This window comes from Methanogenium sp. S4BF, assembly GCF_029633965.1.
In the GTDB taxonomy this organism is placed as follows: domain Archaea; phylum Halobacteriota; class Methanomicrobia; order Methanomicrobiales; family Methanomicrobiaceae; genus Methanogenium.
In genome coordinates this window covers 2,243,233-2,473,918 of the sequence record NZ_CP091277.1, presented here as the reverse complement: position 1 = coordinate 2,473,918, position 230,686 = coordinate 2,243,233, and the positions used below count along the sequence as shown (strand labels likewise).

219 protein-coding genes and 2 tRNA genes (2 of these 221 running past the window's edge) are annotated in these 230,686 nt (G+C 52.7%); 114 read left to right on the top strand and 107 right to left on the bottom strand.

Features of this window, described 5'->3' with window-relative positions; translation table 11 throughout:
• A protein-coding gene (locus tag L1S32_RS11885; protein ID WP_278155313.1) for a PAS domain-containing protein crosses the window boundary here: on the bottom strand, window positions 1-2,074 show its 5' portion. It extends 872 nt beyond the left edge of the window; 2,074 of the gene's 2,946 nt are visible here — the first part of the coding sequence; its start codon is at window positions 2,072-2,074; its stop codon lies beyond the left edge, outside the window.
• Window positions 2,075-2,665: 591 nt separating this feature from the next.
• On the opposite strand from L1S32_RS11885, the gene L1S32_RS11880 reads away from it, so the two are divergent.
• From L1S32_RS11880 to dnaJ, 8 genes are all read left to right on the top strand, one after another.
• Window positions 2,666-3,061 carry an alpha/beta hydrolase gene (locus tag L1S32_RS11880; RefSeq protein WP_278155312.1) on the top strand — a complete coding sequence of 132 codons (396 nt, stop codon included), beginning with the start codon at window positions 2,666-2,668 and terminating at the stop codon, window positions 3,059-3,061.
• Window positions 3,062-3,176: 115 nt separating this feature from the next.
• Window positions 3,177-3,461: a hypothetical protein gene (locus tag L1S32_RS11875; protein WP_278155311.1), complete on the top strand. Its 285-nt coding sequence runs from the start codon at window positions 3,177-3,179 to the stop codon at window positions 3,459-3,461.
• A gap of 125 nt (window positions 3,462-3,586) precedes the next feature.
• Window positions 3,587-4,336 (top strand): SagB/ThcOx family dehydrogenase, encoded by a 750-nt coding sequence (locus tag L1S32_RS11870; RefSeq protein WP_278155310.1) that lies wholly within the window; start codon window positions 3,587-3,589, stop codon window positions 4,334-4,336.
• 686 nt (window positions 4,337-5,022) lie between these two features.
• The gene (locus tag L1S32_RS11865; protein ID WP_278155309.1) at window positions 5,023-5,964 is read left to right on the top strand and encodes a DUF4367 domain-containing protein; all 942 of its coding nucleotides are present in this window, start codon (window positions 5,023-5,025) and stop codon (window positions 5,962-5,964) included.
• Between the two features lie 3 nt (window positions 5,965-5,967).
• Window positions 5,968-6,204 (top strand): hypothetical protein, encoded by a 237-nt coding sequence (locus tag L1S32_RS11860; RefSeq protein ID WP_278155308.1) that lies wholly within the window; start codon window positions 5,968-5,970, stop codon window positions 6,202-6,204.
• 424 nt (window positions 6,205-6,628) lie between these two features.
• Window positions 6,629-7,156 (top strand): nucleotide exchange factor GrpE, encoded by a 528-nt coding sequence (locus L1S32_RS11855; protein ID WP_278155307.1) that lies wholly within the window; start codon window positions 6,629-6,631, stop codon window positions 7,154-7,156.
• Window positions 7,149-9,029, top strand: a complete 1,881-nt coding sequence (gene dnaK, locus L1S32_RS11850) for a molecular chaperone DnaK (RefSeq protein WP_278155306.1) — start codon at window positions 7,149-7,151, stop codon at window positions 9,027-9,029. Before L1S32_RS11855 ends, dnaK begins: the two co-directional genes overlap by 8 nt.
• 17 nt (window positions 9,030-9,046) lie before the next feature.
• Complete coding sequence (dnaJ, locus tag L1S32_RS11845; RefSeq protein ID WP_278155305.1) at window positions 9,047-10,117, top strand: molecular chaperone DnaJ; 1,071 nt, start codon at window positions 9,047-9,049, stop codon at window positions 10,115-10,117.
• A gap of 142 nt (window positions 10,118-10,259) precedes the next feature.
• Here the strand turns inward: dnaJ and L1S32_RS11840 are convergent, their stop codons facing one another.
• Both L1S32_RS11840 and L1S32_RS11835 read right to left on the bottom strand, forming a co-directional pair.
• Window positions 10,260-11,528, bottom strand: coding sequence for a serpin family protein (locus tag L1S32_RS11840; protein WP_278155304.1), 1,269 nt, complete (start codon window positions 11,526-11,528; stop codon window positions 10,260-10,262).
• Window positions 11,529-11,727: 199 nt separating this feature from the next.
• Entirely contained in the window at window positions 11,728-12,393 is a 666-nt protein-coding gene (locus L1S32_RS11835) for a dihydrofolate reductase family protein (protein ID WP_278155303.1), read from the bottom strand.
• A gap of 98 nt (window positions 12,394-12,491) precedes the next feature.
• Between L1S32_RS11835 and L1S32_RS11830 the strand changes: the two genes are divergently transcribed.
• On the top strand, window positions 12,492-12,740 hold the full coding sequence (locus tag L1S32_RS11830; RefSeq protein ID WP_278155302.1) for a DUF504 domain-containing protein: 249 nt from the start codon (window positions 12,492-12,494) through the stop codon (window positions 12,738-12,740).
• A gap of 60 nt (window positions 12,741-12,800) precedes the next feature.
• Here L1S32_RS11830 and L1S32_RS11825 read toward each other — a convergent pair whose 3' ends face one another.
• Window positions 12,801-13,616, bottom strand: coding sequence for an ATP-binding cassette domain-containing protein (locus tag L1S32_RS11825; protein WP_278155301.1), 816 nt, complete (start codon window positions 13,614-13,616; stop codon window positions 12,801-12,803).
• 280 nt (window positions 13,617-13,896) lie between these two features.
• Between L1S32_RS11825 and L1S32_RS11820 the strand changes: the two genes are divergently transcribed.
• The 3 genes from L1S32_RS11820 to L1S32_RS11810 all read left to right on the top strand — a co-directional run bounded on the left by L1S32_RS11820 (window position 13,897) and on the right by L1S32_RS11810 (window position 16,956).
• Window positions 13,897-14,151 carry an RNA-binding protein gene (locus tag L1S32_RS11820; protein ID WP_278155300.1) on the top strand — a complete coding sequence of 85 codons (255 nt, stop codon included), beginning with the start codon at window positions 13,897-13,899 and terminating at the stop codon, window positions 14,149-14,151.
• Window positions 14,152-14,482: 331 nt separating this feature from the next.
• A complete protein-coding gene (locus L1S32_RS11815) occupies window positions 14,483-15,310 on the top strand; it encodes a mechanosensitive ion channel family protein (RefSeq protein WP_278155299.1) in 828 nt (275 codons plus the stop codon).
• A gap of 155 nt (window positions 15,311-15,465) precedes the next feature.
• A complete protein-coding gene (locus L1S32_RS11810) occupies window positions 15,466-16,956 on the top strand; it encodes an RNB domain-containing ribonuclease (RefSeq protein ID WP_278155298.1) in 1,491 nt (496 codons plus the stop codon).
• Window positions 16,957-17,141: 185 nt separating this feature from the next.
• On the opposite strand, the gene L1S32_RS11805 is transcribed toward L1S32_RS11810, so the two are convergent.
• Window positions 17,142-18,290, bottom strand: coding sequence for an iron-containing alcohol dehydrogenase (locus L1S32_RS11805; RefSeq protein WP_278155297.1), 1,149 nt, complete (start codon window positions 18,288-18,290; stop codon window positions 17,142-17,144).
• A 397-nt stretch (window positions 18,291-18,687) separates the two neighbouring features.
• Between L1S32_RS11805 and L1S32_RS11800 the strand changes: the two genes are divergently transcribed.
• From L1S32_RS11800 to L1S32_RS11775, 6 genes are all read left to right on the top strand, one after another.
• Window positions 18,688-19,389 carry a TetR/AcrR family transcriptional regulator gene (locus L1S32_RS11800; protein ID WP_278155296.1) on the top strand — a complete coding sequence of 234 codons (702 nt, stop codon included), beginning with the start codon at window positions 18,688-18,690 and terminating at the stop codon, window positions 19,387-19,389.
• Between the two features lie 49 nt (window positions 19,390-19,438).
• Entirely contained in the window at window positions 19,439-20,278 is an 840-nt protein-coding gene (locus L1S32_RS11795; protein WP_278155295.1) for a UbiA prenyltransferase family protein, read from the top strand.
• 5 nt (window positions 20,279-20,283) lie between these two features.
• Window positions 20,284-21,084, top strand: a complete 801-nt coding sequence (locus tag L1S32_RS11790; protein ID WP_278155294.1) for a glycosyltransferase — start codon at window positions 20,284-20,286, stop codon at window positions 21,082-21,084.
• Between the two features lie 248 nt (window positions 21,085-21,332).
• Entirely contained in the window at window positions 21,333-21,836 is a 504-nt protein-coding gene (locus L1S32_RS11785) for a PadR family transcriptional regulator (protein ID WP_278155293.1), read from the top strand.
• Window positions 21,833-22,813 (top strand): ATP-binding cassette domain-containing protein, encoded by a 981-nt coding sequence (locus L1S32_RS11780; RefSeq protein WP_278155292.1) that lies wholly within the window; start codon window positions 21,833-21,835, stop codon window positions 22,811-22,813. Before L1S32_RS11785 ends, L1S32_RS11780 begins: the two co-directional genes overlap by 4 nt.
• On the top strand, window positions 22,814-23,566 hold the full coding sequence (locus L1S32_RS11775; protein ID WP_278155291.1) for an ABC transporter permease: 753 nt from the start codon (window positions 22,814-22,816) through the stop codon (window positions 23,564-23,566).
• A 136-nt stretch (window positions 23,567-23,702) separates the two neighbouring features.
• On the opposite strand, the gene L1S32_RS11770 is transcribed toward L1S32_RS11775, so the two are convergent.
• On the bottom strand, window positions 23,703-25,031 hold the full coding sequence (locus L1S32_RS11770) for an acetyl ornithine aminotransferase family protein (protein WP_278155290.1): 1,329 nt from the start codon (window positions 25,029-25,031) through the stop codon (window positions 23,703-23,705).
• A gap of 400 nt (window positions 25,032-25,431) precedes the next feature.
• Between L1S32_RS11770 and L1S32_RS11765 the strand changes: the two genes are divergently transcribed.
• Complete coding sequence (locus L1S32_RS11765) at window positions 25,432-27,126, top strand: bifunctional UDP-sugar hydrolase/5'-nucleotidase (protein WP_278155289.1); 1,695 nt, start codon at window positions 25,432-25,434, stop codon at window positions 27,124-27,126.
• 166 nt (window positions 27,127-27,292) lie between these two features.
• Here the strand turns inward: L1S32_RS11765 and L1S32_RS11760 are convergent, their stop codons facing one another.
• Together L1S32_RS11760 and L1S32_RS11755 are read right to left on the bottom strand one after the other, a co-directional pair.
• On the bottom strand, window positions 27,293-28,516 hold the full coding sequence (locus L1S32_RS11760) for an NADP-dependent malic enzyme (protein ID WP_278155288.1): 1,224 nt from the start codon (window positions 28,514-28,516) through the stop codon (window positions 27,293-27,295).
• Between the two features lie 265 nt (window positions 28,517-28,781).
• On the bottom strand, window positions 28,782-29,975 hold the full coding sequence (locus tag L1S32_RS11755; RefSeq protein WP_278155287.1) for a cation:proton antiporter: 1,194 nt from the start codon (window positions 29,973-29,975) through the stop codon (window positions 28,782-28,784).
• A 774-nt stretch (window positions 29,976-30,749) separates the two neighbouring features.
• Here L1S32_RS11755 and L1S32_RS11750 point away from each other — a divergent pair.
• The 3 genes from L1S32_RS11750 (at window position 30,750) to L1S32_RS11740 (ending at window position 34,571) form a co-directional block, all read left to right on the top strand.
• The gene (locus L1S32_RS11750) at window positions 30,750-32,672 is read left to right on the top strand and encodes a PAS domain S-box protein (protein ID WP_278155286.1); all 1,923 of its coding nucleotides are present in this window, start codon (window positions 30,750-30,752) and stop codon (window positions 32,670-32,672) included.
• A gap of 143 nt (window positions 32,673-32,815) precedes the next feature.
• Window positions 32,816-33,577, top strand: a complete 762-nt coding sequence (locus tag L1S32_RS11745) for a nitroreductase family protein (protein ID WP_278155285.1) — start codon at window positions 32,816-32,818, stop codon at window positions 33,575-33,577.
• Between the two features lie 352 nt (window positions 33,578-33,929).
• Window positions 33,930-34,571: a hypothetical protein gene (locus L1S32_RS11740; RefSeq protein ID WP_278155284.1), complete on the top strand. Its 642-nt coding sequence runs from the start codon at window positions 33,930-33,932 to the stop codon at window positions 34,569-34,571.
• A 214-nt stretch (window positions 34,572-34,785) separates the two neighbouring features.
• Here L1S32_RS11740 and putP read toward each other — a convergent pair whose 3' ends face one another.
• Window positions 34,786-36,363, bottom strand: coding sequence for a sodium/proline symporter PutP (gene putP, locus L1S32_RS11735; RefSeq protein WP_278155283.1), 1,578 nt, complete (start codon window positions 36,361-36,363; stop codon window positions 34,786-34,788).
• Window positions 36,364-36,566: 203 nt separating this feature from the next.
• Here putP and L1S32_RS11730 point away from each other — a divergent pair, with 203 nt between their 5' ends.
• Entirely contained in the window at window positions 36,567-37,994 is a 1,428-nt protein-coding gene (locus tag L1S32_RS11730) for a TrkH family potassium uptake protein (RefSeq protein ID WP_278155282.1), read from the top strand.
• A gap of 234 nt (window positions 37,995-38,228) precedes the next feature.
• Complete coding sequence (locus tag L1S32_RS11725; protein WP_278155281.1) at window positions 38,229-39,155, top strand: fasciclin domain-containing protein; 927 nt, start codon at window positions 38,229-38,231, stop codon at window positions 39,153-39,155.
• 129 nt (window positions 39,156-39,284) lie between these two features.
• Here L1S32_RS11725 and L1S32_RS11720 read toward each other — a convergent pair whose 3' ends face one another.
• Both L1S32_RS11720 and cooS read right to left on the bottom strand, forming a co-directional pair.
• Window positions 39,285-40,166, bottom strand: a complete 882-nt coding sequence (locus L1S32_RS11720) for an AAA family ATPase (RefSeq protein ID WP_278155280.1) — start codon at window positions 40,164-40,166, stop codon at window positions 39,285-39,287.
• A gap of 12 nt (window positions 40,167-40,178) precedes the next feature.
• Window positions 40,179-42,140, bottom strand: coding sequence for an anaerobic carbon-monoxide dehydrogenase catalytic subunit (gene cooS / locus L1S32_RS11715; protein ID WP_278155279.1), 1,962 nt, complete (start codon window positions 42,138-42,140; stop codon window positions 40,179-40,181).
• Window positions 42,141-42,374: 234 nt separating this feature from the next.
• Between cooS and L1S32_RS11710 the strand changes: the two genes are divergently transcribed.
• The 7 genes from L1S32_RS11710 (at window position 42,375) to L1S32_RS11680 (ending at window position 49,075) form a co-directional block, all read left to right on the top strand.
• A complete protein-coding gene (locus L1S32_RS11710) occupies window positions 42,375-44,174 on the top strand; it encodes an SLC13 family permease (RefSeq protein ID WP_278155278.1) in 1,800 nt (599 codons plus the stop codon).
• A 29-nt stretch (window positions 44,175-44,203) separates the two neighbouring features.
• Window positions 44,204-45,574, top strand: coding sequence for an MBL fold metallo-hydrolase (locus tag L1S32_RS11705; RefSeq protein ID WP_278155277.1), 1,371 nt, complete (start codon window positions 44,204-44,206; stop codon window positions 45,572-45,574).
• A gap of 34 nt (window positions 45,575-45,608) precedes the next feature.
• Window positions 45,609-46,109 (top strand): YeeE/YedE thiosulfate transporter family protein, encoded by a 501-nt coding sequence (locus L1S32_RS11700; protein WP_278155276.1) that lies wholly within the window; start codon window positions 45,609-45,611, stop codon window positions 46,107-46,109.
• A 6-nt stretch (window positions 46,110-46,115) separates the two neighbouring features.
• Window positions 46,116-46,676 carry a YeeE/YedE thiosulfate transporter family protein gene (locus L1S32_RS11695; RefSeq protein ID WP_347403353.1) on the top strand — a complete coding sequence of 187 codons (561 nt, stop codon included), beginning with the start codon at window positions 46,116-46,118 and terminating at the stop codon, window positions 46,674-46,676.
• A 90-nt stretch (window positions 46,677-46,766) separates the two neighbouring features.
• Window positions 46,767-47,117, top strand: coding sequence for a DUF1622 domain-containing protein (locus L1S32_RS11690; RefSeq protein WP_278155275.1), 351 nt, complete (start codon window positions 46,767-46,769; stop codon window positions 47,115-47,117).
• Between the two features lie 211 nt (window positions 47,118-47,328).
• Window positions 47,329-48,006 (top strand): TrkA family potassium uptake protein, encoded by a 678-nt coding sequence (locus tag L1S32_RS11685; RefSeq protein WP_278155274.1) that lies wholly within the window; start codon window positions 47,329-47,331, stop codon window positions 48,004-48,006.
• 559 nt (window positions 48,007-48,565) lie between these two features.
• Window positions 48,566-49,075: a hypothetical protein gene (locus L1S32_RS11680; protein WP_278155273.1), complete on the top strand. Its 510-nt coding sequence runs from the start codon at window positions 48,566-48,568 to the stop codon at window positions 49,073-49,075.
• Between the two features lie 389 nt (window positions 49,076-49,464).
• Here the strand turns inward: L1S32_RS11680 and L1S32_RS11675 are convergent, their stop codons facing one another.
• The 3 genes from L1S32_RS11675 to L1S32_RS11665 form a co-directional block, all read right to left on the bottom strand.
• Window positions 49,465-49,863: a hypothetical protein gene (locus L1S32_RS11675; RefSeq protein ID WP_278155272.1), complete on the bottom strand. Its 399-nt coding sequence runs from the start codon at window positions 49,861-49,863 to the stop codon at window positions 49,465-49,467.
• A 148-nt stretch (window positions 49,864-50,011) separates the two neighbouring features.
• Window positions 50,012-50,962 (bottom strand): magnesium transporter CorA family protein, encoded by a 951-nt coding sequence (locus tag L1S32_RS11670; RefSeq protein WP_278155271.1) that lies wholly within the window; start codon window positions 50,960-50,962, stop codon window positions 50,012-50,014.
• 352 nt (window positions 50,963-51,314) lie between these two features.
• On the bottom strand, window positions 51,315-51,545 hold the full coding sequence (locus L1S32_RS11665) for a hypothetical protein (RefSeq protein ID WP_278155270.1): 231 nt from the start codon (window positions 51,543-51,545) through the stop codon (window positions 51,315-51,317).
• Between the two features lie 293 nt (window positions 51,546-51,838).
• Between L1S32_RS11665 and L1S32_RS11660 the strand changes: the two genes are divergently transcribed.
• From L1S32_RS11660 to L1S32_RS11645, 4 genes are all read left to right on the top strand, one after another.
• On the top strand, window positions 51,839-52,294 hold the full coding sequence (locus tag L1S32_RS11660) for a ferritin family protein (protein WP_278155269.1): 456 nt from the start codon (window positions 51,839-51,841) through the stop codon (window positions 52,292-52,294).
• 195 nt (window positions 52,295-52,489) lie between these two features.
• On the top strand, window positions 52,490-52,918 hold the full coding sequence (locus L1S32_RS11655; protein ID WP_278155268.1) for a hypothetical protein: 429 nt from the start codon (window positions 52,490-52,492) through the stop codon (window positions 52,916-52,918).
• Complete coding sequence (locus tag L1S32_RS11650) at window positions 52,915-53,484, top strand: hypothetical protein (RefSeq protein ID WP_278155267.1); 570 nt, start codon at window positions 52,915-52,917, stop codon at window positions 53,482-53,484. Before L1S32_RS11655 ends, L1S32_RS11650 begins: the two co-directional genes overlap by 4 nt.
• Window positions 53,485-53,875: 391 nt before the next feature.
• A complete protein-coding gene (locus L1S32_RS11645) occupies window positions 53,876-54,733 on the top strand; it encodes a class I SAM-dependent methyltransferase (RefSeq protein WP_278155266.1) in 858 nt (285 codons plus the stop codon).
• A gap of 150 nt (window positions 54,734-54,883) precedes the next feature.
• Here the strand turns inward: L1S32_RS11645 and L1S32_RS11640 are convergent, their stop codons facing one another.
• The 6 genes from L1S32_RS11640 to L1S32_RS11615 form a co-directional block, all read right to left on the bottom strand.
• A complete protein-coding gene (locus L1S32_RS11640) occupies window positions 54,884-55,672 on the bottom strand; it encodes an alpha/beta fold hydrolase (RefSeq protein ID WP_278155265.1) in 789 nt (262 codons plus the stop codon).
• Between the two features lie 49 nt (window positions 55,673-55,721).
• On the bottom strand, window positions 55,722-55,997 hold the full coding sequence (locus L1S32_RS11635; RefSeq protein WP_278155264.1) for a hypothetical protein: 276 nt from the start codon (window positions 55,995-55,997) through the stop codon (window positions 55,722-55,724).
• Between the two features lie 7 nt (window positions 55,998-56,004).
• Window positions 56,005-56,718 carry a TIGR00266 family protein gene (locus L1S32_RS11630; protein ID WP_278155263.1) on the bottom strand — a complete coding sequence of 238 codons (714 nt, stop codon included), beginning with the start codon at window positions 56,716-56,718 and terminating at the stop codon, window positions 56,005-56,007.
• 80 nt (window positions 56,719-56,798) lie between these two features.
• Window positions 56,799-57,599 carry an ABC transporter ATP-binding protein gene (locus L1S32_RS11625; protein WP_278155262.1) on the bottom strand — a complete coding sequence of 267 codons (801 nt, stop codon included), beginning with the start codon at window positions 57,597-57,599 and terminating at the stop codon, window positions 56,799-56,801.
• Window positions 57,596-58,666 carry an iron ABC transporter permease gene (locus L1S32_RS11620; RefSeq protein WP_278155261.1) on the bottom strand — a complete coding sequence of 357 codons (1,071 nt, stop codon included), beginning with the start codon at window positions 58,664-58,666 and terminating at the stop codon, window positions 57,596-57,598. The genes L1S32_RS11625 and L1S32_RS11620 overlap by 4 nt, the downstream gene beginning before the upstream one ends.
• A gap of 87 nt (window positions 58,667-58,753) precedes the next feature.
• Window positions 58,754-59,893: an iron ABC transporter substrate-binding protein gene (locus L1S32_RS11615; RefSeq protein WP_278155260.1), complete on the bottom strand. Its 1,140-nt coding sequence runs from the start codon at window positions 59,891-59,893 to the stop codon at window positions 58,754-58,756.
• Window positions 59,894-60,196: 303 nt separating this feature from the next.
• Here L1S32_RS11615 and L1S32_RS11610 point away from each other — a divergent pair, with 303 nt between their 5' ends.
• The gene (locus L1S32_RS11610) at window positions 60,197-60,679 is read left to right on the top strand and encodes a peroxiredoxin (RefSeq protein WP_278155259.1); all 483 of its coding nucleotides are present in this window, start codon (window positions 60,197-60,199) and stop codon (window positions 60,677-60,679) included.
• Between the two features lie 245 nt (window positions 60,680-60,924).
• Window positions 60,925-61,455: a hypothetical protein gene (locus tag L1S32_RS11605; protein ID WP_278155258.1), complete on the top strand. Its 531-nt coding sequence runs from the start codon at window positions 60,925-60,927 to the stop codon at window positions 61,453-61,455.
• A 63-nt stretch (window positions 61,456-61,518) separates the two neighbouring features.
• Here L1S32_RS11605 and L1S32_RS11600 read toward each other — a convergent pair whose 3' ends face one another.
• Window positions 61,519-61,728, bottom strand: coding sequence for a hypothetical protein (locus L1S32_RS11600; protein ID WP_278155257.1), 210 nt, complete (start codon window positions 61,726-61,728; stop codon window positions 61,519-61,521).
• Window positions 61,729-61,856: 128 nt separating this feature from the next.
• Between L1S32_RS11600 and L1S32_RS11595 the strand changes: the two genes are divergently transcribed.
• Window positions 61,857-62,759 carry a hypothetical protein gene (locus L1S32_RS11595; RefSeq protein ID WP_278155256.1) on the top strand — a complete coding sequence of 301 codons (903 nt, stop codon included), beginning with the start codon at window positions 61,857-61,859 and terminating at the stop codon, window positions 62,757-62,759.
• Window positions 62,760-63,137: 378 nt separating this feature from the next.
• On the opposite strand, the gene L1S32_RS11590 is transcribed toward L1S32_RS11595, so the two are convergent.
• Window positions 63,138-64,466 (bottom strand): NCS2 family permease, encoded by a 1,329-nt coding sequence (locus tag L1S32_RS11590; RefSeq protein WP_278155255.1) that lies wholly within the window; start codon window positions 64,464-64,466, stop codon window positions 63,138-63,140.
• A gap of 766 nt (window positions 64,467-65,232) precedes the next feature.
• On the opposite strand from L1S32_RS11590, the gene L1S32_RS11585 reads away from it, so the two are divergent.
• Together L1S32_RS11585 and L1S32_RS11580 are read left to right on the top strand one after the other, a co-directional pair.
• Window positions 65,233-66,051, top strand: coding sequence for a pyrroline-5-carboxylate reductase dimerization domain-containing protein (locus L1S32_RS11585; protein WP_278155254.1), 819 nt, complete (start codon window positions 65,233-65,235; stop codon window positions 66,049-66,051).
• 90 nt (window positions 66,052-66,141) lie between these two features.
• Window positions 66,142-67,428 (top strand): NAD(P)/FAD-dependent oxidoreductase, encoded by a 1,287-nt coding sequence (locus L1S32_RS11580; RefSeq protein ID WP_278155253.1) that lies wholly within the window; start codon window positions 66,142-66,144, stop codon window positions 67,426-67,428.
• A 135-nt stretch (window positions 67,429-67,563) separates the two neighbouring features.
• Here L1S32_RS11580 and L1S32_RS11575 read toward each other — a convergent pair whose 3' ends face one another.
• Window positions 67,564-68,472: a 4Fe-4S binding protein gene (locus L1S32_RS11575; RefSeq protein ID WP_278155252.1), complete on the bottom strand. Its 909-nt coding sequence runs from the start codon at window positions 68,470-68,472 to the stop codon at window positions 67,564-67,566.
• Between the two features lie 249 nt (window positions 68,473-68,721).
• Here L1S32_RS11575 and L1S32_RS11570 point away from each other — a divergent pair, with 249 nt between their 5' ends.
• Complete coding sequence (locus L1S32_RS11570) at window positions 68,722-70,371, top strand: hypothetical protein (protein ID WP_278155251.1); 1,650 nt, start codon at window positions 68,722-68,724, stop codon at window positions 70,369-70,371.
• A gap of 111 nt (window positions 70,372-70,482) precedes the next feature.
• Here L1S32_RS11570 and L1S32_RS11565 read toward each other — a convergent pair whose 3' ends face one another.
• Window positions 70,483-72,105 (bottom strand): DEAD/DEAH box helicase, encoded by a 1,623-nt coding sequence (locus L1S32_RS11565; RefSeq protein ID WP_278155250.1) that lies wholly within the window; start codon window positions 72,103-72,105, stop codon window positions 70,483-70,485.
• 503 nt (window positions 72,106-72,608) lie between these two features.
• Here L1S32_RS11565 and L1S32_RS11560 point away from each other — a divergent pair.
• The 4 genes from L1S32_RS11560 to eif1A all read left to right on the top strand — a co-directional run bounded on the left by L1S32_RS11560 (window position 72,609) and on the right by eif1A (window position 75,047).
• The gene (locus L1S32_RS11560; RefSeq protein ID WP_278155249.1) at window positions 72,609-73,043 is read left to right on the top strand and encodes a pyridoxamine 5'-phosphate oxidase family protein; all 435 of its coding nucleotides are present in this window, start codon (window positions 72,609-72,611) and stop codon (window positions 73,041-73,043) included.
• A 207-nt stretch (window positions 73,044-73,250) separates the two neighbouring features.
• Complete coding sequence (locus L1S32_RS11555) at window positions 73,251-73,484, top strand: DUF2769 domain-containing protein (RefSeq protein WP_278155248.1); 234 nt, start codon at window positions 73,251-73,253, stop codon at window positions 73,482-73,484.
• 206 nt (window positions 73,485-73,690) lie between these two features.
• Entirely contained in the window at window positions 73,691-74,353 is a 663-nt protein-coding gene (locus L1S32_RS11550) for a protein-L-isoaspartate(D-aspartate) O-methyltransferase (protein ID WP_347403352.1), read from the top strand.
• A gap of 367 nt (window positions 74,354-74,720) precedes the next feature.
• Window positions 74,721-75,047 (top strand): translation initiation factor eIF-1A, encoded by a 327-nt coding sequence (gene eif1A / locus L1S32_RS11545; RefSeq protein ID WP_278155247.1) that lies wholly within the window; start codon window positions 74,721-74,723, stop codon window positions 75,045-75,047.
• A 239-nt stretch (window positions 75,048-75,286) separates the two neighbouring features.
• On the opposite strand, the gene L1S32_RS11540 is transcribed toward eif1A, so the two are convergent.
• The 7 genes from L1S32_RS11540 to L1S32_RS11510 form a co-directional block, all read right to left on the bottom strand.
• Window positions 75,287-76,090 carry a hypothetical protein gene (locus L1S32_RS11540; RefSeq protein ID WP_278155246.1) on the bottom strand — a complete coding sequence of 268 codons (804 nt, stop codon included), beginning with the start codon at window positions 76,088-76,090 and terminating at the stop codon, window positions 75,287-75,289.
• A gap of 6 nt (window positions 76,091-76,096) precedes the next feature.
• Entirely contained in the window at window positions 76,097-76,540 is a 444-nt protein-coding gene (locus tag L1S32_RS11535; protein WP_278155245.1) for a hypothetical protein, read from the bottom strand.
• A 2-nt stretch (window positions 76,541-76,542) separates the two neighbouring features.
• A complete protein-coding gene (locus L1S32_RS11530; RefSeq protein WP_278155244.1) occupies window positions 76,543-76,956 on the bottom strand; it encodes a hypothetical protein in 414 nt (137 codons plus the stop codon).
• Window positions 76,944-77,468 carry a hypothetical protein gene (locus tag L1S32_RS11525; RefSeq protein ID WP_278155243.1) on the bottom strand — a complete coding sequence of 175 codons (525 nt, stop codon included), beginning with the start codon at window positions 77,466-77,468 and terminating at the stop codon, window positions 76,944-76,946. The genes L1S32_RS11530 and L1S32_RS11525 overlap by 13 nt, the downstream gene beginning before the upstream one ends.
• Window positions 77,462-78,571 carry a hypothetical protein gene (locus L1S32_RS11520; RefSeq protein ID WP_278155242.1) on the bottom strand — a complete coding sequence of 370 codons (1,110 nt, stop codon included), beginning with the start codon at window positions 78,569-78,571 and terminating at the stop codon, window positions 77,462-77,464. The genes L1S32_RS11525 and L1S32_RS11520 overlap by 7 nt, the downstream gene beginning before the upstream one ends.
• Window positions 78,559-79,128 carry a hypothetical protein gene (locus tag L1S32_RS11515; protein WP_278155241.1) on the bottom strand — a complete coding sequence of 190 codons (570 nt, stop codon included), beginning with the start codon at window positions 79,126-79,128 and terminating at the stop codon, window positions 78,559-78,561. The genes L1S32_RS11520 and L1S32_RS11515 overlap by 13 nt, the downstream gene beginning before the upstream one ends.
• 139 nt (window positions 79,129-79,267) lie before the next feature.
• The gene (locus L1S32_RS11510) at window positions 79,268-80,527 is read right to left on the bottom strand and encodes a DUF1015 family protein (RefSeq protein ID WP_278155240.1); all 1,260 of its coding nucleotides are present in this window, start codon (window positions 80,525-80,527) and stop codon (window positions 79,268-79,270) included.
• A gap of 88 nt (window positions 80,528-80,615) precedes the next feature.
• On the opposite strand from L1S32_RS11510, the gene rimI reads away from it, so the two are divergent.
• Window positions 80,616-81,077, top strand: coding sequence for a ribosomal protein S18-alanine N-acetyltransferase (gene rimI / locus L1S32_RS11505; protein ID WP_278155239.1), 462 nt, complete (start codon window positions 80,616-80,618; stop codon window positions 81,075-81,077).
• 10 nt (window positions 81,078-81,087) lie between these two features.
• Here rimI and hmgA read toward each other — a convergent pair whose 3' ends face one another.
• The gene (gene hmgA / locus L1S32_RS11500; protein WP_278155238.1) at window positions 81,088-82,296 is read right to left on the bottom strand and encodes a hydroxymethylglutaryl-CoA reductase (NADPH); all 1,209 of its coding nucleotides are present in this window, start codon (window positions 82,294-82,296) and stop codon (window positions 81,088-81,090) included.
• Between the two features lie 43 nt (window positions 82,297-82,339).
• Between hmgA and L1S32_RS11495 the strand changes: the two genes are divergently transcribed.
• Entirely contained in the window at window positions 82,340-83,266 is a 927-nt protein-coding gene (locus L1S32_RS11495; RefSeq protein ID WP_278155237.1) for a class I SAM-dependent methyltransferase family protein, read from the top strand.
• Between the two features lie 56 nt (window positions 83,267-83,322).
• Here the strand turns inward: L1S32_RS11495 and L1S32_RS11490 are convergent, their stop codons facing one another.
• The 5 genes from L1S32_RS11490 to L1S32_RS11470 all read right to left on the bottom strand — a co-directional run bounded on the left by L1S32_RS11490 (window position 83,323) and on the right by L1S32_RS11470 (window position 88,518).
• Entirely contained in the window at window positions 83,323-85,128 is a 1,806-nt protein-coding gene (locus L1S32_RS11490) for a sensor histidine kinase (RefSeq protein ID WP_278155236.1), read from the bottom strand.
• 84 nt (window positions 85,129-85,212) lie between these two features.
• The gene (locus tag L1S32_RS11485) at window positions 85,213-85,602 is read right to left on the bottom strand and encodes a Zn-ribbon domain-containing OB-fold protein (RefSeq protein WP_278155235.1); all 390 of its coding nucleotides are present in this window, start codon (window positions 85,600-85,602) and stop codon (window positions 85,213-85,215) included.
• 2 nt (window positions 85,603-85,604) lie between these two features.
• Entirely contained in the window at window positions 85,605-86,765 is a 1,161-nt protein-coding gene (locus L1S32_RS11480) for a thiolase domain-containing protein (RefSeq protein WP_278155234.1), read from the bottom strand.
• Window positions 86,765-87,814, bottom strand: a complete 1,050-nt coding sequence (locus L1S32_RS11475; protein ID WP_278155233.1) for a hydroxymethylglutaryl-CoA synthase — start codon at window positions 87,812-87,814, stop codon at window positions 86,765-86,767. Before L1S32_RS11475 ends, L1S32_RS11480 begins: the two co-directional genes overlap by 1 nt.
• Window positions 87,808-88,518 carry a transcriptional regulator gene (locus L1S32_RS11470; RefSeq protein ID WP_278155232.1) on the bottom strand — a complete coding sequence of 237 codons (711 nt, stop codon included), beginning with the start codon at window positions 88,516-88,518 and terminating at the stop codon, window positions 87,808-87,810. Before L1S32_RS11470 ends, L1S32_RS11475 begins: the two co-directional genes overlap by 7 nt.
• A 534-nt stretch (window positions 88,519-89,052) precedes the next feature.
• Between L1S32_RS11470 and L1S32_RS11465 the strand changes: the two genes are divergently transcribed.
• From L1S32_RS11465 to L1S32_RS11450, 4 genes are all read left to right on the top strand, one after another.
• Window positions 89,053-89,721, top strand: coding sequence for a DUF120 domain-containing protein (locus L1S32_RS11465; RefSeq protein ID WP_278155231.1), 669 nt, complete (start codon window positions 89,053-89,055; stop codon window positions 89,719-89,721).
• Window positions 89,718-90,392, top strand: coding sequence for a 3,4-dihydroxy-2-butanone-4-phosphate synthase (ribB, locus tag L1S32_RS11460; protein ID WP_278155230.1), 675 nt, complete (start codon window positions 89,718-89,720; stop codon window positions 90,390-90,392). The genes L1S32_RS11465 and ribB overlap by 4 nt, the downstream gene beginning before the upstream one ends.
• A gap of 76 nt (window positions 90,393-90,468) precedes the next feature.
• Entirely contained in the window at window positions 90,469-91,155 is a 687-nt protein-coding gene (locus tag L1S32_RS11455) for a SprT family zinc-dependent metalloprotease (RefSeq protein WP_278155229.1), read from the top strand.
• Entirely contained in the window at window positions 91,152-91,865 is a 714-nt protein-coding gene (locus tag L1S32_RS11450) for a small multi-drug export protein (RefSeq protein ID WP_278155228.1), read from the top strand. The genes L1S32_RS11455 and L1S32_RS11450 overlap by 4 nt, the downstream gene beginning before the upstream one ends.
• 497 nt (window positions 91,866-92,362) lie before the next feature.
• Here L1S32_RS11450 and L1S32_RS11445 read toward each other — a convergent pair whose 3' ends face one another.
• The 3 genes from L1S32_RS11445 to L1S32_RS11435 are packed head-to-tail and all read right to left on the bottom strand — an operon-like array spanning window position 92,363 to window position 93,420.
• Complete coding sequence (locus L1S32_RS11445; RefSeq protein WP_278155227.1) at window positions 92,363-92,584, bottom strand: hypothetical protein; 222 nt, start codon at window positions 92,582-92,584, stop codon at window positions 92,363-92,365.
• A 15-nt stretch (window positions 92,585-92,599) separates the two neighbouring features.
• Window positions 92,600-93,052: an FAD synthase gene (locus L1S32_RS11440; protein ID WP_278155226.1), complete on the bottom strand. Its 453-nt coding sequence runs from the start codon at window positions 93,050-93,052 to the stop codon at window positions 92,600-92,602.
• On the bottom strand, window positions 93,049-93,420 hold the full coding sequence (locus L1S32_RS11435; RefSeq protein ID WP_278155225.1) for a Mov34/MPN/PAD-1 family protein: 372 nt from the start codon (window positions 93,418-93,420) through the stop codon (window positions 93,049-93,051). Before L1S32_RS11435 ends, L1S32_RS11440 begins: the two co-directional genes overlap by 4 nt.
• A gap of 127 nt (window positions 93,421-93,547) precedes the next feature.
• Between L1S32_RS11435 and L1S32_RS11430 the strand changes: the two genes are divergently transcribed.
• The gene (locus L1S32_RS11430; RefSeq protein ID WP_278155224.1) at window positions 93,548-94,012 is read left to right on the top strand and encodes a universal stress protein; all 465 of its coding nucleotides are present in this window, start codon (window positions 93,548-93,550) and stop codon (window positions 94,010-94,012) included.
• Between the two features lie 13 nt (window positions 94,013-94,025).
• Here the strand turns inward: L1S32_RS11430 and L1S32_RS11425 are convergent, their stop codons facing one another.
• Window positions 94,026-95,438 (bottom strand): dihydropteroate synthase-like protein, encoded by a 1,413-nt coding sequence (locus L1S32_RS11425; RefSeq protein ID WP_278157094.1) that lies wholly within the window; start codon window positions 95,436-95,438, stop codon window positions 94,026-94,028.
• A gap of 31 nt (window positions 95,439-95,469) precedes the next feature.
• Between L1S32_RS11425 and L1S32_RS11420 the strand changes: the two genes are divergently transcribed.
• On the top strand, window positions 95,470-96,156 hold the full coding sequence (locus L1S32_RS11420; protein WP_347403351.1) for a PHP domain-containing protein: 687 nt from the start codon (window positions 95,470-95,472) through the stop codon (window positions 96,154-96,156).
• Complete coding sequence (gene truA, locus L1S32_RS11415) at window positions 96,153-96,941, top strand: tRNA pseudouridine(38-40) synthase TruA (protein WP_278155223.1); 789 nt, start codon at window positions 96,153-96,155, stop codon at window positions 96,939-96,941. Before L1S32_RS11420 ends, truA begins: the two co-directional genes overlap by 4 nt.
• Here truA and L1S32_RS11410 read toward each other — a convergent pair.
• Window positions 96,938-97,615, bottom strand: a complete 678-nt coding sequence (locus L1S32_RS11410; RefSeq protein WP_278155222.1) for a hypothetical protein — start codon at window positions 97,613-97,615, stop codon at window positions 96,938-96,940. The genes truA and L1S32_RS11410 overlap by 4 nt on opposite strands.
• Window positions 97,616-97,711: 96 nt before the next feature.
• Complete coding sequence (locus tag L1S32_RS11405) at window positions 97,712-98,605, bottom strand: cell envelope integrity protein TolA (protein WP_278155221.1); 894 nt, start codon at window positions 98,603-98,605, stop codon at window positions 97,712-97,714.
• 134 nt (window positions 98,606-98,739) lie between these two features.
• On the opposite strand from L1S32_RS11405, the gene L1S32_RS11400 reads away from it, so the two are divergent.
• The 11 genes from L1S32_RS11400 to L1S32_RS11350 all read left to right on the top strand — a co-directional run bounded on the left by L1S32_RS11400 (window position 98,740) and on the right by L1S32_RS11350 (window position 106,662).
• Window positions 98,740-99,111: a response regulator gene (locus L1S32_RS11400; protein ID WP_278155220.1), complete on the top strand. Its 372-nt coding sequence runs from the start codon at window positions 98,740-98,742 to the stop codon at window positions 99,109-99,111.
• A 5-nt stretch (window positions 99,112-99,116) separates the two neighbouring features.
• Window positions 99,117-99,731 (top strand): chemotaxis protein CheX, encoded by a 615-nt coding sequence (locus tag L1S32_RS11395; protein ID WP_278155219.1) that lies wholly within the window; start codon window positions 99,117-99,119, stop codon window positions 99,729-99,731.
• Window positions 99,728-100,456, top strand: coding sequence for a PAS domain-containing protein (locus L1S32_RS11390; RefSeq protein ID WP_278155218.1), 729 nt, complete (start codon window positions 99,728-99,730; stop codon window positions 100,454-100,456). Before L1S32_RS11395 ends, L1S32_RS11390 begins: the two co-directional genes overlap by 4 nt.
• Entirely contained in the window at window positions 100,453-101,016 is a 564-nt protein-coding gene (locus tag L1S32_RS11385) for a hypothetical protein (RefSeq protein WP_278155217.1), read from the top strand. Before L1S32_RS11390 ends, L1S32_RS11385 begins: the two co-directional genes overlap by 4 nt.
• A gap of 93 nt (window positions 101,017-101,109) precedes the next feature.
• Window positions 101,110-101,988 (top strand): thiamine pyrophosphate-dependent enzyme, encoded by an 879-nt coding sequence (locus L1S32_RS11380; RefSeq protein ID WP_278155216.1) that lies wholly within the window; start codon window positions 101,110-101,112, stop codon window positions 101,986-101,988.
• Complete coding sequence (locus L1S32_RS11375; protein WP_278155215.1) at window positions 101,982-103,088, top strand: transketolase C-terminal domain-containing protein; 1,107 nt, start codon at window positions 101,982-101,984, stop codon at window positions 103,086-103,088. The genes L1S32_RS11380 and L1S32_RS11375 overlap by 7 nt, the downstream gene beginning before the upstream one ends.
• A complete protein-coding gene (locus tag L1S32_RS11370) occupies window positions 103,088-103,615 on the top strand; it encodes a 2-oxoacid:acceptor oxidoreductase family protein (protein WP_278155214.1) in 528 nt (175 codons plus the stop codon). The genes L1S32_RS11375 and L1S32_RS11370 overlap by 1 nt, the downstream gene beginning before the upstream one ends.
• Complete coding sequence (locus L1S32_RS11365; RefSeq protein WP_278155213.1) at window positions 103,612-103,857, top strand: 4Fe-4S binding protein; 246 nt, start codon at window positions 103,612-103,614, stop codon at window positions 103,855-103,857. Before L1S32_RS11370 ends, L1S32_RS11365 begins: the two co-directional genes overlap by 4 nt.
• A 127-nt stretch (window positions 103,858-103,984) precedes the next feature.
• Window positions 103,985-105,370, top strand: a complete 1,386-nt coding sequence (locus tag L1S32_RS11360; protein WP_278155212.1) for a PEGA domain-containing protein — start codon at window positions 103,985-103,987, stop codon at window positions 105,368-105,370.
• Window positions 105,355-105,540 (top strand): hypothetical protein, encoded by a 186-nt coding sequence (locus L1S32_RS11355; RefSeq protein ID WP_278155211.1) that lies wholly within the window; start codon window positions 105,355-105,357, stop codon window positions 105,538-105,540. The genes L1S32_RS11360 and L1S32_RS11355 overlap by 16 nt, the downstream gene beginning before the upstream one ends.
• Window positions 105,541-105,570: 30 nt before the next feature.
• Window positions 105,571-106,662: a PEGA domain-containing protein gene (locus L1S32_RS11350; protein ID WP_278155210.1), complete on the top strand. Its 1,092-nt coding sequence runs from the start codon at window positions 105,571-105,573 to the stop codon at window positions 106,660-106,662.
• A 20-nt stretch (window positions 106,663-106,682) separates the two neighbouring features.
• Here the strand turns inward: L1S32_RS11350 and L1S32_RS11345 are convergent, their stop codons facing one another.
• From L1S32_RS11345 to L1S32_RS11335, 3 genes are all read right to left on the bottom strand, one after another.
• Window positions 106,683-107,054, bottom strand: coding sequence for a hypothetical protein (locus tag L1S32_RS11345; protein WP_278155209.1), 372 nt, complete (start codon window positions 107,052-107,054; stop codon window positions 106,683-106,685).
• A gap of 205 nt (window positions 107,055-107,259) precedes the next feature.
• Complete coding sequence (gene thsA / locus L1S32_RS11340) at window positions 107,260-108,918, bottom strand: thermosome subunit alpha (protein WP_278155208.1); 1,659 nt, start codon at window positions 108,916-108,918, stop codon at window positions 107,260-107,262.
• Window positions 108,919-108,971: 53 nt separating this feature from the next.
• Window positions 108,972-109,883: a transcriptional regulator gene (locus tag L1S32_RS11335; RefSeq protein WP_278155207.1), complete on the bottom strand. Its 912-nt coding sequence runs from the start codon at window positions 109,881-109,883 to the stop codon at window positions 108,972-108,974.
• A gap of 49 nt (window positions 109,884-109,932) precedes the next feature.
• On the opposite strand from L1S32_RS11335, the gene L1S32_RS11330 reads away from it, so the two are divergent.
• Window positions 109,933-111,153: a tRNA(Ile)(2)-agmatinylcytidine synthase gene (locus tag L1S32_RS11330; RefSeq protein ID WP_278155206.1), complete on the top strand. Its 1,221-nt coding sequence runs from the start codon at window positions 109,933-109,935 to the stop codon at window positions 111,151-111,153.
• A gap of 75 nt (window positions 111,154-111,228) precedes the next feature.
• Here the strand turns inward: L1S32_RS11330 and L1S32_RS11325 are convergent, their stop codons facing one another.
• The 5 genes from L1S32_RS11325 to nuoE all read right to left on the bottom strand — a co-directional run bounded on the left by L1S32_RS11325 (window position 111,229) and on the right by nuoE (window position 116,782).
• Window positions 111,229-113,040: an aldehyde ferredoxin oxidoreductase family protein gene (locus tag L1S32_RS11325; RefSeq protein WP_278155205.1), complete on the bottom strand. Its 1,812-nt coding sequence runs from the start codon at window positions 113,038-113,040 to the stop codon at window positions 111,229-111,231.
• Complete coding sequence (locus tag L1S32_RS11320; protein WP_278155204.1) at window positions 113,040-113,528, bottom strand: 4Fe-4S dicluster domain-containing protein; 489 nt, start codon at window positions 113,526-113,528, stop codon at window positions 113,040-113,042. The genes L1S32_RS11325 and L1S32_RS11320 overlap by 1 nt, the downstream gene beginning before the upstream one ends.
• A gap of 216 nt (window positions 113,529-113,744) precedes the next feature.
• Complete coding sequence (locus tag L1S32_RS11315) at window positions 113,745-114,488, bottom strand: 2Fe-2S iron-sulfur cluster-binding protein (protein WP_278155203.1); 744 nt, start codon at window positions 114,486-114,488, stop codon at window positions 113,745-113,747.
• Window positions 114,481-116,352: an NADH-ubiquinone oxidoreductase-F iron-sulfur binding region domain-containing protein gene (locus tag L1S32_RS11310; RefSeq protein WP_278155202.1), complete on the bottom strand. Its 1,872-nt coding sequence runs from the start codon at window positions 116,350-116,352 to the stop codon at window positions 114,481-114,483. Before L1S32_RS11310 ends, L1S32_RS11315 begins: the two co-directional genes overlap by 8 nt.
• Window positions 116,339-116,782 carry an NADH-quinone oxidoreductase subunit NuoE gene (gene nuoE, locus L1S32_RS11305; protein WP_278157090.1) on the bottom strand — a complete coding sequence of 148 codons (444 nt, stop codon included), beginning with the start codon at window positions 116,780-116,782 and terminating at the stop codon, window positions 116,339-116,341. Before nuoE ends, L1S32_RS11310 begins: the two co-directional genes overlap by 14 nt.
• 152 nt (window positions 116,783-116,934) lie before the next feature.
• Between nuoE and L1S32_RS11300 the strand changes: the two genes are divergently transcribed.
• The 5 genes from L1S32_RS11300 to L1S32_RS11280 all read left to right on the top strand — a co-directional run bounded on the left by L1S32_RS11300 (window position 116,935) and on the right by L1S32_RS11280 (window position 120,528).
• On the top strand, window positions 116,935-117,192 hold the full coding sequence (locus L1S32_RS11300) for a rhodanese-like domain-containing protein (RefSeq protein ID WP_278155201.1): 258 nt from the start codon (window positions 116,935-116,937) through the stop codon (window positions 117,190-117,192).
• A gap of 128 nt (window positions 117,193-117,320) precedes the next feature.
• A complete protein-coding gene (locus L1S32_RS11295) occupies window positions 117,321-118,274 on the top strand; it encodes a deoxyhypusine synthase (protein ID WP_278157088.1) in 954 nt (317 codons plus the stop codon).
• On the top strand, window positions 118,267-118,902 hold the full coding sequence (gene pyrF, locus L1S32_RS11290; RefSeq protein WP_278155200.1) for an orotidine-5'-phosphate decarboxylase: 636 nt from the start codon (window positions 118,267-118,269) through the stop codon (window positions 118,900-118,902). The genes L1S32_RS11295 and pyrF overlap by 8 nt, the downstream gene beginning before the upstream one ends.
• Before the next feature lie 287 nt (window positions 118,903-119,189).
• Complete coding sequence (gene nrdD, locus L1S32_RS11285) at window positions 119,190-119,552, top strand: anaerobic ribonucleoside-triphosphate reductase (protein ID WP_278155199.1); 363 nt, start codon at window positions 119,190-119,192, stop codon at window positions 119,550-119,552.
• A gap of 70 nt (window positions 119,553-119,622) precedes the next feature.
• Window positions 119,623-120,528: a cysteine-rich small domain-containing protein gene (locus tag L1S32_RS11280; RefSeq protein WP_278155198.1), complete on the top strand. Its 906-nt coding sequence runs from the start codon at window positions 119,623-119,625 to the stop codon at window positions 120,526-120,528.
• 6 nt (window positions 120,529-120,534) lie between these two features.
• On the opposite strand, the gene L1S32_RS11275 is transcribed toward L1S32_RS11280, so the two are convergent.
• On the bottom strand, window positions 120,535-120,726 hold the full coding sequence (locus L1S32_RS11275) for a DUF1858 domain-containing protein (protein ID WP_278155197.1): 192 nt from the start codon (window positions 120,724-120,726) through the stop codon (window positions 120,535-120,537).
• Between the two features lie 183 nt (window positions 120,727-120,909).
• Between L1S32_RS11275 and L1S32_RS11270 the strand changes: the two genes are divergently transcribed.
• From L1S32_RS11270 to L1S32_RS11260, 3 genes are read left to right on the top strand one after another with little or no spacing between them, the layout of a single operon-like run.
• Complete coding sequence (locus L1S32_RS11270; protein ID WP_278155196.1) at window positions 120,910-122,874, top strand: hypothetical protein; 1,965 nt, start codon at window positions 120,910-120,912, stop codon at window positions 122,872-122,874.
• A complete protein-coding gene (locus L1S32_RS11265; RefSeq protein WP_278155195.1) occupies window positions 122,871-123,449 on the top strand; it encodes a nucleic acid-binding protein in 579 nt (192 codons plus the stop codon). The genes L1S32_RS11270 and L1S32_RS11265 overlap by 4 nt, the downstream gene beginning before the upstream one ends.
• 28 nt (window positions 123,450-123,477) lie before the next feature.
• Complete coding sequence (locus tag L1S32_RS11260; protein ID WP_278155194.1) at window positions 123,478-123,984, top strand: hypothetical protein; 507 nt, start codon at window positions 123,478-123,480, stop codon at window positions 123,982-123,984.
• 36 nt (window positions 123,985-124,020) lie between these two features.
• On the opposite strand, the gene L1S32_RS11255 is transcribed toward L1S32_RS11260, so the two are convergent.
• The 3 genes from L1S32_RS11255 to L1S32_RS11245 form a co-directional block, all read right to left on the bottom strand.
• Complete coding sequence (locus tag L1S32_RS11255) at window positions 124,021-124,659, bottom strand: helix-turn-helix domain-containing protein (RefSeq protein ID WP_278155193.1); 639 nt, start codon at window positions 124,657-124,659, stop codon at window positions 124,021-124,023.
• A 76-nt stretch (window positions 124,660-124,735) separates the two neighbouring features.
• Window positions 124,736-125,848: a cation:proton antiporter gene (locus tag L1S32_RS11250; RefSeq protein ID WP_278155192.1), complete on the bottom strand. Its 1,113-nt coding sequence runs from the start codon at window positions 125,846-125,848 to the stop codon at window positions 124,736-124,738.
• A gap of 5 nt (window positions 125,849-125,853) precedes the next feature.
• On the bottom strand, window positions 125,854-126,336 hold the full coding sequence (locus L1S32_RS11245; protein WP_278155191.1) for a TrkA C-terminal domain-containing protein: 483 nt from the start codon (window positions 126,334-126,336) through the stop codon (window positions 125,854-125,856).
• 103 nt (window positions 126,337-126,439) lie between these two features.
• Here L1S32_RS11245 and L1S32_RS11240 point away from each other — a divergent pair, with 103 nt between their 5' ends.
• The 3 genes from L1S32_RS11240 (at window position 126,440) to L1S32_RS11230 (ending at window position 128,264) form a co-directional block, all read left to right on the top strand.
• Entirely contained in the window at window positions 126,440-127,144 is a 705-nt protein-coding gene (locus L1S32_RS11240; protein ID WP_278155190.1) for a hypothetical protein, read from the top strand.
• Between the two features lie 101 nt (window positions 127,145-127,245).
• Entirely contained in the window at window positions 127,246-127,983 is a 738-nt protein-coding gene (locus tag L1S32_RS11235) for a molybdopterin-dependent oxidoreductase (protein WP_347403378.1), read from the top strand.
• A 23-nt stretch (window positions 127,984-128,006) separates the two neighbouring features.
• Window positions 128,007-128,264, top strand: coding sequence for a hypothetical protein (locus L1S32_RS11230; protein ID WP_278155189.1), 258 nt, complete (start codon window positions 128,007-128,009; stop codon window positions 128,262-128,264).
• Window positions 128,265-128,510: 246 nt separating this feature from the next.
• On the opposite strand, the gene L1S32_RS11225 is transcribed toward L1S32_RS11230, so the two are convergent.
• Window positions 128,511-135,050, bottom strand: coding sequence for a hypothetical protein (locus tag L1S32_RS11225; RefSeq protein WP_278155188.1), 6,540 nt, complete (start codon window positions 135,048-135,050; stop codon window positions 128,511-128,513).
• A 707-nt stretch (window positions 135,051-135,757) separates the two neighbouring features.
• Here L1S32_RS11225 and L1S32_RS11220 point away from each other — a divergent pair.
• Entirely contained in the window at window positions 135,758-136,402 is a 645-nt protein-coding gene (locus L1S32_RS11220) for a GNAT family N-acetyltransferase (protein WP_278155187.1), read from the top strand.
• Between the two features lie 259 nt (window positions 136,403-136,661).
• Here the strand turns inward: L1S32_RS11220 and L1S32_RS11215 are convergent, their stop codons facing one another.
• Entirely contained in the window at window positions 136,662-138,212 is a 1,551-nt protein-coding gene (locus L1S32_RS11215; protein ID WP_278155186.1) for a transglutaminase domain-containing protein, read from the bottom strand.
• 90 nt (window positions 138,213-138,302) lie between these two features.
• The gene (locus tag L1S32_RS11210; protein ID WP_278155185.1) at window positions 138,303-139,406 is read right to left on the bottom strand and encodes a KamA family radical SAM protein; all 1,104 of its coding nucleotides are present in this window, start codon (window positions 139,404-139,406) and stop codon (window positions 138,303-138,305) included.
• A 201-nt stretch (window positions 139,407-139,607) separates the two neighbouring features.
• Here L1S32_RS11210 and L1S32_RS11205 point away from each other — a divergent pair, with 201 nt between their 5' ends.
• From L1S32_RS11205 to L1S32_RS11185, 5 genes are all read left to right on the top strand, one after another.
• On the top strand, window positions 139,608-141,620 hold the full coding sequence (locus tag L1S32_RS11205) for a serine hydrolase domain-containing protein (RefSeq protein WP_278155184.1): 2,013 nt from the start codon (window positions 139,608-139,610) through the stop codon (window positions 141,618-141,620).
• A 517-nt stretch (window positions 141,621-142,137) separates the two neighbouring features.
• Window positions 142,138-143,787 (top strand): IPT/TIG domain-containing protein, encoded by a 1,650-nt coding sequence (locus tag L1S32_RS11200; protein ID WP_278155183.1) that lies wholly within the window; start codon window positions 142,138-142,140, stop codon window positions 143,785-143,787.
• A 629-nt stretch (window positions 143,788-144,416) separates the two neighbouring features.
• On the top strand, window positions 144,417-146,117 hold the full coding sequence (locus L1S32_RS11195; protein WP_278155182.1) for an IPT/TIG domain-containing protein: 1,701 nt from the start codon (window positions 144,417-144,419) through the stop codon (window positions 146,115-146,117).
• Window positions 146,118-146,236: 119 nt separating this feature from the next.
• Window positions 146,237-146,392, top strand: coding sequence for a hypothetical protein (locus L1S32_RS11190; RefSeq protein WP_278155181.1), 156 nt, complete (start codon window positions 146,237-146,239; stop codon window positions 146,390-146,392).
• A 115-nt stretch (window positions 146,393-146,507) separates the two neighbouring features.
• Window positions 146,508-146,957 (top strand): ester cyclase, encoded by a 450-nt coding sequence (locus tag L1S32_RS11185; protein WP_278155180.1) that lies wholly within the window; start codon window positions 146,508-146,510, stop codon window positions 146,955-146,957.
• A 168-nt stretch (window positions 146,958-147,125) separates the two neighbouring features.
• On the opposite strand, the gene L1S32_RS11180 is transcribed toward L1S32_RS11185, so the two are convergent.
• The 6 genes from L1S32_RS11180 to htpX all read right to left on the bottom strand — a co-directional run bounded on the left by L1S32_RS11180 (window position 147,126) and on the right by htpX (window position 150,370).
• Window positions 147,126-147,608, bottom strand: a complete 483-nt coding sequence (locus L1S32_RS11180; protein WP_278155179.1) for a hypothetical protein — start codon at window positions 147,606-147,608, stop codon at window positions 147,126-147,128.
• Entirely contained in the window at window positions 147,608-147,787 is a 180-nt protein-coding gene (locus tag L1S32_RS11175) for a hypothetical protein (protein ID WP_278155178.1), read from the bottom strand. The genes L1S32_RS11180 and L1S32_RS11175 overlap by 1 nt, the downstream gene beginning before the upstream one ends.
• Before the next feature lie 283 nt (window positions 147,788-148,070).
• Window positions 148,071-148,144, bottom strand: a tRNA-Val gene (locus L1S32_RS11170).
• A 113-nt stretch (window positions 148,145-148,257) separates the two neighbouring features.
• Complete coding sequence (locus L1S32_RS11165; protein WP_278155177.1) at window positions 148,258-149,220, bottom strand: cache domain-containing protein; 963 nt, start codon at window positions 149,218-149,220, stop codon at window positions 148,258-148,260.
• A 120-nt stretch (window positions 149,221-149,340) separates the two neighbouring features.
• A tRNA-Gly gene (locus tag L1S32_RS11160) sits at window positions 149,341-149,411 on the bottom strand.
• 74 nt (window positions 149,412-149,485) lie between these two features.
• Window positions 149,486-150,370, bottom strand: a complete 885-nt coding sequence (gene htpX / locus L1S32_RS11155) for a zinc metalloprotease HtpX (RefSeq protein ID WP_278155176.1) — start codon at window positions 150,368-150,370, stop codon at window positions 149,486-149,488.
• A gap of 111 nt (window positions 150,371-150,481) precedes the next feature.
• On the opposite strand from htpX, the gene L1S32_RS11150 reads away from it, so the two are divergent.
• On the top strand, window positions 150,482-151,252 hold the full coding sequence (locus L1S32_RS11150) for a sulfide-dependent adenosine diphosphate thiazole synthase (RefSeq protein ID WP_278155175.1): 771 nt from the start codon (window positions 150,482-150,484) through the stop codon (window positions 151,250-151,252).
• Window positions 151,253-151,313: 61 nt separating this feature from the next.
• The gene (locus L1S32_RS11145; RefSeq protein ID WP_278155174.1) at window positions 151,314-151,961 is read left to right on the top strand and encodes a putative phosphothreonine lyase domain-containg protein; all 648 of its coding nucleotides are present in this window, start codon (window positions 151,314-151,316) and stop codon (window positions 151,959-151,961) included.
• A gap of 45 nt (window positions 151,962-152,006) precedes the next feature.
• On the opposite strand, the gene L1S32_RS11140 is transcribed toward L1S32_RS11145, so the two are convergent.
• From L1S32_RS11140 to L1S32_RS11095, 10 genes are all read right to left on the bottom strand, one after another.
• Window positions 152,007-152,153, bottom strand: a complete 147-nt coding sequence (locus L1S32_RS11140; RefSeq protein ID WP_278155173.1) for a 50S ribosomal protein L40e — start codon at window positions 152,151-152,153, stop codon at window positions 152,007-152,009.
• Window positions 152,154-152,206: 53 nt separating this feature from the next.
• Entirely contained in the window at window positions 152,207-152,782 is a 576-nt protein-coding gene (rdgB, locus tag L1S32_RS11135; protein ID WP_278155172.1) for an RdgB/HAM1 family non-canonical purine NTP pyrophosphatase, read from the bottom strand.
• Window positions 152,779-154,359 (bottom strand): bifunctional N(6)-L-threonylcarbamoyladenine synthase/serine/threonine protein kinase, encoded by a 1,581-nt coding sequence (locus L1S32_RS11130; RefSeq protein WP_278155171.1) that lies wholly within the window; start codon window positions 154,357-154,359, stop codon window positions 152,779-152,781. The genes rdgB and L1S32_RS11130 overlap by 4 nt, the downstream gene beginning before the upstream one ends.
• 3 nt (window positions 154,360-154,362) lie before the next feature.
• The gene (locus L1S32_RS11125; RefSeq protein WP_278155170.1) at window positions 154,363-154,518 is read right to left on the bottom strand and encodes a 30S ribosomal protein S27ae; all 156 of its coding nucleotides are present in this window, start codon (window positions 154,516-154,518) and stop codon (window positions 154,363-154,365) included.
• A gap of 2 nt (window positions 154,519-154,520) precedes the next feature.
• Window positions 154,521-154,826 carry a 30S ribosomal protein S24e gene (locus tag L1S32_RS11120; RefSeq protein ID WP_278155169.1) on the bottom strand — a complete coding sequence of 102 codons (306 nt, stop codon included), beginning with the start codon at window positions 154,824-154,826 and terminating at the stop codon, window positions 154,521-154,523.
• A 64-nt stretch (window positions 154,827-154,890) separates the two neighbouring features.
• Window positions 154,891-155,379 (bottom strand): GTP-dependent dephospho-CoA kinase family protein, encoded by a 489-nt coding sequence (locus L1S32_RS11115; RefSeq protein ID WP_278155168.1) that lies wholly within the window; start codon window positions 155,377-155,379, stop codon window positions 154,891-154,893.
• Window positions 155,379-155,576, bottom strand: a complete 198-nt coding sequence (spt4, locus tag L1S32_RS11110; RefSeq protein ID WP_278155167.1) for a transcription elongation factor subunit Spt4 — start codon at window positions 155,574-155,576, stop codon at window positions 155,379-155,381. Before spt4 ends, L1S32_RS11115 begins: the two co-directional genes overlap by 1 nt.
• Window positions 155,566-156,177, bottom strand: a complete 612-nt coding sequence (locus L1S32_RS11105) for a DNA-directed RNA polymerase (protein ID WP_278155166.1) — start codon at window positions 156,175-156,177, stop codon at window positions 155,566-155,568. The genes spt4 and L1S32_RS11105 overlap by 11 nt, the downstream gene beginning before the upstream one ends.
• 12 nt (window positions 156,178-156,189) lie before the next feature.
• On the bottom strand, window positions 156,190-156,570 hold the full coding sequence (locus L1S32_RS11100) for a PIN domain-containing protein (RefSeq protein ID WP_278155165.1): 381 nt from the start codon (window positions 156,568-156,570) through the stop codon (window positions 156,190-156,192).
• Window positions 156,570-157,799, bottom strand: a complete 1,230-nt coding sequence (locus tag L1S32_RS11095; RefSeq protein ID WP_278155164.1) for a translation initiation factor IF-2 subunit gamma — start codon at window positions 157,797-157,799, stop codon at window positions 156,570-156,572. Before L1S32_RS11095 ends, L1S32_RS11100 begins: the two co-directional genes overlap by 1 nt.
• 219 nt (window positions 157,800-158,018) lie before the next feature.
• Between L1S32_RS11095 and nikR the strand changes: the two genes are divergently transcribed.
• The gene (gene nikR, locus L1S32_RS11090) at window positions 158,019-158,441 is read left to right on the top strand and encodes a nickel-responsive transcriptional regulator NikR (RefSeq protein ID WP_278155163.1); all 423 of its coding nucleotides are present in this window, start codon (window positions 158,019-158,021) and stop codon (window positions 158,439-158,441) included.
• Window positions 158,442-158,459: 18 nt separating this feature from the next.
• Here the strand turns inward: nikR and L1S32_RS11085 are convergent, their stop codons facing one another.
• The gene (locus L1S32_RS11085) at window positions 158,460-158,723 is read right to left on the bottom strand and encodes a DUF2098 family protein (RefSeq protein ID WP_278155162.1); all 264 of its coding nucleotides are present in this window, start codon (window positions 158,721-158,723) and stop codon (window positions 158,460-158,462) included.
• Window positions 158,724-158,808: 85 nt separating this feature from the next.
• Between L1S32_RS11085 and L1S32_RS11080 the strand changes: the two genes are divergently transcribed.
• Window positions 158,809-159,978: a YcaO-like family protein gene (locus tag L1S32_RS11080; RefSeq protein ID WP_278155161.1), complete on the top strand. Its 1,170-nt coding sequence runs from the start codon at window positions 158,809-158,811 to the stop codon at window positions 159,976-159,978.
• A 46-nt stretch (window positions 159,979-160,024) separates the two neighbouring features.
• On the opposite strand, the gene L1S32_RS11075 is transcribed toward L1S32_RS11080, so the two are convergent.
• Both L1S32_RS11075 and L1S32_RS11070 read right to left on the bottom strand, forming a co-directional pair.
• Window positions 160,025-162,481 carry an oligosaccharyl transferase, archaeosortase A system-associated gene (locus tag L1S32_RS11075; protein WP_278155160.1) on the bottom strand — a complete coding sequence of 819 codons (2,457 nt, stop codon included), beginning with the start codon at window positions 162,479-162,481 and terminating at the stop codon, window positions 160,025-160,027.
• Between the two features lie 146 nt (window positions 162,482-162,627).
• Window positions 162,628-163,752 (bottom strand): glycosyltransferase, encoded by a 1,125-nt coding sequence (locus L1S32_RS11070; RefSeq protein WP_278155159.1) that lies wholly within the window; start codon window positions 163,750-163,752, stop codon window positions 162,628-162,630.
• Window positions 163,753-163,865: 113 nt separating this feature from the next.
• Here L1S32_RS11070 and L1S32_RS11065 point away from each other — a divergent pair, with 113 nt between their 5' ends.
• The gene (locus L1S32_RS11065) at window positions 163,866-165,212 is read left to right on the top strand and encodes a nucleotide sugar dehydrogenase (RefSeq protein WP_278155158.1); all 1,347 of its coding nucleotides are present in this window, start codon (window positions 163,866-163,868) and stop codon (window positions 165,210-165,212) included.
• A gap of 30 nt (window positions 165,213-165,242) precedes the next feature.
• Here the strand turns inward: L1S32_RS11065 and glmS are convergent, their stop codons facing one another.
• The 8 genes from glmS to L1S32_RS11025 are packed head-to-tail and all read right to left on the bottom strand — an operon-like array spanning window position 165,243 to window position 173,725.
• Complete coding sequence (gene glmS, locus L1S32_RS11060) at window positions 165,243-166,985, bottom strand: glutamine--fructose-6-phosphate transaminase (isomerizing) (RefSeq protein ID WP_278155157.1); 1,743 nt, start codon at window positions 166,983-166,985, stop codon at window positions 165,243-165,245.
• Window positions 166,986-168,146 carry a sugar phosphate nucleotidyltransferase gene (locus L1S32_RS11055; protein WP_278155156.1) on the bottom strand — a complete coding sequence of 387 codons (1,161 nt, stop codon included), beginning with the start codon at window positions 168,144-168,146 and terminating at the stop codon, window positions 166,986-166,988.
• 4 nt (window positions 168,147-168,150) lie between these two features.
• Complete coding sequence (glmU, locus tag L1S32_RS11050; RefSeq protein ID WP_278155155.1) at window positions 168,151-169,356, bottom strand: bifunctional sugar-1-phosphate nucleotidylyltransferase/acetyltransferase; 1,206 nt, start codon at window positions 169,354-169,356, stop codon at window positions 168,151-168,153.
• 27 nt (window positions 169,357-169,383) lie between these two features.
• Window positions 169,384-170,637 (bottom strand): phosphoglucomutase, encoded by a 1,254-nt coding sequence (locus tag L1S32_RS11045; RefSeq protein WP_278155154.1) that lies wholly within the window; start codon window positions 170,635-170,637, stop codon window positions 169,384-169,386.
• A gap of 49 nt (window positions 170,638-170,686) precedes the next feature.
• Window positions 170,687-171,292, bottom strand: coding sequence for a hypothetical protein (locus L1S32_RS11040; protein ID WP_278155153.1), 606 nt, complete (start codon window positions 171,290-171,292; stop codon window positions 170,687-170,689).
• The gene (locus L1S32_RS11035) at window positions 171,289-171,894 is read right to left on the bottom strand and encodes a cyclase family protein (RefSeq protein ID WP_278155152.1); all 606 of its coding nucleotides are present in this window, start codon (window positions 171,892-171,894) and stop codon (window positions 171,289-171,291) included. Before L1S32_RS11035 ends, L1S32_RS11040 begins: the two co-directional genes overlap by 4 nt.
• A 5-nt stretch (window positions 171,895-171,899) precedes the next feature.
• Window positions 171,900-173,009, bottom strand: a complete 1,110-nt coding sequence (locus L1S32_RS11030; RefSeq protein ID WP_278155151.1) for a SufD family Fe-S cluster assembly protein — start codon at window positions 173,007-173,009, stop codon at window positions 171,900-171,902.
• Window positions 172,994-173,725, bottom strand: coding sequence for an ABC transporter ATP-binding protein (locus L1S32_RS11025; protein ID WP_278155150.1), 732 nt, complete (start codon window positions 173,723-173,725; stop codon window positions 172,994-172,996). The genes L1S32_RS11030 and L1S32_RS11025 overlap by 16 nt, the downstream gene beginning before the upstream one ends.
• 164 nt (window positions 173,726-173,889) lie before the next feature.
• Between L1S32_RS11025 and L1S32_RS11020 the strand changes: the two genes are divergently transcribed.
• Window positions 173,890-174,063, top strand: coding sequence for a hypothetical protein (locus tag L1S32_RS11020; protein WP_278155149.1), 174 nt, complete (start codon window positions 173,890-173,892; stop codon window positions 174,061-174,063).
• Window positions 174,064-174,097: 34 nt separating this feature from the next.
• Here the strand turns inward: L1S32_RS11020 and L1S32_RS11015 are convergent, their stop codons facing one another.
• A complete protein-coding gene (locus L1S32_RS11015) occupies window positions 174,098-175,228 on the bottom strand; it encodes a hypothetical protein (RefSeq protein WP_278155148.1) in 1,131 nt (376 codons plus the stop codon).
• Between the two features lie 209 nt (window positions 175,229-175,437).
• Between L1S32_RS11015 and L1S32_RS11010 the strand changes: the two genes are divergently transcribed.
• Together L1S32_RS11010 and L1S32_RS11005 are read left to right on the top strand one after the other, a co-directional pair.
• Complete coding sequence (locus tag L1S32_RS11010) at window positions 175,438-176,436, top strand: ribonuclease H-like domain-containing protein (protein ID WP_278155147.1); 999 nt, start codon at window positions 175,438-175,440, stop codon at window positions 176,434-176,436.
• Window positions 176,421-178,736 (top strand): DEAD/DEAH box helicase, encoded by a 2,316-nt coding sequence (locus L1S32_RS11005; RefSeq protein ID WP_278155146.1) that lies wholly within the window; start codon window positions 176,421-176,423, stop codon window positions 178,734-178,736. Before L1S32_RS11010 ends, L1S32_RS11005 begins: the two co-directional genes overlap by 16 nt.
• Here L1S32_RS11005 and L1S32_RS11000 read toward each other — a convergent pair.
• On the bottom strand, window positions 178,690-179,673 hold the full coding sequence (locus L1S32_RS11000) for a phosphoribulokinase (RefSeq protein WP_278155145.1): 984 nt from the start codon (window positions 179,671-179,673) through the stop codon (window positions 178,690-178,692). The two genes, L1S32_RS11005 and L1S32_RS11000, sit on opposite strands and share 47 nt — an antisense overlap.
• A 298-nt stretch (window positions 179,674-179,971) precedes the next feature.
• On the opposite strand from L1S32_RS11000, the gene L1S32_RS10995 reads away from it, so the two are divergent.
• Entirely contained in the window at window positions 179,972-180,322 is a 351-nt protein-coding gene (locus L1S32_RS10995) for a hypothetical protein (protein ID WP_278155144.1), read from the top strand.
• A gap of 219 nt (window positions 180,323-180,541) precedes the next feature.
• On the opposite strand, the gene L1S32_RS10990 is transcribed toward L1S32_RS10995, so the two are convergent.
• Window positions 180,542-182,296 carry a DUF2070 family protein gene (locus tag L1S32_RS10990; RefSeq protein WP_278155143.1) on the bottom strand — a complete coding sequence of 585 codons (1,755 nt, stop codon included), beginning with the start codon at window positions 182,294-182,296 and terminating at the stop codon, window positions 180,542-180,544.
• Between the two features lie 119 nt (window positions 182,297-182,415).
• On the opposite strand from L1S32_RS10990, the gene L1S32_RS10985 reads away from it, so the two are divergent.
• Window positions 182,416-182,592, top strand: coding sequence for a hypothetical protein (locus L1S32_RS10985; protein ID WP_278155142.1), 177 nt, complete (start codon window positions 182,416-182,418; stop codon window positions 182,590-182,592).
• A gap of 17 nt (window positions 182,593-182,609) precedes the next feature.
• The gene (locus L1S32_RS10980; RefSeq protein ID WP_278155141.1) at window positions 182,610-182,798 is read left to right on the top strand and encodes a hypothetical protein; all 189 of its coding nucleotides are present in this window, start codon (window positions 182,610-182,612) and stop codon (window positions 182,796-182,798) included.
• A gap of 140 nt (window positions 182,799-182,938) precedes the next feature.
• Here L1S32_RS10980 and L1S32_RS10975 read toward each other — a convergent pair whose 3' ends face one another.
• Window positions 182,939-184,231, bottom strand: a complete 1,293-nt coding sequence (locus L1S32_RS10975) for an MFS transporter (RefSeq protein ID WP_278155140.1) — start codon at window positions 184,229-184,231, stop codon at window positions 182,939-182,941.
• A gap of 185 nt (window positions 184,232-184,416) precedes the next feature.
• On the opposite strand from L1S32_RS10975, the gene L1S32_RS10970 reads away from it, so the two are divergent.
• On the top strand, window positions 184,417-185,721 hold the full coding sequence (locus tag L1S32_RS10970; RefSeq protein ID WP_278155139.1) for a DNA repair exonuclease: 1,305 nt from the start codon (window positions 184,417-184,419) through the stop codon (window positions 185,719-185,721).
• Window positions 185,718-188,843, top strand: coding sequence for an AAA family ATPase (locus tag L1S32_RS10965; RefSeq protein WP_278155138.1), 3,126 nt, complete (start codon window positions 185,718-185,720; stop codon window positions 188,841-188,843). Before L1S32_RS10970 ends, L1S32_RS10965 begins: the two co-directional genes overlap by 4 nt.
• A gap of 146 nt (window positions 188,844-188,989) precedes the next feature.
• On the opposite strand, the gene L1S32_RS10960 is transcribed toward L1S32_RS10965, so the two are convergent.
• The gene (locus L1S32_RS10960; RefSeq protein ID WP_278155137.1) at window positions 188,990-189,634 is read right to left on the bottom strand and encodes a TMEM175 family protein; all 645 of its coding nucleotides are present in this window, start codon (window positions 189,632-189,634) and stop codon (window positions 188,990-188,992) included.
• Window positions 189,635-189,845: 211 nt separating this feature from the next.
• Between L1S32_RS10960 and L1S32_RS10955 the strand changes: the two genes are divergently transcribed.
• Window positions 189,846-190,739: a metal-dependent hydrolase gene (locus tag L1S32_RS10955; RefSeq protein WP_278155136.1), complete on the top strand. Its 894-nt coding sequence runs from the start codon at window positions 189,846-189,848 to the stop codon at window positions 190,737-190,739.
• A gap of 69 nt (window positions 190,740-190,808) precedes the next feature.
• Here the strand turns inward: L1S32_RS10955 and sepS are convergent, their stop codons facing one another.
• From sepS to L1S32_RS10910, 9 genes are read right to left on the bottom strand one after another with little or no spacing between them, the layout of a single operon-like run.
• Window positions 190,809-192,392, bottom strand: a complete 1,584-nt coding sequence (gene sepS, locus L1S32_RS10950) for an O-phosphoserine--tRNA ligase (protein WP_278155135.1) — start codon at window positions 192,390-192,392, stop codon at window positions 190,809-190,811.
• A 2-nt stretch (window positions 192,393-192,394) separates the two neighbouring features.
• Window positions 192,395-193,291, bottom strand: coding sequence for a 4-demethylwyosine synthase TYW1 (gene twy1, locus L1S32_RS10945; protein ID WP_278155134.1), 897 nt, complete (start codon window positions 193,289-193,291; stop codon window positions 192,395-192,397).
• The gene (gene argS / locus L1S32_RS10940; RefSeq protein ID WP_278155133.1) at window positions 193,272-194,936 is read right to left on the bottom strand and encodes an arginine--tRNA ligase; all 1,665 of its coding nucleotides are present in this window, start codon (window positions 194,934-194,936) and stop codon (window positions 193,272-193,274) included. Before argS ends, twy1 begins: the two co-directional genes overlap by 20 nt.
• On the bottom strand, window positions 194,936-196,207 hold the full coding sequence (gene prf1, locus L1S32_RS10935; protein WP_278155132.1) for a peptide chain release factor aRF-1: 1,272 nt from the start codon (window positions 196,205-196,207) through the stop codon (window positions 194,936-194,938). Before prf1 ends, argS begins: the two co-directional genes overlap by 1 nt.
• Window positions 196,208-196,261: 54 nt before the next feature.
• A complete protein-coding gene (locus tag L1S32_RS10930) occupies window positions 196,262-197,140 on the bottom strand; it encodes an alpha/beta hydrolase (RefSeq protein ID WP_278155131.1) in 879 nt (292 codons plus the stop codon).
• Window positions 197,141-197,143: 3 nt separating this feature from the next.
• A complete protein-coding gene (locus L1S32_RS10925) occupies window positions 197,144-197,656 on the bottom strand; it encodes an NUDIX hydrolase (RefSeq protein WP_278155130.1) in 513 nt (170 codons plus the stop codon).
• Window positions 197,653-198,324, bottom strand: coding sequence for a 7-cyano-7-deazaguanine synthase QueC (queC, locus tag L1S32_RS10920; protein WP_278155129.1), 672 nt, complete (start codon window positions 198,322-198,324; stop codon window positions 197,653-197,655). Before queC ends, L1S32_RS10925 begins: the two co-directional genes overlap by 4 nt.
• Window position 198,325: 1 nt before the next feature.
• Window positions 198,326-198,934, bottom strand: a complete 609-nt coding sequence (locus tag L1S32_RS10915; protein WP_278155128.1) for a radical SAM protein — start codon at window positions 198,932-198,934, stop codon at window positions 198,326-198,328.
• The gene (locus tag L1S32_RS10910) at window positions 198,931-199,344 is read right to left on the bottom strand and encodes a 6-carboxytetrahydropterin synthase (RefSeq protein WP_278155127.1); all 414 of its coding nucleotides are present in this window, start codon (window positions 199,342-199,344) and stop codon (window positions 198,931-198,933) included. Before L1S32_RS10910 ends, L1S32_RS10915 begins: the two co-directional genes overlap by 4 nt.
• Before the next feature lie 372 nt (window positions 199,345-199,716).
• On the opposite strand from L1S32_RS10910, the gene L1S32_RS10905 reads away from it, so the two are divergent.
• The 5 genes from L1S32_RS10905 to hxlB all read left to right on the top strand — a co-directional run bounded on the left by L1S32_RS10905 (window position 199,717) and on the right by hxlB (window position 205,005).
• Window positions 199,717-200,145, top strand: coding sequence for a 30S ribosomal protein S12 (locus L1S32_RS10905; RefSeq protein WP_278155126.1), 429 nt, complete (start codon window positions 199,717-199,719; stop codon window positions 200,143-200,145).
• Window positions 200,146-200,147: 2 nt separating this feature from the next.
• Window positions 200,148-200,795, top strand: coding sequence for a 30S ribosomal protein S7 (locus tag L1S32_RS10900; protein WP_278155125.1), 648 nt, complete (start codon window positions 200,148-200,150; stop codon window positions 200,793-200,795).
• Between the two features lie 26 nt (window positions 200,796-200,821).
• Window positions 200,822-203,017: an elongation factor EF-2 gene (locus tag L1S32_RS10895; RefSeq protein WP_278155124.1), complete on the top strand. Its 2,196-nt coding sequence runs from the start codon at window positions 200,822-200,824 to the stop codon at window positions 203,015-203,017.
• Window positions 203,018-203,129: 112 nt separating this feature from the next.
• On the top strand, window positions 203,130-204,311 hold the full coding sequence (locus L1S32_RS10890) for a PLP-dependent aminotransferase family protein (protein WP_278155123.1): 1,182 nt from the start codon (window positions 203,130-203,132) through the stop codon (window positions 204,309-204,311).
• 103 nt (window positions 204,312-204,414) lie between these two features.
• Window positions 204,415-205,005, top strand: a complete 591-nt coding sequence (hxlB, locus tag L1S32_RS10885) for a 6-phospho-3-hexuloisomerase (protein ID WP_278155122.1) — start codon at window positions 204,415-204,417, stop codon at window positions 205,003-205,005.
• 279 nt (window positions 205,006-205,284) lie between these two features.
• Here the strand turns inward: hxlB and L1S32_RS10880 are convergent, their stop codons facing one another.
• Entirely contained in the window at window positions 205,285-206,310 is a 1,026-nt protein-coding gene (locus L1S32_RS10880; RefSeq protein ID WP_278155121.1) for a DUF4435 domain-containing protein, read from the bottom strand.
• Complete coding sequence (locus tag L1S32_RS10875) at window positions 206,300-208,027, bottom strand: AAA family ATPase (RefSeq protein WP_278155120.1); 1,728 nt, start codon at window positions 208,025-208,027, stop codon at window positions 206,300-206,302. Before L1S32_RS10875 ends, L1S32_RS10880 begins: the two co-directional genes overlap by 11 nt.
• A 270-nt stretch (window positions 208,028-208,297) precedes the next feature.
• Between L1S32_RS10875 and dinB the strand changes: the two genes are divergently transcribed.
• From dinB to L1S32_RS10840, 7 genes are all read left to right on the top strand, one after another.
• Window positions 208,298-209,410 (top strand): DNA polymerase IV, encoded by a 1,113-nt coding sequence (gene dinB / locus L1S32_RS10870; protein WP_278155119.1) that lies wholly within the window; start codon window positions 208,298-208,300, stop codon window positions 209,408-209,410.
• A gap of 226 nt (window positions 209,411-209,636) precedes the next feature.
• Window positions 209,637-211,418, top strand: coding sequence for a DUF3344 domain-containing protein (locus tag L1S32_RS10865; RefSeq protein WP_278155118.1), 1,782 nt, complete (start codon window positions 209,637-209,639; stop codon window positions 211,416-211,418).
• A gap of 7 nt (window positions 211,419-211,425) precedes the next feature.
• Window positions 211,426-212,385 carry a DUF3344 domain-containing protein gene (locus L1S32_RS10860; protein ID WP_278155117.1) on the top strand — a complete coding sequence of 320 codons (960 nt, stop codon included), beginning with the start codon at window positions 211,426-211,428 and terminating at the stop codon, window positions 212,383-212,385.
• Entirely contained in the window at window positions 212,385-213,050 is a 666-nt protein-coding gene (locus L1S32_RS10855) for an ABC transporter ATP-binding protein (protein ID WP_278155116.1), read from the top strand. The genes L1S32_RS10860 and L1S32_RS10855 overlap by 1 nt, the downstream gene beginning before the upstream one ends.
• Complete coding sequence (locus L1S32_RS10850) at window positions 213,050-214,267, top strand: ABC transporter permease (protein WP_278155115.1); 1,218 nt, start codon at window positions 213,050-213,052, stop codon at window positions 214,265-214,267. Before L1S32_RS10855 ends, L1S32_RS10850 begins: the two co-directional genes overlap by 1 nt.
• A gap of 94 nt (window positions 214,268-214,361) precedes the next feature.
• The gene (locus tag L1S32_RS10845) at window positions 214,362-218,507 is read left to right on the top strand and encodes a DUF3344 domain-containing protein (RefSeq protein ID WP_278155114.1); all 4,146 of its coding nucleotides are present in this window, start codon (window positions 214,362-214,364) and stop codon (window positions 218,505-218,507) included.
• A 318-nt stretch (window positions 218,508-218,825) separates the two neighbouring features.
• Entirely contained in the window at window positions 218,826-221,729 is a 2,904-nt protein-coding gene (locus tag L1S32_RS10840; RefSeq protein WP_278155113.1) for a DUF3344 domain-containing protein, read from the top strand.
• Between the two features lie 444 nt (window positions 221,730-222,173).
• Here the strand turns inward: L1S32_RS10840 and L1S32_RS10835 are convergent, their stop codons facing one another.
• From L1S32_RS10835 to L1S32_RS10820, 4 genes are read right to left on the bottom strand one after another with little or no spacing between them, the layout of a single operon-like run.
• Entirely contained in the window at window positions 222,174-222,962 is a 789-nt protein-coding gene (locus L1S32_RS10835; RefSeq protein WP_278155112.1) for an ABC transporter ATP-binding protein, read from the bottom strand.
• Complete coding sequence (locus L1S32_RS10830; RefSeq protein ID WP_278155111.1) at window positions 222,956-224,053, bottom strand: iron ABC transporter permease; 1,098 nt, start codon at window positions 224,051-224,053, stop codon at window positions 222,956-222,958. The genes L1S32_RS10835 and L1S32_RS10830 overlap by 7 nt, the downstream gene beginning before the upstream one ends.
• A 9-nt stretch (window positions 224,054-224,062) precedes the next feature.
• Window positions 224,063-225,268, bottom strand: coding sequence for an ABC transporter substrate-binding protein (locus L1S32_RS10825; RefSeq protein ID WP_278155110.1), 1,206 nt, complete (start codon window positions 225,266-225,268; stop codon window positions 224,063-224,065).
• 50 nt (window positions 225,269-225,318) lie between these two features.
• Window positions 225,319-225,885: a hypothetical protein gene (locus tag L1S32_RS10820; RefSeq protein WP_278155109.1), complete on the bottom strand. Its 567-nt coding sequence runs from the start codon at window positions 225,883-225,885 to the stop codon at window positions 225,319-225,321.
• Window positions 225,886-226,241: 356 nt separating this feature from the next.
• Here L1S32_RS10820 and L1S32_RS10815 point away from each other — a divergent pair, with 356 nt between their 5' ends.
• From L1S32_RS10815 to L1S32_RS10795, 5 genes are all read left to right on the top strand, one after another.
• On the top strand, window positions 226,242-226,802 hold the full coding sequence (locus L1S32_RS10815; protein ID WP_278155108.1) for a DUF308 domain-containing protein: 561 nt from the start codon (window positions 226,242-226,244) through the stop codon (window positions 226,800-226,802).
• 153 nt (window positions 226,803-226,955) lie between these two features.
• The gene (locus L1S32_RS10810) at window positions 226,956-227,492 is read left to right on the top strand and encodes an N-acetyltransferase (RefSeq protein WP_278155107.1); all 537 of its coding nucleotides are present in this window, start codon (window positions 226,956-226,958) and stop codon (window positions 227,490-227,492) included.
• Between the two features lie 25 nt (window positions 227,493-227,517).
• Window positions 227,518-227,865 carry a hypothetical protein gene (locus tag L1S32_RS10805; protein ID WP_278155106.1) on the top strand — a complete coding sequence of 116 codons (348 nt, stop codon included), beginning with the start codon at window positions 227,518-227,520 and terminating at the stop codon, window positions 227,863-227,865.
• Window positions 227,866-227,989: 124 nt separating this feature from the next.
• Window positions 227,990-228,265 (top strand): ubiquitin-like small modifier protein 1, encoded by a 276-nt coding sequence (locus L1S32_RS10800; protein ID WP_278155105.1) that lies wholly within the window; start codon window positions 227,990-227,992, stop codon window positions 228,263-228,265.
• Window positions 228,266-228,270: 5 nt separating this feature from the next.
• Window positions 228,271-228,663, top strand: a complete 393-nt coding sequence (locus tag L1S32_RS10795; RefSeq protein WP_278155104.1) for a molybdenum cofactor biosynthesis protein MoaE — start codon at window positions 228,271-228,273, stop codon at window positions 228,661-228,663.
• Here the strand turns inward: L1S32_RS10795 and L1S32_RS10790 are convergent.
• Together L1S32_RS10790 and L1S32_RS10785 are read right to left on the bottom strand one after the other, a co-directional pair.
• Window positions 228,632-230,071 carry a PAS domain-containing protein gene (locus tag L1S32_RS10790; RefSeq protein WP_278155103.1) on the bottom strand — a complete coding sequence of 480 codons (1,440 nt, stop codon included), beginning with the start codon at window positions 230,069-230,071 and terminating at the stop codon, window positions 228,632-228,634. The two genes, L1S32_RS10795 and L1S32_RS10790, sit on opposite strands and share 32 nt — an antisense overlap.
• Before the next feature lie 67 nt (window positions 230,072-230,138).
• A protein-coding gene (locus L1S32_RS10785) for an AI-2E family transporter (protein WP_278155102.1) crosses the window boundary here: on the bottom strand, window positions 230,139-230,686 show its 3' portion. 487 nt of this gene lie beyond the right edge of the window; only the last 548 of its 1,035 coding nucleotides appear in the window; its start codon lies off the right edge, out of view; it ends in the stop codon at window positions 230,139-230,141.

Sequence of the window (230,686 nt, the reverse complement as noted above, 5' to 3'; positions counted from 1 at the left end):
TGATGGAAATACCATAGATATGGCCTTTATAGTCCCTCACAGGAGTGAATGTCACAGAAAATGATCCCAGATATCCATCTTTGCGCCTGAGAATGATCGTATCAGACCGAATCGTCTGACCTTCATTCATTCTGCTGAAAATATCATCAATTTCGGTATTATTGGGGGGAACAAGAACAGAAAAGGTGCTGCCTAGGATCTCTTCCTCTGTGTATCCCAGATATTTCACAGCTGCAGGATTCCATGATATGATCTCTTTTTCAAGGGTGATACCAATGATAGCCTTCTCTGACCATTCGGCTATCGGCGCAAGAAAGGCCCTTGACATCTCAGTTTGTTTCCGCTTGGTAATGTCAACCAGAGACACAAGCAGACACTGAGGGCTGCAGCGCTGATCGTCCACCGCACTTCCGGATATATGGACATAAAAATGGCTCCCGTCTTTTCTGATCCCGGTGCGCTCTCCTTTCCATCCCCCTTTCTGCCAGAATAGATCCATCCCTTTTTCGAGCGTTTTGCCCTGCAGGATGAACGAGAAAAGCGATCTTCCCTGAACTTCTGCAGGTTCGGAATATCCGAACATATTCAGAAAAGAAGTATTTACATAGGTGATGGCCGCATTCCTGTCACAGATCATGATGCCGTCAATCGATGACATGATGGCACTCTCCTTGATCCAAAGTTCCTTTTCCGCCCGGCAGCGACGCAATGCAACGGATGCCTGATTGATTATGGTTTCAAGAAGCTCCACCTTTCGCAGGGAGCTTGTGACGGGAATGCTGATGAGCAGGTTGCACAGAGAACCGTCTTTCTGGAGAATGTTCATTGTGAACCTTCGTTTTGGCGGGGCAACCTTGTCGATCCTGGGAAGAGGGCTCTCTTTATCAGATTTTTTGATCAGGGCCCTGATCCTGGGCACTAAAATTTCTGTCAGAGTACGTGAGTAGGCGAGATCTGCGTAAGACTCCTCCAGTTCAAACGTCTCACCCACGACATGCTGGAGTTTTTCGCTGCCGAAACAGGCACCGACAACCCCCTGAAGACTTTGTTCCTGAATTTTGATGATAGCAACATTTGAATCCGGCAATAACAGGCGTATGGATTCACCGATATACCGGAAGATATCCTCCTCATGGAACATGCTTACGAATTTGATAGATGTTTCCGAGAGATATTTGAGGTCTGCAAGGGTTTCCTTCTCCCTTCTTTCGAGAATTTTTCGATTGGTGATATCACGACCGACGGAGAGATATTCAGTGATGTTATCATTTTCATCGAAAAAAGCCCGGTCGGTGAACTGCTGCCACCTGACAGACCCGTCAGGCATGATGATTCTCTGTTCGATACTCGCAACAGGAGTCACCCGTGTCAGTGATCTGAGATGTTTGGTGAGGAGTGGACAGTCATCGGGATGAACTCCCGGTTTGAACCGTTTTCCTATGATTTTGTCTTTTTCTCTCAGAAAGTACCGGCAGTAGGCATCATTGACATAGATGTGGGTACCGTCCGGCAACCAGCGGGAGATTAACTCGGTCTGGTCCTCCACCATCTCCTGATACAGTGATTTCTGTTCCTCAAGTGAGAGTTCATACCGTTTCTGGGGAGTATTGTCCTCCAGAATCACGCTGATGCCGCGGGTGCCTCCTTCAAATATCGTTGGGATAATCTTAGCCTTAAAATAATATTCTCCATCTTCATGGCTAATGGAGACATCCTTGCAAAATTGGCGTTCGAGATCGACATCCCGGATTTTCTCAAGGATTTCCTCATCCCTCAGAAGGGAGAGAGAGATATTGTCGATATGGATTCCAAGTGCCTCTTCGCGGGTAATGCCCTCAAAATCCAATACTTTCTGATTGATGTACTGAATGGTCAGGGCACTGTCAAAGACGATAATATAGTCCGATGAGAGACTCAGCATTGCGGAAATAGGAACCCTTTTGGAAAGAAAGTATAATTTTGCCGTTCCCACCGCATGCATCTCCACCTGGCCGGAGATGAGGAGTACGTCCAGATATTTGGCCACCGAATTTCTGTTGATGCCAATTTTCTGAGAAATATCAATTATTGTCATTCCCCGGGGATGAGATCTCAGCAGTTCCTTTATGTGAGAAAGCTCCGGATGATACCTCTCCATACGTGGAACATTTTATTCCTGAGTATAATTCTTATCGTTTTTTGAATCATAGGCCAATTAATTTAATTTCATTAGTTTAATGCTGATATTAAACAAATAGTATTATAGGAGTTATTTCCAACAAACACCCATATTATTCCACATATGGGCAATTTTACATAATAATTGACAATAAAGGTCTTAAACAGGCATTTAAAGAAAAATTGGCCGGATTATAATCATTCACATACAGTCTGCGCGCAATATATATAGTCATTCATCATCGGAAAAACATACCCATATAAATACCTTATTACCGCTCAAACCATCTGTCTCTGGTGCTAAAGAAACAGCGTCTGTCAATCGGATAAACAGGGAGCGAAGCGAGGAGTGATACAGCATGAGGACCGGTCCTGACAGCAGACAAAGAAATCATTACATCCCACCAGGGTGCAATCCCTGCTATGGAGATCCGTCATATTACCCTGAAAGACGACCGCACCCTTGCCTACACTGATTGTGGTAATCCCGAAGGAATCCCTGTTTTTCATGCACACAGGGGGCAGGATTCACCACTCGAAGGAAAAACGGTTTGAGAGGAGTGCAGCACAACGGGGATACCGCATAATCACCACCGATCGGCTGGAAATGGGGGAATCAACATATCAGGAAGGACGCCGCCTGCCTGACTATCAGGCTGATATCGCCGCAATCGCAGAACACCCCGGTATTGAGAGATTCGGGGTTACCGGCTGGTCCGGCGGCGGCACCCATACGACGGTCAGCGGATATGGCATCCCACAGCGCCTCATCTTTAATATGACCTTTGCCGGGTACACGAATTTCACCGGGATGCCTGGTGCCAGCAATTACCCGAAGTCCAAAATGGACCAGACATCAGTAGCCCTCAAAGACCCATCCCTGCCTCTTCCGGCTCTTCTTTGATCTGATTAGGGGCGAGTGAAAAATTCATCCCTGACGCATACTATTCCGCATTCATGAAGGATCTCTGCAACGCGGATATTGCGATCACAGCAGACCCATTTTTAAGGAGTGCTTCATGGAAGGGGAGAGAGAAGCATTCCGTCAGGGAAGCCGTGGAGTTACCACCGATGCTACAGTCCACTATGTCGACGGGGGGGTTTCCATTGCTGAGATTCCCTGTCGTCTGCATGTCTTTCATGGCACAGAGGACCCTCTGGTCCCGGTTGCATATGGACACCATATCGCAGAGCATGCTCCCCCCTGTGAACTTCACCTCCCCGGGGGTGAGGGACACCTCTTACCGTTCCGGTATCAGGGCCTGATCTTTGATACGGCAGATGCAGAGATGGGTCAGCAATAACAGATGGCATCCGGAGCGGGGTGCTTCCATACACCCGGAACAGGGGAAAAGACCTTAGGATAACACTGCCTATCTGCCCCTGAACTCCCCGGAGTTTCATGAGAATATGCTCAGGTGGTGACAATATGAAGAAAACAGGTCAGGAATTTCTGAAGAAGACACAATACCCGTATCTTGAGCCATCAGGCCAGATGATGGGCCTCCCCCAGCCGCCGGTGGAGCTCCCCTGCCCCGGAAACGGAGAGGCAATCCGACTGCCTGCTCCCGCTTCACTCACGGTGCCGCATATCGATCTCCGGGATGCCATCCTCCACCGGGAAAGCAGACGGACATACCGGAAGGAGCCGATCACGCCTGAAGAGCTCTCTTTTCTGCTCTGGTGCTCACAGGGGGTGAAACGGGAGGTCACGGGAGAGTATACGTTCCGGACGGTGCCGTCCGCCGGTGCCCGGCATGCATTCGAGACGTATGTGCTCGTCAATAATGTGGAGGGCGTGTCACCGGGCCTGTACCGCTACCTCGCCATCGAGCACCTGCTTGCAGAAATCAGCGCTGAACCGGGCATCGCCGACAACATATTCCATGCATGCCTCTATCAGCAGTTTGCAAAGAAGAATGCGGTCACCATCATCTGGACGGCGGTGCCCTATAGGATGACATGGCGCTACAGTGAACGGGGATACCGGTATCTCTTTCTCGACGCGGGCCATGCCTGCCAGAACCTCTATCTCGGTGCCGAGGCCGTCGGATGCGGCGTCTGTGCCATCGGGGCATTTGATGATGAAGCGATGAACCAGCTCCTCGGCCTTGACGGGGAATCCCAGTTTGTCATCTATATTGCAACCGTGGGCAAAATTACCACCAGAATACACTGATCTCAGGATATCCTGCTGATGCTCCTGAACTCCATACGATAAGCCGAAAGGATGCCTGTAACAGCCCTGACTCTCAAGCGAGACCATCCCATTTTCACGGAGAGGGAGGACGCCGGACTGTCGGTACTTGGTTCCGGATTTCATTCTCTCACTGCCGGACAGGTCTGCAGGCATATGCCACCAATGCTTACCTGATGGCTGCCCCTGCACAGCGAAAACAAATCTTTAGCCCAGCAGAATTCGTACAAATCCTTAAGGGGATGCAGAGGAGATACCCCCGGTACGAATGACAGACATTCCAATTGGCAAAGAAGTCCAGCGCCGCAGCATTCCACCGAAAAGATGTGTCTGCCCCCGGTGCGGGTATGAAACCGGGCGAACACCGACGGTTCCCTGCTGGAGCATGAAGTGCCCCAGATGTGATACACCCCTGACCGGGGAGTGAACCGTCACAAATCAGTCCCCGGGGACGCTTTCACGCAGTAGAACCACGGTCGTACGGATTTTTGTGTCAGGGCCACATCTTCCGGGGGACGCAATCCCCCTGTCCTTTCCATTCTTCTCACCCGAATTATTACTCATTCGGCAGACACCGTTTCTCCGGCATCCACGGGCAGGTCGTCAACCCCTTTTCATTGCTCTCCGGAGGAATCCTTATCGGAACAGCCGTGGCACACTCTCACATCATGAAAGGGAGGAACGGATGGCAGGCATGGTGTTGCTGCGCCTGTCTCATTCTGGTGCTCGCCGCCGGGTGTCTGAATGACGGGGCGGACACCCCGGCGGGGAATACATCGGAATCGGCCATTGCCATTGCTCTTGCCGACCCGGAGGTGCAGGAGAATATCCCGGCCGACACCGGGGCGTATGAGATTGTGCATGTGGGACCCGGTCGATTTGAATCAACCGGGCCGGAGGGAGCCATCTCATGGATTGGCACCGAGGTCACATTCCACGTCACCAACCAGTCGTCCGTCTACCATGTATTCGTTGACATACCAGACAGGACCGTTGTCAGCAGGTACTGGCAGTACATCAAAGAACCGATGCCCTGCATGCAGACCGGCCCGCCGGAAGAATATACAACGCTGGAGGCGGCAGCAGCGGCGCCCGGCCCCGGATGCAGACTTGCGGCTCCCTACTATGTGCCTGAAGGCTACGGGTTTTCCAGCGTTCAGGTCTTTGGCGAGCCCTGCCCCCGGCGTCACATATACTATACCGCCGCAGACGACCGGCTGCTTCTGGTGCAGACCGGTGCAGGTGACCCGCCATGGGCCTTTGCCATCTCCATGCCAAAGTACACCACAATAATGGTGAACGACGCAGAGGCGAAGGTCGTGCAGGGAACTGGTGAGACGCAGATCTCATGGACCACAGCAGATAACACATCATACTGGCTGTGGGGGAACCTCGAACCCGAAGAACTGCAGAGGGTCGCCCGGTCGGTGGCCCCCTTCGGCGGCCCGGCAACGCCAACCCCGACCCCGTCCGCCGCACCGGGGGATCTCATCACCCCCGGTGTATCCCACTTCGGCACCCCGGTCATCTTCTGTCCGGACACCATCACCGTGAAGGCGGGAACAGAAAACACCGGCCAGATTGTCGCTGAATCACGGGAAAAGGGCTAAGGGATGGTGCACCTCCCTATCACCTCCCGTGTCTCCCGGTATGAGATGCCTTCCAATCTCCTGCCCATGCCGGACGGAATGGAGTTCTCGGTGTCGCCTGCGGATTTCATGGCCTATCCAAAAGAGACCTACTTCCCGGAAGTAACCGTCAGAACAACAGCGGCCACCCCGCCGGGAGCGTATGTCTTTTTGCATCGCGAAGAGCGGGAAGGGATGTATTATGCTAAAAGGGTATGTTGAGGTGATTGTTACCGGGTATGGCCGCACACCATCAAATCAGATTCGGATACATGTCAGGAGCAAAAATACCTGAAATATCAGGCAGGGATCATATATAAATGAGTGGCAATCTCAGAAGAGATTCCGATGGAGCAAATCCATTCCCTTTTTCGATACCAGCCCCCTCATCCCACGGCCCGGGTCCGGTTCTGCAGGCGTTTGCTGCTGTATATTCCCCTGCATGTCTTACCCCCTCCTTCTTTTGCTTTGGTTGTTGCCGTCCATTGACTCCGGATTTATGTGCAATCCGCATCCGGAAGCCGATACCGTTTCATACCTCCACAGCGTGATCATCAACCCATGGATGACTCCCCATACCATGAAACAGGAATTGTCAGTGCGAGGCAAACCTTAAATATCCGCAGAGAAGGAAAGCACCTCATTAATGGCCGCAGATCATGGGGGACCGGGAAAAACCAAACCGGCCGAAGAGATTGAACAGCTGAAAAAAAAGCTTTCCGAGCAGACGATTCTCGCCGAGGAGAGACTAGAGCGGCTGAAATATCTCCAGGCCGAGTTTGACAATTTCCGGAAATGGTCTGAAAAAGAGAAAGGGTCAGTCATTGCCCGTGCAAACGAGAACCTGATAAAAGACCTCCTTGTCATCCTTGACGATTTTGAACAGTCGCTGCCGTCACTTGAGGATGAGAAAAACCGGGAGGGAGTCAGGATGGTATACCAGAAGATGGTCAAAATACTGTCAGATTACGGGTTGGAACCCATTGAGTGCATTGGGAAAAAATCGGATCCGCTTCTCCACGAGGTCATCTGCAGGAAGCAATGCACCGACGAATCCGGCACCATTGTCGAAGAGATCGGCAAAGGATACTCCCTGAAATCGAAGGTCATCCGGCCGTCGAAGGTCATGGTTGCAGAGAACGTTTCGAAAGGAAAAGGTGAGAAAAATGGGTAAAGAAAAGATAATCGGGATAGACCTGGGAACATCCAACAGCGAGGCGGCAGTGATGCTGGGCGGCAAACCCACCATCATCCCTTCGGCAGAGGGGGCAACCGTCGCCGGAAAGATGTTTCCCTCCTATATCGCGTTCACGGCGGACGACCAGCTGCTTGTGGGGGAGCCGGCACGCAGGCAGGCGGTGAGCAACCCTGAGGGGACGGTCACCGCAGCAAAGCGGCAGATTGGCACCAGCCACATCTACCACATTCACAACAAGGACTACACGCCCCAGCAGATCTCAGGGTTCCTCTTAAAAAAGATCAAACGGGATGCAGAGGCATTTCTGGGAGAGACCGTGACCAAAGCGGTCATCACGGTCCCTGCCTATTTCAACGACAACCAAAGGACCGCGACGAAGGATGCCGGAAAAATTGCCGGTCTCGATGTCGTCAGGCTGGTAAACGAACCCACCGCCGCTTCGATGGCATACGGGCTTGACCGCGGTGGTGAGTATAAAATTCTCGTCTTTGATCTGGGCGGCGGGACGCTTGATGTGACGATCATGGAGTTCGGCGGGGGCACATTCACCGTGCTTGCCACCTCCGGCGACACCCATCTCGGCGGCACTGACATGGACAATGCCGTGTATGAATGGATTGCCTCTGAGTTCAAGAGACTTGAAGGGGTTGACATCAGAAACGACAAAATGGCCATCAACCGGGTGAAAGAGGCCGCTGAGAAGGCAAAAATAGAACTCTCGACCGTGCTTGAAACAGAAATAAATCTCCCGTATGTCTCCGCTACGCAGGAAGGGCCCAAACACCTCTCGATGAAACTCTCACGCTCAAAACTTGAACAGCTGATTGAACCAACCATCAAGCGCTGCATCCACCCGTTTGAACAGGCATTAAAGGACGCCAAACTGACAAAGGACGACATCCAGAAGGTCATTCTTGTCGGCGGACCGACGAGGATGCCGGTTGTACAGAAATTTATCGAGGACCATATCGGAAGAAAAGCGGAACGCGGGATTGATCCGATGGAATGTGTTGCCATCGGGGCAGCCATTCAGGGGGCGATTCTCGCCGGTGAAATAACTGACATGGTGCTTCTGGATGTCACACCCCTGACACTCGGCATTGAGACGCTGGGGGGCGTTCGGACCGAACTGATTGAGAGAAACACCACCATCCCCACCAAAAAGAGCCAGATATTCACCACGGCAGCAGACCTCCAGACATCTGTTACAGTACATGTACTTCAGGGTGAACGGCCCATGGCCGCCGACAATGTAAGCCTTGGGCAGTTCAACCTCGTGGGCATCGCCCCCGCACCACGGGGTATCCCCCAGATTGAGGTCACGTTTGATATCGACTCATCCGGCATCCTCAATGTCTCTGCAAAGGATATCGGCACCGGCAAAGAGCAGAAGATGACGATCACCGCCTCGACAAAACTCTCGGAGACCGATGTCAACAAGATGGTGAATGAGGCGGAACAGTATGAAGAGGAGGACCGCAGACGAAAAGAGGAGGTCGAGGTCCGCAACATCGCCGATTCGCTCATCTACACCGGAGAAAAGACACTTGCAGAGCTCTCAGGCAAATTAAACACCGAAATGACCGATAAGGTGAACGCTGCGATTACGGCTCTGAAGGCGGCGCTCGAAGGGAAGGATACCGGTGCAATCAAATCGGAAACCGAACGTCTCCGCACAGCCCTGAGTGAGGCAGGCTCCGCCATATACCAGCAGTCCGCTCAGCAGCAGGCGCAGGCGGAAGGGCCGCAGGCAGGATATGCAGGCGGCGGAGAACAGACAGGAGGGGCTGGCCAAAAAGGCGGTGAAGATGTCGTTGATGCCGATTTCGAGGTTCATGACGAGAAATAACCACTGGTCACCGATGAATGGATAAAAAGGATTACTATGAAACGCTGGGAGTCAGCCGGGATGCGTCACCGGATGAAATAAAAAAATCGTTCCGCCAGCTTGCACGAAAATATCACCCGGACCTCAACAAAGGCAGTAAAGAGGCAGAAGCAAAGTTCAAGGAGATCAACGAAGCCTACCAGGTGCTCTCAGACCCGCAGAAAAAAGCCGAGTATGATCAGGTGGGGTCTGCAGCATTTACCCCCGGCGACTTTGCCGGGTATCAGACGCCGAGTTATGATGATCTCTTCCGCGACTTTGGCCTGGGTGACATCTTTGACGTCTTCTCCGGGCGGACGGGACGAACCGGAAGGCCGCAGAGCAGAGCAGGGGCGGATCTCAGGTATGATATCGAGATCTCCCTGAATGACGCATTCTACGGAATAAAAAACACGGTTGAAGTTCCGCATGATTACGAGTGCACGACCTGCCACGGCACCGGCGGACAACCCGGATTTATGCGGGACTGCCCCACCTGCAAGGGAACCGGCGAAATCCGCCGGGTGCAGCAGAGCGGTCAGCAGCAGGTCATGACCATCGCCCCGTGCCCGGACTGCGGCGGACGGGGAAAGATAATCGGAAAAGCCTGTGAAACCTGCCACGGAAGCGGGACGATACGGAAAACCAGACGGATTGAGGTCTCCATTCCCCGGGGAGTGAGAGACGGCCAGTTCCTGCGGATTGCAGGCGAAGGAGAACCCGGCATGCGACAGGGTCCCCCCGGCGACCTGTATGCCGTTGTCCATGTCAGGCCCCACCCGTCATTTGAACGGCACGGTGCAGACCTCCAGAGTACGACCGCCATCGGCCTGCGCACCGCCCTGCTGGGGGGCGAGATTACCGTACAGACCCTCACAGGAACGGCACGCCTCACGATTCCGCCGGGCACCCAGAGCCATACCACCTTCCGGCTCCGGGGGCAGGGAATGCCATTTTTAGGGTCGGACAGACGGGGTGACCTGCTGGTAAAGGTTTTTGTAAATATTCCGAAGAACCTGACTCAGAAACAGAGAGAGCAGGTGAGTGCAGTCTTTTCCGGTCTTACTTAAATGCAAAAACGTTTCCCGACGCAATGAACAGTGTGAGTTTTCCTTTTTTTTTGGTTTTCACCCATTTTTTCGGTTAAGGATTTTCACCCGGAAAAGGGTGTCCTGAAAAAGAGGAAAAAGGGGGGGACTGTCAGGTCAGGTGTCAGGCCGTCGGATCTGCCACCCGTCCCATAAAGAGCAACATCCCGGTTTCGTCATCGGTGATCATGAAGACAAACGGGTGGTCCGCCCGGAATACCGGAACAGGGCTCTCTACCGATACCGCACGTCCGACAATAACCGCAGTCGCAGCGGCGGCCTCGGTTCCTTCTTCATTGACCTCCACAAAGGCCTTGTGAATGACATCGGTGATGAAGAGGAAACGGGTGTTGTCCATGCCGGAGAAATCTGCTTCATCCCCGAATGCGGTCGGCATCCCCATCACCGCAAGGGTGTCAGGCAGGAAATAGGTGGTCTCAAGGGTGAACTTCGGGAAGAATACCTCCACCTGCCTTTCTTCCATTGAGGAAACGGCTTCCGCAAGTTCCGTGGTGCCGAGGGCGGCTTCTGCTGTGGTGATGTCGCCATCTTTCGGGAGAAGGACCAGCATGGAGAGTGCCTTCCCGCTTTCATGCTCATACGGCATCCTGAGAATTTGCAGGTCGTCTGTCTCGGCGTAGGGGTAGATGGCGTCATCATCAGTCCTCTGCATCATATCCACCGTGACAGACTTGCCCTGCCCTGTACGAAATACTGCCGGTTGTGTCTTGTTTTCATCAAACTGCAGCACCCATGTCCCCTTGAAGTAGACGGCATTTGTAATCACAAGGCGTGTGAGGGGAGTGATGGCCCCTTGGGGTATGAGGTCTGTAATCCGGTCTTCGGTCCGGTCCTCCACCCACCGGTTAATCGTCAGTCGCGACTCTTCAGGAGAAGAGATAAAGTCCATATTCCTGACTTCCGCTGCGTAATACTGCTGTGCTATTCCGGTATATGCAGGGAGGAACGGGTAGCTCTCTTCTGCCCAGAGTGCATTTGCCGTGCTGAGCATGTACGCGGCATCGGGACTGTTCAGCCCTGCGATGAGGGCCGCATAGCCTTCCTGCCGGACGGCGTCATCCACCGGGAAATAAAAGACCGAACGTATCTCCTCTGCCGTGGCCCCCTTCGCCCCTTCATAGGTCAGCGCAAGGGCAGTTGAGATGCTGTAGGGCGAGAAGAAGATGTTCTGCTCTGCATACTCTTTATCGCTGCTGAGCGTGTGGTACAGGTCATATGCAAAGAGGGTATTTGCCTCCAGAATATCATCCGCACCTTCCGTGGCAGGCGGGGTTTCTTCAGGGCCGCCATCCGTATCAGTGCACCCGGCAAAAAAGGTGCAGAGAAGGATGATGCAGGCTGCAGCCCCGATAAGGAATGCCTGTTTCTTCATGCAGAGCAATAAGGGTTCATTTTATATAATTGTGGCCATAATTTCGAACCGTTTCGCAGTTATAGAAGGAATTTGCCGAACATTTATTCCCGAAGGGAAGAGCTACAGAGATTATTTGGGGAATAAATTGTCTGATATGTGGATTTAATTCGAATGATCTCAAAACAGGGCAATCTCCTTGCCCTTACCATTGTATACATCAGTTGTGATGCAGCCGGTATCTGCTGTGAAGCACTCCCCCATCAAGCAAGGACGATGAGATGCACTCCAGAGTGACACGGCGTTCCAGCTGTTCAAAGAGCTTCGGATGCTCCCGGCCTGCCAGCACCGGGAAGGTAAGCAAGCTGAGTTCATCGGCGATACCCTCTTCGATGAGATGACTGTTCAGGTGTCCGCCGCTGTCTGAGATGACTTTTGAATATCCAAATCTGCCGGATAGTTCAGTAAGTGCCTCCCGAATGTTTACGCGTGTTGTCCCGGACCGGATATACGGATATTCACGCTCCTCCAGATACGCCAGGTACTCTTTGGGAGTCGTCTCTGAAACCATCACTATCACATCTTTGATGTGCTCCAACCGCCGGTAGAAATGCAGTCTGTTCATCAACAGGCCTCTGCTGTCAACAAAAACACCGACCGGCCGTGGGTCATCTTCCTGCATCTCCGGTCGCATCATGTCATACTCAGCTTCAGACGGCATCTCCCCGCCAAGCTCAATCCCCGAAAGGGCAGTCGCAGAACCCACAAGAAGCGCATCCGGCTCAAAGGAGAGGAGGGTCCCGTAATGAATGCCAAGATCGACATCAAATCCGACATATGCTGTATCAAGACTGATACTGTTGTGAATGATTACGAACGGACGCATAAACAAAATATATACCGGGAACGATTCATTCTTTTTGGTCCTTACTGTTTCCCCCGGCCGGTAAATCTGAAATACCAGTACCACCTCTATCTCCCATCATGCGCACCAGCCACGCCCTCCTCCTCCGCCTCTGGCATGACCCGGAGTTTGACATGAAAAAAGCCACGGTGGAATATATCGACCGGGGGGCACCGAATAACCGTTCTGCTGCCGAAGGGGAGTATATCACCAATCTTGACCGCTACTATTTTGAAGTGATTTCAACCGTTGGAACCACACCGATACCGTATCACCGGATTCTGCGCATCACTTATGCGGGCATCCCCATCTGGGAAAAACAGACATAACCAGGTTTACGGCGTCTGAATATCCACACTCTCCGATAGTCCCTGCCGCTCCAAATCACATCAGTACCCGGTCGCGTAATACCAGCCATCCTCTTCCCGGATATGCAAGGGCACCCCAAAATGCCCGCCGATACGCTCGTCTGTCAGCATCTTTGCCTTCGGCCCGTCGCCGCAGAACCTTCCGTCCTTCATGAGGATGATACGGGACGTCTCGGGGATGATATCTGAGAGCATGTGTGTCACCATGATGATGCCGGTGCCTGCCTGCGCAATCTTTCTCAGGGTGGCGCGGAAGGTGTGCAGGGCATGGAGATCGAGGCTCGATGTCGGTTCATCAAGGATCAGTGCCTTTGGATCATGGACCAGCGCCCGGCCAATCAGAAACCGCCGGGCCTCGCCGGAGGACATCGTGGTGACCAGCCGGTCGGCGAGGTGGGTGATCTCAAGGAACCTGAGAACTTCATCCGTTTTCTGCTCCATTTCAGGCGTCGCCTCATTCCACCAGAGGCCGATGCTGGAAAAAAATCCGGAGAGAACGACATCGCGTCCGGTGATCTCACGGGTGAAGGTATACTGGAGTTCATTCGAGACAATCCCAAAATGCGACCTGAGGTCGGAAACATGCCATACATCCTTACCGCAGACGCGGAACCGAACTCCCTCTCCCCTGAGCGGATAATGATCCCGCGTAATGGCTTTGATAAACGAGGATTTACCTGCGCCGTTCGGACCAAGAATGGCGAGATGCTCCCCTTCCTGAATGGTAACAGTGAGAGAATCGAGCAGTTTCTTCGGGCCCTTCATCACGGTCACATCCCGAAACTCCAGAAGCGGGGGACGGGAGGGACTATCTGAGGCAGTATGTACGGCATGCATGGAGTATCAGCCAGATCACTTTCGGGAACCGGCCCTATCAACTTTTCCCACACAAAAGGATGGTGTCCGGATGCGCAATTCCGAAAGAGCATACCGGTTCTGATAAACAAATGATATGATTTCGTTCAGGGCAGAGCCTGTCGACGCCATACGAGGAAATTCGGGACGTTATGAGGCTAAATTCCACAAACAGTCACAGATACGCCAGAACGCCGCTCCGCATTACCAAAACATTCATAGAGGATAGTGCTGATTACACCTGTTATTTAAGGGGGCCAAAATGGAAAGCCACAAACTGTACGTTGGAAACCTGAAGCACTCAATGACGGAAGATGATCTCAGGGAGGTCTTTTCTTCGTTCGGCACACTCACCGATGTAAAAGTCATCCGTGACAGAGGATTCGGGTTTGTCACTTTTGAAACACTTGAAGGGGCAGAACAGGCACGCGAGGCTCTGGCAGGAAAGGAGTTCGAAGGGCGGACCCTCCGGGTTGAAGACGCCCGTCCGATCTACCTGAACGAGAGAAGACCATAATCCAGAGAGTCAGTTCGTCCGCCTCTCCGTGTACACATCTGTGAGAGGCACCTGCACTCTCTTTTCTGCACTCTCTTTTTTGATCTGCCTGCCCGGCCTTCGTGTACCACCGACGGCATACGGGTGGGCAACACCGGACGGACCTATACATGTCAGGTCACAGGAATAGTGCCTGATTTCAGGAAAAACTGCATAGGATTTGCTGACGGCAGGATTTCCGGCGTTATGATGACAAAGCAGTCCTTAAACAACCACATTCAAACCAATGCTTATAAATCACCACAAAAAAAACCACATATAAAACTCTCTGTTACTCGCCAAAGGTAATCCCATGCTAGAACCTGATATACCCATCCCGACAATCAATATTTACAACGTTATTGAAAATCCGATAGAAAATATCACACTCGCAATCATTACACTTATTCTGGGATCTATCATTGTCTACTTTATCGGAAAGAAGATATCCAGTTATGGAGTAAATTCTGTCCGGATTCCCCGGTTGATGATGGTCCACATCACCAATGCGATCAAGTTTTTCCTGTATCTTGTGGTGATCCTTATCGCCCTTGCATTCCTGGATGAAGATATCGAAGCGGTCATCATCAGTGTCAGTGCCCTTGTTACCTTTATCCTGGGTTTCGGCATGAAAGACACCATTAACAACATGGCATCCGGTGTCTGGATCGCCTCTTCACGGGCCTATGACATCGATGATGAGGTGACCATTGCAGGGCATCACGGCTACGTGACACAGATGAATATGATGGCGACAGAACTCAGAAAAGTCGATAATACCCGTATTATTGTCCCAAACGGAAATGCCTGGAATAACCCGATTGTCAACGTCTCCAAGATGCCGACCCGAATGATTGTTATGTCATATCAGGTGGCGTATACCACCACCATCAGCAATGCAATAGAAGTGGCACTGAACGCAGCATCCAAAACCCGGGGTATTCATGCTGAGCCCGAACCCTACGTGCGGTTCAGAGAGATTTCAGAGTATTCCATTACGCTTCAGCTGAGGGCATGGACTGATACCGACGGCTATTACCCTACAGAATCAGAACTGAAACGGACGCTATTCGCCGAACTGACCAATGCAGGCATTCAGATCCCATATCCAATGATGGATGTCAATGTCGCGCAGAGGTGAGCCAAACCCGATCCTGCTTTTTATTGAGTATTCGATACCGCACCGGCATAAACTCAAATTTCCGTCTCCCGACGGGTCCAACACCGGGGAGAGTGCAGTTCCGCCATTGGTGCCCAGAGATATTTATGCAATAAAACGAATGATCTCACATTAGCATGATGAAACGTCAGGAAGTTGATCTCGTCGCCATCGCACTGGATACGATGGAGAGATTTAATTTTAATCCCGAATTCCCCCGGTCCGTTCTTAAGGAAGTAAATGCCATCACAGCGGAGTTTCAGGAAGGAGAAGGAGATACTCGAGACCTCCGCTCTCTCCTCTGGTCGTCCATCGACAATTTTGACTCCATGGATCTCGACCAGATTGAGTACTGTAAAGAGGGGGAAAACGGCGAAATAGAGGTAAAGATAGCCATCGCTGACGTCGATGTGTATGTCCCGAAACATTCGGAAACAGACCGGTATGCCGCCTATAACGGCACCTCGGTCTATACCGGCATTGTCACCTTCCCCATGCTTCCCGACCGGCTTTCCAAAGGCATCTCCTCCCTTCTGCCTGGACAGGACTGCAGGGCGGTTGTCATCGAGTACACCGTTCTCCCGGACGGAAGCACCCGGCACGGAGAAATCTACAGGGCCATTGTCGCAAACAAGGCCAAACTCATCTACGAGGAGGTTGGGGAATGGCTGGAGGAAACCCGCGAAATCCCTCCGTCTGTCCGGGACGTGCCGGAACTCGAAGCGCAAATCCGTCTGCAGCACGAGGCAGCACAGCGCCTGAGACGCAGCCGTATGGAGCATGGCGCCCTTGACCTCAGGACCATTGAGCCGGAGCCGGTGGTCGAGGAAGGCCGGGTCAGAGACCTTGTGATCCAGCGTCAGGACCTTGCCCGGCAGGTGATTGAGGAGTTCATGGTCGCAGCCAACGGGACAACGGTTGCATTCCTTGAAGAGGCCGGACTGCCCATGATCGAACGGGTTGTCGTCACCCCGAAATACTGGGATGAAATTGTTGACACCGCAGCGGAATACGGCTGGAAACTGTCAAAACATCCGGATGCCAAATCACTCTCCCTGTTCCTGAAAAACGAACTGGAGAGAAGCCCCGAAACATTTCCTGATCTCTCACTGACCATCGTCAAACTGATGGGGCCGGGGGAATACATGGCCCGCGATCCACGCAAAAAACCCGTTGGCCACTTCGGACTTGCGGTCACTGACTACACCCATTCAACTGCACCAAACCGGCGATACGCAGACCTCATCATCCAGCGGCTTATAAAATCGGTCCTTGACCGGAAAGAATGCCCGTATACCTTCGAAGATCTGGAGGAGGATGCGGAATGGCTATCCGAACGGGACAAAGGCTCCAAGAAGGTCGAACGGTTCATGCGCAAGGCAGAGGCGGCCGTGCTTCTTCAGGACAGAATCGGGGAGACATTCGAGGCCTTTGTCACCGGCGCCTCGGAAAGGGGTACATATGTCAGGCTCATCACCCCGGCCGTGGAAGGCAGGGTGATGCGGGGCGAAGGGTGCCTGAAAGTGGGCCATAAAGTCATGGTGCGCCTCATTCACACAGATCCGTATAACGGATATGTCGATTTTGAATGCACCGCGAAACGGCCGGGTGTACGAAGATTCGGATAATCCTCTTTTTCCCGGAGGCACCAGCTAATCTTCCTGACGTCTTTGGTTCACTCCGCGGTGCGTTTCAGGTCTGCATCGGTGCAGGGCTCTGAAAAACACAGATTTCTGCCGAACAGTGCAGGACAGCGCAAAATAATGATACCTTTACGCAGAAAATGGGCATGAAAGTGACCACCCCCGACGGGTCACATCGCATCCCGGTAGATGGCAATAATATCATCCAGACCTGCCTCTCTTGGATTGGTCAGGCCGCAGACATCCTTCATGGCATTCTCTGCAAGCACCGGAAGGTCCTCATCCTTTGCACCGATTTCGGCAAGGCCGGACGGGATACCGATTGCAGCGGCGAGGTCCTTTATGGCATCGATGGTCGCCTCAGCCGCTTCTTCTGTGCTCATCCCTGACACATCCACCCCCATGGCCCGTCCGATGAGGACAAACCGTTCGGGTACAGCCTCTTTATTAAAGGCCTGCACATACGGCAGAAGAATTGCATTGCAGACACCATGCGGGAGGTTATAGAATCCGCCGAGCTGGTGTGCCATCGCATGCACATACCCGAGGCTTGCGTTATTAAAGGCAATGCCGGCGAGATATTCTGCATACGCCATCATCTCACGGGCCTCCATGTCCGTTCCATCCTTCACCGCCTGCGGGAGATATGCAGCAATCAGTTCAATTGACTTCAGCGCCGCGGCATCAGTGACCGGTGTCGCAATTGTCGAGACAAATGCCTCAACCGAGTGTGTCAGGGCATCCATGCCGGTTGCCGCAGTCAGAGACGGCGGCATACTCACCATCAGTTCGGGATCATTGATCGCCACATCAGGGGTAAGCCTCCAGTCAACCAGCGCCATTTTGATATGCCGGTCCGTGTCAGTGATGATGGAGAAGCTGGTCATCTCACTTGCGGTGCCGGCAGTAGTGTTCACAGTAATAAGCGGCGGAAGGGGTTTCAGATTGTGCCCCATACCTTCATAATCACTGATTTTCCCGCCATTTGTCGCAAGTACACCGATACCTTTCGCACAGTCCATCGGGCTGCCGCCCCCGACGGCCACAATCATATCACATGATTCACGCGCATACATCTCTGCACCGGCATGCACACTGGTGTCTGTGGGATTGGGTTCTGCTCCCGCAAAGACAGCGGATGCGACACCGGAACCCTTCAGAAGTGTTGCAACATTTTCAGCCAGTTCTTTCCCGTGTTTTGAAACTCCGCAGACAATAAGGGCTTTTGTCCCTCCGATCTGTTTTGCCTGGTTTCCAATCTCCTTTACGCACCCCGCCCCCATCAGAGCGATTTTAGGGTTATAAAACGTGTACACCATCTCCATTCCCTCCGGTTGGCACATCTCCTGTGCCCGCACCACCCCATACATTCCCGGAATATATAGTGATACCGCAGGTCGGATCCGGTTCCGGAGAGAATGGTCAGGGACATGGCACAGGAATACTGCAACCCCGTTCCAATCAGGGATAGTATATCATACAGGGAAACAAGGGGAAGTGAACGGGAGAGAGCAGAAGAGACCGGCTTCCCATAAAACCACCGGAATACCGGATATTCGTACCGGATAATGCGATACAAGACAGAATTCACTCCATTTTTCAAATAAATATCCATTTTCGGCGTAAATCCCAATGAGTGAGTAGTTACTCATTTAAACAGGGAGATGAAATTATTATTGCATCCGCAGTAATGCACGGAAAAATAGGAGGGATGGTGTGAGCAGGCATTTATCAGAAGAAAAACGGAGGGCCCTGATGGAAGCGGCGGTTGATCTCTTTTCAACACAGGGGTTTCATGCAACCCCGACACAGCAGATATCAGACCGTGCCGGGGTTTCGGCGGGGACGCTCTTCCGATACTTCCGGACAAAAGAAGAGCTGATTGATACGCTCTATTCCTCCATTCACCGGGCACTCGCCGATGCGGTGGATGAGGCAATCCGTCCGGAGATACCGGTTGAAGAGCAGATTAAAAATGTGAAGCGGCAGGTGCTCCACTGGATGTTTGAAAATCCAAAAAAGACTATCTTCTTTGAACAGTTCTCCTCTTCCCCGAACATCACAGGGAAGGCAAAAGAGGAAGCGGTGATCCGCTTTTCCGCCCTTGACGAGCTCTACCAGAAAGCGGTGTCCCGTGGAATACTCAAAGGGATTAACCGGGAGGTGTTTCTGGCTCATTTCTGGTACCCGAACTTTATGCTCATCCACCTGCACACCTTCGGCAGACTGCAGAGTGACATCGAGGAGACCATTGAACAGTCGGTTGCGTCAATGTGGTGCGGAATGGAGCAAAAAACAGTGACACCGGCAGAAAAAGGAGAGGAGACGGGAAATGGCATACCGCCATACAGGGGGCCTGCAACCGCCTCACGCCATCAGAGTTTTTCTGACAAAAACACAGGAGTACCGGGCACATAATCCCGGACAATAATCTTCAGGCATACAACAATACAGGAACAACATCAGAATGGACAAATTACAGGGATACCGGAAAATGCTCCGCACAGGAGACTGGATAAAATTTTATCCGCTCTTTCCGCTGGCTGGAGCATGCCTCGCAGCAGGCATCGCACCCGACCTTATTACCGTCTTTGTACTCTTCTTCTTCATCACCGGATACGGATTTGTGATTAATAATCTGTATGATGCAGAGATAGACAGCAAACATTCAGGAAAGACAAAAACGGGAAAAAACCCGTTTGCTGACAACGTGGTATCAAAAGGGGAGACCATCGCAATGTGTGCGGTGCTCGCAGGAATACCGCTTCTGGCATCCCTTCTTATTTCGGGACCCGGGTTTGTGTGTACCCTCCTCTGCCTCATAGCCCTGACCCTGTATTCGGCAACACCAGCGAGGCTCAAGGACCGGTTCGCAGCAGACATCATCTGCCATGGCCTGATGTTCGGGGGACTGCCGTTTCTTGCGGGCTATGCACTTGCCGGAGGCGGGATTCCGGGACCATTCTCCCTTGCCGCTGCAGCGGCGCTTGTCTGCACCTTCATCTGTTGTGAAGCGCTGATTGCACACGAGATTATGGATTATCATGAGGATTTGGGCACCACCTACACCACCGTTGTCGGCATCGGTTTACGAAACGGTGTGCTCCTTCTGGGCATCACGGCTCTGCTCTCCCTTGCGGCCCTTGAACTGATGGCATGGTGGTTTGCGGTAGATATCACCATCAATGCGGTGATTTTTATCTTCCTCATCATCTATCCCCTCTACAGCTGCCGGGATCTGCTGGTGCCTGCCGCCGGAAAAGGCTGCCGTCTCCTGATGAATGACCATATATTCCGGGTCCGGTGAACCGCATGATAACCGTAATCATTCCCGCACTCAATGAAGAAGAGACCATTCTCGCATGTCTGCAGTCGCTTGCGGCCCAGACCATCCCAAGGGAGGCCTATGAAATCATCGTTGTCGACGGGGGTTCTTCAGATAATACCCGTGAACTCGCTGCCACCATCGCAGACCGGGTAATCCCACAGAAACGCCCCGGCATCGGCGGTGCACGCGGGGACGGTGCCACAGCGGCAAACGGGAATATCCTTGTCTTCACCGATGCAGATACCCGCCACCCCTCAACCTGGCTGGAGACAATCCGGGAGGAACTTACCACCGGCGGGTATGATGTCTGCACGGGGCCGGTCCGGTTTTATAACCGTACCATCCGTTCATGCATCATACAGGGATGGCGGCAGTATTACCTGCTGCTCCACCCATTCGGGTTTTACTGGCTCATCGGGTCTAATTTCGCGGTGAAAAAAGATGTGTATATGAAGGCAGGCGGTCACCGGAATATCTCAATCCTCGAGGACTATGACCTTTCACTGCGTCTTACAGATACCGGTGCACGGTGCACCTACAATCGCCGCACCGCAGTTCACACCTCTGCACGCCGGATGAAAGGAATCGTCCCGTATACCGGAATCTATCTTACCGGATTTTATCACTACCATATCACCGGAAGTGATGATAGCCTCCTGAAATATCCTCAACCGCGTACTATCTCGCTTCAGCGGTTTACTAAGCCCGGCGGACTAAAAGAAACACGAATGAAGATTGTTTCTGCCTGGTGCAAATTAATCCTGAACGGTCCGCGATTCGACTGAAAGACTGAAGCGACAAACGGGATGCCGTCCATCCTGAATAACGCACCGTTCCTTTTTTTTCTGTTCAGAAGACTACATACTGCTGCCATCCCGACAGGCTCCCACAATCACAAACCCATTCCGTATCCCCACAAAAATCTCTGCTGGCATCCATATCCTTTAAGTATGCGCCAACCGATAGTTCATTAGTGAACCGTTCAGTAATGAACACGTCATACCGGAAGCGTATGAACAAACGGTGATCGATCATGAAAGGCATGCTGAAATGTACCACCCAAAACGGGCATACACACTCTTTGATCACCCTGTATGTCCTGCATTCCCTGCACCGCGAACCAAAAACCGGCTATGACCTCCTCAGGGAAATTGAAGCGTTAACCGGAGGGGCATGGGTGCCGAGCAAAGGGACCATCTACCCGATGCTCCGCCAACTCGCAGATGAAGGGATTATTGCTCCGCAGGAGACAGGGGCCCGGGCAAAGACCATCTATGCCCTGACAGAAGACGGAGAGGCCACCCTTTCGGAGATGAAGGAGTGCAGGCACCAGTCACGCGAAAACGTCCGGCTGCTCAGAAATATTCACACTGAGATCTTCGGGGAAGGGCGTGCCTCCCTCGCAGAGAGATTATGGGAGATACGGGAGTGCGTGCGTGGCCTGCCGGAGGAGAAACAGGAGAGAGCAGCAGAGATCCTTGTGCAATGCAAGAGAGACCTCGGTGAACTGGAGAAAGAGGAGGAGGAAGAGAAATGAACGCGATTCAGGTAGAGAAGCTCACCAAACGGTTCGGGGATTTCACAGCGGTTGATTCGGTCTCCTTTGATATCATACAAGGAGAGATATTCGGCCTTTTGGGCCCGAACGGTGCCGGAAAGACCACGACAATCTCCATGCTCTCCACACTTCTGGAACCGACATCGGGCAGGGCTCTTGTCAATGGCATCGACATTCAGGGGGATCAGGACGGCGTGCGGAAATCCATCGGTATTGTTTTTCAGGACCAGAGCCTTGATGAGGAGCTGACTGCGTGGGAGAACATGGACTTCCACGGCCGGCTGTACCGCATCCCGAAAAAAGTCCGGGAAGAGCGGACAACAGAACTCCTGCACCTTGTGGAGCTGAACGAACGAAAAGACAGCCTGGTGAAGACCTTCTCCGGCGGCATGCGGCGCCGTCTTGAAATTGCCCGCGGCCTCCTGCACGAACCGGCGGTTCTCTTTCTGGACGAGCCGACCCTCGGCCTTGACCCCCAGACCCGCAACCATCTCTGGGAGTACATCCAGACCCTGAACCGGACAAAGGGCATCACCATCATTCTCACCACTCACTACATGGACGAAGCAGACCGGCTCTGCGACCGCATCGCCATCATCGACCGGGGGACCATCATTGCCATGGACACTCCGGAAGAGCTGAAAAAACACGTTGGCGGGGATGTGGTAACCGTATCATCCCCTGATTCCGGGAGAATTGCCACTGAAATCTCCGCTCCGTGGATCTCCGGTGCCGAGCAGCATGACGGACAGGTAACCATCCGCCTCCGGTCCGCAGAGGAGCATATTGCAGAACTCATCCGGCTGTTCGGGGAGCGAAACTATGAGATCACCTCAGTATCCATCCATAAGCCAACGCTGGAGGATGTCTTTTTGCACTACACCGGAAAGACCATCCGGGAGCAGGAGGCAGGGGCAACCGACCGGATACGGATGATGATGGGGAGGAGGCATTAAATGGATATCGTCTATACGCTCTGGCTGCGCAGCGTCAAGCGCTACGTCCGGTCAAAGAGCAGGATTGTCGGGAGTCTGGGCATGCCGGTCTTCTTCCTTCTTGCCTTGGGATTCGGGCTGAATTCGGTCGTGCAGATACCGGGCAGCACCGGGGAGAACTACATCCAGTTTCTGATTCCCGGCATCATTGCGATGAGTGTACTCTTCACCTCGGTCTTCTCCGGCATACAGATAATCTGGGACAAACAGTTCGGGTTCCTGAAAGAGACGCTTGTGGCACCCGTCTCCCGCCTTGAGATCATGCTCGGCCAGACCTTCGGCGGCGCCACCACCGCAGTCATACAGGGGGCCTTCATTCTCATCATATCGCTCTTCATCGGCCTGAGCATCCCCTCTGTTGCAGGGTTTCTCATCGCCTTTCTCTTCATGACACTCATCGGCATCTGCTTTGCGGCATTCGGTATTGCCATTGCGTCAAAGATGGAGGACATGCACGGCTTCCAGCTGATCATGAACTTTGTGGTCTTCCCGATATTCGGGCTATCCGGCGCACTCTTCCCCATTGAAAGCCTGCCGGAATGGGTGGTGCCCCTGACGCTCATCGACCCCCTCACCTATGGCGTGGAGGGCATCCGCTACGGTCTTCTGGGCACATCTGCCATCCATCCCCTGATCTGCCTCACAGCCCTCTGTGCCTGCACGGTCATAATGATTGTCGCAGGTGCTCTGCTCTTCCGGAAGGCGTCCATCTGAAGGATGATACAGCACAAAACGGGAAAACCGGTTAAAAATAGAAAAAGTGGAGCAGGAATATAGGTGGACGGCAGGGAAAGAGTAAAAACCCCTTTCCTGCCACATGGTTTCATCCAACTGGCAGATGCCGCCTGTCTCAGACAACAATCGCAGGCTGCAGCAGTTCAAGCGAGTGATCCAGAATTTCCATCCCGGTATCAATATGCCGTTTTTCAATCACCAGCGGCGGACAGAACCGGATAACCGAAACTCCCGCAGGCAGCATCGTGAGCCCACGCCTGAAAGACTCATTCAACACACGGGTGCGTTCCTCTTTTGCCGGCTCCTTTGTCGTCCGGTTACGGACCAGTTCTGCACCGACCATCAGGCCCATTCCCCGCACATCGCCGATAACCTCATGCCGTTTCTGCAGGGCACGCAGCTTCCCGATCAGGTATTCCCCCATATCCGTGACATGCTCACCAAACCCGGGCCGGTCCATGACGGTGAGCGTGGCAAGGGCTGCCGCACAGGCGGCATTATTCCCGCCAAAGGTGCTCGCATGCGAGCCGGGCGGCCAGTTCATCACGTCTTCTGAGGCTACCGTCACACCCAGCGGGAACCCGCCGCCAAGGGCTTTTGAGAGGCAGACAATGTCAGGGACGATGCCAAACTGTTCAGAGGCAAGGAAGGTGCCGGTCCGGAAACATCCGGACTGCACCTCATCGACGATGAGGAGAATGCCGTATTTGTCACAGACCTCACGCAGGCGTTTTAAAAACGTCCGGGGCGGCACCACATATCCCCCTTCGCCCTGAATGGGTTCAACGATAATCGCCGCCACCTCTTCAGGTGAGACCTCCATCGGGAATACCTCTTCTTCGAGGTACTGGATGACATCCACATCACAGGTCTCTGTTTTAAATCCGAACGGGCGGTAGGGGTTCGGATAGGGTACATGAATAACCGGCAGAAACGGGCCGAAATATTTGCGCTGGATGACACGGGATGCGGTCAGGCTCAGCGCACCGTAGGTCCGGCCATGAAATCCGCCGTAAAACGCGATGAAATATTTCCGTTTGGTGTGATGGCGGGCCAGTTTCAGGGCGGCCTCGATAGTCTCGGCCCCGGAATTTGAGAGATATACACGGTTCAGGTCACCCGGAAGCATGGAAACGAGTTTTTCCGCAAACCGGACGGGTGTTTCCGAGCAGTAGTCCAGAAATGCACCATGGGAGAGCTTCCGCACCTGGTCGGTGACCGCCTGCACGACGTCCGGGTGGTTCCACCCGAGATTCATCACGGCAATGCCTGCAGAGAAGTCCAGGTAGCGGTTGCCGTCCACATCCCAGAGGTTCATGCCCTCCGCCCGGTCAACGACCAGCGGATATTCCCGCACCATCGACTGCGAGATGACCCCTGCATCCCGGCGGAGAATGGCCTGTGCCTTCGGGCCGGGGGGCACGGTTGCTATGAGTGGTTTCATGGTCTAAGATACGATTCCGGTATATAATACCCGTCGTCCGGCAAACTCTGAACGGGAGCCAATAAACAGGTATTTTCGAAATAAATTGTCCATAGAAACCCATATAACTTTTATTTGTTTGAATGAATCTAAATTTGGAGCAGAAACCAGAATTGGACAACCATCACGTCGATATCCAAAAACTAGCTGCACAAAAACGCTCGCCCATCACAAAACAGGCACTCCCATCCAAAAATAAATGCAGCATCCATTTGACTGATTATTTTAACCCTCCACTCCAAATACTCACAAAATACGTACAGCATGGTTTTGGCCCGGATTCGCGTGTCATCCGGCATCAGGTGCCGGCCACCGGATTTTGTCGGGCAAAAATCAACTGTAATGTTTTGGTGAGATAACAATGCAGAGATCATCGGTCATACGGTACATTCAGGTCATCATCCTTGCAGTGGTGGTGATTGCAATCATCCTCTTATCCGTCCTTTCAACCGGTATTGGCGGCGGGATAGGATTTTTCGGCACAGATGCAGGGCAAAAGAACAATTCCCCCGATTCACCCTTTTCGGGGACGATCAGAATACTAACCACACCAGATATTCACAGCCATCTCGGTGCAATGAGTGATACCGATACCGGCACACGCATCGGAAGAGTCAGTGCGCTGGCAGACAGGCTGGGTGAGGAAAACGATACCACCCTGTATCTCTTTGCAGGCGATCTCGGCGAGGGCAGCTTCTACCATATGTACACGGGAATCCCCGAGGTGACTGCCTATTCAATGGCAGGAGTTGACGCAGCCGTACCCGGAAACCATGCATTTGATTTTTCAACCGGATTCTTTGAGGAATGGGCCACGAATGCGTCCTACCCAGTCATCTGTGCCAATCTTGATTTCACGGACGCCACGTTCAACGATACGGTGAAGGATTACATCATTCTTGACGCCGGCGGGGTACAGGTGGGAGTATTCGGCATTATAACCCCCCAGCTTGAAAAAATCGTTATCCTTGATGATGATGTCATACTGCATGAAAACACGGTTGAAATCGGAAATGCAGCGGTGAAATCCCTCAAGGATGAGGGAGCCGACATCATTATCGCCCTCACTCATCAGGACAGGGATGAGGATACCCTCCTTGCCAGATCCGTTCCGGGCATTGACCTGATCATCGGGGGCCATGACCATCTCGTCTGGAACGAGACGGTATTTTCCGGTGACGGCAGCGAGACGCTCATCGTCCATGCTGGAAAATACGGCGAGGAGATGGACACTGTCGATATAACCCTTGAAAACGGCGTCGTTACCGGAACAACACTTCAGCGGTATGAGATCACGGAGGCACTGCCGGATGATGCGTCCGTCACCTCGTTTGTGGCACCGTATTACGATAGATATACCGAGAGCCTGTCCAAAGGCATCGGGTATTCGACGGTCTCCCTTGATGTTCAGAAACAGACACTGCGAACAGGGGAGACAAATGCCGGAGATTTCATCACGGATGCCGTCCGTGAAAACATCCCCGGCGTTGACATTGCGCTCCTCAATTCAGGGGCGATACGAGGCGACTGTATCATTCCGGCCGGGGAGATATCGTACCTTACCCTGAATGAGATATTCCCGTACGAAAATCTTATTGTAACGGTGCAGATGACCGGGAGTGAGATAAAAGAGACGCTTGAGCGGTCCGCATCCGCACTTATCGTCACCGGCGACGGATGCCCCGGGGATGAACGGGCGCCATCGGGAGGATTTTTGCAGGTGTCAGGCATACGGTTTACCATCAATACCGGGGCGGATTCCTTCTGCATTGACTATGACACGGACACGGTGAAATCTGCGGGAGAGAGGATCGAAAACCTCTCGGTTGTGACGGAGTCCGGGGGCGTGGTGCCGATTGATATGGAGAAGAGCTACACGGTTGCAGTGAACGATTACATGGCCGGCGGAGGGGACGGGTACACAAACCTTGGTGCCATTCCGGATGCGAGGAAATTTAACACCGAGATTAACCTGATGGATCTTGTTGCGGGTGATATTGAGAAGAATTCTCCAATATCACCGGGGACGGATGGCAGGATTATGGTTGTGCAGTGACAAAGAGATCCTGGAGGAAATACTCCCTTATTATACCCTTTTTCTCAAGCATCTCAGGATGTGATTTTGACAGGTGGCATCTGCCCATATTTTTCCGTACATTGTTTGTAATGGCGAACATTTGTTCGCAGATACAAACGTTTATTGAGGCGTTTTATCCGGTTCTTCACACCTCCCTCCCGCACCCACTCGCAAACGCCGCCTCCCGCACCGCAGCCGCCACCGCCTGCACCAGACCACGGTCAAGAACGGAGGGCATCAGATCCTCCTCTGTCGGATGTGTATGATACCGGGCTAGTGCTTCAGCTGCCGCCACCTTCATCTCGTCTGAGATGCCTGTCGCACTGGCATCGAGGGCACCGCGGAAGACACCGGGGAAGGCCAGTGCATTATTGATCTGGTTCGGATAATCGCTTCTGCCGGTCCCGACGATGCGGGCTCCTCCCTGCCGGGCCGCCTCCGGCCAAATCTCAGGGACCGGATTTGCCATCGCAAAGACGATTGGGTTGTCATTCATGGTTTGTATCATCGCTTCTGTCAGGAGTGCAGGGGCTGACACACCGATGAATACATCTGCACCCTCAACGGCATCTGCTAAGGTGCCCGTCATCCCCGCCCGGTTGGTGTCACTGGCAAGAATGAACTTGTATTTGTTCCTGTACAGCCCGGCCCGCTTCCGGTGAATTATTCCCTGCCGGTCACAGACAATGATGTCACCGACCATGTCACAGAGATCGGCGCTGTAGCCAATGCACCGGAGGATCCGGGCGATGGCATACCCGGCGGCACCGGCACCGGAGATCACGATCCTGAGGTCTGCAAACTCCTTTCCGGTCACCCGGCAGGCGTTAATGAGAGCCGCAAGCACCGTTATCGCCGTCCCGTGCTGGTCATCGTGCATCACCGGAATGCCAATATCCTGCAGATCATCCTCAATCTGGAAGCAGTGCGGTGCGGCAATGTCCTCCAGATTAATGCCCCCGAATGCCGGGGCGATATGGCGTATCGCATCGGTGATGCCGGGGAAATACGTATCAAAACAGACAGGATATGCATCGATCCCTGCAAATTCTCTGAAGATCGCAGCTTTCCCCTCCATCACCGGCACTGCCGCAAGGCCGCCGATATTGCCCAGTCCAAGCACCGCCGACCCGTCGGTGACAATCGCAATGGCATTGCCCTTCATCGTCAGACGGTATGCTGACATCGGATATGTCCGGATTCCCCGGCAGACCGCCGCTACACCCGGTGAATACGCCCGGGAGAGATCGTTTCTGGTTGAAAGCGGCACCTTCACCCGTGTCTCAATCTTCCCCCGGTGCTCTCTGTGCAGTTCAAGCGCCTCACGATAGATATCCTCCCCACTCTCCTTCTCACCAGCCAGACACATCCCTCCGCATGAGACGGAGATCGGGAGAGGAGATATATGGTCTTTCGCATAGCCTGATTGCCATTCATCTCCGCCACCTGAGAGCCGGAGAGAGACAGGGTCTTTGCTGAATCGTGTGAATAAATGTCCCAGAGATTCCTCTTTTGGCAGGCGGAAAAACCATTGCAGAACAGATTATAAGGGGATATCTGCCGGATTCCGGTTGCACCATGACCGGGAATCAGCAGAGAAAATCACACCGTGCCGCAAAATGCAGTGGTGAATATTACTCCGCCCTGCATGCGGCGACCTCCTTTTTGAAGAGCCAGTTTCTGAATGCAAGCGGTGTTATGACCGTCGTCAGAATGCTCATCACGACGATTGAGGCATAGATATCCTGCCCGATGAGCGAGAGGTTCAGACCGAGGAGGGCGACGATCATCGCCACCTCCCCCCTCGGCGACATACCGAACCCGATAGCAAGGGAGTCTCTGTTGGAATACCCGAGCAGTCGCGCAGGAATACCACAGCCGACCACTTTTGTGACAATCGCAATTACCGTAATAACGGTGATAAAAAGAAGCACCGGAACGGTCAGTGCCGTTAAATCGACCAGTATGCCCAGCGATACGAAGAAGACTGAGGCAAATATGATATAGAGATATTCCGCACCCTCTGCGATGTCCCGGCTGTGTATCAGGTTGATGCCGTTAAAGGAAACACCTGCAATGAACGCCCCGATAATAGCAGATATCCCGATAAACTCGGACATCGCGGCAAAGAGGAATGCGATCATCACCGCAAATATGAACACAAACTCGGGGTAGCGTTGTGCAATCGGGCTCTGGTCCATTTTGACGATCATCTTTGAGATTACAAGGAGGCCAATCAGGGCGATAAGAATCAGGAATCCGACCTGTTTTATGATGATAAAAGCAAGGCTCTCTATCGAGAAGGTCCCTGATGCGACATCTGCCGTTATCGAAAGTGCAAGAAGACTGAGGATATCGTCAATAACCGCTGTGCCGATGATCGCCTTTGCAAATTCGGTGTCTAAGATGCACATCTCCTTCAGGACGTTGGCCGTTATGGCGATGGACGTCGCAGTAAGCGCCGTCCCGATGAAAAGGGCACTTTCATGACTGAACCCAAAGGCTACTGAGGCACCATAGCCGCCTAACCATGGGACAATGATTCCGATTATTCCGATTATTCCGTACTTCGCATTTGTCAGGTCCTCGATTTTAAACTCAAACCCAATAACAAACATGAGGATGACAGCACCCAGTCCGGCAATCGCCTGGACGAACTCCGTATAGGTTATTAATCCCAGAACAGAAGGACCGACAATTAAGCCAAGCAATATCTCACCGACAACTGCTGACTGATTGATCCTCGACGCAAGAAGATAGCCTGCAAGAGCAAAGAAAAGCAGGAGCGTCATCTGAAGTTCCACAGGTGGCACTATCCCGGCACTCATCCCAGTGTATGGGTCAGTCAGACATATCAGTTTATTGGCGAAAAATTTCAGATGGGCAAATCTGTGTTCCCATCGAACACCCGGCATTCACTCCCGGAAAAGAGCCTGCAAACCTGCCATTTCCCTCCGGTTCATCCACAGATTCTCAGCGGTATACCGGAATCAGTGAAAATACAGATATCCATACACGAAGCGAAAGGCAGGAAATTGAAAAAAGGAGGAATTCCATTCTGCAAAACCGTGAGATATGTGTCCTCAGCCGGAAAATTGCCTGAAATTTCTCTGGCGAATTATACAAATGGAACCGATTGAATGCACCTCAAGGAAACAGATGTCTGTACGGCCGAAACCGGATCGGAAATGCCGGACCCGGTCGCAAACTGCGAAAGAAGTCAGATGTATAGAAGAACAGCAGTTATTCTGCGATTCATAGCAGACCCGTTCAGTGCACGAGTATTCACATGCCAAAATTTCAGATACCCTCCAGATAGGAGAAAGTAAAACAAATATCGCCGTTCAATGCTGAGGACTCTGTGCACGGGTTTACTAAATCATCCCGATTAGCACACCCTCCATCAGGAAATAACCATTTAATTCTTAATGCAAGGATTATTTTGCAATTTAAACAATTAATATATACAAAATTCCAAATAAGCACAGTAATGATTATATATGGGATTAAAATTATCAATAGTTTTATCACGACAAGGAATAGACAACTCACATTCTAAGAATATGGAAAATACCAATCCCAGCGCCCAAAATCACCGCGTTTTGTATGTAGATGACGAAGAAGCGCTCTTAAATGCCACGCAGCTCTATTTTCAGCGAGAAGGAGGCTTAAGTATTGATACTGCCGGTTCTGCAGACGAGGGGTTTCAAAAACTTGAGGCATCCAAATACGACGCTATCATCTCTGACTTTGAAATGCCTGATATGAATGGCATTGAATTTCTCTCTGCCCTGCGTACCAGCGGTGATGACACCCCCTTTATTATTTTCACCGGAAGGGGTCGGGAAGATGTCGTCATTGATGCATTCAATGCCGGAGCAGATTATTATCTCCAGAAGGGGGGTCATCCAAAGGCACAGTTTGCTGAACTGTTCAATACCATCCGGAAGGCGATTGATAACAAAAAGGCAAAAGATATAATTGAGCGGAAAAATGCTGAAATCGAAGCGGCAAACCGGGAGCTCATCAACCGAAGTGAAGAACTCCGCCATAATCTTGATGCACTCACGATAAGCAGAAATCAGCTGCAGGAGAGTGAGCGGCGTGCACGCTCCATTCTGGATTCATCTCCCTCAACGATTGTCCTTCTTGACAGGAACGGTGTCGTACTCGATTCGAATGAGGGATACCCTGCCCGTTTTGGAAAGACACGTGCAGAGATTCTCGGTACATCAGTCTGGAGTCTCTTCCCGAAAGATATTTCAGAAATACAGAAAGAACGGCTCGAACAGGTATTTTCCACGGGAAAATCCCTTACAGCAGAACTCGTATGGCAGGGAGTCTGGGACTACTCCTGTGATCCCATGCTCAATGCAGACGGTGTAGTACAGAGTGTAACAGTGCATGCAACTGACATCACACAGCGCAGAGAGATGGAGGATGAAATCCGGACCAGTGAAACCCTCTACCGGACCGTGGTGGAAGACCAGACGGAATTTGTCTGCCGGTTTCTGCCGGACGGCACACACGTATTTACGAATGATGCCTACTGCCGCTATTTTAATAAACCGCGTCAGGAATTCATACAGGCGAAATTCAGGCCGGATATCCCGAAAGAGGATCTGGTGCGTATCACAGAGATGCTGCAATCTCTTACCATAAACCATCCCGTTGCAACCATCGAACACAGAATTGTGATGCCGGATGGCACCATCCGGTGGCAGCAATGGAGTGACCGTGCCATCTTTGATGAGAACGGCAGCGTAATGGAATATCAGTCGGTGGGCAGGGACGTCACAGAGATAAAACATGCAGAAAATGCCATATTAGAGGCAAACAACAAACTCAATCTGCTTTCTTCTATTACCCGGCATGACATCCTCAATCAGCTGACCGCCCTTCTGATGCTGGAGGAGTTCCTGAAAGAAGACATTACCGAAGAGCAGCCATCTGCCTATGTCGATGCCATTATAGATGTCACCAATAAAATCGAGGAACAGATACAGTTTACCCGCGATTATCAGGATCTGGGACAGATCAAACCAGCGTGGCAGAGTCTTCGGAAGGTTGCCGGTCTGGCATTTATGCAGTCTCATGCGTGCAATATCAGGACAGACATTGATGTGGAGGACGTCTTTGTATATGCAGACCATATGCTCGAGAAGGTATTCCTGAATCTTTATGACAATGCCGTCCGCCACGGGAAGAAAATCACTCAGATCCAGGTTTCATTCCGAAACGAGGGCTCCACCGGCATCATTACCGTCGCAGATGATGGGATCGGGGTCCCCACCGATATGAAAGAGAGGATATTTGATCGGTATACCGGCTCCAATACCGGGCTGGGGCTCTTTCTGGTTTCAGAGATTCTTGCTATAACAGAGATCACGATACGGGAAAACGGAGTGCCCGGGAAAGGGTCCTCATTCGAGATTTTGGTACCGGAAGGAAAGTGGAGACGTGACTCAGAATCTGTTCCTGACCTGCAATCAGGAAATACTGATCCACCGGTCTGCCCGCGATAGATTCAGACAAGATCCGGGAGAATGGGAAAATAAGCTACAAATAGACCCCATTCTAAAAAATAAGCAAAATACATTCTCAATTCACCAGGTTAAATTGATTACGGAGTAAACAATTAAATCCTGTCCTGCCCATTTAGTAACGCATGAGTAACATCACTGTCAGCCAGGATGACTGCACGAAATGCGGAGTGTGCGTAAAAGTCTGTCCGGTGTCAATCATCTCAATGAAAGAGAATAAACTGCCGATGATTGCAAAAGACCTCGAAGACAAGTGCGTCAGATGCGGACACTGCGAGATATTCTGCCTGTTTAATGCACTGGAAACAAACTTCGAAGGTGAATATCCGTTATCCATGAATGAACGGGCTCCCGACATCAAACCGGACCAGCTCGCAAGATTTGTTCAGACCCGCAGGTCAATCCGCCATTACCGGAAAAAACCGCTTAAACGGGCACTTATTGAACAGATGCTGGATGTCATCCGCTACAGCCCGACTGCAGCAAACAGCCAGCGGGTGAAATGGATTGTCGTCCATGACCCGGAGAAGGTGCAAAAGATTGCAGAGCACACCGTAGAATGGATGAAGACCGAGGTGGAGAAGAGGCCAAACCATCCCTACTCTCTCCAGTACAACGGCATCATCCGGCGATGGGGGCTGGGAGAAGACGCTGTCTGTCATAGCGCACCCCACCTCCTTATCGCCATGATACCCGAAGGGAGCACCTGGACAAAGGCAGACCCAATCATTGCACTTTCCTACTTTGAACTGGTCGCAAAGGGATATGGCATCGCATCCTGCTGGAATGGATTTTTGAAGATCGCGATGGAGGAGTTCCCCCCTATGCGGGAAGAACTGGAGATTCCGGAAGGCTACATCCCCTCATATGCCCTCACCTTCGGGTAGCCAAAACAGCGGAGCACCGGGGCCGCACCCAAAAGAAATCCGCTGAGCATCAAATGGATCTAAAAATTCTTTTTTCGGGAGCATACCGAATGCTCTGGAGCATCTTACCCCGTACTGGCAATGACAAACAGTCAAAATAGCACAAATATATTTGAAACTCCTATTTTAAACATTACGCACCCCCATGCAGAAATAAAACCAATATTGGGACACAATCTGACAAAAAGGCCACCAAAAAGGATTATTCCAAATAACGCATAAATACACATATATATGATTATGCGGAGTAAGGGCTGTATTTTTCAGGAGGGCATAGTCTCCTGAAAAAACAGTATGTAAAGGGGAAAAGCGTATGAAAAAACTAACAATTTTGATCCTCGCCATAGGCTTGTGTCTTCTGACAGTGCCCGTAATGGCAGAGGACGAGGAGCCAGTTGCAAACACATTATATCCGGGAGATAATATCTGGATTGCAATTTCACCGATGGAGTCCCATCCGATGAATATAGACCGTCCGGCAGCGATCATTCCGACAATTCCGGGTTATCCGATCCGGGTTGCGGTGTACAGCAATCCATATAATTACCTCACGACCGATGAAAACAACGAGCCAATCTGGGCTTCGATCACAGATGAGAGTGATCAAGCGATTGAGAATTTTGATGTCACCATACTCGGCGATCTTGAGAGTAATCCCAGATATACGATCTCACTCAGGCTGCCGGATCCTGCTCACCCTGATGAGCCATACCAGCCATCTCCGGAAGTAGGAGCCCTCTATTCTAAGGTCCATCGGGAAAACGACTACAAATGGGAGTATGTCTTCTATGTAAGGGATCTGGACGGGCTGAATGCCGATGTAGAACGCATGTTCTTTGTTGTGGAGAAAACAAAGATTGACGGATCTAAGAAGATCATTTACCAGGGAAGCGGTGCAGTTAAGGTCACCTCAACATCACAGAAAGATGGCGGCAACGGCGGCGGCCAAACATAGCCAATACCTGAAACGGGAAAAAGGGGGATAGAATTCTCATTTTTTCCCTATTATCCAGCGGCATCATTTCATGAGGGATTTCCGGTTCAGGAATATATCAGTCCGCTACCGTGCCGGTGTATAATCAACACTCATGCACCATGTGCCACGGCACTGGCCAAGAAACCCAGAACTATTTTCCGCTCAGAAAGTATCCTGCATTACGAAAAAAAAATTAGTTCCTAAACTCTTTCGCTATCCGTTCTGTCTCATCAAACACCTGAGTGATTGAATCAGCCGGCGGCGGAGTCATTTTGCTGACCACATAGATGGCAAGAAGGGAGAGAATGAACCCAGGAATAATTTCATAGATGCCAAAGAGCCCCACCTGTTTCCAGAGAAGAACCGTCAGTCCACCGACAACAATGCCTGCAAGAGCTCCCTGCCGTGTAGTTCTCTTCCAGAAGAGGGCCATTAAAAGAAGCGGGCCAAACGTTGCCCCGAACCCTGCCCAGGCATAGGAGACGATGTTAAAGACAAAGCTCTCCGGGTCAAGTCCGAGAAGAATCGCAAAGACTGCCACAATAAGAACGGAGATACGGCTGATCCATATCAGTTCACGGTCGGTCGCCTTCTGTTTGAAAAAGGAGGTGTAGAGGTCCTGTGAGACAGCAGATGCACTGACGAGAAGCTGGGATGACGCGGTACTCATGATTGCTGCAAGGATACCGCAGAAGACAATGCCTGCGAGGAACGGGAACAGCACATCTCCGGTCATCACCATGAAAACAGTTTCTGAGTCGGCACCGATGAGAGGCTGGCTCAAAAACACCCGCCCGATGATGCCGATTGCAACAGCGGCACACAGGGAGACGATAACCCATACCATTGCAACGGTTCGCGCCTCACGCACCTGTTCTGCCTTCTCGATTGCCATAAACCGCACGAGAATATGGGGCTGGCCGAAATAGCCCAGTCCCCAGGCAAGCATCGAGGCAATCGCAATGATTGTCAGGGGATTTCCTTCAGGGTCAAGGAACGGATTGAGGAGCGCCGGGTTAATATCGCCAATACCTGAAACAACAACACCGGGCCCGCCAAGAATCGCCAGTGCGGCAATCGGCACAATCAGCAGTGCAAAGAACATCAGGCACCCCTGAATAAAATCAGTCAGGCAGACCGCCTTGAAACCGCCGGTAAAGGTATATAAAACGACAATCGCCGATCCCAGGAGAAGTGCGGTTGTATAGTCAATACCAAAAACCGTGTTGAAGAGTTTGCCGCCTGCCACAAACTGGGCAGATGTGTAGATGAGGAAGAAGATCAGGATAAAAACCGCAGATATGCCGCCGATAATATCCGATTTATCCTCAAAACGGTTTCTGAAAAAATCGGGGAGTGTCAGCGAGTCATTTGCACACTGGGTATAAATCCTCAACCGCTTTGCAACAAACTTCCAGTTCAGGAATGTTCCGATAATCAGACCGAGTGCCACCCATGCGGCTGACATCCCGGTCAGGTATGCAAGCCCTGGCAGCCCAATCAGGAGCCACCCGCTCATATCCGATGCCTCGGCACTCAGGGCCGTTACATACCGGTTGAGTCCTCGCCCACCGAGAATATAATCGCTCACCGTTGTCGTCTTCTTATAATACAAAAATCCGATTGTGACCATTACGCTGAGATAGACAACAAATGCAGCGATAATTTCGATATTGTTTATTTCCATAGTACCACCTAAACCAATACATCCGACTGCTGAAATATCCGGTCCGGGATAATATGGGATACGGAAGACATTCAGCTCATACATTTCTGCGATTAATTATATTTAAATGATAATTTTTGTTTTTTTTACAGGTTATCACACATTTACAGCTTAATTGAGAGAGAAAGCTAAATACGGGAATTTATTTCTGAAAGAACGAGCTGACGGACACCTGCCATCCAGACAGAGAAGATGCACGAACAGGGTGAATCCTTAAAAACCCTCTCCTCATAGAAGAGAGTGTCCATATGTATGAACTGGTCTCCCCGGTGAAGCTGCTTGTTGTCCTGAAGTATCTCTCGATTCTGGTGATGGGAGCAGGCGCCATGCTGCTGGTACCGCTTATTGTTGCACTCTATTTCGGGGAATATACCATTGCAGGCATGTATGTTATCATCGGGTCCACCATCATTCTGCTGGGATTTTTCTTTCACCGACTGCTGCCGGAAGGCGAACTGGAATGGAAGGAGGCCCTCATCATTGCAGCGGTCATTTTCCCCTTTGCCGCCCTTTTAAGCGCCATTCCCTTTACGGTCTCAGCCGGAATGCCATTTCTGGATGCTTATTTTGAGGCAGTCTCCGGGGTGACGACGACCGGCCTCTCAGTTGCCCCTGCAGCCGTTGGGCCGGCGTTTCTCTTTGCCCGCTCCTGGCTTCAGTGGGTGGGCGGCATCGGGATTATCATCATCATTCTCATGGTATTCATCCCGCCGGGTACAAGCGCACACCGCCTCTATGCGATTAACAGCCCTGAAACACCCCTGCGGCCCGGCGTCACGGCAACTGCAAAAGTGCTGGTGCAGATCTACTGCCTCTTAACTGCGATCTCGTTTCTCATCCTCTTTGCCGGGGGCATGCAGCCCTTTGATGCCGTATGCCACGCCTTCTCCGCAGTATCCACCGGAGGTTTTTCCACACGGGCGGAATCTGCCGCCGGTTTTTCCGGACTGGTAATTCCGTTTCTTATCACCCTCAGCTGCCTGATGGGAGCATTCAATTTCAGCCTCTATCCCCGGCTGATTGAGAATAAAAAAGCACTCATCTCAGATATTCAGTTCAGGTATTTTCTGATATTCGCCGCTATCGGCATTCTTCTGTTATTCTTCACCATGCCGGGAGAGATGAATCCCATGGAGGGACTCTCTGTTTCCGCTTTTCAGACATTCTCCGCACTGAGTACAGCAGGATTTGCCACGATTGACATCGGCACCCTTCCCGACGGATCAAAGGCAGTCATCACCGCTCTGATGTGGGTGGGCGGGTCAGTGGGGTCGACAGCCGGAGGCATCAAGATTCTCAGGCTTGTTATCCTCTTAAAAGTGGTGCATCTGGTCTTTATCCGGTATTTTCTTCCCCGTGAGGCACTCACTCCCCTCAAGCTGGGAGAAGACGTGATTGAGACCGAGATGGTCTACAATATTCTTACCTTTGTCTTTCTTTATTCACTCATCCTCGTGGCATCCAGTTTTATCTTTATGCTCTATGGATACGGCCTTGACAATGCCCTCTTCGAAGTTTCAAGTGCCCTCGGGACAGTCGGCCTCTCCTGTGGCATCACGAGCGCTGCAATGCCGGATCTGTTGAAAGGGGTGTTGATCGTCGATATGCTCCTCGGTCGAATTGAGATCGTGCCGCTGTTTATCCTGGCATTCCCGAGAACATGGGTGAAGCGGTAGTACACCAGACTTTCACATAAGGCCGCAAAGGAACACAACACAATGAGAGATATTTCGGATGGGGGGAAATAATCCGGAGTATTATCGGAAATAGCTCCGGATTCACCATCCCGTTTTCCTCAATCCTGAGCCTATCTTCATTTCTGTGAAAAGCCGTTTCAAAATCCCTGACAACAATTAAGTTAATGGACAACCATTAACAGCCAACCCATCACAGGATGGGGGGTGTATTGAATGAAATCACTGAAAATTCTGGGCATACTGATTGTGGTGGGAGCAGTGCTTGCTGCAGGGTGTACTACTACCGAACCACCGGAAGCAACCCCTGCCCCCACACAGACACCAGCAATGAAGAGCATCGTGGAGACCGCACAGGATGCCGGGTCATTTACGACCCTTCTTACGGCAGTCGATGCCGCAGGTCTGACGGAGACACTCTCAGGGGACGGGCCGTTCACCGTATTTGCACCAACTGACAATGCCTTTGCGGCACTTCCCGAGGGAACAGTCGCTGTCCTCCTCGAGGATCCGGAGGGGGAGCTGAAGGATATCCTTCTGTATCATGTTGTATCAGGTAACCTGATGGCAGAGGATGTGGGAACACAGCCGGATGCAATGACACTTCTTGGCAAACGGATACGCTTCGATACAACAGACGGCGTAATGGTTGAGGGGGCAACCGTCACTACGGCAGACATCATCTGCAGCAATGGTGTTATCCATGTCATTGACGCAGTGATGCTGCCAAAAGGGAATGTCGTAGAGACTGCGGTTGCCGACGGTCGGTTTACCACTCTCGTTGCGGCGGTTCAGGCAGCAGACCTTGCGACGACACTGTCCGATGAGACGAAGGACTTTACCGTATTCGCACCCACAGATGACGCCTTTGCGGCGCTGCCTGAAGGAACAGTTGCAACTCTGCTGGAAGACCCAAAAGGGCAGCTCACGCAGATCCTGCTCTATCACGTGGCAGACGGCCGGTATATGGCTGCAGATGTTATGGCCATGGAAACAATAGATACCCTGCAGGGCAGCACCCTTGCCATTGACACCGCAGACGGCGTGAAGGTGGACGGTGCGAATGTCATCATCACTGATGTGGAATGCAGCAACGGCGTCATCCATGTCATTGATGCGGTGATTATACCGCCGGAAGCGTGAAATACCCAAAACCTCTCTTTTTACAGGCTCAGGGAGCGGGAGTACCCGGGACGATTATTTCCGGGGAATCCGCCCCATGGTGACGAACACCCGGACTATGCTGCTTTTGAAAGACAGCAGATGAGAATCTCACTTCTCTTCTGCCGCAGCACAGAGAGCACGGGAGAGATCCCGCAGGGATTCGGCGACAGGATTTTCGGATTCTCCCGAACAAAGGCTTCGGACATCGGGCTCGGAATCAATGATTGCCTCATTGAAGGGGATGTAGTGAACCGAGGTGAATTTTTCCCCCCCTCCAGAGAGGAGCTCTATCTTTTGGATATCTGATGCCGAGCGGACCTTGTTGACCACCAGGTGGACATGGTTGATCCCCAGTTCACGGGAAAGGGAGGCCGCGTGTTCGGCGACGCTGTAGGCATTGTATGAGGGTTCTGTGACCACCACCGCCTGGGAAAAACCGTCTGCAGTCGCCCGGCCGAAATGCTCGACCCCTGCCTGGGTATCCATCAGTATCACTTCGTTTCGCCGCAGACGGATATAACGGATGACACTGCCCAGAAGGGCATTTTCCGGGCAGAGGCAGCCACCGGCCGCGGTGGAAACGCTGCCCATAACGAGCAGGCTTATATGATCATCGATAGCGATGCCGAACCGCTCCACCACATCGTTCACCTCCGGATTGATCCGGAGCATCCCGCCCCACCCTGACCCCGGGCGCACGCCGACCTTCTCCTCGATATATGCGGCATTCTTCGACAGCGGGATTATTCCGGATGCAGCTTCAGGGAGATACCCGAGGGAAAAGGCGAGGTTCTGCTGGGGGTCCTCGTCAACGGCGAGGACGTTCATGCCACTCTCAGCAAAGATGGATGACAGGATCGCACAGGTGGTGGTCTTTCCCACACCGCCTTTCCCTGCGATAACAATACGCATGCCATCTCCCGATGACGGTGCCCGGTGGGCCCGGAAATACCGGACCGCATTCCGGATATCAGATTTTTTATCGCCCATCCTCCGTCTCCTCTACAGCCCGAGCTCCGTTCTCTTCCCGTCGATATGCGAGATGATGAGCTTCGCTGCCGTTACGGGGTCCGGCTCCACAGCAAATTTTGCCTGAACGACGCCGTGTACCCCTGAGGTGAGGAGCTCTGCCACGTTCGGACTCCCCGTGATCTTGGGCATCACCCCAAGGACGGTATAGACACCCGATGCGACAAAATAGGAGCCGATGGAGACCGCTTTCTGCGAATACCACTCCGGTGCCGCTCCTGCCACCGGGAGCTGGTGAATCCCGACACCCAGTGCCTTTGCAAGCTCCGCGAGGAGGACAAGGATGCGTGAACAGTCCACACAGGACCCCATGTGCAGGACCGGCGGGATGCCAAGGGCCTTGCAGACTCCCCTGAGGCCGGGCCCGGCCAGGAATGCGGCATCAGGCATGAGAAGACCCGCCTTTCCCGATGCAATCGCGGCGCATCCGGTCTCGACGCAGAGGATATCATGCTTTATCAGTTCCTTTGCAAGGGTCACATGCCCGTAATCATGCTTCACCTTCGGATTGTTGCAGCCGACGATACCGACCGCCCCCCGGATCCTGCCGTCGGCAATGGCATCGATGAGCGGCTGGAAGGTCCCGCCGAGGGCTTCCTGGATGGCCTCCACCGAGAATCCGGCCATCAGGTCGACCGGCTTTCCGGGGATGTACACCTTCTCAGGAATCCTGTTCGGGAAGTTGGCGACCGCCATCTTCAGGATGGCCTTTGCCGTTTCAAAGGCATTCCCGGGTTTGAATTCGTAGTAATACGAACCGACCACCTTCGATTTCTCGCTTGTCGAGACGATTTTCGTGTGATAACAGCTTGCCGTCCGCGGCAGCGAGGGGAAGATACACTGGTAATCGATGATCATCGCCTCAACGGCCCCGGTGGTAATCACAAGCTCCTGGTTGAAGTGGTTGCCTGCCATCGGGACGCCCTTTCGCATCAGGAGTTCATTTCCGGTGCAGCAGAGACCGACCAGATTGACCCCCTTTGCCCCTGCCTTCTTTGCAAGCGCCTGAATTTCAGGGTCCTCCGAGGCCCGGACGATCATCTCTGAGAGCATCGGATTGTGGCCATGCAGCGAGACATTGACATAATCTTCCTTCAGAACACCGAGATTTACCTGCGACTGGTTGATCTTCGGTGTCCCGAAGAGAACATCTGAGATCTCTGTTCCCATCATCGAACCGCCCCACCCGTCGCCGAGAGACGTCCGCAGACCGTGCAGCAGGATATTCACATAGCTTGCCCCAACCCCCATGTGGACCCGGTGCATGGCCTCGACAATCTCACGGTCAACACTTCGCGGCCGGATGCCTGCAGCGTCCCAGATTGCCTGTGTCTGTTCAGGAGCCCGTTTTAAAAAGCAGATCTCATTTTTTACCGTTCCGAATTCCTCGAGAAGCCCGAGGCCAACATCGACTGCCATCTCCTCATCACTTCTCCCATCCGTTGAAATCCCGAGTTCGCCGGCGATACGCTTCAGCTTTTCAGGGTCGGAGATCCCGTAGCCCTGCGCCGTTCCCTTCCCGGTTTTGTAGAGTGTCTCGACGATATCGCGGCCGTGGTCCGAGTGTGCCGCAGCCCCTGTTGCAATGGTGTCGAGCAGATTTCGTGCGACGACGAGATCCCCGTCCGCACCGCAGACTCCCCGTTCACGGTGATGCTCAGGGATTATCCTGCACGGCCCCATCGCACAGCGGCTGCAGGAAAGGCCGCTGGCACAATACGTGCACGAGGGCTGCTGCATCTCGTAGCGGTCCCATACGGTCTCGATGCCCTCCCGCATCGTGTGTCGGAGCATCTCCTGTGCCGTATCGTCAATCGTCCGTTCCTGAACCTTCTCTTCTATGAGGGCCGGGTTCATGAGGCTCATCCGTGCCCGGTCAATCTCACATGTCTCAAGGGTTTTTTCGACAAGCACCGGTTTTGGCATCTCTTCCATCCTGATCACCTGATTCCGTTATACGATATGGAGTCCTGTATTGGTGCATAGACGGGAGGAGATATAGTTATATTGCAGAATAGAGGGGGAGGATAACCGGACGAAAAAGGGATGGGGCAGGAGACAGACGACTGAGACCTGCCACTGATTCACAGCCCAAAACAAAAAAAGAGGGGGCACCCTATCTTTTTATTGCATACAGTGCCCATCTGAACATATCGGTATGTGATGGTAATGCCCGTGACACCTGAAATAATTCTTGTCCTTATTGTCCTTGCAGCGACAGTTGTCCTGTTTGTGACAGATAAACTCAGGGTCGATATAATTGCCATCATCATCATGCTCACCCTCGGGTGGCTGGGTCTTATCTCTCCTTCCCAGACCTTCTCCGGGTTTGCGAGCAATGCAGTCATCTCAGTGATGGCAGTGATGATACTCGGCTATGGGGTGGACAGGACGGGAGTGATGATCCGGCTTTCACGCATGATTGTCCGGATTGCAGGGGCAAGCGAGGCGAGACTGATGACTCTCATCTCAGCAGTCGTCGGAGTGCTCTCCGGATTCATGCAGAATATCGGGTCGGCGGCGCTCTTTCTCCCTGCCATCCTGCGTATCTCCAAAAAGACCGGCATACCCCGTGGCCGCATGGTAATGCCGATGGGATTCATGGCAATCCTCGGCGGGACCATAACGATGGTGGGATCATCCCCCCTCATTCTCCTCAATGATCTTCTGGCCCAGGGAAACCTCGAACCGTTTGGGATCTTTGCCGTCACCCCGATAGGCCTTGTGCTCCTCCTGGCCGGAATCATCTATTTCCTCATGCTGGGCAGATATCTTCTGCCATCTGGCGAGGTGGGGGCAGGCGGCCCACCGCCGCAGCAGGATGTCATCGAGACATGGCAGCTGCCTGCGAACATGCATCATTATATTGTTCCCAAGAAAAGCTCCCTTGTAGGTGCAAGCAGGGATGATATCTCCCTCAAATCCCGGTATTCACTGCACCTTCTGGCAGTAAAGACGGGGAGGGATATTCTCTATGCCCCGTGGCGATACTCGGTCTTTGCTGAGGGCCAGATTCTCTCCATTCTCGGAACACCGGAGGATGCAGAACGGTTTGCAGTCGATTACGACCTTGTCCCCGTGGGAAACCCGGAGCGCCACACAGAAGAGATTGGTGAAGAACATGCAGGATTTGCCGAAATAATCGTTCGTCCCCACTCCCCATATACCGGAAAGACCCTTCGTGAGATCTCATTTCGGAAACAGCATGGTCTTGAGGTCATCCTCTCCCTGACAAAGGAGGGCGAACACCGGGGGGATGTTGCCGACATCCCGATGAATCCGGGGGACACGTTTGTTGTCTTCGGTCCGTGGGAGAAAATCAACCGTATCGGGCAGGGACCGGAATTTGTGCTAAGCACAGTCCCCGAAGAGAAGGGAGTGGATTCAGCAAGAGGTCCATTCGCCCTTCTCTGCCTCACGGGCGGCATTGCCCTCACCTTCACCGGGGTTCCGATAGCGCTCGGCCTTCTGACCGGTGCGATTGCGATGATTCTCGGCAGGGTGCTGACCATCGATGAGGCATACCGGGCCATCGACTGGCGGACGGTCTTTCTCCTCGCAGGGCTGATTCCGCTGGGTCTTGCCATGGATCAGACCGGAACGGCGGCTTTTCTTGCAGACGCCATGATGAACCTGCTCGCCATGACACATCCGTTCCTCATTCTCCTTGGCATTGCGGTGCTTGCCACCTTCTTCAGCTTATTTATGTCAAATGTGGCCGCGACTGTCCTTCTGGTGCCACTCGTCATCATCATCGGCACTTCGACAGGGCTCGATCCCCGCGGGCTCGCCCTCCTTGTGGCACTCTGCGCCTCAAACTCCTTTGTCCTCCCGACCCATCAGGTCAATGCATTCCTGATGACACCGGGGGGATACCGTAATGCCGATTACCTGCGGGCTGGAGGAGGCATGACCATCCTCTTTCTGTTCATCACCACAGGATTGGTTTATATATTATTCGTCATATAGGAGGCAGCACAGACATCCGGAATGATTGTATGCTGCTGAAACAGTTTTTTATTGAGAAAATCGCCCACAGTTCGTATCTAATCGGGGGAAACACCACGTGTGCCATCATTGATCCGAGCCGTGACATTGACCGCTACCTCGAGGCTGCAGAGGCCGAAGGGCTGAAAATCACCCACATTCTCGAGACACATCTGCATGCGGATTTTGTCTCGGGTCATATGGACCTTGCCGAAGAGACCGGCGCAGCCATATATGCTCCCGCAGCAGGTCAGTGTACATTTCCGCATGTGCCGCTTTCAGACGGAGATACCTTCCGCATCGAAGACATGGAGTTTCTCGTCCTCGAGACACCCGGCCACACGCCCGACTGCCTGGTGTATGTGGTCACCGACACATCACGCGGAGATACACCTGTTGCCGCGTTCACCGGCGATACGCTCTTTGTCGGGGACGTCGGCCGCCCGGACCTCTTCCCGGGAAAGGCACAGGATCTTGCCGGAAAATTGTATGAAAACCTCCACACAAAGGTCATGACCCTCGCCCCTGAATGCCTTGTATTTCCGGCACACGGTGCAGGCTCCCTCTGTGGAAAGGCTATGGGTGCCATGCGGTTTTCAACCATAGGCTATGAGAATACCTACAACCCCGCCCTGAATAGTGCAGATACCGAAGAGTTCATCCGATCCCTGACCGTCAACATGCCCCCGGCACCCGACCACTTCGCCCGGTGCAGTGACATCAACCGACGGGGCCCGGCCTCTGTCAGGAACCTTCCTCCACTGAAGGCGATGAAACCAGCCGAATTTTATGAGCGGATGAATGATTCAGACACCATCGTGGTGAGCATCCGAAACTATGCCACCTTCGGGGGGCAGCATATCCCCGGCAGCTATCACATCGACATGGGCGGCAACTTCGCAACCTTTGCCGGATGGGTGCTGCCCCCGGACAAAGAGATCCTCCTTGTCACGGACAGCCCCGAACAGGCACATGAGGCTGCAATACAGCTCCGCCGGGTTGGCCTTGACCGGACGACAGGATACCTGAAGGGGGGCACACATGCATGGGTGACCGCCGGCTATACCACCGATCATATCCACCAGCTCTCTCCTTCAGAGGTGCATGCAAAGATACAGGATCCCAAAACCGTTCTGCTCGATGTCAGATCAAAAGACGAATACGAATCACAGCACATCCCGGGAGCCATCAACATCATGGCAATGGATCTCAGAACACGTGCAGGCGAACTTGATGCAGACCGGCCCACGATTGCAATATGCCGGACCGGCCATCGTTCAAGCCTTGCCTGCAGTCTCCTGAAGCAGCAGGGTTTTTCTGATGTTTACAATGCCGCCGGCGGAATCACCGGCTATATCGCCGCAGGATATTTCCCAGAATAATCGTGCGGGATAGGAGCAAAAGAGGAGAGAAAGAATGGACTGGACACCTTATATTGCAGGAATCGGCATCGGCCTTCTCAGCTGGATTGCATTTCTGCTCTCAAACAAACCACTCGGGTGTTCGACCGCATACACGCGGACGAGCGGAATGATTGAACGCCTCTTCAGGGGAAAAAAGACCACAGAGAAACCCTATTACCGGAAGTTCGCTCCCGAAATAGACTGGGAATGGATGCTGGTCGCAGGAGTGTTTCTCGGAGCGTTTGGAGCATCGGTGCTGCTGGGGGGATTCTCGTTTGAATGGGTGCCGACGCTCTTCGGCGATACCTTTGGGTATGATACCGGACTGCGGCTTGCGGTTGCTCTTGCAGGCGGGATTCTCATGGGGCTCGGTTCACGCTGGGCCGGGGGGTGTACGAGCGGACACGGAATAAGCGGTACACTCCAGCTTGCGATTTCAAGCTGGATAGCGGTGATCGTCTTTTTCCTGTCCGGTATTATGACGGCGTTCCTGCTGTACGGGGTTCTCTGGTGAGGGAAGATGATGCTGACTACATTACATGAAAACAAGCGGCTCCAGCTTTTCATCGGTTTTCTCATCGGCATCTGCTTTGGCGGATTCCTGTATATCGGCGGGGTGACTGAATACAACGTGATCCTCGGCCAGCTGCTCTTAACCGACTTTACCGTCATCAAGGTAATGCTCACCGCAGTGGTGGTGGGGATGATCGGTGTGTATGCAATGCGTTGCCGGGGAATGGTCGAGCTGCACCCGAAACCCGGCTCGATTGGGTCGACGGTCATCGGAGGCATCATATTCGGGATGGGATTTGCCATCCTCGGCTACTGCCCCGGCACCGTCGCAGGGGCGGTGGGGCACGGTTCACTTGACGCCCTTTTCGGGGGAGTGACGGGCATCCTCATCGGTGCAGGCATCTTTGCTGCGGCCTATCCCGCCCTTGATGAAAAGATCCTTTCCAAAGGGGTATTCCGGTCCATGACGATCCCCGATTACCTGAAGATAAATCCATGGTATATCATCATCCCGCTTTGCATCCTGATCGTGGCATTCCTTGCAGGAATGGAATATTTCGGCATATAGGACAAAATAACCTTTAAGGAGTGTAAATGGAGATTACTTTGCTCCCCGGGACAATGAACTATTTATACCCCCCGTACCATTCTTTTGCCTATGAATATTCTGGCCATCGACGCGTACGCCGGATTTTTTGCGTTCCTGCAGATACTGACATTCTTCTTTGAGATTGTTGGGGCGGCCCTTATCGTCTATGGCGGCATCAAAGCTGCCTATTTGGTTATTCTCCTTGAATTCCGGAAGATTGACATACCTTACAACCGGATACGGATGAACCTGACCAGTAAGATTGTCTTTGGACTGGAATTTCTCATTGCAGCAGACATCCTTGCCACCATCATCGCTCCTACCCAGGAGGAACTGTTAATGCTTGCCGTGGTCGTCGTTATAAGGACCGTTCTCGGCTATTTCCTGGAAAAAGAGGCCCTTGAATTCAAGATCACCTAAATACCCTCCTGCGCCGGGAAACACATACCGGCCAAATAAAAAGAGCAGGCATCTCAGGCATCACCGGCATATCCGTTGGTGAGATGCCTGTCCTTCTGAAGCCTTTCTAAAAAACACCACGGCAGATCCCCGGTACGCCATGGGAAAAGGGTGGAAAGCATCGCTATGTATATCGGTTTTCGTGAGAACATGAGGAGAAGAGGCAGTATACATGCGGGTTATCATTGTGGAAGGGAGTGCCCTGGGTGTCAACCTGGCGCGAACGCTGATCCAGACAGGATCAGAGGTCATTCTCATCGAAAGGAATCCAAACCGGGCAAAAGAGCTTTCAGAAACCCTTGACTGTACGGTTATCAGTGCGGAGGGCACCCGCCCCGACATCCTGGAAAAAGCAGAGATCGAGAAGGCCGATGCCATCGTCGCCTGCACCATTCATGACCAGGACAACATCATCATCGGGCTGATTGCAAAGCAGTTCAATGTCCCTGAAATTATCATCACAACGGATGACATCCAGTTTATGACCGTTGCAAAGCGGCTTGGCTTTCACCACGTCGTCAATTCCCCCCAGACCACATCAACCAGTATCTTTCACACCCTGCGGGGAATTGACACCATAGAACTGGAGACGATGATGCGGGGAGATGTGCGGTTCATCAGCGTCATTGCGGGAAAGAAATTTGAGGGGACGGAGCTTTCAACAATCAACCTCCCAAAAAACAGTGTCTTCATCGGCCTCTACAGAAACGGCGATTTTCTCCTGTACACCCAAAATCCTGAAATAAAGGAGCGGGACGAGATTCTGATCGCCACCCGTGTCGAATTCGTCGAGCGAATCTATGAGGGGTTCAAAGACGAGGAAGAGGAGGAGGAGAAAGAAGCATCATAGAAGGAGAGCTCCCATCTCAGGACTAATTCTCCTCACCCACAGAGCTGAAGCTGGGGGGCTGGATTCTCCCCCGGTGGCCACCGGTTGTACATATTTTTCCTGCCGCCAGCCCCGCATTATGGGCCCCGACACCAGGGCATAGCAAACTTCGGAAGGGGATGATACAAACCAGAGAGGAGAACAATACAAAAAAGCTGCATTTTTGCCATGATGTGCCCATGCAATACGATTCATTCCATTTCATCAAATCGAACACCCTTTTTCATCAGGAGCTGAATCCTTCCCGGTGAAGAGGACACCATACAACCATTTTCCTGCCATACGGCACAGTTTCGGAATATTAGCGCAATAATGGCGTTTAATTTAGTCCGAAGACAAAAAGGACCCACAACCTTTAATGCGGGAGAATCCGGTGGATAGATGATCTTCGGGGTCGGGCTGCTCCAGGCGAACAGGGCAACACCAACAGCCACCTTTCCCGGAATGGTTCATCAGAGGAACTGACTCCAGCCGGGGAATAACGCCTGACACCCGGACCCCCATGAGAGGTGAAGAAGAGATGGTACAGGTACTCAAAGAGATCCCGGCAGAGAAACGCTGGGATATTGCAACCCGGTGTTCGGACATGATGCCATTTGTCTATAGTCAGGCATTCAGGAAGGTTGCACCGGAGCGGCAAGAGGAACTGAACAGGGCAGAGAAAGAGATCTGGCGGGAATTCGGAAAACGGCAGGGAGACATTGCAAAAAGCATTGGATATCCGGCCAATTCCGCAATGGAAGTTGCAAAAGCATTCAATGAGATCTCAAGGACAGTCCTTGGCCCGCAGCTGCAGGGACGGACCATACAGGAAAAGGGTGATGCGGCGACCATCATCACTGAGCAGTGCCCGATGGCAGCAAACACAGAACGGTTCGGGGCAGAAGCCCGTCACACCTGTGAACTCTGCAGTGCGTATGGCAAGGCGTCTATAGAGAGCCTGAACCCTAAATACCACATCAGCTCAGAAAAGCACATGTGTATGGGAGACTCCTCCTGCCGGATGAGCATTGAGAAAACTCAACGCTAACCCTTTTTTCCCATCATGCGCCACATTCTCCGGTTCGCAAACTGGTTAAGTGCGCCCCCTTTTTCCCATCATCCCGTCCCGGAAGCAGACATTCCGGTCAGAAATACGCATTGTATCAGCATTCTGCAATGCGGCAGTCATTATCTGCTTTGGACCCGGTTTATCCCACGTCAGAGTAAGGCACAACCTGTCTCTGAGTTCGTGCCGTCGGAACAGCCCAATGCTCATCCGCCAGGAAAACGAAAGCAGTTTCCACCAGTGCACGGGCAATTTTCAGACATTCTGGGACCACTTCATCACGAACGATCTGCAGGAGATACCGTAATTCAGCCCCGGTAAGATCACGATATGAAAGCAAAAATCGGTTTGAATTGCATCGAAAAAGAGAATTATCGGTTCCGTACGTCAGTCTTTGTCATTTGCAGTATATTCTCTCCTGCGGCAGAGGTATAGGATGATTCATCCATCTCTGCACGGATAATTCCTGCAACAGGGTTATCCGTTTCTTCAAAGATGTTGCGTGGGATCCCATGATCGGTAATCCGTAATGCAACCGTACCCTTTTGATACGCACACGAGAGTGCAAGGTACCCCTGCCGATCCGGGTATCCATTCATGAGAATGTCAACGATTACCTCCCCCATCAGACTGCCGACAGAATCAACAGTAGTGTCACAGACACCGCATGCATTCATCCGGCGCCCTGCGGCTTCCACCAGATGAGAAACTCCTCCCGTTGATGCAAGCTTCAGGCTCACATCAAAACATTGTCCATGTGTTCTGCTCAAAAATTTCCCCCCCCTCATGAAGCAAAAAAGACAGACTCCTCTCTAATACTTCACGATCAGTTCATTCGTACAGTAATATACCTCTTTGCCGTGCAAACAACGCGGAATCCAACAGATGAATCAGGCAAAAAGGCAGATTTTCATGGATTTACAAAAATTCCTTCGTTTTAAGCAGGTATCCCAGTGCAAAGCAGACTGCAGCGGAGATGAAAATAATAACAAGATATACAGACGGGTCATTCTGCATGGGCAGCTTAACATTCATGCCGTAAAAACTGGAAATGATCGTTGGAACCGAGAAGATAATCGTGATTGATGCGAGAATCTTCATCACCCGGTTCATATTATTATTAATGACAGATGCAAATGCATCCATCATCCCGGAGAGAATATTGGAATAGATACCCGCCATCTCAATTGCCTGCCGGTTTTCGATTATTACATCGTCAAGAAGTTCCCGGTCCTCCTCATAGAACCGGATGGGGCCAAACTTCATTATTTTCTCAAGGACACCCTCATTTGCCTGGAGTGAGGTTGAGAAGAAGACAAGACTTTTCTCCAGGTTCATCAGGGCAAACAATGCTTCATTCTTCATGGATTTGTGAAGCATTTCCTCATATTCTTCACTTTTTTTATTTATTGTCCGAAGGTCTTTGAGATAGAGCCGGGCTGTCCTGAATAAGATTAGAAACAGAAACCGAGTGCGTTTAGAAGTTGAAAACGACTTAATCTCACTGTTGATGAAGTCATCGACAATCCGGTTTTTCCGTAACGAAACAGTAATGACAGCATCAGTCGTGATGATGATTCCCAGGGGGAAGGTATTGAAGAGATATGGTTTCTCCCCTGATGTGATCTCAGGAATGTCGATGACAATCAGGGAAACGTCATCTTCAGAATCAATCCGCGGCTGTTCCTCATCATCAAGTGCTGCCCGAAGAAGTTCACCAGATACCGAGAGATGCTCTGCTACGTGTTCAATCTCTGCATCGTCCGGTGCAGTCAGGTTCACCCAGCAGTTTTTCTCAAATTCCAGAGTCCGTGCAGGCCGGGCCGAATGATCGCCACCATTATTATTGGATATAAATATTTCCAGCATTCAGCTATACCACTCATCACACCTGTTTCCCGATGCCTTATACCTTTTCTGCTGAGAGTCCGGCACACCCTTCTCCGTCACAGGATACCCCCCGTCAGGTCTGCCATTATTCAGACAGATCTTAAGAGGACATCTGTGTACTCGCTGCAAAAAAGGAACCGGGCCCGAGGGGGAGCAGGGACAGACCCGGCACGGGAATAACCGATGTATCAGCCCCTGAGGTAGGAGTACCCGGAAGGGATGCATAACCATTCTTCCCCGGGCAGGAAACAATGAGAATCCCGTGATGACCCGAAGACGGGGACAACGCACGTATCCGGCTCAGGGAAAAGGTGGTAAGCACAACCGACGTTTATGGCTTGCATTCATCATGCAGTTCAGGTTTACAGAAATCGGTTCTGACAATAACCGGGCCATTCATATCCACAGCATACCGGTCCGGGTATTCAACAAGGTCGGCGACATTGATCTTCATCTCAATCAGGTTTTCGTAGCTGAACAGTTCGGATACCGTGTCATTTCCTGACAGGAACGATACCTGGATTCCATTGAAACTTTTTGCAGCGTGAATGATCGGTTTCATAATTTGCACTATGGCGAATGATAGTAATAAACATATACCCCGGCCATCCTCATCCGTACCGGTTCTCTGGAGCATGGGCCGGGAACAGAGAGACGGAACGGGAATCCGGGGCCTTTTTTGACGCCATCGCCCATATAACCAAGTCATTTTTTAGATGGCTTTCAAAAAAAAGGGACGGATATACCCCGTATTGCAAACCCTCTGCATTTCAGACGCCCGACAGACCCGGCCGGGCAATAATTTATATATCTCACCCACACAATTACCACCATCCTCAAAGGGGGGGACAAGATATGAAAAAAGAAGAATTTCGCAGCATTCTCTCAGGAGCTATCGCAAACGAGGTGGAATCATATACATTCTATCGGGGGATTGAGAGGTGCACAACCGATTCGACCATGAAGAAAATATTTGGTGAACTTGCAAACGACGAGCAGACCCACCGGGAAACACTGGAGGATTTCCTCACGCAGCCGGTTAAATCATTTCACTTTGATGAGGCACGGGACTACAAGATTTCAGAGACACTTGACGTTCCGCAGCTCACAACGGATATGAAACCCATCGAAGGCATCACCCTTGCAATCAAAAAGGAAGAGGACGCACGCGATATGTATCGGGAACTTGCGGAACTGAGTACAGATCCGGAGCAGAAGAAATTATTCGTAAACCTCTCGAACATGGAGGCTGGGCATAAAGCACAGCTTGAAGACCTCTATACCAACATGGCATTTCCGGAAGTCTGGTAGACAGGGTGCTATTTTTTTTTGAGGCCGGTGCATCTTTTTGCCCCAGCCTCACCATGTTGTATTCACTGCCTGCAGCCGCCACCCATCATCATGGTCCTTCTCTTTAGCGCAGGTTCTGTCATTCCGGAGGCAGGATAATCGGTGAGCGGACAGCCCCAAACATTTAACCCTCTCTTCCTGAAGATATGAATCAATATGGATGTACGGGCCAGTGCACAGAAAACCTACCTGTCCATGCTGCAGGTAGTTCCGCAGGTCATAGGGATACTGCTTTTGGTGAGCCTTCTTCTGACCGTGATCCCACATGAGTGGTATGGGACAGTCTTTTCCGGCCATCCGGTGGCAGACCCCGTCGCAGGTGCGGCGATCGGGAGTATTGCTGCCGGGAACCCGATCACAAGCTATGTCATCGGAGGGGAACTCCTGAATACCGGTATCAGCCTCACCGCAGTGACCGCATTCATCGTTGCATGGGTCACCATCGGCGCAATCCACCTGCCGATGGAGATGAATATCCTCGGAAAACGGTTTGCCATTGCACGCAACCTCTCAGGGTTTATCTTTGCAATACTCATTGCAGCACTGACAGAGGAAACTCTTTCCGTCCTCGGGGGGCTCTTATGAAGCAGGAGGGGGGAAAAGAGCAGAAAAGAGAGAGAAAAGAGAACGAACCACACTTTCCGCTCATCTTCCTCGGTATTGCTGCAGGCATCTACTGCATCGCTGCCATTATTGACGGATCAGCTGCCATTCGCGCATTTGAAACTTTTATCGGGATTTTCCGGCAAATAATCCCTGTCCTTGTGCTGGTATTTGTTTTGATGTTTCTCATCGACATCTTTGTCAGACCAACCGCAATTGCTAAACACCTCGGGTCAGAATCGGGAATGAAGGGTTGGATTCTTGCAATCATTGCAGGCGTCATCTCATCAGGTCCCGTTTATATCTGGTATTCAATGCTCGCCGATTTCCGGGAAAAAGGGATGAGAACCGCTTTTGCCGGCACATTTCTCTATATTCGATCGATAAAACTCCCCTTACTTCCCATGATGATTTTCTATTTCGGAGGCCTCTATACCACAGTGCTTACCGCATATCTGATTGTCTTTTCTGTGATTGTCGGAATGATCTGTGAAGCGGCAGAGGGGAACCCGGAGATTCCGGCTTCCGCAGACAAACCGTCCCGGTAGGCACCTGATAAGAAAGGGAAGGGCAAAAGATGACAGAAACCAAAGTCAGGCTTCCGCTTCTCCGACCCTCAGCCGGACGACACAATGAACGGATAGGTACCGGCTCCTGCAGGAGGTTAAAATCCTCTGAATCCCGCAGCAGTCCGGATATACGGTGTTCTCACAATCCTGCAGAGCATTCCTTCCGGCCAAACTCATCAGACGTTAACCAGTATTCCTGAGGGCAGAGAATGATTCTATTTATTATAGAATTAATCACACATATTCAGAATAATCAGATTTTGTGTATGCCACAAAGTGTCGGCCGCCAGACACCCTGTGCTGAGAAAAAGACCAACGCCATACCTTTACCGGGAGCCATTCAGGCACCCCTGACACCTGAGGAGCAGATATGACACAGAATACCATTGACTGGAACGAATGCTGGAAAGAGCAGTGGCAGAAGAACCATGAAATAAACAACCGGAAGGACAGTGCCGGCATGTGGGACGAACAGGACGCCGCCCGCAAATTCTACCGGATGTCGTATGAAAAGAACGGCGAACGGGTCAACAGAACGATTGCCGGGCTTGCCCTGACACCCGAATCACGGGTCTGCGATGTGGGGGCGGGGCCCGGTGCCATCACCATTCCCATCGCCCGGCAGGTCAGCCATGTGACCGCTGTTGAGCCATCTGAAGGCATGTTTGCCGTGCTGCTGGAAAACCTGAGAGATGAGAAGATTGCCAACGTGGACTGCGTGAAGAAACGCTGGGAGGATGTGGATGTGGCAGCGGACCTCTGCGGACCCTATGATGTGGTCTTTGCCTCATTCTCACTCGACGTCCCTGATATGAAGGCAGCGATAGAGAAGATGTGCGCAGCCTCCTCACAATATGTCTACATCTACTGGTTTGCCGGAGAGGCATCCTGGGAGACGATGGCAATAGATCTCTGGCCAAAACTCCACGGGACAGAATACGTTTCATCACCAAAATCCGATATCATCTTCAACATCCTCTACGCGATGGGCATCTACCCGCATGTCGAGCATTTTGTCTATGAACACATCTACCGGTTTGCAACCGGGGATGAGGCCGTCGAATACTTCAAACCACGGCACTTTGTCACCACTCCCGGGCAGGAAGAGCTCCTCAGGGAGTATATCATGCAGTCCCTGCAGCATGACGGGGATACGGTCATCGTGCCGGGCCATTCCCACCGCATGAAGATCTGGTGGGATGTGAATGATTTTGCTCCGGTTGAGTAGGGAAAGACAGGGTTTTTGTATCATTCCCCTTTTTCCGTAGAACAGACATGGGACAGCAGTGATCAGACCTCATATCCTAATGCATATGAAGCTCTGGTTTCTAACTTAGCCATACGTAATATAACCCGGAATCATCAAAAAAGCAGAAGATTACTCCCGCAAAAACCGTATCACCTGTTCAACCACTTCCGGGTTGCCGGGCAGCCGTACATGGCAGTATTCTGCCGGAGCACCATCCAGCACCGTCGGGTCGGCCGGCAGCAGTACCGCCTCAGCACCCGCGATGAGAGAGTCGGCATGGGAAACAATGCCGTCCCCACGGACGGTCTTCTGCCACCCGTCGGGCGAATATTCCCAGGTCTGCCCTCCAAACAGGGGAAAGAAATCCGGGGTGGCCGTTAGATTTCCGGCAACGATCACCCGGTACCTGATATCCCTGCGCAGGCCTGCCTTGCGCAGCACCTCCACAAAGGGCCCGGTTCTCCGGAATTCCTGTACCAGCCGGTCCTCTGCGGGGTCATAGGTCCGCGGCACAAAGGTGCCGGTCAGCCGCCGGAGGATCTCCGGCCCGTGGATGGGATCATTGAAGAGTTCCGCCATCGAGGACCCGTTATTCGGAGGGCCGATGCCGATGAGAGTCCGCACCGGAATCCGGCAGGACGCCCCGTCCATCACCTCCAGCATATACCGGGCCACCGCAGCGCCCATAGAGTGGCAGACCAGATCAACCGGTCCGTGATATGCCTGCTCCTCCTGCATCGTGTGAATAAAGTCCATCAGGGCACGGCCAATCTCTTCTGCCCCTGCATCCCGCAGTCCGCTGTGGCTGAAGTTCCAGCATACAAAAGACTCCTCCTCCAGCCTGCGGATGAGAGGTTTCCATACCCCGGGGTGACTCTTCCACCCATGCACAAGCACGACAGGACAGCTCGGTTGCATAAGGAATATTGTCATTCCTCAACCAAGAAATCATTGGTAAAAAAGGTTTTTAGTGGTCGTTCCCTTTGTTCACCGGAGCAACCTCATCCAGTTCATATGTGCCGGGCTCAACAGTTGTATCCTTCATAATATACATCGGAATAGCGAAGAACGCGATTCCCAGGCAGATAATGCCGACGACGATGAGGGCGAGAAGCAGGAGCATGAAGAGGCCTGCAGCGATGACGCCCAGATTGGCCAGTACAAAGAGGATAACTGCGATGATGACACAGGCAAGGAGGATGATACCCCCTGCCCGTCTGCGGCGGCTGTTTGTCTCGGTCATAGGCTCATCAGAACTTCAGCTGGAATCCGCCGCTGTCGCCTCCGGATGACTGGGCAGGGAGGAACGGCAGCACGGCATTTGCCAGCTGCGGCAGGGTCATTGACTGAATAATTACTTTCCCGGGTCCGGTGAGCGTGGTCATGAAGAGGCCTTCACCGCCAAAGAGTGCCGTCTTAATGCCGCCGACCGCCTGGATATCGTAGGTGACCGATGGCTCCCACCCGACCACATGGGCTGTTGAGACCTTGTACACCTGATCCGGTTTCAGGTCAATCTCCACAAGGTCGCCTGCTGCATGCAGGAATACCATGCCCTCACCCGAGAGATGCTGGAGAATAAACCCTTCACCGCCAAAGAAGGTGGAGCCAAGGCGCTTCTGGAATGCAATCTCCCATTTTACGCTCTCTTCAGCGCAGAGGAATGCATCCTTCTGTGCAATGAACTCCTTTCCGGTAATGTCAAGCGCTGCAATCTTTCCCGGGCAGTTGCCGCCGAACGAGACCAGACCCGGACCGCCTGCACTGGTAAAATGCGTCACCATAAAGGATTCACCCGCAAGGGTACGTTTGAGCCCTTTCAGCAACCCGCCCTGAAGCTTTGCATCCATGGTGATGTTGCCGCTCATGTACACAAGGGCACCGGCCTCGGCGTAGACCATCTCGCCAGGCTGGATTTCCAGTGTGACAAACTGAAGATTATCTCCGATCAGCGTGTATTTCATATTGTTCTATGCGCAAAAAATGGTAAAAAAGGTTATTGTATGCACTCCCTGTCGGGGTGGAGCATGTGAGAATGCAAATCTCAGGTGTGGCTGTGAGTATGGTCCATTCCGGAACGATTCGTATGTCCGTTTGCGGGAACTACCACCGGATGACCGGCAACCGTCTCTACATGGACCGGCAGCCCATACACCTCTTCGATGACATCAGCCCGGATGACATCGTGGCCCCCGGCCTCGTAGATCGTGCCGCCCTTCAGGAGGATAAACCGGTCCGAGAACCGGATGGCAAGATTGAGGTCATGCATCGTCATAACAGCAGATACCTGGTGGCTCTTCACGACCCCCTGTATGGTGGAGAGGATATCGATCTGATTCTTCAGGTCCAGACTGCTTGTCGGCTCATCAAGGAGCAGAAGCCGTGGTTCCTGCACAAGGGCTCGGGCAATACTCACCTTCTGGAGTTCCCCGCCGCTCATCTCATCAGTGTAGCGCAGGGCAAGACTCTCAAGCTCCAGCATCCGGACTGCAGATTCAACAATCTTCAGGTCGGTGTCAGAGACATTCCAGCCCATATGCGGGCGCCGACCCAGGAGAATGGCATCAAAGACGGTCAGACGTGCCTTCTCGCACTGCTGTGCCACATATCCGATGCGTCGTGCCACCTCCATACGTGAGAGGGAGAGGATGTTGTCATCGCCCACAAGGATAGCACCGGCCTTCGGTGCAAGAATCGCATTGATGCAGCGCAGAAGCGTGGTCTTCCCTACCCCGTTTGGCCCGAGAATGGAGACCACTTCTCCCGGCTGGACGGAAAAGGAGACATCATGCAGCACATCTGAACTGCGGTAGGTAAACGAGACATCATGAATGTCAAGAATCACTGTGACCGCCCCCGGATGATGAGATACAGAAAGATCGGAGCTCCCATGAATGCAGTGAGGATGGCAACCGGGAGGATATGGGGGGCGAGTATCAGACGGGCGGCCGTGTCAGAGGCAAGCAGCAGGAGTGCTCCGCAGACACAGGTCCCGGGGATCAGGTAGCGGTGATCGTCACCGATTAACCGCCGGACCATATGGGGACATACAAGACCGACAAACCCGATAATACCCAGAAACGCCACGATGACCGCGGTGACAAACGAGGCTACAAGCATCCCCACAATGCGTTCACGCCCCACATTTACACCCAGTCCTTTTGCCGTCTCATCACCGGCATCAATCGCATTGTAGTCCCAGCGCTTCAGGACGAAATAGATGATTGCTGCTGTGACAACGACGGCCATCACAATCAGTTCATTCCACCCGGCCCGGCCCACATCACCGAACGTCCAGAATACGACCGCTGCAAGCTGCACGTCATCGGCAAAATACTGCAGAAACATCGTCCCTGCGGTAAAAAGCGAACCGATGGCAACGCCTGCGAGCACCATCACCTCAGGCGATGAAGCCCGGATACGGGATATCGCGATGATGATGCCGGTTGCAATAAGGCAGAAGAGAAAGGCAAAGATGGTGGTGATATATGGGTTATTGAGTGCAATTGCGTCAGCGCCGCTGCTGCGCATGGTGCCGGTTCCGAGAATGATGACTGAGAATGCGGCACCGAATGCGGCTGCATGGGAGATACCCAGGGTAAACGGTGATCCAAGCGGATTTCTCAAAACGGACTGCATCCCCGCCCCGGCAATCGCAAGGCCGGTTCCCGCCACTATAGCAGCAAGCGCCTGCGGCAGGCGAATATTCCAGATGATCCGGTCATAGAGCGGATCCGGTGCCATTCCGGTGAGAGTCCCGACAACAGAACGAATGGGAATGTCAACAGCACCGACCGCAATGGAGACCACAAGCAGCAGCAAAAGCACCAGAACGCCTGCTCCAATAACCGCCACCTTCCGGCGGGTGTATGTGATATAGCCTTCCGGTATTTTGCCGTCAGCAAAATGCATCAGGCCACCCCCGGATAGCAGGCGGAAAGAACTGCACAAAAAAACCTGTCATCTCTGCCACCCGTTTTAGAAAAAAAGATGTATTGGTCATTCCATGCTGATCCGTTTGAATGCCTTTCTGTCGAAAAGACTGTCCATCTCATCAAAGACCGGTTCTCCCACAAGGAATGCGTATATCTCATCTGCTTTCTCTGCCGGGTCAACGTCTGAGAATGCATCCGGGTAGAGCACGGTGCCGATGAAGTAGGCGTCGGCCATCACTGAACCATGGTTAATGGAATACCAGTTATACGGCAGCACACCGTACACCTCGCCTGCCTGCACGGCAGTCATCGCGGCGTATGACGGGTCGTCTCTCAGTTCATCGACGGCTGAGGGTGCGGTCTGGAGAGTGGAAAGGTCAACAAAGATGACCTCAGGGTCAAAGGCGATGATCTTCTCCTGTGCGATATCAGCATGTGCGGTATCAGGCCCTTCAGAGAGCATACGGGCATTGACAAACGTGAACGGCGGATAGGCAGGCTCGGTTGACTGGAAGCCATGCGGGCCGCGGTAGGCGATGCCGCCGACAAAGACGGTCGGGCGGTCCCCGTCTGCAATGCCCCCAGTCCGTGCGTTCAGGTCTGCCGTGAGGCTGTCAAGGTAGGTGACCACGGCTTCAGCACGGTCTTCTGTGCCCATGATGGTGCCCATCGTCCGGAGTGACTGGTCCAGATCAGCCCGTTTGGCCCCCAGATCGCCATACTGCAGGGCAATCACCGGAATGCCGGTCTTCTCCTGCAGCTCATCAGCCTCGGATGCCTCAATGCACTGGGTCTTGAAGATCACCTGCGGATTGCAGGCGACAATCTTTTCGGGGTCGTCATTTCCGCGGAATTCACCGATCATCGGCAGGGAGGAGAACTGTGGGTTTGCAATGGCATACGGCCGTGCATCAAAGATGTTCTCTTTTATCTCCATATCATCCACCCCGACAGCCCGGTCCTCTGCCTGCAGATAGGTCAGATAACGCAGACAGCCGGAGCCGGAACAGACAACCCGCTCAGGGTACGCGGGGACGGTTACACTTCTGCCCATCCCGTCTGTGATGGTCATCGTCTCACCGGATGCGGCTTCATCTCCGGCAGGTATGGCTGCGGATGACGAGGTGCTGGTGCACCCTGCACAGAGTGCCACAGCGAGAAGCAGGCCGCATACAGCGGCAATAAATATTCCATTATATTTCATACGATCAAGTCACACTAATTTCATATTTCGTAGCATAACTAAAAAAGTGTTGCGGAATTAGTCATACATAATTTTACATATAAAATATTCATATGATTTATTCTGTGATAATGTATAGAATGTATGCCGCAGACATCCGGCAGCAAAAGGATAAAATGGGTTAAAAAAACAGAATTCCACAATTCTCTCCATACAATATGTATCAGGATCCGTCATGCAGAATTGAAAAAATGACAAGAACAATTGAGAACAGAGAACCATCTATATATAGTATCACGTAGGGTAATCCATTTGTGAATCATCATGGCAGTACATAACGCCGGAACCCCGGCACCCGCATTCTGTCTTCCGGACAAAGACAATACCGAAATCTGCCTGACCACATTTGCCGGAAAATGGATTATTCTCTATTTCTATCCAAAGGATAATACCCCCGGATGCACAACCGAGGCAAAAGGCTTCAATGAAGAGCTCGAAGAATTCTCCCGGATTAACGCGGAAATCATTGGAATAAGTGCCGATTCATGCAAAAGTCATGCAAAATTCGCCGGCACGCATGGTCTGAAGATTATCCTCCTCTCCGATGAATCACACACAGTCATAGAAAAATACGGAGCATGGCAGCCCAAAAAAATCCTCGGACGTGAAATACTGGGTATTGTCAGGACTACCTATATCATCGGTCCGGATGGCATCATCCGGGAAGTCTGGCCGCATGTACGGGTGACGGGCCATGTGGCGGCCGTAAAAAAACGGCTGGAAGAACTGCAGGCTTCATCCGGATGAGGAATTTGATCCTGTATCTGCTTTTCTTTGCCCAGTCACAGAGAAAAAAGGGATCAGAAGAGAAGAGATTAAGGATTGCATTCCCCACAGATGCAAAAATACTGTCATGACAAGTACATGTGTCCCTTCAGATGGATGCACGGATGGGGAACGTGACAGAGACAGAAGAATTGTTTCCCTGCGGCTGTCACCATGACAGACTACCCCCCGATAGGTTCATCTCACAGGAAATCTATTCAACCCCCATGGTGACCGGTTTCCGGTTCCCGGAGATAACTGCTGAAACACTCTCCGGGAAGAGAAAAACGCTCCCTGACGCAGCAAGGGGGGCACCCGCACTTATTGTCGTGGCATTTGTCCGTGAAGCACAGGACATGATCGATTCATGGATCATTCCTTTAAAAAAGGAGTTTCGTGGTTCAGAATCAATTGCAGTCTATGAGATTCCCGTCATCAGCTCAGCTATCTGGCGGCCGATGCGAAGAATCATTGACGGAGGGATGCGTTCAGGCATTCCGAAAGCAGACCATGACTATGTGATGACCATCTACAGCACTGCATCCGAACTCACCCGCCCGCTTGAGATCACCGATCAGTCATCGGCATACCTCTATCTCATCGACAAAAACGGGATCATCCGCTGGGAAGGCAGGGATTTTGCAGAGACACAGACCCTGTACCGCCTGAAGGAGATGATACGTAAATGCCTCAGGCAGGAGAACAGGGAGGTAGTTACAGGCGCAGGGAGAGAAGAGCCTTCTGTCCCCCTCCCATAAGCATCAAAGACACAGCATTTCCGTGTTTCCTGATTGCATGGCAGGCGCAGGAAACTGTTTCTCTCAGACGTGCTGTGCTTCCGTGTAGGCATCATACATGGAATAGATCCATACGACGACATACAGCGGGATTGCAATAAGCGTGAACCAGAAGAATGCCAGGATACCTGCTGCAACAAAGAGCAGAATTGCTTTCAGAAACTGTCCGGTATAAAACTGTCCCAGACCGGGAATAAAGAACGAAAATATCAATGCGAGAAGGGGGGATGCCATATACTACAGGCTTTTCCCGCCGAAGAGATGAATATGCTGATTTGTGCAGGGTATAAACAGGACGTCTATGGGATTTCCGGTGACAAACCGGCAAAAGGAATAAATCACTTTTTTTCAAATATTTCTGGGTGAAAGCAGACCACGGATGCAGTACCCCGTTTCTTCGTGCATGTATCATCGCACTTCTCATTTCATCAATTGTCCTTACCGCAGGGTGCCTCCAGTCAGTGCCGTCACCGCAGTCACCACCCTCCGGGAACGATGATGCCGCAGCACATGCAGAAATGCTGCAGATCCTCGGTACACTCCAGGGTGATATCAATACCCGGCTGTCCGCACTTGACAAAACAGCGGCAGAGACAGCCACGGAACTCTCAGATATGGGGCTTGACGCCACATGTGCCTGCAATTACGTTCCCCTGACAACACTCCTCTATGCCGACCCCTCCGGCAAAACCGTGGTCATCGTTGGGAGGGACGGCACCGTCCTCTCAGGACTGCCGGCAACAGAGACCAGTACAATCATCGGAAAGAATCTGGGCAACCAGACAGTTATTCGGCAGCTCTTTGCCACCAGACAGGCACTGATGAGTGACATTATACCTCTCGAACAGGGCGGCTATGCCTCTGTCATCGAATACCCGGTGTTCACCGGCAATGACTGCCTGACAGGGCTTGTAAGCCTCTCATTTGCACCGGATGAAATCATCGGCCGGTATGCAGAGCCTGCCGTGGAAGGCACCCCATATACCATCATGGCAGCCCAGACAAACGGACGGGTTCTCTATGATGCAGACCCGGAGGAAATAGGGAAAGAGACCTTTAATGAATCTCTCTATGAGGGATTCCCGGAAATACCCGACTTTGCACGCCACTATGCCGGCAACTGGTCAGGCTATGACACGTATGCATTCTATGACACCGGCTTTGGAAGAGTCGTGCAGAAAGAAGCCTACTGGACCACCATCGGGATGCATGGAACGGAGTGGCGACTCATTATCATCCGGAAAACAGGAGATTCTGAACGCTGAAGTGACACAATTGTGTACATGAGAAAAAGAGAGGAAAACAGAAGAAAAAATCCTTCTTTACCTGATACACAAAAAGACTTCCTGCACCACTGCCACAAGGATATCCATCTCGGCCAGAGACCTCCTGACACCAGAATCCCACGACAAGGGTATAATATGATGATTTATCACCGGTCGAGAGCAGACATCAGTAACAACGAAATACCAGGACCATCTCACGCATTTTTATGATTCATGCTCACCGATGAGGAGGGCTGAAGAATCAGAACCTTCTCAAACCAGCATATCACGGACCGGCATTTAAAATCCATACGGGCAAAGTTGTTTTTCTATGTGGGCAACGCCAGTTCGACAGAAGCACCGGAATCCGGTGTCCCTTCAGTACGGATAAAAGACAAAGAAGAGCAGGCACAACCCACAGAGGAGCCACCCTGCAGGTGACACATCACGAAATCTCCCGGATATGACTTTAAAAAAAGGGAAGAGGACAAATCCTGCACAGAGACCAACCCCGATATTGTAGGTGAAGGCCATCATCGTGATAACAATGAATGCAGGGACGGACTCAGTGTAATCATCGAACCGGATATTTCCTACTGATGTCATGAGAATCAGTCCGATAAAGACCATAGCAGCTCCGGTTGCCTGTGGAGGAACGGCAATAAAGAGGGGATAAAAGAAGAGTCCTGCGAGAAACAAAAGAGACACAACCACAGCCGTCAGTCCGGTCCGCCCTCCTGCTTCAATTCCGGTTACAGACTCCACATATGCACCGGTGGTTGTCGTCCCGAGGAGAGCCCCCACCGTGGTTGCGAGCGCATCAGCCAGAAAGGGTTTCTCTGCGTGCGGAAGGTTCCCGTTTTCATCAAGAAAACCGGCACGTGCGGACACACCAATAAGCGTTCCCATCGTATCCAGAAGGTCCATGGTAAAGACAGAGAGCACCACGGCAAACATACCCCAGGTAAAGACCCCTGCGATATCCAGCTGGAGAAATGTCTCTGCAACAGACGGAGGCAATGACACAACAGCCTCAGGAGGGGGTGCAACACCGGAGATAAATGCAAGCAGGGCAGTTACAATGATTCCTATCAAAAGAGCTCCATGCACCTTCCGAACCATAAGGACGCCAATCAGGAGAAACCCTGCTACGGCAACGATCAGTGCAGGATCCTGCAGGTCTCCAATCATCAGTGGTTCGCCTTCCACGCCGGTCGTTATGATGCCGCTCTGGATTAGACCAACAAATGTGATAAAAAGGCCAATACCTGCCGCAATTGCATTCTTCATAGAGACCGAGACAGCCCCGGTAAACACAACCCGCCACTTTGTTACCGTCAGGAGGGTAAAAAGAACACCGGAAACGAATATGGCCCCCAATGCAGTCTGCCAGGAGTATCCCAGCACTCCGCATACTGTATAGGCGACAAATGCGTTCTCACCCATATACGGCGCTACCCCAAACGGACGGTTTGCATAAATCCCCATGACAAGGGTCCCAAAGAAAGCGGTGAGAATGGTTGCCGCCATGGCCGCACCAAAGGGCATGCCGGCATCCTTCAGAATGGAGGGATTGACAATGATGATATAGGCCATCGCGATGAAGGTGATACACCCTGCCATGCATTCCCGGCGGATAGTGCTTCCCGCCTCCTGAATGCCGAAATATGAGTCAATGGATCTCCTCAGTCGCTCCCCTCCATTCATGATATCCCACCGTTTTCATACGTCCCTGACAGGGGAGTGTACATGAACATATATTGAGTACTGAGGATATAAACAAGGCACGATATTCTCCTCAAAATACCGGTATAGCAACTCATGTAAGCAAAAAAGCCGGAATGAGATATCCACATTGATAAAAATTAGGGGCAGCAATCTACAAGATAGACAACAGGCATTTCAGGAGATTTTTAGAGAGGAGAACCTCACCCGTTATTCCGGAACACACATTTTCGATTTTTGCACCATCTTACACCGGGAAAGACATATGATAGCAACCTGACTCACAAAATCGTGAACACAACCCATATATTCTGAATGAACAACCCTTTGCCATGCAACCTTGAGGTGCAAACCAATATCATCCCGTTTTTCAAATACATTTTCGATCAGAGGCATGTGCACCTGCTATAACCCGCTAAGAACCTGAAATGGTCATGGTGTGCAGGAATCTGATTCTGGCATAATTATCATCCTGTATATATATCATGAGAATACCTCCTTTTTTGCAGGAAAGCAGTACGAACATGTGGTCACAGGGGTATCCGGGAACGAATAGAGTGGAAGGTACCCTGCAGGGAGCACTATTCCGCCGTGATATCACGCACATCTGCTGCCAAACGGACAGCCTGCACCGGAGACGGAAAAGACATGTCGCCGGAAGGATGAATGACCATGAATGTCTGGCCGGCAGCAGCTAAGACACCCTTAAACCTGATAGAACATGTATACTTAGGGTGTGAAAGAGAGCATGGACAGGCAGATAGGAGTCATCGGGACGGGGAGCATGGGGGGCATGCTCATCAGGTCATTTCTCAGGGGTGGTGCAGCAATTCCCCAAAACCTCTGTGCTGCAAACCGCACACCGGAGGCGCGTATTGCAATTGCCGCAGAAACCGGGATACAGACCGCAGACGACAACCGTACACTTGTAAAAGACTCAGATGTTATCCTCCTCTGTGTCAGACAGCCGGACGTGATGCCGGTCATGGAGGAGGTAAAAGACCTCCTGACTGAAGACAAACTGCTCATCTCGGTTGCATCGGATGTGCCCCTGAGCGCACTCGAATCCCTGATTCCCGCACGGGTGGCGCGGGTGATACCCTCGGTCACCTCAGAACAGCTGAAGGGGGTCTCACTCATCGTTTTTTCAGATCGTACCACACAGGCCGACCACGAACGGGTCATCTCCCTCTTCGGGGCCATCGGCACCCCGGTCATCATTTCAGAGCCGGATATCGAGCCCTATACCACCCTCACCAGCTGTGCCCCGGCATTCTTTGCGGCAATGGTCCGTGAATTTGCCGCATCCGCAGCCCGGATGACTGGGGTTCCCGCAGATGAGGCAGAAGCACTTGCCCGCGAGACATTCATCGGCACAGCCGCCCTGCTGGAGATTCCCGGAACGGCGTGTGCAGATATCATCAGCCGGGTGGCCACCCCCGGAGGAATAACAGAAGTTGGGGTAAAGATCCTGTCCCGTGAATTCCCCCCGGTATGCGATGAACTGTTTGCAGCAACGGAGAAAAAACATGCATCATTCCGGGTTCCATCCCCCGGAAAAGAATGAGCGAAAGGTCGGTCGGCCCCGACCCCCGGCAGGCGGCAGAACCTGCGGGGTAATACTGCATAAACACAAAAGACTACTCTCCCACCAGATATGACATCAGAAGATAGTGCCAAAGGCATTGACAGTGCCGGAACAGACAGACTATATACCGCCATCATCATCGGAGGCGGCCCTGCCGGGCTCTTCTGTGCCTGCCGTGCCGCAGGGAACAACCGGCGCATCCTGGTCCTCGAGAAGATGCCTTCCTGCGGGAGAAAACTCTGCATCACAGGAGCGGGCCGGTGCAATCTCACCCATACCGGATCAATGGCTGAGTTTACGGCACATTACGGGGATGGCGGAAAATTTCTCCGCCCTGCCCTGATGAACTTCACCAATTCTGACCTGCTGGCATTTTTCAAAGACCGCGGCCTCTTCTTTACCCCCGATGAAAACGGCAAATACTTTCCCACAGACGGGACCGCAAAGGATGTCCTCTCCATCCTTCTTGCAGAGTGCGACCGTGCGGGAGTTAAAGTCCGGTGTGGGGAGCCTGTCCGGGCAATCGATCATAAAGACGGCCTTTTCTCAGTCAGGACAGGAGATGCCGTATATATTGCAGAGCATGTCGTGCTCGCAGCCGGCGGGGCCTCCTACCCGGCGACCGGGTCGACGGGAGACGGATACACACTCGCCGGTATGCTGGGATTGCCGGTCACCGAGACAGGCCCGGCACTCGCTGCCATCATCATCAGGGACTATCCCTTCCGTGATTTAACCGGTATATCATTCGATGGTGTCCCGCTCTCCCTCTACCGGGAGAACAAAAAAATACGGGAGGTAACCGGGGACATCATCCTCACGGTAAACGGCTTTTCCGGCCCCGGTGCCCTGCATATCTCCCGGTATGTCCGTCCCGGAGACAGCCTGCACGTGGGTTTTATAGCCGCCACGGGTCAGGACCATGCCAGAAAGGAGCTGACCGACGCCATCACAGATGGAAAAAACCGACAGGTAAAGACTGTGCTCACAGAGAAAGGTATACCCGTCCGGTTTCTCCTCCGCATGCTTGAACTCTCCGGCATCCCGCGTGATGCCACCTGCGCCCATCTCACCAAACCAAACCGAAACACCCTCATCAGGCATCTGACAGACTTCCCGTCCACGGTGGCAGGAACAGAAGGGTATGCGACGGCGATGGCAACACGGGGCGGGGTGGCACGTGATGCCATCCGGCAGAAGACCATGGAAGCAAAAACAGTGCCCGGGCTCTTCTGCATCGGGGAGGTGACAGACATCGATGGCGACACCGGCGGGTATAACCTGCAGGCAGCTTTTTCAACCGCTGCACTCGCGGCAGATGCCATTGCATCGAAGAAAACCGGCAGGAACACATAACAAAAAGCACCCCTCCGATCCCATGATGACCTGTCGCAGAGTATGTTCCATCCAGATTCCCGGCAGAGGCAAAGAGATGACTGAATAATCCCGTTCTATCAGAAAAAGGAAAAATGCAATGAAATTTCTTCCTGCCTATTCCTTCTCATCCCGGATGCCTGCTGCCGACCATCTGCCCGTTGAACGCCGGTATACGAGGGCCCCGGCTACCGGGCAGACCTCAACGCACCGGCCGCACATATAGCATTCCGATTTCCGGTCGCCCACCTTCGCTTCATCGGTGGGACAGGCCCGCTCACAGCGTCCACATTGAATGCAGGTATCTGTCCGCCGGAACTTGAAGGCGCTCACCGCCGCGGTGAGGGATAAAAGCAGCCCGTACGGGCAGATGAACCGGCAGAATGGCCGGTATACCACCATTGAGAGAAGCAGCACCCCGAGAAAGACATAGAAGAGAACAGACGTCACATCAAATGAAAAGAACTCTTTGAGGCCAAAATAATCGATAATTCCGACAGACCACCCGAACGCCGCTGCAAGAACAATCACAAAAACAACCGCCCGGATACCCAGAGACATCAACTTCCCGTTCTGTCCACATTTGGGCAGGGGAACGAGGGAGGCAAGCTCCTGAACGGCACCGGCCGGACAGATATGCCCGCAGAATATTCTCCCGAACACCAAAGAGAGAATCAGCATCAGAGTCAACCCGGCAGCTGCCACCTGGAGGGAGGCGCCCAGCGATACAGCGTCCCGGAGAATCAACTGCTGGAAGTTATGCGGCGCAACAGGAGCAAAGATCAGAAATCCCAGTGCTGTGGAGATGAGTAAAAAAACAAACGCCTTTTTCCGATTTATTTTCCCGGTATACCAGAGTATTGCAAGCGCAAATACCACTATAATTGCATACGCAAACCCTGCCGCACGGGGAATGAGATTTGCAGCAACTCCTCCCCCTCCACTACCGGTACCCGTTCCCCCACCTGTATTCCCACCTGTATTCGCGCCTGTCCCCCCGCCGGTTCCGCCGCCTTTTCCGCTCATATGTCATTCTCTCCCTCTCATGCTGTTTGGGATATAGTCTGGATTTCCGGCAGAGAAGAAATACCTTTACCCAAGAAATCCGGGGATTTTTCCGGCGAAGGAAAGTGGGGGTGACAAGCAGTGCTTTGGATACAAAACCGTCACGACACCAAAAGAGTATTCAGAAATATCGAAAGATATGCACACTGATCTCGCCGGTTTTCACGTGAAACCTTTATTGCCATTCAAAAAGGAGGATACACTAGAGAAATGAAGAAACGTACGGAACACAGGAAACTCCGCCAGAGAAATGCAGAGACAATCACTTCGTCCCGGGATTCCATGTATCCGCCTGGCCCCCTCGCTGCATCCGTACAGGTTGGCCTCATCGTCACAGAGCACCACTTCACTGCCGGCCCTGTTCTGGAGACAATAAAAAATGTGTTTCTTCGCCTCGAGAATGTTCTCGCCGGTACACCTCATTCCTACCGGTTCTTCCTTCCCCACCAGGCAGGGCCGGAGCACATCATCCTTGAGGCCCTCCTTGCAGACAGTATCTGGGAGGGCGCCCGCCCCCCGGAGATAGCCCTGATATATTGTGGCAAGGATCAACCGGATAAAAGCCTCTGCCCGTTTGAAGGGGATGTAGATCATGATATTGAAATAATTCATGAAGAAGACGCAACCCCCGGATACAACCCGGTCCATGATGCGATCATCGACTGGTGCACGCTGGCGCTCCTTGTCGGAGAATGGGAACCCGGTGCTGACCTCTACCGGCCGGGGAGTGTCTTCGATCTTGCCCGCAATCACGGGCGGACTATCATTGCAGTAAATCCGGTGAACGGCAGCCACTATGAACTGGCCCATGACGACATGATCTTTGATTCCTATGCAGAGCTCAACCAGTATAATAAGGAAGATATCAACCCCGATTTGTATATCACCACATACCAGCGGTATCTTTCATCTCTGCGCAGGGAATCGGAGAAGGCATCACTGAACGACGAGATTCTGGAGCCGATTTATGGATCTTTACTCCCATATTTCACCCGGACACGCATTCTGGCAAATAAGTACCAGCGCCTGCATACATGGACAGGTACATGCGTCTCCCTGCTTGCCGCCCTTGCCGTTGCAACCATCACATTCCAGACCCTCTTTCTCCCGGAGTTGCCATGGCTGGTCTGGCTGGAAGTGTTTGAGATCTCACTGATCATTCTTTTGATGTATACGTCACGCCACGGTGATTATCACCGCCGCTGGATTGACTACAACTTTCTCACAGAACGCCTGCGTGCTGCATTTTTCCTCTGCATCATCTGCATCCAGTGTGAAAAGCCGGATACGCCACCTCATATGAGCCTTGCCCACCGCCCAAACGACTGGATGGTCATGGCGTTTGAAGAGATTATGGGCTCACGACCGATCCAGTTCTGTCGCCTTGATACACCGTATGTACCCATCAAGAACTTTTTTCGGTCTGCTTGGATTACAAACCGCCTGAGACACTATGAACGGGCAGGGAATGCTGCACGCCGCAGCCTCACACTTCTGACCCGTGCCGGTGTGGCAATCTTTTCCATCACTCTCATCCTCGCGGTTTTGCATGCAACCGGAATCGGCCACTGGGAAACGGAATACCCGTTTCGCATACCGATGATTCTTGCCTTTTTTACCATCACCCTCCCTGCAGTTGGTTCAGCCATTGCTGCACTCCGTCTCCAGCGGGAATACCAGCGCAATGCCGAACGCTATGCACACACTGTCCGCCATATCACGGCTATCAGAAACCAGATCCAGCATGCAAAGAACATGAAAGATCTCTGTGACTATCTTGAGGAGATGAACGAGGTCACCCTCCGGGAACAGCAGGACTGGCGGATAATCTTTCGCTTCCGCCGGGTTGAGGCAATGTAAAACCGGGCTGGTGCAGGTACCAGGAAAAAAGAGTCTATGGGAAAAACGGAATAACCAGTGTATTACAGGGGCAGCCTGCCCCTGTCTGGTTTCACCGGCTAAAAATCAAATTTAATACCGTTTTTTCCGGGATCTTTCGTTCTTTGGGCAGTCAAAGCCGAGAGTTTTCCCATTGACAAGTTTAATCCCGCCGATAGATTTCCCAACCATTCCCTCAACGACCTGCTTTGCCTTTTCCTGGGGGACTTCCAGCAGGGAGTAGGTGTCAAAGATGCTGATGGCGCCAATCTCCTTGCCGGTAATGCCTGTTTCTCCCGTGATCGCGCCGACAATGTCTTTTGGCCGGATACGGTCTTCCCTGCCGAGGTTCATGCAGAGCTGAACAATGCCTGAGTGGCCAAAACTATCTGCCTGAATCGAGGAGCTCTCATCCGCATCGGAACCGGTATCCAGTTTCATCTTCAGCAGCGCTGCGGCAATGTCAAGGGAGGTGTAGCCGTCAACCATGATCTGCTCGACGATCTCCACATATTTTTCATTGTCACCATCATCAGAGCTCTCCTTGATCTTCTCTATCAGATTGCGCATACGGGTCCGTTCAACGTCCCGGGCAGTGGGGAGAGGAATAGCAGTGATTGTGATATGTGCATACTTCTGGATGGACCGGAGTTTGTAGATCTCCTTCGGGCCGACAAAGGTAATCGCACGTCCCTCTCGTCCTGCCCGTGCTGTCCGTCCGATCCGGTGCACATAGTACTCCACATCCTGCGGAACATCGAAGTTGATGACAAGGTCCACATCGTCCACATCAATGCCACGTGCTGCAACATCAGTTGCAATAAGGACGTCAATTGCACCCCTGCGGAACTTTGCCATTACCCGGTCACGCTGCGACTGTTTCATATCGCCATGAAGCGCTTCTGAGAAGTATCCTCTGGTCTGCAGCTGGGTCATCAGTTCGTCTACAGCACGCTTGGTATTGCAGAAGACCAGTGCGAGCTCAGGATCATACATCTCAAGGATGCGGCAGAGCACTTCGTTCTTTTCCCGGTTGCGCACTTCAAGGTAGAGCTGCTCAATCTGCGGAACCGTCAGTTCACGGTGCTGCACACGCACGAACTCGGGGTTCTTCTGGAACCGGCGTGAGATCTCCTTGATTGGTGCGGGAATTGTTGCAGAGAAGAGCACAGTCTGTCTCTCCTTCGGGGTCTCTGCGAGAATTTTCTCAATGTCCTCCCTGAATCCCATGTCAAGCATCTGGTCGGCCTCATCCAGGACCACCATCTTTACATTGTCAAGGGAGAGTGTCCCACGGTCCAGATGATCCAGCACACGCCCGGGGGTGCCGACAACAATCTGTACACCCACTTTCAGTGCGCGGAACTGGCGTTCAATCGGCTGGCCGCCGTAGACGGGAAGAATATGAACTTTCCTAATGTATTTTGAAAGCCGGTTGAACTCTTCTGCGGTCTGGATCGCAAGTTCACGGGTCGGTGAGAGTACGATAACCTGTGTCTTTGTAGAGGTCAGGTCAACAGCATGAAGTGCCGGAATGGCGAATGCTGCGGTCTTTCCGGTACCGGTCTGTGCCTGTCCGGTCACGTCCTTTCCTTCAAGAATGGGGGGGATTGCCTGCACCTGAATCGGTGTGGGCTCTTCGAATCCCATATCTTCTATTGCCTTGATTATTTCCGGTGATATGGGAAATGTCGAGAAGCGAAAAAAGTTTTCCATTCTATTATAATGCGCGCCAGTACTTCATTATATATTGTATTGAGGAGATGCCAATATGACCCCGGACGACCACAATTAGGCAAAGTCCCGCAGTCGGTTATGGCTCACCGGCATAATCTGTGAAATCAACGGAAACAAACCAAAACGGTTAATGCGCTTCATGCAGCCTAAATGACAAAAATCTGCAGACCGGAATCAAAGATTCATACCTCAGGTCAGACAAAGATTCGGAATACACCGCGCGAATTATCACCACATCATCCTGATCCCACACGGAACCCACCCGGGCACATATACTTCTGCCGTACGATAATATCTTCTGACCCATCCCGTACGACCAGACCAGACCTCCTGCTCCCAGGGACCACGTATGCCATCGGGCCTTTATCCCGCTGTCCACACCGGATATGGCGTGAAATCCACCCCGGGCCGGGTATTCCGGTACCTGTCCACACTACCTGCCGCCAACATCTATTTATTTCCACTCTGCGAGTAGGGTCACCATGGAACTGGCAGAGAAGATCATCGGTGTGATTGGGGGCATACATGTAGGCGCAGTTGCCACCATAGCAGGAGACCGGCCTGCAGTGCGTTTCATGGCACTCAGTGGATATGATGATATGACCCTGGTTGCAGGGACCATGAAGAGCACCCGCAAGGTTGAAGAACTGAAGGCACGTCCGGAGGCTGCTATCTCAATATGGTCAGGGAAGGAATTTACCGACCCGTATGTCGGGATTCGTGCCAAGGCAGAAGTGCATGAAGACCGGGAAACAAAAGAACGCTACTGGAACCCGATGTTTGCGGAATATTTTGGATCGATCGATAACCCGGATTTCGTTCTTCTGGTCTTTACCGCCGGGACGATTGAGTATTACACACCGCCGGAGATGACCCCTGAGATCTGGAAGAGATACCTATTCGGCGCAGATAAATGAGAGAAAATCAGCCTGGTCCCCGTGTCCTGAAAAAGGGGGCACCAGAGCGCCAGAACGGGCGCTGGCAAAAATCACCCGGCATACGGTATGTCCGGTGATATGACACCTGAGTATGTGTGATGCACCCGCTGAACCGGTGCATCCACATTTTAAATATTATAACGGAGGAGGTAGGGTATCCATTCACTGAGTGGAAGGGGGGAATAGATGAAAGTACCAGACACACCTGAGAATCTGGAGATCTGTAAACGATTCTGCGGACCCTGTCCGACATTCCAGGAGAACAAACTCATGGACACGGAACCGCACGCACTCTTCTGTGCACGCGGTACGACAAAAAAAGCAGACTGCAAAAGCAAGGGCTGCAACTGCCCGAACTGTGAGGTTGCAGAGAAGTATGCGCTTACGGGCGGATGGTTCTGCCTGCATCCACCAAAATAAGCAACCAAATAAGCAGGTCCTGCTGTACTGCATCGGGTGTGCGGGAGACACATCAGGGACCGGGAAACAGTGGCATCCCGGACATTATATAATCCCGCAGGCCCTGGTCAGACACTCCTGACGGTGTGACACAGGCGCCGCGAGAGGCCAATTACCTGTCTCATCCCTGCAGGAAAGAGGATATTAGTGATTCAGGAGGAGATACCATGCAGATGGGAGAAGACATCTGGTATACTGCCCAGCGCAACCATATGGTTGACAGGCAGATTGCAGCCCGGGGAGTCTCAGACCCGGTAGTCCTCGATGCTATGCGCCGCGTGCCACGCCACCTTTTTGTTCCGGAAAACCTGCAGGATGACGCTTACGATGACTGCCCGCTTCCCATCGGATATGGGGCCACCATATCTCAGCCGTATATCGTGGGAATGATGACCGCCCTGATTAAGCCAAAACCCGGTGACAGAGTGCTGGAGGTCGGGGCGGGATCCGGTTATCAGGCAGCAGTCCTCGCCCGGATAGGCTGCCGGGTCACAGCAGTAGAACGGATTCCCGAACTTGCCCTCCTTGCACAACAGAACCTGATGCATGCGGGCGTGGAAGGTGTCATCGTCATCACCGGGGACGGGACGGCATTGCCGGAGAGCGAGGGCCCCTTTGATGCCATTATCACCACTGCTGCAGCACCGGATGTGCCGCCCTCACTAACGGCACTTCTGGCTGACGGCGGCAGAATGGTGCTTCCGGTCGGAGACAGGGATCTGCAGGTACTGACCTGTATCCATAAAACAGGAGACGACCTGACCGTCTCACATCATGGTGCAGTGCGGTTTGTTCCCCTGATAGGCGCGGAAGGATGGACACCGGTGTAGTCGACAGAAAGGAATCATCCACCCATAATAGTAATACAATTGGCTAATACAATTGGCATAACACATTTCAGCACCCGGATATTTACCGGTCCGGCGTTTTTTCGCACCATCCCGCGCAGGACTGTGAGGAAGCCAAAATTTCATGCCCAGCCCGGAACTATGCAATTGGAGGCACCGGATAAGAGAAAAAGGCGGTACCACGGGTGGACCGGGAGGAGGGCGGCCGTGTCTCAGCCGCAGGTAGTCCTGTCAGATCATCGACGATATGGCCATCAATTGCAAAGAAAAAGGCATACTCAAGGATATTTTTTCAACCACCATCATGGATGACCTTTTTATCAGAAGAGGACACATATATATAAAAGGAGTGAGTCTTCTGGCAAACCAAAACAGAAAAAAGAGCGGGCAGGCCGAAGAACCTGCAATCGTGCGGGTGAAACTGCCCAATAAAAGAAATAAGGAGATGTTTGCGGAAGCAGATCTCATGCTTGGTGCAAACCATATCAGGGTGCGCTGCTTTGACGGAATCACACGGACCGGACGCATTAAGGGGAAGATCAAGAAGCGGGTCTGGATTCGTGAAGGCGATGTGTTAATTGTCGTGCCGTGGGCATTTCAGGACGAAAAGTGCGACATCATATACCGGTACACCCGGCCACAGCGGGAATGGCTGCAGCGCAATAAATATCTCTGAATATACATAATTCTGGATATAACCTCCGGCATTTTATCCAAATATTCTTTTTTAGGAACGCGTCATATTCGACCGTACGAAGAGTGCGTCCAGTAGAACAGACATTTCTGAATCTGAACGATTCAAAAAGGTTTTTGTCCTCAGGCATTTCTGGGAATTGATGTGTGAACCCGTGTCACATCATGGATGCAGCGGAAAAATGGCTGAAGCACAACAGACAATCAAAAATGATTCAGGGATTATATTCCCAGGATCTCAACTGTATACTCTTTTATGACCAGGCGGTCGACATTCAGCTGGTAGACATCTGGATTTCCTGAGACTACCTTCAAGAAACCACTTTGCACGATATAAGGACCGGTCAAATAGTTCTCCCATGCTCGTGAAAAATCATCAGTCGAGTCGTGGAAATATTCTATCTCCACGGTTCCGGAGTCACCAAAGTCGTGGACCGCAGGGGGTTTAAGCATCGCCATCTGTATAGTCCCGATGCCACCGAGGGTCATCGGCCGTGGTGAGGTCAGGTTTGTCATAAAGATGACAAGGGTCCCCTCCCTCTCATCATAAAACCAGCGGGGATCAGAGACCATGCTCGAACCATCCTGATCCAGCTGACGTTTGACCACTGCGCCATTGGCTACCGAGATCACCGCCGTCCCTTCATCGGAGACGAATTCCAGCGATCCTGGATAGTACACATCTGAAAAGACAGTCACACTAGCCACATCATACGTCAGCGTGAAATATTCACCGCCCGCATTCTCTGCCTCCGTTGAATTGGTCACAAACAGGCTGCCACCCGACACCCCGATGGTCGTATCACGGTACGGCACATTGTTTCTGGTCAGAATCTTGATGTCATTTTGGAGGACAATCATATTCTGCTCCATAATCTTCTCATCTGAACTGATTCGCGCATCTGCAAGCACGGGGTATCCATAGAGTGTCACAATTGAAATTCCCAGAATGACAATCGTAAATACCAGAATAAACCCGATCGCTTCTGAAACCCCTGATTCATCTTTTCGTATATCTGTTTTCATCGAAACTCACACCCCTGAAGAGTTATAGGAGATCAAATTATACCCGCCACCGGTGGTATTCCCGGTTACCCCCCTGCTGGCACCAATGCCGGAGATTGCCACCTCTGCAAAAACAGACCCATCGGTAACCGTAATGTACTGGCTCTCCTCAAAACCACCCAGTCTCACTTCATACTCCTCTCCCGCCACGGTATCAGGAAGGTCAAACTGCGTCCGGATGGTCCCGTCCCCCGGTGAAATGGTGTAAAGGTCAACCATCCGCACACTCACACCGTTTCCGATATCCACATAGGAGTGATATTTGAGGGTATCGGCCGGACCTTCAATCAGACCGGCATTCACAACAAACATCATGATGACAAACATGCAGACCAGAACAGACGTGATCGTGAGATATTCTGTCATCGATGAGACGCCGTCATCATCCAGATTTCGGAACATCTTTTTCATATTCAGGGCCTCCTCTCAGGCAGCAGCAGAGCCTCATCGTATTCGGTGACGCCATTGTTGTAATGGATGTCAATTTCATGATAGGTATAGAAAATATCCTCATATGTGCCAGCGGCAGTCATGTTCCCTCCATCAATCGAGTATGTTGCAATTGCGTTGTTGCGAGACATAGAAAGGAGGGCCATATCTTCCCTGAAACGTTCCTGAAGAGTGCTCGTTGGCGAGTTGCTCCCCATCGAGACCAATTTTCCCCTGAGGTCCTGCACCTCATTTTTCGGGAACTCCATCACCGATTCAGCGGTCGTCTGGCCCACAAGCGGCGCCTGGCTGACCACGACCGCCAGCATAAACATGCCGATTGCAACGAGAAAACCCATCATCACAATCCATTGTCCATCGTCGTTCAGCGCCTCCATATGAGCACCTCCAGGAGGACCAGTTGTTTGCCGGTGTCATAACCAGATACAAACGGCCTGTCTGACAGCCAGACATACCGTGTCACACTGATCGCAGGTTCACGTGTCAGCTGGCTTGTTTCATACATCGTAGAATTACTGAACTGATATGAATGGATAGTATCTCCATCCCTGTTGAAAACCGTTGCATTGTATTCAAGGCTATCCACAATCTCAGTAGTCCCGGTATGCTTATTCAAATAATCATTAAATTCATACTTGAATTGGTCCCCATGATCACCCTGAATCATCTTCGCAAGCGGACTTTCGTAAAGCGGAGATGAATCTGCTGGCGTATCCATCATCAGCAGGGCGTCATACCCCAGCTGCTGGATCTGCATATCCGTTATATGGGCATCCCCCGGGGTATACACAATGCCGGTATTAAAAATCGTAAACGCCGTCACGAGCATGATTACCCCTGCGGTGATGCCCTCAATCGTGTAGAGCTGCCCTTCGTCATTCATCACCATATCGCCACCTCCATCACAGCATCCACGAGCTCCGGCTGTGTCACATTCGTAGTGTAGTCATACTGATATGCACCAGTCAGATAATTGTGGTCCGTGATATTGTTTGCATACACATAGGAGAAATTGAAGTTCACATTCAGAACACTCGTAATCTCATTTGAAAACGGCAGTGGAGGGTAGAGCACCATTGTGATCACTGAGCTGTTGCTGACAGACTCTGGCGAACCGCCGGTTGCGGGAACAGCAGTTCCGTTGACTTTCAGCGAGTAGGTGTCATTTGCCCATGGGTAAAGACCCGGAATGAGAATCGTGCTCCCGTCATCAAGCTGCTTGTATAGCCCCATGCGGGTGAAATTCATCGATTCAATGTCTGTCCCATTCAGGTGAGACCACAGACCTGTCAGATTGATCATAAGCTGTTCTGACTGCGGATCAATCCGGTATGCAGGGTTCACAGACCGGTTAATAAGGACATCGTATGGGATCTGCACCGCAAAATCTGCGGAGGTGCTTGTAATATTTTTATCAATAACACCAGTATAAGGACCAAGTCGAGTCGAGTTGATCTCCGCAACAGAGGGCTCTTTCACCTTGACCAGGCGCCTCATATACCCATACTGGAAGGTCGGGACCTCATCCCCGCCAACGGCATAATATGACTCACTTTCGGTCTCCAGTCTCAGGGAGATATTATAGAGATACGTGAAATCACCAAAGATGACTTTTTCACGATAATCCTCTGCCGTGAACGTGAAATCAGGAGTGCGATTAAAGAATTTATCGACCTTTTCCCGCGACAGAATATTGGGAGTATCCTTTGATACCGTAAGGCCCAGACGCTGGATGTCGTCTTTATGCTCCATGTCATAGGCCCCCATCAGATTCCATGATGGATTCTGTGGTGCACCCGGGTCCTCCACCAGAATCACCGACGTGCGGTAGGCAACAGCATCATAGTCAATATTCTCACTCTGAATGCCTGCAAGAAACCCCGGCACAAGCGATATGACCATAATAAGTGCCAGAATAAATACGGTAAATCCGGCGAGAAAATCGATTGAGAGGATTCCATCCTCATCTGTTATGTGTCTTATTGCATCCACTCCCCTGTATATGCATCAAACCGGAATGTTTCATAGAGATCCGAACCATAGACCGTAGCCACATAGGTGCCGTTACTCAGGAATATATCCGCCTCGGTGCCCGGTGCGCTGAAATATCCCGAAAGTTCATCTTCGTGAAGACGGAGGAGTTCATCAGGAGACAGAATATCAGCCGGGTCAACGGGCAGATAGGGAATAGTCCGTGACCAGTCATACTCGCTCCAGCCCCGGTCAGTATAAATAAGAACGACCGTCCGGTCCTCATTCTCCGGCCGTACAAAAAGCGCCCATGACAAGGCACGCCCGTCCCCCGTCATCTGTATACCCCGCACGGCAAGAAACGACTGGTTATGAAATGAGATCATCTCTTCATTCTGGCTGGCGCCAAGGTCAGCCAGCGCTTCATCGAGGGTCACCCCCACGCTTCGCTCATCGGAAATGTCCGACCCAAATGTCTGGGAATGCCCCCCTGAAAATATCGAATCTCCTCCCACACAGCCACAGCAGAATGCCGCAGCCACGAACAGCAGAAGAAGCCCCCCCCCATATTTACTCATACAGAAAGCCTTCCGTAGTGAATGTTTTGTGATACCGGCTAATAAATATTGATATGACTCCCGGCAATTCAATATCTTTTCGAATTGACCCGAATTTAAAAAATACAGACGAATTCAGCAAAATTGTCGAGAAAAAGAATTATTTGAGTGAATGAAGCACAAGACCGCTGAGCAGCTTTGGTTCAAACCATGTGGACTTCGGAGGCATCACACCGCCGTCATCTGCAATACCCAGCACGTCATCCACCCGGACAGGCTGCATAGAGAAGGCAAGCATAAACTCACCCGAATCCACACGATCCTGCAGGTCACGCAGCGGTCGTGCACCGCCCAGATACTGCAGACGCGGGTCGCCACGCGGGTCTGTGATGCCCAGCATCCCCTCAAGGACCGATTTCTGGAGTATAGAAACATCCAGTGAGGCAATCCGGTCTGCTGCCGGGTCCACAGGGCAGGAGAGCTCATACCAGGCACCGGCCATGTACATGTGCATCACGTGCACCGGTTCTGCAGACTCGACAAGCGGCGGGATGCAGAAGACCGTATCCTCAATCTCACCGTATGGCTTCACGGTAAATATCTCAGAGAGTCCGGCCATGAACGTCTCAGGAGTGTAGGTTCCCAGATCCCCGACCAGTCTGCTGTAACCGTGGATCTTCACCCGGTTCTCAGCAAAAATTACCGCCATAAACCGTTCGGATTCGGGCGTAAGCCTCCCTTCCTCACCACGCTTATCTGCGACATTGACCGAGGACTTGGCACGGTGATGACCATCTGCGATATAGAAGGCATCAACGCCGGCAAACATCTCCTGCAGGGTGGCGATTGCCCCTGCATCAGCAATGCGGAATACCTCATGAACCGCACCGGCACTCTTTGCGACACCGTCAGGCGTACCTTCCGGGATGAGGGAGGCAATGTAGGGGAAGATCTCCCCCGGATCACGGTAGAGGAGGACTACAAGGCCGGTGTGCATATTGGTTGTGTCAATATGGCGCGTCCGGTCCTCTTCCTTGTCGTAGCGGGTATGCTCATGGCGTTTAATTTTGTTGTTCCGGTAATCATCCACACTCACATTTGCCACAAATCCGGTGTAGATAGCGCCGCCCTGCTTGACCCGGTAGAGATAGATGCCCGGCTCATCGTCCTGCAGGAGAAGGCCGTCGTCAATCAGCTTTTGCAGATTTGCCGCAGCAGTCTCATAAACCACCGCTGCTGCGGGGTCTGTATCTGTGGGAAGGGTGGCTTCCGAACGGATGACCTGCAGAAAGCTCTGCGGATTTTCTGCGAGGGCTGCGCGTGATTCTTCAGTGGATACCACATCATATGGGACGGAGGCGATATGCTGTGCCTCTGCTGCCGGAGGGCGAAATGCCTGGAAACTAAATATATGGACCATAACGAAAATTCCTGCCTGTAGGTTTCGGGTGCGTCATTTATTGATCTTCAGATATAATATCAGTATCCGCAACGGAGTACATAAGTGAATGCAGAATACTGACATCCGGATTCGCCGGGCCCGGCAGGCTGACCTGCCCGGCATCTGTACAATTGAACATGAACTGTTTCCCGATCCATGGGATGAATCTGCATTTCGGGACGCGCTGTACCTGTTTCCCGGCCTCTTTTTTGTCGCAGAGACAAACGGTACCATCATCGGTTTTGTCTCCGCAGGGATGGAGGATACGGGAGATGCCGTCTATGGCCACATCATGAATATCGCAGTCCCGTCATCTTCCCAGAGACAGGGAGTCGGCGGCAGACTGCTGCAGCGCATTGAATTTGAATGCATGGTCCTCGGGGCAGAAGCAATGCAGCTTGAGGTGCGTGTTTCAAACGAGGACGCACAACGCTTTTACCAGAAATACGGGTATACACAGGTCTTTATGCTGGACAGCTACTACAGCAATGGGGAAGATGCTGTCCTGATGATGCGCTGGTTTACCTAAAAAATAGGGTTTATCCCCGGCCAAGCTGCTTGTGCGCCCGGGCCAGGTGTCCTGCCGCAAGCGCACCAAGCAGGGAGAGTTCTCCTGCGAGTACGCCTGCTGCAATAATTTCTGCAAAGGCACGCGCATTGGCCCCGGACGGCACTCCGCCGCCTGCGACCCCGAGCATCTGCAGGCATGCCTGCTGCGTCTCAATCGCCGTACCGCCACCCACGGTTCCCACCTGCAGGGAGGGGAGGGTCACCGAGACATAGACTCCGCCATCCACCGGGTCCACGGTGGTAATCGCATTGCTGCCCTCCACCACATGCGCCGGGTCCTGTCCGCAGGCGAGGAAGACTGCTGCAATGACATTTGCCGCATGAGCATTGAACCCGAGAGAGACCGCACGGGCTGAGCCCACCAGATTCTTCCGTGTGTTGACCTCAGCAAGTGAAGCTGCATCGGTCTTTAAGATCTCTTTCACCATCGCATCGGAGAGGAATACACCCGCTGCAACAGTCTTTCCCCTGCCCATCACCACATTTGCCGCAGAGGGTTTCTTGTCAGTGCAGAGGTTTCCGGAGAGTGCAACCAGCCGGGCGCCGGTCTCTGCCTCAATGATCTCTGCTGCCTTCTCACTGCCGATGGTGACCATATTCATCCCCATCGCATCGCCGGTAAAAAATTCAAACCGCACATACAGGCTGGTCCCTGCGATATGGGTCGTGATGCGCTCCAGACGGCCGTGTGAGGTCGTGGTGGCCGCAGCCTCTGCAAGGACCATGAAATGATCCTCCACCCAGCGTGCCGCCTCCACCGCGTGCGGCACACTATCACAGGCAAAGACCGGTGCGCGTGTCATGCCGTCACGCTGGATCCGCACCTCAGCACCGCCTGCCTTTGTGATGGCCCGGCATCCCCGGTTCACGGAGGCGATGAGGGCACCCTCGGTTGTGGCAAGAGGGAGATAATATGCTGCATCTGCATACTCTCCTTTCACCCGCAGCGGTCCTGCCACGCCGACCGGCACCTGAACGGCGCCAATCATATTCTCGCAGTTGCGTTTGGTGACCCGCTCGGTCGTGATTGCATACTCGCCAAGCACACCAAGGGACACCCCCGTCTCCTCTTCAATAAAGGAACGGCGAACGGATATTGCCTCATCAGGAGGAAGTTCTGTTTCCAGTGAATGGAGTTTCAGCGAACCATCCCGTATCCGCTGTATATAATCATCCATGTACATATCATAGGAGAGAAAGACAATAAATGGAGGTGGTCAGGTGAAACAGGAACAATGGTGCGTCCGCGTGCCGGTGAAAGAGGGGGAGCCCATGCGGCGGCAGCTGATCAGTGACGGCGTGCTGGACACGTCACTCAAACCCGCCCGTGACGGAGCCTTTCTGCTCTTTCCGGTGACAGAACCCACCCGGGCAACCGAACGATGGGAATGTGAAGCACATGCGAAGGCAATCCCCCTTCCCCGGCATGATCTGGTGGGTGGCATTGCCATTATGCAGGATGATGATGTCCACGAAGCAGAGATGCTTCTTGCATCACGCCCTTCCATCCACACGGTACTCTTTGCAGAAACCCCCGTTTCCGGTGAGTACCGGACGCGGGGATTCCGGGTGCTTGCAGGAGAACCGGTGACCGCCACAGAATGCACGGAGTATGGCATGCGCCTGAGAATAGACCTTGAAGCCGCCTACTTCTCCGCCCGCCTCGCAAATGAACGTCAGCGAATCGTCTCTTTGATGGAAGAGGGGGAGCGTGTCTGCGATATGTTTGCAGGCGTCGGCCCGTTTGCGATAGCACTCGCAGAGAAGGCAGGCATCGTCATTGCAGGCGACATCAATCCCGGTGCCGTCCTTTTAATGGAACAGAATATCAGGCTCAACCGGCGCAAAAACATCATCCCGATGCTTGCAGATGCACGCCATCTGGCGGAGTATCTGGCCACGGGCTCGTTTGACCGTATCATTATGAATCTCCCCATGAGCCCGGTGCCATTCTTTGGAACGGCTGTCCGCCTCGTGCGTCCGGGCGGCACCATCCATCTCTATGCGATGCAGGAGCGGGAGGGGGAATACCGGGAGATGATTGAAGCCTATCCCTGCACCATAAGGGGAGAGTATCAGGTCCGCTCATACTCCCCCACGCAGCATCACGCGGTGTATGATATTACCCGCACCAATGGGTCAGAGTGAAGAAAAAAATCTTCAGATTCGTAGTGCGTATTTTTCCCTCCCCTACTCGTTCCCTTTTACCTGCTCACGCGCCAGCGCCCCTTTGGCACGGTGATCTCAAAGCGGGCACCAGTCCCGTATGTTCCGGTTTCCGTGATCGTGAGGCCGGTCACTGCAAGGATATCAGAAGCCAGAAAGAGCCCGTATCCCGTGTTCGCCCCATATCCCCGTTCAAAAATAAACCGCTTCTTCTCATCGGGGACACCAGCCCCGTTATCCCCCACCACAATAACCTGTGCATCGCCGCGGAGACTGGCTGTGACCTGCACACGGGTTGCATGTTCTCCGTGGCGGGCGGCGTTATCAAATAGGTTGGCAAAGACCTTCTCCAGCATGGGGTCGGCGTATATCTCAATACCGGAGAGCGCCACATCGACTGAGACGGCATGCTGACGGGCAGCCATCTGTTCTGCGATCTCCGCCGGATTCTGCCATACCGGATGAGACGCACCGGCCTTCTCATAGTCACGGGCAAAGGCGATCTGTTCCTCGATATTCTGCAGCGCCTTCCGGATATGTTGGATAAAGGGTTGAACGCCCGGAACGGTGACGTCATCACTCAGCAGTTCAAGATACCCTGAGGCTGCCATCACCTGATTATTGACATCATGCCGGGTTACCGAAAAGAGGGTCTTCAGTTTTTGGTTTGACGTATGCAGGTCCTGTTTCGTTTTTCTGATACGCTGGTTAGAACTGACCAGCACAAGAACCACCGCTATAAGGGCGCCTCCGCCCACAATGAGTACACCAAGCATCCAGTCAGGCAGGACAATCTCCCCATCCGGCTGGTTTATAGCCACAGCACCCTCAGGCAGGAGAGCAACCGATAAACCGTGCTTCTGCATCTCCATGTAATCGACGAACACCTGTCCTTCAGGAGGTGCAGATACGGGAATCTCACCCGCCGGCGTCCCGTTCAGGATATCTGCACCCATTTTTGCCGCAGATTCCGCCTGAATGGTGGTGTCGGTAAAACACCCACCCACCACACCATGCCCAAGAAAGGTATCAGAGATGCCATACACCGGCACCGGGGACCAGGCAGAGACAATGCAGGCAATCTCACCGTCACGGTACATCCGGCCGTCACTGTCACGGTTGAAATCCATCAGAAGAACGGCAGTGCCGGGGGTGAGGTTCTGCAGGTCATGACAGAGTACAGTCATATCAGTCTCACCATGTGCACGGAATGCAGGGGTGCCGTTATACGCTGCTGCCTTTACTACCAGTTCAGCAGCAAAGAACCGGCCGGTGGTGGTGCCCGGATCATTCACCACATAAACCTCCTGCACTCCGGGCTGGAGCGTGGTTATGAGATCGACTGTCGGGCCGACACGGGTTCGTTCGACCACCCCGGTCAGATTCGGCAGCTCTTCCCGATGTGCCGGGTCATACCCGCTTACGCCGAAAAAAACGATCGGAACACCGGGGAAAAGCTCATCCCCATATTCGAGGATAAACGCATACGCGTCATCATCGGAGACAAGGATCAGGTCAATGGGTATGGAAGCATATTTGTGCCGGTATACTGCAGCGAGATTTTCATAGTGCCGGGAATCCGAAACGAGTTTCCCGTCCATATACTCGGTATAGATGACAATATCCGGATCATCTGCCGGAAAGACGCGGGCCAGGCCATCTGTTACCGCCCCCACCCAGTCCATATCCGGCCCGTACGAGTGAATGATCAGAATGTGATCGCTTTTTTGTACATCACAGGACACCGGCGGTGCCGCAGCACCGGCACTACACAGCATGAGAATAACAAGAATGACAGGCACCCCTCTTCGCATCCAGGGGGAGAGATGACGAAGCTGGTTCATTATATAATGAATAGACAAGTGGTATGAATATGCTTTGGCATATGAACGCGCTGAAAAATGGGGATATTAGTATATGAGGGTCTGTTATGCAGGCACAAACTTTGTACCGTACACGATGACACCGCTGTCGCCTTCAGCGATAATCTTTCTGAAGACACGCTTCACCGGCATGCCAAGATATATCTCATCAGGTTCACAGATCACCTGCGCTGTCATGCAGGTTCCTTCGTCGAGTTCTACAATAGCGAGCGCGTATGGCGTCTGCATATCATAGTCATCGCTTGCCGTTCGGATGATCGAGAAGGTACGCACCGTACCATTCCCGGAAAATTCATAGTCAACAATCTTTCCGTCTCTCCGGCACTCCGGGCAGAAGGCACGCGGCGGGAAGAAATACTGGCCGCATGTCTCACATTTGTTGCCCTTCAGGTTATACCGGTTCTGCTGCTTTCTCCAGTAACGCGGGACCGACATCTTTAGACCCCCAGAATGTTACAGACAACCGTCGCACCCGTTCCGCCAACGTTGTGGGTCATGCCGATCTCTGCATCGACCTGCCGGCCGACTGCCTCTCCACGAAGCTGCTCAACAATCTCACATACCTGCTTGATGCCTGTTGCACCGACCGGGTGGCCGCATGACTTCAGGCCGCCGGATGTGTTGACCGGGATGGACCCGCCCAGTGCGGTCTGGCCGTCCTCAGTCAGTTTTCCTGCCTCTCCTTTTGCACAGAATCCAAGGTCTTCGATTGCACAGAGTTCTGCGATGGTGAAACAGTCATGCACCTCGACCATGCCAATATCCTTTGGCGTGAGCGAGGCCTGCTGGAATGCACGCCTGCCGGCTGCAACGGTGGCATCGAGAGTCGAGAAGTCCCGGCGGTCGTGCAGGGAAATCGTGTCGGATGCCTGTGATGATGCAAGGATCTTCACCGGTGTATCGGTGAATTCGCGTGCCATCTCCATCGGGCAGAGAATGACTGCCGCAGCGCCGTCTGTCACCGGAGAACAGTCAAGAAGCCGCAGAGGGTCTGCAACAAGAGTTGATCTCAGCACATCCTCAACGGTGATCTCCTTTCTGTACTGTGCCATCGGGTTGTGGGCGCCGTTGCGGTGGTTTTTGACCGAGACCATCGCAAGCTGCTCGCGTGTGAGGCCGTATTTGTTCATGTAGTCGGTTGCAATCATCGCATAGAGACCGGGGAAGGTAGCGCCGACGAGGCCCTCCCATTCACGGTCTGCTGCGCCTGCGAGTGCATCGGTGGTCTCACTGCCGCCTACATCGGTCATCTTCTCGACACCGCCTGCAATGACAATGTCCTGAATGCCGGATGCAACCGTTGCATATGCCTGCCGGAAGGCAAGACCGCCGGATGCACATGCCGCCTCCACTCGGGTGGAGGGGATGTGGTTTTTGGTAAGACCGGAATAATCTGCAATGAGGGCACCGATGTGCTCCTGCAGGACAAACCGTCCACCGCTCATGTTTCCGACAAACATTTCGTCAATCTGGTCACCGCTCATTCCTGCGTCTTCCAGAGCCCGGGCACCAGCCTCCACGAAGAGATTCCGGAACGATGTGTCCCACTTCTCACCGAATTCGGTGAGACCAATTCCAACAACTGCTACTTCTCTCATTACTGCATCACGATCTTTCCTTTGTGTTTGGCATACAGTGCATAGTCAAGGTACTTGCCGTTTGCAAGAAGCTCCTCAACGGTTGGTGCGGCAGACCGGTTGAAAACATCTGATTCAATCGCATCTGTCACCGTGATGTCAAAGGCATCACTGCCGGCACCGGACCCGTATGAGGTGACAAAGATACGGTCGCCGGGTTTTGCTACATCAAGGGTGGCCGAGATTCCGACCGGGACAGCACCGGAATAGGTGTTTCCGAGGCGCGGAACCGCAAGGCCGGGGGTTATCTGTGCTGAGGTGAACCCAAGCATCGCAGCCACTTTCCTTGGGAACTTTGCATTCGGCTGGTGGAAGATGGCATAGTCATAATCAGACGGCGCTGTGCCCATCTGCTCAAGCATCAGGCGTGCGGCGCCCTGAATATGCTTGAAGTATGCCGGATCACCGGAGAAACGCCCACCGTGGCTGGGGTATTCCTGCCCCTCACGCCTCCAGAAATCCGGGGTGTCGGAGGTGAACGAACAGGTATGATTGAACTCTGCGATCGGGTTGTCATTCCCGATGAAGAGAGCCGCACCGCCTGCAGAGGCGGTGTACTCAAGTGCGTCACCAGGTGCGCCCTGTGCCGTATCTGCACCGATGGCGCATCCGTATTTGACCATGCCTGACTTCACCAGGCCCATACAGGTCTGGATAGCCGCTGTGCCTGCCTTACAGGCAAACTCATAGTCTGCAGCAGTCATCACCGGTGTGGCGCCAATCGCCTCACCCACGGTTGCGGAACTGGGCTTCACCGCATAGGGGTGAGACTCTGAACCGACGTAGATGGCTCCAATTGCATCACGCGGAATGTCCCTGCGGGCCAGGGCATAGCGTGCCGCCTCAACGGACATGGTGATCGTGTCTTCGTCAAGGTCAGGGACCGACTTCTCTTTCACACCGAGACCTGCGGCGATCTCGGCGCCGTTTGCGCCCCATACCCGTGCAATCTCCTCGGTTTTAACGCGGTATCGCGGGATGTATGCGCCGTACGTAATTATTCCTACCATAATTCTTCCCTCAGAATATCGACAATCTCGTTGACATCCATTTCAGTGCACAACAGGGTAATCCGGTCACTCTCAGCAAGGCGGGGAACAAGCGGATGTACTTCCTCCGGAGATATCCCCTGGAGAATTACACAGCGTGGTTTGAATGGTGTCACCCTGATTGCGATCATCGGCGATTTGCCGGTTGATACATTTGTAAAGATTAACGCCCTCTCTGTGCTCCATCCATAAATCCGGTTGAACTCATTGGCTGAAAGCTGAAGAATAGCGTTTTCGGAGTTGACAACAGTGTAACCGTAGATCTGCTGATCCATGGAGCCCCCCAGGTGTTTGCAGGCAATCGCGTTGGAGAACTGTGTGAGCGGGATCGGCATGTTGTAGTCATGCATGTCAGAGATGACGTCAGGGTCAAAGTCATTGTAGAGGATTTTGGCGAATTTGCTGATGTTCCTGACACCATTCGCTTCATCAATACTCAGAATGCTGTCAACAATCTTTCCAACGACCGCAGTACCCGGGCTCTTTCGTCTGCCACCCTCATAATCAGAGATGACAGACGGAGAGACATTCATCTCATCTGCAAGTACTCCGGGGGCAATGTTGAATGCAAGGCGCCACTTCTTCAGTGCCTCACCGGGAGATGCAGAGAGCGTGATTTCTCCTGCCATTTTTTCAGCAAGACGGGTCCGCAGTGCGGATTTCATGTATATACTCTTTGCACGCCTCTATTATATAATTAGCGAAGAGCACTTCGTCATTCGCCGACAATATCCTGACAGACAGCCGGGTTTTTCCGGAAGAATGTGCAGACGAATATCCGAAATATGGACTTAAAATAAAAAATGAACAGTATTTTCATACATAAACTACACAGAGGGCATTATCCGGCGACAGACTATCAAAAAGAATGTCAGACATGCATGATAGTCAGGCGACACAATCCCTGAGCAGACCCGACATTCAATGGAGAGAACCGATCATAAAAGACAGATAAAATGTCTCGATGCCTTATGCCCTTCGGGTATCCCGGACATGTCCCCCTGATGAGAACACCCGCACCGGACCACAAGGGAGAGACCGGGAGATTCTGTAACAGGTATGACCATAGCGGTCTGCACATCGAGACTGGCGAAATAAGGGATGGAATAGTGAAATGCACACACGAACCGTCAGCAACCCATGACAGATATGGCGAAAGGACAACCCATATATGGCATGCATTCCAAAAATGATGTTAGATGATCGCACCCGATGACCTGATCTGCCTGAAAGCGATCGCCCTTTTGGGAGGGCTTTCCCGTGCTGTGTCCGTCTCTTCGCAGAGCCTTGCACAGGAACTTGCGATTAGTCCCCAGACTGCCTCCCGGAGATTGATCTCCCTTGAAAATGCCCATATGATCTCACGGGTCATGAGGGGGGACGGACAGTATGTGACTGTCACACAGGCAGGGGAAGAGAACCTGAGGGCTGAATATGCAGCATACCGCCGCATATTTGAAACACACGACAGGCATTACACACTGGAAGGGGAACTCATCAGCGGTCTCGGAGAAGGACGGTATTACGTCAGCGTGGAAGGGTATGCCAGCCAGTTTTCAGAGAAGCTGGGCATCACCCCGTATCCCGGGACATTCAACGTAAAGCTCAGTCCGACGAGTATTGAGACCCGCCGCAAGCTCGATGCAATGGAGTGGACGGAGATAGAGGGGTTTACGGATCATGACCGCACGTTTGGCGCAGTCCGGGCCCTGAAATGCTCCATCAACAAATACCCGTGTGCAATCATCATCCCCGGGAGGAGCCACTACCCGGAGGATATTATTGAACTTATATCGGCAGAACGGCTCCGTGATGTGCTGGGTGCAGAGGACGGGGCGCAGGTAACAATTGAGGTGAGACGAAAATGATAGAGAAGGCACTGGAAGCATTCAGGAGAGGGGAATTCGTTCTCCTCTATGACTTTGATGATCGGGAAGGAGAAACAGACTTTGCAATCAGGTCAGATGCAGTCAGACCGGAACACATTGTCCGGATGAGAAAAGACGGAGGCGGCCTCATCTGCACTGCCCTGCATCCACAGGCGGCAAAGAACTTCGGCCTGCCGTTTGCAAGCGAGATCCTCCAGCCGACACATCTGGCAGAACAGGAAGGGGACATTCCCTATGACCGCAGAAACCACTCGTCCTTCTCCCTCTGGGTCAACCACCGCGACACCTTCACCGGCATCACGGATAACGATCGGGCACTCACCGTGACCCGTCTTGCAGACCAGGTCAAAAAGACGCTGAACGGCGGCGGGGACAACTTTGCAGCAGAGTTCCGGACACCGGGCCACATGGCGCTTCTGCGGGCAGCAGACACCCTGCTTGACCAGCGGGAAGGCCAGACTGAACTTTCGATTGCCCTTGCCGAGATGGCAGGCGTCACACCGGCAGTCACCATCTGTGAGATGCTTGATGAAACGACCGGCCGGGCACTCAGCAAAGAGAATGCACGCCGGTATGCAGATGAGCACGGCCTTGTCTTCCTTGAAGGCAGTGAGGTCAAAGAAGCCTGGAAATCCAGAAAATCTTCCTGAATATCGGAATATCTCTTTTTTGCCCATTCCCGCAAACCAGCACCATTGATTACCATACAGGATAATTCTCTACTGAGTGAAGAGTGAAGCAGGCGAATATCCGGTCATCATCAACCGAAAACCGGTCCGTCGTGCACGGATGCAGGTGATGGCTGACGGGACCCTCCGGATAACCGCACCACAGGGCTTTGATGCAGCAGGCTTCATTGCAGCGAAGAAGGACTGGATTGCAGCACGCCAGGCGGAAATGGACCAGATTGCCGCAGCACATACCGCTGCACCGGACCAGATGCTCTTGTCCGGCGCCTGGTACACAGTCCGGGCAGGAGAACGTTGCCGTATCGACCATGCAGAGCAGGCAGTTACCGCTCCGGACCCCCTCGCCCTCAGGCAGCACCTGACAGATGAATTCCGTGCACTGGTCACCCCATCGGTTGGCGCCCGTGCAGAGGGGATGGGGGTCTCTTTCGGCCGCTGCACCATTCGGATGCAGAAAACCCGCTGGGGCAGCTGTTCATCAGCAGGCAACCTCAATCTAAACCTAAAGGTATATGCCCTGCCGCCACATCTGATGGATTATATCGTAGTGCATGAACTTGCACACCGAAAAGAACTGAACCATTCCCCTGCATTCTGGTCTGAAGTCGCTGCACACTATCCCGAATACCAGAGTGCAGAAGCAGACCTCCGCAGATACTGGGTTATCATAGAGCGCAACCACTGGTGGAACGCCATACAGAACGCAAACAGAGGAGAGAGATGAAACGGGCATTGCAGTGGTGCGGTGAGATGCGCAGGAATCCAACCATCCACAGCTGGCACATATTCTATGTCATCTTTCCGTTCGCTGTACTGATGCTCTACCTTGGCATTCTCTATCTCGCCCTCCCCAGAGCACTCTTCTGGACATTCGGGGCTCTTGGCCTTGCCTACCTCTTCCCCCCTGCCGGAAAAGAGACCGTCATCCCACTGATGGTGGTATCAGGTCTGCCGTGGTGGCTTGCTGCCTTCTCCATCATGCTCTTTGACCTGATGGGTGCACTCTTCATCATCTGGAACTTCCCCCTGGCCCTCCGGATTCCGTGGTTCGGCCACTGGGCGGAACGCTTCATGGCCACCGGCCGCGAACAGTTTGACCGGTTTCCCATCATCGAGCATATCTCAACCGTGGGCCTCGCATTCTTTGTGATGATCCCCTTCGAAGGATCCGGAGGAGTGGCCGCCTCCCTCATCGGACGGATGCTGGGGATGGATTACCTCAAGATTCTCATCAGTGTCGCCGTCGGCTCCCTCATCTCGGCATCTGCCATCGCCCTTTCAGCGGGATTTATTATGTCACTGGTGGAATCAGGCATCATCTCCGGCATCGCCGGGGCAGGCATCATCATTGTCGCCATTGTTGCGGTGTATATCTGGGGCAAACGGAGATGGAAAAACAGCAGAGCTGCACAGAAGGAAAATAATATTGAATAGGGAGGGCCGGTAGGCAGATGTATGATCACTCTTACAAATAACAGAAATACTTCTGAAAAATAATTATGGGCAGGTCTGATTCTTCAAAACGGTGCCAATCACTATTTTATCATTTTTTTGGCCATTCCATTGTTGTACTTTCCATCCAACATCGTAGTTCAGGCAGCATTTCATCAAAATACTCCGGATAAATCAATTCAGAATACTCCGCCATCGTAATATTTGCCCCCCAATATCATTTAAATGAGACAATTGGGATTCATTCAATTCAGATTGATTCCAGGTTTTTTCAGGATAAACTTCTGAATATGCATTGAGATATGCCAGCAGATAGAAGCATGCCAAAAAAGAATTATCATAGCCAGTATTACGGATATATAGGCTAATTTCGGTTTTTCCATATGCTTTAGACTCTAAAAATAATGTGATTGTCTCCAACAACTCCTCACAACCGGCGGTATTGCTGGATCTAATGGGGGATGAGAGAATTTTAAAAATCAATCATATTTTCCGCGGGGATCTTCCCATCCGGTATACCCGCAGTAGATGCAGCAGTCGCCTCCGCAGGCGGGACAGAGTTTTGCCGGTTTTCTCACCTGAACAGATCCCGTCTTGTTGCAGTACGTGCAGCCATACCCGTCACAGTGCCGGCAGGTCACCGTTTCATATTCAATCTGTTCTGCACCATCTGATTTTTCGTTCTTTTCCGCATCTGCCATATATTCATCTCCTCCTCAGTCCGTATTATCAGTTTCTTTGCCTTCACCGGAACAACGGGTCTCAAGAATCCGCTGCATAATCAGGCGTGAACCCGCATATCCGGGGCCTTCATAGGCGCCGATGCGGACCACCTCAGCCTCAATGCCACGGGAACGGAGCGCTGTTCTGAGAGAATCCTCTGAAAAATGCTGGTTGAATCCAAGGGTGATGATGGCAGGACTGATCTCTTCAATCGGCCGGAACATATCCTCACTGTCGCCCAGCCGTGCGTCATCCACCACGGCAAGGGACTGGATCATGCAGAGCCGCTGCTCTTCGGGCACAACCGGCGCCGGTTTGTGCTTCACATTTGCATCACGGGCTACGATGACATGCAGTTCGTCACCCAGTGCCCGGGACCTCTCAAGATAGTAGATGTGACCGGGGTGGAGAATGTCAAACGTGCCGGTTGCAACCACCCGTTTCATTCAATCACCCCGAGTTCTGCCGGTGTCCCGTCACGGCGGAATACCCGCCAGTCGCCTTCCCCGTAGGGCGGGCCGAAGATGAGATGGTACTTCCCCATTCTCCCGAAGAACCGCAGATCCGCATCTGACGGTCGCAGGGGACCGCTGGGGTGGGAATGAGCACTCCCGGCCGTATGAACATCAAGCGGCATCATCTCAAAAGAGAATCCGGCGCTCTGCTCAGTGACAACGGTTCCGGGTGCCAGATCAAACTCCTCGATAATCCCGTCTGTCTCCCGCAGAACTGCCACAAATTCCCTGGGGTGCTGGCTTTTCCCCACTGCCCGAAGGGTGTCCAGACATTCCCTTCTGATGCCGCGAATCTCCATTTATGTCATATATGTAGGCAGAGACCCGACATAATGGTATCACAATAACCGTCTCCGGGCAGATTCAGGCAGATATCTTGATAATGGCGAAAGATATAGTGAATACCAGAAGAGAGGAGAAGAGAAAATGGTCTTTAAAACACTACTCGTTGCATACGACGGTTCAGAATTCGGTCGTGAGGCATTGAGGACAGCAGTCGCCAATGCACCCCTCTGGGATGCAACGGTACATGCCATCTACGTGGTAAATCCCCGGTATTACGCATCCACCATCGTTGACCCACAGATCGGTGTCGTCGAACCCCGTTCAGAGCACTGGATTGGTATGCTTGAGCGTGAAGCAGAAGTGATGCTTGCAGAGGCAACACAAATCGCCACCGATGCCGGGGTAACGATCGTCCCCCACATGGTCATCGGGGACCCGCGGGACGAGATTATCGAGACCGCAAAGGAGATAGGTGCGGACCTTATCATCCTTGGATCTGCAGGAAAGGGCAGAACAAAGCGGTTTCTTCTGGGCAGTGTGAGCACCTCGGTTGTTACCGAAAGCCCGATAGCGACACTTGTGATCCACGCCCCCCACGAAAAATGAACCAAAGGGAGAGTTAGAACTCCCCGTCCTGCTCAAAACTCCGTCCAAAGCGAAGTGAGAGTTCCGCCTTATAGAGCTCTTTTCCCAAATAGGCCGCGTGATCCATGAGGGAGACACGGCCGTCAGAGAGAATGGCATGGAATACTTCATCCCATTTTTTGCCACGGAAGGCCATCCCTTTGTGCTCCGCAATGATCCACCCGTCCTCAATACCGATCCTCAGATTCCCACGAGGGTCAAAGACCAGTTCTTCAGGAACGGGCGGCACATCACAGGTCATTTCACGGGGAATAGCCGGTTCATGACGGCGGCGCTTCTCCTTGATGCAGAAGAGCGAGAGACCCAGATCTTTCGGGTACGGCCGGTCACCCATGAGCGCCATCATCTCGGCAGCACGCCGCATCTCCCGCACACTCCCCTGCGTCTTGTCGGAGTGTTCACTGGTGAAGAGCACCGCCGCATGACATTCATGTGCCATCGCAGCCAGAAGGGCGTTCATCCCCACCGAGTCCGCATCGATGAGTTCGGTGACATTACCCGCCCCGAAAAAGACAGGATGGCGCCCCTCCGCAAACGAAGAGAGAGATGAGACAAGACCGCTGCCTGCCGGCTGCAGCAGCGGATCTGCAATAATCCGGGAGATGCCTGCCGCCTCTGCCGCCCGGATATTCTCTGCAAGAGACGCATCTCCGGGCACCACCACCGCTGCCGCACCGGCAGCCACCACCGCAGCAGCCACACACGGGATATTCTCCTCCTGCAGGGAGAGTATGATGTCAGCGTCAGGAAGAGCAGCACAAATGAGTGCCGGATCCTGCGTATCGGCGGCAAGCGGCACAGGGAGGTCCCGCAAAGCTGCAAAGACCCGTTTGACATCTGCTGCAGTCGCATCAAATCCAAAACCGAGATCAATGATGTCAGCTCCTGCGGCCAGAAACCGCTCTGCTGTGGCACGGATATCAGGCACGCGGTGGGCATCCATAATTTCAGCAAGCACCTTCATCCGCGATGTTCCGCCAATACGGCATCCCCGGAGCATAAAGGCACAGGATGCTTCCTCCTCCATCTCTTTGAGGCGGTTTCTCGCCTCTTCTTCCCGGATGAGGATGAGAAACTCATCGGCAGGCACCGTGCGGGAAAACTCCATCGTCCCCAGCAGGCTCAGCATCATCCCGAGGTCGGCAGCATGCCGGGGGCCACGGTAGACCGGAATTCCCAGTGCCTCTTCCGCCGGGGCAAAGGAAGCCGTGCACATCCCCGATATGATGACGGCATCATACCAGCCTCCCTGTGCCATCGCACAAAGCCGCTCCGGCGTCAGGAAGGATGCAATCTCCCCGGTGACCACTACATCGGCATCAAACCCCGCAGCCGCCCTGCGCACAATCTTCTCAGCAATCGTCCCTGTGGGAAGCAGTACCCGCATACGTTTCACGATTCACTTTAATTAGCCATGAATGAAAAAGGGTACTGATCTGATGCTGCAATGTGACCTGCATGTCCATACCAATTTTTCCCGTGACGGGGAGAGCAGTGTAGAGGCATGCCTGAAACGGGCGGAAGAGCGGGGCCTTGACGCCATCGCCATCACCGATCACGACACCACAGACGGGGCAGTGTATGCGATGCAGTGCGATTCCCCGGTGCTCGTGATCCCGGGAATTGAGATCTCCACAGCTGACGGCCATCTCATCGCTCTGGGCATCACAGAAGTGATCCCTGCCGACCAGGGATTTGCCGAAACGGTTGCACAGGCACATGCGGCAGGGGCACTCTGCATCATCCCGCACCCATATCATAAGTGGCGCCACGGTGCCGCCCTGAAAATCAGGAGTGCCATTGCGATGGTGGATGCAGTCGAATCATTCAACAGCCGCTACATCACCGGTGCAGCAAACAGAAAGGCTGCAAGGAAGGCGGAACAATCCGGGAAGCCCTGTGTGGCAGGAAGTGACGCACATAATGCACGATATGTGGGATACGGAGTAACACTCATCGACGCACCGCCGGACGTGCCCGGCATCCTTGATGCCATACGGGAGGGGCGATGCAGTATCCACGGCAGGATGACACCGCTGCGCACCTACACCCGCCAGTCGATGCGTGGTGCCAAGCGGAGAATTACCCGGCGGATTCACCGATGAGGCTGGCATTTCAGGTTGCGTACATCGGGACGAATTTTTACGGCTCACAGATGCAGCCCGGCCTTCGTACCGTGGAGGATACGCTCATCAGCGCCTGCCGGGACCTTGGCCTCTTTGACGACTGGCGCACAGCCGGATTTGCATTCTCCGGCAGAACCGACAGAGGCGTCCATGCACGGGGGCAGATCTGTGCATTTACCACCTCCCTTCCCGACCGTGCACGGGAACGCCTGAATTATATCCTTCCGGGTGACTGCTGGTGCAGCGGATGGGCAGAGACAGCAGAAACCTTTCACCCGCGATTTGATGCAGAATCACGCACCTACCGGTATTATATTCACGATGACGGGTCGACAGACCTTTCCCTCATGCAGAAGGCAGCAGAACTCCTTCCGGGGACGCATAATTTCACCCATTTCTCCCGCCTTGACGGAAAAAACCCTGAGAAGACCATCCTTTCATCTGAAGTTCGTGCTGAAGACGGATTTTATGTGTATGAAATCATGGCACCGGGATTTCTCTGGAATATGGTGCGCTGCATTGTAACAGCCCTCATCGCCGTGGGCAGAAATGAACTGGACACAGACGACCTGACAGCACTGCTCACGGGAGCGCCCAACATGCGCCACCTCACCCCGGCCCCGCCGGAAGGGCTTATTCTCTGGGATATCGACTGTGGCATTGCATTCACCCCGCTTGAGAGCAGCGACAGAATGATATACGCATTCAGAGAACGAAACCGATTCTTTGAAACGATGAAAAAAGTGAATATGCTTCTGGATTAGACCGGCCGGACCGTTGCCTGGGAAGGCACAATCAGTCCGGTCATCCAGGATGACATCGGGGGTGCAGAGGTGCGGGCAGATACCAGGAAATCCAGACGGTTCTCCACCAGACCGCGATAGGTAATCGTCAGGTGGTAATCACTCTCCCGCAGGGTGATGCCGTACGTCTTCACGGTCATATGTGCGGGCTGAAACTCCACCGGTGTGCCGATGGAGAGAATCTGACGTTCGTTTCCGATTTTCAGTGTCACATCATTGCCGGAACTGACGGCCAGAACCGGGACATTCCCGAAGAAGAGTTCTGAACTGTCCGGCAACAGGACATCGTAGGTAGCCACATACGGATAACTGTCGCCCCATGGATTCTGGTTTCCGTAGGCACTGAACGTGACATACCCACCGGCAACCGCCACGACGATGAGGACAAGCAGCAGAAGGAGAATCTTAAAAAATCCAAATCCCTTCTTATGTTCCTTTTTATAGGATTTTACTGCCTCTTCCTTAAATTTCTGCTCTTCTTTTACCCGCTGCCGCTCTTCAGCGATTATTTTCTGCCGTTCCTCTTCAGTGATTCCTGCAGCCTCAGGAGAGGGGACAGGTGTTTCTTTCTGCGGTACTGCCTCCTCTGGTGTTTCAGCTGGTGAGGGGACATTATTCTCCTGTTCTTCAGCCATTTTCCTATTTCACCCCGTTTAATCTCATATATGAAACACCGTATTCACGGTATTTATTAATTCCTGAAAAAGCGGAGGATTGATAATCCCGAACCATTAGAAATCCTCTCCACCCACAGGAGTAATATCAACCCCGTCCGGCAGAATCACACCAACCGCCCATTCCGGCACCGGCCGGGTTGTCATCACTGCCACGATGAAATCATTCTGGCTGGTTACCGGGACATAACCGCGGAATTTTGCCACAATCTGATAGTCACTCTCAAAGAGCGTTACACCGAATATCCGGATTACCATCCGTTTTGGCGATGACAGAGTGATTTTGTCACCAATACCGATCTCCGTGCCCATACCCCCACTTATACTGACAATAACCTTGTCACCGGTGCCTGAAACTGTCACCGGAATTCCGGCGAAGTTAACCGGCTCTCCCTGCGGAATCCTCACATTATAGGAGCTGACATAGGGAAACGAGTCCTGCGTCGCCGGAAGATTTGGCTGTACAGAGAAGGTAAGCGCTGCTGCAGCAATAATGAGGATGAGGAGAACCGCACCGATAACAGCGTTCCGCTTCCATTTCCCAATAGCCTTTTTTCGGGAATCAGCTTCAATTTCCCGTTCAATCTCCTTTCTTTGGCGTTCACGCTCGTTTTCAATAGCCTTCTGCTTTTCTTCCCACACCTGTGCACTTGCAAGCTGTTCACGAATTTTCCGGTCTGCGTCCTCATCCTCCAGTTTTCGCCGGATTTCATCGGTATCAGGGAGCATTTCATTATCCGGTGTTATATCAGCAGGACGCAGGACCTCATCTGTATGGAGTGATGGCCCCTCCTCCCCCCTGCCATTTTCTCCATCAGGATTTTCAGAAACCGTATTCTCACGAGTCTTATTTCCCCGCAATTGGGTTAACACCACTGAAGCATCGGCCTTTTTGCGAATACCTTCTTCAGAGGCATCGTGTATGGTCCTGTCATCAGGTTCCGGGCTCATTATCGAACAACACCTAATATAGTTCGATGAATTAAAGATATATAAAATACTGAGTTTTGGGGCTATCAGAGGGCCATACCAGCATATTTATGTAATTATATTATAAATTCTCCGGACTAATTATCACAGGGCAGATGAAGATGGGGACTATTCTTGTATGCGATGATTCGCTGTTTCAGAGGCGGATTCTGACCTCAATTGTGAAAAAAAACGGCCACACCCCGTTGGAAGCAAAAAATGGGCATGAATGCCTGACCATTGCCAAAGAGAAAAAACCTGACCTCATCTTTTTGGACCTCCTGATGCCTGATTATGACGGCTTTGCAGTCCTGAAAGATGCCGCAGAAGAGGCGCTTGGCATCCCCATTATCGTTATCACAGCAGACATTCAGGAAATAACACGCAGTGACTGCCTGAACCTGGGTGCCCGGGCGTTTCTCAACAAACCGGTTGATCATGATGAAGCAGGGGCAGTCATTGAAGAATTCCTGGGCAAGCGGGGCTGATATGCATGACTGAAGAGATCCCTGAATCCGGCATGGATACTCTCAGAGAACTCATCAATATTGGTATCGGAAGAGCCGCGGGAACCCTGAATGAACTGACACATGCACGGGTGATCCTTGAAGTACCAGTGGTTGAACTGATACGCATGGGAGAACTCCAATGCCATGCAGCATCGTTTGACGGCGCCCCCTCTTCGGCAGTAAGGATCAATTTTAACGGATTTATATCGGGTTCCACAGCACTCGTCTTCAATACGGCCGGTGCTGCCGCGCTGGTGTATGCCATTACAGGGGAAGAGTTTGAAAAAACGGAAATGGATGTGATGATGGCAGAGACCCTGAAAGAGGTCGGCAATATCTGCATCAATGGCATCATGGGATCCATTGGAAACATACTCCATGAACGCATCACCTATACACCCCCCCGGTACGATGAGGGCACGATTCCCTCCCTCTTCAGAAAAAGCATCGAACATGACCAGATGCTCGCCATCATCGTCAACACACGGTTTCTGGTCAGTGAAATCGATGTGGATGGCTACATCATGATGCTTCTTGAGTTTTCCTCTCTCGAAAAAATCCTCTCCAAAATAGCAGAATCAGAAGGAGGGGGAATATGACTGAAAGACCCGGGGACGCGATCTGGAATATCCTTGAATACCTGCCGGTTGGCGTATGCATCATCGACAGGGACTACACAGTCCATTTCTGGAACTCCTGTATGGAGCAGTGGACCGGAAAGGAACGCAGTGAAATCACCGGGACAGACCTCAGAACCCATTTTTCACGAATAAACAGGACTGTCTTACAGGAACGGCTCGGGAGCATATTCACCGGAAGCCCTCCGGTTATATTCTCATCAAAGATTCACACCTACATCTTTGATGCCCCGCTCCAGGACGGTACAATGCAACGCCAGCAGACAACCGTGCTGCCGCTGGAGCATCAGTCAGGATATTATGCGATGTTTGTCTGTGAGGATGTGACCAGCCTGACGGAGGAAATTCAGGCATACCGTGAGATGAAAAATACCGCACTTCTTGAACTGGAGAAGAGGGAAAAAGCGGAGAGCAATCTTCGTGTGGCAAATGAAGACCTTCTTGCCTATATATCTGAAGCAACAGTCAGACTGAAGACACCCGTATCCCTGATAGAAGAGAATCTCAGGGAGATTCTGCGTGAGGCTGAACAGGGGGACTGTGACACCGAAGAGCTGAAGACCATCATGAAACTTCAGATACAGGTGGCAGCCAGTGTTGTTGAAAACCTCAGAGAGCTCAATGAAGCAATCATCACCGGGAAGACCGATGTCCCGGCAGCATACAGGAACATGATTCAGAAATGAACAGGATCACTGCAGAAAAACTGGAAGAGGGGGATTCATTTCTGGTCCTTTCTTCGGCATCCACGCTCAAGGAGAACAATATTCGCCTTGTGCAGGAGGTTCAGCATCTGCAGTACCGGATAATCATGATTACCTTCAATCAGCCCTCACCCATCCTGAAACGGACATATGTAAAGAACAATATTGACCTCGAGACGATAATCTTCATTGACGCCGTCTCAAAATATGCCCTTGGCACGCTCCCTGAGGATATTGACCGTGCCGTCTTCATTAATAATCCCCGCAATCTCACAAACCTCAGTGTGGCAATCAGTGAGATGCTGAAAGAATATTCCGGCACAAAGACCTGTGTCATCTTAGACAGCATCAGTACGATGCTTATCTACCTGTCATCCGAGGACATCTCAAAGTTTGCCCATTTCATGACGAGTAAACTGGCAATTCTGGGTATGCCGGGATTTTTTGTAGCCGTTGAAAACGGACTGAACCCCGTGCTGATGACCCATCTTTCCACCTTCACCAGTGAAGTTATTGATTTCACCCCCCCCCACGAAGGCTGATGTGCCGGGAGGAATCCGGTTCTCAGCCGGAAAGAACCAAACCAATACTTCATTATTATTCATGTGAAATATTCATAAGAGAGACTGGATACCATGGCCATACCTGATGAAGAGTTTTTACTCAAAACCACATCTGCGTGTGCAGGGTGCCCGTCATCCCTCATTCTGCGCTATGTGACAAAAGCTGCAGGAGCGGATACGGTGCTTGTGATCCCGGCATGCTGTACCAGCGTGATACAGGGAGTCTACCCCACAACCGCAATGAATCTACCTGTCTATAATGTCGCATTTGCTTCTGCTGCCGCTGTTGCATCAGGAATGAGTGAGGCATTCCGTGCAGAGGGACGAAAGACCAATGTGATCTGCTATGCCGGTGACGGCGGCACGATTGACATCGGCATACAGGCACTCTCCGGTGCGCTTGAACGCGGGACGGATTTCCTCTACATCTGCTATGACAATGAGGCATACTCAAATACCGGCATGCAGCGGTCCGGCGCAACGCCGCTGGGCGCGATGACCACCACCACACCGGGAGGCAAGAAGGATCATAAAAAAGACCTGGACGCAATTGTGGCAGCCCACAACCCGGTGTATCAGGCAACCGCCTGTGCCGCCTATCCCCAGGACCTCTACAATAAGGTGGAAAAGGCACTCTCCATCCCTGGTCCGAAGTTTATGCATGTTCTGGCACCCTGTCCCCCCGGATGGCGCTTCCCGTCGGAGAAGACGATTGAGATGGGGAAACTCGCCGTAAAGTCCGGCCTCTGGGTGCTGTATGAGCGCGAGAACGGAAAGCTCACGATCACCGGCGCCTCCAAGGCGGCGATGAAAAAGCGGATTCCGGTTGAGGACTACCTCTCCGTGCAGGGGCGTTTCCGGAAGATAACTGCTGAGGAAACAGCAGAAGTCCAGCAGACGGTTGAGGACACGATTGCCCGTCTTCAGCGGGAGGTTGATGGCATATGCTGACATTCGGAACAGGCAACAAAGCGGTGGCAATGGCAGTCAGGGATGCAAAACCTGTGGTTGTTGCAGCATACCCCATTACCCCGCAGACAGAGATCGTCGAGGAGATAGCAAACTTCGTAACGGACGGCTCGCTGGCCGCACGCTACATTCCGGTCGAGTCTGAACATTCATCCATGGCGGCCTGCATCGGCGCTGCTGCAACCGGCGTGCGGACCTTTACCGCCACCAGTTCGCACGGGCTGGTTTATATGTGTGAGATGCTGCATATGTCAGCAGCGGCACGGCTCCCGATTGTAATGGCAAACGCAAACCGTGCACTCGGTCCCGGGTGGAACATCGGTGCGGAGCACTCAGACTCAATATCCATGCGCGACACCGGCTGGCTGCAGGTCTATGTCTCAACGGTACAGGAAGCCTATGACGCCACCATGATGGCATTCCGGATTGCAGAGCATACCGATGTCCTTCTTCCGGTGATGATCAACCTTGACGGGTTCCTGCTGACACATATCACCCAGACATTTGAGACGATTGAGCCGGGTGACTTCATACCGCCAACGGCAACCCCCCATGCCATTGACATCGAAAATCCGGGTGGCTACGGCACACTGACACCCGGAAATACCCACTTTACCTTCCGCCGTGATATCGAACGCGGAATGCGGGCATCCATTCCGGTCATTGAAGAGACAGAGGCCGAATTTGCACGCCGCTTCGGACGTGAGTACAACCTCTACGAGGAGTACCGCTGCGAGGATGCAGATGTGGTCATCGTTGCGATGGGTACTTTAGGCAAAGAGATGGAAGTCGCAGTCGACATTCTCCGGGAAGAAGGGATTGCCGCAGGTGCCGTTCGCATGCGCTGGTTCCGCCCGTTTATTGTGCCTGACCTCGATGGAAAGGAAGTGGTTGTTATCGACCGCGACTACTCATTCGGATATGGGGGCGTTGTTGCCGGTGAACTGCAGGCAAAATGCGGCTGCAAGCCGTTCAGTGTGATTGCCGGCCTTGGCGGACAGGAAGTGACCTATGATGATATCGCAGAGTTTGTCCGGATACGAAAGCCTGGCACAGAGCACTGGTTCGGGGTGGTTGACTGATGTATGAGATACGCCTTCACTCACGCGGCGGCCAGGGCGGTGTGACTGCTGCAAAACTGATTGCATACGCAGCATTCCTGGACGGAAAGCATGCGACGGCAACACCTCTCTATGGGGCCGAGCGCCGGGGTGCACCCGTGGTCTCATTCATCCGCATTGATGATGAACCGATCCGCGTCTATTCCCAGATCAGACACCCTGACCTTGTTATCGTCCTTGATGAATCTATCATGCAGCTGGTTGATGTCCTGCACGGCATAAAACCGGATGGCAACGTCCTGATAAACAGCCAGACGGGAACAGAGGTGGAGGGACACCAAACCTATCCGGTTGACCTGACAGGCATCGCGCTCTCCCTTGATCTGGTGCTTGCCGGAAACCCCATTCTCAACACGCCTCTTATCGGGGCCATTGCAAAATTGGGTTTAATCTCACAGGAATCTGCAAAAAAGGTCATTGCAGAGACATTCCGGGACGAACGAAATGTTGAAGCGGCACTGCGTGCCTATGAGGAGCTGAAGATATGAGTGCAAAACTGGCAATTTCCCGACCTGGAGAAGGTGCAGCAGGAAAGACCGGGACATGGCGTACGTTCCGGCCGGTGGTTGACCGGGAAAAATGCAACGAATGCGGCATCTGCCGTCTGTACTGTCCGGACGCATCCATCAGTGTCGATCTTGAAATCGACCTTGATTACTGCAAAGGCTGCGGCATCTGCGCCGAAGAGTGCCCGAAAAAGGCCATCACCATGGAACGGGAAGAAGACTAAACAGTCTTTTTCTTTTTCACCTTTTTTGATATACTCAATTTTTAGCCAGATCCGGATGCATCAGCATATACATGCCAGATCCACCGGTCTGAACAAATTTATTTATAGTGCGATGCGGTATTAGCGGATGATAACCATGACCCACCGCTCGATCCTCCTTCTCCTCTGTATCATCTGTGTCACCGGATGGATGACAGGTTCGGTTCTTGCAAATGACGCAGTAGTGCTTCCGGTCGACCCGGAGGCAACAATTCTTCCGGAACCTGTACCCACCCATTTGCCGGGAGAGGGCATCTCTTATTATGACATCTACACCAGTGTTGACGGTGCTGCAGTCTCATTTGACGGGATATATCAGGGAGTGACCGCCGGAGGAGTGCTCACCGTCCCGGTTCATACCACTGCCACGCCATATGCTGTTGTCTCTGCCGCAAAGGCCGGATACAACTCTGCACAGCAGACCCTGCCCGTGGTCCCGCCGGAAGGGGAGACCACCTCGGTCTATCTGACCTTACAACCGGTGCAGCCGGTGACCGGATCACTCTCTATCTCTTCTTCACCGTCCGGTGCTGCGGTATATATAAAAAATATCTACTATGGCACCACCCCACAACTGGTCACCGGACTTACCCCGGGAAACCACGTTGTTCAGCTGACCCACTCCGGATATGAACCATGGTCTCAGACAGCCGGGGTCACTGCGGGCCAGACAAACACAGTCTCCGCAGTGCTTGTGCGAAAACAGGAACTTGGAACGCTCGCCGTCAGTTCAAACCCATCCGGTGCCGCCATCTATCTGGATGGCGCCTATTACGGCACCACCCCGATGACCATCAGCGGACTGACAGCAGGTCTGCATGACCTTGAACTGACGAAGGCAGGATACGAAGACGCAGTGATGCTGGTGAGTATCTATGCCGACCAGGTGACGACGGTATCAAAGAGTCTGCTGAAGATCTCCTCTCCTTCCACCGGTTCAATTCAGGTGACCTCAAACCCTGCCTACGCATCCATCTCTGTGAATGGCATCTACTATGGGGAGACGAAGCCGGGAACACCGCTTATCATAAGCGGTCTTTCACCCGGAAGGTATTCAGTACAGGCCACACTGACCGGCTATAGTGACGCAGTGACATCTGCCGTTGTCAATGCCGGTGCTGCCACACCCATCTCATTTTCGCTTTCACCGGTGACCCCGGATATCACCACTGCATCACTGAAGGTCACATCCGCACCTGCAGGGGCAATGGTCTATATGGACAATGTGTTAGCCGGTATCACACCACTTACGGTTCCTGATATTACCCCCGGTGTTCGTGCAGTAACAGTGACCCTTTCCGGATACCGGAACCAAGTGGTATCCGTTGATCTGGCCGCAGGGGAATCAGGCAGCCTTGACGTCGCCCTTGACCCTGCACCTGTACCTGAACAGTCCCCGGCAGGCATTCCGATGATCATTCTCTCCCTCATATGCTGCACCATCCTCCTCTCCTGCAAATGCAGGAGGAAATAACCGTATTAACCACATATTTTTTCGCAGAAAATGCCGGTTTTCTGAACGATATGCCGATTATTTTTCAAATCCTGCTTCCGGATGAAATCGGAGCAGTATATCCTGCACCACACCATTTCACGGCAATAGTGACACCCCAAACCACACAGGCATGGGAAACTGATAAATAGCAGCCACCATATTACGTGGAATGATCACACATGCCATCTCACCACTTTGGTCTGCTGCTTCTCACGTTCCTGATATGCCTGTCCTGTGTCATCCCGGTAACAGCGGAACGGGCAGAGGTGGTTTCCTACTATGATATCTATGCAGACGTGAACGGGGCCGCCATCTATTTTGACAATGAATACATGGGAGACATCTCAAAAGGATTATTAACCGTTTGCGTCGTGTCTTCCAAGACCCGGCCCTACATCAGGGTCAAAGCCGTAATGGATGGGTACAGGACCACTATAGCACCTCTTCCGGAGGCAGCCGGTGAACTGCAGCATGTGTCCGTCTTTCTGGAGATGACACCTTTGATACCAAAAACCGGCAACCTCTCCGTATCATCATCACCCGGACGGGCAGAACTCTTCGTCAACGGTGAGGCATATGGACTTACCCCCCGGACACTGACGGGATTAACAGCCGGGACATATTCGGTACGGCTTGACTGCCCGGGGTATAAGACGTGGTCAGGAACCGCTGTCGTTTCAGCAGAAGAGACCTGTAAAATATATGCGTACCTCAATAAGAAGAAGGAATTTGGCACCCTGTCTGTCAGCTCATCACCGACAGGTGCAGAGATCTACCTGGATGGATGGCGATATGGTACAACGCCCATGACGGCGGGGGGCATATCTGCAGGTCCACACATCCTAGAAATTAAAAAGGATGGTTACATCGGTTTCGTCAGATCCATCACTATTACAGGCAGCTCGGTAACACCGGTATCATTCCCTCTCATATCAATCGAAGAGCAGGAAAATATGCCAGGAACCCTTTCACTTACATCAACCCCTGAAGGAGCGATGGTATACATTGACTCCGTGAGCCACGGAGTCACACCACTCACGGTAAGCGGCCTGACCCCCGGTGTACACCAACTGAGACTGATGTCTGCAGGATATCAGGATTATCAGGGAACAGTCGTACTCGCACCCGGAGAGAAGCGGGCACCTGATATTACGATGCAGCCCCCCCCGGAGCCTGAATATTTACCCGCATCCATTTTCCCTGCGATTCTGGCACTGCTTTCAGCCACCCTGTTCGCCGCCTGCGGCAGGTGTCATAAAAAGAAAAACTGATTATTTCAGATGAGACGAGATTAACGGATCTCTGCCGGTCCGTCACGGTCCGGGATGTACTCGAGATCAAACCGGAAGAAATGGGTATATTCACAGTTTTCACAATGAGTTGAGAAGTTTCTGCATCCGATGATCAGGCGGTGAGGACCGGCAACATGACAGTTTTTACAGGTGGCATCTGTCAGAAGATCCCAAACATCATAACACTCAACAGGAGCAAATTCACCAGGTGCTGCAGGCTCTTCAAACCGTGGCACAAATATACGCGTCGCACCACAATTTGAACAGACAACCTCTGCCCGCGAGGAAGAGGCAGTGATCTCCTGATCAGCCATTTTGCCACAGTTGTAACAGGTGGTCGGGTACCGCATCCCAATGAAATCCTCTGTCATGCGGAAACGTATACAGGCACGCTATAAATAGCTTTTCTGTACGAAACGGAAACGGGTAGTTCCACACAGGAAAAGAGCTGCAAAAAAATCTCACCAGGATACATCGCCAGCTCAGCACACCAATATCAGATACCGGTTCGGTCTGGCAGACAGGGTTTCCCGACACAAAATAATTGAAAAATATGGGGTTTGTATGGGCTGGTGATTACATCATGCCGGGCATTCCGCCCATGCCGCCCATGCCACCCATTCCGCCCATGGCAGCCATCTCTTCAGGTGATGGTCCGCCCTTGCCGGATGATGCGATGACATCGTCGATACGCAGGATCATCACAGCAGCCTCGGCTGCGGATGCAATTGCCTGGGTCTTTACCCGCATTGGCTCAATGACACCTGCAGCCAGCATGTCAGCGGGCTTTGCTGCAAAGACATCAAGACCTGCGGTCTTGTGGCCGGTTTCATGCGCAGAGCGGAGCTCAACAAGCATGTCAATGGGGTCAAGACCTGCATTCTCTGCAAGGGTGCGGGGAATGATCTCAAGTGCTGCTGCAAATGCTTCAATTGCAAGCTGTGCACGACCGCCGACAGTTGCTGCGTACTCACGGAGACGCAGGGACAGCTCAATCTCAGGTGCACCGCCGCCAGCGACGAACTTCTTGTCTTCCACTGCAACAGCAACGACACGGAGTGCGTCTTCGAGTGCACGGTCGAGTTCATCGACAACGTGTTCTGTGCCACCGCGGACAATGAGGGTCACTGCCTTCGGGTTAACGCACTCGGTAACAAAGACCATCTCTTCGCCGGAGACCTTCTTCTCTTCAACACGGCCTGCTGCACCGAGTTCAGACTCTTCAATTGCGTCAATGGAAGAGACGACGGATGCGCCGGTTGCACGGGAGAGCTTGGTCATGTCAGACTTCTTGACACGGCGGATAGCGAGCACACCTGACTTTGCAAGGTAGTGCTGTGCGATGTCATCGATACCCTTCTGGCATACGAGGACATTTGCACCGGAGCGGATGACCTTGTCAACGATTGCACGGATCATCTTCTCTTCTTCGTCCAGGAACATCTGGAGCTGGTCCGGGCTGGTGATGGAGATCTCTGCATCTACTTCGGTCTTCTTGTACTCGACCGGAGCGTTGAGGAGGAGGATCTTTGCGTTCTCGACAAGCTTTGGCATGCCGGGGTGGACACGCTCCTTGTCAATCACAACACCCTCGATGATCTCAGAGTCATCGATAGTGCCGCCGACCTTCTTCTCGATCTTGATGAAGTCGGTGTCAACGGTGTTGTCCTCGTCAGCGACCATGGTGACCGCACGGACGACGAGTTCACAGAGTTTCTCCTTTGCGGCTTCTGCACCCTTGCCGGTCATTGCGGTGTCAGCAATCTTGGTGAGCATCTCAATATCGTCAGCCTTCACATCGATTGCGATGTCTTTGATCAGTTCCTGTGCCTTGTCTGCTGCAAGACGGTATCCGTGTGCAATGACGGTGGGGTGGACATCCTGCTCGAGGAGGTCCTCTGCCCGCTTCAGGAGTTCTCCTGCAACGACAACTGCGGTTGTTGTTCCGTCGCCGACCTCATCGTCCTGGGTCTTTGCGACTTCAACCATCATCTTTGCTGCCGGGTGCTCGATGTCCATCTCTTTCAGGATGGTCACACCATCGTTGGTGATGACGACATCACCGATAGTGTCAACAAGCATTTTGTCCATGCCTTTTGGACCGAGTGTGGTCCGTACTGCGCCTGCAACGGCCTTTGCGGCTGCGATGTTAGAGCTCTGTGCATCGCGGCCACGGGTTCTCTGGCTGCCTTCTTTCAGAATGAAAATTGGCTGGCCTCCAAGATTTGCTGCCATAGTTATCACCAAATGCGATACAAAAATAGGTTTGTAGTTCTATATAAGGATTGTCAATCGTCGATCAGATTTATGAGGTCAGATCCTGATTCAAGGGAATCGAATTTCGACTCTCCGATGATCAGGGCAATGCCAATTCTCTTTTGTTTGTTGTATCCTTTTATAACGCACACCGCACGTGAATTGGTAATATTTGAGAGATTGGCGATAAGCGCCGCACGCCGCATCACTTTCTGCGCAGGACCGTAACTGGTGAGAATCGTATCATCGCCATAGAACGCAAGACCCTCAAAGGGCGCATTGCGTGTACTGAAGTATTCCACCCCAATACGCCCAAAGCCGGGGAGGATTTCTGCAGAACGCTCTTCATTCCCGTCTTCAAACGGATTTGGATGAGATAAGGGGTCAATGGCCTCAACGAGTGCTGTATCAAAGATCTCTTCCATCCGGCAGGCAATATCAAGGGTCGTGCCCATCCCGCTTTCATACTTTGATATGGTCCTCCGCGAGACTCCGAGAGCAGAGGCGAGATCACCCAGTGACATATTGCATTCTTCCCGCAGTGTCCGGAGAAGCTCACCATTGATATTCACATACAGGCCGCCGGGTTGTGCGTAGACGAGCGGGGGGATCTCTTCAACAAACAGATCATACAGCGTCATTGCACTGGTGGAGACAATACCGTACCGGAGATATACCGCACCCCGCTCGAGTTCGGCATCCCGGGCCTTTTCACCGACAACAAGCGGCTTCCCCTTGAGGAAGTGCGCTATCGCTGCCAGTTCATGGGCAATCTCCTCACTCATGCTGTCGATGTGCACCACTGCCCTGATGATAAGGATTTCATCGTCCCGCCGGGCAATCAGGTCAAAACTCCGCGGACGCATCCCGCATCGTTCAGATACGGCATATCCTGCCATAATGAGAATGCTTGTGACCCTCTGGAGTAACCGTTCATATGACATCTGGCTATAAACTGTTATAGCAGCGAACTCCATATAAAGAGTGGCTTTTATGCGCATTGGCATTGATGACACGGACTCTCCGGCAGGAATGTGTACGACCTATCTCGGAGCTGTGCTGATACACCGGCTCAAAGAGGCAGGAATCAGCGTAACCGGCCAGCGTCTCATCCGCCTGAATCCGAATGTAATATATAAAACCCGGGGAAACGCAGCCATCTGTATTGAGGCAAAGGGAGACACAGACGCGGCATTCCGGATTGCAGCGGCATGTATTGATGAATTGGCTGAATTCGATGAGGAAAAGACTAATCCCGGCCTCGTTGTAGCCGAAACAAGACTTCCGGTCTCGTTTTACCTGCAGGCAGTCACCGGATTCTGCACCACGGAAGAAGCAGAGGCAGTCTGCCGTGCCGCAGGGGCACGAGTCAGAAAATGGAAGAACGGCAGGGGGATCATCGGGGCGACTGCTGCTTGTGCAGCAGAACAGGACGATATGACCTCGGAAATTCTCGCATACCGTGATCCAAACGACAAAGGGGAACGGACCGTTGATAGAGAGAGTCTCTTCCGCGCAGAAGAAGAGACCTTCCCCCATACCTGGGACACGGTGGACACCGCGAATGACTGTATCGTCTGTTTTCCCCACACCCCTGACCCGGTCATCTTCGGCATTCGCGGGGAGTCACCCGAATGGGTAAAAAAAGCCCGCAGCTATGTTAAGTCCCAGGAACCGGTGATCGAGATCATCTATCGGACCAACCAGGGAACCGATGCACACCTGCTGGAGGGAGATATCGCATCTCTTGTTGATGGATGCTCATACCGCCTCACCGGGGTTGTTGCTGATACGCCGGAAACAGGACGCGGCGGGCATGTCTCATTCCTTATAACAGACCCCTCCGGAGTGGTCCGGTGTATGGCATACGAACCGACAAAAGGGTTCCGGGACATCATCAGGGCCCTTGCACCAGGTGATGAGATCACCATCTGCGGCAGTTACAAGAACGGAAGCATCAACCTTGAAAAGCTTCACGTAATCAGCTGTGCAGAGATTATCCGGCAGCGTCCGCCTCTTTGCCCCTCCTGCGGGAAGAGAATGAAGAGTGACGGTGTCAATAAGGGATGGAAATGCCGCCGGTGCAAAACACGGGCAGAGGAACCGGAGATCATCCATGAGCCGCGGACCGTTTCACCCGGCTGGTATGAAGTGCCCCCGTCCGCACGCCGCCACCTGGCAAAGCCGCTCTGCCGTGATGTTCCGCCAGAGTAACATCCTGGCAGAATATTCAAATATTAAATTTCGGAGTTTCGGCTCTCCCTGGGTTAACGAAATAAAAAAAGAATTTTAGAGAGCATAGGCAGAAATACCCAGCTCTTCGAGTTTTTCCGGAGTAGGCACGCCGATATCATCCCAGCCGCGTTCCCCGTAGTATACGGGCAGCATCTCACTGAGGTGGCTTACCGTTCCCTTAGAAGGGCCTGCCGGAATGGGCTCATTCAGAAGGCGTGGCGGAAGGGTGTCGTCTGCCCCGGTATAGCCTGCCTTCATGATGAAGAGACGTTCCAGATTATAGATCCGCTCACCAATTGTCATGACATCATCTGCCGTATAGGTGACGCCGGTTGCTGCGGTAAGTTCAGCTGCAATGTCATCACCGCCGATTGCAAACGAAGTGAACAGGCAGGTGCCTGATGCAGAGAGTGACGCGGTCAAATCCTGAAATATCTTCAGAATGTTGGGTTTTCCCTCGGTTGTCGCCGGGTCCATCTTCATCGGAAGGCCAAGCACCTCCGGGGATATCGTATATCCCCTCACGTGGCAGCCGCCGCGATTTGAAGTGGCGTACTCCAGCCCGATTCCCTGAATGGCACGTGGGTCATAGGCAGGCATCTCCTGTTTTTTCACCGTCATCGACAGTTCCGGGTGGCCATACGAGTCCGCCAAGCGGTATGACCCTTCGGCGAGTGCATCCCCAAATCCGATCCGGTAGGCTGTCGCCGTGACCATCTCGACCATCGCAACCGCGTTTCCGAACCGCAGGTCAGTGCCGGTGGCCGTATGGTCGATGATTCCCTTCTCAAAGAGTTCCATCGCACAGGCGATGGTGCTGCCCATAGATATGGTGTCAAGCCCCAGTTCATTGCAAAGGAAGTTCGCCTTTAGCACTGCATTAACATCAGTTACGCCGCAGTCGGATCCGAATGCCCATGTGGTCTCGTACTCCGGACCTTCGCCTGAAGATTTAAATGTGCCATGGGCCTTCTCAACACGTCCGCAGCCGACAACACATCCCGCGCACCCCTTTCCGCGTACGAGATTCTCCTTTGCCTGGGTTTCACCGCTGATACTTTCCGCTTCGGGGAAGTATGCCTCCTGCCAGTTGCGGGTGGGGAATCCTCCCACTTCATTGATGATATTGACGAGGACATTCGTCCCGAAGGCGGGAAGACCACCTGATGTAACCGGATTTGCAGATATTTTGGAGCGGCCATCCTGAATGGCTTTGATAAAGCCCACTTTATCTGCAACCTTAATCCCGCCGGTGCCGCGGACTACCAGTGCCTTGAGGTTCTTTGAACCCATTACCGCACCAATTCCGGTCCGCCCGGCAGCACGATGCTTATCGTTGATTATGGCGGCAAAACGGACCAGATTCTCTCCTGCAGGCCCGATACAGCTGACCTTGGCATCAGGGTCTGTCTCTGCGAGCAGAAGATCTGTTGTCTCCAGTACCGTTTTCCCCCAGAGGTGCGCGGCATCCCGTATTTCAACACTTCCGTTGTAAATGAAGACATAGACCGGCTTCTCGGACGTTCCTTCAAATATAATCATGTCATAGCCGGCATACTTGATCTCCGGGCCAAAGTAGCCGCCGGAATTGGAGGAGGCAAGGGTATCGTTCAGCGGTCCCTTTGCAAGGATGTCATGCCGGCCGGTTGAGATGCCCATTGTGCCGGTCAGAGGGCCGGTAGCATAGATCAGTTTGTTCTCCGGCCCCAGTGCGTCGATTTTCGGGTCCACTTCATCCATAAAGTATTTGGTGCCAAGGCCGCGGCCTCCGATATACCGGTTTGCATCATCCGTTCGCAGCGGTTCTTTGCGTACCGTACCTTCGGTGAGATTGATACGCAGCACCGTGCCTGTCCATCCGTACATTATATATTTCCCTCCCCGATTGCTGCAGCAATTTTTGCTGAAAAATCAAACTTCTTTTTGGTCACTGCCGCATCTGCAGGTACATACTCAATGGCATGGGTCGGACAGTATTTCGCACATTCGGGGTCGCCGCCGCAGAGATCACATTTCATTGGCGTCTTTGTGACCGCATTATATGCAATATTTCCGAACGGGCAGGCCATCTCGCACATTCTGCATCCGATGCAGCGTTCGCTTTTTATATTGACAATCCCGCTCTCAGTATCCTTTACCAGTGCACCAGTCCTGCACGCAGCGACGCAGGCAGGGCTGTCGCACTGGAAGCAGGTCATCGGGATGGTAACTCCCATCTCAAACCGATATACTGATATTCTTGATTTGGAAGGTCTGAACTCCCCTTCATGGGCGAGGGAACAGGCCAGTTCACACGTTCCGCAGCTGATGCATTTCTCAGGTGTAATCATCAGCAGTTTTCTGCCATTTTCCATCGGATTTCAACTCCTGTAACGGATTCTTATATCAATTCATTACAAACGAGAGATAACCGGAGAAGATAATTAAATGTATTTATGTGCGCAATCGGAAAAAACTCCAGATAATGGCTTTAAATGAAAAGATAAGGATAAAGAGTCAATATTCAGAAGTTTATATCCGAGCAATGTTAATGAAGATAATTTGTGGGGAGAGAAATTCAGGTATTCCTTTCAGCAGTTTCTGATGCGCTGTGCCTCATCACGTTTCCGGCACCGCGGGCAGAGGTCAGGGATTCCTGCCCCACACGGTTCTGCCTTCTCAAGCTGTTCTTCTGTTGCAAAATACTCCCCGCAGGACGGACACCGGACAAGCCTGAATTCACGCCCCCAGATTTCACGGATATTCCCCTCTTCACGGACCTGAATCGCTCCTGTCGGGCATACCTCGGCACAGGAGGCACATCCGACACACCCTACCGGAGGTTCGCCAAACGGGGGTACAATGGTTCGGTCCCACCCCCGCCCTGCAAAACTAAGGCAGTTATTCCCGAGTGCTGCGCAGGCGCGGACACAGCGGCCGCACCGGATACAGAGATCATCATGCTCTGCGACAAATCGTTCATCCAGCGGCTCAATGCCATACTCCCGCGCAAGGTTCTGCAGAATGACTGCCTGCGGGCACCGGTTAAGGTGAAGACGGATCACTGATCGACGTGCATCCATCACCCGTTCCGTATCAGTCAGTATCTCCATAGGACCGCGGACCGGAAACATACAGGCGACCGCCAGCTTTCGCTTCCCCCGCTCAACTACTTCCACCTGACAGAGGCGACAGTTGCCGTCCGGGGGCAGCCCCTCATGATGGCAGAGCGTGGGGATATGAATGCCAAGTTCATGTGCCGCTGCAAGGATTTTTGTGCCTTTCTCCACCGTTATTTTCTTACCGTCAATGGTTACCTCAATCATCTCACTCATCGCTGTTCCTCCGTTCAATCAGAATGGCATTAAATCTGCAGGCATCCACACAAGACCCACAGGTGATGCAGGCTGCCTGGTTTACCACATGAACCTGCTTCTTCCCTCCGGATATGGCATCTGCGGGACACACCCGTGCACACATCCCGCAGCCGGTGCAGGTCTCCGGGTCAATGGTAACTCCATAAAGTCCCGAACAAACTCCTGCACGGCAGAATCCCTCCTTCTCGTGTTCCTCATACTCTTCCATAAAAAACGCCATCGTCGAGAGCACCGGGTTGGCTGCTGTCTGGCCCAGACCACAAAGTGCCGTGTCACGCACAGACTCAGCGATATCCCGCAGGAGAGCCGTGTCTCCCGGACGTGCGTTTCCTGAAGTCAGACCGTGAAGAAGCACCTGCATGGCACGCAGCCCCTCACGGCAGGGAGCACATTTACCGCAGCACTCCCCGACAAGGAAATCAATGAAATACTGGGCTACATTGACCATGCAGGTGTGATCGTCCATGACAATGAGGCCCCCCGACCCCATCATAGCCCCCGCCTCTTTCAGGTGGTCAAAGTCAACCGGGGTATCCAGTTTTGATGCAGGCAGACACCCTCCTGAGGGGCCGCCGGTCTGCACCGCCTTGAATTGACGGTTATTCATCACACCACCTCCGATATCGAATATGATGCGGCGAAGAGGAGTCCCCAGTGGCACTTCAACGAGTCCGCTGTTTTTAATCTTCCCGACAAGCGAGAAGACCTTGGTCCCGCTGTTGTTCCCGGTCCCGATTCCCGCATACCATTCTGCACCATTGAGAATGATGCGGGGGATGTCAGACCAGGTCTCAACATTATTGAGCAGAGCCGGAGCATCCCAGAGACCTTTCTCTGTGGAGCGGATGTATTTCACCCGCGGGACGCCAGGCATCCCTTCGATGGATGACATCAGGGCCGTTGATTCACCACAGACAAAGGCACCGCCGCCACGGCTGATCTCGATATCAAAATCAAACCCGCTTCCGAGAATATTCGTGCCCAGCAGGCCAAGACGCTGTGCCTCACTAATCGCCCGTCTGAGATGGGAGACAGCGAGGGGATACTCATCACGGACATAGATATGCCCATTCCCGGACCCGACAGCCCAGGCACCAATGATCATCCCTTCAATGATGCTGTGAGGGTCTCCTTCCATAAGACTGCGGTTCATGAAGGCACCGGGGTCACCCTCATCCCCGTTTGCAACTACATATTTATTTTCTGACAATGCAATCCGGGCAGACTCCCATTTCTTCCCGGTCGGGAAACCACCACCGCCCCGTCCCCTGAGACCGGAGCGGATGACTTCATTCACAACCTCCGATGGTGCCATAGAGAGTGCTTTCGCGAGGCCAGCGTAGCCACCCTCACGGATATAGTCATTGATGTCAGTTGGGTCGATGTGACCAGTCCGCTGAAGGACAATTCTCTGCTGGTAAGCGTAGAAGGGAATTTCCTCTTCACTCCGGTACAGATTTTTGGTGGCGGCATCACGGTAGAGCAGACGCTCCACGGTTTCACCACCAACAACCGTCTTTGCAAAGATCTCCGGAACGTCGTCCGGTGTGACATGCTGATAAAAGATATTCACAGGGTCTACCTGCACGATCGGTCCGTTTTCACAGAATCCATGGCACCCGGTGGTATCAGCCGCAAAATCAACACCAATTGCCATCCCACACTGTTCTGCCTCTCTGACAAATGCTTCATAAACTGCCTGACTTCCGCTTGCAAGGCAGCCTGTACCCGCACAGACACGGACACGAACAGTGGCGCCACCCCCTTTTGGCGAGAGTGAAGCACAATATTCCTCCAGTGCCTGAGGGCTATTTAATTTCATCTTCTCTGACCTCCTGAATGATGTCAGGGACATCTTTCACCATGACTTTTCCATAGACACGATCGTTCACGGTCACTACCGGTGCAAGTGCACAGGCCCCCAGACAATTTACCGTCTGCAGGGTGAACATGCCATCTGCGGTGGTCTCTCCGTTTCTGATGCCAAGCTCCTTCTCAAAGGCCTTCAGCACTTCAGGTGATCCCCTGATATGGCATGCCGTCCCGTTGCAGATTTTAATTACATACTTTCCAAGAGGAACAAGGCTGAGGGCTTTATAGAACGTGGCAACACTGTAGACACGGCTTTCAGGGACATCAAGGTGGCTGGCAACCGACCGCATCACATCCACGGAGATATAATGCTCTTTCTGCTGTATATCCTGCAGTATGGCAAGCAGATAACGGGGATCTGCAGGATATGATGTGATTATTGACTCAGTTGAAGATTCCGTATATCATCACCTTATACAATCTACTCTGTTGCATGATAGCCACACATTAATCCTTGCTTCCTGCCACGGATTGTGTAAATACCCAAATATTTGAGAGTTCATCTTCTATTCCGTCATGGCAACCCTGATATATGGATTTGATCGCAGAGGAGGCGTCATCCTTTGCGGCGAAGGCATTCACGCTGGTGATTGACGTTTCAGCGGTATCATCGGAGGGGCACATCCCCGGTGTAGTGAACATGCCGCCTGACACCCCTGAAACAGAGCTGAAGAATAGGGATAAATCCCGCCTTTATCGCATCTATTGCCATACTGACGCGGCAAATGCTGCCGGAGCAGAGGCATTCATGGATGCAGGATACCCAATGGCTGTCGGAACAGAGAGGTAACCGGAAGATTGGGCTGCTGACCTCCTGAATATCTCAGGTTCCGGGAGAAGAACAGCCCGGCACAATCATCATTTTTACCGATGCCCATTCGTTTAATGCAGTATCCAGCCAATACTGGTATCAGTTATATGAACGGCGGGAACGGGAAGACCGCCTGCACCAGCCCGGTCGTACAGGCACGGGTCAGGGCAGGCATGACAGTGGCCGAACTGGTGGAAGAACTGGGAAAGGCCGGAGCATACAATGCAGGATATCTCGCGCGGGCGACAGACATCTGCACGGAGATGTTTACCGATAAAGAGACCACCAGGTTTCTGGGCCTTGCAGGAGCGATGGTTCCCGGCGGAATGGGGGGAATTGTGGAGGACCTCATCCGGGACGGCTACGTCGATGTGCTGGTCTCAACCGGTGCCAACCTCACTCACGACACCATTGAGGCAATCGGGTGCCACCACTATCATGGCACCGAGATCTGTGACGACGATGAACTCTTTGAAGAGGAGATTAACCGGATTTACGATATTTTCCTTCCGTCAGATGCGTTTGTGACGTTTGAGGAGTTCATGCAGGAGACTCTTGGGGAGCTGACGGACGGGACCACCCTCTCAATATCCGGTCTCCTGCGCCACATCGGAGAACACCTCGACACCGGCATCCTTGCAGCGGCAGCAGATGCAGATATCCCGGTATACTGCCCGGCCATCCAGGATTCCATGATTGGTCTGCAGTACTGGCTCTTCGGCCAGACACGAAAAGTGACCATAGACGCGTTTGCCGATATGAACGGGCTGATGGACACCTGTTTCACCGCAAAACGGGCAGGTGCATTTCTGATCGGCGGCGGTGTGCCGAAGAACTATATCTTTCAGAGTATGCTCATGACACCAAACGGATTTGAGTATGCCGTGCAGCTCACCGGCGATCGCCCGGACCTCGGCGGACTCTCCGGGGCGACCCTGGATGAGGCGAAATCGTGGGGCAAGGTGACCGGCGGTGCACGGGCCCAGACGGTGTATGGCGATGCGACCATCACACTGCCCCTGATCATTGCCGCGGTGCGGGAGAGGATTGAGCATGCCTGACCTGATTCTTGCCCTGGATGTTCTCAGCAGTGAGGAGGCGCTCAGCGTGGCAGAGGCGGCGGCCCCTCACCTGGATGCGATTAAGATAGGCTATCCACTGGTGCTTGCTGCAGGACTTGATATTGCAGCCCCCCTGAGCGAATTCGGCCTCCCTCTCATCGCCGACTTCAAGGTGGCTGACATTCCCAATACCAACCGGCTGATCGCAGAGCAGGTCTTTGCTGCCGGATTCTCTGCCATCATCTGTCAGGGATTCTGCGGCAGTGACTCTGTTGCTGCCTGTGTGGAGGCAGCTGATGACGCCGGTGGAGAATGCTATGTCGTCACCGAGATGAGCCATCCCGGCGCCCTTGAATTCTTAAGCGGGAGAAATGCAGAACGCATGGCCAGGATGGCCGTTGAATGCGGCGCCCACGGCATTATCGCACCTGCCACCCGCCCAGAACGCGTGGCGGCTCTGCGCACCATCATTGGAGAGAGAAAGATTCTCTCGCCCGGTGTCGGTGCACAGGGCGGCGACCCGGCAGTAATTGCCCCACTGATTGACGGCATGATCGTGGGGAGATCCATCTACACCGCAGAGGATCCGGCTGAAGCCGCACGTGCCTATGCAGCATACCGCCGATGATGAGTGACCGATTCTGATGCAGGCCACAACGGCCCGCAGGTGATGAACCCTATGAGTCACCTGAGGCAAACCCTATTTTGATGCAGGTTGTTTCCGCCTGCTGCCATTGATATCTGAGGCTTTCGGTAAGACAAATCTCTCTTCACTTCACATCGCTGTACCGAAGGGAAAAATAATTCACGCAAATGCCGGAAAAATACGCCCATCGACACATTGACACGTAAATCAGAGATTTTCCGGATGTTGACACCAATAATTATATCTTTTCGGTTGCTGAGAATATCTCCATGAACTGGACGCCGGAACAACTCAGCCTCAAAGAAAAATACCATACTCTTGAAGATATCCCGGTTGAAGAGCGCAGGTACAAGTGCCACACCTGTCACCACGTTGTCGATGAAAAACCCTGCCCCTGCTGCGGTGAAACGCAGCTTGTGATCATGTGCCCGCTCGACCACTGCCACTGCACTCACAGTATCACAGAGACCATCGAATACTGCCCCCTCTGCGGCCAGCCGGTATGTCCGGATTGCGGCAGCCATGACGTCTCCCAGGTCTCCCGTGTGACAGGATACCTGGCGGATGTGGCCGGATGGAACCAGGGCAAACAGCAGGAACTCAAAGACCGGTCACGCTATACCGTTGCATAAAACACCCACACTATTTTTTTAAGTCTCAATTCACAGCGTTTTTCAACTCAGATAAAACATATACTCATACATGCGGTATTTTCTCAGGGACGGGGCACTCTTTATCCGCGGTGCATTTACGATGCTCATGCCATGCATGCATGACAAGGCCGAAGATGGCACAATCACCCATATATCAACAATCATCGCCGCCCATCTGCCCCAAACCAATACAAAAGAGGACACAGACTTCATTTTAGAGACACTCCTCAGAAAAAACGGATATGATACCGACGCACTCAGTCTGTCGGTCACGGTTCCCATTGACCGGCTCTGCATCTTTGCATATGACGGGATCATGGTTTTTATTCTCGCATGCCCAGGTGCGGCGAAAGAACCACCCGGACCGGTTACCATCATTGTCTGTTCCCGTGAACCGCTCCCGGAAGCAGGACTCAGAACACTTCAGTTGACCGCTGAAGAGGCAATGCACAACGTATTCACCTCAGCAGGGTATTCTGAAGCCCAATCCGGAAGACATACGGTTCTCATCTGCTGCGAGGAGAGGGAAGAATCACCCAATGTTCATGAACGTCTGGCACGGGCGCAGACGCTCGTATCTGAGACAATTACCTATGGCATTCCCGAAACATGGACGGTCAGCGGAACACAATTCCCAAGAACACCGGCATTCTATATTCATAGTTCCATCGGCGGGGATCGCTGGTCACGATGGGATCCTGAAGGATGCCCCTATTACCCCTGCCACCCGTCATGTCATGACCAGCGGTGCGACTTCTGCTACTGCCCCCTATATCCGTGTGGTGATGAATCACAGGGTAAATGGCTGGAACGGGAAAATCACGGGAGAATCTGGTCGTGTGAAGGATGCACACTCGTCCATGCACCAGCTGTTGCAGACTACCTTAAAACGCACCCCGAGGCATCCCTCGAAGAGCTTAAACAGATACGAAAAAAAGGAAAGAATAGCGAATAATATTTCTTATTCTTCCATTCCCAGAGCTTCAAGAAGCTCATCTAAGGGAATTCCATGACCAATTGCTGCCTGTCTCAGAGTCTCTCCGTTTGCCAGAGCACAGCCGATGCACCCCATTCCAAATCTGAAAAGGATGTCTGCTGCTTCCGGCTTCTCTTTTAATACGTCTGCTATAGTACTGTCTGCGGTAACAGTCATGGCATTTCTGTTTGGCATCCGAAGTATTTATTTATATATCTATATCCCTGACAGCCGGATCACTTTCACCCCGCACGGACAGGTATTAACCCCCTGTTTCAGATATCGGGTATCAAACCAATCAGGTATATGTATCGCATGATGAACACTACATAATCAGAAAAAAAACCACGGAGATGTATTATGGATCAGATTACCCAAACAGCAGAAAGAATCTCCAGAACAATTGAAGAACGGGGGGGAAAGCCGGATACAGAAAAGATCCAGGCCAAACTCCGCCTGCTTATCAACGAGTTTCTTATCCCGGCAGAAGATGCCGAACGCCAAGTGACAAATGAGATCATGCGCGAACAGCAGATCACCGTCCAGCGTGAAGCAGAAGATAAAAAACAGATCGCTGAACTTCAGCCAAATGACTGGGCCACCATTGAAGGAAAGGTAGTCATGCTTGCTGCCGGAGGAAATCCTGCGATTGCACAGCGGGGAATTATTGCGGATGAGAGTGGTGCTGTCGAGTTTGTCATCTGGGAAAAGGCACAGTTGCAGCTCCTTGAGGAAAATGCCTGGTACAGGATTGAATCCTGTGTCGCAGACGAATTCAGGGAGAAGCTCAATATCAAACTGCACTCCGGCACAAAGGTGGTCCCGGTGCCGGGAATGAGCCGGATTGTCAGCCAGGAATGGCACCAGATGGCAGAAAAAATGGCAGGAAAATCCGGAGATTCGGCAGAGGTGAAAACCATTGGATCACTCAATCCCGAAGAATGGGCTACCATTGAAGGAAAAGTGGTAAAAACATCAGAGGGAGGAAATCCAAAAATATCACAGCGGGGAATTATTGCGGATGCAACAGATGCCATAGAATTTGTCATCTGGAGTAAAGCAGAGCTTCCACCCCTGGAAGAGGGCAACTGGTACAGGATTGAATCCGCCGTTGCAGACAGTTATAATGACAAAATGAGCCTGAAGCTTCATTCAGGCACAAAAATCATCCCGATTTCAGATACCGGAACTCCGGTGACCACAGCAGCAGATGAGATGGCGGTGACACTGAAAACCGGATCAGACAATACCGATGAAGTCAGGGATATTGCTTCCGCAAAGCCAAACGACTGGGTGACTGTCGAAGGGAAGATTGTCGCCCTTCAGCCATCCCCCAGCTCAGCAATTGCACAGAAGGGCATCATTGCAGACGCAAGCGGTGCAATGGAGTTTGTTGTATGGGAAAAAGCCGGGGCAGAGCCACTTGAGGAGCACCGCTGGTACAGGATTGAGAAGGCAACCATTGATGAATACCGCAATGCACCCAGCATGAAGATTCATTCCGGCTCGACAATCACACCCATTGCAGAAGACCGCTTCTTAAATCCGGTTATCACACCCCTTGCAAACCTCACCCCCGGTGTAGCCTGCGTGCGGGTGAAGATGCTCACCAACTGGGAGGTGCGCACAGATCGGATGCTCCAGACGGGACTTGTCGGGGATGAAACCGGCCGGATGAAATTTGTGATCTGGAAAAACCGGGACGGAATGGCAGATGAGACCATACTTGAAGAGGATAAGGTCTATACCATCTATTATGCAGGTGTTGATGAATACAATGAACGATATTCCCTCAATCTCTCCGGGGCAACCGTCCTTGAGGAGGAAGGGGCAGACATTGAGATTGGAAGTGACGGACGCAATGAAATTTTTACCGGTGCAGTCGTGCACATGAGCGCAGGGTCCGGCCTGATAAAACGCTGCAGGGTTGAAGGGTGCAACCGTGCACTCTCACGGCAGAATTTCTGCCCGGTTCATGAAATGCAGCAGGAATTCCGCTATGACCTCAGGATAACCGGCGTCATCGATGACGGCATCACCGCAAAAAATGTCATCATGCAGCGGGACGCGGTTGAGAAAGTTACCGGCCTTACCCTTGAAAAAGCAATTGAAATTGCAGAGAACTCACCACTTGGACCGGATGATGTCTTTATGCAGTTCCAGGAGCGTCTGATGGGGAGATATGTCACCTGCAGTGGTCCGGACATTGACGGCACCATCATTATCCGTGATGCCGAATCGGTTACCCTTGTAACGTATGACCAGGGAGAACATGCGATGCTGCTAAACCGGGCCGGAGGCCAAAACGGAGGTGATCTCTCATGAGCACGCCAGCAGATACCCAGCGCCGCTACATGCGTGAACCTGCCCGGAGAGCGTTCGCAGCAGAAGTACGGGAAGTCCGCCTAACGTTTAAAGACGGGGAGAACGAAAAGAGCCCGGTCTATGTCATGCTTCCCAGCGGAGTACGCTGCAACCGCCTCTTCTTCTGTGGCCAGGTGACACGAAAAGAGCTGAAAGGAGAGGAGAATACCTTTTACTCTGTGCGCGTACAGGACCCGACGGGGATATTCTTTGTCAGTGCCGGTATTTATCAGCCTGAGGCAAAGCAGCAGATATCTCGCATTGATGAGAGTGCATGGGTAGCTGTCGTTGGAAAAGCTCAGGCACGTGACACACCCGATGGTGCAACCTTTGTCTCAATCCGGGCAGAAGCTGTTGCGGAGATCGATGAGGATACCTACCGGAAATGGGTAGATGAAACAGCCGCTCAGACGCTTGACCGTGCTGATGCCTTCGGCCAGACGGACGACAGCAGAAAGGCTCAGGAATTTTATGCAAACAGCCCGGAAACCTACCGCCAGATGGCACTGCATGCACTCCAGCGGATAACTTTCTAAAACCTTTTTTTCCTGTGCATCATATTGAATGATAGAAGACCTCTTTTCAGAAGGTCCACACTCAAACCAACCACCAGGTGATGATGCACTGAGCACCACAGAAACAGATTTGCAAAGAGAGACACTAGCAGATTTTCTCGGCGTATCAGCTGACCGCATCACCCGGTCATCCGGCAGACTCTATGGGTATCCTGCATATTACTGTGACGGGGAACAGGCATATCTGGTGCTTAGCGAGGATGAAGCTGAACAGGCAGCACGAAAAGCAATATCAGAGCGGGTATGGGTCATCGCGCTGGAATCCATCTTTGAATATTTTGGTATTGATGCATATCCCTCAGACGCCATAGAAACTATCGGGAAAGAGCCGTTGTTTCATGTCAACGATGAACTCCGTGCAATTATTCATCGGACATGTGGAATGGATACCCTCGCTTCGCGTATGCTTGAACTGGGAAACCGTCCAAACATTCTTGCAGATTTTGACCAGCGTGAACACCGGCATCAGGACTATTGTATCTATCGCCTGTTCTGAATTATTCAGTCCTGATACATTCGGTTCTGATAATATTCATGTTCGTTTTTTCGGTAAAACGGGCCCCTTCCATTCACCTTTCAACTCAGGATAATCACGAAGAATCTTACTTACCGTGCTTCGTGAAACATTGAAGATACGGCACACCTCACCAATTGTCTTTCCAGAACGCCGTGCCGCAAGGAGATCGGACATCCCCTTCTCATCCAGAGCCTGAGGGCGGCCCGGACGGCGGCTGGGAGCAGCGGCGGTTTTTCTCCCCCGTTTTCCCCGTAACCGCTGGGATGAAAACTGGTCCAGATAGCGGGAAAAGGCACTGACAGCCTCCCTTCGTTCCTCAGAATCATACCCCCCGGAGATGAAATCCCCCTGAGCCCAGTAAGGGATAGACCCGCTTTTCAGGACCAGAGAGAGATCGCTCGTAAACACATCTGAATTTTTCAGTGTGACATCCAGATCATGGAAAATAATATTGGAAATGCCATTTTTTTCACAATAGTTCAGCATTTCGATGAATTCCGGACGATTCGAGGCGGGAACAGCAGGAGACTGATTATCATGAAAAACACGGTCTATATCAAACCGATATTTACAGAAATTTTCAATATCTATCTTTTGTTTCTCAAAATCAGCGGATTTGCGGCTGTTAAGATATACCACTGACTGTTGTTTCATAGCATCACATTCAAGGGCTGGATACGATATATTCTTCGATAACCATATAAATAAATTTGGTTGGATTAAATTGACATTATTTCCCTGTAGTGATGCACCCACACCACCGCCGCATACGAACGCTGTATTTACCGGTAAATGAGCCAATGCATGACGTTATAACCACCATTGCAGCAACAACAGGGACTACAGCGGAAGATCCGTATAACAGTGCCAGAAGGATCGAGAATTCCCCCCGTGACGTGGTATCTGCCCATATGTCAATTCCGGAGAGAACCCTTCCATGAATGGCCTTCCCAATCATAAGCCCGGAGATGAGTTTGGTGATAAGTGCGAGGACTATCACAGACGCCAGGATGACGAGAGGGGGCATGCCGGTAAAGCTGACTGATATCCCAAAAAATACGAAGAATACGACAAGGAATACCTCCCTGAACGGACGGGCAACTACTTCGGCACGGTCAGCTGCTGCAAGGGAGATGGCCGAACCAAGAATGATGACAAACAGACTGTCAGGGACACCGGTTACGTCTGATACCGCAACTGCCAGCACCACTGCCAGAAATACCGCAAGTATCGGAAGTTCGTCCTCCCGTGCAAAGAACTCCCGGAGAGGTGCCCGGAACTTCCCCACACAGACAAAGGCGGCGGCCGCAACGCAAACGATGATACCTATCGTGCGGAGCGGGGAAACATCCTGTGCCGTAAACAGGATCAGCAGTGCTACAAGCATAATGTCCTCAAAGACCATCAGCCAGATCACGGTATCAGATTCCCGAAACCCAAGTTTTCGGTTGTCAATCAGTGATGAAAGCGCAATAGCTGAACTTGAAATATAAAATGCTCCGGCGAGCACCAATGCATCAAAGAGCGGCAGACCAATAAGGAACGCCACCGCTAACCCGGCAGCGAAGTTGACACAGAGATCAATCATTCCGGCAATGAGAAATGAGCCGCGCCGCTTTGCGACTTCACCCGGATGGAGATGGAGACCCATCGTAAAGAGGAGAAACAAAAGCCCCATATGAGCAATCCATTCTGAAACCTCAGACGTCTGTACAATACCAAAGCCCGCAGTCCCTAATGCAAGGCCGGTGATGATATAGAACGGAATGGGGGGAATAGCATACCGCCGGCAGATGAGTGCCACTCCTACGCATGCTGCAAGTGCAATGGCAATTCCTTCCATTCCGTCTACTCCATGAACTCCTGCTCAAATGTCCGGATCTGATCCGATTCACCGATGACAACAACAGCATCACCTCTCATAAACCGGAAATCAGGACGTGGATTAATGGTATTTTTCCCCTCTCGTGAAACCGCGAGAATCGTTACTCCCGTACGGGAGCGGATATCAAGATCAGCTATTGTCTTTCCGGAAAGCTGTGCACCGATAATATACGTATGCACCACAATCCTGAGATCAGCAAGAGCAGAGAATGCAATCTCCACCCCTTCCTCTTCTGCCTCCATAATGGCGCCGGTAAGCACATTGCCCAACCGGCGTGTCTCCATCGGATTCAGATCTGCTGCATAACAGTCCGGACACTGTGCCGGCTGGGTATACAGCTGCACCCTGCCGTTTGGCATGAAGATAACAGAGATGAGATCCCCGCTCTCGGTCTCCAGTTCATATTTCGTCCCGATGCCGGGAAGCACCTGGTGAAAGAACCCCATACCTCAGAATACGGGACGAGAGCATTAATGTATACCGGTAAAGAAGTACTCAAAGGAAATACCGTGCTATTTTCCAGGCACCGTGCACCAGAGGAAATATACAATGAAACCACCAGGCGGAAAAATACTGAAGACAGCAGATATTGCAGAGCTAACAGGGCTCCCGGAAGAAGACATCCGTGATATTGCACAAAGGCACGGCAACCGGATTCCTTCACGAAAGATGGGGAGAATTCAGGTATATGACGAAAAGGCAGCCGCGATTTTTTCTGCAATTGCACAGGAAGACAGGGGAGAGAAGACAGCTCTATCCCTGAATACTGAGGACATCTCCGGACCGGCAGTTAAAAAGAAGGCAAAAACCAGTACACCGTCCCGCCTCTCAAGCATCACAAAATCACGCGACGAGGAAAAAAAGACCGCGAAGGCCACAGCCGGTGAAACTGCTCCCGCAGGCCGGGTGCCGACGCAGCTCATCAATACCGTTGCAATGCAGGGCCAGCAGTTCTCACGGTTTGCTGAGAGACTCACTGCGCTGGAGAACGCCGCTCATGCTGACCGGGAAGCATCCCGGGAACGAATTGAACTGCTCGAACGTCAGGTTGCTGCACTCCAGGAACAGATGGAGGCAGTGGACTCGTGGATACATTACAGCGACAACAGACTTGATACAGGAGCTTCACGAACGGCGGAGCTGGCAGAAGAGACACACACCTGGACTGAATATGTCAGGCAGGAACTTGTGCATGTCAGAGAAGACCTTGCATACCTCAGTCTGCCGTGGTGGAAACGAAGACAGCAGAAATAATATATTCATTTATATGAACGTCTCAGTCTGAAAGAAAATGTGGCCCCCACATCTTCTTCAGAATCATGGGGCATCAGGATATCTCCTGACATCACCTATTTATATCGAGGGCTTCAGTATTAGACACCGAACGGATTCCGGGAGGATGCATCATTCAGATAAACTTCCTGCGGATAATTATACTCTGCGCAATAGCCGCGGTAATTATCCTCTATCTATTTGATCTCTCAGGCGTAATCAACCAGGATTTTGCGCAGTCAGGGGATTTCGAAGGAGTTGAAATCAGGAATTACGATGGGGAAGACCTCTCCAAAATATCAGCATTCCGGGAAAACTCGATAAAAGGTCCACAGCGTATCTCAGAGGAGGATTACCGGCTTACCGTCTCCGGGCTGGTAACCAATGAAAAAACCTATTCATACGATGAGATTCTGTCGGAATTTAAGAACTACAAAAAGGTTGTAACCCTCAACTGTGTCGAAGGGTGGGACGTTACCATTCTCTGGGAGGGAGTACGGGTAAATGATATAACAGACCAATCCGGTATTCTGCCTTCCGCAAATACGGTAATATTCACTGCATATGACGGATATTCCACATCATTTCCTCTCACCTATATCATTGACAACAACATCATCATGGCTCATTCCATGAACAACGTAACCCTTCCCGCAGAAAGGGGCTTTCCCTTCATGCTTGTTGCGGAGGACAAGTGGGGATACAAGTGGATCAAATGGATTACTACAATTGAGCTTTCAGACGATGAAACCTACCGGGGATACTGGGAGAGGAGAGGGTATTCCAACATAGGTGATCTGGACAGGAGTTTCTTTGGCTGACAGATATTCCCGGAGAGATACGGATGAAAATGAGAGTATATCGTACATGGACAAACAGGATTTTGCTGCTGCTTACCATTTGTATTCTGGTTACCGGATTTGGGATTACCTATCCGGGAATCGTTGAACCGTTCACTCTTGGGGTACTCGGTAAATCCCTGTCATTCAGACTTCATACCGTTTTGTGGGGTCCTTTTGCGGTCGCGGTATTGGTCCATCTCTATCTTACATCCGGCCCGAAGACTGGTGCCGGAACCAAACCAGAGGGACCGGGGAAATAGGCAGATCCCATGATGTCATGCCTGGCACCACGAGTGCTGGATGCAGAGGATACGGACAGGACATCTCCCCGTATTTTTGGCCTAAAACACTGCAATGGAATCATAAGTCATTGCTGACCGGGACCCATTCAGACAATGAACGAACAGCTCAGACGTCAGCCCGCTGCACTCCGGAAAAAGAAGGACGAAAGTAATCTTTCAGGAGATTATTTCCACATCCGGATTTTAGAAAAATAAAAAATGGGATTATCTCTTTTTCATTGCCGCATATCCGGCAACACCGAAGACTACACAAATGAGTGCAAGGGTGGTGAAGATACTGCCTGATGCGGGAGTCTCTTCTGCAGGTGCACTGCCTCCCGGGGTGGCTGTGGGTGCAGGTGTCATTTCTGCACCGGCCTCTGCTGCGCTGAGAGCAACGAGAGCATAGCCATCATAGAGAACAGGGGATTCTGCGGTGAATGCACCGTCATCAGTCAGGGTAGTCGGCAGCAGGGCGGCCCTGCCGTCAGACCCATACCCGACAATCGCGACATTGCCGGCACCACCGCTGCTCTCTATCCAGAGTGCAGGTGCAGTAAGGGCCACAGTTGTGCTGCCGACGGAGAATCCGGAAGCGGAGAGCGGCATGATAAAGGCCACATCGCCAGAGGTCTTTCCGGCAGAGAGTGCGGCCTGTTTCAACCCGTTTTCGATCTGTGCAGGCACTTTTCCTGTAAGGAAAACAGCAAACGCAGCGTCTGAAGCGGGCACTGCCAGGAAGTCAATCGTGATGCTGCCCGCGACATTACCGATGCCGCCAAGTGCAGCCGTCACCGGTGCTGCCTTGTAGAAGACGTGGGTGACGTCACCAGAGATCACATTTCCATCCTCATTGACACCAGTCATCTCCACATAAAGCGTTCCACCAGCCATACGGACCTGCACCTCAGTGCCGGTTACGACGACTGCAGCATCATTTGCCTCTGCAACACGACGGTCAATAGAGACTGATTTTGTGTCATCAGCTGTGCTGAAGGTCACTGCTGAGGAAATAATGGCATACTCAGCACCAGCCTCAGGTGTGGAAATAACGGGTGTCGGAGTAGGTGCCGGTGTCCATCCGGAGTCGTCACTGTCACCATAGTATGGTGTTGACACGGCTGCCATGCCAAACAGAGAGAGTCCGTTTGGTGATTCTGCCTCAAAGATCATCAGACCCGCTGCATCATAGCCGGCAAAGGCAGTTTCAAGGACTTCGGTGATTCCTTCCTCGCCATGGCGGATGATCTGAATTGCACCGACACCGCCATGAGCGGTAACCCACTCAGGCGCGACTGCCATTCTGATGACAGCACTGCTGATGTCATCACCGTTGGCGATGCCGGATTTCTGGATATTAAGGGTGTATGCCACATCCTGAATGCCGACGCCTTCTGCTGCCGCAGCAAGCTGGAAGTAGGAAAGCATCTCAGAGGACGGTTCCTTTGCAATCATCGATTTAATGCCTGCATTATTTCCCGGCATGCCGGTCAGATTCACCATAAATCCTGCAGTGACATTTCCGACTGCGGGCACCGTGCCAGATACAGGAATACCTGTTGCAAGGACACCGGTAACGCTGCCGGTTGCAGCGGTCGCATTCTCTGCTAAACCAGCCGTCTTGATGAGCATGCTCTCCCAGCCATTGCCGGCCGGGAAGATGGTGATATTGGAGCCGTCCACATCTACATTGCCACCGGTCAGGTCAACGGTGACATTTCCACCGGCGGCCACAACACCGGGCGGAACACCGTCACAGTCCTCAACACCAACCGGCAGGCTGCCGATGGGGAAGGTCAGGTTAAGCACGACAGTCTGTGCACCCATGAATACGGGGTGCTCAAGTGCCTCAACCCCGTCCACGATGAAGGTGATTGGTTCGCCAATGATATACTGGGTGCCAGTGACCGCAAAGCGTGCATCGGCAGTGGCATACACATTGGTATCAGCCATCAGACCCTCTCCTGCAGCTATGCTGCCGACAAAAGCCTGTATGGGAGCGCCTGCAGGGATGTCTCCCCACTCAGCCGCAACTATGCCGGAGTACTCATCCGGTGCATACGGGAGGTCAAGGATGATCTTCACGATGTTCTTCACACTCTTTACGCCATCATAACGAGCGGTGACATTCGGACCGACAAGGCGCAGAGGCCAGCCGTTTCCGTCATCCGGCCGCATCAGCTGACCGTTGAGGGTGTTTGCAATGACATAGTTGTTGTTTTCAATAGTGTCACGGCTGTCAATGACGGTCTCATAGCCATCTTCAGCGATAATATGAATGTCATAGCCGATTTCAGCAAGCGTCTTATTGTACGATTTGCCAACGTGTGAATTTGCATCGTCGACATATCCGCAGATCAGCCAGAGCGGCATACCTTCCCAGGTATTGCCGGAACCATCTGCATAGACTGCCTTGTGATTGCCGGACATGGTACATCCCATCGCACCCTCGAAGAATCCTTTCGTGAGTTCAGAGGGAATGGCACCGAGTGCGGTCAGCGTCCATGTCGGATCTGCGTAGGTGGTTAGTTCAATCCGGGTAACCATCCTTGCAGAAAGGCCTGCACAGGACGGGAGACCTGAGTTATAGTGCCAGTATTCGAACGGAATGCCTTCATACATATCCTTCTGACCGAAGATGTGGTCATCGGTTGCAAAGAATAAGCGGAAACCATCTTCGTAATCCGGCATCGGGCCGCCCCAGTCTGCGCTGTACCACGCCAGGACGGGTTCTCCGACACAGTCTGCCGGTTCGTAGATGACATTATACGAGAGTTTGCTTGTCCATCCGTCTGTTGCAACGAACTTAATCTCAGTGCCGGGATCCATACCGCCTGCGAGGTCACAGAGCTCGCGGATGGACGTGCCCTTCATCTGTTCTGAGACCTTGAAGCCGCCCGGATAGGTTTCTGCCATATCCCACGGATCGTTCGGCGGCCAGCAGAGGCCTTCAAACTGGTATTCCGTGACACCGTCACCATAGACCGGCAGGTTGTCTGCCATCCATTCCCAGCTAACCGTTACATTGGAAAGCTCGGTGACACCATCATCGGCATACTTCACGATGGTCAGCGGGAGGGAGCCTTCCGGTTCACAGAAGTCAGTCAGCTCAATCTTTGCGAGGTTGCCGACGCCATAGCTTGCTTCCGGCAGGGCAGGGCCGACCAGACGCAGGGGGAAACTGTCCTCAAGGGGTGAACCATTCAGGGTGTTTGCGACAATGAGGCCATTGTTGCGGGCAACAAGAGCACTCGAAAGGCTCTTGGAATATCCATCGTCTGCGGTCACAATCACCGTATAGCCGGCAAGGGCGACAGCATCGTTGAAGCCGTCAGAGCCGTGTGGTGTGCGGTCGTCCACCCATCCTGCAAGGATCCAGAGCGGAATACCACTCCACTGTTCACCGGTTGCTTCGTTGACCCAGGTCTGTGTGTGATGGCAGACAAGCGCCTGTTCAAAGAATTGCTCAGTGATAACACTGGTGATGATTCCCTTCGTCAGAAGGTTGTATGACCCTTCTGCAGGTTCAGGCGGAATCAGTTCTACCAGATCAATGGTGGTGATGTTTGAAATTGCTGAGCCGGTGAATTTCCCTTCAGCCTCATTCCAGACCGCCGGTCCCACAAGCCGCAGGGGGTACATTGCCGGATCGCCTTCATCTGAAAGCGGTTCACCGTTGCAGATGCCTGCAAGGATGTAGTCATCCGAGCGTGCCATATCCGCACTGGCAAAGTCACGGGAGAATCCGTCGCCTGCGGTGATGCGGACGGTGTATCCATTGGCTGCTGTGGTATCATCAAAGGTCCAGTGGGTGGTTGATTCATAGTTGTCAGAGACAGCCGCAATAACCCAGAGCGGGACGCCTTCCCAGACATCGCCGTTGCCGTCGGTCCAGGTGGCGGCGTGCATGCAGAAATCATTGAATTCAGCTTCGGTTACCACATCAGAGATGAGACCGTTTACCGCCAGTTCCCATCCTTCGGACGGTTCGGGGACACCAATGAGTTCGATGGTGACAATATTGCCAACAAGTTTCCCGGCAGAGACCTCTGACCCGGACATCCGGAGTGGCCAGCAGGGCTTATCCTTATCGCCAATGACTGCCGGGAGTTCAGCGCCGTTGAGGGTATTTGCCGCAAAGATATTTGCATTATCTGCGATATCTGCGGATTCGAAGTTGATTGAATAGCCGTCTCCGGAGGTTACTTCAACGGAGTATCCCTGCGCTGCAAGGTCACGGTTGAAGGCATCAGCACCATGTGAATTGTCGTCATCGACAAGCCCTGCAAGGAAGTAGAGCGGCATGCCGGCCCATGTGCCGTCCACATCAGTATAGGATGCTGCATGACCACAGCCAACGCCTGCTTCAAAGTATGCCTTGTCGACGGTAAATTCACGGGCACCGTTCTTTACCACAATGCTCCAGTCCTCACCAGGTGTCGGGCCGCTGCCAAAGTTCACATCAATCGTGATGAGAGCAGTTGCGTTGTCGGTCGTGATGTCATCCTTCGGACCATAGTAGTAGGTGATCACATCGCCGTCTGCGAGATCGGCATAATTCGAGATGCCGGTCACATCAGAGTAATAGTTGACATAGGCACCGTTCACCTGGTAGTTCCAGCCAAGGCCGTCATCCTTGCTGTAGTTGTACCAGCTATCAACTGCGAAGATATCATTCAGAAGAGCCGTGTTTTTGCTGTCTTTCCAGGCGCCCACATAGGTAAAACCGCCATCTGCTGAAGCGGCCTGAAGCGCACCGTGCGGGGTCTGCCAGCGGATGTCATAGGAGGCACCATTCGAATCAGTCCATGAGAAGGTCTCGTCAGCAAGATTCACTGTACCATCGTAGATCTCTGTTGGGCCGGCACCGCCAAAGTTCACATCAATCGTGATGAGAGCAGTTGCATTGTCGGTCGTGATGTCATCCTTCGGACCATAGTAGTAGGTGATCACATCGCCGTCTGCGAGATCGGCATAATTCGAGATGCCGGTCACATCAGAGTAATAGTTGACATAGGCACCGTTCACCTGGTAGTTCCAGCCAAGGCCGTCATCCTTGCTGTAGTTGTACCAGCTATCAACTGCGAAGATATCATTCAGAAGAGCCGTGTTTTTGCTGTCTTTCCAGGCGCCCACATAGGTAAAACCGCCATCTGCTGAAGCGGCCTGAAGCGCACCGTGCGGGGTCTGCCAGCGGATGTCATAGGAGGCACCATTCGAATCGGTCCACGAGAACGTGCTGTCAGCAAGATTCACTGTGCCATCGTAGATCTCTGTTGGGCCGGCACCGCCAAAGTTCACATCAATCGTGATGAGAGCAGTTGCATTGTCGATCGTGATGTCATCCTTCGGACCATAGTAGTAGGTGATCACATCGCCGTCTGCGAGATCGGCATAATTCGAGATCCCGGTCACATCAGAGTAATAGTTGACATAGGCACCGTTCACCTGGTAGTTCCAGCCAAGGCCGTCATCCTTGCTGTAGTTGTACCAGCTATCAACTGCGAAGATATCATTCAGAAGAGCCGTGTTTTTGCTGTCTTTCCAGGCGCCCACATAGGTAAAACCGCCATCTGAGGCAGCGGCCTGAAGCGCACCGTGCGGGGTCTGCCAGCGGATGTCATAGGAGGCACCATTCGAATCAGTCCATGAGAAGGTCTCGTCAGCAAGATTCACTGTACCATCGTAGATCTCTGTTGGGCCGGCACCGCCAAAGTTCACATCAATCGTGATGAGAGCAGTTGCGTTGTCGGTCGTGATGTCATCCTTCGGACCATAGTAGTAGGTGATCACATCGCCGTCTGCGAGATCGGCATAATTCGAGATCCCGGTCACATCAGAGTAATAGTTGACATAGGCACCGTTCACCTGGTAGTTCCAGCCAAGGCCGTCATCCTTGCTGTAGTTGTACCAGCTATCAACTGCGAAGATATCATTCAGAAGAGCCGTGTTTTTGCTGTCTTTCCAGGCGCCCACATAGGTAAAACCGCCATCTGAGGCAGCGGCCTGAAGCGCACCGTGCGGGGTCTGCCAGCGGATGTCATAGGAGGCACCATTCGAATCGGTCCACGAGAACGTGCTGTCAGCAAGATTCACCGGACCGTCAAAAATGGTCACCGGTGCCGCGGGTGCCGGTTCATCTGTGAGAATCTTAATCTGGCTGATTGTCTGCACCGACAGACCTGTTGTTGCAGGATAGATTCCAGAGAAATAATGCCAGTATATCTGCGGCATCGTCTCATGCATATCCCAGTTGCCATAGACATGGGCTCCTTCCGGATTCGTGGAGTTATCTGCAAAGAAGACATTGCGCATACCATCTGCGTAGGAACCGTCACTCACAGATTTGCCGTTTTTCTCCCAGGCAAGCACAATCTGACCCTGCCGGGACGCGGGAGTATAGACATTTTCATATGGGAATGTCTTGTAATATCCGTCTGCAGCACGGAGGACAATCAGATCTCCGCTTTCCGCACCGCCCACCTGATTACAGAGGTCTTTAATGTCAGTACCTCTGACTGCACCCATGTCCTTCTCTTCCCAGTTTATCGTCTCCGATGGATCCCAGAGATTTGATTCATTGAAGGATGGACCCTGTGCATAGTAGTGCGTTGTTCCGTCTCCCATCACGGGAAGATTTACTTCCATCCATGCAGCACTGACTGTCACCTCATTGAGGACTGTCGTGCCGTCTGCCGCAATCTTTTGTACTGTCACTTCGGTTGAGGAAGCAGCACATACCGGGACAGCACATACAACTAACATCAGAAGGATAGCAAAAAAGAGGGGCAGACCCCTTTTGTTAACCAAGTCAACTATACCCATATATATCATTACTCCTGAAGTATACCATTTTTATCAGGTGCAATAGTCTCGTGGCCAGATGAATAAATAGATTACCAAATACGTAAAGTTAATGAAATTTCATTTAAACATGGACACACAGGGTTCCTTAAGCCATTCCTGTCTAAAATTCCTGTAATTATTCCAAAAAATGTTTACAAAAATCCTTGATTTAATTCAAGGAAAATGATCAAAAATAGAATGACGGGCCGTTACCACTCGCCCGGAACGCCGCACAGGATGCGCCCACCCACGATACCGCACACCATGAACGGCCTCATCCGTGTTATGCCGTCATCATACCTCTGTTACAGGGCTATTCTTTCGTGAAGGGATGGACGGAGCCTGAACCGGTTTCGAACAACAGATAAGACCACCCATCCATCAGATCTCCCACCTCATCAGGACACCGTCATTGTGGTAATCGTGAAGCCTTCCTACCAATTGAAGAATCTCTACAAGAACCCCTCTTTTGCTCCTTACCCTCTTATTCATTCTCCGCGCCCCGCATGTATACAAATCCCCGGCACGTTGATCCGCGCCTCTCGTGGATCTCATGGTCTTCGCTATTCATTCAGTGACGAAAGAACCATATACCACAGCCCGGTATTATCCTCCTGTGAAGAGACATGGGTAGCAATGACTGGAACCTCATCCGTCTGTCAAAAGATCAGATAGGCCCGGCCAGCGAGATGCTCGTCAGATCATTTTTCAATGATTCGAAGCTGACGCACATTCTCCCGGACGAAGATTCCCGGAAAGAGAAGGGGAGGCACCTCTTCGCATTCGAACTCCGCTATGGACTAAGGTACGGCCGGGTCATGGCCACCTCCCCAAACCTCGAAGGAGTTGCCGTCTGGCTTCCCTCGGAGCGATCGGAGATCACGTTCTGGCGGGCCATCTGGTCCGGGGGGATGGCGCTGCAGAGAGGGCTCGGGAAGGACGGGATGGACCGGCTCCTCGCATTCTCTGATCAGGTCGATCTTTACCACAAAAAGCACCTTCCCGGCCCCCACTGCTACCTCTTCTTCATCGGGGTTGACCCCCGCTACCAGGGAAAGGGATTTGGAGGGAGGCTGATCCACCCGATGCTCGAATGGCTGGACGAAAAACAGATGGCCTGCTACCTGAACACCCAGAACGAGGGGAACATCGGGCTCTACGAACACTTCGGGTTCCGGGTGGCTGAGCAGGTCACCCTGCCGGACTCCGGGATCATGCACACCGGGATGATCCGGGAGCCCGTGGTCGAAAGGGATCCTTCCTCAGATTAGCCGGACACCCCATTCCCGGCATCCTTCGGGGGATTTCGGTTCTCTTCCGGCTCTTCACCGACACCCATTCTCTGTTGCGGCTCGATGGGTGCATCCCGACAACAGGGTCCCTCATCCCATCACCACAATCCCGTTTCCCCCCATAGCCGTAATTTATTCCTGCTCCCATCATACCCCGTGTTCATCCTCGCCGGCTCATAATGTGGTCTCCCCCCCTCTGGAGTCCGTATCACGAATAGAATTCAAAAAATGCAATACATTAGATTTCAGTCCCGGCCTCCAACCTTATGGAAAAATAATCTCCGGACAATAGATCCAGATCATACTCTCCCGCTTCGGAGATGATTGCAGGCTTCTGCAGAACCAGTCTGAATACGACTGCACCGTCCGGAAAAGAGGGCACCATTTCTGCATCGACATCTTTCTGGATGACAAATCTTGCCGGATCAAGGTTGGAGGAGAGCGATTCCTTAAACAGTTCCCGGTTCTCATCTGATGTGTCGAGCCAGTCGGCTATCTCTGCAACCGTTGGATCACAGGGAATCCATCCATACCCTTCGATGTAGTATTCAGCCCAGAAATGAGCGCCGGGAGTGTCTGACAACAGCATCTGGTATCCGCCGGTTGTCCGGGCAGGTATGCCAAGGGAACGGCACAGTGCTGAGAAGAACATGCTCTGTGTCCCGCAGTCACCGTGTCCGGTAGTGAACAGATATGTCGATTCTGCCGTTTTCGGTTCAATGGTATCAAGAGACAAATGCGGGGTGTGGCTGTATGGGTATGTGTCAATGATATACCGGTAGATCATTTGTGCCCGGAGATACGGATTGGTTTCACTGCCGACAATTTCTGCTGCCCTTTCCTGTATTTCATCCGTGATTTCAATATTCCGTGCAGATTTTGTATACAGCAGATATTCCGGGTCATCTGTATCATACGCCTCGACAGTATCCGGATCTACCTCAAATATCTGTTCATATGAGGTGTATCCGATATCCGCTGTGAGTATAAGGTCCCCGTCAATATTTTCAGCCGGAATCTCATAGGAGACATATCCTATCCCTCCTGTCGTTACCGGTCCGTTTACGATATACTCTTCATCTGACAGATTTACTACCGAAATATTTCTTTGCGATTCCGTCTCCAGCGGGAGTGGATACCAGATCTTCAGCATACCGATTTCAGGAAGCATCTCAGCCGGTATTTGCAGCTTTTCAGTTCCCGTGTAATACACCGGGTTTCCATACGGCAGACTTCCCCCGGACAGTGAGGAAGGAGATCCATTTTGAATCGCATAACGCGCCAGACACCCAAAATCGATGCTTTTGTCTGCGGTTCCCCGTAAAAGGTTATAATTTGCATAGAGGTAATCAGCCGATATTCCTTCATAATAGAGAGTCTCCCCATCTGAACGGATCTTCTGGGCATGACAGGACAGCCAGTTATCTATTTCAGCGTCTGTGATCCCGGAAACTTTCATCATCAGATCTGCCTCTGCGCCCGTTTTGTTGAACGGATACTCCAATATTGTCCTGTTCGCACGAAACATTTCATTCCTGCCAGCAAGGGCTTTTTCAGCGTCACCTGAGTCTGAATAACGTGAATATGCCTCTTCAAAGAGCATCCCGGCAGTCCTGTACTGTTCGTCCTTCATTGCAGCCTGTGCTTGTGAATACAGATCATCTGCAGATGATGCAGCTTTCGGAGAAGAACCTTCCGCAGGATCTCCGGATATGCCGGTACATCCGGCAATGCAGATGAGAATGAAAACAGCAAAGGTCAGCGGAATTACGGATCTTGGGGTGCCCATATTTCTAAATACACCGCAGGGATTAAATGTACGCCGATCAGGGGAAATTCTTCCGGAAAAGAAATAAACGGGATTTATTGGCCCGAATGTTCATTCAACCCTTTTTTCAGAGACAGGACATCCATAATCATCAAACCACAATGCCCCGGGAGTTCTGTTAAAGCTCATACACTTCCCAATATCATCCCAACTTGCTGCCTGGTGGTATTTCATGTATGTTCTCTCATCGTCCACACCCACCACGGCGATCTTTCCGCAGACATGGGACATCGCAAAGGTGAACCGCTTTGCAAGCCCCGAACAGTTCATTTTTGCTTTTTCAAGGATGAAATATGCCTCCTCAACCGGTACAACGAAATGCCGGTTCCCGAGGGTAGGACGGCACTGAAACACATAGTATGGGGCAATGCCGACAAAGGAAAGATTCCGGTGCAGCTCAGCCACGACATCAGGATCATCGTTTATTCCCCGAAGAATCGGCGTTTGGTTGGCGAATACCGCACCTGCATCCTGCAGGATATTAATCCCCCGGATCGCCGGTTTTGTCAGTTCCCGTGGATGATTGAACTGCGTGATGATATAGATCTTTTTTTCGTCCGTTCCATATTTCCTGATCACATCAGGAAGCTGAGGGTCATTGAGTATCCGGTAGGGGTTGTATGCCGGAACTTTGGTCCCGATCCGGATTATGCGGACGTGGTCTATTTCCCTGAACTGCCGGATGATGTTTTCAAGCTGTTTTGTTGAAAGAAACAGAGTATCCCCCCCGCTGAGGAGGACATTTGTTATCTCCGGGTGGGATGCGATGTAGGACAAATCTTTGGAAATATCCCGTACAACCTCTCTGTTTGTATCCATAAACAGCCTCTTTCTAAAACAGTACCGACAGAATCCCGCACACATATCACTTACCAGAACAAGTGCCGTCTGTTCATATTTGTGCTCCATTCCGGGCGCAACGATATACTGGGACTCCTCCGAGGCGTCAAGTGTTCCCCACTCCTCAAGCTCTGCCGGATCAGGAATGACGATTCTTCGTATCGGATCATGAGGGTCGCTCCAATCAATAAGAGAAAGATAATATTCGTTTGAACGAAAGGCAAATTTATCTTGAACCTTGGCAAGGGCCTGTTTTTCAGCTGCTGAAAGGCCCGGCACCTTTGCGAGACCGGTGATATATTTTGGCTGGTACATCCCTGATCAGACCCGGATAAAGGGATATTACATTATAATGGTGATGTGATCGGCACGCATCCGGGCAGAATAGGCAAAGGACATTAATTCTGATTTCAAATGCCCCAATTCATTTTAATAATGAATAGAACGAGGATTCAATTACAGATGAATTCTGCATGCTGTAATCCTCAGAAAACCGGGATTTCCGGGATGATTCGTATGAGCATTATCGTTCTTATGGCGTTATTCCTTCTTGCATGTCCACCGGTACATGCAGATGGCACCGGGCCATCTACCGATCAAGAGCTCATAAATCCCTCTGATGTTGAAGCATTTTTTAACACAGCGGTTCCTGCAGGACTGGCGGAGTACAACATACCAGGTGCCGTGGTCTCTGTCGTGCAGGACGGAGAGCTGATCTTTGCAAAAGGATACGGGTATTCTGACATTGATAGTAAAAATACAGTCGACCCGGAAGCGACACACTTTCATATCGGATCAATAACCAAGCTCTTCACTTGGACCTGTGTTATGCAGCTGGTGGAGGAAGGAAGAATTGATCTCGATACGGATGTCAATACGTATCTGACCGGTTTCTCTCTCCCGGACACCTACCCCGGACAGCCGGTGACCATGCGGCACCTGATGACCCATTCGGCAGGATTCGAGGAGCAGGAGGTGCATTTCGCTGTGGCCGATGCAGCGGATCTCTACTCATTCAGGATCTACTGCAGGGATAACATCCCCGCCATCGTCTATCCGCCGGGGACAGTCACCGCCTACTCGAATTATGGCACAACACTTGCTGCAGTCATTATTGAGGATATCACCGGGATCCCCTATGGGCAGTATGTACAGGAGAACATCCTCACCCCGCTTGGTATGACGGACACCATTGTCTCCTATCCACTCACACCAGAGGCTGACGCGGCAACTGCCTCAGGGTATCACTATACCGGAGAGGCGAATGTGGCCGTTCCGGACACCGTCTTTGTCATCGGTCCGGCGGGGACGATCAGCTCCACGGCGGCCGACATGGCGAAATTCGCCGCGGTTCACATGGAAAACGGCACATGGAACGGTGTGGAGATTCTCTCTTCAGATACCGCCTCCCTTATGCACGCCCCGGCATTCGCAAACGACCCACGTGTCAGCAGCATGTGCCTCGGGTTTTATGAAAACCACATTGAGGGCGAGCGGATCATAACCCACGGAGGCGATACCGACACCTTCCATTCCCTGCTGGTCATTATCCCGGAGAGAAAGACAGGATATTTCGTCTCCTACAACAGCCCCGGGGGGAACTCAGCGAGAAATGATCTCCTGATGGCGTTCGTCGACCATTTCTTCCCGGACGATGACGAGACAGCGACCGGGGGTGAACCGGCCGGACTGGAGGAAGCCTATGACGGAACGGCTCCTGCACCATCCGTTCAAGCGTTTGCAGGCACCTACCAGTCGACACGCCACAACTACCGGACGTTCGAGTATTATCTCTCGCCGCCCCAGCAGATACAGGCCGCGGCAGGCGAGGGGGGGACGATTCTCCTTATGCGAAGCGGGAAAACACCCACCCCCTATACCGAGATCGAACCGGGTGTCTTTGCTCAGACAAACGGGGCGAATACCTATGCGGGGGATGTGGTCTTTCGGGAGAATGCAGACGGCGATGTGACGCTCCTTTGCCTCGAAAACGTCCCGATCATGGCCTTCGAACGGGTGCCATGGTATGGGACGGATGGATTCGTGGATGCGGTGAAGAATGCGGCCACCATCATTCTGCTGACGGCCCTCCTCTGGCCCCTGATGGCGATTTGCCGACGGGCTTACAGTCCGGATAATGGAGAGATGAACGCGGATGAACCAACGAAAACGGACAAAAGAACAGCACCATCTTCGCAGCTGCCGTTCTGTGCACGGATGGTTACGGGGACAGCAGCCCTTCTCGTTCTCCTCTTCGTCCTCATTCTTCTTCCGGCGGTCACGGCAGATGCAGCGTTGATCCAGTCGTACATGTTCGACCGGACTACACCTCCTGCCCTTGCGATGGCCCTTTCAGTCCCGGTCATCGCAGCCCTGCTGTCGGTGGCAAGCACCATATTCCTTCTGCCGGTCTGGAGGCGGTCATGGTGGACGCTCCGGCACCGGCTGCATTATACCCTCGTTGTCATCGGGCTCTTCCTGATGATGTGGTGGGTGAATTACTGGAACCTGCTGGTATTTCGGGTGTAGGAATGAGGCGGCAAATGCCGGATTTATGATGTTCCAAGGAACACCTCTGTTTTTTTATGCGGATTCGTAGCGACGATGGATCTGATTTCATGTATGACCCGGGCATGGGCGCCTATGGCGACGTGGCACTGCTCTTGCCCGGCGTAAATAAAATTGAAACTACAGATCTCACAGTGATCCGAAAATATTCATGTTTAATAGACAATATGTACTTTTGCGAGCTCATTTGATTACAAACTAAAAAAAGCGACTATATAGAGTTAATTACGCAAAAAGTGACAAATATTCGTTTTTTCAGACCAGATTGAGAGATATATTTATCACCAACAATGGCTATCAGTGATTACCTCTGTCTGCGGCCCGATGCCCTCGTTCAATGCCAGAGGTGCTTTTCTACCGCAGAACCGGGGGATGAGCTGAGCAGGAGCGATCTCGCTCTGCCACAGCCTTGGTCCGGGCGATGACGTGGCCGCCGACCCGGCTCAACGAGGGAAAACGCGGCCAGGGAGATGGATCAATGACAAAGAAATTTATGATTCTGGCTCTTGCCGTTATCCTGATCACCCTGACGGGTGTCGCGGGAGTGGCTGCGGCCGGGATATCCGACGTGAGTCCCTCAGAGGGCACCGTGGGAACCGAGCTGACAATCACCGGCTCCGGCTTCGGCGATAAGAGAGGAGAGGTCCTGCTGGGTGACGATAAACTCCAGGTGGTGGACTGGAGCGACACAGAGATCATCTGTAAGGTGTTCAAAGTTCATCCCGCCGGGGACTACACCATCACGGTCCTGATGCAGGGGGATAAAAAGGTTGCCGATCCGATGACCTATGCCCCCTTCACCATCCAAAAGCCGGAGATCTTAGAAGAAGAGGGATTGACGCTGGACGGTGATATTGTCACGATTGAAGGAAAGTTCTTCGGCGATAAGCAGGGAGTAATCCGCCTCGCGTATGCTGATGTCAAAGAAGAGATGGAGATAGAAATAGAGAAGGGAAAGATCGTGGACTGGAGCATGAACTCCACCAGCTTCAGGGTGCCTGAAGGTCTGACAGGACGATTCATTCTGGAAGTCGATAACGTTATTGGAACGGATTACGCCCTCCTGGATCTGGAAGGCGGTCCGCCGCTGGTGGGTATGGTCTGGCCGGACGGGTGGGGACAATACGAATCCACCGATAACGCCAGAGGGGTCTATTACAACGACCAACTCTACATATTCTCCCTCTGGTACTCGAGTACTCAGATATTCTCAGATAATTTCTATCGCATCGAGGTCCGGACGTTCAAGGACGGCGTGCTCTCCGGTGCCTCACAGTTGTGGGATGGCACATCCTATGCCGAACCCGCACCGCTGGTAGTTCAATACCCGAATGGCCCGGAGAAGTTGTTTGTGTTTGTTACAGGACGCAATGGAAATCTCTACTTCACGAGATTGAATGGTAATGTCTGGGAGGACGGCGACTGGCTGAAGATTCAGGACACTTTCACAGGCGTAACTCCAACAACAAAAGCAGATGGTTGGGAGGTTGCTCCGGTATTCAACCCGATAACCAACCGGATATATGTCTACTACGCCAAGGATTACAAAGATTACCTCTACTTTGTTTACAGTGATAATTTTGGATACGACTGGCATTATGGCGGAAAAGTGTACGATTCTCCTGTAGTGACGTCGTCGCCCGGTGCTGTCTTCTATGTTCCCCCTGATATCCCGTCAACAGATGTACTCCTGGCGGTACAGGACACATCCCAGCAGATACGTCTCTGTCACATTGCGATGGGTTCAGTGGTCAATTCGGAAATCCTGGATACCGGGAATGTGGAAGATATGGGCCGGCCGTTCCTGACGGACATTGGCGATGGCACCATCGCGCTGGTGTACGGAGAGAACCACTCACCGAATGCTGCTATAAACGGCGATTGGTACCTTCCATACATCAAGAAGTTCAATAAAACGACAGGCGTTTGGAGCGACGGGTACCAGCTCTATGCCTTACCTGATCTCGGAACCGCTCAGGGGACATATACATTCCAATGGCAGCCCAATGGTGCAATGTATAACGATAACTTCTACCTCTTCTACGGGTTCGAACTGACTGCCTGGTATAGTGATGATACGAATGACGGTCCCTGGTGGAAGTTTAAAGTGGCCGACCTTGGTCCCTGAGAGGGACAGGGAGGTGACGGATAAAAGGGATCTCCCTTTTTTTCCTGCGATGACTGGCGGGATAGGGCAGACCCCCATCCCGCATGTTCTTTTTATTGGTTGATGCCCGATACTGAGGGTCAGATCTGCCACGGCTAACTGACATCCGTCCCGCCGCGCCAGCGTCGAAGGTCATCAGTAATTCCCGGCGGTATCAACATCTGATCCTCGGACTCTTCATGATGATGTGGGGATGCAAAACCGAAGCCTGTTCTTGTGAGGACTGCCGGTGATGGAAGAATGAATCCTTGTTTGGTACTCTACAGTACTCGGGATACACATCTCTGTCACTACCGATCGGGTTGAGCCGATATCATCCTGTTTTCCGGATTGATTTTACCTTCACGGTGCACATGTTGTTAAACTAAATACGCGGCAAATATCAGGTAAATTTCAGAAATATCGCCCAAACGACCTACGATACCCTAAAACACGAGAAATGTTTATCACCAACAATGGCTATCAGTGACTACCTCTGTCTGCGGCACGATGCCCATGTTCAACACCAGAGGTGCTTTTCTACCGCAGAACCGGGGGGGTGTGAGCTGAGCAGAAGCGATCTCGCTCTGCCACAAGCCTTGGTCCGGGCGATGACGTGGCCGCCGACCCGGCTCAACGAGGGAAAACGCGGCCAGGGAGATGAAGCAATGACAAAGAAATTTATGATTCTGGCTCTTGCCGTTATCCTGATCACCCTGACGGGTGTCGCGGGAGTGGCTGCAGCCGGGATATCCGACGTGAGTCCCTCAGAGGGCACCGTGGGAACCAAGCTGACAATCACCGGCTCAGGCTTCGGCGATAAGAGAGGAGAGGTCCTGCTGGGTGACGATAAACTCCAGGTGGTGGACTGGAGCGACACAGAGATCATCTGTAAGGTGTTCAAAGTTCATCCCGCCGGGGACTACACCATCACGGTCCTGATGCAGGGGGATAAAAAGGCCGCCGACCCGATGACCTATGCCCCCTTCACCATCCAAAAGCCGGAGATCTTAGAAGAAGAGGGATTGACGCTGGACGGTGATATTGTCACGATTGCAGGAAACTTCTTCGGCGATAAGCAGGGAGTAATCCGCCTCGCGTATGTTGATGTCGAAGAAGAGATGGAAATAGAAATCGAGAAGGGAAAGATCGTGGACTGGAGCATGAACTCCACCAGCTTCAGGGTGCCTGAAGGTCTGACCGGACGATTCATTCTGAAAGTCGATAACGTTATCGGATCGGATTATGCCCTCTTCGACCTGGGCGGCAGTCCGCCGCTGCCGGGCATGGAATGGCCCGACGGGTGGGGACAGTTCGAATCCTCAGATAACGCGAGGGGAATCTATTACAACGATCGGTTATACGTCTTCTCCATCTGGTACTCGAGTACCAAGATATTCTCTGATGACTTCTATCGCATCCAGGTTCGGACATTCAGGGACGGCTATCTCTCCGGCGCCTCGCAGCTGTGGGATGGCACATCCTATGCCGAACCTGCACCGCTGGTAGTTCAATACCCGAATGGCCCGGAGAAGTTGTTTGTGTTTGTTACAGGACGCAACGGAAATCTCTACTTCACGAGATTGAACGGCAATGTCTGGGAGGATGCTGACTGGCTGAAGATCCAGGACGACTACACAGGCAACTACCTTTCCACGAAAGAAAATGGCTGGGAGGTCGCGCCGGTATACAACCCGCTCAACCACCGGCTATATATCTACTATGCAAAGGATTACGATAAGCCGCTCTATTGGGCATTCAGCGATGATTTCGGAGACACCTGGTACGATGCAGGACCGGTCTTCGGTTCACCGAATGTGAAGGCACCCCCCGGCGCCGTGTACTACGCCCCGGATGGTAGCGATGTCCGTGCACTCGTGGCGGTAAAGGACGAATCGCAAAAGATTCGGGTATGTAATGTTTCTGCAGGGGTCGTGTACAATTCGAAAGTCATGGAAACCGGTGATGTAAGTTACCTCGGGCGGCCGTTCCTGACGGACCTGGGCGATGGCACCATCGCGCTGGTGTATGCGGAGGACCACGATCCGGGAGTGGCGTACAACCCTGATACGTATGTCCCGATGATCATGAAACTGGACAAGACGACAGGCGTGTGGGGCGCTCCGTACCAGCCGTACACGTTACCGGATCTCGGGGCCGCCCAGGGGACTTACCGGTTCTACTGGCAGCCCAACGGAGCGGTCTTAGACGGTGTATTCTACCTCTTCTACGGGTTTGACCTGACGGCATGGTATGCCGATGAGAATGAAGACGGGCCGTGGTGGATGTTTACCGACATTGAAGCCCTGTGAGTACCTGAAAGGGGCAGGGAGGTGATGGAAACGTTATCACCCTTTTTTTCTGCGATGACGGCCGGGACACCCTTGAACGGATTAAGGCAAACCCCGGGGCGATGGATATTCCGGTGATTATGTACTCCGCACATCAGGAAACGGCAGACATTGTGGCAGAATTCGGCACGCTCTATGAAGGTTTTCTCACAACGCCGTTCACCCACAAACAGCTCTATGCGGTGATCGAGACCGCACTCACAAAGAGGCGGGAGAATAGAATACAGTGTATCTGAATGCCCGCCTGATGCATATCACAGGAATCATGTCTGTACTGCGATCCGGAATACCTTCCATACCAGCGCCAATAACGCCTAAATAGTACAATGATGCATCGAAGGGTGATGCCCAATGTCACGGGAAGATAACAAATTGCTTGTCCGTCGGTTTATTGATGCCTACAATGCGCGAAACATGGAGCTCTTCGACGAACTGGTGGCACCCGACTATATTGACCACACCCATCAGCAGGAAGGGCGTGAATCCTTCAAAACGCTCTTTAAAATCGCATTCAATGGGTTCCCCGACTGGCATGAAGATATTGTGGACATGATTGCCGAAGGAGATAAGGTGTGGGTATGCGTGAAGGCCACGGGGACCCATACCGGTGAATGGAATCTCTATGGCGTATCGCTCCCACCCACCGGGAAGACGGTGACGATGATGATGATCTTCATCTGGCGCATCGCAAACGGACAACTCGTCGAGGGATGGGAGGTCGACAGCGAAGTCAATTTCCTGAAAACCATCGGTGTTCTCGAATACACGGAGAAAGGGAAGAATATCTTTCCGGACGGGTGAGCTGCAGACGCAGCGACCATAATCCAGGGTTTTTATCCCGTTTCGCGGGAAATGGTGAAGTAAGAACGTATGAAATTTTACGAGCCACTCCCGGAATCACATAGAGCCGGAGCCATCACATCTGTAGCCGCAGATGTCAACTGTGGGCAGGACTTACCTACTCTCATCTCATTCCGGTTCCTCACGGGTTCGCCAGAAGATGATACCCAGCAGGGGAAACACCACCAGACTAACTCCAACGTAGCCCAGAATGCCAATATTCCGGATACTCATGTCTGCAAGCGGTACACCGATGAGCCCTGCGAGGCTCAGTACTCCGCTGGCGATCATAAGGGTTCGGACCACTGTTTCCAGTCGATCTCTCCTGAATACGGATGCAGCAAAGAGCATTGAGAGGGCAAAGAAAACGTCCCATGCAAGTATATCCAATGCATATACAACAGACGGCCATTCGAAGGAGAAGAGAAGTGAAGCATACGGGAACCCGGCAGCCTCGATGTCGCGGCTTACCGTAAGAATAACGAAGTGGAGGCTGGAGGTTATCGTCGCTACCACAATCATGCATGCAAGCGCTGTACAACTATATGCCTTTGCATTGGAAGTGGCGTAGGCGTGGACCGCGACCATGACAACGACCATCGCCGGTGCCATCAAAATGATGAAAATTTCCAACAGAGAGAAATAAGGATCACCGATCGGATCATCCGGCGAACCGAGAGAGAGAGCATACCAAGGACCAGCGTAACAGCGTATGCGATCATGAGGAAGAATACGACCCAGGCTGCGGCAGTGCCGAGCAGGCGATGTTGTCGGGTAAAACACTCGTGCATCCTCATCGACTCCTTTCATCACGATATTCCGCTTCCGGGGAATCAGTCACCATAAGATGATCTGCCAGTTATACGTTACGGTGCTCACCGGCGGGAAGAGTCTGTGCAAATCATTGACATGCGTCCCATTCGGGATGCAAATGAAAATCAAACATCAGGCGTCATTGTTTTCCAGAGAATAACCCCTCGCGTGGTGCAGTCTGAGTGAGTATGAACTGATCTGAAATAAAGGGTGAATAATTATATCCACATCTTTCAGCGAAAAGTCAAACAAAAACGGAAATGGGCCCGCTGAGATTCGAACTCAGGACCTCCGCCGTGTGAAGGCGACGTCATAACCAGCTAGACCACGAGCCCTCCAGCCTCTATAGTTTGTTCGTTCAGATGGATAAGGGTTTTGAAACAATGGAATAATTCCGATTACCGGTGAAGCACACCGGGTCAGAAAAAAGATATGTGTACCCGTTACATCACCGGACAACGAGGGCAGAATCAACACCCGTGATCTCGCTCAGATAGGTGCCCGAGCCTACCCACCATTCATCATTCACCGGCAGCACATACCCAATCTTGAGCTCCTCGAGATTGCCGTTGTCGGGGTTGGGCCAGACAAAGACGACAAAACCGCCACCTTCTGCTGCAGTCTCCGAGAGGGCACGGATCATCTTCATCCCGAAGGGCCCTTCCTTCTCCATCAGATTATCTCCCACGCGTTCACCGAGGTACGGATGGGCAACAAGGGTGCTGTTGTAGTCATAGGCGTACAGGTAATGTCCCTCTGCATCCACAAACGGCCCGGAGACGTTGCCGATCGCGGCGAGTGCCTCATCTGACCCCTCAGTCTCTGCATAGAGTGCACCATCCTCGACAAGGGCGATCATCCCGGTGATGGCAGCCGGATACCGGTCTTCACCTGCTGCTGTGTCACCGAAGTACATCCCTGACCCCAGCCATAGGTCGTCACCTGCAGGGTAGGCGTAGCCAATCTTTGGCTCATACGTCTCTGTGGCCGACTCATTGATGACGCCGCCCTCCGGGGCAGGATAGAGGTACGCAATATATCCGCCGCCGTTTGCGGCCGTCTCCTGTGCAATTTCAATCACCGGCAGGCCGCGAACATCCGTCCAGTTACCGCGGTATGTCCCGACAGCATCCTGTTCATAGGGGTGGGCCTGCAGGATTCCGTCATAATCATAGGCGTAGATATACCAGTCACCAAGGATGAACGAACCGTCAGGTGCGTCAAACGCCGTGAGAGCGATTTCTTTTCCTGCTGTCTGGACGTAGCCCGCTGCATCCTGCACATACGCGGCAAGGTCCGCCATCGACGATTGATCATATACCTTTGTCTCCTGCTGTGACGTGCATCCGGCACACGCGATCGCACCGAGCACACACAGGCAGACAATACCCATACACACCTGCTTCTGCATGGAATCTGGATTTCATCTCTATACAGAAAAAGACACCGAAATCACTGTACATTAATATTGAAAACAGAGGAATGCAATGAGATACTTAGAATTATCAAAGAATTAGAACCGGGAAAATGATGCACCGACCGGGAATTGAACCCGGGCTATTGGCTTGGAAGGCCAAAGTCATGCCACTAGACCATCGGTGCGCACAGGCAACCCTTGTGCCCGATAACGTTGTCTCTGATTCGTATTAAAGATATATTATCTGAAAAGACGAAGGTCAGGAGAAACCCTTCATCTCCTGCTCGATCTTCTCGAGTGCCGCGAGGCGTTTTTCAAACGGCGGATGGGTAGCAAAGAGCTCCATGAAACTCTTTCCGGAGAGAGCCGGAAGAATATAGAACATATTTGCACCGGAGATCTCCTCTTTCTTCTTTGCAGGCACCTGATCCATTCTGCCGCTGATCTTTGTGAGCGCAGACCGGAGTGCCGCCGGGTTTCCGGTGATATAGGCGCTGCCACGATCTGCTGCATATTCACGATAGCGCGAGAGGCTCATCATGAGAATCGTTGCAATCAGCCAGACCGCAATGGAGACAATCCATGCAATAATCCATGCGCCATTGCTGTTCCGGTTGTCAAATATCGAGTAGAACAATGCATTCTGCATGATCAAAGACGCAAGCATCGCAATGAAAGATGCCACCGTCATCGTGAGAATGTCACGGTTCTTCACGTGTGAGAGTTCATGGGCAAGCACCGCCTCAAGCTCTTCCCGGTTCAGCGTCCGCATGATGGAGTCTGTGACTGCCACTACTGCATTCTTGGGGTTTCGTCCGGTTGCAAAGGCATTCGGCACCGGCGACGGCATCACTGCAATCTTTGGCATCGGAAGGTCTGCCTCCTGACAGAGTTTGCCTATCATCTGATGAAGTTCAGGATATTCGTCCTCCCCCACCACCCGTGCGTGGGTGCTCATCAGGACAAGCTTTGCGGAGAAGAAGTACTGTATTAATCCAAATACAACAACGAATCCAAGCAGCATCCCGAATGAATTCGGAAGAACCCAGTTGAGGAACCCGAGGAAGAACAGGTACACTAACAGGAGCAATGCCCAGGTCATAAAGACACGGCGGGTCAGCCCCCAGTCTCTCTTCCATTTCATAACCTTTATTGTTTCATCGCCGATCGGATATAGCTATTCAGTGTGACAATCACCATTCACCCCCATCGTGTCACCCGATTCATATAGCCGTACATCGAATAATAAACACACATGGGACGAAAAGAACTCGATGAAGTAACAATCAGCCGGGCGATTCTCGAAGAACAGCATTCTGTCATGATGAATTACCTCGACCTTGAATGCGCAGTAGTCGGTGCCGGGCCGTCAGGACTAACTGCTGCAGCATACCTTGCTGAGGCGGGAATAAAGACCGGAGTCATCGAAAAGAAGCTCTCTGTCGGCGGCGGCATGTGGGGTGGCGGCATGATGTTCCCCCGAATTGTAGTTCAGGAAGAGGCCCGCCCTATTCTCGATAAATTCGGCATTACCTACAAAGAATATCAGGAGAACTACTATGTCGCATCGTCGGTCGAGGCGGTTTCCCACTTAACCGCTGCAGCCTGTGACGCCGGTGCCGAATTCTTCAATGTCACCATGGTTGAAGATGTCGTTGTCAAAGGGGACGGACGCGTCTCGGGCCTTGTCATCAACTGGACCGCAGTCGAGATGGCACACCTCCATATCGATCCCCTTACCCTCCGGGCAAAATATACCATCGATGCCACCGGCCACGATGCAACGGTCGCCCACCAGGTACGGAACAAGGGAGGAGATCTGCCCATTGCAGGAGAAGGATTCATGTGGGCAGACCGAGCCGAGACAAATATTCTCGAACACACCAAAGAAGTATTCCCCGGCCTCATCGTCGCCGGCATGGCGGCAAATGCTGTTGCAGGAGAGACCCGCATGGGGCCCATCTTCGGCGGGATGCTCCTTTCCGGAAGACGTGCTGCAGAGCTTGTCATTGAAAACCTCCCCTGACTTTTTTTTCCGCATAATTAAATCGAGTGGTATAAATGATACCGCGTTAAAATCGAATACCATGGACACCGACGGGGAGGCACTCGCAGACGTTGCCTACGGGCTCTTTGAGGTTTTCCTGAACAAAGAGCTTCGCAAACAGGGAAAATCCCTGTTTGAACTGGTTGAAACCAACACTGACTTCTCACCGGAACTCACCGATATTTTTGCATCATTTTCCGCTGACTATCCATTCCTTGCCGATGCACTGACCGATGAATACGGGTCGCCCGATGCCATCTATCGGCTCTTCATTGAAGGAGAGGGCGTTATCCCTACTAAGACCACAAAGATCTTCTGGATTCTTATTGATGCACCCGGGTACGACCCCGGATGTGCGGATACCGAAAAAGCAGGCAAATGGCTGATATTTCTGGATCCCGACCAGACAGATGAACTCTGGAGGAAAATTCGGGATGCAACCGCAGCAGGAGAACTTGGCATATCAGCCAAGGTATCAACAGCAAAACAGAACCCGGAGTCATGGGACGAGCGGATGGTCACCTACGTCTATACCGGAGACTGGGAAGATGAAGAGGACGTCATGCGTATCCGCGAGGTACTCAGGAATCTCGGCGTCACTGACAGAATCGGCTACAAACGTAACATCGAAACATTTCAGGGAGAATACAGCGAAAAAGGAAAAAAGGTCACATACTATACGGCGTGACCAGACCTTAAACGGGGTTTTGCAGGCAAAATTCCCCGAAAAATATTATCCTTTACGTTCCTTGTTTTTCGGACGGAGATTCTGATATCCACACTTGCGGCACATCGTTGCCCGCGGTGCATTGCGTGCATTGCAACGCATGCAAATTTTTTTATCAAGGAGGCGTGCCTCTGCTTCTGGAAAACGTGCCATAATTGCTCTAACCCTCGTACTATTCAGTTCTTTATACGTCGCAGTGAGAAGTATTAAGATTTTGGTTCTGACGGCCCTTCAGAAGACTCACCCGACACCAGAAACCGGCGCAGCGCCACAAGGGCACGCCCCCGGTGTGACATCGTTGCCTTCTCTGCAAGCGTCCGTTCCGCAAACGTCCGCCCATCCACCGAGAATATGGGATCATAGCCAAACCCTTCTGCTCCGCGGGGGGCGACGACAGTGCCCTCGACCACGCCCCGGAACACACGGATAGTGCCCTCGCCATCTGCAAAGGCAATCGCCGTTTCAAAGTATGCAGATCGATCTTCTGCCCCCTCAAGGAGGCGGAGAATACCTTCCATGCCGATGGTATCCAGCACATATGCAGCATAGGGGCCCGGAAACCCGTTCAATGCGGCCACAAAGAATCCGGTGTCATCGACAATAAGCGGGCAGCGCAGGACATTCCACGCATACCGTGCCTTCTCCTCTGCAATAACACCCACATCATTATCCCGGAACTCAGGAATCTCGAGAAAGGTATGTCGTACCTCAGCCACCCCTGCAAAGAAGGCCGCCACCTCCCGTGCCTTGTTTTCATTGCTGGTAACAACGGTGAATGTCATAAATACCTCCCGCGCTGACGGATTTCATCCACCCGTTCGATTACATCTGCAGCCCCGGGGAAGGCCGCACCATACCCGCGAACAAACTCCTCTTTCAGGCATTCTGCATTGCATGACGTGCTCTCAAGCGTCTGGAAGAGGACATGGATATCCACGCCCTGTGATTCTGTCTCATCTGACCGGTAGGAAAGACCAAAGTCGATGAAGACCGGCACACCGTCCGATATGATGATATTACTGGTGGTAAGGTCCCCGTGAATGATTCCGGCCCCGTGCAGGCGGCCGACACAGACACCTGCGTCACGGATATGCTCCGGTGTGAGCACATGCTTCAGGAGTGTGCCTTCGATGCACTCCATCCGGATAGTATCAGCAGTCACATCCCGAATAACCGGCGTCCGCACCCCGGCCGCACGGGCAGCGGAGATCATCCGTGCCTCAGCGCGTGTCCGTTCGGATATCAGCCGGTGATCCAACGTAGGGGTCCGGTATCCTTTCGGGAGCCGCCGCTTCAGCACATCATCACCCACCGCCGTGACAGCAGCCTCAGCACCGCGTGCACCACCGCCACCCATCACATCAGCCATGGCATACGCGGCATCAGCACCGGCATCGCGCCAGCCCACCTCAACTTCGTCAGACCGGTATCCGGGATTGACCCCGGATTCTTCGAGCGGGAGTGTCTGGCCGGCTGCAAGCATCAGCGCACCGGTGTAGGCAATCATTGCGCCATTATCACCGATAAACCGCCTCTCAGGCACATAAAAGGCTGCACCACGCTCATCACACATCGTTCTGAGCATCTCCTGCAGGCGGCCGTTTGCACCGACACCGCCAACAAGAAGCACCTCGTCCTTGCCCGAGTGCGCCAGAGCCCGCTCAGTCACCTCTACACACATGGAAAAGGCCGTCTCCTGCAGGCCGGAACAGACATCCTCAAGGGGTGCCTGTGCCTCCTGAGCGGCACTCACAAGGCCTGAGAAGGCAAGATCCATCCCTTTGACCGTATAGGGCAGTGAGATGGGCACCCCCTCACGGGCAAGTGCCTCTATCTGCGGGCCGCCGGGATGCGTCATTCCCTTCGCACGCGCAAACTTGTCCAGGCCATTGCCCAGACCGATATCCAGTGTTTCACCAAATATTCGGTACCGGCTGCCCAGATAGCCAAGCACCTGCGTATTGGCACCGCTTGCATACAGGACTATCGGATCATCACATCCACAGGCCCAGCGGCCGATCTCCACATGCGCCACACAGTGATTCACACCAATCAGGGGCACCCCCAGGGCAACTGCAATCGCACGCGCGGCGGTAGCCACCGTCCGAAGGCAGGGGCCAAGACCCGGACCCTGTGAGAATGCAACGGCCGTTATCTCCGACGGGTCGGTGAGCACCTCGGAAATGACAGCCTTCATCTCACCCGCATGATGCTGCGCCGCCTCGCGCGGGTGAATCCCGCCCGAAGGTGGGCTGTACGGAGATGAATGAAGTGCGATGATGCGTTCATCGCCAAAAACAGCGGCACTGAGGTTCCATGCAGTCCCCTCAATCCCAAGAATCCGCCCAGTTTCAGGCATCGTCTATTGCTTAAATTCTGTATATCCGCACTTGCCGCATGAAACACGGTCCTTGTGCTCTGCCATAAAGACACCCGGACCACAGCGCGGACATGACTTGCGCTGGGGAACTGCAGTGTTTCCCTCAATGGAATAATATTCACAGCGTTTTACGGCCATTCCTATGCCTCCTCAGCGCCTTCTTCGCTCTCTGGAGCACGGCTGCGCTCAATAAGGTAATCCGGTTCGGTCTCCTTCAGAGTCTTTGCATCTTCATAAATGCGTGCGTATCCGTTCAGATCCTGCTTTCCAAAGCTTGTTTTGAGTGAGTCAAGCACCACACGGTCCTCAGGAACGTTCTGCAGAGCGCAGAGTTTTCCGAGAATCTGACGGCGTGAGGGAGTTGCCCCCTCAAATGTGAGGAGGAATTCAAGTTCTCTCCTCTTTAACAGCCCGTTGTATTCATCACGTGCAAATTCAAAATCCATCGATATCCCTACAATATTGTTAATTGATTTACTTAAAAGTCGTGATCAAAAATCCTGCACTCATTCACTCCGCCACAAAGAGGCGAAAGAGCACTTCTGCCCGATCACGGGAATGTTCATCCACTTTTATTACGACAACCCCTTCCCCGGGTTGCCCGTAAAGCACACAGGCGCCGTCCGGTGCGGCCCGTACAGCCGGAATGACTGCGAGATCTTCTTCGCCATCCACACGGATGAGACTTGGCCCCGCATGCATTGCATCCTCAATCGCCCGGATGAGAACACCTGTCACCATCCCGGCAGGATTTACCACCACAACCTCCGGCACCGGAAGATCCAGTACCCGATCACAGGGCTCGCGCATGGTACTCCCGTCAATCACCGCAAGATCCGGAATGATACCTGCATCCACCAGATTCTGTGTGACGACATCGCCAACTGCAATAATCACGCATCCGGCAAATACGCTCTCTGCTGTCGCAATATCAGGAAAAAGAGGACCAAATGGATCCCGGAAATATTTCCGGCACCCATCCGGGAGAATATAATCCATCACCGGACCTTCAGTGCCACTCGTCCGGGAGTATCCACATTCATCTTTTTTGCAATATCTGAATGTTTTGGATCAATAATGACCAGATACCCTGCCCAGTCCTGCGTGAGATTGGAGGAACCGCACATCACACACGACTCACCATCAACCACCCGGTGACAGCCGCGGCAGACATTCGGTTGTTTTTTAGGCGCCATTTCCGGCCTTCTCCGCTTCAAATTCTTCATCGAGCCAGGTTGTTGTTCCAAGACCCGACTGACGCATGGTAAGACCTATCTTTGACTCACGGGGTTCACGCTCAGAGAGAGACAGTGCAACAACCCGCCCCCGCAATCCGTCACCGGCTTTAATCTGGCGCTTTGTATCCTGGCAGATAAGCATACCATTCTTCTCATCATAATTGATGTAATCATCAGAGATCTGGCTCACATGGAGCATCGCATCAATAGGACCGAGAGAGACAAACGCGCCGAAACTGGTGGTCTCCACTACAACACCCTCAATGACCTCCTGATGGGCCACACGCAGGACAATCGCCTCGAATGTAACAGAATAATACACTCCGCCGTCACCAGGGATGATGTCCCCTTCACCAATGTCACAGATCTTTGTCACGGCGATAAAGATACCAATCGCCTTGTCGATGCTCCCCTCAAGCTGTTCCTGCAATACATCCAGAACAACGACCTTGATATGATCAAGATAATCCACATTATCCTGTTCATTTGTTATCTCCTTATCCCAAAGACGGCTGGGAGGGACCCGCACCTTGTCTTCAAGCGTCATCTTATAATACATGTCATCACCCGTCTATCCCCGAATAATATCGAGCCTCTTTTTCTCACGCAGATATATCACATCAATATGCCGGCTGAGCAGTTCTTCCCTGAGACGCCTGTCATTGGTCACCACAACACAATGGTGCTCTTCAGCATATCGAATAATCCGATTATCAACCGCAACATCCTGATGAGGGCTTCTCACCACACGGCAACGTGCAGCGAGCGTGACACCCACACGGGCCGCAGCCGCATTACGGCCCCGGCCACGGGCAAGCCCGTTAAGCTCATCTTTCACATCCTCCAGCGTCACAGCTTCAAATGCACCAATGAGTTCCTCCACCCCGGCGAAGACATCCACACCGAACTGAACCGGAATCATCAGTGCATTTGCATCGAAGAGGACAAGCACTAAACCAGTGTCCCCATTCCAATAAGCCGCCAGCGACCGCCGACCTGCCGGGATATTGCAATCTGTGACCCCACAGCTGCACATACCGGACGTTTCAGGACGACTTCAACGACGTCTTTCTTCGTATTCACCACTACACCGACCGTAACTGCAGTCCCGACGGAGAGCATCAGGGGCTCTTTATGGCGGAGTGGTTCAATAGTGAACTCATCATCCGAACCAACAACCCGCTCCATGAGCCGTACAGTGAATGCAAGTTTGTCCCACACCGGAGGAAGATGGCCGATATGGCCCGCCACCTGTCCGGAGAGCGCATCACTCTTCGTTAGCGCCGGATCGAGTTTCGTGCCCACCCCTAAGAGGCCACCAGGGGTAGCTTCCTGTATCCGTCTGGAACCGGCATTGATGGTAGTCACTTTGGTCTGGATGGGTTCCCATACCGTCTGATTCTCCACCTGCAGCTTCAGCCCGGGACGAATCTCAATATCATCACCCTCGTGAAGAAGTCCCTGCGTCAGTGAGCCTCCAATCACACCCCCCTTTACATCACGCCAGCTGCACCCTGGTTTATTGATATCAAAGGAACGGGCAATCAGAAGAAGCGGCTCTTCATCAGGATCACGGTCCGGTTTCGGTATATACTCATTGAGCGCCCGGACAAGTGCCCCGAAATTAATCTTTTTCTGTGCAGAAACCGGAATCACCGGTGCGTTTTCTGCGATTGTCCCCTTCACAAACGCGCGAATTTGCCGGTAATTCTCCATTGCGTCAGCCTGGGAGACGACATCGATCTTGTTCTGGACAATCACGATGTTTTTAATACCCACAAGCTCCAGTGCCATCAGGTGCTCTTTTGTCTGTGGTTGTGGACAACGCTCATTTGCTGCAATAACAAGCATTGCACCGTCCATCAGGGCAGACCCTGAAAGCATGGTTGCCATCAGTGTCTCGTGGCCTGGTGCATCCACAAATGAGATGGTACGAACAGGTTCTCCCTTTGCACCACATTCACAATTCTTTGACGTGGAATATGCCTCCGGACCTTCACACGATGGACACTGATAAAAAGTGGCATCCGCATATCCAAGCCTGATGGAGATTCCTCGTTTTATCTCCTCACTGTGCCGGTCCGTCCATAAGCCGGTAAGCGCAGACACGAGGGTAGTCTTGCCATGGTCAACATGCCCGACTACACCGATGTTGACACTGGGAATCAATGGATCACTCAATGAACTTCAAACCTCCTTATTAATATACAACCGCCCTACTTATACCTACTCGGTGAGCAAATTCTATAGCATCCGGACACTGAACCAGAACCGGATACCGGCCATATCACTGCACCCCCTGATACCACCAGTCATTAATAGCACAGAGTAAGAAAAATATTAAACTTTGTAGTTAATAAGTACAACAGAAGAGAACGGACTATTTTTTGAGGAACAAACATGTCACACGAATCAGACCTTTCACGAATCGGAATTTCCCTTCCTAAGAATCTTCTTGACAAATTTGATGAAATACTTGAATATCGAGGTTATTCATCACGTTCAGAGGGCATACGTGATGCGATCAGGAATTATATAACATATTATAAGTGGATGTCCGATGTAACAGGTGAACGGCAGGGAGTAATAACCATGGTGTATGATCATGAACACCGTGGTCTGCTGCAGGTCCTCACCGAGATCCAGCATGACTATCTTGATGTAATCCAGTCATCACTCCATTCCCATGTCAGCCATGACAAATGCGTAGAAATTATTCTCCTCCGCGGGGACGGGAAAAAAATCAAGGACATTGCTGAACGTCTGATGTCGCAGAAAGGGGTCGAATCCGTGAAACTTACTACCATCCCAATCGAAGAGTGATAGTACACCGTACCAGAGTTATCCGGCACCAACGCCGGTAACCTGATCATATTTATCCTGCATATCTTCTGAGGATTCAATCTCCTTCAGATGTTCATAATCCGTAATACCGGATGTTCTGTGTTCTTTTTTCGGACCTTCCGATTCCCCTTCAATGCAGACCAGCTGGTCAGTCCTGTACAAAAGCCCTGTCGCATCAATCTCAGCAAACTCATTGCCATCGATATCCTCGATCCGTACAACAGTACCTGCTGTACCGGTGCGTGGGTACCGTACCCGCATCCCAGGACGAATGGTCACCCTTTCCATACACAAAAGAAAGGATGAGCCAAGATATAAAAAAACTGGATCGCAAATGGTAGGTATAATGAACCGGTTTGAAGTCAGCCGCCATGAATACGTCACCACATCCGGTGTCCCGCGCACCCGTGCAGCCGAAGAGACGTACGAGACTGCAGTTTCGCTCAGAGAAGAGATGGGAATTGCAGAACTCCTGGATATTACCCGTAAAGACCGCCTCGGGATACCGGTCTGGTGCACCATCCGCCCAAGGGAGCGTCTGGGGAAAGTGACTGCCGGTGCGGGCATGACAGAGACAGATGCCAGATGCGCTGCCATGATGGGAACGGTGGAACGCTATTGTTCATCGTATTCCGCGGGACTCATGGATATTGCATCATATGAAGAAGTGGGACTGACACGTGCTGTTGACCCGGAAGAACTAATTCTTCCCCGGAAACCTGAGTTCGGAGAGAAACTTCACTGGGTAGCCGGGCAGGACATTCTGCACGATGAACGGGTTTATATTCCGGCAAATGCCGTATATCATCCCTACGACCCGATTGGGATGGCCAACCAGCTCTTCCGCAGTGATCCAAATGGCCTGGGAGCAGGGAATGTCCCGGAGGAGGCAATCATCCATGGCATCTACGAAGTCATTGAACGGGATGCACTGAGCCGTGCAGAGAAAAATCACTCCCTGGGCAAACGCCTCGTACCTGAAGAAGGAACGCCGGCAGAAACACTCATGGAGACGTTTGCTGCAGAAGACATTGAAGTAACCATGTGGTTTCTGGATGATTCCTATGGCATCCCGACTGTTGCAGCTGTTGCTGATGACACGGCAACCCGTGATCCATTCATGATCACGATGGCGGCATTCACACACCCGGACCCCGGTGTGGCAGCCGTATGCACCCTGTTGAAACTGGCACGAAACCGTGCGTCCCAGATCTTCACAGATGAAATAGGCATCCAGTCCGGCCGCTCATCGATGGTGGAAAAGGCGGGATATGAACGCTACAAACGAATTAACCGCATCTGGTTTGCAGATGCCCCGGCACTATCCTCAGAAGAGATTCCGGCAACGCACTATACCGCAACGGATGAAGAATTAAACGCAGCAATTGCGGCTGTTGCCCCTCATACAGACCGCATCTGTATTGCTGATCTTACCCGAACCGTCCTGCCGGTCTGGCGTGTGGTCATCCCGGGCTTTGAGGTATCATATATCGACCCCTCACGGAAAAAGAAGTGATGACTGTCCTGAAAGGACAGAACACCATCATTTTCGTATCTGGTATCTATAGCTGTTTTCCTGACTGAATGTCAGATTCTGTGACCGTGAATGTCTGCCCGGTTCCAGTGATCGTATAGGGCCCGAGTGTTGTGATGCCGGGGACAGAGCCGTCTGTCGGATAGGGCACCACAAACAACCCGTTTCTGCTCTCCTGCCGGTATGTAAACGTACGACCCGTATTGGTCTTCAGTGGTATCTCAATGATGCCATCTCCTTTGATCACTGCACCGGGCACGTACTCAAAGATCTTGACGTACTTCAGGTCGCCGGTTGCCGTGTTTCTGAAGACATTGGTATCGGACTCATGAACCAGCCGGTAATGCTGCAGAGCTTCCACCGGTTTCACCGGAGAGAGGACAAGATAACTGTAAATCTTTCCGTTATTCGTGACGAGATAATCTTTGTCCGGAACTGCCATTGACCCGTCAAAATTATGCAGACGGGAGACCATGGTCCGGAAGTAATCATCTGTGTATACATATCCCTGGTTTCCACTCTGGTCGTTGTATGCGGTCATATAGGGAGCACCCCCCACATCAGCATCATACCAGGTGGCCATAGCCCAGAATTTGCCGGTGTCCATCTCAATGTCAGTGATGATGTACTTTGTGCCGACATTGTCAAGTATGGTGTCTGCACCTGCCTCATTGTCCTGCAGGAAGAACGCAGCAGCACCATTCGGCCCCGAAACCCCGTGCTGGAACGGATTAGCATTGGGAATCCGTTTTGAAACAAAGGTGATGTAATGCCCGTAATCCCACCACGACATCACACCATAGGATTCGGGCGGATACGTGAAGGTCTCTTCATCATATATCGCATAGTAGTCAACTCCCGGGTCAGGGGAATTGTCCCCGAACCATTCAAGGGATGAATACCAGTCCTGCTGCATGCCGCCGTATGCCATGCCGTTGCCGATTTCAAGATCCGTTGCAACCGAGGATGAGATAAAGAGCAGGGAGAAGAGTACGCCGATGGCTAGCGGAATGAGAACAACCGAGGACGAAACATCCCGGCCCGCCGTTTTAGGTTCTTTCTTTGCATCATGCCGTTTCTCTTTCTTTCCCTTCTCAGCTGGTGACGGGGTATCTTCTGTCGTTCCGTCCCTGCAGATACCTGCCATCTGCAGAAGGCGGCCTTCCGCTGCCCCAAGACCCAGGTACATAAAATAGGCGGAGAGGAGTGCGATATTTACCGCAATATAGTATTCATACCGGACATGCTGGATGGTCGATAAAAGAATTACAGCCGACCAGACTACCACAAAGAGATGCTCTGCACGCCCTTTCCGGATAAAGTCCCAGATAAGCGCTGCAAACCCACCGAACATCAGAAGGAGGCCAAACCCGAACGCATTCCAGGCATTTGCCGCTTCCCACGGACGGGCTTCCTGGATGGTCATTACCGTTGCTGACTGCCCGAAGAAGGCAAAGAAGTTGCCAATCAGCATCTCATAGAATGGCGGTGCAATGACATACAGGAGAACAGAGACCATTACACCTGCTCCGGCAAGGACGCCCGGATAATAGTACCATGGCTTACCCCGCAGAGCGCGGGAAAGATACCAGAGGGCAGCTGTTGCAATGATAAGGACGAAATATGCGACAACCTGAGCCGGAGAATACCGGTTCATAGAGAGGATCATTGTATTGAACCCGATGATGAATATCCCGATCACCGCAGAGAGGAAGACAATGCTGTTTACCAGCAGAAGGCCGTCATCATACTGCTGCCTCCAGAAGTCATAGAGATACTGAAAAAGGGTGTATACGGCAACAACCATGGCAAAAAGGATCATTGTCGGCATCACGCCAAGCCCTAAAATGTATGCAATCCCTGTTCCCAGGGCAAATAGTGCCGGTCGTTTCACGGATTCAATATCAGAAAAATGAACAGGATTCTTTCTGATTTCCATTAATGTGATGATATAGCAGAGACAGAAGAGCAGCCCAAAAAGGCTCTCTGCAATGTGGTGGTCCACAAACCCAAAGAGCGACCGGTAAAAAAACTGTCCTGACACAACCGCACCAAACAAAGCGGCAAAAAGACCGCATTTCCAATCCCCAATCCTCTCACCTGCAAGATAGAGAACCGGAACCACCAGCATCCCCATCAGGGGGGGCACCCAGGAGGCAACATACATGATCTCCGGCCGTGTCGCTGCGCCCAGAAGAATGCTCAGTCCGGCAATGATCTGGATGAAAAGCGGCCCCCAGTGAATAACATTTCCGGACGGATATTCCGTCATCGCGTCAAACCAGAGGTATGACGGGAAATTTTCCACCATTGACTCTACCTGACGGAGATTGTACCAGGGATCATTTCCCAGAAGATTCGTTCCCTCATCAGTCACCAGCCCTGCTGCCGGCAGCAGACGGAGCCAGAGCGCAAGAATTGCGAGGAGAACAAGAATGCCAATTATAATATATGGTTTATATTTTGAAATAGTCACAGTATTCATAGTACCTCAATAAAACAATGTTACACTCGCCATTAAATACCTTTCAGAAAAGTCCTACTGATCCAACGTATTCAAATCTATATGCGTTAAAGAAAATTCTTCAATACCCATATCTATAGAGATCGTGTCATACCCATGACGATGATTCAGATGTTATCTCCTTTTTTTGATGTACTCTCCCATACACTCACATCAGAGCCAAGGCGCAGCAGTCCTCGAAGCAGATAATATTGATTTACAACAAAACTCTGAGCAAACCTGCTAAAACCCAGAACAACAAGAATAACAAAGGCACCTATTCCGAAACAAATAATCGGAAACGAAGATAGGAGAAATCCAACAATCATTATACCTATCCCCAAGAAGAAAAGAAAAGGCGAGATGGTGACCATCATTATTCGCAACGGAAAAAAAATCCGGGAAAATGGGCGAGAAATCTTAAGAACATCAAGATTTCCCAGTGTTGCTTCAATCAAACGTGTTGCACGCCGTATTTTTTGTCGGGACTGGTCTTTAAGATTTTCAGGAATCTCTTCGAAGACAATTGCAGAAGTTTCATAATAAGCCCTAAAACCCCTCCTAATAGCCTCAAAAGCAGTGTTTGCATCATCAGCACCTTTCCCTTCACGGATCTCAGAAAAGATTTCTCTCTTAAACGCAACAAGACCACCGTTGAAATTATACGTAGAATCATGCGCGCTTTCCCATCCACACATCCTCCCATATACTGAACGATAATTCTGCTCATACTTCCCGGTGCGGCGAATCTCAGAAGACAGGAGTGGAAACATGTCAGAACAGACGGCAGCAATGGCATCATCGGAAACCAGACGGGAAACAAGGTTCTTCAGGGCATTCTTTTCAAAGAATACATCAGCATCAGTCGTGACAATGATATCATGAGAGGCAATCTTCATTCCACGATTATATGAACGATTTGTGCCGCGCCGATCTTCATTTCGTAATATTTTAAAGGACATATTAGCATCAGCAAGAGCCGTTTCTGTTATTAAGAAGGTATTATCATCAGAACAGTCATCAATGAAAATCACCTCATATCTTTCTTTTGGATATGACGAAGAGGCAATATTATCCACCCGCCGTTGAATGACGTTTGATTCATTGTAGGCAGAGATGATAATCGAAATATGAGGGAGTTTACTCAATTTTGGCGGCAATACTCCTTTTTTACCAAACATAATGCCAAATCCATATATAATATATGGAAATGCTGAAACGGCAAGGAAAATACACCCCAAAATTATTAACATTACCCAAATATTGGTGGAAATGTAATAATATATCCTTCTCTTGAACATGAAGAATCAATGAATCACATTAGAAAAGAATTTGGACTTTCCTGAAATAATACCTCTAAACAGACATGAAAGAAAAAACAACAGAACTTCTCCAAAAGATCCGCTCAGGAAATGCAATGATCGGAATTATCGGGCTGGGGTATGTGGGTCTCCCTCTTGCAGTTGCCTTTGCCAGCAAACTGAAAGTAATTGGTTTTGACACAAATGATGACACCATTCTTACTCTGAACTCAGGCCATTCACATATCCTTGATGTCCCTGACGTAGAGATTCAGGCACGAATCTCAACAGAAATGCTCTCAGTTACCAGTGAATCACAAAATCTAGGAAGCTGTGACGTAATTATCATCTGTGTTCCCACCCCCCTTACAGCAAATAAAATACCAGACCTTTCATATGTAAAGGATTCCTGCATGAATGTCTGTTCAAACCTAAAAAAGGGTCAATTGGTAATACTTGAAAGTACTACATATCCAGGTACAACCGAAGAAATTGTCGTCCCGATTCTTGAAAAATCCGGGTTAATTGCAGGTGTTGATTTTGGGGTCGCCTATTCACCGGAACGAATAGACCCCGGAAATAAACTATACAGAGTTTCAGAAATTCCAAAAGTTATTGGAGGTATTACACCAGAATGTACGGAGGTTGCAATTTCGTTGTACAATACGATTATCGAAGATATAATTTCGGTTACTGATACGCGTACCGCTGAGGCAGTAAAAATGATCGAAAATATCTTCAGGAATGTTAATATTGCTCTTGCAAATGAACTTGCCCTGATATTTGAACGTATGGGAGTTGATGCATGGCAGGCAATCGATGCTGCAGCGACCAAACCTTATGGATTCATGCCATTTTACCCCGGACCGGGAATTGGAGGGCATTGCATACCTCTTGACCCATATTATATGTCATACCAGGCAAAGAGACATGGATTTATTCCACGTTTCATCGAAACATCAGGAGAAATTAACACATTCATGCAGATGCATGTTGTTAACCTCATTGATGAAGGACTGAAAAGCGCAGGAATTACAATGAGTGATGCCCGTATTTGTGTATTTGGCCTTGCATACAAAAAAAACATTGATGATACACGCGAATCTCCTGCAATTCCAATAATTGAAGAGCTCCTTCGTAGAGGAACTACACTAAAAATCTATGATCCATATGTACCGACAATCTCTGTTGATGGAAAAAAAATCAATTCTGAGACAGATATCACCACTACGTTTAACAGCTCAGAATGTGTCGTTTTTCTAACGGATCATGACCAGTTCAAAACACCTGAGATCTTCAAAGAGATAGAATCCTCATCAGTTCAGGTAATTATAGACTGTCGAAACATATTTCCCCAAACACCAATTGGCAAAGTGTATCTGGGAATCGGTAAACCTCACAGTCCTAGATAAAAAGCACAATATTAAAAAATATTTTTCCATTCATTCAACCGTCACACTCTTCGCAAGATTTCGGGGTTTGTCAATATCCCGCCCAAGGGTGAGCGCCGTATAATACGCAATCCGCTGCAGTATGACGGTTACCGCAGCCACCTGTGCATATGCATCCCCTTTGGGAACCGGAATGCAGACATCGGTTACATCCTGCAGGTCAATATCATCCCCGTAACCGATGCCAATGAGCGGAGTGCCCCGTGCCTTCATCTCCCGGAGGTTGCCCAGCATCGACTGGTACCCGTCTCCCGGCAGGCATACGGCAACAGCAGGCGTCTCTTCTGAAAGAAGAGCAAAAGGACCGTGCTTTATCTCACCCGCTGCATACCCCTCAGCATGAATATAGGAGATCTCCTTCATCTTGAGCGCCCCTTCCAGAGCGACCGGATAAAAGATCCCCCTGCCGACATAGAAGAGGGTGGATGCTTTGACACAGAGGGCGACTGCCTCACTTACATCTGTCAGAAGGGACTCCTCAATGGCCTGCCGAACGGAACGTTCCACAGAAGATGTCTCACAGCAGTTCATCTCTGAAAGCAGGCCGGCAAAGGCTGCGAACTGTGCCATGTACGATTTCGTGGCAGCCACGCTCATCTCCGGCCCGGCTCCGGTATAAATTGTCTGTTCTGCCGCCCGGGTAATGGAGCTCCCCTGCACATTGGTAATTGCAATGGTCGGGCAGTTGCAGGAAGACGCTTTTTTCAGGGCAGAGAGTGTATCTGCAGTCTCTCCTGACTGCGACACTGCAATCACAACTTCATCATCCGGAGTGGAGAGATACCGGTACTCGGAAGCCAGGTCCACACGTACGGGCACACCGCATTCCTTCTCGGCAAAATACCGGAACAGGAGGGCAGCATTATAAGAAGTGCCGCAGGCGATCACCGACACACCACGGGCATGACTGAGAAGAGAACTGATCCCCGGGTGTTTTTGTGCCAACCGGAATGACTGCTGGAAGACATCCGGCTGCTCGAAGATCTCCTTGAGCATGAAGTGCGCAAAGCCACCTTTGCGGGCCGCTTCAATATCATAGTCAATATACGTCGTATTTCGGGTGATGGCCTCGCCCCCGTTCTCCATCGCAATGGATCCCCGTCGCATTACTGCCATATCCCCGTCTTCAAGGACCAGAATATCCCTCGTATACGCAACAATCGGTGTTGCATCAGAGGAGGCAAAAAATTCGTCATCGCCAATGCCGATGACTAGCGGGCTTCGCTCCCGTGCTGCAACAACCTCATCAGAACCCGCACACAGTGCAAGAATCGCATATGACCCTTGCAGAAGCGGGAGGACTGCCCGGACTGATGCGGGAAAATCGCCTTTCCATGCCTCCTCGATGAGATGTACAATCACTTCACTGTCCGTATCAGAGGCAAACAGATGACCCCGGCTCTCCAGCCCCCGCCTGAGTTCAGCATAGTTTTCAATAATCCCGTTATGGACGATGGCAAACTGCCCGGTACAGTCACAGTGAGGGTGCGCGTTGCGGTCATCGGGCAGGCCGTGCGTCGCCCACCGGGTGTGCCCAATCCCACGGGTGCCTTGGCAGGCTGCCACGCATTCCGTCTGCTCCGAGATGCGCCCCTTCCGTTTGGCCACCATGATGCGGTCCGTGCCGGTGGCGACCCCGAATGAGTCATACCCCCGATATTCAAGGTTTTTGAGTCCCCCGACAATCACCGGTGCAGCATCACGCCAGCCGATATACCCGACAATACCGCACACCTACATCACCACCGTCTGATCCGGAACGGCTCCGGTAATCGTCCGGCCACCCGTCTCAACAGCCACATTATTGCCGACGACAGCACCCTTCAGAACCGTAAAGGGTGCCGTGTCAACCCTGTCACCCATAATCGTGCCAAACAGTCCGGACACATGCCGCCCCCGGATATGTGTTGCATACTCTCCGCATACGGCCGCAGTATGGTCTGCAAGTCTGCATCCCTCTCCAATCACACTTTCCCGGACACTGGAGTGCGACCCGACGGTCACATCATCCATCACGATACTCCGGGATACATGCGAGAAGGGGCCTATGGTAACACCGGACCCGATTGCCGTCCCTGGAGAGATACAGGCATTCGGGCCAATGGTGCAGTTTGCGCCGATGATTGCCGGGCCGGTGATGACCGTCCCCGGAAGAATTTCGGTTCCGCGGCCAACAGACACACGGCCGCTGACTGTCGCGCTCCGCGAGAGTGTCCCTGCACAGAGAGGCGCCGTCTTCTTCAGTAATGACCGGTTCAGGGCGAGGAGCTCCCATGCAAAGACCGCATCAGACCACCCTCCGGCAATCCGGTGTGCACGCACCTTCGTCCCATCAGCGATCATCCGGTTAATGATATTCGGAAACTCCAGCCCGGATTCGTAATACCTGAATACCGAAGGATCCAGTGAGAAGACACCGGTTGAAACCGTAAATGATTCAGCCACTTCCGGTTTCTCCGTGATTTCCCGTACAAAACCCTCATGAGTCTGCACCACCCCGAAATCCGTTGGCCGGGAATGAGGAGTAGTGAGAAGCGCTGACCCGCCGTCACACAGGGGACGGAGTGCTGCTGCGGTGATCACATTGTCACCGGGAAGAAGCAGGAACCTGCCGGAGACATGCTCTTCTGCCGCCCGGAGGGCGTCTGCGACACCCAGCTGCTTCTCCTGAACAGCCACATTGACCGAAACCGGAAGATCGGCGAGGCGGTGAATGACCTGCTCTTTGCGGTATCCAACGACAACGGTAATGTCTCGCACCCCTGCCTCTGTCAGTGCTTCAATCACGTACTCGATGATGGGCCGGTTTGCCACCGGAATCAGTGCCTTCGGGCGGTTGCGGGTCAGCGGGCGCAGCCTGGACCCTTCCCCACCTGCCAGAACAACTGCCTGCATGGTATCAGTTCCTCCCGAGAACAGATTCATCTGCAATTGTGCCGCTCACCACGGTGTGCGGGCCAACCCGGACATCCCTTCCGACAGAAGCGCCCACATTAATCGAACAGTTGATCCCAAAGAGGACATTGTCGCCAATAACTGCCCCGAACTTCTTCCGGCCGGTGGAAACCCCTCCGATTTTCACCGGCTCCTTGTCATGGCGGAGGTTTGCCACCTTTGTCCCGGCGCCGAAATTGCAGCCTGAACCGACGACGCTGTCACCGATATAGGTGAAGTGCGGAATCTTTGTCCGTGGAAAGATTACCGAGTTCTTCAGTTCACTGGCATGCCCGATATGGCAGTCGTCTCCGATAACCGTATGACCCCTGATGTAGACATGCGGGCCAATGGTGCACCCACTCCCGATCATACAGGGCCCTTCGATATAGGTCCCGGACCGGATCACACTCCCCTCTGCAAGCACCACAGCGCCTTTCAGGGTCACGCCATCCTCCACATCCCCCCGAATATCAGTGGCGATACCAGAAAGTGCATCCTCATTCGCTTCCAGAAGATTCCACGGGGCGCCGATATCACACCAGGATTCCAGCGGTACCGCATGGAGTTCACTGCGGGATATGGCAGGTATGAGTGCATCGGTCAGTTCATATTCTCCGCGGGGAGAAGGAACGAGACGATCTGTCTCATTAAAGATATCATCATCAAAGAGGTACATTCCCGCATTTATCAGATTTCCGGGCGGATTTGTGGATTTTTCATAAATACCGGTGACAATCCCCCCGGTCTCTGTGATCACACCGTACTGTTCCGGATTCCCACTCTCAACCACACCGACTGCCGGTGCAGGAGAGGCGCATATGCGACGGATATCACCGGTCGTTACGATCATGTCTCCGTTCATGAGCAGGAACCGTCCCTTCACCAGCCCCTTTGCCGCACGGAGCGCATCACCGGTGCCGGTCTGGGATCTCTGGACAGTATAGCGTATCGAGACGCCCCACTTCTCACCATTCCCGAAATAGTCCCGGATTTCTTTCTCGCGGTATCCGACTACGAGAATAAATGAATCTATTCCTGCATCACGCACCGCACAGATCAGGTGTTCTATCATCGGACGATTTGCGACAGGAAGCATTACTTTCGGGCGGGTTGCGGTGAGAGGGGCCATCCGTTTCCCCTCACCCGCTGCAAGCAGGACACAGAGCATAGTCAATCAGATGATATTTGCCCTGTATTAATGTATAGGTTCCCCTGAACGAAGGAGATCTTCCCCTTTCTGTGCCATTTTTTCTGCGGTCTCTGCGTCACGCCCTTCTGCAGTGATACGGACCTTTGGTTCCGTGCCGCTTGCCCGAATAAGGCACCAGCCATCCTCCTCTTCGATGCGGATGCCGTCTGTCGGATTCTCTGCACCCAGCGCCAGAAGAAGGCCACGCCCGTCTTCGCGGCGGAAAGAACGGCGGATGATGGGATAATGGGGGTATGAAGCCACCTTCTCTGCGACATCCCATTCTGCCGCCATCGCACAGAAGAGGGCTGCTGCGTAGGGGCCGTCCGGGCAGAGGGAATGCGCAGGGAAGATCCAGCTTCCGGAGGGTTCACCGCCGAAGTCCCCGCCGGATACCAGAGCTTCAGATACAAATGAATCACCCACCGGTGTCCTCCTGACTGTCGCCACCTCTTCAATACCCATTGATGCATCCACGGTTGTGACCACAGTCGTGGCACCGGTCCATTCTGCGAAGAGCATAAGGAGATGATCCCCGCTGATGTAGTTCCCTTTATTGTCAAATGCCATGAACCGGTCCGCATCGCCGTCATGAATCAGCGCCCCCGCGGCACCTGCCTGCTTCACCATGGCAGGAATATAAGGAAGATTTTCCCTGAGGGGTTCAGACGGGCGTGCGAAGAAGCCCTGCACCGTACAGTTAATGCCGGTGTACCGTATTCCCCCGCGACGAAGAAGAACAGGAGTTACCCGTGATGCCGCCCCGTTGCCGCAGTCAAGCACGACATGAAGTCCCTCCGGGAGAGAAACGGCGTCCAGTATCGCATCCAGGTACGGACCGATGATATCTGCGTGATCTGTCTCACCCTGCTGGTTCCAGCCGGTAGTATGCGGCAGAATATAGGTATCTTCGATCTCCTGCTGGCGTGCCAGAGAGAAGGCAGACCCGTCAGGATTCATCAGTTTCAGGCCGTTGTATTCCTCCGGGTTATGGGACGCAGTTACCATACAGCCGGCATCATGATGCCGTGCGGCATATGCCACGGTGGGTGTGGGTGCCACACCACCGGATACCACCCGGCATCCGGCTGCAGCGGCACCGGCAGTAAACGCTGCTTCCAGCAGGGGACCTGTCGTGCGTGCGTCACGAGCGGTAATGATGGACGAACAGGAGGCGCCGACACATCCACCCACTTCCAGCGCTGTTTTTATCAGTTCAGGGCCGAACGGACGGCGTATTCCTGAAGAACCAAAGAGCATACAGGTACCATGAAAAAGAGGAGTATTCAATCTATCTGTTTGCTGCCGGTCACCGGGCAAAGGGGCACCAGTGCTCTTCATCCAGGAAGGTAGCAACCCCTGCAGTGGAAGGGCCGATAAAGACCATCTTCTTTTTGCCCCTGTACTGGTCGGCTACTGCAAGAGAGTCAGCCGCGAAGAGGCCGTCGCCTCCCACGACAATGACATCCGCCTCTTCCGGGGAGGACACCACGCTCTTCCCCAGGAGCCGGACAAGGTCGGGGAGATCCCCATTCACATAAATTCTCTCACCCTCAAAGACCGAGCGAAAATTTTCGAAGCACTGGTCATGGTCGGTGGGGTCGCATGCCTGTGCCCTCCGGCAGAGACAGAGGAAACGCGCCACCACACCCATAATTCCACAGGCAGCGGTCCGCTTCTCCGGGGTTTCAAGCGGCGAACCGAACATAAAAGGAATGCGGGTGACTGTCTCTATCGGGTACTGCGTGACCACATCTGCTGCCGCTCCGCCAAATGAGACCTTCAGGTTAACACCCCGCTCATACCGGCACGCCGGTGCATCCGGCTGGCGCTCGATCTTCACATTACAGTCGTGGCACCCGGTACCCCGGGTTACCTTCTCCATCTGCTCTACGGCATCGGTGACACTACTCATATCTCCTCCTTTCGCACGATGACACGGGCAGGCGCCCCGTCACCATCGGTGATCTTCAGTGGCAGTGCAATCATATAATAGTCTCCCGCATCGACCGCACTGAGGTCAAGATACTCAATAACCGGAATGCCTGCCCCCAGAATCCTGCGGTGCACATCACCCGTCCCTCCATATGCCTCAATGGAGGGGGTATCTATCCCAATGACCCGGATACCGGATGCGGCCACAAGATCTGCTGCATCATCATTGAGAGAGGCATATTCCGGGTCAAAGGACGTCTTTTCAGAATACCCGGTTTTGAGGATGAGGCGTTCTGCATCCATCCAGGGACGGATATCCTCCGGGCGGATAACAGAGCTCCTGCACCCCAGATCAATGATGGTCACCGGGCCGATAAAGGTCTCAGGCGGGATTCGGTCTATGGTCAGCCCGTCTTCGATATAATGAGCAGGCGGGTCAATGTGAGTCCCGCTGTGGCTGCTTGCAACCAGCACTGAGACCCGATACCCATCCCTCTGAGAACGGCGGCATTCCGGCACACAGTCGCCTGTATATGTACAGGCAGGTTCAGGAAAAGAGCGGGTGAGGTCAATAAAGGGCATACCCTTCAGAACCCGTCTTCAGCGGCGTCAATCGCAGCATCAATCTGCCGCTGGAGCGAATCAGGGAGACCCTGTATCTTCACGTCCAAAAATCCGCGGATGATGGTTGCCGTTGCCTCTTCTTCGTCCAGACCACGCGCCATCAGGTATTCAATCTCATCACGGGCAATCTTTCCCACCGCCGCCTCATGGGACAGTGAGGTGTTGGTCAGGCGCCCCTCTATTTCCGGGATTGCGTGGATTATACCGTCCTCAAGAATGAGACCTTTGCACTCGATATGGCCCCGTGTCTCCTCTGCGCCGCCGATGATGTGGGACCTTGCAATAACCGTACCGCCACGGGTGATCACGCGGGACAGGAGTTCAGCACTGGTGCCCTTTGCTTCCAGAATCGCACGCTGGCCGAGATCAAGCTCAGAACCCTCCGGCGCGAGGATGACTGAACTGAACCGGGCCACCGAATTTTCACCGGTCAACCGGGCTTCCGGGTACATCTGAACACGCTTCACCGGCTTCATGCTGATGTAATTGGAAAGGAATGTGCCGTTCTCCTCCAGTCGGGCTGCACTTCGGGGGACAACGGTTACATCCTCACCCCAGGTGTGGATCATTGTCGTACTGATGAGGGCATCTTTCCCCACATAAAATTCCGTGATGCCATAATGTGAACCATGGCCGACAGAGTGGCTGGAGACACACCCGGTAATCAGGTGCAGTTCAGCTCCTTCCTCGGCAATGATGATATTGTGGACGGTCTGGATATCATCGGTTGCCATAAAAAGGCAGGTCTGGAGCGGGAAGATATTTTTGCTGCCCTTCTTTGCGATGATGGTATATCCGCGTGGCTCCTGAGCCGCTACATACCGGGTATATTCGTCCTTGTCCTTATCGACAAGATTCCAGTAATAATCTCTGAGCCAGTCATATTTTTTGAGTGCCTCTGCTGTCGGAAGCATCTCAATGCCTTCATATGTGCAGGATGTGTGCCTGATATCCTGATCCGTCTGGAAGAAGCTTCCACATCTGTTCTCCGAGGAAAGTACCATCCCGGACTGTTCCAGACGCTCCGCATCCTCAGGGGAGAGGCCCTCAAATCCGTCTATATCTTTGCGCATTCAATACACTCCTGATATCCGCGTTCCTGAATCACCTTCAGTATTTCCCGCGGGTTGCCGCGGCACCGTATCTCACCATTACAGAGCATGTGGCCGGCATCTGCCTCCAGATAATCCATGATAAAACCAGTGTGGGTAATGATGAGGCCGGACTTCTGGCGGTTTATAATATGCCGATCCTTATCGACAAGCCGTGCAATCGCTTTTCCGATAAGGGCTATATTTTCAAGATCCACGCCGCTTTCCGGTTCATCAAGCATGACAAAATCAGGCTGCTGGACCATCAGCTGGAGCACTTCACTGCGTTTGATCTCGCCACCGGAGAAATTCGCATTCAGATCCCGGTCCAGAAACGAACTCATATTCATCTTTTCAGCATATTCATACGCCTTTGCTGGTGTTCCACCGGACATTACATCCAGCAGTTTGCCAAGTTTGAGGCCGGCAATGGTCGGTGGGCGCTGAAACATCAGACCCATGCCATAGCGTGCCCGTTCATACATTGGGAGTTCGGTGACATCATGTCCCCGGAAGATAATACGCCCTTCAGTCACGGTGTAATTACTGAATCCCATAATTGAACGGAGAAGGGTTGTCTTCCCGGACCCGTTCGGCCCCATCAGGACATGGGTTTCTCCCTCGGGTATCCGGAGATTTACCCCATGGATTACCTCTTTTCCACCCACTTCAACGTGGAGATCTTCAACATTCAGCATAGCATCAACTATGATCTATATCTGATCGGATGTGATATAGCGATGTCGTCCTTGCTCCGGGACGATTGGATGCAGAAGGTTGACCCTTCAAACCGGAAATACCGAATTCACTTTCGCCCTCCACACAGATCAGTACCTTATATCCACGGTCCCGAGTCTGGAGTATGTCACAGACATTTCAGTTCATCGCAACACGGGCAAAAGACCATCCGCAGATCATCCGGAGAAGCCAGATGTCCAAGCAGGCATTCTTCTCCAGCAGGACAACGGGTGAAAAAAGAACAGAGTATTCCTATGAGAGCACCCCCCGGCCTATCTACCCAATCATCTCTGCATGAAAGAGGCGCGGGGAAAAATGCACAAAATGTGGATTTATCCCAGTCCGCGTTCCCAGACAGTGACCGCATCAGAGAGACCGGGACGATCATAGAGATGAGTTGCTACAAAATTGGCAAATTCTACATCTTTGAGATACACAGCATAACTGATGCGGTATTCTTCAAGCAGCTGATTGTATTCAGCCACACGCCGGTTGTAGGCGTCAACCGCGGCGTTATACCCACGAATGTCACCGGATCGCTTCAGGCGTGAGAGGGCGGCATTTTCCTCATCCAGATCACGCTTCATCTGATCCAGCTCATCTTCCTGCGCAGCAAGGGAGGCCCCCTCAGTCTCCGCACGCAGGCGTGCCTCGGCTGCCGCCCGTTCAATCCATCGTGTTTCATCCGCCTTTCCATACTCCTTCGTGCCGTTCCCGACAGGAATGACAAACAGGTCTGATGTGAGCGCTTCACCATTCTCGAACTTCTCCGTGGGAATGCCGACAAGGCTCACATTGGTTGTTTCAATAAAGAGATACCCGCTGCCACGGAATCCGGATTCATCAGATGCAACCCCCACCGCCATATGCGAATCATCGGGAAAGTAAAAGAGTGAGACATTATACCCTTCCCGCGAGAGGAGGCCTGCAAGAAGAATGCTCTTGTCATCGCAGTCGCCCGCTGTCTCAACAACGGTCTCAACCGGGAATTTTGGCCCTGCTTCGTCGGGACTGGTGTCATATGCCAGTGACTGCACATAGACCGTCAGATATTCAAGATATTCATCACTGCTGTATGATGTTCCGGATGCGCCTGTCTTCAGGGCGTCAGCAGTGGCAGAATACACCAGCTCCATCTGCGGATCCGTAAGAAACGAGAGATAATACCCGGTGGTCCAGTCGTCATCTTCCTCCCAATCACCGAGAAGAACGGCCCGTTTGTCAGCACCGGATGCGACCTCATACAGACCCTGCGGCACAGTCACGGATACCGGCACATGGCTCTTCTGGAAGGGGAATACCAGCGATGATGTAACAAGCCTGCCATCCTCTTCGTACGGACCCACCTCCGGATAGTCCGCCGTGGGACCCGAACTGAAGAGAGAGGAGGTACATCCGCATGCAGCAACAGAGACAACAAGCACAGCTATCATGAGCAGATACTGCCGGTGAACCTGTTTCATCAGTATCGATTCTGTCAGATGAACAGAAAAGACTGACCCTCCTGCCCATCTCAGGTTAAAGGGAAAGGTAAAGCCCTTGCTTACTTTCACCCTCCCCGGCATGCACTTTACTACTCACAGCCTGAGAACCGGTACAGAAGATGTATGACGGGAGACTGATCACCGGAATTGCAGAGAGATGGGCAGGGGAAACGGCTGCTGCATATACTATGGATACATGCATACCGGAATCATCGGGATGGTTTCCGGGAATTACCACTCCGATGAGTGCACACCGTATGCAGCGTGCCCTGATGGTGGAGTATGAGGGCTGTACAGTGGAAGAAGTCTTTGGCGGCCATGAGATTGAGACCACACAGGGGACCTGTTATGCAGTTGAAACGTCTGAAGCTATACGATTCCGGCGCCCGGATATAACCGTCCTTTCTGAGGCCATCATGCATGAACTTCGCCTGATCCCCGGTATAGGAGAGGTTACTGCTGAAAAAATGCGCAGAAGGGGCATCCGGGGAATTTCGGATCTCAGGACCCATTCCCGGTTTGGTGCGGACGCACGCGTCATTGCGGATGCGGCAGATGCACAAAACTGGGCATTTCTGGAGGCACACTGCTGTATGAGGCGCTCGCCCTCCGACAATCTCTCACTGCTCTTCTCCCTCACAACCCCTGCCTCAGACCTCCTCTTTGTTGATATCGAGACACTGGGCATCTTCTCCCGGCCTGCGATTCTCCTCGGCACCGGCAGAATTCAGGGCACATATATGACAATCACCCAGTACCTGCTGCGTGACATCAGAGAAGAGCCCGGTGCTCTTTCGGCTGTCATGGCAGAGATCACCGGCACCACCCGCCTTGTCACCTACAATGGCAGGGCATTTGATTATCCGTTCATCAGGGACCGTGCAGGCTATTATGGCATTCCCACTCCCGACACACCTGCACATACCGATCTTCTCCATCACGTTCGCCGGCAGTGGAGAGGGAAAATGCCCGACTGCCGCCTGGGGACCGTCGAAGGAAAGATTCTCGGTCGGTACCGGGAGGAGGATCTGCCCGGCAGCCTGGTGCCATGGTATTACCAAACATACCGCCGGTCAGGCAATCCCGGACCTCTGGTACCGATTACAGAGCACAACCGCCTTGATATTGCCAATCTTCCTCTCATCTACGAACGCCTTCTGGAGGGGTGCCTGTGCCCGCAGGTCTGACAGACAGGATCTGCACAGATCCGATATATGCCGGCCATGTGACTCACCGTGGGGAGGAGGCCGGTGCAGCGGCACAGTATGCAGAGCCCGTTCCACCGCTGGAAGACAGAGTGAGGAAATACTGCAGAGAGAAAAACCTGCGCCTCTATACGCATCAGGCCGCAGCACGCAGCGCGGTATCTGAAGGCCGGGATGTGATGCTTGCCACCCCGACAGCATCCGGAAAAACCCTCGCCTATATGATCCCTGTCCTGGAAGGGCTGAGCACCGACCCTGCCGCCTGTGCACTCCTGCTCTTTCCGACAAAGGCACTGACACGTGACCAGTTAACAACCGCCACATCACTGTGCAGTGACATTGTTCCCGACGCGAAGCCGGCAGTGTATGACGGCGACACCCCGAAGAGCAGGAGAAAAGAGATCCGTGCATCATCACGGATGATTCTCTCAAATCCACACGAACTGCACCATATCCTCTCCTGGCACTCGCTCTGGCAGCGGTTCTGGAAAAACATCAGGTACCTCGTGATTGACGAAGCACACCGGTACCGGGGTGTTGCAGGGTCGCATGCGGCACTTCTCTTCCGGCGGACACTCAGGGTGGCTGCTCTCTACGGCAGCCATCCGCGGATACTCCTTGCCAGTGCCACCATAGGAAACCCGGCCCCCTTTGCCCGCACGCTGACGGGCAGGGACGTCTCCGTGATATCTTCATCCGGAGCACCGGCAGGGCCACGGAGTTTTCTCTTTTATAACCCGTACACCTCCCCGGATGAGAAAGACACCACCTATCGGGCGGCCGCCTCACTGATGAAATGCTGTGTGGCACATGATCTGCAGACGCTTGCTTTTACCAATTCACGGAAAGGAGCGGAGACACTTGCCAGTATGGCAGAACGGCATCATTCCGGAAAAATCCCTGCATATCGTGCAGGATATCTCCCGGATGACCGCCGGAAACTGGAGAATGGTCTCAAAAACGGGAGTTTCCGGGGGATTGTCTCAACAGATGCCCTGGAGGTCGGTATCGATATCGGAGGCCTCGATGCCGTTATTATGGCGGGATTCCCCCCCACCCGCAATGCAGCATGGCAGCGCTCCGGCAGGGCGGGGCGGACGACACGCCATGCACTCTCCGTCCTTGTTGCATCAGAAAACCCGCTGGATCAGTATTATATACACCACCCGGATGCATTCTTCGGCAGGCCTGCCGAAAATGTCGCGATAAGCCCGGAGAATCCCTATATTCTGGCAGGCCACCTGCTCTGTGCAGCAGCTGAATTTCCATTGACAGATGAAGACTGCACCTTCTGGTTCGGTCCGTCAGCATCCGGCATAACAGAAGAGCTCGTCCGGGGCGGGGCACTTACCCGGACCGGCCGTGGTGCCGTCTACAGCGGATCAGCCCGACCCGCAGAGATCGTCCAGATCTCAGGAACCGGTGGAAAACAACTGAAAATTGTATCCGACGGAAAAATCATCGAGACCATAGAGACCGGACAGGCATTTCGTGAGGCACATCCGGGTGCCGTCTTCCTGCATGCAGGAGATACCTATCTCATCTCCTCATTTGACCCGGAAACAGGCATCATCCGGGCGGACCGGTCAAATGTCGATTTCCGGACCAGTGTCCTCTCATCAGGACATCCGGAGTCAGCACGGGAAGAGAAAGCCACCCATACGCAGGGATGCCGCCTATCATTTGGAAATGTCATAATCAGTGAACACTATCCGGCCTACCGGGTGACCCGGTATGGGAAACCGGTAATGACAGAGCCGCTCTCTCTGCCTCCTCTCACCTTTGCAACCGAAGCCTTCTGGTTCACTTTCACACCGGAGGAGATGGCAGCCCTTGAGGGTGCGGGCTATGATCCTGCAGGCACACTGCATGCCATCGAACACGCACTAATTGCCATGATGCCTGCGGCGGTCCTCTGTGACCGGCAGGATCTGGGCGGATTTTCCACCCTCTGTGCAGCAGATACCGGCATGCCCACGATCATGGTTTACGATGGATATGAGGGCGGAGCAGGCCTCGCCGCTGCCGGATATTCCGATTTTGCAGAGATCATCCGGATGACGCACGACTTGATCACGGAATGCACCTGTGAGAGCGGCTGCCCCTCGTGCATATTCTCACCCAAATGCGGATCCATGAACCAGCCGCTTGACAAGGCCGGTGCGGCGATGCTCCTGGGGATGATGTGCATCGCCGATGGCACAAAATCTCCCGGCGATGACGCTGCGGAACAGATCACACCACTTTCATACATGCGTCAGCCTGCATCCGGCACTCCATAAAGATACGCCGGTTGATGATACGCCACGCTAAAATCAGCTCCATTGCCTCAGTAGCGGTCACGTACTCCCGTCCCGCAAAGAGGGAGACGGGGCCAACTCCGGTCTCCTCTTCTACTGCCTCCTCAAGGCGACGAATCACCTCAACCCGGAAATCACCATCGAACCGGATGGCGCCCATCTTTCTTCCGGACTGCTCTTCAGACCGGAAGCCGATGAGAAAATCCCGTTCCGCAAGGGAGGTCATCGCAAAGAGATCCAAGGGGATGACAATGTTCTTTATGGTCTTTTCGAACCGTTCCTGCAGCAGGCTGACCGCATACATGCCCCGCGTCTGGGATGCATCATAGACCGAGGGTGTGATTTTGAGAATGGCATCGGCATACTGCTTCTGGGGGGCCACATATGCCTCATAATCCGGTTTGCGTGTACAAATCTCTGCGGTCACCTGATCGCGGGAATATCCACGGTCCCCAACATCACGGGCTATCTTCCATGCGAACTTAACCTCATCGTCCGGATCAACATAACAGGTGAAATCAAACAGTCTGCGCAGTTTTGCCGTTGAAAACGGGTGCAGCCCTTCTACGATCACAATCTTTTTCGGGGAAAAGAGGGACGGAGCATCAAAGGTCCCGGTCGTATGGTTATAGGAGGGCTTGGATACTGTCCGTCCCTGTTTCAAAAGGGAGATATGCTCCTCAAAGAGCGAAATATTATTCGCATCCGGGTGCAGGGGGGTGATGCCCCGTTTCGCACGGGCATCCCTGTCAAGGATATGATAATCATCCATCGAGAACGAACAGACCAGATCCGGTCCGAATATTTCACGGAATGCCCGGGTAAAGGTGGTCTTACCCGACCCCGAATCCCCTGCAACACCAATCAGATAGATGCATTCAGACGCCCGTATTGTATCCCTGAAGTTCCCGGTTTCCATTGATGGTACCTCCTCGCCGGACAGTATAAAGGGCACCGGTCGAAACATGAAGCTACGGAAGAGATGAGGCAGACACCGTCCCGGACGGGTGTTCGCAGAATATATCCGGTGTTAACCCAACACCCCGAATGCCCGGCATCGCATCCCGGAAGGCAAGAAGAAGCGGTGAAGAAAGAGGCACATTATCATAATGATGGATCGGTGAATCTCATGGCGCAGGGCCATTTCGTGCCGGTTAGCCTGTAAACCAGCATATATTTACGTATAAAAGACGAGCAAAAAGATTATCAGGTGAAATATGTCTGAAATCAGAAGTATTCAGGTTTTTTCTCTAGCAAAGATCTTTGCTGCAGTATCCCTTGTGATTGGGTTTATCGCAGCCGTACTGGCAGTGTTGATCGCCCTCTTTGGAGTCGCTGCAGCGCCGTTCTATTCATTGCCGGTCGGAGAAATGACGCTTGTGTGGGCTATCGTTGCAATCCTTATACTGACAGTAGTTTATGCCATCATCGGGTTTATCACAGGCGCCATCATTGCAGTCATCTACAACCTTGCTGCCGGTATATTTGGCGGAGTGGAGATTGATATGGCAGATTCCATCACCCTGCCGGAGAAACCTGATGGCGACCATGACCGCAGTTACGAGTAACTCTCATCAAACATTTTTCGAATATTATTTCTTCCGTTTTCAGGGTTTATTTCCCAATTCCGGCACTTTCCACAAATTAGCCCGCATCAGAAATTACCACAGGCATGACGCCTGAGAGCGAACTCCTGCAATCAAAAGGCCGATACACACCCCCCGAATAGATGAAAAAAACGTGTTCCTGATTGTTTCTGATATCTGTCATCGTATCACCTGTGCTTTTTAGCTCAGTATAAAAAATACCACACCGGTTGAGAGGAACGCAAACAGGGTGATAATCAGGGCCACCGGCCAGACAATCCCGACACTCCCGGTGACGATGCCCGCAAGCTGGGTGATACGCTGCGACCCGAATACCACTACATCTGCACAGTGTGCGGTCCCGCCTGCACTTTCAGCGGGGGCGGCATCCTCACGTGCACTGTCCACCGCTTCACGGACAAAAGGCAAAAAGAGGGGGAGAGGCACCTTCCACCCGACTGGATTTTTGCCGGATGCCATATTGACCACATGGGTGTCACTGGTGCTTATTTCACATTCCGCACACTCCAGCAGGAGGAGATCCCGGAGTTCCTCACGGATGCCTACGTGGAGGTTGTTGCCATCAAAGACAAGCCAGATGGTTTCTTTCTCTTCCACCACCGTCACCATCGCCATCACACCAAGATCCCCGAACCCCTCTTCATGGGAAAAGGGCACATCCAGCCGGGAAAACCCAATGGAATAGGGATACTGCGGCTCACCTGCAAGCGACTTACAGGCAAGGGCAGCTGCTTCCCGGTAGTCCTCTGCAATGCGGCTTCCGAGGAGGACCGGCGGGGGCAGGTCGATAAAACTGTTATGGGCATCTGCGAGGACGACGTGGCGGAACCAGCGCTTTCCCTCTTCAATGATGGCAAGACCGACGGCGTATTCCACATCGTCGGTGATATCCGGGGACCGCGTTGCGGCTATGAAGATGGTATCGCCAAATGCCTGCGCCAGGACAGAGACGGATCCTGCCTGATACCGTCGTGCATGGGTGGCAGTCGCATGCCAGTCAGAACCTCTTTTCTGTGCATCCCGGATGGACGCTGCAATCGTCTCCACCTCAGATGCAGAGACCGGATTAAAATCATGCGTCGCCATCCCATGGAATACCAGTGCCCGGCCATCCAGACTCTCAGTAAGGAGCCGTGGCAGGGCCGAACCGCCGATCTCTCCCAGCGGCCCCGGATGGAAATTGGGGGCGGTGACCGTCATCGCATCCCTCCCTTCCCGCCGGAAGAAAAGCGTCCCGAAGATGGCCGTTACCGGATCTCCCATCTGGCGAAAGAAATCCTCGAGAGCCGTTGAACCATAGATCATATGGGCCATAAACGCATTCGCAAATCCGAGCGGCGAGAGACCGAGTGCCTGTTTCATCGGCCGTTCCAGAATCCAGATAAACGCCCAGGCAGCAAGGCCAAAGAAGAGATGCAGCGGGATGACAAACAACGCAAATGCGTCACCATAAATCAGCCAGCCAAAGAGAGATGCCAACCCCGTCTGCGTCAGGGCAGGCATCAGGATATGCCGGAGATGATGGTCAACAATCGCCCCTAACAGGAGGATCCGGAGGAAAAAGGCGATCCCCAGTGAGGCGGCAAAAAAGAGGAGGACAAGATCCGTTGCAAGGAGCAGGACGGGGGAGAAGGTGATGAGCATGGTCACAATACAGCTGCCCAGCGCAATGAGGGCTGACCAGTCCAGAGTGATATCGTTCCCGCTTCTTCGCACCAGATGTCCGGTCGTGAAGGCAGCAAACAGAGCAGGAATGGTAAATAACAGGATCCCGGTATAGGCAACCAGTTCTGAATGCCTGATGCCTGCGAGAATGAGCATCACCTCGATGGCACCGCCAAGAAGCAGGGTGATAAGAACAGACCGGCGCCATGAGGGAGCCTGCATGATCAGTGCAGAGAGCCCCTCAAGCTGGGAAGATGAATCAGCAGCCATATACGTACGCGAACGTAGCCGTTATACCGTCAAATAGGTTTCGAATCAGAAATCACCCGGAACAATTCAGAAAAACATGGATACCATTAAGCGTCGGGAACGGTAAAATCTGCATATCCATGGAGGATATATGGGCATATCTGGGAATAGCCATTGTATGTATTGCAATCGGCTGGGCCGGGGGATATTATGGTTTTACCCGCCACTTTCAGAAACGGTTTCTTACCGTGGCAGATGAATGCAGGGACGCTGATTCAATAGAACCGCTCATTGATGAGCTGGAACGGCAGAGCTAAACGGAGGAAAAAAAGAGATGGTTGAAGTAATAAGTGCAGTGCTTCTCGGAGTGGTATCGCTCTGTTTTGGCCTGCTGTTGGGCATCCAGATTGCACATATCCATTACTCGCGGCGACTGACAAAACTCGCAAAACGGAGCATCTATTCAAAGACGATTGCACCGGTGCTCGTTGCAGCATCAGAGGAACGTGCCGCACAGAAATAACGATAAATAACGATAAAATAACAGCAAAAGAACAGTATTTTAAAGACAGTTTCTGTGCCAGAAAGCCCTGCCCAGGGCATACACACCACAGGAATGATTGCCGTCCCGTTTTTATAAGTCACGATTTTATATGTCCAGGTTTACTCTGGTTTCAATCTCCGGTGCCGGTACGCTGAAGGGGCTGCCAGAAGGAAGAATATGCATGCACCGCCTGCGATGAATACTCCCACCAGAAGGAATACGGCCTCCAGCCCGAATACATCGGCAACAAGACCTCCTGCCAGAGGGGCGATAATTCCGCTTGCCCCCCGGACGGAATTATAAATCCCCATTGTTGTTCCCATGCCATACACGCGGCCGGCCTCCACCATGGTGGCACTCACTGCAGGGAAGAAGAAGAGAGCACCGGTGGCATTCACAAATGACACCAGCAGAAAACCGGTGAGCGTTGTGCATGCAGGGAAGAGAACGAGGGTCACCGCAAATATCAGGGCTCCGGGAATGATAAGCAGCCACCGATTTTTTCTGTCACCGATTCGGCCGAATGCCATCTGGAGGGTGCCCGCCGCAAAGACATTCAGGGAGATGATAATTCCGGCACCCGCAGGAGAGATGCCAAGGAGCGGGACAAATAAGGGGATAAAAACAAGGATGGCGATCATGCCGAATTCACAGACAAACGAGATAACCATGGTGCCGCCATAGAGAGGATTCCCCAAAAAGCTGCACAGTGCCCGCCACCCATCCAACCCAACCCCCCCTTTTGGAATCCCGGAGTAAAGCTCAGACTCTGTTTTTTTCAAATTTCCGACCGCAGATGCTGCTGACGGCATCAGAGTCCGTTCTTCAGGGAGAAAAAGCACTACAATCAGGCATGCAAGAGCGGAAAAGGCCATCAGTGCATAGAAGGCCGCAGAGAAGCCGAAGAGATCATAGATAACGCCACCCATCAGGGGGCCGGCACCAAACCCAAAGAGCATGGATGCCTGAAACCGCGACATGATCCGTGCCTCCTCCCCTTCCCCTGCGATTCCACCCAGATACGCCATTGCAACCGGTGCGATCATCGCTGATGCGATGCCATGCACAAACCGGACGACGGTCAGAAGCGCAACCGTGGGTGCGATGATATACCCGAGCGAGATAACCGCATAAAAGAAGAGACCGGCCGCCATGATCTGCTTCTTTTCATACCGATCAGACAGCCTCCCGAAAAGCGGCATACATACTGTACGTGAGAATGAAAATGCCGCAAACACCACACCAATCCAGAAGGAGGATGCACCAAGAGTATCGGCATATACCGAGAGAATCGGCACAACCATGCCGATACCCACGAGCGAGATAAAAACGGACAGTGAGATCACAAACAGAATGCGGGTTTTTGTGTCCGGTGATACCGGGTCCGGTACAGTGGGTGCGGAATTTCTCACGGGAATCTCTCGGTATTATCGGTGAATACATATCGTTACAGACGATGATAGCCCTATTCTCCGGGACATAGCAGCAGCACATCATCCGAAATACCTATGTAACCGAATGAGCACCCGCTTTTAGTAAATAAGAGAGCAAATGAGACAATCAGGGTTATCTCTTCTGAATCAGATATTTCTTTCAGATGCCCGCACCGCTGGAACAGACTCCCCCATCCAACCGCACCGATATACGGTTTATCCACGCAGCAGACCTTCACCTTGGGACACCCTTTACCGGAATATCAAAATTCAGCCCTGAATTCGGAGATATCCTTGCATATGCAACATACCGGGCATTTGAAGAGATCGTCTCCCTCGCGATAAGAGAACAGGTGAACTTTCTCCTTATATCAGGTGACATCTACGACAGTGAAGAGCGCCGGATTTATGGGCAGCTTATCGTCAGAAAACAGCTCCAGCGCCTTTCGGATGCGGGCATCAGGACGTACATTGCCTTTGGCAATCATGACCCGCTGGACGGGTGGTCGGCCCATATCAGCTGGCCGGAAGGGGTGCATGTCATGCCGGGAGACGCGCCGGAAGTAGCATATTATCCGGCAGATGATGACCGGATGGCGGCAATTGTCGGGATGAGTTTTGCCCGGAAGGCAGTCTCTGAAAATCTTGCGTCCCGGTTTCCGTCCAAAGGGCGTGACTGGCCGGTGACCATCGGGCTTCTGCACTGTACAGCGGGGGCAGGAGGCGGGCACGTGCCGTATGCTCCCTGTTCTGTTGAGGATCTTCTTCAATCGGGATATGATTACTGGGCACTGGGACACATTCACACCCCTGTTGTGCTCCGGGAGAATAATCCCGCCATCATTTATTCCGGCAATCCCCAGGGGCGTGATTTCGGAGAATGCGGACCACGGGGATGTTATATTGTCACGATGAAAGAGAGCGGGACTGTAGTTTATGATTTCATTGAGACATGCCGTATACGGTGGGAAGAGCATGAGATTTCCATTGAGGGTATGGAGGATACCAATGCCCTCATCACCGCAATGGAAGGTGCCATTGCTGACATACGGGCGAACGCAGGCGGAAAGGGGACAATCTGCCGTTTCACGCTCACCGGAAGAGGTCCGGTTCATGCTGTCCTTGCGCGAAACGGAGCGACAGAGGAGATTCTTGACGCGGTGAGAGAGGGGGAATGCCCTGCCCCTGATTTTGTCCTGACAGAAAAGATCATCGACAGGACAGAGCATCCGGTTGACCGGGAGAGCGTTGCATGCCGGACAGATATCGTCGGGGACATCATCCAGATCTCCGACTGCCTGATGCAGGAAGATACAACAGACACCATACGGGGAGAACTATCTGAACTGTACGAAAACCCCAGGGTTAAGCGGCACCTTGAAATGCTCACGGATGATGAAATCGTCACCCTCGTACGGGAAGCAGAGACCTACCTTCTGGACCAGTTTGTCGGGGATGATTCAGAATGAAAATCCGTGACATCTACATTGACGGATTCGGCATCTTCAAAAACCGGTCACTCCGGGAGATATCCCCCCACCTCACCATCATTCTCGGTGACAATGAATCAGGAAAATCCACCCTGCTCGCATTCATCCGCCGTGTTCTCTTTGGGTTTCCGTCCCGACGAAAGGGAGTAAACCACTATGAACCACTCAACGGTGGTGAGCAGGGAGGACGGATCGGAGTAACAACAGATTCCGGCAGCGAATATGAGGTGAGCAGGTATGAGAAAAAAGGAGCGGGCCTGCAGATTCTGGATGCAGAGGGTGGTCCGGCCGGCAATGCCATCGCTGTCATCGCAGGGGGGGCCGATCAGGCATTCTTTGAGAACGTCTTTGCATTCGGACTGGGCGAACTGGAATCCTTTGATACGCTCTCCGATGATGCCGTACAAAACCGCCTCATGAGTGCCGGTGCCGGTGTGACGAAGATACCGGTCCCTGACGTGCAGAAACAGCTTGATATGCGCATTGAAGGGTATTACAAAAAAGGCACACGAAAACCCCGCATCGCTGAAATTCTCCGCGAACTGTCAGAAACGGAAACCACACTCAGCACCATTTCTGCGACACAGGATGAATACGATTCCCTCAGCGCCGAGGAACGGGAGGTTGAGGCAGAGATCGAACGTCTTACCGCAGAGAAGCGAAAGGTGGAAAGGGACATACGCCGAAATGAGAACATCATTCAGGTATGGGACGAATGGGTCGCATTTTCTGAGACAGAGGAGATACTCGCATCATTAATGGTGCCGGAGTCATTCCCGGACAATGGCGTCCATCAGCTGGACATGGTGGATGCGGAAATCAAGCGGGCTGAAGAACACCTCAGAGAACGTACGATACGTCTTGAAGAAGAGGAGACTGAGGCCGGAAAAATCACCCTTGATGAAGAGATATTCTGCAGAAAGGAAGATATCCGGACACTGGAGAAGAGACTCCCTCTTTGTGAGGCAGACCGTGCCTCCCTCCCTGAGATAAATGCTGAATATGCAGCAGCACAGAAGGCATTTAATACACTCCTGATGTCAATCGACCCCCGCTGGACGGCGGAAACACTTCTCAGATTTGATATATCCATCCCGGCACAGCATCGCGTGCTTCACTACCAAAAACGACAGGTAGCCATTTCGGAACAGAAAACAAAGCTCAGGACAACGCTGCAGCAGTATGAATTATCCATTCGTTCTGAAAACGAGGCCACCGAGCGGTATTCATGCGACCTGAAAGCCTCTGTGTCCTCGCTTTCAGAAGAGAAACTGCAGGCACAGGAGCATGCCCTGGTTGAACTGGCAATTGCAGTCCCGGCCCTTGATCAAAAGAAGAGAGATCTCTCGTCTCTGCTGGAGGAGGAAGCAAAACGGGCTGAGAATTTCAGGGAAAAGGCCGCACTCGCGAGGGCGAATCTGCCATTGTGGCCCGGATTTTTAATGGCAGGCGCGGCAGTCGCCGGACTTGCCATCGGGTATTTCACAGAATCTCTGCTGCTAGGCGCACTCTTCTGCGCAGCACCTGGCATTGCCGCACTGGTATACCTGAAGACTGCCGGTGCCGCATCACAGAGGGAACCGGAAATAACCACAGATGATCCAGACAGGGCAGGAATGGATCGGATCATCCAGAGTAAAAGAGAAGAGATTGCTGCTCTTGAAACCACGGTCCGCAGGCGGGCAGAGGAGTGCGGCCTTCCGATGATTCCATCCGTTCAGGCGGTATCAGAGAGACGCATCGAGCTCCTCGATCTCCGTAAGGCGTTTGAAAAAGATACCGCAGCCAGAGATGAGATTGCACGCCGGCACCGGACCATCAGCGGGCTGGAAAACAAAATATACGGAATTAAAAAACAATTTGCTGAAGTAGAGGAAGAGGAAGGGCGTTTTTTTGGCGAATGGCACCGATGGCTCGATGGAGCAGGTCTTGATCAGTCACTCTCTGCATATTCTGTCGAAAAAATATTCACCCAGGCCGAACGTGCCAATGAGAAATATAACGAAATGCAGGCACTTGTCCTGAAAAGAAATGAAAGGATTTGCTCAATAGATATGTTTGACACAGAAGTAGCAGATGTCATCCATGCATGCGGCATCCCTCCCGCCAAATCCTCTGCTGCAGATGTGCAGGCTCTTGCCGATGCATTATATGCAGAGGAGGCGCACCGCAGCGCCCGTGAAAAACACATGCAGGAGAGTGAACGAATACGCCGTGAAGCAGGGCAGGCCGAGGAGACCATCGCAATCAAAAAAGCGGAACGAAACGATCTTCTCGCAAGCGGTCATGCAGCAACACGGGACGAATTTTTGTGCCATGCCGAAGCAAAAGAGCAGTATACCGCGTGCATGAGAAGACGGAAAGAGGCCGAACACCGTCTCAGAAGCGCAGCAGGGAATCCCGGAGCGTATGATGCATTTATCGAGCAGCTCAGGCAGACTGACGTCCTTGCACTGAAAGATCTAAACGCGGAGTTATCTTCTCATACAGAAGATATCGAAGGCGAAGTCAGCAGGTTACAGCAAACACATGGCGGTGTTATCCTCCGTCTCCGTGATCTGGAGAGTACTGATGAAGCGATGCTCCATCGCATCAAGGGCGCAGCCCTGACAGGTGACCTGAATGATGCGGCAAAGCAGTGGGCAAAACTGGTGATCGCCCGGATTATGCTCCGAAAAGGTATCGAAAAATACGAGAAAGAGCGGCAGCCGGCTGTATTCAGGGAAGCAGAACGATATTTCAGAGCAGTCACAGGGGGACGATATGTCCGTGTCATCCGGCAGCTGGCTACCGACCGGATCTTTGTTGAAGATCGGGATGGCAGGCGCATCCCCGCCACACTTCTCTCCCGCGGGACGGCAGAACAGCTGTATCTATCCCTGAGATTCGGCTATATCACGGAATACGGACGTCATGACGAATCACTCCCTGCAGTCTTTGATGATATTCTCGTAAACTTTGACCCGGAGAGACGACAGCGGAGCTGTGAGGCGATTGCAGAACTTTCAGAGAGAAACCAGGTGATATTTTTCACCTGCCACCCGGATACGGCACGGATGCTGCGGGACGCACGGCCTGATGCACGGCTAATCGAGCTCTGATATTCCTGTTGCTATCGCAATAACACCGTTTCGATATCTCAAAACACACCCAAAAACACTCTCATTCTCCCCCTTCACACCATCCTCCATCCTGTCAGTCATGGAGGGGCGATTTCGCTGAAATTACTCTGATCTTAAAAATGTGATTATTTGGAGGCCGCATTCTGGCCTGGTTTTTTAACGATGAACCCAATGATGATGATGAGAAGATAGAATATTGTCGCCCACTCTGATGCGATGAAATATGCTGCACCAATGACGATAAGAGAGACAGCAGATGTCAGCAGGCCACGGCGAATCCCGTCGGTGATAGCCGAGTCCGGCACCCCGGCAGACAGAAGCCGCCGGCCCCGAGTCGCATAAGCCCAGCTGAGAGTGTATGAAAGGCTGATGAGCATGATATTTCCCGCATAGATGGCAACTGCCAGGGGATATTCGGAAAAGTCATCGTTCAGGTTTGTCGTGAACGGAACAAGCGTGATAAAAAAGAGGCTCACCAGGTTCAGCCAGATATAGATGCTATCGACATGAGAAATTTTGTTCATCTGCCGGTGGTGTACAATCCAGAAGATGGAGAGCAGAAGAAACGAAACCGCATAGTTGAAGATCTGGGGGATTGCCTCATTAACGGAGGAGTAAAATGTGCTGCTTGCAACCGACCCCGAATAGAGTCCGGTTCCTATCATCAGGACGGAGAGTGTGAGAACAATCGCATACACCCCATCGGTAAGGGCTTCAATCCTGTTTTTTTCGAGAAGGTCGGTTAATTTGCTGATATCCGGTTTCTTCATTATTTTAGGTCCCTTTCATTCTTCTGTGTCAATTTTTATTATATCCTGTATGATAAGAAATGTGACGATTCATCACCGGGATGTCCGACTCTGTGCCCCTGATGCATCCGCATCCGGACAGCAGAGGTGCAGGAGTCATTCCACCAGTGCATCGCCTGCACTGCCCGTCGCATCGGATATGGTTTAGTATCAGAATAGCAGAAAATGAACTGTGGACTCATTCACCCATGCCTTTGCCATCGCAATCCCGCTATTACTCGCAGGCAACGCCATCCTTGTCCCTTTTGCCGTGATAGGTGCGGTGATCCCGGATATTGATGCGATATTCTTTTTTGTTTCGGATGATGAACCGTCCCGGTATATCTTCACCCATGGCGGAATCACCCACAGCATTGCGGGTGCAGCACTCCTCTCCCTTGCGGCGTTCATCGCCCTGTACCTCCTCTCCACCATTTCATGGTTCGGGCAGTATTTTCCGGAGAAAGTTACCCTCATGGCAGGCTTCGCCATTCTCACCGGTGCGATGCTGCACATTCTCCTTGACTATCTCGCCTATCCCGGCATTCCCCTCCTATGGCCGTTTTCAACAGAAAAGTTCACGCTCGGCATCTTTCCCGGGCCGTCCCTCCCCATCCTGATAGCAAGCCTCGCCCTGCTCTGTCTTATCCTGACCAGAAGGGCAGGAAACGGAGTCTGTCAGGGATATATGGTCGTATTTCTCGCAATTATTCTCATATACGCAGGACTTGCCGTATATGCAAACGCGGAGACTGACGGGAAGGCGATTCCCACCATAAATCCCGGCCGCTTTATTACCATTGAAGAGACAGACGGTTCCTTTGTCGTCCGCCCGTTTGACATCCTCCACGGCAGCGGTGCAGAAATCCTGTACCGCAAGTACACAAATATCACCCCTGCAGAAGTGGCAGGCATTGCTATGCTGCCTGAAGTGGAGCGGCTCTATTACCATTCATACATTGTCACCGCAGAACGCAGGGGTGAAAGCATTGTACTCCGCGACCCGCTCAGAGAAGAGAAGGTCTTCCGCTATCCGCTTGACCATTCGTCCCTCGTGATTCCGGTCCGGGACACCCTTTCCGGATAGTCTTCGCTGTGCATGATGCTCCTGACGGATTTAAATAAACGCAAAAAGAAAGGTTTGAGATATTCCCTGTTATCCGTCCAGGACACTCCGGACTGCGACAAACACCGGTCCGCGGACATCAGTCTTCTTGTTATTGTCGGTGATTGTCCGCATCACATAGTTCTCAATTTTGAGATTTACATCAGACGGGATCTTTGCCATCTTTACCTGCACATGGGTGCCCTCACCGGAACAGGCCGCCTCCTCGATGCGTGCGGCAGCGAGGTTTGCAACTGCTTCAAGGTATGAGATGCCTGCGGCAGCACCATTCTCTCTCACCTTGGCAAACTTGCTCGTGTCCGGCACCCCGAGAATCTTGCCGTCTTCGACATAGATTTCATTGAATACCGCTGGGCCGCAGAGACGTGAGTTCTCCTCCTCTTCCTCGACAAAGACACGGATACGTGTGCCGCAGCACTCTCCGTCCCATGCCTCAAAGGAACAGGGGCTCTCCTCCTGAGCGTGAGCCGTGGCAGTCTTCAGAATTGCCTCTGCCATGAGGATTCCCTCTCTTGTCTGCGGCGCCTCCCGCAGGCCGATGCCTGCGGCAAGTTCTGCATCGGTGAAGACCGGCGGGAAGAACTGCGGGTGAGTGAGCTGGCGGACGTCATCTGCCTGGTACTCAATCATCGCGAGACGCTCCACCCCAAGACCAAGGTTCATCACCGGGACACCGACGCCGTATTCAGCGAGGGCGGAAGGAGAGTACATGCCAAAGGTGGCGACTTCCACCCAGCCATGCACCGGGTGGCGTGCATACACTTCGGTCTGGGTGTCAGGAATATAATATTTGGACCGCTTCTCATCCGGCCGGAACTCAAAGTCCTCGAACCCGAATGCCTTCAGAAGGGCCGCTGCGACCGCTTTGCCGTCCTCCACGGTCACATGCTCACCGGCAACAATACAGGAGGCGGAGTGATAGGTCATCAGGCGGGTGGGTCCCTCCTCCTGCTCCCGCCGGAAACAGCGGTCGATGGAGAACTGGCGGATAGGATGGGGCAGACGGTCCCACATCGCCCCTAAGGAGAGGAACCAGCCTGAGGTCATGTGCGAGCGCAGGGTGGTCCGCGAGGATTCCGGTGCCAGTGCACGAAATTCAGGGAATACCTCGTCCATCATGCGCACGACAAGGGCGTCGTCACAGCCGAGTACTTTTGCCAGTTCATAGGTGAGTTCGTCACCGTCCACCTCTGCCTTCTTGTATGCATGCAGGGTCTCACGGAGGCGTTCTTCTCCCTCTTCACCCAGTTTTTTGCCAAGAATGCGCTCGATCTGTGAGATCCGTTCTTTGCCGATACCCACGTTCGGGCGCGGCAGCCCGCCGAGATAGAAAACGCGGTCAAGAACCGCGGATGCCTCAGGCCCGAACTGGCGGTAGACATCCTTCTCATCGATAAAAAGCGGCACCCTCGCCTCATCAAACCCAATAGAGAGATATGCCTCACGCAGGCGTGACGTAGTCTCTGCAATGGGATGGCGGCGGGCGGATTTGTATCTGTACCGCGGATATTTGTTGGCTGCCCCGACCGGATCTATGATCTCCGGTCCTTTATTCCAGGCGTGTTCAAAGTCAGTACGTGCTAATTCCCGGTATTCATCTGGATTAAATTTCATTTTTACCGCCGTGTGAGACAGACCACCCGTGATACCGGGCTGTCATCGTAGACTTCGTAATCACAGTATTTCGTAATTTCGTTTGCAAACGCTGCCACATACTCATGGGACGGCATATGCGCACGGGTAAGACGGTTGCGTGAGTAGCCCAGATACATGTATCCCTTCACTTCTACATAGAGAGGGCCTGCATCCTGAATCAGACGGGCATACCCCTCCGGGCTGATGTCATTGAGCCCTTTGACGACCGTAATGCGTATCGCAGACCGCCTGCTCCCCAGAAGGGAGAGGCTCTCTAACACCCGTTCCCAGGAGTCCTCCATAGGGCGGCAGACACGCCGGTAGGTCTCCTCGTCCGGGCCGTCCAGTGAAACATACGTCTGGTACGGACTGCACCGCTGAATCATCTCAGGGCGCGTCCCGTTTGTCACCAGAAATGTGGTAAACCCGGCATCATTCAGGAGCGTGAAGAGCCGGGGAAGCTGGGAGTAGAGAGTGGGTTCGCCGGAGAGGGAAACTGCGGCCATGTCAGGTGCAAGCGCCTCTTCCCAGAGTTTCGGTTCAACCGCACTGTTTGCGACCGGATTATATCCGGCAAGGGCCTTTTTCTGGAAGAAGTGCAGGCGGTCCATGATGACCTCCGGGGGGCACTCCTCCTCTTCGATCACTTCATGCTCCATCGATCGCCAGCAGAAGAGACAGCGCTGGTTGCACTTCAGGGTCGGAGTCATCTGGACACAGCGGTGGCTCGCAATGCCGTAGAACTGTGCCTTGTAACACATATCCCCGCCGAGGAGCGTCCGTTTATTCCACATGCACGGCTTGAGAGCCGCAGAAGAACGGGGAGAAAAAAACTGGTAGCCCTGTCGCAACAGGGCCTTACATGCTTCTGACTGCATCGATACCGAGGGTTTCGAGCACTTCGCTCAGGGTATTCTGTGCCGCCCTGACGAGGGTGAGCCGGGCATCCCGCACCCCTGCCTCCGCCTTGAGGACCGGGTCAGTGTGGTAGAACGCATTGAAGAGGTCGGCGAGGTCACGGGCATATATCGCCAGGTGGTGAGGACGGAGCTCCTCCACCACGGTCTGCAGCACCACCGGGAAGAGGCCGATGTGCTTGGCAAGCGCCATCTCCGATTCGGTGGAGAGTTCATACACCGGGGTAAAGTCTCCCGCCTTCTCAAGGATAGAACAGGCCCGTGCATGGGAATACTGGATATACGGAGCACTCTGGCGTTCAAAGTCAAGTGCCTGCCGCCAGTCAAAGACCGTGCTCTTCTCCTGCGAGACACGGACGATATCATAGCGAACCGCACCGATGGCAACGGATGCCGCAATGGCCCGGCGCTCCTCTTCGGTGAGTTCCGGCCGGCGGATTGTCACCTCATCAAACGCCTTCTTTGTCACCTCATCAATGAGTTCGTCTGCAGAGATGAACTTGCCTGCACGGGTGCTCATGGAGCCTTCCGGAAGGCTCACAAATTCAAAGAAGACAATCTCCGGTGCCTTCTCACCAAGGAGTTTCATCGTTGCCTGCAGCTGGGCACCGATCAGCTTATGGTCAGCCCCCAGCACATCGATGAGCCGGTCAAAGTGTTCGCCCTTCCATGCATGGTAGGCAAGGTCACGGGCGGCATACACGCTCGTTCCGTCGGAACGGCGCAGCACATACTGCTTCTCAAACCCGCATGCCGTGAGATCCACGGCGAGAATGTCGTCGTGTGATGCCTCGGGAAGCGCCTCAACACGGTCGAGAATTGCGACCATCGAGCCGTCCTGAACAAATCCGGACTCCCAGACAAACCGATCATGGGGGGTATTGAGCCGTTTGAGCGTGACCTTTATCCCCTCTGCACAGAGGGACACGGCACGGCGGAACTTCTCCACGATCTCGGGATCTCCCTGTTCAATGAGGCCCATACGCCGGTCAATCTCCTCTTTTATGGACGAATCGGCCTCAAGTGCACGATTTGCCGCCACATAAACGCGGGCGACATAATGATCGTCTTTTTCGCCTTCATTCTGCGGGATATCAAGGAAATCGAATCCCCACGAGACAATTGCAATCTGACGTCCCATGTCGTTCAGGTAGTACTGCACATCAATGTCATACCCTGCCTTTCGGAACACCCGCGCCAGCGTATCACCGATAACCGAGTTGCGGATATGCCCCACATGCAGCGGCCCGTTGGGGTTTGCCGAGGTATGTTCAATACAGACCCTCCCCGGCACATCAGCCAGACGTCCGTAGCCCGGCTGGGAGGCTGCCTCCACAACGCCTGCCACATATCCGGGTCCAAAGACAAAGTTGATGTAAGGACCGGTGGTGGAGACGGTGATGCCTGCCTCAGCAAGCCCCCCCTCAATTGCTGTCGTAATCTCTCCTGCAATCACCGCAGGGTTCTTCCTCTGCGTCTTTGCAAGCGCAAAGGCGATGGTTGACGCAAGGTCGGCATGGTCACCGCCGTCACCGAGGAGCACATCCTCTGCTCCTGTTGCGTCTTTCAGGGCTGTTTCAACAGCCCGGTATGCATCCTGGTACATCAGTATCCTGTCCTGTATCGCAGTATAGCCGCAATCCCGCCAAAGGCGTTATAAAGAATCGATCCTTCTTCAAAATCATTGGATATGATCATCACTCTGGTCGAGCTTGCGTCGGCAAGTGCCGTCAGCTCATCGATGATATCAGTCTCTTCTTCCAGGTAAAGCGGTGCAGTGCAGCTCGGGCAGCTGCCCAGGTCAATATCAATTGCAGACTTGCCTGGCTCTACCTGCACGGTCTCTTCCTTAACAAAATCACAGTTCTGGCACCGGACACGAAGCCGTTCTTTGCGAAGGTTCTCTGAAAGAAGAAGCGTATCAACCGCACCAATTTCGAGGTTCTTGCGTACAGACTCCTCTCCGTATGCGGAGGCACTGTCATCTTTGATCAGTTCCTTTAAGAACCGGTCCATAACAGACTTCTCCTTCATCACCTCTACGCCGCGGAGCGCTTCCTGTGCATTATCCACCAGTTCGCTCAGACCGGACTCATTGGTGTACGACACATCAAAGAGACCGATAAGCCGTTTCTGGAGTTCGTGATGCAGATAGCCACCGTCTGCAAACTCCTCTTTAGTGGGCGTGGGACCACCGATGAGAACGCCTTTGAACCGGTTATAGAAGTCCGGTTCTGCCATGAAGACATCGGTTGCCCGGTCAGCGACCTTCTTATAATATTCATTGATGGCAATGAGGCGCAGACGCTGGAAACGCATTGCTGACTGTCCACCTTTTCGTTGTTTGCCGGGGACTGTGGATGTCACACCGGAGGCAGGCTCAATGCGGTTTCCGCGCAGAAATCCGAGATATGATTCACGGCGGTCGATGACCAGAAGCCCGTAGACTTCCTTCTCCACGAGCATCTGCTCCATCGGCTCAAGTTCGAAGCGCGATGAGCACCGGTACATATAAAGCGGCACGACATCAGGAGGTTCGATGATGGTGCAGTCCATATCGGTACGGTCACCGCCTATTTTGATTGCCCCGCAGAAGATGGCAAGGCCGTTTTCCGGCGGTTTATTGTAATACTTCAGGCGTGAGAGAATCGAGGAGATGGCACTCTGCACATTTGTCCGTGTCTGTTTGCTCTTAATATTGGAACACTGCCCGAATTCGTCCCTCAGCTGGGCAGTGACATCATAGATCTGCTTGTCGGGAGGGATGTATATGGTAATCAGTTCCGTTCCGCTGCCCTCTTTCTGCTTCAGCCGTTCAAGGGTCTTTTTAAACTCATAGCGCTTTCGGGCGCTGTCCATCTCCACTTCTTCTGCCATGCTTGGGTTTGCCTCCGGGTGGCAAATTGCTAATATAATTCTCTCTCAGGAGCATTAAAAGGTGAGTATAGCACCGATGATCATGTTATCAACCTTAGCGTTGATACCATGGGTGCCATTGAACACTTCAAAATTCTTTGGTTCCTGCGCTGCATTGAAGAGGGAAAGGCCGTTCTGGAAGGGAATAACCTCATCTGAAGAGGAGTGGAAGATCCACACCGGTTCCGGAGATATCGCACCTACATATGCAGCGGGGTCAACGGACCGGACAAAGGCCAGCACATCCGGTGAGGCACCATCCGCAACCGTGATGGCGGAGGTTGAAACCCCAAAATATCCGGCATCACCGGCATCAAGGGCCGCTGCAACCGCACCGGTCATTCCGCCGTTTGATGATCCGACGATATACACCGGGGTGCCATACCGTTCAGAAAGCATCATCCTCGCGGTGATAATATCTCCGATGGTCAGATACCACTGGGGAGTGGTGCCTGAGGTAAACCGACGGAGATCCCCGTTCAGACCTTCAGTATGTCCGGCAGTCTCTCCGCCGTTGCCCCGCACGTCAAGCACAAGAGTCGCAATCCCGGACTCCGCATAGGAGACCGCGCGCCCCTCATGTGCCGCCGCTGCCACACCCGCACCGGGAACCAGCACAACCCCCGCCACCGGATGGGAGGGAGCGGCAAGGAAGGCATGGACATTCCCATCGTTTTCTGAGAAGATCAGGTCAGAGAGCGCCACACTTCCGTTGATTCCGGAGAAACCACCGGCCATTTCCGTATAGACCGGTGTGATACCGGTGATGACCAGAGCGCCCGTTTCATCGAGGGAATAGACAGGTGCTGCCACCTCCGCACCGGGGGTGGTGCAACCCGCCGCCAGCACCGCGGCTGCCATAGAGAGAACAAGAAACAGCACAATCCGTTTCATAGCTCAGCTCTGCCCCCGAAAATAATGATAGGCGAGGCAGATGGTCTTTGCATCAATGATACGCCCGTCACGGATCATCTCCTCCATCTCGCACAGGGAGAGTTTCACCACCTCAATCTGTTCATCCTCGTCCATCCCGTATGCGTCAGACAAAGAGAGGTCATGTGCCTCAAAGAGATAGATAACCTCATCTGTGTATCCCGGAGCCGGGTAAATTTTACCACGGGGGATGAGGGTATCTGCCGCCATGCCGGTCTCCTCAATGAGTTCACGGTATGCAGTCTCTTCCGGGGTCTCACCGGGATCCATCGTACCTGCGGGAACCTCATATATCCACTCACCGACAGCAAAGCGGTACTGCCGTTCGAGGTAACAGCAGTCCCCTTCGATGGGCAGCATCGCAACCGCATGCCCCGGGCGGACGACCCGGCGTTCCTTCACAACACCGGACGGCAGGGTCACGGTCACCGTATCAAGGGTGATCTTCTTTTTTCCCGCAACAGCAGGGCCAGTCATTCCCGCACCTCATAGGGAATCGGGTCTTCCCTCCCTGCCTCCCGAAAGGCCGCTAAACGGTAATGGCAGGAATCACATGTGCCGCAGGCGGGTGCACCGGACCGGTAGCACGACCAGGTATCCTCATACGGCACCCGGAGGGCAAAACCCTGCTTCAGGATTTCGGTTTTTGACATATTCACAAACGGCGCCATCAGCCTGATGTGAGTGTCATCAGCAGTTCCGGTATCAATCACCTGCTGAAAAGCCGCAATGAACTGCGGGCGGCAGTCCGGGTAGCCGGCGTAATCCGATGCCTGCACACCGATAAAGACCGCCTCCGCCCCTCGGGCCTCTGCAAGGGAGGTCGCGATTGCAATCAGATTCGCATTCCGGAACGGCACATAGGTATTGGGGATGCCTGCCTCAGCTCCTGTATGATCCCGTATCGTCAGTGCATCATCTGTCAGACTGGAGCCACCGATACGACGGAGATAGTCCAGATTCACGGTGAAAAATTCCTCGGCATCCAGAGATGCGGCGATCTTTTGGGCGCACGCAAACTCTGCATCCTCGGTCGGCTGACCGTAGCGGAGGTGCAGGGCAATGATGCTGTAACCCATATCCCGCGCCACATAGGCAAGGGTGGAGGAGTCCATCCCACCGGATAGAAGGCAGACCGCTTTCATTTCACTTCACCCCGATGGATTTGTGCAGCTGGAGCTGAAAGCGTGCTGCAATGCCCTCTTCAAGGATAAAATCAGCAATTTCCCGGTAATTCCCACCCCAGACAGGGGAGATGAATACCGTACCTGCAATATCATGGGACTCGATTATCTCCTGTGCATACAGACAGTCGGTGCGGTCCATTACGACAAACTTCACGGAATCTTCCGGCCGGAGGTCGGCGAGCAGGGCGGGGTCTGACTCTTCACCGGAAGAGGGGCACTTGATGTCCATGCTTATCGTGGCATATTCCTGCACACCCGTGAAGCAGAGCGTGCCGTTCGTCTCGATCTCGATCCGGTAGCCGGCATCCCGGAGAGCCGCAAGCAGGTACTTCAGTTCATCCTCCTGGAGCAGTGGCTCCCCCCCGGTAACGATGACATAGCGGGGCATGCCTGCAGACACTGCAGATACGATTTCGTCGACGCTCATTCCGGTGCCGCCACCATGCGACTCAGGTGTATCGCACCACGCGCAGCTGAGGTTGCAGCCGGCACAGCGGATGAAGGTGGCCGGAAGACCCTGCCGGAGACCTTCACCAGATATGGAAGAGAATATCTCAATAATGTTCATATAACATCAAAGGTGAGCTGGGCATAGCAGGACGTAGACTCCCAGACACGGATCTTTGTCACGGAGGCAGGAATGCCCTCTGCAGTGCAGGATTCGTCTAACAACCCTGCAATAATACGTGCAAGATTCTCAGATGTCGGGTCACCCTCTGTTGTAACGACCTCCTGGAAGGCAGAGAGACACTCAACCATCGGGTCTTTGCGGTTGAGGATGACCTGGTGATCAAACCGGTTAACCACCTGTTTGATACAGTTATAGTCCACGAGGATCTGTGTTTCAGAATCGACCTCCCCGGTAATCCATACCTCAACACGCCACTGGTGCCCGTGCAGGCGATAACACTTGCCGGTATAGTTGAGAAGGCGATGGCTTGCCTCAAAATAGGCTTCCTTGTATATTGTCATACTCATAGCTATGAAAAATCATGGGTGAGGATACTATATGATGGCTGTCGTAGCGGCGCAGGCGCACAGGGCAGCCTGCCGCACATCACCCTGCGCACGGGGCATCAGGCGCGCACCGATGGGGCACCATGACACATTATCGCACGACACCTTTTATTAGTCAACCAGTGTAAATACATAGGCAGAAATCTGGTATGTCAGGTGACAGCGGCGGAGATGGTTGGGAAATCGGCCGAATTTCCCCCTGAATCAAAAAATCCAGGGAATCCGGGCAAGGATTGATTCTACCCATCTCAGTCACAATAGGATATCAATTTCGAAATCAAGCGTGAGCTATCAGGCTTGCCTGATGATCACACTGAAAAACGAGGTAATCAAATGGGAAATGGAAAATTTGCAGCGCGTAAATGTAAGCGCGTTGCCAAAGAGAACAGGTGGCGGGACACCAACTATGCACGCCGCCAGCTAGGTCTCGACGTGAAGTCAGACCCACTCGAAGGTGCACCACAGGGCAGGGGCATTGTTCTTGAGAAGGTCGGAGTGGAAGCAAAACAGCCGAACTCAGCTATCCGGAAATGTGTCCGTGTCCAGCTGATCAAAAACGGCCGCCAGGTCACTGCATTTGCAGTCGGCGACGGTGCCATCAACTTCATTGATGAACACGATGAAGTCACCATCGAGGGCATCGGCGGTCGTCTCGGCCGTTCCAAGGGAGATATCCCCGGTGTCAGATATCAGGTCACTGAAGTGAACAATGTCTGTCTCCATGAAATGGTCCTTGGCAAGAAGGAGAAGCCGCGCAGGTGATCATGATGACAGAAGAAGATATTCAGACAGATGTTGCTGTCGAAGAAGCAGCTGTGGAAGTCCCGGTTAAGGCAAAAGCAATTGTCCCCGGACACCTGCTCTTTAACAAGTGGGATCTCTCGGAAATCGAGATCAAAGACCCGGGTCTGGTCCGCTACATCAGCACCCAGTCGATGATTGTACCACACTCCTGTGGAAAGCTTGCAGGCACCCAGTTTGCAAAGAGCAACATGCTCATTGTCGAACGCCTGATTAACAAGCTCATGCAGACAGAGAACAATACCGGCAAGAAAGAACTTACCACCCGCATTGTCAAGGATGCATTTGATATCATCAACCAGAAGACAAAGAAGAACCCGGTGGAAGTTCTCATTGACGCCATTTCAAATGCAGGACCCCGTGAGGAGACTGTCCGTCTGAAGTACGGTGGCATCAATGTACCAAAGTCAGTTGATACCGCTCCCCAGCGCCGTGTTGACACAGCACTGATGTTTATTGCACGCGGCGTCCGCCAGGCATCCCACAAGAAGAAGAAGCCGGCAGCAAACGTCCTTGCAGACGAACTCATTGCAGCAGCAAGCGGTGATGTCCGGTGCTACTCTGTTGGAAAGAAAGAAGAACGCGAACGTGTGGCAAAGTCTGCACGATAAACCCAATACTCTTTTAGAGAATCACTATGACGCGAAGGCGAAAAATGGTCGAGCGGGTCACAACACTGATGAGCCAGCCGGAGCACATCCGCAACATCGGTATTGTCGCACACATTGACCACGGGAAAACCACCCTCTCCGACAATCTCCTTGCCGGGGCCGGGATGATCAGCGAAGAAATTGCCGGAAAGGCATGCTGGATGGACTCCGATGAGGAGGAACAGGCACGTGGCATCACTATCGATTCCTCAAACGTCTCGATGGTCCACGAGTATGGTGGAACAGAGTACCTCATCAACATGATCGACACTCCGGGCCACGTGGACTTCGGCGGTGACGTTACCCGTGCAATGCGTGCGGTTGACGGTGCTGTCGTCCTTGTGGACGCAGTTGAGGGCACAATGCCCCAGACAGAGACTGTCCTGCGCCAGGCCCTGAAGGAAGGAGTCAGACCGGTTCTCTTTGTCAACAAAGTAGACCGCCTTATAAACGAACTTCAGGTCGACGAGATGGAGATGCAGATCCGCCTTGGAAAAGTCATTGACAAGGTGAACAAGCTCATCAAAGGCATGAACGAAGAGGCCTACAAGAATGGCTGGAAACTCGATGCAGCAGAAGGTACTGTCGCATTCGGATCCGCACTCTACAACTGGGCAATCTCCATCCCGTTCATGAAGAAGAGCGGTGTCTCATTCAAAGACGTGTACGACTGCTGTAAGGCAGGAGACATGAAGACACTCGCTAAGTCAAGCCCCCTCTGTCAGGTCGTCCTTGATATGGTGGTTAACCATCTTCCGGATCCCCTTGATGCCCAGAAGCGCCGTGTTCCCATCATCTGGCAGCACGGAGACCCGAATACCACAGAAGGCAAGGCAATGCTCAACTGTGACCCCGAGGGTCCTGCATGCCTGATGGTAACAGACATCTCCTTTGACCCGCATGCAGGCGAGGTCGCCACCGGGCGTCTCTTCTCCGGCACTCTCAGGCGTGGCAACGAGATGTATGTCATGGGTACTGCAAAACGCGTCAACCGCCTCACCCAGGTTGGTATCTTCATGGGTGCAGAGCGTATTGAGGTTGAGTCACTGAATGCCGGAAATATCGCCGCTGTCACCGGCCTCAAAGACGCTATTGTCGGTTCGACTGTCTCAACCCTGATGGAGATGCAGACATTCGAGTCCCTCAAGCACTACTCAGAACCTGTCATGACCGTTGCTGTTGAAGCAAAGAATATGAAGGATCTCCCGAAGCTCGTTACCGTGCTTCGCCAGGTAGGAAAGGAAGACCCGACCGTTCTCGTGAACATCAACGAGGAGACCGGAGAGCACCTGATCTCCGGTATGGGAGAGCTGCACCTTGAGATCATCACCCACCGTATCCACCGTGATAAGGGTGTTGAGATCGTGACCACCCCGCCGATTGTGGTATACCGTGAGACAATCACCGGTAAAACAGGCCCGGTCGAAGGAAAGTCACCCAACCGCCACAACCGGTTCTACCTTGAGTTCGAGCCTGTTCCTGACAATGTCGTCCAGCTGATCAAAGACGGAAAGATCTCAATGGATCTCCCGGCACTGGAACGCCGTGACGCACTGGTCGAGGCAGGATTTGACAAGGACGAGGCAAAGAGCCTGGTTGCTATCGAAGGCACCAACATGTTCTTCGACATGACCAAGGGTATCCAGTATCTGAACGAGACCATGGAGCTTGTCCTTGATGCATGGCGTGAAGCACTCGCAGGCGGCCCTCTTGCTGATGAGCAGGTCCAGAATGTGAAGATCCGTCTCATGGATGTAAAGCTTCACGAAGATGCTATCCACCGTGGCCCGGCACAGGTCATTCCTGCTGTCCGTGGTGCAGTGAAAGGCGGTCTTCTGATGGCTGACATTTCACTCCTCGAGCCTATGCAGATTCTCCAGATCACCGTTCCACAGGACCACATGGGTGCAGCAACTGCCCAGATCCAGGGACGCCGTGGCCAGGTATTTGATATGCAGTCCGAGGGAGACACCATCACGGTCGTCGGAAAGGCACCGGTCGCAGAACTCTTTGGGTTCGCAGGTGACGTCAGGTCAGCAACTGAAGGGCGTGCAATGTGGTCTACAGAATTCGCCGGATTCGAGACTGTGCCAGGTGGCATGCTCAAGGAAGTTGTGAAGGAGATCAGGAAGCGCAAAGGCCTTAAAGAACAGATTCCTGAACCTGCTGACTACCTCGCATAATCTTTTTTTTCTGATACCATCCCGGAAATAACAGACCGGTTTTGGCTTGCTACCGCCATCGGATTGGTTTTAGTATCTCCCATCCAGATCCTATATACAAACAGAGGCATCCATGAACTACCATTTTGCACGCAGGCTTGACGCCGCTCCGGAATCATTCCTTGACCGGCTCTTTGCCGTATCACGCGACCCGGAAATCATCTCCTTTGCAGGCGGCCTCCCGATGACATCCCTCATCGACGTGGCAGGTATCCGCGATGCCGCAGCGGCCGTCTTTGCCGACGAAGGAGAGAGAGCCCTCCAGTATACGACGACCGACGGCTATCTGCCCCTGCGGGAATATATCGCAGCACGCTACCGGTCCCGCCTTGGGTTATCGGCCACTGCAGATGAGATACGCATCACAAACGGCTCCCAGCAGTGTCTGGATCTGACCGCAAAGATACTCGTGGACCCCTGCACCGTGGTCGGAATGGAGCGGCCCGGCTATCTCGGCGCGATTGAAGCCTTCAGCTACTACCAGCCCCGGATAAAAACCATCCCGGTGACAGAAGAGGGACCCGATATGAACGCCTTCCGGACCCTGTGCCGGGAAGAAAAACCTGCCTTCTTCTATGGCATCCCAAACTTCCAGAACCCGTCCGGTACCGCATACAGCGATGCCGTTCGGAGGGAGTGTGCGGAGTGCTGCCGGGAGACTGAGACCATCTTCTATGAAGACGATGCTTTCGGCGAACTTGCATTTGACGGCAGGCCCCGCATGCCGGTAAAGGCCTTTGCGCCGGAATGCGGGGTGATGAGCGGATCATTTTCGAAGACCGTATCGCCCGGTATGCGCATCGGCTGGATATATGCACCGGGCCCGGTCATTGAAAAGTTCGATGCCGTCCGGCAGGCAGCAGACCTTCACCCGAATGCACTCTCACAGGCAGTAATGCACCGGTATCTCACCACCCATGACTATGAAGGTCATCTGAGACGGGTGCGCGGGGTATATGAAACAAACTGCAGGCAGATGTGCAATCTCTTAGATGACCTCCTGCCGGACGTCTCTCATACCACACCGGAAGGAGGTATGTTCATGCTTGCCACCATGCCTGAGGGGAAAGACTCAATGGCCCTCTTCGATGCATGCCTGAAGGAGTGTGTGGCAGTCCTTCCCGGTGTACCATTTTATGCGGAAGGCGGCGGCCATGACACCTTCCGCCTGAACTTCTCCACTGCAGCAGAGGAGGAGATCACAGAGGGAATGAACAGGCTGGCGCGGGCATACCGGCACTGCGGCGGCAGATAACATCCCTTTTCCTGACAGGGACATATCGTAAAGAACATTATCATATAGCATAGCCAACATCTGTACGGCAGACATGGGGACTAACTATAAAATTCAGGAATTGATGCGAATGATCACTTCTGCAGCAGGTTCTATCGCAGATACGGTATCTGACAGGGAAGGACAGCAGTTTATGCAGGCGCTCCTCACTGCCCCCCGGATCTATGTGGCCGGTGCAGGGCGGTCCGGGCTCATTGCCAAGGCCTTTGCGATGCGGCTGATGCATCTCGGGATGGAGAGCTATGTCGTCGGCGAGACAATCACCCCTGCAATGCAGAGGGGTGACCTGCTCGTTGCCTTCTCCGGGTCCGGTGAAACCCATTCCATCACCGACATCTGTAAGACCGCCAAGGCGGTCGGCGGCACACTCGCATTGATCACATCACGGACTGAATCTTCCATGGCAACAACAGCCGACATGACGGTGGTTCTCAACAGCCGGCCGTATGACGACGAAGGGCTTCCCTCCGACTTTGCCATACGGCAGATAACCGGTGAGCACCGGTCAGGTGCAGCCTACAACCCGAAGGCGCCCACCGGATCGCTGTTTGAGACGGCAGCAATGATCTTCTCTGATGCGGTCATCCTCGAACTCATGGACCTGCGCCACACCGCAACAGACGAAGTTGAGGACAACTACTCAAATATTCAGTAATACTCATTTTTTGAAAAAAAGCGATCTCCATTTGGCGCTTTGAATTGCAGTGAACCGGGTTTCATGCTCACCAAAGACAGAATCTGCCTGCAATCCTGTAAATTGACCTGATCCAGAGTATTGAAAATTGGAGAGAGAGAGACTGCAGAAGGCATCATACAGAGCCCCGATGCTCAGAAGATTCATCAGTGTACCCTCTCTCCTGCGAAACGATTCTTCAGCACGGGAAAATATGAAATACCGATTCAGATCAGCAATGAATGTCCAAAAATATTCACGTCACAGCAGAACCCGATATATCTGAGAGGAGAAGATCCGCGACACGCCGCTGCCAAACATCTCAATTTCCCAGTCACGAATCTGTTTGCAGAGGTCGGTCTCAGCAAAATACACTGCATGATAATGGCGCCGCAGAAGACGTTCGAGATCCCGGCCCCCAATCTGCTCACCGTCACGCAGGGAATACCGCAGGTTGAGATCACGAACCAGAATGCAGATGAGGTCATGCCCCCGGCAGATATGCCACGGATATTCAAAGTAGTATCCGCCGGATTCCCTGATCACCCGCTCAAACGCATCCATGAAATCCTCTCCCCGTCCGGGATTTTTCTCAAGAATCACCTCTTTCAGCGCTTCAATATCACATTCAAGCGCCTCAGCTTTGACAAATCGCGAGAATATGTCCCGCTTCTTGCAGTTGATGTGCTTAAAGGTGATATTGAAACCACCCTGATTGTTCACGAAGACCGCCATACCCAGGTACCGGCCTGCCCGTGTGAGTGACGCCCGCAGATTTCCCTGCCGTAGTGACCCGTATGCCTTCTGGGAGAATGTCTGCGGCAATGCATTCTTCTCAATGTAATCGATGACATTCTCAAGGGCACCGGATGCAACGAGCATCGTCTCCAGGTCGTGGGTATCCGTACGGAAGATGTTCTTGCGCTCTTTGCATGAACTGTCAAAGAGGGAATAATCACTGTCGATGATACCGATGATGCGGCATTCATCCCGTTGCGTACCTTCCTCAGATCTGTCTGCAGTGGATGCAGCCTTCCGTGCACAGATGCCCTCCACTATCTCACAGACATTCTCCTTTGAGTTTGCAATCCGCAGGATACAGGTTTCACTGTTAAAACAGCGGTCATACACCTCCAGATCATAGGGGCCTTCCGTGATCACAAAGACTTTCCCCCCCATCCCGGGATAGGTCATCTCCATCGTCTCAATCATGCCCCGGATTTCATCGGGATCGGCCCAGATCTCTTCCAGACGATACCCGGCGAACCTGCGGTTTTTACCTTTCATCCGGATAATTCCCTGATAGGTCAATGGTCTTGTCCCAGTGTGTGTGAATCAGCTGCGGCGAGTGGGTTGCGAGAATAAAATCTGAACCCGTGATGGCGATGATACCCAGAATGGTATCCAAAAACTGCCGCTGCCAGACCACATGCAGGGAGATTTCCGGTTCATCGATGAGAACCAGTGTGCCGGGATCAGTCTTGAAAATAAGGTCATAATACATAACCAGCTGATTCTGTTCACCGGAAGAGAGCGCCTCAGGCGGTACGGGGTCACGTCCCATAAACTTCAGGAGGAAGCCGCTTTCGATGTCAACCGTGAGGTCGATATTTAAAAAGAGCGCGTTGATAATCTCCTCCAGAAGATCAATCTTCTGCTTCAGCCCCCCAAATATCTGATATTTCTCCCGTGAGTCTGCGATATACAGATAAATTGCAGTCCGGACACCGGGGTCGTCCCCGATTTTTCCGGGTGTGATCATCACATCCCCTTCATCGAGCCGGGTATATGGCAGAAATCCAAGAGTTTCAAACGATTCCCGTTCTATCTGAAGCTGGATCAGGTCGGATTCTATCTCTGCTGCCGACGGGGCAAGGCCGCCATCTCCGAGCGCCTGCAGATACCGTGCAGGATAGGTGGCATCCAGTTCCTGTGCGATTGAGGCATAATCGGCGAGGAGTGCCTGAATACGCCTGATTACATCATCTGCATATGCGAGGATAGTGAGTTCGTATGCCCCCTCATGATTACGGTCATAGCAGGCCAGCAGATCCCCGGTAACACCTTTCCGGCGATTCCGGTCATGCCAGAGGCGCTGGGCAGAGATATACTTCACCGGCACCGGGGGAATGATTCCTGCAAGCTCTGTGGATACCACGTCACTGTCATACTCTCCGTCTCTGAGAACGTACTGCCGCTTCTTTCCGTCAGCGCCGCGGGTATAGGTAAACGAGATATCAATTCTCAGCGGAAACTGCGAACTCTGCTGCTTTTCAATCAAAAGCGTATCGCGGACATCCGACACGGTGTAGTCATCCCGGATAAACTCCAGTTCAGCGGATCCGAAGGGAAGTATCCGGAGTTCGTCGACATTTCCCACAAAGACCGCCCGGAGTATCCGGAGGATGGTCGTCTTCCCATATCCGTTCGGGGCAGTGATGATGGAGAGAGAATCTTCCGGGAAGAGGGAGATGTCGTGGGTCAGTTCCCCAAAGAGACCCTCCACCCGTATCCGGGAGAGATGAATGATGTTGCTGCGCAGCGGAGTCCCCCGTGTGAGGGAGTCGACGAGATGACCAAGCATCTCACCGCCCGATGCGGCATGCTCAAGAGGCACCTCCACCCAGCTGCCGGTAAAGGTCTGCCTGACAATATCAATGTACCCCCCATAATCCTCACGGTTTCCAAGGAAAATGACCGAGTCATACCCTAGAAGACCGTCATAATCAGCATTTTCACGGATCGTATCAAATTCAAGGCTGTATTCCCCGAATTCATCATTGCGATAGTTGCGAACCTCATCATCCGGCAGGAGATATCCAAAGTTTGGCGAGAGAATCACCCAGTCCTTCGGATAATGGATCCGGGCATACTGGGCACACCGGCGGGCAAACCGCCCCGTAAAGGCATCTGCCGCCCGTACCGCATCCGGCGGATTTCTGCCGGGAACATCCCAGACCTTCTCCCTCCCTGCAGGAGTAACGAGGAGTGTCTTGAGTGACATAGATACCGGATATTCTACCTGAGGAGATATTAGGTTGTGCACAGTAACCCGGACAGGATACCACAAGAAGAAACATCTGTCTTCCTCCCTGAAACACAGTGTTCAAACTACCAGCATCACCGCAGATACCCCTGGTGATACTGTCAGTTTCGAGGAAAGCCATACGGTTTGGACAGCAAGTCGGTTCCTTAGTTTCACACTACACAGCCATACTTCAAATACCTCGTTTATGAAACAGGTTATCACGGGTAACCAGCGGGAAGAGAGGACATGCGGGATATGCACGGGGTACAGACAGAACGAATCATCCTTCATGTGGATATGGATAGTTTCTTTGCGTCTGTTGAAGTCCGGAAAAATCCTGCCCTTGCCGGTCGGCCGGTGGTCGTTGGTGCTGACCCGAAAGGAGGAAGAGGACGGGGTGTGGTCTGTACCTGTTCCTATGAGGCACGGGAGTATGGCATCCGGAGTGCAATGCCCATCAGCGAGGCATATGTGCGCTGTCCGGAAGCAGTCTACCTGCCGGTCAGTCATGCATTGTACTGCGAGGTGTCAGCAGACATTATGCAGGCGATTAAGCCATTTGCCGATGCTTTTGCCCAGGTGAGTGTGGATGAGGCATACTGTGACATCTCATCGTGTGGTTCATATGCCGCTGCAGCAGCCATCGGAAAGGAGATTAAGGATCTGGTCAGATACCGCCAGGGGATCACCTGCTCTGTGGGCATCGGGCCGAATAAGACCATTGCAAAGATTGCATCCGATTACCGGAAACCGGATGGGATGACCATCGTCCAACCGGATGAAGCCGCCGCATTTCTTGCGCCTCTCCCGGTCAGAAAAATTCCAGGCATCGGAAAAAAGGCTGAAGAACGGCTTGCGTCCCTCTCCATCACCACGGCTGGTAACCTCGCAGAAGCGGATCCGCACCATCTCAGGACTGTTCTCGGGAAGTGGGGGATGGTGATGCATGCGCGGGCAAACGGTACTGATGACACCCCGGTAACCGACAGGGGAGAACGGAAATCCATCGGGAAGGAATGCACCTTCCCTGAGGATGTGAGAGACAGGGAGTTGCTCTGCCGGACCCTTTCCACCCTCACCGGAGAGGTCTGCAGGCGCCTTCGGCAGGACGGTGGGCGGTGCCGGACGATCACCGTGAAGATACGCTACCGGGGATTTGTTACCCGGACTAAGGCCATGTCGTTTGGCCATGCTACCGACCGCGTTGACCTTATTCTACGGACGGCACAGTCACTGATGCTTCCGTTTCTCACCACGACCCCGGTTCGCCTGATTGGCGTCTCCGTCTCCGGCCTTGAACGAAGAGAGGCCGGGCAGATGACACTGGATACATTTTCAGGCATCACGACAGGATCGTAATCCGGGAGAGGATTTCCAAACCGGGCGGAACGGCAGAATACGCAATCAGTATAAACGATTCACGGCATAAATCAGGTAAAAAAGCCGTTATATTCATGTTTATCCCGGGATCAGGTTTCAGAAGTGAAGGCGGATGGCTGTCCGGCACCATGAGATAAGAGAAATCGGCATAATAATTCTAATATTGATGAAAATTTCAACTATACGTATGCACCTTTGCCGGATATTGTCTGTTCTTCTGGCCGCCGGATGTCTTGTATGCATCTGCCCTGCGGTATCGGCACTCTATACATTTGAAGGAATTCCACTCGAAGTGGCCGCACAGGGAGAGATCGAAGGGGATCTTCTGACGTTCGGCACATATGGACTCTCTGAACCGCCCGTTGATGTTACCTTCACCCTGCCGTCCGATCCTGCCTGGGCACGAATATATACGGCGGTATGGGGCGGGACAGAACAGTACTCGGGCTGGACAGAGATCTCGGTTAACAATATTAAAAAAACAAGATACACCCTCTATGGCGAGGATGATGTGCAGGAAAACATCTATTCATCAAGCCATGGGACCTACCTCATCGCCTCAGATGCAGGCGACGCCCTGCGTGAGGGAAAAAATACCGTCCTTGTCACTACAAGCAGAGGAGAGGAAGGGAACTCCCTTGACGGGAGAATATATGCAATAATGATAGTCGCGGCAGTCCCCGGAGGAGACGGACATGTCACACAGTACTGGGTCGCCGAAGGAAATGAGAACCTGCACGGCGAGGGGTGGGCAGGCACAAACCCGACACGAAAGGACAGTGCATCCTGCACGTTCACGCACGCCCGTACAGATGGAGTCACCAGAGCCACCCTCACCACCCTTACGCTCGCATCCAACGAAGGCCAGCCCGATTATATCACCTTCAACGGGGCTGACCTGGGCATTGCAGGACCAACAGACGCCCGCTATCCGTCCATGCGGGACCTCAGCAACGAACAGTCCTTTGACGCCGGCGGCGGTGCAGGAACACTCTCTCGCTATGTAGACTGTGAGATCTTTGATGTCACCGCAGAATTTGCCGCCACAGACACCGTGGTATTTGAACGTGGACGTGACCTCACGGGTGACGGCATCATGGAGACAACCGGTGCGGTCATCGAGGCGGAGGATTATATCCATCCGGTCTGCGCCATCCTGACAGCAGAAAGAGATGGTGCGTCCGGAGGTCCGGCCTATGTTGCCGACGAACCGGTGGCAGAGAACGCCTATGACGGGGAAGAGGCAGAAGCACGGGTCAGTATTCGGAATTATGGCACATATACCTCCGAACCGGTGCATGTCACCTTCCTGCTCGACGGTGCCCCGATCGGTGATGCGGATGTATCCATAGGAGAGGACGGAACCGGTGAGGCATCCATATCCTGGATGGCCACGTCAGGGTCGTATCAGCTATCAGCCATTGCAGATAGCGGCAGTTCGACAGTCACCTCACCGGTAAAATCACTCACCATCGGAACGCTCCCTGACCTCTCAGTACGGGCAGGCGTACCGGTCCGTGCGGATGCCGCCGGTGGTGTGCCTGAGGCGACCACCTCCCCTGCCCCCCTCTTCCCCGCACTGCTGGGTATAGCTGCCGCAGGAGGCCTTATACTCCGGGGAAAAACGAGAAACAGCATTCTTCCGGCCATCTGTATCGTATCCCTCCTTATGCTGCCGGCCGGATGTCTTCTCACCACCCCTGCCTCAGCAGGAGAATTTGCCGAATACCGGCTGCCGGTCACAATAACCAACAGCGGAGGCAGTGATGTGCAGGAGTGCATGGTAACCGTATTCCTCGACGGAGAGAAAGCAGCTGTACGGATTCTGGATGAGACAGTCCCTGCATACGGCACCGTGACCACCTACATTCCACTCTTTACCACGCCCGGCACCCACCAGGTCACCGTCACGGTCAATGAGGAGAGAACCGTAAAAGAGTCCTCATATTCCGACAACCGGCAGGAGGGGTCGCTTGCCTTCCCGTAAGAGGAGCATGGCAGCGATCCTCTTCCTGATTCTTTTTTCAGGCATCCCCGTCTCTGCAACCTATGCAGGCGACAACCCGCTGAAAAATGTCTTCTCTTCAGATATCACGGGCGGATACTGCTATACTACGGGAAACAGTGCCTACAGCGGCACACTCGCCCCGGGTGACAGCTGGACAGCAAAGATGCCGGTAACCCTTCCGGATGATGCAGCACCCCTCTATAGCCGTCTTTTCATCTACTGGGCATGGAGCAAGGACGGGCAGAAGGCAGCATACCCCTGCATCATCCCCGCACTGGAGAATGCCTCCCTGTCTGCCGATCCGTTCTCCCGCTATACCGACACAAAGGGATTTGTCAGCAGAAATGACTTCTTCTCGGGGATGGACGCCTTCACCATCTCCGGGCTTACCGGAGGGGAGAATGCCGTCACACTCACAGTCACGAACACCCACCCGGAAAACGCCACACTCGTCATCCAGGGAGCAGGCATTCTTTCGGTCTATGAGGCTGAAACGGGCACAGCAGGTTCAATCTGGGTGAATGAAGGATGTGACATGCTCTTCAGCAGTTATGGAGTCACCCCTGAGATGGCCACCGGCACCATCATCTTCCCCGGCGAAACCGTCACTGAAGAAGTCAGCCGCGCCACCCTCCACCTCGTGGCACCATCGGCCGGATATACAAGTGCGAACACCCCTGAGAAGAATGTGATCATGGTAAACCGACCGGCAGAAAACAGCCTTCCGCTCTTTTTTGAGAGGATTCTGACCATGCTCTTCCCCGGATATAACGGGTGGGAGTGGACGGACGGATTCTCTTCAGATGAGGTGCACCAGGTAGGGGAGGATCTGCGTGACATATCACCCTACCTGAGGAGCAGGGACAATACTGTCACCGTGCGGGACAATGGAGATTATCTGCTCCTTACCAACGGAATTTTGTGGATCGAGAAGGAGGCGGACTGATGGGAGAGACAATACTTGAAACCGTCCGGCTTGTCCGGACCTACAGCGACTCCGTGCAGGCACTGAAGGGCGTTTCCATACAGATCAAAAGAGGAGAATGCACAGCAGTGGTCGGAAAGAGCGGGAGTGGAAAGAGCACGCTCATGAATATTCTGGGCTGCCTTGATGCCCCGACATCCGGTGAAGTGCGCATCCGGGGCATGCCGGTGGATTATGCAGATACGGCCCGGCTCGTCAGCCTGAGGCGCAATGAGATTGGATTTGTATTCCAGCAGTTTAACCTGATTCCACACCTGAGTGCCCGGGAGAATGTCGAGTATCCCCTGCTCTTCTCCTACCGCCCGGAAAAGGAACGGCAGGAGCGGGCATCTGCACTCCTCGCCCGTGTCGGGCTTGAGCGGCGGGGGGATCACTATCCCGGAGAACTCTCCGGCGGGGAGCAGCAGCGTGTCGCAATCGCACGGGCACTGATCAATGCCCCCGCTGTCGTTCTCGCAGACGAACCCACCGGCAACCTCGATTCACGGACCAGTGACGACATTCTGAGTCTCATCCGGGAAATAAACCGGGAAGAGGGAACCACGTTTCTGATTGTCACCCATGACGCCGACCTTGGCTCACGGGCGGACCGGATGATCACCCTTCACGACGGGGAGGTGGTCTGATGGGCCAGAGACTGGACTTTGCCCGCGTCGCCGGCCGACAGGTCCTGCGGAGGCGCACGCGCCTCCTCCTCACCATCCTCGGCATCGCGGTCGGTGTCGCCGCTGTGGTGGCGATCGTCTCACTCGGCGAAGGGATCCGGGCACATTCCATTGAGATGATCAGCGAACAGTCAGATCTCACCCTCATCCAGGTAACCGGAGACGTGCGGGACGGAACCATCATCCCGCTCACCGCCGCAAAGGCTGCCGCCCTCCGGGGCATTATCCATGTAGCAGGGACGGCACCGGTCATCACCGCGGACCTCGCAACGCCGCATCAGACCTATGTGGGGGCCTCAGGAATTGTTTGGGAGGATTTTTCCGCGGTATTCTCACCGGAATTCAGCAAAGGCACCGGTTATTCCGGGAATGGAGATGACGCGGTATTGGGAAATGAAATCGCAGAATCGCTGCGCAAATACGAAGGCATCCGGGCGGGTGACGACCTGTCCATTCGTATCCGCGAGTATGACGCATCCGGTGCACCGGTGGATACTGAAGTGGCCTTCCGGGTCGCAGGCACTCTCCGCCCCCGCGGCGATATGTTTGACACTCTGCTTGTAACGGATACTGCACGCCTGGAAGAATGGCGTGAGGGATACGGTGCCTATGATGTCATCTACCTGCGGGTGGACGCACCGGAGAATGTCTTCTCCGTCGCAGCAGATGTCCGGGCACTCGGCCTGCAGGCACAGGGCCCCTTTGAGGAGATTGAGGCGGTCAACCGGCTGATGGACGCCGTCATCATCATCCTCTCGTTTTTCACCGGCATCTCTCTTGTTGTCGGTGCTTTGATGATCATCAATACCATGGTCGTTTCGGTCTATGAACGCACCCGGGAGATCGGCATCACGATGGCCCTCGGGGCATCACACCGGCATGTGCTCGCACTCATCCTCCTCGAATGCCTCTATATCGGCATTCTCGGGGGAATTGCAGGGGACATTCTGGGCATTCTCCTCTCGGCGGGTATCAACACCCTCGGGAAGTCATTCATTCTCGAACAGCTGGGTCCCGGTTTCGCGGGGTTTGCCGGTGCTGACATAACCCTTGTGACACCGGCACTACTCGCTCTTGGGCTCGGTATCGCAGTTATCCTCTCCCTTCTGGCAGGCATTTACCCGGCTCTGAAGGCTGCCCGCCTCAACCCGGTGGACGCCATCAGGCGCGGGATGTGACATACAAAATCCCATCCAATATCATACAGAATAAAAGAAATACACTTTTTTGTATTACTACATGCAATACCCTAGGAACAATACCGGTGGTGCCATGAAAAAATACCCAGTTTCAGAATCTGATAGAATAACGCCCCGGGCAGGAGCCATACTCGCAATCGCCATTCTCCTCCTGATTTTTCTGGTGCCACCCGCCATGGCAGACAATTATGTCGGGGGAATGCCCCTCGATGACGCAAAGGAAGGAACTGTCTCAGGTGGGATATGGATGGATTCCTTCTATGGTATGAGCGGTTCGTCACCGCTGACGCTGGAACAGCGCTACCGCCTCCCTGAATACACTGCCATCCGCTGGGCACGCCTGTATGTCTCCGTCTACTGCGGAAATATGGAGAGTAATTATGCAGGCACAGCCACCGTTGAATTCGACGGGGGGAGTGGCTATTCACAGATGGGTATGGAGTCCCTCAACGTTCCCTACACCTTTCCGGGAAAAGACTACAATCCACCTGCCGGAGAATACGGGACCGGGCCTGTTTCAGTGAACGACCACTGCATCCGGGTCACGAGCGACTACCAGATGTGGTACGATGTGACCAACAGAATCACCGGAGAAGAAGTGCGGGCACGGGTAAGCACGGCACCCTCCGACCCACAGTTTGACGGCCGGATCAAGGTCATCACCCTGGTAGTTGCATATGATGACGGAGACGGTGATACAGTCAGATACTGGGTCATGGACGGTCAGGACACGGATTCCTACCAGTCGGAAGAAAAGCTGGGAGAGGACTATATCATCCGCACCACCTTTCCGACCGGAGAACTCCCTCAGGAGGACGAATGGGCCGGTGCACGTCTGCAGGTTGTCCATCTCGCCAGCGAAGATGCCACCTACACCCTGAACGAGGATGAACCTACAGACCTCATCACATCAGGCCGGGGAAGTTATTCCGGATATAATGCATGGGATGTGACGGGCATCATCACACCGTGGGAGGATGCCACACTCTCATGCGACAGAACCGGCAGTTTTTACAAGATCTTTCTTGCAGCCCTCTCAGTCAGGTATCCGGAACAGGAGACCGGAACGCTCACCGTGACATCCGCACCCGCCGGTGCAGCTCTGGTGATCGATGGGGAGGAGACGGAATATACCACCAATTGCACCATCCCCGATATGCCGGTCGGATCATATGCAGTGAGCGTGGAGCATGAACACTATGAGGAAGGAGAGGAGCAATGGATTGATGTCTCAGCCGATGAGGATACAACAGTTCATTTTGACCTCCGGCCACTGACAGGCAGCCTCTCAGTCACATCAGACCCCACCGGGGCGGCAGTATTCATTGACGGCAGGGAAACCGGTCTGACAACGGATACATTCCTGGATGATGTCATCATCGGCGAACATACCATCTCACTGCGCCTTGCAGGCTACCGGGATGGAGTTCAGACGGTCAGTGTTACCGAAGGTGATACCTCTGAAGTCACCTTTGTCCTCATCCCTGAGACGGATTCGGGAGATGCAGACGATGACAGCGGGAACACCGGATACACCGGAAAGGAACTCACACCACGCATCGTCACCACATTCAGGGGTGATATCGTTACCATGCCCTTCGGCACCTATACCGGCCTCACAGAACCGGGCACCACCTCACGGTTCACATGGAATGCCCCCATTCCAAAAGGCACTGACCCGTTACTGGCACGCCTTTACCTGTATACAACCTGGGGACACAATACGGAGGGGAAAACCGGAACGGAGGTGCCTTTGGGAACAAGACTGGACAGTGGAGGAATCATCCCGGATAAAACCTATACAGACAGAAAAGGCGAGGGATCATTTGACTATGTCCTCTCAACTATCTGCTACAATGTAACGGATGCCATCCGGGAGAAGGGACAGGGGGAGTATGAACTCTCCGTCACCAATGAGGGCATTTCCGGAGAGGTCTGTGCCCTCTATGGGGGATTACTCGTGGTACTGTGCGAGAACAAAACCGCCCCCGAAAAAACAGTATGGCTTAGCGAAGGGTGTGATGCCATCATCGCGGACGAGGCAGCAGGCATCACCCCTGATGAGGCAACGACCATGATCCCCTTCCCCGGCAATATCAGTATGGCAGGAATCAAATCAGCCGATCTGATAGTAATCAGCACAGCTGCCACCGGAAAGGGAGACGATGCTCACCGGGTTGTATTCAATGACTGGGAATACGAAAATGTCCTGACGGGCGGATCATCGGGCATCAGCACATGGACTGAATCTGTGGCCTCCTTCCTCCGCGAAACAGGAAATGCTGCTCAGGTTCAGAGTGCACTGATGGGTGCGGCCGGAGACTATCTTGAAAACCGCAACGCCCTCCTCGTCATCACCCACACTGGAGAGGCGGGAAATCTGTCGGTGGTAACCCAACCGGACAGCGCCACAAATCCCGCAGCCTCCGGGGTGACCGGGACAGGGAAAGAGACATTCACCCTCTCTTCATCAGGGGACCGGCTGCATGCGGCAGAACTGAAGACCAAAGACGGACAATGCACGCTCTATGTGCGTGAGGGAACCCGGCTTCTCGATCCCGGAGGGGCCATGGTCAGCACAGTCGCCATTCAGCAGAGAAGCACCCTTCCCGGAGGAAACAGGGAGTGGACCTACACCATCAGCCCGGAGGGGGCAACAGCAGACATCCCGCTCATTCTTGAAATCTCAGGCGGGGTCTGCAAACCCGGCGGTGCTGTCGCACTCAGCCGCTTTGAAACAGATTCCGGAACGTGGACAGATGCCGCGCGCATGAACCGGGGAGTGAACGCGGCGACAACAGGAATTTCCCGTCTGGGAACCTATACAGCGGTCTGCAGCAATGAGGAGGCTTATGCCGGAGCAGGAAAGGAAACCGCATTATCCAGCGGTAAAAGTCACCTCTATGCCACCCTCTGCTCCATCGAAATTCCGGAGATGCTCATTCCCTTCAGCACAACTGCTGATGCGCCGGAAGAAGAGTACCGGATCCCGGATACGGCATCCGGTATACTGCCGGAAGCACCATCTCCCGAATACCAGGCACCCGAGGAGACCTACATCGACTACCGAAACGGGACATATGACGTTGCAGTCCTCTCAAACCCACCGCAGGCACTCGTCATGCTTGACGGTATCTATACCGGAAAGACAACGCCGTGCATCCTCACGGGTGTTCGGGGTGGCAGCCATTCACTCTCTGTTTCACGGGAAGGATTTTTGGAATCAGAAAAGGAACTGACCATCACCGATGAGAGTGAAATACGGTTTGATCTCCCGTCTGAAACAAACGGCCTCAGGAAACTAAAATTTGACGGGTATCTGTCCAATGGATATGATGACGGAATAGGGGGAGTCTATGTGACGTCCCACCCGGATGGTGCACAGATATATCTGGACGGACGAAACACCGGTCTGACCACCCCGGAAGTCATTGGGGGGCTTAAAGAGGGACGCCATACGATCAAGGTTCGCAACGACCTGATGGAGTATCCATGTGATATAAAGAGCATCTGGATTTCTCCGGGAGTGATCACAGATGTCTCATTTGACCAGGCGTATATCGTCACACGCACAGTCGAACTCTGCTCCGATGCATACAGGGATGCGTATTTTACCGTGAACGGCAGATGTCCCCGGTATTCATTTCCAAAAAAGGTTGATGTAAGCGGTACGCAGCCATACATCACTGTCTTTGATAACGGGTCATACATCTCATATGAGGGACAGCTGTGGCGGGATGGGGAGAAAGTACGTATAATCCCCGGAGAGGTAACCTTTGGTTCCGTCCTGGTTTTATCCGAACCGTTGGGGGCTGAAATCATGGTGGATGGATACACCACCGGACTGCACACCCCATACACCATTACCAACCTATCAGCAGGGCTGCACACCATCTCGATCTCATTACCCGGCCACATTCCGGATGAAGAGGTTATCCGCCTTGTTCCCGGAAACCACCCGATAGATACCGAACTCCAGTTCCTCCTTGAACCCTATCCCTTCGGAAGCCTGAACATTTCAAGCGAACCTGAAGGGGCGAAGATATACCTCAATAATAAATATTCAGGGAAGAAAACCCCGGCTGTATTCTACTATATGGACATTGGCAATGTTCCTGTGCGACTGGTCTCCGCTGAAGGGACAGTCACCATCGAAAATGCCGTTGTCTCTCCTTATGAGACAGCAGAATACCGGGCGACCATTGCTTCTTCGGAATAACTTAGAAATATCTCCTTTTTTCCCCCGGAATGTTTCGGAAAGACTGTTCCATAGCGTCCAGGCCTTCAAAAGTATCATATAATGTAGTGGAATACCGGCCCTCCCGGCCTCCTGAAAATAGGGTCAGGAACGCCAAACCTAAAATCAATATCAACAATTACAAATAATACTAGTTATTTTAAATAGTGTGATTATTCAAAATAAACGTGTGAATTGTTTGTGGTATGGGTACTGGATGAAATCCGGTTGAATTGAGAAAATATTCTGAAATGTAAGAATCCGCCCATGGGGCACCACAAATATAAAACAGGTGATCGTATGAAAACGGAACGAACAATTATTCATGACAAATCTCCCGGACTCTTTCTGTTCCTGGGATTAATTCTTATGTTAGCGATTGTGCCCGTGGGTGCTAGTGCAGCAGATGTTGATCTAAACGTGACCGATGTCGCACCCAACAGCGGCGCAGGCAATGATCTCTTTGCACAGGAGCCGAACACCCTCACGGCCACGGTGATAAACAAAGGCCTGACCGATGCAGGTGCATTCACCGTGACGATTGACGTCGCAGGCACTCCATACACCGCAGACGTTGCCGGTCTTGCAGCAAACACCTCCACAACCGTCACAGTGACAGACACCGTCCTCCATACCGGCGGTGACACCATCACCATCACCGTGACCGCCGATACAGACAACGTGGTCGAAGAAAACGATGAGACGAACAACAATCTCACCGTGACCGCAACCGTGTACAACAACGGATACAAAGGCAAGCGATGGACCGATGGTGCTGATATCGAGAACATAGCTTCTTTCACCGGCCAGTATGACCTGACATGGTCGGCAGGGAACACCGCATATAACGGTGCCTCATGGACCGAACAGACATACAGCTGGTCCCCGCAAGACCTCCCGATTCCGGAGGGAGCGACAGTCGTAAATGCCCGCCTCTGTCAGGGATGGACGTACAACAAGATGGGAACCGACCCGGCGTTCACAATGTCATTCAACGGCAACATCGTATACCCGGAAGCGGCATACCAGGACGTAAAAGGGTTCGGGTCATACAGTAATCCCTACGGGCTGTATGCATACAATGTAACAGATCTGTTTGATGCCGCGGGCAACAGCATGACCATCACACCCGAAGCGGACAACACCTATGGCCTCTATGGGGCATATCTTCTCGTTGTCTATGAAGATCCGGAAACCAGCACGAAAGCGATCTGGATAAATGAAGAGTTTGACATGCTCTACTCATATGCATCATACTCGGTGAGTGATACCGAAGCGACGGCATATGCACCATTCACGGGGGTTGATACAACCAATATCGCAGATGCAACGGCCATCGCCATCCTTGCCAGTGGGGCGGATGCCAATAAGAGTGTATTCATCTTCAATAATCAGGAGTATGAAGGGTTCTGGGCGGACTACCAGAGAGACCCGCAAATAGGCTTCTCGCTCTATGACGTGACAACAGCGCTCACAGACGGGGACAACGAGGCGGCGATGAGAAGTCTCGCAATAGAGGGGAAGGGAGACAACATGTATGCCATGGGCACCATCCTCGTGGTTGAATATGCAGATGTTGATTTAAACGTGACCGATGTCACACCCAACAGCGGCGCAGGCAATGATCTCTTTGCACAGGAGCCGAACACCCTCACGGCCACGGTGATAAACAAAGGCCTGACCGATGCAGGTGCATTCACCGTGACGATTGACGTCGCAGGCACTCCATACACCGCAGACGTTGCCGGTCTTGCAGCAAACACCTCCACAACCGTCACAGTGACAGACACCGTCCTCCATACCGGCGGTGACACCATCACCATCACCGTGAACGCCGATACAGACAACGTGGTCGAAGAAAACGATGAGACGAACAACAATCTCACCGTGACCGCAACCGTGTACAACAACGGATACAAAGGCAAGCGATGGACCGATGGTGCTGATATCGAGAACATAGCTTCTTTCACCGGCCAGTATGACCTGACATGGTCGGCAGGGAACACCGCATATAACGGTGCCTCATGGACCGAACAGACATACAGCTGGTCCCCGCAAGACCTCCCGATTCCGGAGGGAGCGACCGTCGTAAATGCCCGCCTCTGTCAGGGATGGACGTACAACAAGATGGGAACCGACCCGGCGTTCACAATGTCATTCAACGGCAACATCGTATACCCGGAAGCGGCATACCAGGACGTAAAAGGGTTCGGGTCATACAGTAATCCCTACGGGCTGTATGCATACAATGTAACAGATCTGTTTGATGCCGCGGGCAACAGCATGACCATCACACCCGAAGCGGACAACACCTATGGCCTCTATGGGGCATATCTTCTCGTTGTCTACGAAGATCCGGAAACCAGCACGAAAGCGATCTGGATAAATGAAGAGTTTGACATGCTCTACTCATATGCATCATACTCGGTGAGTGATACCGAAGCGACGGCATACGCACCATTCACGGGGGTTGATACAACCAATATCGCAGATGCAACGGCCATCGCCATCCTTGCCAGTGGGGCGGATGCCAATAAGAGTGTATTCATCTTCAATAATCAGGAGTATGAAGGGTTCTGGGCGGACTACCAGAGAGACCCGCAAATAGGCTTCTCGCTCTATGACGTGACAACAGCGCTCACAGACGGGGACAACGAGGCGGCGATGAGAAGTCTCGCAATAGAGGGAAAGGGAGACAACATGTATGCCATGGGCACCATCCTCGTGGTTGAATACAGGGATGTGATTATTGCTGACTTCACCGCAACACCCATGTGCGGCATCCCGCCGCTCACCGTGCAGTTCACAGATCAGTCTCTGGGTGCAACATCATGGGCATGGGATTTCGACAATGACGGAACCATCGACGAAACCACACAGAATCCCAGTCATGTCTATGCCACGTCCGGCACCTATACGGTCAATCTGACGATTAACGGGGGAGAAGCTTTCACCACAAAGCAGGACTGTATCCGGATCACTTCACTCCTTCTCGGTGACGCGAATAGTGACGGCGGAGTAAATCAGGCAGATACCCTGCGTGTGCTCAAAGAGGTCGTCGGGATAACACCATCACCGGCGAAGAACACGGATGCATTTGAACGGACCGACGTTAACTGGAACAATGCGATAGACATCGGTGACGCGATGTACATTGCCCAGTATAATGTGGGTCTCAGGGACCGGTGGTTTGCACTGGTATAGGCAGTTATCTTTTTTCTCCTCACCTTTTTGTTTCATTTTGTTTGATCCCGGGGCAGGGTCACGCCGTGAAGCCATGATTGTAAGGGGTTCTTTATGCCCCGGCGGAAGCCCGTTTGTTGTGCATCGTTATCGCAGGATGCGAGGGGATGGACTCCCATCTTATGTTACCCGGCTATGTTACCCGGCAGATTTTGTAATCGAATACCCCTTTTCCGCAAACACTCCACCATGTTGTGCGGAAGGGAGCGGATCTGCTCAGAAAAAATGAGACAAAAAAGGGACCTGACGCAGAGATTACGCGCAGAAACATGTGGATACCGTACACCAGGTGTGCACCATCAGGGACCTCAATCAAGGGATTGAACATGAGCCCCCCGGACAGACAAACAGAGGGGCAAAAGGAGGATCACGCTCTCTTACCGCCACCTCAGAAACGACAGCCCGTCACTCTTCCGTGCGGGCGCCTGAAGCCGGACGGACGGGAATGATATAGGGAGAGTCTCCGTCTCGATAGATGCGTGCCTCAATGCCATACACCTGTTCGATAACATCTTCCGTGAGCACCTCGCCGGGAGTCCCGAACCCGTACCGGGCCCCCTCCCTGAACATGACAATCCGGTCGCAGTAGCGTGAGGCAAGGTTGAGGTCATGCAGGGACATGATCACCGTGATATTCTTCTCTACCGCAAGATTTCGCGCCACCTCCATCACCTCCATCTGGTGCCTGACATCGAGACTGCTGGTGGGTTCATCCATCAGGATGACCGGAGTCTCCTGCACAATGGCGCGTGCAATCATTACACGCTGCCGTTCACCGCCGGAGAGTTCTTTTATCTTCCGGAAGGCAAAATCCTCCACACCCAGCATCTTCATCGCATGATAGACCTTCTCCTCATCCTCCGGACCAGTCTGCCAGTTGAGATACGGGCGCCTGCCCATCAGAATCGTTTCAAAGACAGCCGATGAGAGACCTTCGGGAAATGACTGGGGCACATAGGCAATCCTCCGGGCGATCTCCATCCGGTGCAGCGATGAGACAGGATCACCAAAGACCCGGACCTCGCCCTGCGGATGCAGGATGCCGTCGATGCATTTGATCATCGTGGTCTTCCCTGAGCCATTCGGGCCGACCAGTCCCAGCACTTCACCTTCCACCGCCTCAAAGGAGATATCGGAGAATACCGGCTTCTTCCGGTATGTATAGGAGAGATCGCTGACAGATATCGCTACCATCCGGTATCACCCCGTTTCATGAATAAATACAGGAAGAACGGCACTCCCAGAAATGCCGTCATAATCCCCACCGGAATCACAGACGGATATATCAGGGTCCGGCAGAGGTTGTCGGCGCCAAGGAGAATCGCAGCTCCGACAAGGCCTGAAGCCGGCACCAGCCAGCGATGGTCATTGCCGATTGCCATGCGGGTGATATGCGGGGCAACAAGCCCGATAAACCCGATCGTCCCGGTGAACGCAATTATCACCGCGGTGATAATCGAAGCGATCATCATGAAAACAGTCATCGTCCGCTCAACCGGAACCCCGATGCTCTTTGCAATCTCATCACCCTCGGCGAGCGCATTCAGGTCCCATGCCCGCATGACGGTGTAGGGGGTCAGGATTGCAATCACTGCGGTGACTATCAACAGTTTCGGCCACGTGGTCCCTTCCAGCGAGCCAAACATCCAGTAGACCACCGCTGCTGCCTGATCAGACGAGCCGAAATACTGGATAAGCGAGGTGATGGCGGAGAAGAGGTACATGATGGCGATACCTGCAAGAATAAGAGACGATGAGTTCAGGCCTTTGTGCCGTGCCATACCATAGATAATAAAAGAGGCGGTCATCGCAAAGAGAAATGCCATGATGACAACCAGTACGTTTCCGCTCACCAGCGTGACACCCGCAAAGAGAATGATCGCAACCGAGGCACCGCATGAGGCAGCAGACGAGATGCCCAGGGTGAAGGGGCTTGCCAGGGGATTTCTCAGGATGCCCTGCATGATAGTCCCGGCAATGGCCAGCCCGAATCCGGCGACGAGCGCAAAGAGAACCCGGTGAAGCCGGATGTCCCAGATAATAATCTCCTGGATAGGGGTATCAGGGACTGACTCCGTGGTGGTGCCAAATAAGGCTGACATTCTTGCGAGGAAGCCATCCCAGAAGGCACCATAGGAGTCCATGAACGAGAGGTCGCCTGACCCGAGAGTGATGCCAACCATTGCGAGCAGAATGAGCAATGCAGCAGCCAGCAGAAAAAAGGAGATTCGTTTCGTTTTGACACGGGAATATTCCCTGCCGAAGTCTTCGATTGTTAATGCCATCCATCCGTCCTAAACTATTGGGGTCACCGGGTAGACAAAGACGCCCTGCGAATGGACATCGTATGTGCTGTGCTGATAGGTGGTGAGATACTCCTGGTGAATCTCCTCAGGATTCACATCTGCAAAGAGATCCGGGTAGAACCAGGTGGCAAGGTAGAGGATACCGATGAAATGTTTCGGTCCCCCGAAGATATCGGTGTCAATGATGTGAACACGCCCCTCTTTAACCGCAGCAATGGTATTCCAGCCGGGCCGTGTGATGAGGCTTTCATATACCCCAATGGTCTTTGACGTATCATCATCCCCATATCCGCCGAAGTCAAGCTTACCGGTACCCTGCAGTTTGACGACGACACCAGGGTTGCCAAAGAGCACGGACTCCGGATTGACCACCGGGTACGAAGGTGTGGCGTTCCCGAAGATATTCCGCCCACCTGCAATGAGGATCTTATCATGATACCCGGAGCCTTCCGCACAGCTCTTGAAATCATCAGCGCCTTCAAAGTACACCCGCACCCGCTCATCTTCAGGGATAGCAGCAACCCTGCCGGTGACCGTATCCATCTGCCGGGTGTAGAATGAGGCAAAGCGAGCCCCTTCCTCTTCCCGGTCAATGGCTGCAGCAAGAAGCTCCACCTCGCCTGCATAGGTGTCAGGGCTGAAGAGGTCATAACGCAGCACATGCACCGCAGGGTTCATCGACTGGATTGTCTCCTGTATCTCGTCCCCTTTGCTGTCCATGAAGTCCGCATAGATGAATACAACGTCAGGGGAGAGAGAGATTATCTGTTCGTAATCCGGCGACCAGACACTGCCGACATTCGGCAGCCCGGCATATTCAGGGAAAAATACCGGATCGTCCAGAATATATTTTCCGACACCGACAACATTGGCACTGTCAAAGCCAAGCGAACGCATCGTCTCTGCAGCCTCTCCGTTCATCACAACGGCACGGTGTATCGGCCGTGTCAGGATAACAGACTGCCCGGAGGAGTCAGGGATCGTTTTGGCAGTTTTATTCCAGTATGTATAGACATAGGCACCGTCGATAAGGTCGCTGTACTGACCGGCATCAGCACCCGCACCTGCATATGTCTGCTCCATATATGCAAGGACGGAAACGGTCATCTCCTCTGTGCTGATTTGGGCGTCTCCGTTCACATCCAGCGGCAGGGCACCGGAATCTGCAGCAGATACCGGAGATGCCGCAGCCATACACAGAATGAGAAGCCCAAGCCACATATACGGATATCTTCCGGCTGCATTCATATTACATCCCTCCTGTTCCTGCCGGCATATACACCGGCAGCGGCAAGTGACAGGAACGCGGTGAATGCGATGCAGGCAAAGGGGCTCTGCTGCACCGGTGATGAAGGCTGATTCCCGGTATCCTCAATGCCGGAATTCCCGCCGGTGAGAACCGACACCCCGCCTGCATCGGATACCGAGATTATCGCCTCACCGGAAAGGCCGCCGGTGAATTCCTCCCACGAGATACGAAGGGTACCCGGCTGAAGATCTGCGCACCGAAACTGCACCTGGCAGGCATCCTCATCAATAAGGGCACAGGCAAGACCGGTGCCATTCGCCCGGTACTGGCTCTCCGGAAGTGTGGTGCTGACGATGGCAAACGGACCGGGAAAGGTTGCGAAGATGCCTGCAGGCCCGTTATCTGCTCCTGCACAGGAGAGGAGGAATTCGTCCTGCACACCGGCAACCGGTTCCAGACTGAACAGAATGCCGGACTCTGCGTCACCCGCAGCACCAGCGGGAACGGAGCAGGTGACAAACAGAAGAACAATAATGACTGAAATGATGCCCCTGAATTTCATTAGTAGTTATGAGTACATTCCGGTTTAATAAAAGAGTTACTTATTGTAATACGAGTTGCTATGATAATATTTTTTATAACGTGGCGCCGGATCACAGCGTCTCCGGGAACTCTCCTTTCCATACATCAGATAGCTGTACGGTAATATACCGGCCAGGACCCCACCCTTATGCTTTACAGGACACACACCCGGGTCTCACATCGTTCAGATTATCCCGGCAGGCACTTCGTGACAGGATGGAATGAATCGAATAGCCATTTATTCAGCTCCGGGAATCGCTATCCGGTCCAGAAGCATTCATTTTTTCGGATGGTTTATATACCGGATCCACAAATCATAGCGTTGGAGATATTTCAATGACTGAGATTATTGAGAACGAGACAGCAGATTCAATGGGGTTCACCCCCTCCTGGTGGACGTTCGTACTTCTGGGAATTATTGCATTCATATTTGGCATATTCTGTGTCATCATGCCGGGATATGTGACGCTCTTTTTAGGCTACTTCATCGGTGCGATAGTGGTCGTCTGGGGCATTATGACCATTGTGCAGGCAATTCAACCGCATGAAGGCGGCGCAGGACGCTCGGTCGCCCTCATAATTCTGGGTATCCTTGCCATCATCCTTGGTCTGATGGTATTCAGCAATCTCCTCAGTGCCTGGTTCACCATCACCTACCTGATTGCCTTCTGGGCATTCCTGACCGGGTTTACCAATATCTTCCAGGCATTTACCGGGAAAGACAGTATCTGGTACAAGGTGCTCCTCGTCATAGCAGGTGTCATCGCGATCATCCTTGCATTCTACGTGTTGATGTACCCGCTGATGGCAACAGCCACCGTCATCTATGTTCTGGGCATCTTCCTGATTGCATGGGGTATCGTTGTTGTGATTACCGGTCTTATGACCCAGAAATAATCTTTCTTTTTTTCACCGGAGGATAATCATCTGTGGGCATGCATTTCTCCCCTGCCTGAAGCAGAAGCAGTTTGCAGAGGTATTTGATCGATCAACCGCCACGGGAGACAACATGCAGGTTTTTTAGCGGGAAGCGCCAAACCTATGATTACCATGGCATGGACCATCAGATCAGAAGCACCGGATGATGCTGCAGGAATTGCTGCAGTACTCACTGATGCATTCAGCCGGAAAGATGAGGCAGAACTGGTAGCTGCTATACGTAATTCCGGGCCCTTTGATCCTGAACTCTCCCTTGTCTGTGTTGAGAACGGGGCCATCCTCGGCTATGTGCTCTTTTCACCGGTGGTAATCCGTGCAGCAGACAGCGATGAGACGCCCGCCCTGGCTCTTGCTCCGGTGGCAGTCCTCTCGCAGTTCCGGAACCGGGGAATCGGCACCGCGCTCATTGAAGAGGGCATTCACCGCTCGTATAAGAAGGGAGTGAAGATCATCGTAGTGCTTGGCGAACCGGGATATTACCGCAGATTCCGGTTTGAATCAGCAAAATACCATGAAATTGAGCCCCCATGGGAGGTGCCTGAAGGATACTTCATGGTTCTCGCCCTCGAGACAAATGTCCTGCGTGACGTACATGGCGTGGTGCATTACCCCGAGGCATTCTCGCAGACGGTGGAGAACCAATCATAACAGGGCGGGAGCAGGAGGACAACATATGGCACGCGAACTATCACAGAGAGATCAGGAGATTCTGAAGAAATGTGCACCCGAATGCGGCGATCTGCTCTGTTCAGAGTCAGGAGTAACGTATCGCTCTGTTCTTCCGCCTGTTGCAAATCATTATGCGACGGATGCAGATGATTTCAGGCAACGGCTCTCGCGCCTGACACCAGATGAGCTCGAACATCTTGCCGCACTTATTATCAGTGGTGAAGAGAGCCTCTGCTGCCTTTCTCCCGATTACTTTGCGGTCTTCCTGGAACAGGTGACAGAGCATCTCGGCAAGACTGCCCGGCGTGAAATGCTGAATGCCTATCGCAGCAGTGAGGACTGCTTTATATAAATAAAAAAAACGTCCACCCGATTCCGCGGGCAGTCAAAATACGAATCAGAAATGGTTCTAAAGAGAAGAAGTACGGATCAGACAGTGCTGCTAACTGAAAAACAGTCACACACAGGAGAATACGATGAAAATTACGATACGCAGTTTTGCCCGCTTCCGTGAGATTTTCGGGGAAGAGCAAACAATTGAAACAACAGATGATGCCACAGCCAAAACCATCCTGTCTGCCCTTTGTGAATCGAAAGGGTGCAGGGAAACCCTCTTTGCAGGAGACAGCACACTCCATCCGCATATTACCGTTATCCTAAACGGCAGACGGCTCTCTGTCAAAGAGGCAGAAGAGACGGCTCTTGCAGATGGCGATGCACTGGTGGTCTATCCACCGGTTTCAGGAGGATGAATTCCATGATTTCCATACAGAAAGAAGATATTGACATAGGAGCGCTCATACAGCAGTCACGTGACAGCAGAATGGGTGCACAGGTAGTCTTTGTCGGCACCGTACGTGACGACGGCATTGAAGCAATTGAATTTGAGGCTGACAGAACAATAGCACTCGCTGATCTCACCACAATCGCAGCAGAAGCGACGGAAAAATATGGGCTTTTCTCAGTTGATATCATTCACCGGGACGGCATCTTACCGACAGGGGAGACCATCCTCGTTATCATCGCAGGCGCAGGGCACCGCGAAGAGGGATTTGCCGGATGCCGGTACATCATCGAAGAAATAAAAAAATACGTCCCAATCTGGAAAAAAGACATCACTACAGCAGGCGATTCACGCTGGCATGATTAGGTTTCGGTAAAGAACGGTAGGTATCAGGAGGGCCGAAGCAGCGGAAAACGGCCCCCTCCCCTTCCGTCCCGCATTCCTCAATCATCACACCGGCCACTTCAAGAATCTCACGGCCCAGAAAGAGTCCGTACCCGGTGTCTTCCCCGATGCCACGTTCAAATATCTTTTTTTTCATCGCGGAGGGGATGCCTTTTCCGTTGTCAGCAATAAAAAGAGACCCTTCATCCCCGTTGTCCTGAAACGAGATCGTGACCCGATCAGCTCCCCCGCTGTGGATGATGATATTCTCAAAAAGACTGAAAAAAACCCGCTCAATGAGTCGGTCTGAATAGATCCGGGGAAGAGGACGTTTGATTTCAAGACTGAACGAATGAAACTGTTCGTTCTCTGCATAGACCCGTGATATCAGGTCCTCGAGTGGATGCCACCGGGGTTCATGTACCCCCATATCCCGGTACGCCGCCGTGAATGCCACAAGTGACTCGATGATCTCTGTTGCGCGGGTGCATGTTTTCTGGTATGCCTGAATTTCAGCTGCGATTTCGGGGTGCTCCTCCTGCAGCCGTGCACGGGTGAGTTTGATCACCCGCATCTGGTTCATGAGATCATGCCGGGCAATAGAGGAGAGGAGATTGGTCTTCTGCACGGCTTTCTTCATGGACTGTTTGGCCCGGCAGATATCAGATATATCATGCATCACCCCTGCAAGGTGCATGGGGTGGCCGTTTTCATCCCGTTTGGTGACCTGCATCAGAAACCGGACCCATATCCACCGTTTGTCCTCATGCCAGAAACGGCATTCCGTTCGGGTGTGCTCCTGTTCACCGGACACGATACCGGCAAGTATCTCACCCATCCGCTTGCGGTCACGGGGATATACCCGACAATCAAATACCATACGCGGGTCTGTACCGAGGGCCTCCGGGGTCGTGCCGATGATGCGGGCAAACCGGTCATCCACTATGATTTTCCGGCCGGTTATATCTGCCTCAAATGTTCCGATTCTGCCGGCTGAAAGTGCAAGAGAAAGACGTTCCTGCGCCTCTGTGTTGAGACGGATGGCACTGTTTGGATCAGATATTTCAAAACAGGTCATAAGGACATATGGCACTGACCCGTCTGCCTCCTGAATCGGCACCGCATGTATTCGGTGGACCCTGCCGGACGGCACCGTGATCTCCTCTTTCACCGGTTTTTCGGTATCAAACGCCGTTCGCACCGGACAGACGATGCATGGCCCCCCCTCCCCCCAGACGTAATAACAACGCTTTTTGCAAAATTCTCCTTTCGTGCACCCTGCCTGCCTGAGCGCTTCGGCATTGCCATAGAGCAGGTTCAGATCACGGTCCACCAGAACCACTGCTTCCGGAAGGGCATCAGGGAGAAGAGGGAGAAATGCATCAATCATATATTCCTGATGAAAAAAATAGGGGCCACTATAAATAGCCCTTTCCATCCATACAGATTCGATGTGTTCAGGACAATTTATCCTGAACCGGACTGTGACCCCCTCCAAACTCCGTCGTATATATACGGTAGACACCGGTCAGAATGGCAAGCGCAAGCGGCCCGTAGAGAAAACCCAGCACTCCCATGACAGCAATGCCACCAAAAAGGGCAATGAATATCAGGACAGCATTGAGCTTGGAACGTTTTCCCATCAGGACAGGACGCAGATACCAGTCAGGAATGGCACACAGAAGAGGCCATCCAATCAGCAGTATCAGCGCCAGTCCGAAATAATCCCCCAGAGAGATGGCATAGACGGCAAGAAATGCAATGATAATTACCGGCCCGAATACAGGGATTAATGCAAATATCGCACAGATTATTGACCAGAAGAGCACATGCCCATACCCGAGGATCGTAAAGAAGGGCAGGGCAACAACAAAGACGATCAGGGCAATTCCCACATGGACGATAATGAGGGAGTAAAGTGAATCTGATACCAGCACATTGAGAATGGAAAGTTTCGGCTTTGATTCCGTTGGCACGAGAGCCCATATTTCATAAAACATCTGTT

Bases quoted from the DNA above. Each gene is read 5' to 3' on its own strand.
- L1S32_RS11325 (WP_278155205.1), bottom strand. From the start codon at position 113,040: ATGTACGGATGGACAGGCACGGTGCTGCGTATCAATCTCACCGAAGGT.
- L1S32_RS10835 (WP_278155112.1), bottom strand. From the start codon at position 222,962: ATGGTAGCGATATCTGTCAGCGATCTCTCCTATACATACCGGAAGAAG.
- L1S32_RS11710 (WP_278155278.1), top strand. From the start codon at position 42,375: ATGCCCGTGACACCTGAAATAATTCTTGTCCTTATTGTCCTTGCAGCG.
- L1S32_RS11725 (WP_278155281.1), top strand. From the start codon at position 38,229: ATGAAATCACTGAAAATTCTGGGCATACTGATTGTGGTGGGAGCAGTG.
- L1S32_RS11510 (WP_278155240.1), bottom strand. From the start codon at position 80,527: ATGGTCCATATATTTAGTTTCCAGGCATTTCGCCCTCCGGCAGCAGAG.
- L1S32_RS11635 (WP_278155264.1), bottom strand. From the start codon at position 55,997: ATGACCGAGACAAACAGCCGCCGCAGACGGGCAGGGGGTATCATCCTC.
- L1S32_RS11045 (WP_278155154.1), bottom strand. From the start codon at position 170,637: ATGCTCTTTGGTTCTTCAGGAATACGCCGTCCGTTCGGCCCTGAACTG.
- L1S32_RS10925 (WP_278155130.1), bottom strand. From the start codon at position 197,656: ATGACTGGCCCTGCTGTTGCGGGAAAAAAGAAGATCACCCTTGATACG.
- L1S32_RS11760 (WP_278155288.1), bottom strand. From the start codon at position 28,516: ATGTGTCTGGCTGGTGAGAAGGAGAGTGGGGAGGATATCTATCGTGAG.
- L1S32_RS11620 (WP_278155261.1), bottom strand. From the start codon at position 58,666: ATGCATTTTGCTGACGGCAAAATACCGGAAGGCTATATCACATACACC.
- L1S32_RS10910 (WP_278155127.1), bottom strand. From the start codon at position 199,344: ATGAGTATGACAATATACAAGGAAGCCTATTTTGAGGCAAGCCATCGC.
- L1S32_RS11210 (WP_278155185.1), bottom strand. From the start codon at position 139,406: ATGTACCAGCCAAAATATATCACCGGTCTCGCAAAGGTGCCGGGCCTT.
- sepS (WP_278155135.1), bottom strand. From the start codon at position 192,392: ATGAAATTTAATCCAGATGAATACCGGGAATTAGCACGTACTGACTTT.
- L1S32_RS11140 (WP_278155173.1), bottom strand. From the start codon at position 152,153: ATGGCACGTTTTCCAGAAGCAGAGGCACGCCTCCTTGATAAAAAAATT.
- L1S32_RS11350 (WP_278155210.1), top strand. From the start codon at position 105,571: ATGCCATCTCACCACTTTGGTCTGCTGCTTCTCACGTTCCTGATATGC.
- L1S32_RS11870 (WP_278155310.1), top strand. From the start codon at position 3,587: ATGAAGAAAACAGGTCAGGAATTTCTGAAGAAGACACAATACCCGTAT.
- L1S32_RS11450 (WP_278155228.1), top strand. From the start codon at position 91,152: ATGAAACGGGCATTGCAGTGGTGCGGTGAGATGCGCAGGAATCCAACC.
- L1S32_RS10795 (WP_278155104.1), top strand. From the start codon at position 228,271: ATGATTTCCATACAGAAAGAAGATATTGACATAGGAGCGCTCATACAG.
- L1S32_RS11775 (WP_278155291.1), top strand. From the start codon at position 22,814: ATGGATATCGTCTATACGCTCTGGCTGCGCAGCGTCAAGCGCTACGTC.
- L1S32_RS11220 (WP_278155187.1), top strand. From the start codon at position 135,758: ATGGGTAGCAATGACTGGAACCTCATCCGTCTGTCAAAAGATCAGATA.
- L1S32_RS11880 (WP_278155312.1), top strand. From the start codon at position 2,666: ATGCACACAGGGGGCAGGATTCACCACTCGAAGGAAAAACGGTTTGAG.
- L1S32_RS11430 (WP_278155224.1), top strand. From the start codon at position 93,548: ATGGTCTTTAAAACACTACTCGTTGCATACGACGGTTCAGAATTCGGT.
- dnaJ (WP_278155305.1), top strand. From the start codon at position 9,047: ATGGATAAAAAGGATTACTATGAAACGCTGGGAGTCAGCCGGGATGCG.
- ribB (WP_278155230.1), top strand. From the start codon at position 89,718: ATGATAGAGAAGGCACTGGAAGCATTCAGGAGAGGGGAATTCGTTCTC.
- L1S32_RS11855 (WP_278155307.1), top strand. From the start codon at position 6,629: ATGGCCGCAGATCATGGGGGACCGGGAAAAACCAAACCGGCCGAAGAG.
- thsA (WP_278155208.1), bottom strand. From the start codon at position 108,918: ATGGCAGCAAATCTTGGAGGCCAGCCAATTTTCATTCTGAAAGAAGGC.
- L1S32_RS11365 (WP_278155213.1), top strand. From the start codon at position 103,612: ATGAGTGCAAAACTGGCAATTTCCCGACCTGGAGAAGGTGCAGCAGGA.
- L1S32_RS10790 (WP_278155103.1), bottom strand. From the start codon at position 230,071: ATGATTGATGCATTTCTCCCTCTTCTCCCTGATGCCCTTCCGGAAGCA.
- L1S32_RS11780 (WP_278155292.1), top strand. From the start codon at position 21,833: ATGAACGCGATTCAGGTAGAGAAGCTCACCAAACGGTTCGGGGATTTC.
- L1S32_RS10970 (WP_278155139.1), top strand. From the start codon at position 184,417: ATGCCCGCACCGCTGGAACAGACTCCCCCATCCAACCGCACCGATATA.
- L1S32_RS10840 (WP_278155113.1), top strand. From the start codon at position 218,826: ATGAAAACGGAACGAACAATTATTCATGACAAATCTCCCGGACTCTTT.
- argS (WP_278155133.1), bottom strand. From the start codon at position 194,936: ATGTACCAGGATGCATACCGGGCTGTTGAAACAGCCCTGAAAGACGCA.
- L1S32_RS11085 (WP_278155162.1), bottom strand. From the start codon at position 158,723: ATGCGGGTACGGTACCCACGCACCGGTACAGCAGGTACTGTTGTACGG.
- L1S32_RS11610 (WP_278155259.1), top strand. From the start codon at position 60,197: ATGGCAGTACATAACGCCGGAACCCCGGCACCCGCATTCTGTCTTCCG.
- L1S32_RS11630 (WP_278155263.1), bottom strand. From the start codon at position 56,718: ATGAAATACACGCTGATCGGAGATAATCTTCAGTTTGTCACACTGGAA.
- putP (WP_278155283.1), bottom strand. From the start codon at position 36,363: ATGTATGAGCTGAATGTCTTCCGTATCCCATATTATCCCGGACCGGAT.
- L1S32_RS10930 (WP_278155131.1), bottom strand. From the start codon at position 197,140: ATGAAACGGATTGTGCTGTTTCTTGTTCTCTCTATGGCAGCCGCGGTG.
- L1S32_RS11795 (WP_278155295.1), top strand. From the start codon at position 19,439: ATGGACAAATTACAGGGATACCGGAAAATGCTCCGCACAGGAGACTGG.
- L1S32_RS11550 (WP_347403352.1), top strand. From the start codon at position 73,691: ATGCAGATGGGAGAAGACATCTGGTATACTGCCCAGCGCAACCATATG.
- L1S32_RS11215 (WP_278155186.1), bottom strand. From the start codon at position 138,212: ATGGGCACCCCAAGATCCGTAATTCCGCTGACCTTTGCTGTTTTCATT.
- L1S32_RS11745 (WP_278155285.1), top strand. From the start codon at position 32,816: ATGAGTAACATCACTGTCAGCCAGGATGACTGCACGAAATGCGGAGTG.
- L1S32_RS11225 (WP_278155188.1), bottom strand. From the start codon at position 135,050: ATGTTAGTTGTATGTGCTGTCCCGGTATGTGCTGCTTCCTCAACCGAA.
- L1S32_RS11840 (WP_278155304.1), bottom strand. From the start codon at position 11,528: ATGAAGAAACAGGCATTCCTTATCGGGGCTGCAGCCTGCATCATCCTT.
- L1S32_RS11600 (WP_278155257.1), bottom strand. From the start codon at position 61,728: ATGGCATCCCCCCTTCTCGCATTGATATTTTCGTTCTTTATTCCCGGT.
- L1S32_RS10845 (WP_278155114.1), top strand. From the start codon at position 214,362: ATGAAAAAATACCCAGTTTCAGAATCTGATAGAATAACGCCCCGGGCA.
- L1S32_RS11030 (WP_278155151.1), bottom strand. From the start codon at position 173,009: ATGCGCAAAGATATAGACGGATTTGAGGGCCTCTCCCCTGAGGATGCG.
- L1S32_RS11190 (WP_278155181.1), top strand. From the start codon at position 146,237: ATGTACTCCGCACATCAGGAAACGGCAGACATTGTGGCAGAATTCGGC.
- L1S32_RS11145 (WP_278155174.1), top strand. From the start codon at position 151,314: ATGGACACCGACGGGGAGGCACTCGCAGACGTTGCCTACGGGCTCTTT.
- L1S32_RS11445 (WP_278155227.1), bottom strand. From the start codon at position 92,584: ATGGCAGATGCGGAAAAGAACGAAAAATCAGATGGTGCAGAACAGATT.
- L1S32_RS10895 (WP_278155124.1), top strand. From the start codon at position 200,822: ATGACGCGAAGGCGAAAAATGGTCGAGCGGGTCACAACACTGATGAGC.
- hmgA (WP_278155238.1), bottom strand. From the start codon at position 82,296: ATGGATGATTATATACAGCGGATACGGGATGGTTCGCTGAAACTCCAT.
- L1S32_RS10915 (WP_278155128.1), bottom strand. From the start codon at position 198,934: ATGAACATTATTGAGATATTCTCTTCCATATCTGGTGAAGGTCTCCGG.
- L1S32_RS11815 (WP_278155299.1), top strand. From the start codon at position 14,483: ATGCTAGAACCTGATATACCCATCCCGACAATCAATATTTACAACGTT.
- L1S32_RS11065 (WP_278155158.1), top strand. From the start codon at position 163,866: ATGAAAGAAAAAACAACAGAACTTCTCCAAAAGATCCGCTCAGGAAAT.
- L1S32_RS11680 (WP_278155273.1), top strand. From the start codon at position 48,566: ATGGTACAGGTACTCAAAGAGATCCCGGCAGAGAAACGCTGGGATATT.
- L1S32_RS11040 (WP_278155153.1), bottom strand. From the start codon at position 171,292: ATGAGTAGTGTCACCGATGCCGTAGAGCAGATGGAGAAGGTAACCCGG.
- truA (WP_278155223.1), top strand. From the start codon at position 96,153: ATGAGGCTGGCATTTCAGGTTGCGTACATCGGGACGAATTTTTACGGC.
- L1S32_RS11570 (WP_278155251.1), top strand. From the start codon at position 68,722: ATGAAGAAACGTACGGAACACAGGAAACTCCGCCAGAGAAATGCAGAG.
- L1S32_RS11405 (WP_278155221.1), bottom strand. From the start codon at position 98,605: ATGAGCCCGGAACCTGATGACAGGACCATACACGATGCCTCTGAAGAA.
- L1S32_RS11790 (WP_278155294.1), top strand. From the start codon at position 20,284: ATGATAACCGTAATCATTCCCGCACTCAATGAAGAAGAGACCATTCTC.
- cooS (WP_278155279.1), bottom strand. From the start codon at position 42,140: ATGGAAGAGATGCCAAAACCGGTGCTTGTCGAAAAAACCCTTGAGACA.
- L1S32_RS11690 (WP_278155275.1), top strand. From the start codon at position 46,767: ATGAATATTCTGGCCATCGACGCGTACGCCGGATTTTTTGCGTTCCTG.
- L1S32_RS11265 (WP_278155195.1), top strand. From the start codon at position 122,871: ATGAGCACGCCAGCAGATACCCAGCGCCGCTACATGCGTGAACCTGCC.
- L1S32_RS11770 (WP_278155290.1), bottom strand. From the start codon at position 25,031: ATGAAACCACTCATAGCAACCGTGCCCCCCGGCCCGAAGGCACAGGCC.
- L1S32_RS11530 (WP_278155244.1), bottom strand. From the start codon at position 76,956: ATGGAGGCGCTGAACGACGATGGACAATGGATTGTGATGATGGGTTTT.
- L1S32_RS11420 (WP_347403351.1), top strand. From the start codon at position 95,470: ATGAAAAAGGGTACTGATCTGATGCTGCAATGTGACCTGCATGTCCAT.
- rdgB (WP_278155172.1), bottom strand. From the start codon at position 152,782: ATGACATTCACCGTTGTTACCAGCAATGAAAACAAGGCACGGGAGGTG.
- L1S32_RS11425 (WP_278157094.1), bottom strand. From the start codon at position 95,438: ATGCGGGTACTGCTTCCCACAGGGACGATTGCTGAGAAGATTGTGCGC.
- L1S32_RS11390 (WP_278155218.1), top strand. From the start codon at position 99,728: ATGACTGAAAGACCCGGGGACGCGATCTGGAATATCCTTGAATACCTG.
- L1S32_RS11665 (WP_278155270.1), bottom strand. From the start codon at position 51,545: ATGAAACCGATCATTCACGCTGCAAAAAGTTTCAATGGAATCCAGGTA.
- L1S32_RS11485 (WP_278155235.1), bottom strand. From the start codon at position 85,602: ATGTCGGTCCCGCGTTACTGGAGAAAGCAGCAGAACCGGTATAACCTG.
- L1S32_RS11205 (WP_278155184.1), top strand. From the start codon at position 139,608: ATGAGCATTATCGTTCTTATGGCGTTATTCCTTCTTGCATGTCCACCG.
- L1S32_RS10995 (WP_278155144.1), top strand. From the start codon at position 179,972: ATGTCTGAAATCAGAAGTATTCAGGTTTTTTCTCTAGCAAAGATCTTT.
- L1S32_RS11835 (WP_278155303.1), bottom strand. From the start codon at position 12,393: ATGCGTCCGTTCGTAATCATTCACAACAGTATCAGTCTTGATACAGCA.
- L1S32_RS11555 (WP_278155248.1), top strand. From the start codon at position 73,251: ATGAAAGTACCAGACACACCTGAGAATCTGGAGATCTGTAAACGATTC.
- L1S32_RS11180 (WP_278155179.1), bottom strand. From the start codon at position 147,608: ATGGCACCGGCGATGGTCGTTGTCATGGTCGCGGTCCACGCCTACGCC.
- L1S32_RS11875 (WP_278155311.1), top strand. From the start codon at position 3,177: ATGGAAGGGGAGAGAGAAGCATTCCGTCAGGGAAGCCGTGGAGTTACC.
- L1S32_RS11765 (WP_278155289.1), top strand. From the start codon at position 25,432: ATGCAGAGATCATCGGTCATACGGTACATTCAGGTCATCATCCTTGCA.
- L1S32_RS11585 (WP_278155254.1), top strand. From the start codon at position 65,233: ATGGACAGGCAGATAGGAGTCATCGGGACGGGGAGCATGGGGGGCATG.
- L1S32_RS10810 (WP_278155107.1), top strand. From the start codon at position 226,956: ATGGCATGGACCATCAGATCAGAAGCACCGGATGATGCTGCAGGAATT.
- L1S32_RS11435 (WP_278155225.1), bottom strand. From the start codon at position 93,420: ATGGAGATTCGCGGCATCAGAAGGGAATGTCTGGACACCCTTCGGGCA.
- L1S32_RS11130 (WP_278155171.1), bottom strand. From the start codon at position 154,359: ATGCCTGAAACTGGGCGGATTCTTGGGATTGAGGGGACTGCATGGAAC.
- L1S32_RS10860 (WP_278155117.1), top strand. From the start codon at position 211,426: ATGGCAGCGATCCTCTTCCTGATTCTTTTTTCAGGCATCCCCGTCTCT.
- L1S32_RS11075 (WP_278155160.1), bottom strand. From the start codon at position 162,481: ATGAATACTGTGACTATTTCAAAATATAAACCATATATTATAATTGGC.
- L1S32_RS11355 (WP_278155211.1), top strand. From the start codon at position 105,355: ATGCAGGAGGAAATAACCGTATTAACCACATATTTTTTCGCAGAAAAT.
- L1S32_RS11825 (WP_278155301.1), bottom strand. From the start codon at position 13,616: ATGCATGCCGTACATACTGCCTCAGATAGTCCCTCCCGTCCCCCGCTT.
- L1S32_RS11260 (WP_278155194.1), top strand. From the start codon at position 123,478: ATGATAGAAGACCTCTTTTCAGAAGGTCCACACTCAAACCAACCACCA.
- hxlB (WP_278155122.1), top strand. From the start codon at position 204,415: ATGCGAATGATCACTTCTGCAGCAGGTTCTATCGCAGATACGGTATCT.
- L1S32_RS11685 (WP_278155274.1), top strand. From the start codon at position 47,329: ATGCGGGTTATCATTGTGGAAGGGAGTGCCCTGGGTGTCAACCTGGCG.
- L1S32_RS11010 (WP_278155147.1), top strand. From the start codon at position 175,438: ATGGATACATGCATACCGGAATCATCGGGATGGTTTCCGGGAATTACC.
- L1S32_RS10965 (WP_278155138.1), top strand. From the start codon at position 185,718: ATGAAAATCCGTGACATCTACATTGACGGATTCGGCATCTTCAAAAAC.
- L1S32_RS11565 (WP_278155250.1), bottom strand. From the start codon at position 72,105: ATGGAAAACTTTTTTCGCTTCTCGACATTTCCCATATCACCGGAAATA.
- L1S32_RS10875 (WP_278155120.1), bottom strand. From the start codon at position 208,027: ATGTCACTCAAGACACTCCTCGTTACTCCTGCAGGGAGGGAGAAGGTC.
- L1S32_RS11700 (WP_278155276.1), top strand. From the start codon at position 45,609: ATGGACTGGACACCTTATATTGCAGGAATCGGCATCGGCCTTCTCAGC.
- L1S32_RS11410 (WP_278155222.1), bottom strand. From the start codon at position 97,615: ATGGCTGAAGAACAGGAGAATAATGTCCCCTCACCAGCTGAAACACCA.
- L1S32_RS11740 (WP_278155284.1), top strand. From the start codon at position 33,930: ATGAAAAAACTAACAATTTTGATCCTCGCCATAGGCTTGTGTCTTCTG.
- L1S32_RS11175 (WP_278155178.1), bottom strand. From the start codon at position 147,787: ATGCACGAGTGTTTTACCCGACAACATCGCCTGCTCGGCACTGCCGCA.
- L1S32_RS11385 (WP_278155217.1), top strand. From the start codon at position 100,453: ATGAACAGGATCACTGCAGAAAAACTGGAAGAGGGGGATTCATTTCTG.
- L1S32_RS11705 (WP_278155277.1), top strand. From the start codon at position 44,204: ATGCTGCTGAAACAGTTTTTTATTGAGAAAATCGCCCACAGTTCGTAT.
- L1S32_RS11320 (WP_278155204.1), bottom strand. From the start codon at position 113,528: ATGGAAAATGGCAGAAAACTGCTGATGATTACACCTGAGAAATGCATC.
- queC (WP_278155129.1), bottom strand. From the start codon at position 198,324: ATGAAAGCGGTCTGCCTTCTATCCGGTGGGATGGACTCCTCCACCCTT.
- L1S32_RS10985 (WP_278155142.1), top strand. From the start codon at position 182,416: ATGGAGGATATATGGGCATATCTGGGAATAGCCATTGTATGTATTGCA.
- L1S32_RS11230 (WP_278155189.1), top strand. From the start codon at position 128,007: ATGAAAATGAGAGTATATCGTACATGGACAAACAGGATTTTGCTGCTG.
- L1S32_RS11345 (WP_278155209.1), bottom strand. From the start codon at position 107,054: ATGACAGAGGATTTCATTGGGATGCGGTACCCGACCACCTGTTACAAC.
- L1S32_RS11730 (WP_278155282.1), top strand. From the start codon at position 36,567: ATGTATGAACTGGTCTCCCCGGTGAAGCTGCTTGTTGTCCTGAAGTAT.
- L1S32_RS11720 (WP_278155280.1), bottom strand. From the start codon at position 40,166: ATGGGCGATAAAAAATCTGATATCCGGAATGCGGTCCGGTATTTCCGG.
- L1S32_RS11805 (WP_278155297.1), bottom strand. From the start codon at position 18,290: ATGGTGTACACGTTTTATAACCCTAAAATCGCTCTGATGGGGGCGGGG.
- L1S32_RS10850 (WP_278155115.1), top strand. From the start codon at position 213,050: ATGGGCCAGAGACTGGACTTTGCCCGCGTCGCCGGCCGACAGGTCCTG.
- L1S32_RS11580 (WP_278155253.1), top strand. From the start codon at position 66,142: ATGACATCAGAAGATAGTGCCAAAGGCATTGACAGTGCCGGAACAGAC.
- L1S32_RS11070 (WP_278155159.1), bottom strand. From the start codon at position 163,752: ATGTTAATAATTTTGGGGTGTATTTTCCTTGCCGTTTCAGCATTTCCA.
- L1S32_RS11470 (WP_278155232.1), bottom strand. From the start codon at position 88,518: ATGAAATCCGCACTGCGGACCCGTCTTGCTGAAAAAATGGCAGGAGAA.
- L1S32_RS10800 (WP_278155105.1), top strand. From the start codon at position 227,990: ATGAAAATTACGATACGCAGTTTTGCCCGCTTCCGTGAGATTTTCGGG.
- twy1 (WP_278155134.1), bottom strand. From the start codon at position 193,291: ATGCAGTCAGAAGCATGTAAGGCCCTGTTGCGACAGGGCTACCAGTTT.
- L1S32_RS11375 (WP_278155215.1), top strand. From the start codon at position 101,982: ATGCTGACATTCGGAACAGGCAACAAAGCGGTGGCAATGGCAGTCAGG.
- L1S32_RS11015 (WP_278155148.1), bottom strand. From the start codon at position 175,228: ATGAAACAGGTTCACCGGCAGTATCTGCTCATGATAGCTGTGCTTGTT.
- L1S32_RS10855 (WP_278155116.1), top strand. From the start codon at position 212,385: ATGGGAGAGACAATACTTGAAACCGTCCGGCTTGTCCGGACCTACAGC.
- htpX (WP_278155176.1), bottom strand. From the start codon at position 150,370: ATGAAATGGAAGAGAGACTGGGGGCTGACCCGCCGTGTCTTTATGACC.
- L1S32_RS11535 (WP_278155245.1), bottom strand. From the start codon at position 76,540: ATGAAAAAGATGTTCCGAAATCTGGATGATGACGGCGTCTCATCGATG.
- L1S32_RS11660 (WP_278155269.1), top strand. From the start codon at position 51,839: ATGAAAAAAGAAGAATTTCGCAGCATTCTCTCAGGAGCTATCGCAAAC.
- L1S32_RS11125 (WP_278155170.1), bottom strand. From the start codon at position 154,518: ATGGCCGTAAAACGCTGTGAATATTATTCCATTGAGGGAAACACTGCA.
- L1S32_RS11200 (WP_278155183.1), top strand. From the start codon at position 142,138: ATGACAAAGAAATTTATGATTCTGGCTCTTGCCGTTATCCTGATCACC.
- L1S32_RS11310 (WP_278155202.1), bottom strand. From the start codon at position 116,352: ATGAAATTAAATAGCCCTCAGGCACTGGAGGAATATTGTGCTTCACTC.
- pyrF (WP_278155200.1), top strand. From the start codon at position 118,267: ATGCCTGACCTGATTCTTGCCCTGGATGTTCTCAGCAGTGAGGAGGCG.
- L1S32_RS11860 (WP_278155308.1), top strand. From the start codon at position 5,968: ATGGTGCACCTCCCTATCACCTCCCGTGTCTCCCGGTATGAGATGCCT.
- L1S32_RS11020 (WP_278155149.1), top strand. From the start codon at position 173,890: ATGTCACAGACATTTCAGTTCATCGCAACACGGGCAAAAGACCATCCG.
- L1S32_RS11395 (WP_278155219.1), top strand. From the start codon at position 99,117: ATGACTGAAGAGATCCCTGAATCCGGCATGGATACTCTCAGAGAACTC.
- L1S32_RS11655 (WP_278155268.1), top strand. From the start codon at position 52,490: ATGGATGTACGGGCCAGTGCACAGAAAACCTACCTGTCCATGCTGCAG.
- L1S32_RS11080 (WP_278155161.1), top strand. From the start codon at position 158,809: ATGAACCGGTTTGAAGTCAGCCGCCATGAATACGTCACCACATCCGGT.
- L1S32_RS11380 (WP_278155216.1), top strand. From the start codon at position 101,110: ATGGCCATACCTGATGAAGAGTTTTTACTCAAAACCACATCTGCGTGT.
- L1S32_RS10905 (WP_278155126.1), top strand. From the start codon at position 199,717: ATGGGAAATGGAAAATTTGCAGCGCGTAAATGTAAGCGCGTTGCCAAA.
- spt4 (WP_278155167.1), bottom strand. From the start codon at position 155,576: ATGGCGCCTAAAAAACAACCGAATGTCTGCCGCGGCTGTCACCGGGTG.
- L1S32_RS11165 (WP_278155177.1), bottom strand. From the start codon at position 149,220: ATGCAGAAGCAGGTGTGTATGGGTATTGTCTGCCTGTGTGTGCTCGGT.
- L1S32_RS11645 (WP_278155266.1), top strand. From the start codon at position 53,876: ATGACACAGAATACCATTGACTGGAACGAATGCTGGAAAGAGCAGTGG.
- L1S32_RS10825 (WP_278155110.1), bottom strand. From the start codon at position 225,268: ATGGCTGCGGCATCTCCGGTATCTGCTGCAGATTCCGGTGCCCTGCCG.
- L1S32_RS11280 (WP_278155198.1), top strand. From the start codon at position 119,623: ATGCGGTATTTTCTCAGGGACGGGGCACTCTTTATCCGCGGTGCATTT.
- L1S32_RS11440 (WP_278155226.1), bottom strand. From the start codon at position 93,052: ATGAAACGGGTGGTTGCAACCGGCACGTTTGACATTCTCCACCCCGGT.
- glmU (WP_278155155.1), bottom strand. From the start codon at position 169,356: ATGCTCTGTGTCCTGCTTGCAGCGGGTGAGGGGAAACGGATGGCCCCT.
- L1S32_RS11830 (WP_278155302.1), top strand. From the start codon at position 12,492: ATGCGCACCAGCCACGCCCTCCTCCTCCGCCTCTGGCATGACCCGGAG.
- L1S32_RS11755 (WP_278155287.1), bottom strand. From the start codon at position 29,975: ATGAGTGCCGGGATAGTGCCACCTGTGGAACTTCAGATGACGCTCCTG.
- L1S32_RS11295 (WP_278157088.1), top strand. From the start codon at position 117,321: ATGAACGGCGGGAACGGGAAGACCGCCTGCACCAGCCCGGTCGTACAG.
- L1S32_RS11105 (WP_278155166.1), bottom strand. From the start codon at position 156,177: ATGTATTATAAGATGACGCTTGAAGACAAGGTGCGGGTCCCTCCCAGC.
- nrdD (WP_278155199.1), top strand. From the start codon at position 119,190: ATGAACTGGACGCCGGAACAACTCAGCCTCAAAGAAAAATACCATACT.
- L1S32_RS10880 (WP_278155121.1), bottom strand. From the start codon at position 206,310: ATGAAAGGTAAAAACCGCAGGTTCGCCGGGTATCGTCTGGAAGAGATC.
- L1S32_RS11575 (WP_278155252.1), bottom strand. From the start codon at position 68,472: ATGAGCGGAAAAGGCGGCGGAACCGGCGGGGGGACAGGCGCGAATACA.
- L1S32_RS10900 (WP_278155125.1), top strand. From the start codon at position 200,148: ATGATGACAGAAGAAGATATTCAGACAGATGTTGCTGTCGAAGAAGCA.
- rimI (WP_278155239.1), top strand. From the start codon at position 80,616: ATGCAGAATACTGACATCCGGATTCGCCGGGCCCGGCAGGCTGACCTG.
- L1S32_RS11025 (WP_278155150.1), bottom strand. From the start codon at position 173,725: ATGCTGAATGTTGAAGATCTCCACGTTGAAGTGGGTGGAAAAGAGGTA.
- L1S32_RS11250 (WP_278155192.1), bottom strand. From the start codon at position 125,848: ATGGAAGGAATTGCCATTGCACTTGCAGCATGCGTAGGAGTGGCACTC.
- L1S32_RS11150 (WP_278155175.1), top strand. From the start codon at position 150,482: ATGGGACGAAAAGAACTCGATGAAGTAACAATCAGCCGGGCGATTCTC.
- L1S32_RS11865 (WP_278155309.1), top strand. From the start codon at position 5,023: ATGAAAGGGAGGAACGGATGGCAGGCATGGTGTTGCTGCGCCTGTCTC.
- L1S32_RS11275 (WP_278155197.1), bottom strand. From the start codon at position 120,726: ATGACTGTTACCGCAGACAGTACTATAGCAGACGTATTAAAAGAGAAG.
- L1S32_RS11810 (WP_278155298.1), top strand. From the start codon at position 15,466: ATGATGAAACGTCAGGAAGTTGATCTCGTCGCCATCGCACTGGATACG.
- L1S32_RS11640 (WP_278155265.1), bottom strand. From the start codon at position 55,672: ATGCAACCGAGCTGTCCTGTCGTGCTTGTGCATGGGTGGAAGAGTCAC.
- L1S32_RS11400 (WP_278155220.1), top strand. From the start codon at position 98,740: ATGAAGATGGGGACTATTCTTGTATGCGATGATTCGCTGTTTCAGAGG.
- L1S32_RS11820 (WP_278155300.1), top strand. From the start codon at position 13,897: ATGGAAAGCCACAAACTGTACGTTGGAAACCTGAAGCACTCAATGACG.
- L1S32_RS11540 (WP_278155246.1), bottom strand. From the start codon at position 76,090: ATGAAAACAGATATACGAAAAGATGAATCAGGGGTTTCAGAAGCGATC.
- L1S32_RS11240 (WP_278155190.1), top strand. From the start codon at position 126,440: ATGAAACCACCAGGCGGAAAAATACTGAAGACAGCAGATATTGCAGAG.
- L1S32_RS11195 (WP_278155182.1), top strand. From the start codon at position 144,417: ATGACGTGGCCGCCGACCCGGCTCAACGAGGGAAAACGCGGCCAGGGA.
- L1S32_RS11000 (WP_278155145.1), bottom strand. From the start codon at position 179,673: ATGGAAACCGGGAACTTCAGGGATACAATACGGGCGTCTGAATGCATC.
- L1S32_RS11330 (WP_278155206.1), top strand. From the start codon at position 109,933: ATGCGCATTGGCATTGATGACACGGACTCTCCGGCAGGAATGTGTACG.
- L1S32_RS11480 (WP_278155234.1), bottom strand. From the start codon at position 86,765: ATGAGAGAAGTAGCAGTTGTTGGAATTGGTCTCACCGAATTCGGTGAG.
- prf1 (WP_278155132.1), bottom strand. From the start codon at position 196,207: ATGGCAGAAGAAGTGGAGATGGACAGCGCCCGAAAGCGCTATGAGTTT.
- L1S32_RS10890 (WP_278155123.1), top strand. From the start codon at position 203,130: ATGAACTACCATTTTGCACGCAGGCTTGACGCCGCTCCGGAATCATTC.
- L1S32_RS11515 (WP_278155241.1), bottom strand. From the start codon at position 79,128: ATGAGTAAATATGGGGGGGGGCTTCTTCTGCTGTTCGTGGCTGCGGCA.
- L1S32_RS11120 (WP_278155169.1), bottom strand. From the start codon at position 154,826: ATGGATTTTGAATTTGCACGTGATGAATACAACGGGCTGTTAAAGAGG.
- L1S32_RS11490 (WP_278155236.1), bottom strand. From the start codon at position 85,128: ATGAACCAGCTTCGTCATCTCTCCCCCTGGATGCGAAGAGGGGTGCCT.
- L1S32_RS10980 (WP_278155141.1), top strand. From the start codon at position 182,610: ATGGTTGAAGTAATAAGTGCAGTGCTTCTCGGAGTGGTATCGCTCTGT.
- L1S32_RS11475 (WP_278155233.1), bottom strand. From the start codon at position 87,814: ATGGTAGGAATAATTACGTACGGCGCATACATCCCGCGATACCGCGTT.
- L1S32_RS11370 (WP_278155214.1), top strand. From the start codon at position 103,088: ATGTATGAGATACGCCTTCACTCACGCGGCGGCCAGGGCGGTGTGACT.
- L1S32_RS11590 (WP_278155255.1), bottom strand. From the start codon at position 64,466: ATGAATGGAGGGGAGCGACTGAGGAGATCCATTGACTCATATTTCGGC.
- L1S32_RS11245 (WP_278155191.1), bottom strand. From the start codon at position 126,336: ATGGGGTTCTTTCACCAGGTGCTTCCCGGCATCGGGACGAAATATGAA.
- L1S32_RS11360 (WP_278155212.1), top strand. From the start codon at position 103,985: ATGATAACCATGACCCACCGCTCGATCCTCCTTCTCCTCTGTATCATC.
- L1S32_RS10815 (WP_278155108.1), top strand. From the start codon at position 226,242: ATGACTGAGATTATTGAGAACGAGACAGCAGATTCAATGGGGTTCACC.
- L1S32_RS10830 (WP_278155111.1), bottom strand. From the start codon at position 224,053: ATGGCATTAACAATCGAAGACTTCGGCAGGGAATATTCCCGTGTCAAA.
- L1S32_RS11670 (WP_278155271.1), bottom strand. From the start codon at position 50,962: ATGCTGGAAATATTTATATCCAATAATAATGGTGGCGATCATTCGGCC.
- L1S32_RS11055 (WP_278155156.1), bottom strand. From the start codon at position 168,146: ATGCAGGCAGTTGTTCTGGCAGGTGGGGAAGGGTCCAGGCTGCGCCCG.
- L1S32_RS10960 (WP_278155137.1), bottom strand. From the start codon at position 189,634: ATGAAGAAACCGGATATCAGCAAATTAACCGACCTTCTCGAAAAAAAC.
- L1S32_RS10820 (WP_278155109.1), bottom strand. From the start codon at position 225,885: ATGAAATTCAGGGGCATCATTTCAGTCATTATTGTTCTTCTGTTTGTC.
- nikR (WP_278155163.1), top strand. From the start codon at position 158,019: ATGTCACACGAATCAGACCTTTCACGAATCGGAATTTCCCTTCCTAAG.
- L1S32_RS11650 (WP_278155267.1), top strand. From the start codon at position 52,915: ATGAAGCAGGAGGGGGGAAAAGAGCAGAAAAGAGAGAGAAAAGAGAAC.
- L1S32_RS11615 (WP_278155260.1), bottom strand. From the start codon at position 59,893: ATGAAATATAATGGAATATTTATTGCCGCTGTATGCGGCCTGCTTCTC.
- L1S32_RS11255 (WP_278155193.1), bottom strand. From the start codon at position 124,659: ATGAAACAACAGTCAGTGGTATATCTTAACAGCCGCAAATCCGCTGAT.
- dnaK (WP_278155306.1), top strand. From the start codon at position 7,149: ATGGGTAAAGAAAAGATAATCGGGATAGACCTGGGAACATCCAACAGC.
- L1S32_RS11785 (WP_278155293.1), top strand. From the start codon at position 21,333: ATGAAAGGCATGCTGAAATGTACCACCCAAAACGGGCATACACACTCT.
- L1S32_RS11605 (WP_278155258.1), top strand. From the start codon at position 60,925: ATGGTGACCGGTTTCCGGTTCCCGGAGATAACTGCTGAAACACTCTCC.
- L1S32_RS11300 (WP_278155201.1), top strand. From the start codon at position 116,935: ATGGATTTGATCGCAGAGGAGGCGTCATCCTTTGCGGCGAAGGCATTC.
- L1S32_RS11465 (WP_278155231.1), top strand. From the start codon at position 89,053: ATGATCGCACCCGATGACCTGATCTGCCTGAAAGCGATCGCCCTTTTG.
- L1S32_RS11185 (WP_278155180.1), top strand. From the start codon at position 146,508: ATGTCACGGGAAGATAACAAATTGCTTGTCCGTCGGTTTATTGATGCC.
- L1S32_RS11315 (WP_278155203.1), bottom strand. From the start codon at position 114,488: ATGAGTGAGATGATTGAGGTAACCATTGACGGTAAGAAAATAACGGTG.
- L1S32_RS11270 (WP_278155196.1), top strand. From the start codon at position 120,910: ATGGATCAGATTACCCAAACAGCAGAAAGAATCTCCAGAACAATTGAA.
- L1S32_RS10805 (WP_278155106.1), top strand. From the start codon at position 227,518: ATGGCACGCGAACTATCACAGAGAGATCAGGAGATTCTGAAGAAATGT.
- L1S32_RS11560 (WP_278155249.1), top strand. From the start codon at position 72,609: ATGGAACTGGCAGAGAAGATCATCGGTGTGATTGGGGGCATACATGTA.
- L1S32_RS11115 (WP_278155168.1), bottom strand. From the start codon at position 155,379: ATGGATTATATTCTCCCGGATGGGTGCCGGAAATATTTCCGGGATCCA.
- L1S32_RS11335 (WP_278155207.1), bottom strand. From the start codon at position 109,883: ATGTCATATGAACGGTTACTCCAGAGGGTCACAAGCATTCTCATTATG.
- L1S32_RS11695 (WP_347403353.1), top strand. From the start codon at position 46,116: ATGATGCTGACTACATTACATGAAAACAAGCGGCTCCAGCTTTTCATC.
- L1S32_RS11035 (WP_278155152.1), bottom strand. From the start codon at position 171,894: ATGCCCTTTATTGACCTCACCCGCTCTTTTCCTGAACCTGCCTGTACA.
- dinB (WP_278155119.1), top strand. From the start codon at position 208,298: ATGCGGGATATGCACGGGGTACAGACAGAACGAATCATCCTTCATGTG.
- L1S32_RS10990 (WP_278155143.1), bottom strand. From the start codon at position 182,296: ATGGCTGCTGATTCATCTTCCCAGCTTGAGGGGCTCTCTGCACTGATC.
- L1S32_RS11525 (WP_278155243.1), bottom strand. From the start codon at position 77,468: ATGGTGATGAATGACGAAGGGCAGCTCTACACGATTGAGGGCATCACC.